Source organism: Sedimentibacter acidaminivorans (assembly GCF_017873955.1).
GTDB classification, from domain to species: Bacteria; Bacillota; Clostridia; order Tissierellales; family Sedimentibacteraceae; genus Sedimentibacter; species Sedimentibacter acidaminivorans.
Map to the genome: position 1 here is coordinate 57,672 of NZ_JAGGKS010000001.1, position 230,686 is coordinate 288,357.

The 230,686-nt window shown below is 31.0% G+C and carries 199 protein-coding genes, 1 tRNA gene, 4 pseudogenes, 6 riboswitches and 1 other annotated feature (2 of these 211 only partly in view); of the genes and pseudogenes, 29 read left to right on the plus strand and 175 right to left on the minus strand.

Annotation, left to right across the window (positions count from 1 at the left end):
- From mce to J2Z76_RS00305, 4 genes are all read right to left on the minus strand, one after another.
- Positions 1 to 264 carry the 5' portion of a methylmalonyl-CoA epimerase gene (gene mce, locus J2Z76_RS00290; RefSeq protein WP_209509989.1) on the minus strand. The gene continues 135 nt to the left of window position 1, outside the view, so only the first 264 of its 399 coding nucleotides appear in the window; it begins with the start codon at positions 262 to 264; its stop codon lies beyond the left edge, outside the window.
- Between the two features lie 29 nt (positions 265 to 293).
- A complete protein-coding gene (gene meaB, locus J2Z76_RS00295; RefSeq protein WP_209509990.1) occupies positions 294 to 1,229 on the minus strand; it encodes a methylmalonyl Co-A mutase-associated GTPase MeaB in 936 nt (311 codons plus the stop codon).
- Positions 1,230 to 1,358: 129 nt separating this feature from the next.
- Positions 1,359 to 1,757 carry a cobalamin B12-binding domain-containing protein gene (locus tag J2Z76_RS00300; protein WP_209509991.1) on the minus strand — a complete coding sequence of 133 codons (399 nt, stop codon included), beginning with the start codon at positions 1,755 to 1,757 and terminating at the stop codon, positions 1,359 to 1,361.
- A gap of 23 nt (positions 1,758 to 1,780) precedes the next feature.
- On the minus strand, positions 1,781 to 3,460 hold the full coding sequence (locus J2Z76_RS00305) for an acyl-CoA mutase large subunit family protein (protein ID WP_209509992.1): 1,680 nt from the start codon (positions 3,458 to 3,460) through the stop codon (positions 1,781 to 1,783).
- A 466-nt stretch (positions 3,461 to 3,926) separates the two neighbouring features.
- On the opposite strand from J2Z76_RS00305, the gene J2Z76_RS00310 reads away from it, so the two are divergent.
- Positions 3,927 to 4,283: a YmaF family protein gene (locus J2Z76_RS00310; protein WP_209509993.1), complete on the plus strand. Its 357-nt coding sequence runs from the start codon at positions 3,927 to 3,929 to the stop codon at positions 4,281 to 4,283.
- Between the two features lie 86 nt (positions 4,284 to 4,369).
- Here the strand turns inward: J2Z76_RS00310 and J2Z76_RS00315 are convergent, their stop codons facing one another.
- From J2Z76_RS00315 to yabP, 13 genes and pseudogenes are all read right to left on the minus strand, one after another.
- Positions 4,370 to 5,464, minus strand: a complete 1,095-nt coding sequence (locus J2Z76_RS00315; protein ID WP_209509994.1) for a tetratricopeptide repeat-containing glycosyltransferase — start codon at positions 5,462 to 5,464, stop codon at positions 4,370 to 4,372.
- Between the two features lie 20 nt (positions 5,465 to 5,484).
- On the minus strand, positions 5,485 to 6,570 hold the full coding sequence (locus J2Z76_RS00320; RefSeq protein WP_209509995.1) for a tetratricopeptide repeat-containing glycosyltransferase: 1,086 nt from the start codon (positions 6,568 to 6,570) through the stop codon (positions 5,485 to 5,487).
- A gap of 192 nt (positions 6,571 to 6,762) precedes the next feature.
- Complete coding sequence (locus J2Z76_RS16755; RefSeq protein WP_280922349.1) at positions 6,763 to 7,848, minus strand: BclA C-terminal domain-containing protein; 1,086 nt, start codon at positions 7,846 to 7,848, stop codon at positions 6,763 to 6,765.
- Between the two features lie 112 nt (positions 7,849 to 7,960).
- Positions 7,961 to 9,082 (minus strand): annotated as a pseudogene (locus J2Z76_RS16760) (exosporium glycoprotein BclB-related protein); the annotation flags it as partial.
- Between the two features lie 372 nt (positions 9,083 to 9,454).
- Positions 9,455 to 11,266 carry an ATP-dependent zinc metalloprotease FtsH gene (gene ftsH, locus J2Z76_RS00335; protein WP_209510529.1) on the minus strand — a complete coding sequence of 604 codons (1,812 nt, stop codon included), beginning with the start codon at positions 11,264 to 11,266 and terminating at the stop codon, positions 9,455 to 9,457.
- Between the two features lie 108 nt (positions 11,267 to 11,374).
- On the minus strand, positions 11,375 to 11,914 hold the full coding sequence (gene hpt / locus J2Z76_RS00340; RefSeq protein WP_209509996.1) for a hypoxanthine phosphoribosyltransferase: 540 nt from the start codon (positions 11,912 to 11,914) through the stop codon (positions 11,375 to 11,377).
- Positions 11,904 to 13,292 (minus strand): tRNA lysidine(34) synthetase TilS, encoded by a 1,389-nt coding sequence (tilS, locus tag J2Z76_RS00345; protein ID WP_209509997.1) that lies wholly within the window; start codon positions 13,290 to 13,292, stop codon positions 11,904 to 11,906. Before tilS ends, hpt begins: the two co-directional genes overlap by 11 nt.
- Before the next feature lie 235 nt (positions 13,293 to 13,527).
- Positions 13,528 to 14,367, minus strand: coding sequence for an amidohydrolase family protein (locus tag J2Z76_RS00350; RefSeq protein WP_209509998.1), 840 nt, complete (start codon positions 14,365 to 14,367; stop codon positions 13,528 to 13,530).
- 38 nt (positions 14,368 to 14,405) lie between these two features.
- On the minus strand, positions 14,406 to 15,236 hold the full coding sequence (locus tag J2Z76_RS00355; RefSeq protein WP_209509999.1) for an MBL fold metallo-hydrolase: 831 nt from the start codon (positions 15,234 to 15,236) through the stop codon (positions 14,406 to 14,408).
- 325 nt (positions 15,237 to 15,561) lie between these two features.
- Positions 15,562 to 17,121 (minus strand): PP2C family protein-serine/threonine phosphatase, encoded by a 1,560-nt coding sequence (locus J2Z76_RS00360; protein WP_209510000.1) that lies wholly within the window; start codon positions 17,119 to 17,121, stop codon positions 15,562 to 15,564.
- A gap of 131 nt (positions 17,122 to 17,252) precedes the next feature.
- Positions 17,253 to 17,726: an FtsB family cell division protein gene (locus J2Z76_RS00365; RefSeq protein ID WP_209510001.1), complete on the minus strand. Its 474-nt coding sequence runs from the start codon at positions 17,724 to 17,726 to the stop codon at positions 17,253 to 17,255.
- Entirely contained in the window at positions 17,680 to 18,279 is a 600-nt protein-coding gene (gene yabQ / locus J2Z76_RS00370; protein WP_209510002.1) for a spore cortex biosynthesis protein YabQ, read from the minus strand. Before yabQ ends, J2Z76_RS00365 begins: the two co-directional genes overlap by 47 nt.
- Positions 18,280 to 18,291: 12 nt before the next feature.
- The gene (gene yabP / locus J2Z76_RS00375; RefSeq protein ID WP_209510003.1) at positions 18,292 to 18,564 is read right to left on the minus strand and encodes a sporulation protein YabP; all 273 of its coding nucleotides are present in this window, start codon (positions 18,562 to 18,564) and stop codon (positions 18,292 to 18,294) included.
- 411 nt (positions 18,565 to 18,975) lie between these two features.
- Here yabP and J2Z76_RS00380 point away from each other — a divergent pair, with 411 nt between their 5' ends.
- Positions 18,976 to 20,379: a YfcC family protein gene (locus tag J2Z76_RS00380; protein ID WP_209510004.1), complete on the plus strand. Its 1,404-nt coding sequence runs from the start codon at positions 18,976 to 18,978 to the stop codon at positions 20,377 to 20,379.
- A 65-nt stretch (positions 20,380 to 20,444) separates the two neighbouring features.
- Here the strand turns inward: J2Z76_RS00380 and J2Z76_RS00385 are convergent, their stop codons facing one another.
- Positions 20,445 to 20,588: a YvrJ family protein gene (locus J2Z76_RS00385; protein ID WP_209510005.1), complete on the minus strand. Its 144-nt coding sequence runs from the start codon at positions 20,586 to 20,588 to the stop codon at positions 20,445 to 20,447.
- Entirely contained in the window at positions 20,572 to 21,174 is a 603-nt protein-coding gene (locus J2Z76_RS00390; protein ID WP_209510006.1) for an RNA polymerase sigma factor, read from the minus strand. Before J2Z76_RS00390 ends, J2Z76_RS00385 begins: the two co-directional genes overlap by 17 nt.
- A gap of 183 nt (positions 21,175 to 21,357) precedes the next feature.
- Here J2Z76_RS00390 and J2Z76_RS00395 point away from each other — a divergent pair, with 183 nt between their 5' ends.
- Complete coding sequence (locus tag J2Z76_RS00395) at positions 21,358 to 21,834, plus strand: hypothetical protein (protein ID WP_209510007.1); 477 nt, start codon at positions 21,358 to 21,360, stop codon at positions 21,832 to 21,834.
- 119 nt (positions 21,835 to 21,953) lie between these two features.
- Here J2Z76_RS00395 and J2Z76_RS00400 read toward each other — a convergent pair whose 3' ends face one another.
- From J2Z76_RS00400 to J2Z76_RS16925, 8 genes are all read right to left on the minus strand, one after another.
- Positions 21,954 to 22,370: a DUF3842 family protein gene (locus J2Z76_RS00400; RefSeq protein WP_209510008.1), complete on the minus strand. Its 417-nt coding sequence runs from the start codon at positions 22,368 to 22,370 to the stop codon at positions 21,954 to 21,956.
- Between the two features lie 4 nt (positions 22,371 to 22,374).
- Positions 22,375 to 22,803 (minus strand): DUF1893 domain-containing protein, encoded by a 429-nt coding sequence (locus J2Z76_RS00405; RefSeq protein ID WP_209510009.1) that lies wholly within the window; start codon positions 22,801 to 22,803, stop codon positions 22,375 to 22,377.
- A 153-nt stretch (positions 22,804 to 22,956) separates the two neighbouring features.
- Positions 22,957 to 23,691, minus strand: coding sequence for a nitroreductase family protein (locus J2Z76_RS00410; protein ID WP_209510010.1), 735 nt, complete (start codon positions 23,689 to 23,691; stop codon positions 22,957 to 22,959).
- Positions 23,692 to 23,911: 220 nt separating this feature from the next.
- Entirely contained in the window at positions 23,912 to 24,643 is a 732-nt protein-coding gene (locus J2Z76_RS00415; protein ID WP_425347552.1) for an amino acid ABC transporter ATP-binding protein, read from the minus strand.
- An 11-nt stretch (positions 24,644 to 24,654) separates the two neighbouring features.
- A complete protein-coding gene (locus J2Z76_RS00420; protein WP_245210251.1) occupies positions 24,655 to 25,308 on the minus strand; it encodes an amino acid ABC transporter permease in 654 nt (217 codons plus the stop codon).
- Between the two features lie 111 nt (positions 25,309 to 25,419).
- A complete protein-coding gene (locus J2Z76_RS00425) occupies positions 25,420 to 26,244 on the minus strand; it encodes a transporter substrate-binding domain-containing protein (protein WP_209510013.1) in 825 nt (274 codons plus the stop codon).
- Between the two features lie 101 nt (positions 26,245 to 26,345).
- Complete coding sequence (locus tag J2Z76_RS00430; protein ID WP_209510014.1) at positions 26,346 to 27,290, minus strand: dimethylarginine dimethylaminohydrolase family protein; 945 nt, start codon at positions 27,288 to 27,290, stop codon at positions 26,346 to 26,348.
- A gap of 580 nt (positions 27,291 to 27,870) precedes the next feature.
- Positions 27,871 to 28,845, minus strand: a complete 975-nt coding sequence (locus J2Z76_RS16925; protein WP_209510015.1) for an HD-GYP domain-containing protein — start codon at positions 28,843 to 28,845, stop codon at positions 27,871 to 27,873.
- A 193-nt stretch (positions 28,846 to 29,038) separates the two neighbouring features.
- On the opposite strand from J2Z76_RS16925, the gene J2Z76_RS00440 reads away from it, so the two are divergent.
- The gene (locus J2Z76_RS00440; RefSeq protein WP_209510016.1) at positions 29,039 to 29,599 is read left to right on the plus strand and encodes a tyrosine-type recombinase/integrase; all 561 of its coding nucleotides are present in this window, start codon (positions 29,039 to 29,041) and stop codon (positions 29,597 to 29,599) included.
- Positions 29,600 to 29,809: 210 nt separating this feature from the next.
- Here J2Z76_RS00440 and pepD read toward each other — a convergent pair whose 3' ends face one another.
- The 4 genes from pepD to J2Z76_RS16515 form a co-directional block, all read right to left on the minus strand.
- The gene (pepD, locus tag J2Z76_RS00445) at positions 29,810 to 31,258 is read right to left on the minus strand and encodes a beta-Ala-His dipeptidase (RefSeq protein ID WP_209510017.1); all 1,449 of its coding nucleotides are present in this window, start codon (positions 31,256 to 31,258) and stop codon (positions 29,810 to 29,812) included.
- A 128-nt stretch (positions 31,259 to 31,386) separates the two neighbouring features.
- Complete coding sequence (locus J2Z76_RS00450; RefSeq protein WP_209510018.1) at positions 31,387 to 32,775, minus strand: ATP-binding protein; 1,389 nt, start codon at positions 32,773 to 32,775, stop codon at positions 31,387 to 31,389.
- A 158-nt stretch (positions 32,776 to 32,933) separates the two neighbouring features.
- The gene (gene megL / locus J2Z76_RS00455; RefSeq protein WP_209510019.1) at positions 32,934 to 34,133 is read right to left on the minus strand and encodes a methionine gamma-lyase; all 1,200 of its coding nucleotides are present in this window, start codon (positions 34,131 to 34,133) and stop codon (positions 32,934 to 32,936) included.
- Between the two features lie 42 nt (positions 34,134 to 34,175).
- Complete coding sequence (locus J2Z76_RS16515) at positions 34,176 to 35,717, minus strand: sigma-54 interaction domain-containing protein (protein WP_209510020.1); 1,542 nt, start codon at positions 35,715 to 35,717, stop codon at positions 34,176 to 34,178.
- 414 nt (positions 35,718 to 36,131) lie between these two features.
- On the opposite strand from J2Z76_RS16515, the gene asnA reads away from it, so the two are divergent.
- On the plus strand, positions 36,132 to 37,145 hold the full coding sequence (gene asnA, locus J2Z76_RS00465) for an aspartate--ammonia ligase (RefSeq protein ID WP_209510021.1): 1,014 nt from the start codon (positions 36,132 to 36,134) through the stop codon (positions 37,143 to 37,145).
- Between the two features lie 140 nt (positions 37,146 to 37,285).
- On the opposite strand, the gene J2Z76_RS00470 is transcribed toward asnA, so the two are convergent.
- The 3 genes from J2Z76_RS00470 to J2Z76_RS00480 form a co-directional block, all read right to left on the minus strand.
- Positions 37,286 to 38,188, minus strand: coding sequence for an HD domain-containing phosphohydrolase (locus tag J2Z76_RS00470; RefSeq protein ID WP_209510022.1), 903 nt, complete (start codon positions 38,186 to 38,188; stop codon positions 37,286 to 37,288).
- 108 nt (positions 38,189 to 38,296) lie between these two features.
- The gene (locus J2Z76_RS00475; RefSeq protein ID WP_209510023.1) at positions 38,297 to 38,794 is read right to left on the minus strand and encodes a hypothetical protein; all 498 of its coding nucleotides are present in this window, start codon (positions 38,792 to 38,794) and stop codon (positions 38,297 to 38,299) included.
- Positions 38,795 to 38,852: 58 nt separating this feature from the next.
- Positions 38,853 to 38,928, minus strand: a riboswitch (cyclic di-GMP riboswitch).
- Between the two features lie 95 nt (positions 38,929 to 39,023).
- Complete coding sequence (locus tag J2Z76_RS00480) at positions 39,024 to 39,533, minus strand: HAD family hydrolase (protein WP_245210252.1); 510 nt, start codon at positions 39,531 to 39,533, stop codon at positions 39,024 to 39,026.
- Positions 39,534 to 39,786: 253 nt separating this feature from the next.
- Here J2Z76_RS00480 and J2Z76_RS00485 point away from each other — a divergent pair, with 253 nt between their 5' ends.
- The gene (locus J2Z76_RS00485; RefSeq protein WP_209510024.1) at positions 39,787 to 40,344 is read left to right on the plus strand and encodes a CD3073 family putative ECF transporter S component; all 558 of its coding nucleotides are present in this window, start codon (positions 39,787 to 39,789) and stop codon (positions 40,342 to 40,344) included.
- On the plus strand, positions 40,345 to 40,833 hold the full coding sequence (locus J2Z76_RS00490; RefSeq protein WP_209510025.1) for a CD3072 family TudS-related putative desulfidase: 489 nt from the start codon (positions 40,345 to 40,347) through the stop codon (positions 40,831 to 40,833). It abuts the gene before it with no gap.
- A 152-nt stretch (positions 40,834 to 40,985) separates the two neighbouring features.
- On the opposite strand, the gene J2Z76_RS00495 is transcribed toward J2Z76_RS00490, so the two are convergent.
- The 43 genes from J2Z76_RS00495 to J2Z76_RS00705 all read right to left on the minus strand — a co-directional run bounded on the left by J2Z76_RS00495 (position 40,986) and on the right by J2Z76_RS00705 (position 89,093).
- Positions 40,986 to 41,645, minus strand: coding sequence for a DUF1847 domain-containing protein (locus J2Z76_RS00495; protein WP_209510026.1), 660 nt, complete (start codon positions 41,643 to 41,645; stop codon positions 40,986 to 40,988).
- A gap of 54 nt (positions 41,646 to 41,699) precedes the next feature.
- Entirely contained in the window at positions 41,700 to 42,347 is a 648-nt protein-coding gene (locus J2Z76_RS00500) for a cyclase family protein (RefSeq protein ID WP_209510027.1), read from the minus strand.
- Between the two features lie 344 nt (positions 42,348 to 42,691).
- Positions 42,692 to 44,431, minus strand: a complete 1,740-nt coding sequence (locus J2Z76_RS00505; RefSeq protein WP_209510028.1) for a pectate lyase-like adhesive domain-containing protein — start codon at positions 44,429 to 44,431, stop codon at positions 42,692 to 42,694.
- Between the two features lie 47 nt (positions 44,432 to 44,478).
- Positions 44,479 to 44,563, minus strand: a riboswitch (cyclic di-GMP riboswitch).
- Positions 44,564 to 44,641: 78 nt separating this feature from the next.
- Positions 44,642 to 45,940, minus strand: a complete 1,299-nt coding sequence (locus J2Z76_RS00510) for an S-layer homology domain-containing protein (protein ID WP_209510029.1) — start codon at positions 45,938 to 45,940, stop codon at positions 44,642 to 44,644.
- A gap of 244 nt (positions 45,941 to 46,184) precedes the next feature.
- A complete protein-coding gene (locus J2Z76_RS00515; protein ID WP_209510030.1) occupies positions 46,185 to 47,327 on the minus strand; it encodes a GGDEF domain-containing protein in 1,143 nt (380 codons plus the stop codon).
- Between the two features lie 83 nt (positions 47,328 to 47,410).
- The gene (locus J2Z76_RS00520) at positions 47,411 to 48,391 is read right to left on the minus strand and encodes a hypothetical protein (RefSeq protein WP_209510031.1); all 981 of its coding nucleotides are present in this window, start codon (positions 48,389 to 48,391) and stop codon (positions 47,411 to 47,413) included.
- Positions 48,392 to 48,396: 5 nt separating this feature from the next.
- Complete coding sequence (locus J2Z76_RS00525) at positions 48,397 to 49,101, minus strand: HAD family hydrolase (protein WP_209510032.1); 705 nt, start codon at positions 49,099 to 49,101, stop codon at positions 48,397 to 48,399.
- A gap of 288 nt (positions 49,102 to 49,389) precedes the next feature.
- Positions 49,390 to 50,433, minus strand: coding sequence for a Wzz/FepE/Etk N-terminal domain-containing protein (locus tag J2Z76_RS00530; RefSeq protein WP_209510033.1), 1,044 nt, complete (start codon positions 50,431 to 50,433; stop codon positions 49,390 to 49,392).
- 671 nt (positions 50,434 to 51,104) lie between these two features.
- Complete coding sequence (locus tag J2Z76_RS00535) at positions 51,105 to 52,271, minus strand: nucleotide sugar dehydrogenase (protein WP_209510034.1); 1,167 nt, start codon at positions 52,269 to 52,271, stop codon at positions 51,105 to 51,107.
- A 111-nt stretch (positions 52,272 to 52,382) separates the two neighbouring features.
- A complete protein-coding gene (locus J2Z76_RS00540; RefSeq protein WP_209510035.1) occupies positions 52,383 to 53,396 on the minus strand; it encodes an NAD-dependent epimerase in 1,014 nt (337 codons plus the stop codon).
- Between the two features lie 6 nt (positions 53,397 to 53,402).
- The gene (tagD, locus tag J2Z76_RS00545; RefSeq protein WP_209510036.1) at positions 53,403 to 53,804 is read right to left on the minus strand and encodes a glycerol-3-phosphate cytidylyltransferase; all 402 of its coding nucleotides are present in this window, start codon (positions 53,802 to 53,804) and stop codon (positions 53,403 to 53,405) included.
- Positions 53,804 to 55,009, minus strand: coding sequence for a CDP-glycerol glycerophosphotransferase family protein (locus J2Z76_RS00550; protein ID WP_209510037.1), 1,206 nt, complete (start codon positions 55,007 to 55,009; stop codon positions 53,804 to 53,806). Before J2Z76_RS00550 ends, tagD begins: the two co-directional genes overlap by 1 nt.
- A gap of 10 nt (positions 55,010 to 55,019) precedes the next feature.
- Positions 55,020 to 56,510: an oligosaccharide flippase family protein gene (locus tag J2Z76_RS00555; protein ID WP_209510038.1), complete on the minus strand. Its 1,491-nt coding sequence runs from the start codon at positions 56,508 to 56,510 to the stop codon at positions 55,020 to 55,022.
- Positions 56,511 to 57,641: a CapA family protein gene (locus tag J2Z76_RS00560; RefSeq protein WP_209510039.1), complete on the minus strand. Its 1,131-nt coding sequence runs from the start codon at positions 57,639 to 57,641 to the stop codon at positions 56,511 to 56,513.
- 13 nt (positions 57,642 to 57,654) lie between these two features.
- Complete coding sequence (locus J2Z76_RS00565) at positions 57,655 to 58,491, minus strand: ATP-grasp fold amidoligase family protein (protein ID WP_209510531.1); 837 nt, start codon at positions 58,489 to 58,491, stop codon at positions 57,655 to 57,657.
- Between the two features lie 57 nt (positions 58,492 to 58,548).
- Positions 58,549 to 59,742, minus strand: a complete 1,194-nt coding sequence (locus tag J2Z76_RS00570; protein ID WP_209510040.1) for an O-antigen ligase family protein — start codon at positions 59,740 to 59,742, stop codon at positions 58,549 to 58,551.
- Positions 59,743 to 59,746: 4 nt separating this feature from the next.
- Positions 59,747 to 60,853 (minus strand): glycosyltransferase family 4 protein, encoded by a 1,107-nt coding sequence (locus tag J2Z76_RS00575; protein WP_209510041.1) that lies wholly within the window; start codon positions 60,851 to 60,853, stop codon positions 59,747 to 59,749.
- A gap of 7 nt (positions 60,854 to 60,860) precedes the next feature.
- On the minus strand, positions 60,861 to 61,877 hold the full coding sequence (locus J2Z76_RS00580; protein WP_209510042.1) for a glycosyltransferase: 1,017 nt from the start codon (positions 61,875 to 61,877) through the stop codon (positions 60,861 to 60,863).
- Between the two features lie 2 nt (positions 61,878 to 61,879).
- Positions 61,880 to 63,004 carry a non-hydrolyzing UDP-N-acetylglucosamine 2-epimerase gene (gene wecB, locus J2Z76_RS00585; RefSeq protein ID WP_209510043.1) on the minus strand — a complete coding sequence of 375 codons (1,125 nt, stop codon included), beginning with the start codon at positions 63,002 to 63,004 and terminating at the stop codon, positions 61,880 to 61,882.
- 3 nt (positions 63,005 to 63,007) lie between these two features.
- Entirely contained in the window at positions 63,008 to 64,117 is a 1,110-nt protein-coding gene (locus J2Z76_RS00590; protein WP_209510044.1) for a capsular polysaccharide biosynthesis protein CapF, read from the minus strand.
- A complete protein-coding gene (locus J2Z76_RS00595) occupies positions 64,117 to 65,136 on the minus strand; it encodes a polysaccharide biosynthesis protein (protein WP_209510045.1) in 1,020 nt (339 codons plus the stop codon). Before J2Z76_RS00595 ends, J2Z76_RS00590 begins: the two co-directional genes overlap by 1 nt.
- A 4-nt stretch (positions 65,137 to 65,140) precedes the next feature.
- Positions 65,141 to 66,367 (minus strand): glycosyltransferase family 4 protein, encoded by a 1,227-nt coding sequence (locus tag J2Z76_RS00600; protein WP_209510046.1) that lies wholly within the window; start codon positions 66,365 to 66,367, stop codon positions 65,141 to 65,143.
- Positions 66,368 to 66,420: 53 nt separating this feature from the next.
- A complete protein-coding gene (locus J2Z76_RS00605; RefSeq protein ID WP_209510047.1) occupies positions 66,421 to 67,059 on the minus strand; it encodes an acetyltransferase in 639 nt (212 codons plus the stop codon).
- Positions 67,060 to 67,063: 4 nt separating this feature from the next.
- Positions 67,064 to 67,729 carry a sugar transferase gene (locus J2Z76_RS00610; protein WP_280922350.1) on the minus strand — a complete coding sequence of 222 codons (666 nt, stop codon included), beginning with the start codon at positions 67,727 to 67,729 and terminating at the stop codon, positions 67,064 to 67,066.
- 17 nt (positions 67,730 to 67,746) lie between these two features.
- Positions 67,747 to 68,865 carry a DegT/DnrJ/EryC1/StrS family aminotransferase gene (locus J2Z76_RS00615; protein WP_209510533.1) on the minus strand — a complete coding sequence of 373 codons (1,119 nt, stop codon included), beginning with the start codon at positions 68,863 to 68,865 and terminating at the stop codon, positions 67,747 to 67,749.
- Positions 68,866 to 68,966: 101 nt separating this feature from the next.
- On the minus strand, positions 68,967 to 70,859 hold the full coding sequence (locus J2Z76_RS00620) for a polysaccharide biosynthesis protein (protein ID WP_209510048.1): 1,893 nt from the start codon (positions 70,857 to 70,859) through the stop codon (positions 68,967 to 68,969).
- Positions 70,860 to 70,882: 23 nt separating this feature from the next.
- Entirely contained in the window at positions 70,883 to 72,697 is a 1,815-nt protein-coding gene (locus J2Z76_RS16930; protein WP_209510049.1) for an O-antigen ligase family protein, read from the minus strand.
- Positions 72,698 to 72,875: 178 nt separating this feature from the next.
- The gene (locus J2Z76_RS00630; RefSeq protein WP_209510050.1) at positions 72,876 to 73,343 is read right to left on the minus strand and encodes a sporulation membrane protein YtrI; all 468 of its coding nucleotides are present in this window, start codon (positions 73,341 to 73,343) and stop codon (positions 72,876 to 72,878) included.
- Positions 73,331 to 73,669: a YtrH family sporulation protein gene (locus J2Z76_RS00635; protein WP_425347553.1), complete on the minus strand. Its 339-nt coding sequence runs from the start codon at positions 73,667 to 73,669 to the stop codon at positions 73,331 to 73,333. Before J2Z76_RS00635 ends, J2Z76_RS00630 begins: the two co-directional genes overlap by 13 nt.
- Before the next feature lie 81 nt (positions 73,670 to 73,750).
- On the minus strand, positions 73,751 to 74,260 hold the full coding sequence (locus J2Z76_RS00640; protein ID WP_209510052.1) for a VanZ family protein: 510 nt from the start codon (positions 74,258 to 74,260) through the stop codon (positions 73,751 to 73,753).
- Between the two features lie 22 nt (positions 74,261 to 74,282).
- Positions 74,283 to 75,635: an MATE family efflux transporter gene (locus J2Z76_RS00645; RefSeq protein WP_209510053.1), complete on the minus strand. Its 1,353-nt coding sequence runs from the start codon at positions 75,633 to 75,635 to the stop codon at positions 74,283 to 74,285.
- A gap of 892 nt (positions 75,636 to 76,527) precedes the next feature.
- The gene (locus J2Z76_RS00650; RefSeq protein WP_209510054.1) at positions 76,528 to 77,022 is read right to left on the minus strand and encodes a M15 family metallopeptidase; all 495 of its coding nucleotides are present in this window, start codon (positions 77,020 to 77,022) and stop codon (positions 76,528 to 76,530) included.
- On the minus strand, positions 77,015 to 77,206 hold the full coding sequence (locus tag J2Z76_RS00655) for a M15 family metallopeptidase domain-containing protein (protein WP_209510055.1): 192 nt from the start codon (positions 77,204 to 77,206) through the stop codon (positions 77,015 to 77,017). Before J2Z76_RS00655 ends, J2Z76_RS00650 begins: the two co-directional genes overlap by 8 nt.
- A 4-nt stretch (positions 77,207 to 77,210) precedes the next feature.
- Positions 77,211 to 78,398, minus strand: a complete 1,188-nt coding sequence (locus tag J2Z76_RS00660; RefSeq protein ID WP_209510056.1) for a M20 metallopeptidase family protein — start codon at positions 78,396 to 78,398, stop codon at positions 77,211 to 77,213.
- A gap of 85 nt (positions 78,399 to 78,483) precedes the next feature.
- A complete protein-coding gene (locus J2Z76_RS00665; protein ID WP_209510057.1) occupies positions 78,484 to 79,896 on the minus strand; it encodes a YfcC family protein in 1,413 nt (470 codons plus the stop codon).
- Positions 79,897 to 80,064: 168 nt separating this feature from the next.
- Entirely contained in the window at positions 80,065 to 80,859 is a 795-nt protein-coding gene (locus J2Z76_RS00670; RefSeq protein ID WP_209510058.1) for a serine hydrolase, read from the minus strand.
- A complete protein-coding gene (locus J2Z76_RS00675) occupies positions 80,846 to 82,606 on the minus strand; it encodes a sigma-54 interaction domain-containing protein (RefSeq protein ID WP_209510059.1) in 1,761 nt (586 codons plus the stop codon). The genes J2Z76_RS00670 and J2Z76_RS00675 overlap by 14 nt, the downstream gene beginning before the upstream one ends.
- 340 nt (positions 82,607 to 82,946) lie before the next feature.
- Positions 82,947 to 83,396 carry a hypothetical protein gene (locus J2Z76_RS00680; RefSeq protein WP_209510060.1) on the minus strand — a complete coding sequence of 150 codons (450 nt, stop codon included), beginning with the start codon at positions 83,394 to 83,396 and terminating at the stop codon, positions 82,947 to 82,949.
- Positions 83,397 to 83,694: 298 nt separating this feature from the next.
- A complete protein-coding gene (locus J2Z76_RS00685) occupies positions 83,695 to 85,716 on the minus strand; it encodes a methyl-accepting chemotaxis protein (RefSeq protein WP_209510061.1) in 2,022 nt (673 codons plus the stop codon).
- Between the two features lie 237 nt (positions 85,717 to 85,953).
- Positions 85,954 to 86,038, minus strand: a tRNA-Leu gene (locus J2Z76_RS00690).
- A gap of 166 nt (positions 86,039 to 86,204) precedes the next feature.
- Entirely contained in the window at positions 86,205 to 86,678 is a 474-nt protein-coding gene (locus J2Z76_RS00695; RefSeq protein WP_209510062.1) for a hypothetical protein, read from the minus strand.
- A gap of 134 nt (positions 86,679 to 86,812) precedes the next feature.
- Positions 86,813 to 87,850, minus strand: coding sequence for a hypothetical protein (locus J2Z76_RS00700; RefSeq protein ID WP_209510063.1), 1,038 nt, complete (start codon positions 87,848 to 87,850; stop codon positions 86,813 to 86,815).
- A gap of 91 nt (positions 87,851 to 87,941) precedes the next feature.
- Complete coding sequence (locus J2Z76_RS00705; RefSeq protein ID WP_209510064.1) at positions 87,942 to 89,093, minus strand: DUF362 domain-containing protein; 1,152 nt, start codon at positions 89,091 to 89,093, stop codon at positions 87,942 to 87,944.
- A gap of 282 nt (positions 89,094 to 89,375) precedes the next feature.
- On the opposite strand from J2Z76_RS00705, the gene J2Z76_RS00710 reads away from it, so the two are divergent.
- Positions 89,376 to 90,617, plus strand: coding sequence for a hypothetical protein (locus J2Z76_RS00710; RefSeq protein ID WP_209510065.1), 1,242 nt, complete (start codon positions 89,376 to 89,378; stop codon positions 90,615 to 90,617).
- A 39-nt stretch (positions 90,618 to 90,656) separates the two neighbouring features.
- Here the strand turns inward: J2Z76_RS00710 and J2Z76_RS00715 are convergent, their stop codons facing one another.
- From J2Z76_RS00715 to J2Z76_RS00740, 6 genes and pseudogenes are all read right to left on the minus strand, one after another.
- The gene (locus J2Z76_RS00715; RefSeq protein WP_209510066.1) at positions 90,657 to 90,947 is read right to left on the minus strand and encodes a hypothetical protein; all 291 of its coding nucleotides are present in this window, start codon (positions 90,945 to 90,947) and stop codon (positions 90,657 to 90,659) included.
- Between the two features lie 67 nt (positions 90,948 to 91,014).
- A pseudogene (locus J2Z76_RS00720) lies at positions 91,015 to 91,149 on the minus strand (ABC transporter ATP-binding protein); the annotation flags it as partial.
- 9 nt (positions 91,150 to 91,158) lie between these two features.
- The gene (locus J2Z76_RS00725; RefSeq protein WP_209510067.1) at positions 91,159 to 91,662 is read right to left on the minus strand and encodes a TetR/AcrR family transcriptional regulator; all 504 of its coding nucleotides are present in this window, start codon (positions 91,660 to 91,662) and stop codon (positions 91,159 to 91,161) included.
- A 76-nt stretch (positions 91,663 to 91,738) separates the two neighbouring features.
- Positions 91,739 to 92,503 (minus strand): MerR family transcriptional regulator, encoded by a 765-nt coding sequence (locus J2Z76_RS00730; protein ID WP_209510068.1) that lies wholly within the window; start codon positions 92,501 to 92,503, stop codon positions 91,739 to 91,741.
- Between the two features lie 208 nt (positions 92,504 to 92,711).
- Entirely contained in the window at positions 92,712 to 94,487 is a 1,776-nt protein-coding gene (locus J2Z76_RS00735) for a MutS-related protein (protein WP_209510069.1), read from the minus strand.
- Between the two features lie 293 nt (positions 94,488 to 94,780).
- Positions 94,781 to 96,784: a methyl-accepting chemotaxis protein gene (locus tag J2Z76_RS00740; protein WP_245210253.1), complete on the minus strand. Its 2,004-nt coding sequence runs from the start codon at positions 96,782 to 96,784 to the stop codon at positions 94,781 to 94,783.
- A gap of 148 nt (positions 96,785 to 96,932) precedes the next feature.
- A riboswitch (cyclic di-GMP riboswitch) is annotated at positions 96,933 to 97,019 on the minus strand.
- A gap of 325 nt (positions 97,020 to 97,344) precedes the next feature.
- On the opposite strand from J2Z76_RS00740, the gene J2Z76_RS00745 reads away from it, so the two are divergent.
- Positions 97,345 to 97,680 (plus strand): YddF family protein, encoded by a 336-nt coding sequence (locus J2Z76_RS00745; RefSeq protein ID WP_209510070.1) that lies wholly within the window; start codon positions 97,345 to 97,347, stop codon positions 97,678 to 97,680.
- 148 nt (positions 97,681 to 97,828) lie between these two features.
- Here the strand turns inward: J2Z76_RS00745 and J2Z76_RS00750 are convergent, their stop codons facing one another.
- The 6 genes from J2Z76_RS00750 to J2Z76_RS00775 form a co-directional block, all read right to left on the minus strand.
- Positions 97,829 to 98,740, minus strand: coding sequence for a PhzF family phenazine biosynthesis protein (locus tag J2Z76_RS00750; protein ID WP_245210254.1), 912 nt, complete (start codon positions 98,738 to 98,740; stop codon positions 97,829 to 97,831).
- A 146-nt stretch (positions 98,741 to 98,886) separates the two neighbouring features.
- Entirely contained in the window at positions 98,887 to 99,459 is a 573-nt protein-coding gene (locus J2Z76_RS00755) for a hypothetical protein (protein WP_209510071.1), read from the minus strand.
- Complete coding sequence (locus J2Z76_RS00760) at positions 99,459 to 100,265, minus strand: ImmA/IrrE family metallo-endopeptidase (RefSeq protein WP_209510072.1); 807 nt, start codon at positions 100,263 to 100,265, stop codon at positions 99,459 to 99,461. Before J2Z76_RS00760 ends, J2Z76_RS00755 begins: the two co-directional genes overlap by 1 nt.
- Before the next feature lie 68 nt (positions 100,266 to 100,333).
- Entirely contained in the window at positions 100,334 to 100,669 is a 336-nt protein-coding gene (locus tag J2Z76_RS00765; RefSeq protein WP_209510073.1) for an XRE family transcriptional regulator, read from the minus strand.
- A gap of 620 nt (positions 100,670 to 101,289) precedes the next feature.
- Positions 101,290 to 102,579 carry a YecA family protein gene (locus J2Z76_RS16525; protein ID WP_245210255.1) on the minus strand — a complete coding sequence of 430 codons (1,290 nt, stop codon included), beginning with the start codon at positions 102,577 to 102,579 and terminating at the stop codon, positions 101,290 to 101,292.
- A gap of 280 nt (positions 102,580 to 102,859) precedes the next feature.
- Positions 102,860 to 103,234: a hypothetical protein gene (locus J2Z76_RS00775; protein ID WP_209510074.1), complete on the minus strand. Its 375-nt coding sequence runs from the start codon at positions 103,232 to 103,234 to the stop codon at positions 102,860 to 102,862.
- A 380-nt stretch (positions 103,235 to 103,614) separates the two neighbouring features.
- Between J2Z76_RS00775 and J2Z76_RS00780 the strand changes: the two genes are divergently transcribed.
- Complete coding sequence (locus J2Z76_RS00780) at positions 103,615 to 103,920, plus strand: ferritin family protein (protein ID WP_209510075.1); 306 nt, start codon at positions 103,615 to 103,617, stop codon at positions 103,918 to 103,920.
- 122 nt (positions 103,921 to 104,042) lie between these two features.
- Here the strand turns inward: J2Z76_RS00780 and J2Z76_RS00785 are convergent.
- The 5 genes and pseudogenes from J2Z76_RS00785 to J2Z76_RS00805 form a co-directional block, all read right to left on the minus strand.
- A pseudogene (locus tag J2Z76_RS00785) lies at positions 104,043 to 104,708 on the minus strand (amidohydrolase family protein); the annotation flags it as partial.
- Positions 104,709 to 104,853: 145 nt separating this feature from the next.
- Positions 104,854 to 105,738 carry an Abi family protein gene (locus J2Z76_RS00790; RefSeq protein WP_209510076.1) on the minus strand — a complete coding sequence of 295 codons (885 nt, stop codon included), beginning with the start codon at positions 105,736 to 105,738 and terminating at the stop codon, positions 104,854 to 104,856.
- Between the two features lie 331 nt (positions 105,739 to 106,069).
- Positions 106,070 to 107,335, minus strand: a complete 1,266-nt coding sequence (locus tag J2Z76_RS00795) for a cytosine deaminase (RefSeq protein WP_209510077.1) — start codon at positions 107,333 to 107,335, stop codon at positions 106,070 to 106,072.
- A 105-nt stretch (positions 107,336 to 107,440) separates the two neighbouring features.
- Positions 107,441 to 108,712 carry a cytosine permease gene (gene codB, locus J2Z76_RS00800; protein WP_209510078.1) on the minus strand — a complete coding sequence of 424 codons (1,272 nt, stop codon included), beginning with the start codon at positions 108,710 to 108,712 and terminating at the stop codon, positions 107,441 to 107,443.
- Positions 108,713 to 109,031: 319 nt separating this feature from the next.
- A complete protein-coding gene (locus tag J2Z76_RS00805; protein WP_209510079.1) occupies positions 109,032 to 110,987 on the minus strand; it encodes an oxidoreductase in 1,956 nt (651 codons plus the stop codon).
- 229 nt (positions 110,988 to 111,216) lie between these two features.
- Between J2Z76_RS00805 and J2Z76_RS00810 the strand changes: the two genes are divergently transcribed.
- Entirely contained in the window at positions 111,217 to 111,777 is a 561-nt protein-coding gene (locus J2Z76_RS00810) for a TetR/AcrR family transcriptional regulator C-terminal domain-containing protein (protein ID WP_209510080.1), read from the plus strand.
- Between the two features lie 135 nt (positions 111,778 to 111,912).
- On the opposite strand, the gene J2Z76_RS00815 is transcribed toward J2Z76_RS00810, so the two are convergent.
- Genes J2Z76_RS00815 through J2Z76_RS00830 form a run of 4 tightly spaced genes read right to left on the minus strand, consistent with a single transcriptional unit; the run spans position 111,913 to position 115,563 of the window.
- Positions 111,913 to 112,719 carry a pseudouridine-5'-phosphate glycosidase gene (locus J2Z76_RS00815; RefSeq protein WP_209510081.1) on the minus strand — a complete coding sequence of 269 codons (807 nt, stop codon included), beginning with the start codon at positions 112,717 to 112,719 and terminating at the stop codon, positions 111,913 to 111,915.
- The gene (locus tag J2Z76_RS00820; protein WP_209510082.1) at positions 112,697 to 113,791 is read right to left on the minus strand and encodes a sugar ABC transporter substrate-binding protein; all 1,095 of its coding nucleotides are present in this window, start codon (positions 113,789 to 113,791) and stop codon (positions 112,697 to 112,699) included. Before J2Z76_RS00820 ends, J2Z76_RS00815 begins: the two co-directional genes overlap by 23 nt.
- A 28-nt stretch (positions 113,792 to 113,819) precedes the next feature.
- On the minus strand, positions 113,820 to 114,797 hold the full coding sequence (locus J2Z76_RS00825) for an ABC transporter permease (protein WP_209510083.1): 978 nt from the start codon (positions 114,795 to 114,797) through the stop codon (positions 113,820 to 113,822).
- 19 nt (positions 114,798 to 114,816) lie between these two features.
- On the minus strand, positions 114,817 to 115,563 hold the full coding sequence (locus J2Z76_RS00830) for an ATP-binding cassette domain-containing protein (protein WP_209510084.1): 747 nt from the start codon (positions 115,561 to 115,563) through the stop codon (positions 114,817 to 114,819).
- A 338-nt stretch (positions 115,564 to 115,901) separates the two neighbouring features.
- Here J2Z76_RS00830 and J2Z76_RS00835 point away from each other — a divergent pair, with 338 nt between their 5' ends.
- A complete protein-coding gene (locus J2Z76_RS00835) occupies positions 115,902 to 116,447 on the plus strand; it encodes a superoxide dismutase family protein (protein ID WP_209510085.1) in 546 nt (181 codons plus the stop codon).
- A 402-nt stretch (positions 116,448 to 116,849) separates the two neighbouring features.
- Entirely contained in the window at positions 116,850 to 118,229 is a 1,380-nt protein-coding gene (locus tag J2Z76_RS00840) for an MATE family efflux transporter (RefSeq protein ID WP_209510086.1), read from the plus strand.
- Between the two features lie 249 nt (positions 118,230 to 118,478).
- Here the strand turns inward: J2Z76_RS00840 and J2Z76_RS00845 are convergent, their stop codons facing one another.
- The 25 genes and pseudogenes from J2Z76_RS00845 to J2Z76_RS00970 form a co-directional block, all read right to left on the minus strand.
- Positions 118,479 to 118,670, minus strand: a complete 192-nt coding sequence (locus J2Z76_RS00845; RefSeq protein ID WP_209510087.1) for a ferredoxin — start codon at positions 118,668 to 118,670, stop codon at positions 118,479 to 118,481.
- A 234-nt stretch (positions 118,671 to 118,904) separates the two neighbouring features.
- Positions 118,905 to 119,882: pseudogene (locus J2Z76_RS16935) on the minus strand (copper amine oxidase N-terminal domain-containing protein).
- Positions 119,883 to 119,988: 106 nt separating this feature from the next.
- A riboswitch (cyclic di-GMP riboswitch) is annotated at positions 119,989 to 120,073 on the minus strand.
- 539 nt (positions 120,074 to 120,612) lie between these two features.
- Entirely contained in the window at positions 120,613 to 121,629 is a 1,017-nt protein-coding gene (locus tag J2Z76_RS00860; protein WP_209510090.1) for a DUF6765 family protein, read from the minus strand.
- Positions 121,630 to 121,754: 125 nt separating this feature from the next.
- Complete coding sequence (locus J2Z76_RS00865) at positions 121,755 to 123,377, minus strand: amidohydrolase (RefSeq protein WP_209510091.1); 1,623 nt, start codon at positions 123,375 to 123,377, stop codon at positions 121,755 to 121,757.
- Between the two features lie 903 nt (positions 123,378 to 124,280).
- Positions 124,281 to 125,453 carry a chromate efflux transporter gene (chrA, locus tag J2Z76_RS00870; protein ID WP_209510092.1) on the minus strand — a complete coding sequence of 391 codons (1,173 nt, stop codon included), beginning with the start codon at positions 125,451 to 125,453 and terminating at the stop codon, positions 124,281 to 124,283.
- Between the two features lie 261 nt (positions 125,454 to 125,714).
- Positions 125,715 to 126,554 (minus strand): REP-associated tyrosine transposase, encoded by an 840-nt coding sequence (locus J2Z76_RS00875; RefSeq protein WP_209510093.1) that lies wholly within the window; start codon positions 126,552 to 126,554, stop codon positions 125,715 to 125,717.
- 182 nt (positions 126,555 to 126,736) lie between these two features.
- Complete coding sequence (locus tag J2Z76_RS00880) at positions 126,737 to 127,444, minus strand: riboflavin kinase (RefSeq protein ID WP_209510094.1); 708 nt, start codon at positions 127,442 to 127,444, stop codon at positions 126,737 to 126,739.
- A gap of 94 nt (positions 127,445 to 127,538) precedes the next feature.
- On the minus strand, positions 127,539 to 127,727 hold the full coding sequence (locus J2Z76_RS00885) for a hypothetical protein (RefSeq protein ID WP_209510095.1): 189 nt from the start codon (positions 127,725 to 127,727) through the stop codon (positions 127,539 to 127,541).
- Between the two features lie 269 nt (positions 127,728 to 127,996).
- Positions 127,997 to 128,773, minus strand: coding sequence for a 5'/3'-nucleotidase SurE (gene surE, locus J2Z76_RS00890; protein ID WP_209510096.1), 777 nt, complete (start codon positions 128,771 to 128,773; stop codon positions 127,997 to 127,999).
- A gap of 82 nt (positions 128,774 to 128,855) precedes the next feature.
- Positions 128,856 to 129,686 carry a MetQ/NlpA family ABC transporter substrate-binding protein gene (locus tag J2Z76_RS00895; protein WP_209510097.1) on the minus strand — a complete coding sequence of 277 codons (831 nt, stop codon included), beginning with the start codon at positions 129,684 to 129,686 and terminating at the stop codon, positions 128,856 to 128,858.
- A gap of 16 nt (positions 129,687 to 129,702) precedes the next feature.
- Positions 129,703 to 130,383: a methionine ABC transporter permease gene (locus J2Z76_RS00900; RefSeq protein ID WP_209510098.1), complete on the minus strand. Its 681-nt coding sequence runs from the start codon at positions 130,381 to 130,383 to the stop codon at positions 129,703 to 129,705.
- Positions 130,376 to 131,410, minus strand: coding sequence for a methionine ABC transporter ATP-binding protein (locus J2Z76_RS00905; RefSeq protein WP_209510099.1), 1,035 nt, complete (start codon positions 131,408 to 131,410; stop codon positions 130,376 to 130,378). Before J2Z76_RS00905 ends, J2Z76_RS00900 begins: the two co-directional genes overlap by 8 nt.
- Before the next feature lie 4 nt (positions 131,411 to 131,414).
- Positions 131,415 to 132,614, minus strand: a complete 1,200-nt coding sequence (locus J2Z76_RS00910) for a M20 family metallopeptidase (protein ID WP_209510100.1) — start codon at positions 132,612 to 132,614, stop codon at positions 131,415 to 131,417.
- A gap of 76 nt (positions 132,615 to 132,690) precedes the next feature.
- Positions 132,691 to 132,795, minus strand: a riboswitch (SAM riboswitch).
- A 185-nt stretch (positions 132,796 to 132,980) separates the two neighbouring features.
- Positions 132,981 to 133,086, minus strand: a riboswitch (SAM riboswitch).
- Positions 133,087 to 133,484: 398 nt separating this feature from the next.
- Complete coding sequence (locus J2Z76_RS00915) at positions 133,485 to 134,753, minus strand: TRAP transporter large permease (protein ID WP_209510101.1); 1,269 nt, start codon at positions 134,751 to 134,753, stop codon at positions 133,485 to 133,487.
- Between the two features lie 6 nt (positions 134,754 to 134,759).
- Positions 134,760 to 135,254, minus strand: coding sequence for a TRAP transporter small permease (locus J2Z76_RS00920; RefSeq protein WP_209510102.1), 495 nt, complete (start codon positions 135,252 to 135,254; stop codon positions 134,760 to 134,762).
- A gap of 79 nt (positions 135,255 to 135,333) precedes the next feature.
- Positions 135,334 to 136,374, minus strand: a complete 1,041-nt coding sequence (locus tag J2Z76_RS00925; RefSeq protein ID WP_209510103.1) for a TRAP transporter substrate-binding protein — start codon at positions 136,372 to 136,374, stop codon at positions 135,334 to 135,336.
- A complete protein-coding gene (locus J2Z76_RS00930; protein ID WP_245210256.1) occupies positions 136,375 to 137,067 on the minus strand; it encodes a DUF2848 family protein in 693 nt (230 codons plus the stop codon).
- Positions 137,068 to 137,077: 10 nt separating this feature from the next.
- Entirely contained in the window at positions 137,078 to 137,866 is a 789-nt protein-coding gene (locus tag J2Z76_RS00935; protein ID WP_209510105.1) for a carbon-nitrogen family hydrolase, read from the minus strand.
- A gap of 109 nt (positions 137,867 to 137,975) precedes the next feature.
- Entirely contained in the window at positions 137,976 to 138,647 is a 672-nt protein-coding gene (locus tag J2Z76_RS00940) for a GntR family transcriptional regulator (protein ID WP_209510106.1), read from the minus strand.
- A gap of 278 nt (positions 138,648 to 138,925) precedes the next feature.
- Positions 138,926 to 143,740, minus strand: coding sequence for an S-layer homology domain-containing protein (locus tag J2Z76_RS00945; protein ID WP_209510107.1), 4,815 nt, complete (start codon positions 143,738 to 143,740; stop codon positions 138,926 to 138,928).
- Between the two features lie 133 nt (positions 143,741 to 143,873).
- Entirely contained in the window at positions 143,874 to 145,232 is a 1,359-nt protein-coding gene (locus J2Z76_RS00950) for an MATE family efflux transporter (RefSeq protein ID WP_209510108.1), read from the minus strand.
- A gap of 355 nt (positions 145,233 to 145,587) precedes the next feature.
- Positions 145,588 to 146,763 carry a M20 metallopeptidase family protein gene (locus J2Z76_RS00955; RefSeq protein WP_209510109.1) on the minus strand — a complete coding sequence of 392 codons (1,176 nt, stop codon included), beginning with the start codon at positions 146,761 to 146,763 and terminating at the stop codon, positions 145,588 to 145,590.
- A gap of 21 nt (positions 146,764 to 146,784) precedes the next feature.
- Positions 146,785 to 148,203, minus strand: coding sequence for a YfcC family protein (locus J2Z76_RS00960; protein WP_245210257.1), 1,419 nt, complete (start codon positions 148,201 to 148,203; stop codon positions 146,785 to 146,787).
- A gap of 112 nt (positions 148,204 to 148,315) precedes the next feature.
- The gene (locus J2Z76_RS00965; protein WP_209510110.1) at positions 148,316 to 149,140 is read right to left on the minus strand and encodes a MerR family transcriptional regulator; all 825 of its coding nucleotides are present in this window, start codon (positions 149,138 to 149,140) and stop codon (positions 148,316 to 148,318) included.
- Positions 149,141 to 149,170: 30 nt separating this feature from the next.
- On the minus strand, positions 149,171 to 150,085 hold the full coding sequence (locus tag J2Z76_RS00970) for an NYN domain-containing protein (RefSeq protein WP_209510111.1): 915 nt from the start codon (positions 150,083 to 150,085) through the stop codon (positions 149,171 to 149,173).
- Between the two features lie 236 nt (positions 150,086 to 150,321).
- Between J2Z76_RS00970 and J2Z76_RS00975 the strand changes: the two genes are divergently transcribed.
- Positions 150,322 to 150,663 carry a carboxymuconolactone decarboxylase family protein gene (locus J2Z76_RS00975; protein ID WP_209510112.1) on the plus strand — a complete coding sequence of 114 codons (342 nt, stop codon included), beginning with the start codon at positions 150,322 to 150,324 and terminating at the stop codon, positions 150,661 to 150,663.
- 37 nt (positions 150,664 to 150,700) lie between these two features.
- Here J2Z76_RS00975 and J2Z76_RS00980 read toward each other — a convergent pair whose 3' ends face one another.
- From J2Z76_RS00980 to J2Z76_RS01010, 7 genes are all read right to left on the minus strand, one after another.
- Complete coding sequence (locus J2Z76_RS00980) at positions 150,701 to 151,189, minus strand: COG2426 family protein (RefSeq protein WP_209510113.1); 489 nt, start codon at positions 151,187 to 151,189, stop codon at positions 150,701 to 150,703.
- A gap of 173 nt (positions 151,190 to 151,362) precedes the next feature.
- Positions 151,363 to 151,602 (minus strand): putative Se/S carrier protein, encoded by a 240-nt coding sequence (locus J2Z76_RS00985; RefSeq protein ID WP_209510114.1) that lies wholly within the window; start codon positions 151,600 to 151,602, stop codon positions 151,363 to 151,365.
- Positions 151,599 to 151,808, minus strand: coding sequence for a sulfurtransferase TusA family protein (locus tag J2Z76_RS00990; protein WP_209510115.1), 210 nt, complete (start codon positions 151,806 to 151,808; stop codon positions 151,599 to 151,601). Before J2Z76_RS00990 ends, J2Z76_RS00985 begins: the two co-directional genes overlap by 4 nt.
- 12 nt (positions 151,809 to 151,820) lie before the next feature.
- Entirely contained in the window at positions 151,821 to 152,921 is a 1,101-nt protein-coding gene (gene yedE, locus J2Z76_RS00995) for a YedE family putative selenium transporter (protein ID WP_209510116.1), read from the minus strand.
- 184 nt (positions 152,922 to 153,105) lie between these two features.
- Positions 153,106 to 154,041 (minus strand): S-layer homology domain-containing protein, encoded by a 936-nt coding sequence (locus J2Z76_RS01000; protein ID WP_209510117.1) that lies wholly within the window; start codon positions 154,039 to 154,041, stop codon positions 153,106 to 153,108.
- 40 nt (positions 154,042 to 154,081) lie between these two features.
- A complete protein-coding gene (locus J2Z76_RS01005; RefSeq protein WP_209510118.1) occupies positions 154,082 to 158,152 on the minus strand; it encodes a M28 family peptidase in 4,071 nt (1,356 codons plus the stop codon).
- Between the two features lie 517 nt (positions 158,153 to 158,669).
- Positions 158,670 to 159,704, minus strand: a complete 1,035-nt coding sequence (locus J2Z76_RS01010) for a homoserine dehydrogenase (protein WP_209510119.1) — start codon at positions 159,702 to 159,704, stop codon at positions 158,670 to 158,672.
- A gap of 234 nt (positions 159,705 to 159,938) precedes the next feature.
- On the opposite strand from J2Z76_RS01010, the gene J2Z76_RS01015 reads away from it, so the two are divergent.
- Entirely contained in the window at positions 159,939 to 160,199 is a 261-nt protein-coding gene (locus J2Z76_RS01015; protein ID WP_209510120.1) for a hypothetical protein, read from the plus strand.
- 111 nt (positions 160,200 to 160,310) lie between these two features.
- On the opposite strand, the gene J2Z76_RS01020 is transcribed toward J2Z76_RS01015, so the two are convergent.
- The 4 genes from J2Z76_RS01020 to J2Z76_RS01035 form a co-directional block, all read right to left on the minus strand.
- A complete protein-coding gene (locus tag J2Z76_RS01020) occupies positions 160,311 to 160,982 on the minus strand; it encodes an ABC transporter ATP-binding protein (RefSeq protein WP_209510121.1) in 672 nt (223 codons plus the stop codon).
- The gene (locus J2Z76_RS01025) at positions 160,975 to 162,135 is read right to left on the minus strand and encodes an ABC transporter permease (protein WP_209510122.1); all 1,161 of its coding nucleotides are present in this window, start codon (positions 162,133 to 162,135) and stop codon (positions 160,975 to 160,977) included. Before J2Z76_RS01025 ends, J2Z76_RS01020 begins: the two co-directional genes overlap by 8 nt.
- Positions 162,136 to 162,199: 64 nt before the next feature.
- Complete coding sequence (locus J2Z76_RS01030) at positions 162,200 to 163,477, minus strand: efflux RND transporter periplasmic adaptor subunit (protein ID WP_209510123.1); 1,278 nt, start codon at positions 163,475 to 163,477, stop codon at positions 162,200 to 162,202.
- A 260-nt stretch (positions 163,478 to 163,737) separates the two neighbouring features.
- Positions 163,738 to 166,455, minus strand: coding sequence for a diguanylate cyclase domain-containing protein (locus J2Z76_RS01035; RefSeq protein WP_209510124.1), 2,718 nt, complete (start codon positions 166,453 to 166,455; stop codon positions 163,738 to 163,740).
- 260 nt (positions 166,456 to 166,715) lie between these two features.
- Between J2Z76_RS01035 and J2Z76_RS01040 the strand changes: the two genes are divergently transcribed.
- Together J2Z76_RS01040 and J2Z76_RS01045 are read left to right on the plus strand one after the other, a co-directional pair.
- Entirely contained in the window at positions 166,716 to 167,009 is a 294-nt protein-coding gene (locus J2Z76_RS01040; protein ID WP_209510125.1) for a hypothetical protein, read from the plus strand.
- A gap of 178 nt (positions 167,010 to 167,187) precedes the next feature.
- Positions 167,188 to 167,775 (plus strand): hypothetical protein, encoded by a 588-nt coding sequence (locus J2Z76_RS01045; protein WP_209510126.1) that lies wholly within the window; start codon positions 167,188 to 167,190, stop codon positions 167,773 to 167,775.
- A gap of 58 nt (positions 167,776 to 167,833) precedes the next feature.
- Here the strand turns inward: J2Z76_RS01045 and J2Z76_RS01050 are convergent, their stop codons facing one another.
- The 5 genes from J2Z76_RS01050 to J2Z76_RS01070 all read right to left on the minus strand — a co-directional run bounded on the left by J2Z76_RS01050 (position 167,834) and on the right by J2Z76_RS01070 (position 172,098).
- Positions 167,834 to 168,634 (minus strand): sugar phosphate isomerase/epimerase family protein, encoded by an 801-nt coding sequence (locus tag J2Z76_RS01050; RefSeq protein WP_209510127.1) that lies wholly within the window; start codon positions 168,632 to 168,634, stop codon positions 167,834 to 167,836.
- A gap of 32 nt (positions 168,635 to 168,666) precedes the next feature.
- Complete coding sequence (locus J2Z76_RS01055) at positions 168,667 to 169,086, minus strand: ACT domain-containing protein (RefSeq protein ID WP_209510128.1); 420 nt, start codon at positions 169,084 to 169,086, stop codon at positions 168,667 to 168,669.
- A gap of 25 nt (positions 169,087 to 169,111) precedes the next feature.
- Positions 169,112 to 170,410 (minus strand): phenylacetate--CoA ligase family protein, encoded by a 1,299-nt coding sequence (locus J2Z76_RS01060; RefSeq protein WP_209510129.1) that lies wholly within the window; start codon positions 170,408 to 170,410, stop codon positions 169,112 to 169,114.
- A 204-nt stretch (positions 170,411 to 170,614) separates the two neighbouring features.
- Positions 170,615 to 170,863: a binding site (T-box leader), on the minus strand.
- A 148-nt stretch (positions 170,864 to 171,011) separates the two neighbouring features.
- The gene (gene tlp, locus J2Z76_RS01065; RefSeq protein ID WP_209510130.1) at positions 171,012 to 171,245 is read right to left on the minus strand and encodes a small acid-soluble spore protein Tlp; all 234 of its coding nucleotides are present in this window, start codon (positions 171,243 to 171,245) and stop codon (positions 171,012 to 171,014) included.
- Positions 171,246 to 171,384: 139 nt separating this feature from the next.
- On the minus strand, positions 171,385 to 172,098 hold the full coding sequence (locus tag J2Z76_RS01070) for a 16S rRNA pseudouridine(516) synthase (protein ID WP_209510131.1): 714 nt from the start codon (positions 172,096 to 172,098) through the stop codon (positions 171,385 to 171,387).
- Positions 172,099 to 172,341: 243 nt separating this feature from the next.
- On the opposite strand from J2Z76_RS01070, the gene J2Z76_RS01075 reads away from it, so the two are divergent.
- The gene (locus J2Z76_RS01075) at positions 172,342 to 172,953 is read left to right on the plus strand and encodes a LysE/ArgO family amino acid transporter (protein ID WP_209510132.1); all 612 of its coding nucleotides are present in this window, start codon (positions 172,342 to 172,344) and stop codon (positions 172,951 to 172,953) included.
- A gap of 77 nt (positions 172,954 to 173,030) precedes the next feature.
- On the opposite strand, the gene J2Z76_RS01080 is transcribed toward J2Z76_RS01075, so the two are convergent.
- From J2Z76_RS01080 to J2Z76_RS01100, 5 genes are all read right to left on the minus strand, one after another.
- Positions 173,031 to 173,228 carry a hypothetical protein gene (locus J2Z76_RS01080; protein WP_209510133.1) on the minus strand — a complete coding sequence of 66 codons (198 nt, stop codon included), beginning with the start codon at positions 173,226 to 173,228 and terminating at the stop codon, positions 173,031 to 173,033.
- Between the two features lie 153 nt (positions 173,229 to 173,381).
- Positions 173,382 to 174,635: a UDP-N-acetylglucosamine 1-carboxyvinyltransferase gene (murA, locus tag J2Z76_RS01085; RefSeq protein WP_209510134.1), complete on the minus strand. Its 1,254-nt coding sequence runs from the start codon at positions 174,633 to 174,635 to the stop codon at positions 173,382 to 173,384.
- 324 nt (positions 174,636 to 174,959) lie between these two features.
- Positions 174,960 to 177,059: a sensor histidine kinase gene (locus J2Z76_RS01090; protein ID WP_209510135.1), complete on the minus strand. Its 2,100-nt coding sequence runs from the start codon at positions 177,057 to 177,059 to the stop codon at positions 174,960 to 174,962.
- Positions 177,034 to 177,720 carry a response regulator transcription factor gene (locus J2Z76_RS01095; protein WP_209510136.1) on the minus strand — a complete coding sequence of 229 codons (687 nt, stop codon included), beginning with the start codon at positions 177,718 to 177,720 and terminating at the stop codon, positions 177,034 to 177,036. Before J2Z76_RS01095 ends, J2Z76_RS01090 begins: the two co-directional genes overlap by 26 nt.
- A 55-nt stretch (positions 177,721 to 177,775) precedes the next feature.
- Complete coding sequence (locus tag J2Z76_RS01100) at positions 177,776 to 179,299, minus strand: glycoside hydrolase family 26 protein (protein WP_209510137.1); 1,524 nt, start codon at positions 179,297 to 179,299, stop codon at positions 177,776 to 177,778.
- 225 nt (positions 179,300 to 179,524) lie between these two features.
- Between J2Z76_RS01100 and J2Z76_RS01105 the strand changes: the two genes are divergently transcribed.
- Genes J2Z76_RS01105 through hisS form a run of 3 tightly spaced genes read left to right on the plus strand, consistent with a single transcriptional unit; the run spans position 179,525 to position 181,734 of the window.
- Positions 179,525 to 179,947 carry a nucleoside recognition domain-containing protein gene (locus J2Z76_RS01105; RefSeq protein WP_209510138.1) on the plus strand — a complete coding sequence of 141 codons (423 nt, stop codon included), beginning with the start codon at positions 179,525 to 179,527 and terminating at the stop codon, positions 179,945 to 179,947.
- A gap of 5 nt (positions 179,948 to 179,952) precedes the next feature.
- Positions 179,953 to 180,453, plus strand: coding sequence for a nucleoside recognition domain-containing protein (locus J2Z76_RS01110; RefSeq protein ID WP_209510139.1), 501 nt, complete (start codon positions 179,953 to 179,955; stop codon positions 180,451 to 180,453).
- Between the two features lie 30 nt (positions 180,454 to 180,483).
- Entirely contained in the window at positions 180,484 to 181,734 is a 1,251-nt protein-coding gene (gene hisS, locus J2Z76_RS01115) for a histidine--tRNA ligase (protein WP_209510140.1), read from the plus strand.
- A gap of 52 nt (positions 181,735 to 181,786) precedes the next feature.
- On the opposite strand, the gene J2Z76_RS01120 is transcribed toward hisS, so the two are convergent.
- The 8 genes from J2Z76_RS01120 to J2Z76_RS01155 all read right to left on the minus strand — a co-directional run bounded on the left by J2Z76_RS01120 (position 181,787) and on the right by J2Z76_RS01155 (position 189,943).
- Positions 181,787 to 182,902 carry a 4-hydroxybutyrate dehydrogenase gene (locus J2Z76_RS01120; RefSeq protein WP_209510141.1) on the minus strand — a complete coding sequence of 372 codons (1,116 nt, stop codon included), beginning with the start codon at positions 182,900 to 182,902 and terminating at the stop codon, positions 181,787 to 181,789.
- Positions 182,903 to 182,928: 26 nt separating this feature from the next.
- Complete coding sequence (locus J2Z76_RS01125) at positions 182,929 to 184,311, minus strand: aldehyde dehydrogenase family protein (protein ID WP_209510142.1); 1,383 nt, start codon at positions 184,309 to 184,311, stop codon at positions 182,929 to 182,931.
- Positions 184,312 to 184,347: 36 nt separating this feature from the next.
- Positions 184,348 to 185,649, minus strand: coding sequence for an acetyl-CoA hydrolase/transferase family protein (locus J2Z76_RS01130; protein ID WP_209510143.1), 1,302 nt, complete (start codon positions 185,647 to 185,649; stop codon positions 184,348 to 184,350).
- 103 nt (positions 185,650 to 185,752) lie between these two features.
- Positions 185,753 to 187,207: a 4-hydroxyphenylacetate 3-hydroxylase family protein gene (locus J2Z76_RS01135; RefSeq protein WP_209510144.1), complete on the minus strand. Its 1,455-nt coding sequence runs from the start codon at positions 187,205 to 187,207 to the stop codon at positions 185,753 to 185,755.
- Between the two features lie 205 nt (positions 187,208 to 187,412).
- Positions 187,413 to 187,703 carry a NifU family protein gene (locus J2Z76_RS01140; RefSeq protein ID WP_209510145.1) on the minus strand — a complete coding sequence of 97 codons (291 nt, stop codon included), beginning with the start codon at positions 187,701 to 187,703 and terminating at the stop codon, positions 187,413 to 187,415.
- Between the two features lie 147 nt (positions 187,704 to 187,850).
- Positions 187,851 to 189,278 (minus strand): sigma-54 interaction domain-containing protein, encoded by a 1,428-nt coding sequence (locus J2Z76_RS01145; RefSeq protein WP_209510146.1) that lies wholly within the window; start codon positions 189,276 to 189,278, stop codon positions 187,851 to 187,853.
- Between the two features lie 195 nt (positions 189,279 to 189,473).
- The gene (locus J2Z76_RS01150; RefSeq protein WP_245210258.1) at positions 189,474 to 189,686 is read right to left on the minus strand and encodes a DUF2922 domain-containing protein; all 213 of its coding nucleotides are present in this window, start codon (positions 189,684 to 189,686) and stop codon (positions 189,474 to 189,476) included.
- 32 nt (positions 189,687 to 189,718) lie between these two features.
- Entirely contained in the window at positions 189,719 to 189,943 is a 225-nt protein-coding gene (locus J2Z76_RS01155) for a DUF1659 domain-containing protein (RefSeq protein WP_209510147.1), read from the minus strand.
- Between the two features lie 193 nt (positions 189,944 to 190,136).
- Between J2Z76_RS01155 and J2Z76_RS01160 the strand changes: the two genes are divergently transcribed.
- Together J2Z76_RS01160 and J2Z76_RS01165 are read left to right on the plus strand one after the other, a co-directional pair.
- Complete coding sequence (locus J2Z76_RS01160; RefSeq protein WP_209510148.1) at positions 190,137 to 192,068, plus strand: Eco57I restriction-modification methylase domain-containing protein; 1,932 nt, start codon at positions 190,137 to 190,139, stop codon at positions 192,066 to 192,068.
- Entirely contained in the window at positions 192,065 to 193,684 is a 1,620-nt protein-coding gene (locus J2Z76_RS01165) for an S-layer homology domain-containing protein (protein ID WP_209510149.1), read from the plus strand. Before J2Z76_RS01160 ends, J2Z76_RS01165 begins: the two co-directional genes overlap by 4 nt.
- Before the next feature lie 60 nt (positions 193,685 to 193,744).
- Here the strand turns inward: J2Z76_RS01165 and J2Z76_RS01170 are convergent, their stop codons facing one another.
- The 3 genes from J2Z76_RS01170 to J2Z76_RS01180 all read right to left on the minus strand — a co-directional run bounded on the left by J2Z76_RS01170 (position 193,745) and on the right by J2Z76_RS01180 (position 195,854).
- Entirely contained in the window at positions 193,745 to 194,341 is a 597-nt protein-coding gene (locus J2Z76_RS01170; RefSeq protein WP_209510150.1) for a M23 family metallopeptidase, read from the minus strand.
- A 5-nt stretch (positions 194,342 to 194,346) separates the two neighbouring features.
- Positions 194,347 to 194,700 carry a hypothetical protein gene (locus J2Z76_RS01175; RefSeq protein WP_209510151.1) on the minus strand — a complete coding sequence of 118 codons (354 nt, stop codon included), beginning with the start codon at positions 194,698 to 194,700 and terminating at the stop codon, positions 194,347 to 194,349.
- Between the two features lie 161 nt (positions 194,701 to 194,861).
- Positions 194,862 to 195,854, minus strand: coding sequence for a hypothetical protein (locus J2Z76_RS01180; protein WP_209510152.1), 993 nt, complete (start codon positions 195,852 to 195,854; stop codon positions 194,862 to 194,864).
- 165 nt (positions 195,855 to 196,019) lie between these two features.
- Here J2Z76_RS01180 and J2Z76_RS01185 point away from each other — a divergent pair, with 165 nt between their 5' ends.
- A complete protein-coding gene (locus J2Z76_RS01185; protein ID WP_209510153.1) occupies positions 196,020 to 196,538 on the plus strand; it encodes a peptidylprolyl isomerase in 519 nt (172 codons plus the stop codon).
- A gap of 62 nt (positions 196,539 to 196,600) precedes the next feature.
- Here the strand turns inward: J2Z76_RS01185 and J2Z76_RS01190 are convergent, their stop codons facing one another.
- Positions 196,601 to 197,239 (minus strand): lactate utilization protein, encoded by a 639-nt coding sequence (locus tag J2Z76_RS01190; RefSeq protein ID WP_209510154.1) that lies wholly within the window; start codon positions 197,237 to 197,239, stop codon positions 196,601 to 196,603.
- A gap of 26 nt (positions 197,240 to 197,265) precedes the next feature.
- On the minus strand, positions 197,266 to 198,264 hold the full coding sequence (locus J2Z76_RS01195) for a nucleoid-associated protein (protein WP_209510155.1): 999 nt from the start codon (positions 198,262 to 198,264) through the stop codon (positions 197,266 to 197,268).
- A gap of 287 nt (positions 198,265 to 198,551) precedes the next feature.
- On the opposite strand from J2Z76_RS01195, the gene pepT reads away from it, so the two are divergent.
- On the plus strand, positions 198,552 to 199,775 hold the full coding sequence (gene pepT, locus J2Z76_RS01200; RefSeq protein ID WP_209510156.1) for a peptidase T: 1,224 nt from the start codon (positions 198,552 to 198,554) through the stop codon (positions 199,773 to 199,775).
- Positions 199,776 to 199,825: 50 nt separating this feature from the next.
- Here pepT and J2Z76_RS01205 read toward each other — a convergent pair whose 3' ends face one another.
- The 8 genes from J2Z76_RS01205 to J2Z76_RS01240 form a co-directional block, all read right to left on the minus strand.
- Positions 199,826 to 200,977 carry an AI-2E family transporter gene (locus J2Z76_RS01205; RefSeq protein ID WP_209510157.1) on the minus strand — a complete coding sequence of 384 codons (1,152 nt, stop codon included), beginning with the start codon at positions 200,975 to 200,977 and terminating at the stop codon, positions 199,826 to 199,828.
- Between the two features lie 18 nt (positions 200,978 to 200,995).
- Positions 200,996 to 202,753 (minus strand): pyruvate kinase, encoded by a 1,758-nt coding sequence (pyk, locus tag J2Z76_RS01210; RefSeq protein WP_209510158.1) that lies wholly within the window; start codon positions 202,751 to 202,753, stop codon positions 200,996 to 200,998.
- Between the two features lie 40 nt (positions 202,754 to 202,793).
- Positions 202,794 to 203,753, minus strand: a complete 960-nt coding sequence (gene pfkA, locus J2Z76_RS01215) for a 6-phosphofructokinase (protein WP_209510159.1) — start codon at positions 203,751 to 203,753, stop codon at positions 202,794 to 202,796.
- 80 nt (positions 203,754 to 203,833) lie between these two features.
- Positions 203,834 to 207,355: a DNA polymerase III subunit alpha gene (locus tag J2Z76_RS01220; protein WP_209510160.1), complete on the minus strand. Its 3,522-nt coding sequence runs from the start codon at positions 207,353 to 207,355 to the stop codon at positions 203,834 to 203,836.
- Between the two features lie 165 nt (positions 207,356 to 207,520).
- Positions 207,521 to 208,807 carry a 3-phosphoshikimate 1-carboxyvinyltransferase gene (gene aroA / locus J2Z76_RS01225; RefSeq protein WP_209510161.1) on the minus strand — a complete coding sequence of 429 codons (1,287 nt, stop codon included), beginning with the start codon at positions 208,805 to 208,807 and terminating at the stop codon, positions 207,521 to 207,523.
- A gap of 226 nt (positions 208,808 to 209,033) precedes the next feature.
- Complete coding sequence (locus J2Z76_RS01230) at positions 209,034 to 210,527, minus strand: tripartite tricarboxylate transporter permease (protein WP_209510162.1); 1,494 nt, start codon at positions 210,525 to 210,527, stop codon at positions 209,034 to 209,036.
- Positions 210,528 to 210,539: 12 nt separating this feature from the next.
- Entirely contained in the window at positions 210,540 to 211,061 is a 522-nt protein-coding gene (locus tag J2Z76_RS01235) for a tripartite tricarboxylate transporter TctB family protein (RefSeq protein WP_209510163.1), read from the minus strand.
- A gap of 104 nt (positions 211,062 to 211,165) precedes the next feature.
- Complete coding sequence (locus J2Z76_RS01240; protein WP_209510164.1) at positions 211,166 to 212,239, minus strand: Bug family tripartite tricarboxylate transporter substrate binding protein; 1,074 nt, start codon at positions 212,237 to 212,239, stop codon at positions 211,166 to 211,168.
- A 128-nt stretch (positions 212,240 to 212,367) separates the two neighbouring features.
- On the opposite strand from J2Z76_RS01240, the gene J2Z76_RS01245 reads away from it, so the two are divergent.
- Positions 212,368 to 213,240, plus strand: a complete 873-nt coding sequence (locus tag J2Z76_RS01245) for a LysR family transcriptional regulator (protein WP_209510165.1) — start codon at positions 212,368 to 212,370, stop codon at positions 213,238 to 213,240.
- A 25-nt stretch (positions 213,241 to 213,265) separates the two neighbouring features.
- On the opposite strand, the gene J2Z76_RS01250 is transcribed toward J2Z76_RS01245, so the two are convergent.
- The 6 genes from J2Z76_RS01250 to cooS form a co-directional block, all read right to left on the minus strand.
- Entirely contained in the window at positions 213,266 to 213,841 is a 576-nt protein-coding gene (locus J2Z76_RS01250) for a chromate transporter (protein WP_209510166.1), read from the minus strand.
- 1 nt (position 213,842) lies between these two features.
- Complete coding sequence (locus J2Z76_RS01255; protein ID WP_209510167.1) at positions 213,843 to 214,418, minus strand: chromate transporter; 576 nt, start codon at positions 214,416 to 214,418, stop codon at positions 213,843 to 213,845.
- Between the two features lie 105 nt (positions 214,419 to 214,523).
- On the minus strand, positions 214,524 to 214,793 hold the full coding sequence (locus tag J2Z76_RS01260; RefSeq protein WP_209510168.1) for an ArsR/SmtB family transcription factor: 270 nt from the start codon (positions 214,791 to 214,793) through the stop codon (positions 214,524 to 214,526).
- A gap of 232 nt (positions 214,794 to 215,025) precedes the next feature.
- Positions 215,026 to 216,510, minus strand: a complete 1,485-nt coding sequence (locus J2Z76_RS01265; RefSeq protein ID WP_209510169.1) for a carbon starvation CstA family protein — start codon at positions 216,508 to 216,510, stop codon at positions 215,026 to 215,028.
- Between the two features lie 111 nt (positions 216,511 to 216,621).
- Positions 216,622 to 217,338, minus strand: a complete 717-nt coding sequence (locus J2Z76_RS01270; protein ID WP_245210259.1) for a YetF domain-containing protein — start codon at positions 217,336 to 217,338, stop codon at positions 216,622 to 216,624.
- Between the two features lie 138 nt (positions 217,339 to 217,476).
- Complete coding sequence (cooS, locus tag J2Z76_RS01275; protein WP_209510170.1) at positions 217,477 to 219,384, minus strand: anaerobic carbon-monoxide dehydrogenase catalytic subunit; 1,908 nt, start codon at positions 219,382 to 219,384, stop codon at positions 217,477 to 217,479.
- A gap of 175 nt (positions 219,385 to 219,559) precedes the next feature.
- Here cooS and J2Z76_RS01280 point away from each other — a divergent pair, with 175 nt between their 5' ends.
- Positions 219,560 to 220,471 (plus strand): collagen-like domain-containing protein, encoded by a 912-nt coding sequence (locus J2Z76_RS01280; RefSeq protein ID WP_245210260.1) that lies wholly within the window; start codon positions 219,560 to 219,562, stop codon positions 220,469 to 220,471.
- Positions 220,472 to 220,603: 132 nt separating this feature from the next.
- On the opposite strand, the gene J2Z76_RS01285 is transcribed toward J2Z76_RS01280, so the two are convergent.
- On the minus strand, positions 220,604 to 221,533 hold the full coding sequence (locus J2Z76_RS01285) for an AEC family transporter (RefSeq protein ID WP_209510171.1): 930 nt from the start codon (positions 221,531 to 221,533) through the stop codon (positions 220,604 to 220,606).
- A gap of 30 nt (positions 221,534 to 221,563) precedes the next feature.
- Positions 221,564 to 222,709 (minus strand): MFS transporter, encoded by a 1,146-nt coding sequence (locus tag J2Z76_RS01290; protein WP_209510172.1) that lies wholly within the window; start codon positions 222,707 to 222,709, stop codon positions 221,564 to 221,566.
- Positions 222,710 to 222,898: 189 nt separating this feature from the next.
- Here J2Z76_RS01290 and splB point away from each other — a divergent pair, with 189 nt between their 5' ends.
- The gene (gene splB, locus J2Z76_RS01295) at positions 222,899 to 223,921 is read left to right on the plus strand and encodes a spore photoproduct lyase (RefSeq protein ID WP_209510173.1); all 1,023 of its coding nucleotides are present in this window, start codon (positions 222,899 to 222,901) and stop codon (positions 223,919 to 223,921) included.
- 226 nt (positions 223,922 to 224,147) lie between these two features.
- Positions 224,148 to 224,927, plus strand: coding sequence for a cell wall hydrolase (locus tag J2Z76_RS01300; RefSeq protein ID WP_209510174.1), 780 nt, complete (start codon positions 224,148 to 224,150; stop codon positions 224,925 to 224,927).
- Between the two features lie 57 nt (positions 224,928 to 224,984).
- On the opposite strand, the gene J2Z76_RS01305 is transcribed toward J2Z76_RS01300, so the two are convergent.
- Together J2Z76_RS01305 and J2Z76_RS16940 are read right to left on the minus strand one after the other, a co-directional pair.
- Complete coding sequence (locus tag J2Z76_RS01305; RefSeq protein ID WP_209510175.1) at positions 224,985 to 229,118, minus strand: S-layer homology domain-containing protein; 4,134 nt, start codon at positions 229,116 to 229,118, stop codon at positions 224,985 to 224,987.
- Between the two features lie 239 nt (positions 229,119 to 229,357).
- Positions 229,358 to 230,686 carry the 3' portion of an AfsR/SARP family transcriptional regulator gene (locus J2Z76_RS16940; RefSeq protein WP_209510176.1) on the minus strand. Its footprint extends 1,989 nt past the window's final position, so only the last 1,329 of its 3,318 coding nucleotides appear in the window; its start codon lies off the right edge, out of view — the gene reads right to left on this strand; it ends in the stop codon at positions 229,358 to 229,360.

Sequence of the window (230,686 nt, forward strand, 5' to 3'; positions counted from 1 at the left end):
AGCTTCAATATCATCAACCCTATATGCCATATGTTGAATACCTTCACCATTTTTAGCTATAAACTTTGCTATAGGTCCGTCCTCTTCAGTTGATTCTAACAACTCAACCTCAGTATCCCCAATAGGTAAAAAAGCAACACGTACTTTTTGTTCCTCAACCACTTCAACACCAGCAGATTTCAATCCCAATGTATCTTCATAAAATTTTAACGTAGCCTGTAAATCCTTAACAGCTATTCCTACATGATCTAATTTATTAACCATTTATTTGCCTCCATTTTAACAATTTTTATTTATTTTTTTATTGCACTTAGATACTCATCTCTAACATCATATATGTTCTTTTCTTTATTTATTATATTCATAACTTGATTATCAAGTTTGTTTTCGCTATCAGTATGCGATATAACTATTTTTCTAAGTTCAGATTCAATTAATTCCACTACTTCAATTTTTAAATTTTTTCTGCGTCTTTCAAAAAATACACCAGATTCCTTTAAATAATCCATATGATTTTTTATTTCTTCAATCAACTTATCAATGCCTTCATTCTTAACAGCTGTGACCTTTACAATTGACGGCCTTCTATCCATATTTTGATTTAAATCAAGCATCATACTTATTTCAGTAGCTGTTCTATCAGCACCAAACAAATCACTTTTATTTATAACAAAAATATCACCAATCTCCATTATACCAGCTTTAATAGACTGAATATCATCCCCGAGACCAGGTACCATAATCATTAAAATTGTATCAGCAGTTTTGACAATATCTACCTCTGATTGTCCCACCCCAACAGTTTCAATAATAATATAATCGTAACCAGCAGCATCAAGAATTTTAACTGCATTTTTAGTTGACTTAGATAGTCCTCCTAAGTACCCTCTAGTACCCATGCTCCTAATAAACACATTTGGGTCGAGAGCTAAATCTTGCATACGAATTCTATCACCTAAAATTGATCCCCCAGTATATGGGCTAGTTGGATCAACAGCAATAATACCAACTTTTTTATTGTCATTTAATAAGGACTTAACCAGCTTATCCGTAAGAGTACTTTTGCCAGCACCTGGAGGCCCAGTAATTCCTATTACATGAGCATTACCTGTATATTGATGTATTTCTTTAATGATTTTTTCCGCTTCATCAGGGTCATTTTCAACAGCAGTGATAAGTCTAGCACATGCCCTTTTATCGCCCGAAAGCATTTTATTTATCATCTCCACGAATAATTCACCACCTTACATAAGCAATTGAAAAACAATAGTAATATCAATAGAAGAGAAGAGCAATTGTTTTTCCAATCGCTCACCTATCGCTAACCAACTGCTAACCAATTGCTCTTCTATTACTTTTTATTTTCTTTTTACATTATTTTTAATAAAGTCTATAGTTGTTGTAGTTGTTGTTCCAGGAGTAAATATTGCATCTACACCAGCAGCTTTCAACGATGGTATATCATCATCAGGAATAACCCCTCCACCAACTATTAATACGTCATCAACACCTTGCTCTTTTAAAAGTTCAACAACCTTTGGAAATAAATGATTGTGAGCACCTGATAATATGCTCATTCCTATTACATCAACATCCTCTTGAACAGCTGCTGCAACTATTTGTTCCGGTGTTTGTCTTAATCCAGTATATATTACTTCCATACCAGCATCTCTTAACGCTCTAGCTATAAGCTTAGCACCTCTATCATGTCCATCAAGACCTGGTTTAGCTATTAAAACTCTAATTGGCTTACTCATTTTTATCCTCCCTATCCTTCCTATTAAAGCAATACTGCTTGCTCATATTCTCCAAATACTTCTCTCATAACTCCACATATTTCACCAAGGCTAGCATATTCTTTAACTGCTGCTAAAATAAATGGCATTACATTATCAGTACCTTCACAAGCTTTTCTCAATGCTTCCAATTTTTCTTTTACCGCTTCATTATTTCTCATTGCTTTAACGTCATCAATTTTCTTTTTCTGCATTTCGCCAACAATTGGATCAACTTTTAATAATCCTTGTGGAGCACCCTCTTCAACTTGGTATTTATTAACTCCTACAACAATTCTATCAAGTGATTCTATTTCCATTTGATATTGATAAGCTGAATCAGTAATTTCTTTTTGGATATATCCAAGGTCAATTGCTTTTGGAGCGCCGCCTACTTCATCTATTTTGTTTATATATTCCATAGCTTTATCTTCTATTTCTTTAGTTTTTGCTTCTATATAATAAGAACCAGCTAATGGATCAACAGTGTTTGTAACACCAGTTTCACTTGCAATTATTTGTTGAGTTCTAAGAGCTATAGTTACAGAATCTTGAGTTGGTAAAGCTAAAGCTTCATCTCTTGAATTAGTGTGTAATGATTGAGTTCCACCAAGAACCGCAGCTAATGCTTGCATAGCAACCCTAATAATATTATTATCAGGCTGTTGTGCTGTAAGAGTACATCCAGCTGTTTGAGTGTGGAATTTAAGCATCATTGACTTTTCATTTTTAGCTCCAAATCTTTCTTTCATTATTTTAGCCCATAATCTTCTAGCAGCTCTAAATTTAGCAACCTCTTCAAGTAAATCATTATGTGCATTAAAGAAGAATGATAATCTTGGTGCAAAAGTATCAACGTCAAGTCCTGCATTTATTGCAGCTTCAACATATGCGATACCATCAGCTAAAGTAAAACCAACTTCTTGAGCCGCAGTTGAACCTGCTTCTCTAATGTGGTATCCTGATATACTGATTGTATTCCATTTTGGAACATCTTTTGAACAATATTCAAATATATTAGTGATAAGTCTCATTGATGGTTCAGTAGGGAATATGTAAGTTCCTCTTGCAATGTATTCTTTTAATATATCATTTTGAATTGTTCCTCTTAATTTATCTGCAGATACTCCTTGTTTTTCAGCAACTGCTATATACATAGCTAAAAGAACTGCTGCTGGAGCATTTATAGTCATTGACGTACTTACTTTGTCTAAAGGAATACCGTCAAAAAGTATTTCCATGTCTTTTAATGTATCTATAGGAACACCAACTTTACCTACTTCACCTTGAGCTAAAGAATGGTCAGAATCATAACCTATTTGTGTAGGTAAGTCAAATGCAACAGATAAACCTGTTGATCCTTGATTAACAAGATATTTATATCTTTCATTTGATTCTTCAGCAGTTGCAAAACCTGCATACATCCTCATCGTCCAGTTCTTACCTCTGTACATAGTTGGTTGATATCCTCTTGTAAAAGGATATTGACCTGGATAACCAATTTCAGCTTCATAATCAATATCAGCTACATCTTCTGGCGTATATAACCTTTCAATTTTATCTCCTGAACCTGTTTTAAACTCTGACTTACTTTCAGGTCCTTTACTTAATGATTTGTTTAATACTTTTTCTTCCCAATTTTCTCTTGATGCTTTTAATTGAGAAAGCTTTTCTTTTTCAAACATGTTTGTTTGTACCTCCCTATGGTATTCACTAATTAACATTATTATAAAAAATAAATTACTGAGACTAATATAATCCAAATTTAATAATTTTGCAAGTTCTTTGTCAAAAATGATTTTACTTTTTTAAATCTTGCATTGAAACTTGTAATTTATATTAGACATTGTATAGTTTCATATTGTATTTACAATATTTTTAGCATTTCCAAATATTTTATTTTAATTTCAAAATCACTAAAAAATAACTATATTTTTATAACTCTGTCATCAAAATTTTTATTAATTATTTTTTTATTTTTTATTATATTTCGACTTTTTAACACTTTTTATTCAATACATACTCACATATTATATTTGATTACATACTATATTCATAGGTAGTACTTTAGTACAAACTAATATAATTGTTTAGACTATATATTGCCAGTCTGCTAGGAGATTAGCAGATATTATAAAGGGAGTTTTAGTAATGTGTTATAATAGAAATGAAAACCGAAGACATGAACATGATTGTTTAATGCACGTACACGATGTTGAAGGTCCTGTACAGATAGGTGGTAGAAGAAATTGTCTACACTTCCACTGTTTTGATACTACTACAAGCAGAGGAATACCTTGTGGAAACTGTAATCATTATCACGAAGTAGAATTTATAACTGACATTGTAGATTGTCACTGCCACAAGTTCTGTGGAAGAACTGGTCCAGCAATTCAAACAGGTAATGGTGAGCATATTCATCTAATTGAGTCGGTTACATGTTATTGCAACGGACATAAACACTGCATCAAAATAGCGACAGGAACCGAAGAGCCTATTAGATGTTAACTACCACATATTAAACGATATAAATGAAACATTATTAAAAGATGCAATTGGCGATCCAAGATTTCTTGTGACCGCCAATTATATTTTTATATGTTATCTTTAATTTTTTCTTCAATTAAATGAATATTATTTATTAATCTGTCATTATCTGGATCCTTCGAAAGAGCTTCTTTTGCATGAAAGAGTGACTTGTCATACATTCCAAGATGATAACAACTTATAGAACACAAATCATCAGGTGTGTAATCCCATGAGTAACCCATATTTACATATGTGGACGACTTTTCCTTTATTTTTAACGCCTCTTGTGTCATATGAAATACAGTTGACCAATCACTTAAATAATATGCCATACGAGCAAATTCCACGTATGGATCTCTCATTTTAGGTGATTCAGCAATTGCTCTATAGTACCATGAATAAGCTTCATTAATATTAGATAGTTTATAATATGATAGAGCTATCCATCTCATAGATGCACATCGTTCATCTTTCCAAGTTGCTGACTTTAGATACAGGTGCTTTTTCAAGATTTCTATGCTTTTTTCCCACATTCCTTTATACATGTATTCTCTACCTAGATAATAGGTAACACGATCATCATCAGGAGTTTCTTTTACTGCAAGCTCTAATAGAGCCAAATACGAACCTCTAGTCTTTGTTTTATCAGGGAAATGATTCAGCACAACTCCATCAAGAAATATTTTAATTTCATTAGAAGTTCCAATATATTTTAGACATTCATGGACTGGATACACCCATTCATAGTCATTCCTAGTGTGTATTTTAAAATAATTAAATTGAACATCTGGAGTCCCATCTTCTTTTATACTCCAGTTATATAGGTATCTACCCATTGTAGCTTTTGGAATCCAAGCATCCTCTAATTTTTTTCGCCATCCTTCTTCAAATACTTCATCTAAATCTGTACATACACATATATCAACATCCACCGGTACATGTTCAAGAGAAATATTCCTTGCAACATCAAATCTCCATGGATTAACTACATCTACATATACAGTTGCACCTCTATTGCGAAGTTTCTCTACCGTCATATCACTTGAACCAGTGTCAGTCACAACAATATAGTCTGCCTCGCTCATTGAATCCATCCATTTATCTACAAATTTTTCTTCATTTTTACAAATAGCATAAACACATATCTTATATTTGTTCAAACTACCATCACCTCCATTAATTATTTCAATTTCAACTTTATAAGTTCAAGATTTTTCTTTAATCGTTCATTATTAGCATCCATCTCACATGCTTTTTTAGCAAAATCATATGACCTATCATAAAGACCGAGGTGGTAAGTACAAATTGCCCCAAGGTCATAAAACGTCTGATTCCATGAGCTCGACTCTATTAAATAACTTCCTGATTGTTCAGTAATTTTTAGTGCCTCGCTAACCATTAGGAACACAAGAGGCCAATCTTGTTCTGCATATCCTAGTCTGGCCATGTAAAGGTAAGGTTCACGTATTTTAGGGCATTCTGCAATTGCTTTAAAAAGCCATTCTTTTGCCAGTTGTAAATTTTCTTTTTGCATATAGCATTTAGAAATAAATCTCATAGCAGCAGACCTTTCTTCATTCCATATTGCTGTCTTCATTTTTAGATAACGGTTTAACGTACTAATACTTTCATCATACATATTGTAATACATGTATTCACGACCTAGCCAAAACATAACTCTATCATCATTTGGATTTTCTTCCGCTGAAATTTTTAGTAAAGGTAAATACTGACTCCTTGGTTTTGTCGTATCTGGATAATGATTCAATATTAGACCTTTTATCACGACACATCTTTCATTATTTATATCATTGTATTCAAGTATTTCGTGTACAGGATGAACCCATCTATACCCTTTACGACAATGAATTTTTTTCATGGGATATTGCTTATTAGGAGTACCATCACTATTATAACTACATGTAAACATATATTTTGCTCTAGTATGGAAAGGTAACCATTCATCCTCAAGTTTTTGCCTCCACCCTGGTTCAAATACTTCATCAAGGTCATTGGAAACACAAATATCAACGTCTTCCGGAATATGATCCATTGCTGTATTTCTTGCTACATCAAATCGCCACGGTTCAATTATATCAACATATACAATGGCACCTCTTTTCCTTAGTTTTTCAATAGTGTTATCCGTTGAGCCAGTATCTGTTACTACTACCATATCTGCTTCAGATACAGCATCCATCCAACAATCTACAAATTGTTCTTCGTTTTTGCAAATTGCGTATACACATACTTTATATTTACTCACACTACCACCTGCTAATATATAATTTTCTCTTCTCTCAATATATGAAATATATAAATAACTGATACAAATCTACACTCTTCACTTAAATACTTCTTCTTTGAAATTAACAGTGTCAGAATATGATTATTATTAGTGGAACCACCCTAAACAGAGCAGTCCCACAAACAATTTAAGACTTATACTTTTTTATAATTAACCGAGAAGGATTAAATTTAATTGTGCTCCTACACTTGGAGCTAAACTCATAGTCAATGAAACCGCTGAATCATTTCTCAATGTTATCACATCGCCAGCTGCTAAAGGTAAAATTGCAGTTCCAGACAATTCACCCGTAGCAACTAAAGCTGAAATTGGTGTTGATGCATCTACTGTACCATTTACGGCAATTGCTATGGCAGCGCCAATACCAGCAGTTATAGAAAGACTATAATCAATTTGATAACTACCAGCTAACGTTACAGTTACTGTTGTGGTTCCTACTGTATGAGTAATATTAGCAAGAGGTCCATTGTTGCTGAAAGGAACATCTGCACCTCCTACAACAGTTGCATCTGCTATAGTTGCTAACTCATAGACATAACCATAAGTTGTTACTCCAGGACCTGTTGGTCCTGTGTCACCGGTTGGACCTGTTGGTCCTGTGTCACCGGTTGGACCGATTGGTCCTGTGTCTCCTGTTGGACCTATTGGACCAGTGTCTCCTGTTGGGCCTATTGGGCCTGTATCTCCCGTTGGACCTGTTGGACCAGTGTCTCCTGTTGGACCTATTGGTCCCGTGTCTCCTGTTGGACCTATTGGACCTGTTGGTCCCGTATCTCCTGTTGGACCTGTTGGGCCGGTATCTCCTGTTGGACCTATTGGACCTATTTCAGGAACATCATCTTGTATTACCACAAGAGTTGCAGTTATCGGAACAACTGGAGAATAGTAAACAAGTGATGAACTTCCATTTACAAGTGATACTGTTACAGGAGCTGAAGTTACATCTATAATTCCAACACCTACAACTTCCCCAGTTTTAATAGGAGAAGCACCTTCTGAGAAATCACCTTGAGATGATGATAAGGCAAACGCGGTTCCATTTGATGATGAAGAAATTTGTGTTGCTACCCACCAATTAAAAACATATCTTCCTGCTTCATTAAAAGTCATAACACCAGTCAAACTATTATAACTTATATTTCCTGATGAATATGCAATTGTGTCAAAAACTACATTATCATTAATGCCAACAACACCTGCTGTCGATCTTTCTACTTGCAACGCTATATTACTCATTATACCACTACCTCTGTTATTATTATTTCAGATTTATTATTAATAGAACTGTCCTAATATAGAACAGTTCTATTAATTTTCCAGGGAATATTAATTTTAATTTCCCTTAAACCTAATCAATACCAAGACCTCCACTGACAAACCCAGTGAGTATTGTTGCTATATCAATACCAGCTGTAACACTAGCTGAAAGAACATACATAAGACGAGTGCCCGCCGTAACAGGTATTGAAAGTCCAGTAGTTATCCCACTTGAAGTTGTTCCAACTGCTACAGTTCCTGTAAGCGGAGGAGCAAGAGTTACAGTTGCACCTGGAACAAGTGCGAAGCTATCATTTGGTGTGGTTGAACTGTACAACTGTGCTGTAATTGTAACAGTACTTCCAACGAGGGATGCTGCAGCTGCAATACTATAATACGCAGCCATTGAAGTTATCACACCATCTCTTGGCACTGAGAAAGCGAGACTGGAGCTTCCAGTAACATCAATCAGTCCACCAACAATTAAAGCAACATCATTGCTCCCAAATCCCACAAGTGCCTGAGTTCCTGCCAATCCACCCAAAACTGTGGTCAAAGTTGTTACTCCGCCTGAAGCAAAAGGTATAATTGCTCCAGGTCCTGTTGGGCCTATTGGTCCTGTTGGACCTACTGCTCCTGTTGGGCCTATTGGACCTGTCGGACCTGTTGGGCCTATTGGACCTGTTGGACCTACTGCTCCTGTCGGACCTATTGGACCCGTCGGACCTATTGGACCTGTCGGACCTATTGGACCTGTTGGACCTGTTGGGCCTATTGGACCTGTTGGACCTACTGCTCCTGTTGGGCCTATTGGACCTATTGGACCTGTTGCTCCTGTTGGACCTACTGGACCTGTTGGACCTATTGGACCTGTTGGACCTACTGCTCCTGTTGGACCTATTGGCCCCGTTTGTCCGGTTGCTCCGGTTGCACCCGTTGGCCCTACAGGCCCTATTGGTCCTATTGGTCCTATTGGTCCTTGTGGACCTGTTGCTCCTGTTGCTCCTGTTGCTCCAATTGGACCTTGTGGTCCTATTGGGCCTTGTGGTCCTGTTGCGCCCGTTGCTCCCGTTGCTCCCGTTGCTCCCGTTGCTCCCGTTGCTCCCGTTGCTCCCGTTGGACCCACTGGACCTCTTAACCCTTGAGGACCCCTTGGCCCTTGAGGACCAAATGGGCCTTGCGGACCTTGTGGCCCTCTCGGACCTCTTGGTCCTACACAGCAACAACAATACTGATTGTGACATGGATTATGCCAATGATTGTCGCATGGGTCAATTGGTGGACACCCACAAGAATCATTACAATCTTGCTCACGATCCCATTGTTCCTGCATGTAATTAAAATCTCTATCATAAAAACTCATAAATCTTCCTCCAATTAATAAAATAGCTATATAAATTATTTTTTAACTATTTATAATAATATATGAACAGCCTGTCAATCTGTTACCTTAGAAGTTTATAAAGCGCAGTTCTTTTATTTGCAGGAAAATTTGAATATTGACAAATTAAAAAGGTACGCATAAATGCGTACCTTACAATTATATTAGTATCCTATTATGTGTACCCTAAATTATCAATATAAATTATATTCCTTCAAACAAAGCATCAAACTCTTTACCTGATATTGTTTCTTTTTCTAATAGAGCTTTAGCTACTCTTTCAAGTTTTTCAAAATTTTCACTTAATAATCCTTCAGTCTTATCGTATGCAGTATCAATTATTCTACGCATCTCATTGTCTATTTTAGCTGCAACTTCTTCACTGTAATTTCTCATCTTATTAAAATCTCTACCTAAGAATATCTCATCATCATTTGTTCCATATGCCATAGGTCCAAGAGCATCACTCATACCATAAGTAGTTACCATTGCTCTTGCAATTTTAGTAGCTCTTTCAATATCATTAGAAGCACCTGTTGATATATCATTAAGGGCCAATTTTTCTGCTACTCTTCCACCTAATAACCTAACAATATTTTCTTCCATCTCAGATTTTGATGCATACGACCTATCTTCCTCTGGTAAATACATTGTGAATCCACCAGCACCACCTCTCGGAATAATAGTTATCATATGAACTGGGTCTTTTGAAGACGATAGCTTAGCAACAACCGCGTGACCAGCTTCGTGAAACGCTGTAAGCTTTCTTTCACTATCACTAATTACCTTGCTCCTTTTTTCAGGACCTGCAATTACCTTAGTTATTGCTTCTTCAATTGTATCCATTGTTATTAAAGTTTTATTGTGTCTTGCTGACAATAACGCAGCTTCATTCATAGCATTTTCCAAATCAGCAGGAGTAAATCCTGGTGTTCTTTTTGCAACAACTTCTAAATCTATGTCTTCGCCTAATGGCTTCTTTTTTACGTGAATTTTCAATATTTCTTCTCTTGCTTTAACATCAGGTAAACCAACATGAACTTGTCTATCGAATCTACCTGGCCTTAATAAGGCTGGATCAAGTATATCAGGTCTGTTTGTAGCAGCTATTATGATAATTCCTTCATTTCCACCAAATCCATCCATTTCAACTAACAACTGATTTAATGTCTGTTCTCTTTCATCATTGCCGCCGCCCATTCCAGCGCCTCTTTTTCTACCAACTGCATCTATTTCATCAATAAACACTATACAAGGTGAACTTTTTTTAGCTTGATCAAACAAATCCCTTACTCTTGATGCTCCAACGCCGACAAACATTTCAACAAAGTCAGAACCACTTATACTAAAAAACGGAACTCCAGCTTCACCAGAAACTGCCTTTGACAAATATGTTTTACCTGTTCCAGGAGGTCCAACTAACAATACTCCTTTAGGAATACGAGCACCTAGTTTAATAAATTTAACTGGATTTTTTAAAAAATCCACAATTTCGCTCAACTCTTCTTTTTCTTCATCCAAACCTGCTACATCAGCAAAAGTAATTTTTTTGTCTGGGTCGTCATCCTTATGAAGCTTTGCCCTGCTTTTTCCAAATGACATTGCTTTTCCTGCTCCTCCACCTTGGGACTGACGCATGAAAACAAACCACAAAACTCCTAATAAAACAAGCATTCCCAACGTAGGCAATATTTGTACCCACAATGGTGTTGCCGGAACTGGTTTTCCCTCAATTACTATACTACCATCTTCAACCTTATCTGCAAGATATTTATCATAAAATCCTGAAGAAAAGACAAAAATACTTGGTACATATGATGTAAAAGGTGTATCGTCATTGTAAACTCCCTTCACTTCACTTTCTGTGAAGGTTAATGACTTAACATTTTCATTTTCTACTTGAACTATAAGTTCACTATAAGTTATCTGCTGAACTTGTGCTACTGGTTCAACCATACTTTTTACTATTAAAATTATCACAGCGAATATAACTATGTACATCGCTATGCTACGCATAAACCCTTTCAATTATAGCCTCCTTCTGTCTAAAAGACCCTTAAATTTCCACCCTAATATTGTAACATATAGAATTTTATATTACAAATATTTTATTAACTATAATTCCTATTCCGAATAAACTTCTTCCTTTAATACTGCAACATAAGGTAAATTTCTATATTTTTCAGCATAATCAAGCCCATAACCTACAACGAATTCATCTGGAACTTGGAATCCAGTGTATTTTATATTAATATTTGCTGTCCTTCTGTCTGGCTTATCAAGAATTGTACATATTTCTACAGATTCAGGACCTCTTGCCTTTAAATTTTCTATTAAATAAGATAAAGTTAAACCTGAGTCAATTATATCCTCTACTATAAGTATGTGTTTGCCTTCAATGCCCTTATCTAAATCTTTCAATATTCTAACTACTCCTGAAGATTTAGTATCACAGCCATAGCTTGAAACTGCCATAAAATCAATCTCTAAAGGCAAGTCTATTCTTTTCATTAAATCACTAACGAAAACAACAGCTCCTTTTAATACACATATTAAAAGTAAATCCTTTCCTTTATAATCCTCTGCTATTTTAGCACCAAGTTCTTTTACCTTTGCTTGTAAGGAATCCTCATCAATGAGAATCTTTTTAATGTCATTGTTCATCTTTCTCCTCCATTATAGTTACTTTTAATATTTTTCTTGTTGAGGATGAAACTTTATAGTTATTGTGAATTCTATAGCCTTCAACCCATATTATATTACTTTCATCTGCAATTATAAGTGTTTTATCTCTCTTTTCTGCAGGCACTTTCATATCAATAAAAATATCCTTTAATTTTTTTCTTCCAGTCATTCCACATGGAATTATATTGTCACCTGATATTCTATTCCTAGCAACTAAATTTCCTATTATCTTGTCGTAATCAATACTAAAACTTTTCTTATTATTAAAAACATAATCAGATGATTCTAGAATTTCACAAACAATAGTCTTCCCTATTTCTCTAATATGTAATGGCAAGTCGACTTTGATATTATATTCAAAATGTTCAACTTTTTCAATATTTTTCCTAATTACTAAATTATTATAGCTAATTTCTACAATTAAACCCTCTGACAAATCAATTTTTTTGCCTGTTTTGCCATTTCTAATAAATTCATTAGCATACTCTATATGCTTCATTTCAATATTATTTGCGTGTCCTTTTAAAAGTTCAATTGCTTTTCTAACAATTCTACCTACTTCGTAGTCTTCCATATTTTTTAATTTATACAAGTCAAAAAATATTTCATTTTCATTTTCTTTTAGTAATATGTCTTGATATTTTATATTTATATACTTCTCAATGATTTTACTGTCCTTATCCATTATCTCGGACATACGGAATAGAGTATTCTGAATATTAGGATTAAACTCCTTTTCTAGATATGGTATCAAATTTAATCTAATTTTGTTTCTACCATAAATCGCCTGAGTATTTGTTTTATCTGTACAAAACTCATACCTATTTTCTTTTAAATATTTTTCTATAACACTTCTTTTTACATTAAGTATCGGCCTAATTATATCATCTTTCACTAATGACATAGCACCCAAGCCATCAATGCCCGTTCCCCTAATAATACGTTGTAATACTGTCTCTGCTTGGTCGTTAAGATTGTGAGCTACAGCAATTTTTCCACCACCAATAGACTTTAAATTGTCTCTAAAAAAATTATACCTCAAAATTCGACCTGCCTCTTCTTCAGTTACATGAAGTTCATTTGCGTATTCAGTGGCATTTTTTCTTTTAACAAATAATTTAACACCGTATTGGATACATAAAGCTCGGACAAAATCTTCATCGTGGTCTGCATCCTCGCCTCTATACATATGGTTTATATGAGAAGCATACAGATTAAAACTTAAAGTTTCCTTTAACAACCTCAAATTATGAAACAAGAAAACAGAATCAGGTCCACCTGAAAAACCAATTAAAACATTGTCTCCTTGATTTATTAAATTGTTTTGTAATATATTATATTTTACTAAATTATACATATTTTATCCTCTTATCTAATACATGTCTGTAATTATATCACATAAAAAAGCAAATTAAAAATATTTTTTAAACTTTCCTTTTGATAGCTATATAAAAAATATCACAATACTATTAAAAAATCAATCATCAATGGATTAATAAAAATAAAAAAAGTAAAACCATTACGCAATTTTTTAAATACACAACAACCCTAAAATCCACTGCAAATACAATGAGTTTCAAGGTCTTAATTTCTTAACTATTTGCACTTCCAAAACCAAACAACTTAAATGCATTATCATACAACACTTTTCTTCTATCATTAGCATTAGGGAAAAGCTTCTCAACAGTCTTCAATAATGTACCATAATCAATTCTCTCTGGTGCTCTTAAAAATGGCCAATCAGAACCCCAAATACAATTGTCCAAACCAAAATCTTCTACCAATTTATAAACATATGGCCATGCATCACAATAAGGAACAGATTCATTTGAAAATTTTTCGTATCCAGATAGCTTAATAGTGGCACGACCAGTTCGACCGAGCTTTAGTAGTGATTGAAAACCAGCTTGTTCTATACCATTTTTTAAAATTGGTTTGCCACAATGGTCAATTAATAATCGAACACTTGAACCCTCAAGCAATGGCATCAAAGGTAAAACTTCATCTCCCTCAAATTGAACTTGCAAAAACATGTCTAGCTTTTCAAGTTTTCCTAAAAGTTCTCTAGTATTCAAATAATAATTTGTACCCATAGCTGAAGTATTAAAAGCAACCCCAACAATTCCAGCTTTCTTCAAACGTTGAAGCTCTGACAATTCAACATCATTTTCTACTACTGCAATTCCTTTAAATTTACCATCACTTCTTGCTATAGAATCTAATAAACATCTATTATCAGTGGCATATCCAGAATTTGGACCCACTACCAAAGCATAACTCAGTCCATACGCCTCAAATAATTGTAATAATTGTTTAGCTGTACTAATTTCATGTCCCTTAGGGTGATATGCAACACTATCTTTATATGGAAATTGTACAGGATCGAAAATATGGTTATGACAATCAATTTTAGGTTCATCAAAAATATTCATTTATTATTTACTCCTTTAATTTTTATCCTTAATCTTTGTTAGAGATTGTATTTTTCTCCTGGGGCTAATATATGCAGCCTGTTTGGATTAACAATTTTGCCCTCTACATCCTTTGGATTGGCATTAAAGGCATCTTTATCTGGATTATAATATGTTCCGTAATGATACATTATAAGTTTCGTATCCAACAATGTATTTGCAAGCAATATAGAATTTTCAAAACCAAAGTGATATTCATCATTTGAAAAATCTATAAACATTAAATCTACATCTTTCATTTGCAAATGCTCATCTAACAATTTGGAATCACCTGGTGCCCATATATTACCATCACATGTTTTCATAAAAAATCCGCAGCAGTCATCTGGTCCAAAACACCAATCAAACTCAGGTCTATTTTCCTGCCAAGAATGCGAAGCACGAGTAAGTGTAATTTCTATATCACCAATTCTAAAAGTTGAACCAATTTCATGGCTAATGATGCTAGCACTATCTATTTCAAACGACTTAAGTTTATTAGAAACAAATTCAGTACCATGAAACACAGTACCTTTTTTTGATAATTCAATTGCACTTAACTCTCCTAGGTGGTCATAATCAGAATGTGTATATAATACTGCATCAACTTTTTTAATTTTCGATGGAACTATTGGTGAACTTACTAATAAAGTCTGACCAGTTTCACTCATTGAACTATTCTGAGGGTCTGTGCAAATAACTGGGTCAATCATAATTATAGTACCACGGCTATTTATTAATATTCCTCCAGAGCCTAACCAATACACTGAAGTTGAATTTTGCAATTTAAAATCATCTTCCCTCATTTGAATCGTACTTGGGGCGGTTGCTTGAAATTTTTGTGTTTTCATATTATCATCTCCACTTCAGGTATATATAAATTAAATTTTTGGGTGTTTTTAGCAATTACTTTTATCATTATATACGTCTCCCTTATCTATTACTTCTTTTACAACTCTTTTTTCTAAAGCTTCTAGTATACTTATTCTATCAGAAAAAGATTTTTCTGACAACTCACTAATATTTCTAATTTATCTAAATTTCCATTTCTAGGAACTATTAATTGATATATCATATAAAACCTCCCGTCCTATATAAAGGACGAGAGGTTAACTTTCGGTATTACAGTCAAGCTTATACAATCAGCCGACTAATCATGATGGAATTCACCAGAGCTTATCCTATTTTAGTTACTAGAACAGTCATATCATCTATTATTGTATTTTGCCCTCTAAGAGCGAAACTTAATATTGAATTTGCAATCATTTGTGGATCCTTTTCCCTTAATGTTTCCAAATATCTTTCTAATGATTTCTTATTATCTAGATTAATCGAATCAATTATTCCATCTGAAATCATTATAATTATATCTCCTTTTCTAATAGTTCTTTTAAACATGTTGTATTCAAAATTATCGAGTATGCCCATTGGAAGACTTTTACTTTCAACTTTCTCTAAAACACCACCACTTAATATGAATGAAGGTGAAGAGCCAGCTTTATAAAGCCTAATTTCTTTTAACCCGTAATCTATAATATGAAGATCAAAAGTAACATATCTTTCATCATCAAACTTTAACATCAAGAGAGAGTTCAAAGTTTTAATAGTTTGTTCTTCTGTGAAATCAGTATAAAGAAACCTAGATAGCATTCCAACAGTACCATTACTTTCATTAAAAGCATCTACTCCAGAACCAATACCATCACATAAAACAGTATAGTACTTGTCCGATTTGCCTGCATAGTAATAACTATCACCTGACATCGGACTTCCATCTTTTGTAGCTTTTGCTACATATGTTTTAATCTTAACCCTATTCACATTCTTAAATTTTAAAACATAATAATTTTGCGAAGCTGTAATTTTCTCAGTGCATTTTACTCTAACGCCGCATATATTTCTAACCGCAAATATAATTGATTCCTCTGATTGTTCAGGAGTTTTTTCAGACTTAATAGTAACGCTTAAAAAAATCGAACCTTTATTTCCAGATATTATTTCTAAATACTTAACATTTATATTTTCCCACAAAAGCTGTTCTTTAATTTTATCTTTTGCTTTGTCTGTAAAAATATTTAGTAATTTTTGGTCAGATGATTTCGTTCTTGATACTCTTCTATATCTCTTAGTTACAGTATCAGAAGCGGTGGCAGCCGCTACAGCTTTAATTTCTTTATTAATTATATTTTTTTTAGATTCATGTTCTTTAAAAGAATGAATATTTTCTTTTTTCCTATTTAATTTGACCTTCTCAATAATATTGATTCCTTCATTTACTAATATAATGCTACTAAAAATAAAAAGTGCTTCAAACACATTTAACAATACTCCAGTTACATTGAAACCATCAACAATCAAAATTGATGTTTTAGAGCTAAATAAAACGATTGCTGAATATGCTGATATAATAACAATGGGTTTCTTTTCATCGTTTCTAAAATTATAAAAGAACAAGTAAATCGCAATTAGCATAACTGTGTAAACAAAACTAAACTCCACCGATAGTACAGAAAATTCAGACACTAAAAGAGCAACTACAGAAGGTCCATTGATATAATAATATAAACTTAACACAATAATTGAAAAAGGAAATATTTCACCTATGATGGTATATCTAGAAATAAAAAAACACACTAACAAAACTAGCCAATTGTTTTTTATGTGTTCAAATCCATTTTTTAAACTCAAAGAAATAAAATTTAAATCATACTTTTTTTCATTCGCTCTATCTAACATAATCCCCCACCCCTATAAGTATTAATCACTATGTTAGCAGATATACATGTAGAAAAGTGTCAAAAAATGCTCGCCTTATAAATTTTTATAAAGCGAGCATTCTATATATAATATACTTTAAGATTTGATATTTAATTATTTATTATATCATCACCTGTTGTTTCATCATCAAATCCTATTCCTTTTATAAACTTATTATCATTTTTATTTTTATCAATATATATAATTTCATTTGGCTTTACCATTTTATATTGATCTCTAGCCACTTCTTCAATTAAATCCAAAAGGGCATCATCATTACTGATTTTTTCTACATCTTGCTTTAGTTTATTTGCTTCTTTTTCTGCATCTGATTTTTCCAAAGTTTTTTGTGCAATTTGCACATCTAAATTATTAATCATCTGAGTTTGATTAAAAGCAGTATAAGCAAAATATAAAACAAAGATAACAAAAAATAAGTTAAATACATTTAATTTGTTTTTCTTCTTTTTTGGAGTTTCTCTTTTATTTCTTCTCTTATTTTGTTTAATTTCCATTTCTCTTCTTCTAAAATCATCATTACTTATTCTGTTTTTTAACTCGATTATCTTTTGGTCTTCGTTCATTTATCTTATGCCTCCTTTTTCTAGCTTTTACCTTCCTCATTTGCTTCTTTTTATTATATATCATTTTTCTTTTTTTGGAAACCTTTTTTAACTTGAATTTAAAAAACTTATATCTTCTTTTTGCTTTATTTACTCCTATTTCTACTTTAATTTTAACTGGTTTTAAAATTTTCTTTATCTTTCCAATTAGAAATTTCATTGGATAAATCATAAATGATATAAATTTACTAATTAATGATATTATAAAATCAATACAAAAAATAAAAATTTTGAGGATATAATTGCTTATTCCATAAAAATACAGAAGTGCACCCAGCAAAAATCCCATAAGTATAAAAAATCTTAAATTACCATAACTTATTTCATATATTATTTGTATACTTAAATAAACGCTAACAATCCAATAAGCTATATCACCAACAGCAGTACCAATCACACCAAATTTTACATAATGTCGTATAAGCCTGTAAACATCCCAAATGAATCCGAGAAACATTCCCCCCATTATGGATACCATGAGCATGTATTCTTGAGAGTAAGGTAAAAAGTCCATAACTAATATTCTCTACTTAAATAATTTCTTTATAAAACTTACTTTTTCCTTATTGCTATCATCGTCAGAATATATTAGAACATTAATATCCCCTTTAACCATGAGTTTACCCTCATCAACATTTAGTTTGCTAATATTAAGTCTTTGGCCTTTTATTGTTAACTTACCTTTGTTTGTTAGCAAAATAACAGTCTCATCATTAAAGTTATCTACTCCTTCAACACCTGTAACATTTAAAGTTTCTTTATTTTCAAGCAATAAGCTTTGAATTACTTTATCATCCATATAAAATCCCCCTAATCATAGAATATAGCTCGATTAATAAATTATATGAACTAAATTATAAAAATATAACTGATATAAAAATATGTTTTCTTCATAAATATATAATAAGCATTACATATATATTTTTTAAACAATGCATAATTATAGCTTTTTCTATAAATATAAATAACTTTTTTTGATAAGATACTATTACTGTTTTTTGTTGCTATTAAATCATAGTAAAATTTTATCACCCATATAATAGCGGCAGTTGATAATGTATTATAATTTAAAAATATTTATAAATTTTACTTGCAACTTAATAAGAAATATGCTATATTTATAAAAAATTATAAACCGAATAGCAAAAAGGAGGTGAATTTGTGTCTTTTATTATGGTTTATTAAAAAAAATAAAAATCAGGAGGTTTTCATGGAGAAGACAAAGGAAAAGAAAAAATCCCGTGTTCCACACAGTTATGTAATACTATTTTTAATGATTATTATTATGGCTATACTTACTTATGTAATACCGGCAGGACAATTCGAGAGAGTTGATGTTGGAGGAAGAACTGTTGTTGACCCTAGTTCATATTCATCAGTTGAATCTAATCCTGCAACTATATTTGATGTTTTTAAAGCGGTACCAAAAGGACTAGGTGCAGCTCAAAGTATTGTGTTTTTTATATTTATTGTTGGTGGATCCTTTAATATTATTACTCAAACAGGGGCTATTGAAGCTGGAATAAGTAAAATTGCAGTAAGTTTAAAAGGAAAAGAAAAACTGCTAATCCCATTGATAGTATTAATATTTTCCATTGGTGGTGGAACTATTGGTATGGCCGAAGAAGCAATTGTTTTTGTACCAATTGGTATTGCACTATCACGAGCTCTTGGCTATGATGCAGTAGTAGGTATGGCAATTGTATCACTAGGAGCTGCCGTTGGTTTTACATCTGGATTTATGAATCCTTTTACTGTTGGTGTAGCACAAGGAATTGCTGAGATACCTTTATTTACAGGTATAGAGTTAAGACTTGTTATATGGGTTGCTTCACTAGTACTTGTAATTGCTTATATATACAGATATGCAAACAAGGTAAAAGCTAATCCTGAATTAAGCATAGTATATGATCTTGAGCAAGAAGAAAAAGACCATGTTATTGATTTAAGCAATGTAATGGAAATGACAAAAAAACACGTTATGGTACTATTAGTATTTGCACTAGGAATGGTATTATTAATATTTGGAGTATTTAAATATGGATGGTACATTACAGAAATTGCTGCAATATTTATAGCTATGGGAATTATAGCTGGTTTAGTTGGTGGAATGAACGTAAATGAAATAGCTAAGGAATTTATTCTCGGAGCTAAGGAAATGACTACAGGTGCAATAGTTGTTGGTGTTGCAAGAGGAATGCTCGTAATTATGGAAAGTGGTCTTATTCTAGATTCAATTGTAAATGGATTAGCATCAGCTATTACTATGCTTCCAAAAAGTATCAGTGCAGTGGGTATGCTGGTTGTACAATCATTTATAAACTTTTTCATTCCTTCAGGTTCAGGTCAAGCAGCAACTACAATGCCTATAATGACACCTCTCGCAGATGTAATTGGCTTAACTAGACAAACAGCTGTTCTTGCTTATCAATTTGGTGATGGTATATCTAATTCTATTGTCCCTACATCAGGAGTTCTTTTAGCAAACTTATCTGTTGCTAAAATTAAATATGATAGCTGGGTAAAATTTGTATGGCCTCTAATCATATTGTGGACATTAATGGCTGCAGTGTTTATGGTAATTGCTACAGCTATTACTTATGGACCATTCTAAAGTTATACAAACTAAAAAACGGGGTTGTACTCATCATTACAACTCCGTTTTTTTAGCGTTTTATCTCATTTCATGCTTTTTATAGCTGCCGTAAGCTCATGTATGCACTCCGATAATTGATCAAGTTTATTTTCTATACGAACTAATAAAAATATCGTAACGACTATAGGAAATCCTAAATTAGCTATTTGCTTAAAAAGTTCCTCCATGATTGTCACCACCCATTAATTTTTTTAGTTTTCTCAAAGTCGTATATTTTCTCCAAACAACAGTCCTGTAAGCTTTTTGCAATTGACTAGATATTTCTTTAATTTCAAGTTCATCTATATAAAACATACTTATAATTTTTTGTTCTTTTTTAGATAACTTTTTAACATTAGACAAAAGTTCATTAATTTCATCTTTTAGCACTACTTCCTCAATTGGATCAAGAGCACAACCTATCAACATACTACCTAATTCTTGACTATTACCCTGTTTTCCAATATTTTGGTTTAAACTAATAGTATTTCTTTGATTTTTAGTATCCCTATAATAGTTTTTATAAAAATAAAATAGGTTTGATTTTATATATCCCAAAAAGTGAACTCCTTTGTTTTCTTCATAGCTTTTCAATGATTTCAGTATAACCACATATCCCTCTTGAACTAAATCTTCTACAATATGGTCATCATGACTATAGTATCTATAAATATTTTTATATATTAGTGGATGCAATTTAGATAATAAAATTTCTTGGGATTTTTTGTCCCCTTTTAAAGATTCTAGAATAATATAATTAATATCAGCGTCCATTTTTTAGTACTCCTATTCTTGAGTCGCAAATTTTTTTGCAACTACAATTATGAAATAACAACATTATATAGTTTAGTAATAAATTAGTAAAATAGGGAGTATTTCATATAAGGTGAAGCAAATGGATAAATTACAACATTAAAAATATGTTTAAATTCAAGTATTTATTAAGGATTGATAGAAATGAAGAATGTAAAAAATCTTTTAAAATATAACAAAATTGATGCCATGCTACCAATTTACGTGAATGATGTAGGTAATTGTACGGAAATAATAACTACCGAATCTGCTTTTATTAATACCACCACAATTGACACTTGTATTAAAAATTTAGCAGACTTTTATAATATAAGCTTATATCACAACAGATTGAATTATGGTTCAGAGCTAGGAATTACAAATAAAGTCCCAATTGTAGTTAACGATGAGTTAATTTATATCTATATAAATGTTAGAGAACCTTTATTTTCCCACGATGCAGCTTATGGATATATTGATGTAAATACAATTAAAGATATATACGAAAAGAATAAAACTGCTGCAATTTTAATGAAATCCGAAAGAGAAATACAAACTAGACAAAGCTTGTCTTCTCTAAAAAGAATGATGCTTTATGCAAGAATCGCAAAGGATATTTATAAAGAGAGAAACTATAAATAGTTGATAAGACTAAAAAATTAATAAACGGTACTCATAAAATGAGTACCGTTTATGCAGTTACTACTAAAATAAAAAAACCATAAAGTTATTACTTCTTAGCAAAGTAACTCTTCATGGTGTTATTTTTCATCTAATATTTTTTTTACTGTTTCCAATAATTCACTAAACATTGTTTTAAACTGTAAATCTTTCAATCCAATTATATCCATATTACATTTACTCAATGGTAACAATAATTTTCTAGCATCACTAATTGCAATAGCCTCTGCCATTTTAGGACTAATCTCACCCATCATTGAATTAGCTGAAATAATTGCTAATGGTCCAATTATTATATCAACTTTACTACTCATCCAAACTACAGCGTTCTCTCCAGTCGCACCATCATCTGCCCCTGATTTTATCATATTAGAAGTTGCTTGAGAATTCGTTCCAAGTGCAATGATTTCAATATCATTATTTTTTAAAGACTTCAATCTTTCTACAACTTGACTTCCAATACCTCCACCCTTTCCATCAATAACAGCTATTTTCATATTATCATTCCTTTTTTATACCTTCTAAGAAATTTGATATGTTTAATAGTAGCTCCTGAATATTATTGGATTTGAGTGATAGTGTTTCTATAGGGCACATTCCAGTTCTGTCACGATTCTTAATATGTGGTGTAGATTTCTCAAATTCATACACAACCGATGAATCTGAAAGTACTTCTACTGCATTTTCAGACAAAACCTTTGTGCACAGTTCCTTGATTTCAGCATACACACAAAGCATTGCTGCTGCTTTTCCTGTAACCCTGTCTGCAATGCTTGAGTCTCTAATTTCTTCTTTAAGCTCACTCACCGCTGTAAACAAAGGTTTTATACCTTTTTCCTTGCTGGTAAAAATTATTTTTCCGTTTTTCACTATAGCTAAAGTTAGCTGTTCTTCTTCTAGCAATTCTTTAGCGATGTCAATATCTTTCATAAACAACTCCTACTTCGAGATTTTATTGATTATATAATAAATCCCATTATTTTTCAAGTTATTTATCTATATCAATAATAATTGTCCCTTTCAGAGACGATAAACTTAGAATTCTCAACATACATATTACCATTATGTTTGCTGTTGTGCGATTTATTTTTTCAATAATCCAATTTTTCTAAAAAAGGTTCCTACACTATCCCGATTTTTAGCCATTAAAGCCTTACCGCATCTACTCGTCCAATTATCATTTATCTTTCCATTTGTTCGTTCCATATAATATTTACTAACCGTTTCATCAAATTCATTGATTAGCTGATCTTGTTTTACGTCATCATAAAAATTAATTTTATGTATTTCTTCTTGAGGCAATCGTGGTTTCAATCCTGGAATCTCGTCTGGATACCCTAAACACAATAAAAACAATGGTGCAACCATATCAGGCAACTTAAATTCTTTTGAAATTGCTTCCACATCATTTCTAATACCACCAACAACAACTCCACCTAAACCTAAACTTTCAGATGCAATATATGCTTTTTGCATAGCTAAACTTGCATCAACAACTGCAACCGTATAACTTTCTGTATTGCTAAATACCTCTTTATCTGTTTCTTTGAAATATTTTTTTCCTCTATTTAAATCTGCACAAAACAATAATACCAACGGTGCCTTTGTAACCCATGTCTGATCACCAGCTATTTCAGAAAGCATATTCTTTTTTGATTGCTCTCTAACCTCAATAATTGTATATGCTTGAAAATGACTTGAAGTAGGTGCCATTTGAGCGCATTTAATAATTGTATCGACAGTTTCTCTATCAATTGGCTTGTCTTTGTATCTCCTAATTGACATGTGATTTAATAGCAAATTAATAGTTTCATTCATAATTTTTCTCCTGTAATGTATTTGTCTTATAATATTATTTTCTTTAATATTACCCATAATTACAATATTTTAAACTATTTATTAAAATTATTATAATTAATATAAATAATTTATCAATGCTAAAATTAATATTAACAGTAATGTATAGCAAACCTCTCTAGAAATAAATTAACGCGAAACACAATATATAAGTTTCGCGCTTTGTTAAATAACTTAAATTCTAATGGTTCAAAACTTTACTCAAAAAATCTCGAGCCCTATCCGTTTTCGGATTAGAGAAAAACACCTCCGGAGTTGCTATTTCAACTATACTTCCAGCATCCATAAAAACTATCTGATCGCATATTTCTCTTGCAAAACCCATTTCATGAGTAACAACAGCCATAGTCATACCTGTTTTCGCAAGGTTTCTCATAACATCTAGTACTTCCTTTATCATTTCCGGGTCTAAAGCTGATGTCGGTTCATCAAAAAGCATTAGTTTTGGATCCATTGCTAATGACCTTGCAATAGCTACACGCTGTTGTTGTCCTCCTGATAACTGTGCTGGATATGATTCAAATTTATCAGCCAATCCCAAGGAAACAAGAATTTCTTTGCCTTTTTTTTCAGCTTTATCTTTATTGACCTTTTTAACATTAATAGGCGCTAGTGTTACATTTTGCAGGGCAGTTAAATGAGAATAGAGATTAAATGATTGAAAAACAAATCCAATATTAGCACGGGCCTTATTGATATCAGTTTTAGGATTATTAATACTTACGCCATCTACAATAATTTCTCCATCTTGAATTTTTTCCAAAGCATTAATAGTTCTTATCAAAGTGCTCTTTCCCGCACCGCTGGGACCTATGATTGCATAAACATTTTGTTCTGGTATTTCTAAATTTATATTTTTTAAAACTTGATTTTTTCCATAGTATTTAGATACATTTTTAATTGAAATCAATATAACACCTCATTTCACTGTTTAATTGTATATTTACGCTCATAATATCTGATAATCTGTGACAAAGTAAATGTCATAACAAAATATAATAGTGCTATAAAAGTCCACACTTCTAATGAACGAAAAGTAGTTGCTACCAGATTTTTCCCTACAAGTGTCAAATCAACTACCGATATAGTTGAAACTAATGATGAATCTTTAATAAGAATTATAAATTGCGAAGCCATAGGTGGTAAAACTGTTCTTACAGCCTGTGGCAAAATAACGAGCATCATAGCTTTCATATATGACATTCCCGATGAACGAGCTGCTTCCATCTGTCCACGAGGAACCGATTGAATACCAGACCTTACAATTTCTGCAATGAAGGCTCCAGAAAATATTGCTAATCCTAAAACAGCAGACCAATAAGCACCTAAATTTAAAAACTGTCCCATTACAAAATAAATCCAAATCAATAGTACTAAAAGCGGTACCCCACGCATAAATTCAACATATAAAACTGCAATTAAAGATAATATTTTATTATTTGAAACTCTGAGTAAACCTATTATAACACCAATAGGAATACTAATAATTAAAGCCAATGCCGATATCTGCAAAGTTAATGCAGCACCTTCAAAAAATATTCCTAAATTTTGAGTTACTACAGACCAATTTAATGTCAAAGCTTTTCCCCCTTCTAATTGATTAAAAAAATGTTTACTATCAATGTTTAGTACATAGATAGTAAACACCATTTAATACTTTTTGTTTATACATTTTTTACCGTTTACATTTTATTTATTTTCTATAGTTGACATCCAATCAGTTGAGTGGAACCATTTATCAATTGATTGTAAATCCGCTGGACCATTTTTATATCCTTCCAAGAATGAATTAACCCATTGTACTGTTTCCAAATCATTTAATTTAACAGGAATACCAAGATTTTCTGCTGAAATCAAATCATAGATTCCTTTTATCTTGTCGCTATACATTATTTCATATTGTCTTATTGGTGGCTCATCATAGATAACTCCATCTGCTTTGCCTTGATTTAAAGCCATACCAGCTGTTGGGAAATCTGCATAATCAACAACTTCTGCATTTTTGTAAAGTTGCTTTGCAAGTAATGCACCTGTTGTTCCTTGTCCAACTGCTATTTTTTTGCCTGCAACATCTAAATCTTGCCAAGACTTTGTAGTTGTATCAGAAGTAGGAATCATTAAAACTTGTCCAGTTGCATAATATGGATTACTGAAGCTTACTGCTAAGGCACGGTCACCTCTTATAGTCATTGCTCCTAATATCATATCTATATCACCAGTTTGAAGTGCAGGTATAAGTCCAGAAAACTCATATTGCTTGAACTCTACAGGAACTCCAAGAGATGCTCCCATTGCATTTGCGATATCAATATCATATCCAACAAAGTTTCCATTTACATCTTTCATTTCAAAAGGTATATATCCAGGTGCAGTACCAATTACAAGCTTACCGTTTTTTTGAATCTTTTCTATTGTAGAAACATCTTTACTTGCAGTTGCAGTATTTCCTAAAGAACAACCAACAAGTGAAAATACTAATAATGCAATCATAATAATAGAAATAATTTTTTTCATTTTTTCTTCCTCCATAATTTTAAATTTCTATATTAATTTTATTAATACCAAGTAAAATCTTTTTTCTAAAATCAATTCCAGTTACTAACCGCCAAAATAATTTAACCTCTCTTCAGAAAAGCAGTTGAACAGTGAACAGTCCCTCTACCTTTTAAAAATTCGGACATCTCGATAGATATTACTTTTATACCATTATCCTCTAATAGCTTTTTACACATTGGATTATTAGCTGCTTGTACAATCACTCCAGGCTTAATAGCAACAAAATTGCATCCAAGTGTATCTACTACTTCCTTAGCAGATGGAGCTTCTAATATCTTTATTCCCTTTTTTCTCAATGCATTACATACATCATATGGCACTTGCGAAGCGTGAACCATTGCTACATCATTACTTGCAAAATTTAACAACCCATCTATATGAATATTACTTGAAGGTATCTGCATATGAATGATATCATCAACACCCATTCTTTTTAGTTCATATTCAACCTGTTCATAACCTGATTTATTAGTTCTGCTACTAGTAGCAAGAATTACCGTTTTTCTATTAACCCACATTGCATTAGCCCCTTCAAATATACCATCTCCATTAATAGTTCTAAGAATAGGAACTCCCAGTTTAGCTAATGCTTGAGCCACATACCGTTCTTCTCCACGTCTAGCTGCCATTCCCGGTCTAGTTACAATTGCTCCTTCTGGTGTCATAAACATTAAATCTCTACAATATACAGCATTAGGTCTATCATCACGTTGTTCCTCTACATAATAAACTTTCACACCATAGTCTTTGTATATCTGAGTCAATACATCGTGTTGTTTTCTAAATAATTCAACATCTACATTATCCCTATATCTGACCAAATCATAGTCAAAATTTTCAATTTCCTTTCCAGGTCTCCTCATTAAAACAGCCTTCAAATCATCAACTTCAGAACCAACTCCCCAATCTCCCCAGTAAAGTGGCATATCCTCTTCAAAATTTGTCTCCTTTGGAAACCATTTATCGCCAGGTATTACATTTGGCTTCTCATCAATAGAACCCATAAATTCGTCCTCCCATTATTATGTAAAATTTTTATTTATTCTAGACGTATACATCATATGAATTAATTTTATTATTATTCACTTTTTATTTTATTTATTCAATAATATTTGATATTATACAACCAGTCACGAGTTATGTCAATAGGATTTTTTGCAAATTTCATATTTTTTTATATTCATGTTTTATCACCTTGCATTTCCATACTGTATATTAATTCATATGTTGAATTTATATTTTACTATTTTGTTACACTATACATGTGCAAAATTTGAATTAAAAAACCGACTATAATATATATTTACAATCATAGCCAGTCTATTATATTCATTAAATTTTCTTTTCTAATATTTGCATATAACTCTTCCTTTTACCTTGTGACAAGAGAAGACTATACATATTTGCAACTTAAGCTTTTTTAGTATATTAAAAACTTGCAACACAAGAATTATCTGAAAAATCAGCAATTAACTTAATAACAAAAAAACTATTATACGCTAATAGTTTTTTTGTTAAAAGAATTTACATTTTACCGTAAGAATAAATGTATGTAATCAATACTGATTCTAGACATTAATAATTCTATATATGTTTTTTACTAATTTCCTTGAACGTATGTTGTAATTTTTCAAAAGCTATGACTATGTCAGGATCAAAATGTGTTCCTGAATTTTCTAATATTATTTTAACAGCAGCTTCATGTTCAATTACCTCCTTGTAAACTCTTTCACTTGTAAGAGCATCGTATGCATCAGCTACTGCCATAATCCTCGCAGAAACAGGAATATTATTACCTGAGGTTCCATATGGATATCCACTCCCATCCCATCTTTCATGATGAAAACAAACCATCTCTTTTGCATAACTAAGAAATGGTTTAATTTCTTCAACACAATTCTCTGCCCATACAATAGTTTCCAATCCAAGGATTGTATGATTTTTTATAATATCAAACTCTTGTTTTGTTAATTTTTCTGTTTTCATAAGTATGTATTGAGGTATACCAATTTTTCCAATATCATGGATCAAAGCTGAAGCCACAATTAAATCAACCACTTCTTTAGTTAAAATTTTATTATATTCTTCACTTTCCGAAAGTAATTCAACCAATTCTTTTACATATAACATAGTTCTTTTCATATGATTTATTGTCTCTCTATTATTTATTTCAGCCAAAACATCCATAGCTATATAAAAAATCTCATGTATAACTGAAATTTCTTTAATATGTTTTGATAATTCCATAACATCAAAATCATTTTTTTCAAAAAAACCGTTAGCTTGTTTAAAAGATAAGCAATTTTTAATTTTAGATAAAAAAATAGAATAGTTAATTGATTTAATAATATGAGCGTGGGTTTTAATCTCATAACGTTTAAATCGACAGTATAGGCATCGTTGGTTAACTAACGATGTTCGAAAAAAACTAATTAATTCTTCTTTATTTTCTAACTTTAGACAAATTTTGCAATTTTCCCTCAATGCATTTTCATTTATTAATTTATCTATACTCAAAGCATCATCTGCTATTGAATAAATCGGCTTTACATCCCCCACATCATTCACATCCCTATCATTTTAGTAAATACAACATAATAGTAAATATGTTGCATTTATTTTTATGCAGAATCCCCTAAAATTAAGGTATTTTTGAAGCAGGAGTATGTTTTTCCATTAAAAAGCAGTATTAATTTTTTAACATTTTATATAATATGGATATAAAAAGATGCATTAAAGGAGATTATGTGATATGACAGTTGAACCAATTAGAGAAAAGGCTAAAATTAAACAGCTTTACAACTATTTAAATGGAGTTAATCCTAAGTATGCACTACTATTTAAAGTTGGAATTAATACAGGATTAAGAATTAGCGATATAATTTCGCTTAAAACAAGTGATATTTATAGTGAAAAGTGGCAATTCAAAGACCACCTAACAATCACTGAACAAAAAACATCTAAACAAAGGAAAATCAAATTAAATGAGACCCTCAGAAAATGTTTAAATACTTATGTAAAATCTTATAATTTGTCAATGGAAGATTATCTTTTTCACAGTCAAAAAGGTGGATATGTAGGAAGAATACAAGTTTATAAAGTATTAAAAGAAGGAGCCGGCGTTTTAGGTATTGAAAATTTTGGCACCCATAGTTTGCGAAAGACTTGGGGTTACTGGACTTATAAAATATCTAAATATAATATAGGGCTTATTATGGACACATTTAATCATAGTTCCCCAAGTGTTACATTACGGTATATTGGGATTAATCAAGATCAAAAAGATGAGTTATACTCGATAGTACAATTGTAGAATATTTGCTAATAAAAACAACTATTTGTAATAAAATGGTTTATTTTACAAAATTATTGACACAATAGTACATATAAAATATAATGATAAATAGTGAATATTTTGCATTATTAAAATGCAACATATTTACTATATTGTTGCATTTTATGGTATAATATTCTTTATACGCTAAAAATAGGACGTAGTAGGCAGTCTCTTTATGAACTTCTCTTAATTTTGCTCAGATAATCTTTCTAATAATTCAACTAAAACAACCCAAACATTTTTTATCGATTCAATACTTACATGCTCATTTATTGTGTGAACTTCATACACATTTGGTCCAATTGAAATTATATCAACATCATTTAATTTTTCATCTAAATATCCGCATTCTAGACCTGCATGAATTGCCGTAAATGTTGACTTCTTTTGAAAAACTTCCATATATATATCAGAAAACAAATTTCTTAATCTTGATTCAGTTTTATACTCCCATTCAGGATAATCACTAAAGAACTTGCATCCTACTGAGTAAGTTTCAGCAATTATTTTAATATTGTCTGCAACATTATATTTTTGACTTCCTACGGAACTTCTAATTGAACTCAAAATCGAAATATTATCTTCGTTTTCTTCCAAAGAACCTACATTTATTGATGTTTGCACCAATCCAGGTATAGACATACTTTTATTTATAACTCCATTTGGCATAAGCATCAAAATATTTATAATTTTATTTTTTGTATCCTTTGAGTAAACATTTATTTTTCCACTTTCTACATAAATTTGGTCAATTTTAATATTAACTTCATCTGAATTAAATAATTCTTTTTTAAAAACATTTTCAATTTCATTAATTCTATCTGTAATATTTTCAACCATACCATTTGAAATTGCAATTGTTACATAGGCATTATTAGGAATAGCATTTGCTTTACCGATACTGTTAATAGAACATAAATATAAATCATCATTATTTAAATTATATAAAAGTCTTGCCATTAATTTAATGGCATTGCCCCTTTCTAAATCTATTTCCATACCCGAATGTCCGCCCTTTAGACCTGATATGTTTATTGACATTAAGGTTTTGCTGTCTACATTTTCTTTAAAGGTAGGAATATTAACATAATTTCTTATACCGCCAGCACAGCTTGTAAAAACTACTCCTTCCTCTTCTGCATCAAGATTTATCAAATACTTACCCTTAATAGCTTCAGTATTAAGAATTTGAGCCCCTACAAGCCCTCCTTCCTCTTGAACAGTTATAATAACCTCCAAATCAGGATGCTTAATGTCAGATGAATCTAAAATCGCTAAGCAATAAGCTACAGCAATACCATTATCAGCTCCCAACGTTGTTTTATTTCCATAAAGATAACCATCTTTTTCAATGATTTCAATTCCGTTTTCATATAAATGGTTGCTATCAGCTGCCTTTACATAAACCATATCCATGTGCCCCTGTAAAATTACAGCAGGTCCATTGAAATTTTTAATATTTGATTTTTTCTTGATTATTATATTATATAATTCATCTTGACTAACCTCTAATTTTCTTTCATTAGCGAAATTTAATAAATAATCACTTATTTGCTTTTCTTTGCATGTTTCTCTTGGAATTTTTGAAATTTCTCTAAAAAAACTTATTACTTTCTCATTATTTGGTATATTCATTTTGTAGTCACTTTCCTTTCAAATTTGTAGTATTAAAGAGTAATATCTTACTATATTTTTATATGAAAATTCGTGTTAGATTTTTCATTGTTTTACTTGTTTTTCTTTTATGTCAGCACTATAACAATTTACTGCCAAAGCAGTAAATCTTCCCTATTATTTGCTAATTCTATTAAATCATCAGTAAATCCGTTTATGCTGAATATTATGTACCAATTTTTTCGATTATTCTTTTTCCATTCAACAGATTTTCCTTTTTCTTCAAGAGATTTAAGAACATCAACACCTACTTTATTTACCCAATATTTACATTCTCCAAATATTATATCATTGCCAGTACTATCAAATGCAACTATGTCTATTTCAGTATTGTTATTCCACCATCTCCCGACTCTATCAAAGTAGAAATTCCACTTCTTAGCTGAATTCAAATTCCACATTTCCTCGATACAAACATCCTCATATATGTAACTAACATGTCTATCAATTAGATTGTTTCGTATTTTATCCATTGCTAAGCCGTCATTGCCAGATTCAATAAAACTTAAATTAGGATATATAAATCTAAACCAAAACAGCATGAAATTATCATTAATTTTGTAAAGCCCTCGTTTGCTTTTTTCTGGATTTTCTTCAGTAATAGGCACTTCACGTTCTATTATATCAAGGTTTATTAATGTTTTCAGATATTTCGTTAACCCAGTTTGTTTAAGTTCAAGCGAAGCAGCAATTTTAGAAAGCTTTTCATTCCCTGCAGCTATTGTCTTTATAACTGAAAAGTAGCTTCCTATCTCTGAAACTTCCCTTTGAAGTAAGAAATTTGGTTCATCATATAAAAAACTAGATTTAGAAATCACATTTTTTTCAATTGCAGTATAAATATCCTTATAATCATAGAAAAGTTCTATATACTTTGGAACACCACCTGTAATTGCATAATATTCAATAAGCTCTTTACGACTCTTATCTGGAAAAAACTCGTGATAATGTGTAAATGGTATTTGCTTTAGCTTAATTTGACCCGTTCGCCTGCCATAAAGTGGACTTGTATAATTTAAAGTCTGCGATTCCATCATTGATATCAAAGAACCACATAGTATAACCATAATATTCTTGTCTTTAAGCATTGTATCCCATATTTTCTGAAAAATTGACGGGAATGCAGAATTTGATTTTCCAAGGTTCTGAAATTCATCTATAACAATAACCTTCTTGCAATTTGACTCATAATCTAAAATTGACTGAAATATTATATCCCAATTGTCTATATTTGCATTTTTAAGAAGATTATTATGTATGAAATCTGCTGTCATGTTTTTGAAAGCTAATCTATTTTGTGCCTCGGACTCCTCTGTAACAAGAAAATATAAAGCATTTTTTTCTTTTATAAATTCTGATGCTAGAGCAGTTTTTCCTACTCTTCTTCTACCATAGAGTATTACAAGGGAAGAACTATCTCTATTATATTCATCTTCCAAAAATTTGTATTCTTTGTTTCGATTAACAAACTTTATCATTTCTTATCACCTCATTATAATTATACTTTAAATTATAATAATTTCAAGTATAACTTTTCGACTAATTTTGAAAGGTGAACAACAAAAAAATAGGCATATTATAACTTTGCCTATTTTCTTGTTATTTATAATTAAATAATCCCTCTCACTTATTTAATCTAAATTAACTTATCTAAAGCTTGCTTTAAATCCGCTATTATATCATCTGGATCTTCTAACCCAATTGATAACCTTACTAATCCTTCTGATATTCCACACAAAGCCCTTTCTTCTGATGTATAAGGTGAATGAGTCATAGAAGCCGGATGCTGGATTAATGTTTCAGTATCTCCCAAGCTTACCGCTAGAATACATAGTTCCAAATTATTCATTAACATTTTACCTGCATCAAATCCACCTTTAAGTTCAAATGCTATCATAGCGCCTGGTAACTTCATTTGTTTTTTAGCTAATTCATATTGAGGGAAACTCTTTAATCCAGGATAATAAATTGCATCAACTGCTGGATGTTCTTCAAGAAACTCTGCAACTTTTTGTGCATTAGCGCAATGTCTATCCATCCTAATATTCAATGTTTTCATTCCCCTGTTAATTAAATAAGCATCAAACGGACTCAAACATGAACCTGTCATATCTTTAATTCCAAAAAGTCTAACTTGATTAATAAACTCTAATTTGCCTGCAGCAAATCCAGCAATTACATCGCCATGTCCATTTAAATATTTAGTTGCTGAATGAACAACCACATCAGCACCTAAGTCCAATGGTCTTTGAATATATGGGGTACAATATGTATTATCAACTACAACTATACAACCTTCATGTTCGTGAGCTATCTTAGATATTTCTCCAATATCAGTAATAAGCATATTGGGATTTGCAGGACTTTCTAGATAAACTAACTTTGTATTAGGTTTAATAGCTTTACGAACGTTTTCAGGATCAGATGTATCAACAAAAGTTACTTCAACACCAAACTTTGATATACCGTGATTTAAAAATGCAAATGTACAACCATACAATGTTTTGGCAGCTATAATATGATCCCCACCTTTAACTGCAGACCATATTACTGATGTAATGGCACCTATACCAGAAGCCATTGATACTGCAGCTTCAGCATTTTCTAAACTTGCTAGCTTATCCTCAACTTGTGTATTTGTTGGATTTCCTAACCTAGTATAAATGTATCCACTTTCCTCTAAAGCAAATCTTTTTCCGCCTTGCTCCGCTGAATCAAACATAAAAGTTGAAGTTTGATATATTGGAGTGGCTAATGCACCATGCTCATTTTTTTGATAACCAGCGTGTACCGCCCTTGTTGCAAAACTCATTTTATTCATTTTTTCATTGTTCATTAATTTATTCCCCCTCTATTTTTATTTAATTTAAATTTGAATTCAATTGAGATTTTTCTTATCTATATTATATTTTTTCATTCTATTAATTAGCAATGTATGTGTAACCTTTAAACTCTTAGCTGCCTCCCTAATGCTTTTATTCGACTTCAAACTCTCGACAATTTTTATTTTTTCTAAGCTTTCAATGCATTCTTTGAGAGAATTTCCAGTAATGTTAGTATCTGGAGTAATATTATAATTTAAGAATATGTCCTTCGTAGAAATCTCATTTGTTTTTGACAATGCAACTGCCCTTTCTAAAACATTCTGAAATTCTCTAACATTTCCAGGCCAATTGTAATTTATTAACTTTCTCATTGCATTTTGATCGATTCCAACTATATCTTTACCATACCTATCAGAATGTATTTTAGTGAAATATTCAAAAAGTATTGGTAAATCTTCTTTTCTTTCACGCAAAGGTGGTATATTAATATTAAAAATATTAATTCTAAATAGTAGATCTAATCTGAATTCCTTATTTTTAACCATTTCATCAATTTTCTTATTAGTAGCTGTTATTAATCTAGAATCAAACGGAACTTCCTTTGAACTACCTACTCGTCTAACCTTTTTTTCTTGCAATACTCTTAATAATTTAGCTTGTAAATGAGATGCCATTTCTCCTATTTCATCTAAGAAAACTGTTCCACCACTAGCTATTTCAAATATTCCTGCTTTTCCCTCCTTATTTCCACCTGTAAATGTACCTGGCTCATACCCAAATAACTCACTTTCTAAAAGTTGGTCTGGAATAGCCGCACAATTAATTGCAATAAACGGTTTAGAATTTCTTTTGCTTTCATTGTGTATGGCCCTTGCAAACAACTCCTTTCCCGTTCCACTCTCACCAGTAATAAGTACTGGTGAATCAGACTTAGAATATAGCTTGCCTTGATTTACCAAATCAAACATTATATTGCTTTCAGCAATGATATCATTAAAAGTGATTGGATTATCAAACCTATTAAAAATATTTGAATTATCAATATCATAAAATGAAATTAAATATCCACTTAAGAAATCTTCTTCATTCTTAATAGACTGTAAATCAACTTGATACAGCTTATTCCCACTTTTAATTCTATCCTTAACCATAGGCCCGCTGTTGCTTTTTAATGATGATACCAACTTATCATAATCTAAATACTTTCGTATATTTACACCCGTTATATCACTTTCCCCAGAAAGAAATATTTTTTCAGCTGCAAAATGATTGATATATTTAATATCACCTTTCCTGCTAAGAAGTGTTACGCCATAAGGTATTACATCTAAAACATTTTTAAGTTCGGTATCCTTTTCCTCAAATGGAAACAAATCAATTTCTTCTAAACTTACCCATGAATTTTGACTTTGTAGTTCATTTTTAATTTTTTCCCACACTTCATCATCTACAGGCATCAATTTAATATAAGCAACATAGGCATATACTTCCATCCAAACTAGTCCTACATCATATTTATGCAGCACTGATAATGCCTCATAAGTTAAATGGGCTCTATCCTCTAGAGCTGTTAATTTAATTTTTTTATTTTCCACAATCGCACACTCCCTCATATATTAAGCAATTACCATGCCATACTTAAAATTGCTACAACACAGTCAAATGCTATGTTAAAAATAACACACTATTTTAATTTGGAATAAATTCATTCCATTTTAGGATTATCTCCTGTTAGTAATGTTTATCATGGTTCGTCGTTAATCCATTTGGTTTGATTATAAACCATTTAAATTTGATTTACAAGCACAAATCAACTCTATTTATAGAAAATTTATAAATATTGCTTGACATATGAGTGTTTTTTTATATAATTAATAAATAAAGAATATTTAATGATTATAGGAAAAACATCTCTAATTAGAGTGGCACCGCATATAACTTCTTTGTCCATTACAGGGATTTAAGAAGTTTTTTTATTTAATTTTAGTTATTTCATAGGAGGAAACAATATGTCATTAGAAAAATTAATATTACCAGAAGCATATACAAGTAAGCTTTCTGTTTTAGAAACACAAATTGCAATTAAAAAAATAAAAGATTTTTTTGAAGCTGAAATAGCAAAAAATTTATCTTTAATAAGGGTATCTGCACCATTAATGGTTAGACCCGAATCAGGGCTAAATGATGATTTAAATGGTGTAGAAAGAGCAGTTGCTTTTGATATGTTAGAAACTCAATACGATGTAGAAATTGTACAGTCCTTAGCAAAGTGGAAAAGAATGGCCCTTAAAAAATATAGATTTGATACATATACAGGTCTTTACACTGATATGAATGCAATTAGAAGAGATGAAGATCTGGATAACATTCATTCAATTTATGTAGATCAATGGGACTGGGAAAAAATAATTAAAAAAGAAGATAGAAACAAAGATACTTTAAAATATATAGTAAACCAAATATACAGTGCATTTATTGCAACCGAAGAATACTTGGAAAGTTTGTATCCATTTATTAGAAATGATCTTCCAAAAGAAATATGTTTCATAACAACCGAAGAACTTCTTAATAAATATCCTGACAAAACTGCAAAAGAAAGAGAATATTTAATTACAAAAGAAAAAAAAGCAGTGTTTTTAATGGAAGTAGGGGGTAAATTATCTGACGGAACAATTCACGACGGACGTGCAGCAGATTATGATGACTGGAATTTAAATGGTGATATATTGTTTTATTTTGAAACATTGGATATAGCACTTGAACTTTCTTCAATGGGTATAAGAGTTGACAAAGATGCTTTGTTAAAACAACTTAATGAAAGAAATCAAATGCAAAAGGCTGATTTCCCTTTCCATAAAGATGTAATAAGTGAAAAACTTCCATTCACAATTGGAGGAGGTATCGGACAATCAAGAATTTGTATGTACTTTCTTCAAAAAGCACATATAGGAGAAGTTCAATCATCCGTATGGTCACAGGAAATGATTGATGTATGTCAAAAAAACGAAATACACTTACTCTAAGAATAATTATTAATAATGCAACTCAAATACAAGGTATAAAGATAATTCTAAAACAAATACACACATAAAATCAGAGGGACGCATATGCATCCCTCTGATTTTATGTGTGTAGCAAAATTAAAAAATATTCATAATTTATTTTATAATATTCCATCATCATGCAATACTTTCTCAAATGCAAGAACAATACTTTCATCATAATATTTCCCTATAAAATCTTTTAATTCCTCTATTGCAACCTCTGGAGTTAATCCTGTACGATAAGATCTGTCTGATGTCATAGCATCATAAGAATCTGCTACAGCTATGATTTTCGCTTCAATACAAATTTCATCACCTTTTAAACCTTTAGGATAACCAGAACCGTCTAATCTTTCATGATGTTGCAACACTATTTTTTCAACATCTTCAACAAATTTTCCACGTAAAAGATCAGCACTATATTCAGAATGTTTTTTTATATAACTAAACTCAACCTCATTAAGACTTGAAGGTTTATTTAAAATTTCATCTGGAATAAAGCACTTACCAATATCATGAAATAGAGAAGCTAAAGCTATAGTATAATTTATTTCATTAGTAAGTCCAAGTTTAGCTGCTATTTTAACTGAATAATCTTGAACTCGATTGCCATGATTATGAGTATAAGCATCTTTTTTTTCTGATTTTATCAAAAGGTTATTTAAATCATCTGTATATGTGTACAAGTAATTATAAACAGGTGCAGATGTAACATATAGCATTTTAGTATCCGTAGTAGTTCTAAACGGAACTGTTGCTTTAATATTATGCACATAAAAATATTCACCCTTACCTAGTTCAAAGCGATCATCACCAACATCTATAACAATAGAGCCTTCAATAATATAATAAAACTCCATTAAATCAGAGGAATCACCTGGAATTATACTATTGGGCCGACCAGCCGAGAATTCATACAGCATAATTTCCAAATTATCTAATTTAGCAAGCAAACTTAGAATTGAAGTTCCTCTAACCTGATCAATATATTTATTATCTTTACCAATAAACAAACCCTCCATAAAATTCCTCCTAAGTCAAATATAACAAAAAATAAAACTAAAATAAGAATCTACTATATGAAAGAGAAAGAATCTCTTTACATATAGTAGATTGTTGTTTAATAATATTTAATGTGCACAACAAGGATCTACAAGAATTGTTTTATTATATATCGTAACCTCTATATATTCTTTAACAATTTCTATATTATACTTGTTAGCCTTTTTAATTAATTCTTCTACTTTTTTATCTGTTTTCTTAATTAATCTTTCACATAATTTATCTATAGTCTTATCCAATTCTCTTTCAAGTTTTTGAATTTTTTCATTGATCTTATTTTTCTCAATCTGACGCACTCTATCATCTTGAATGTTATCTAGTTTGTCCAATTTACTCTGTTCATGTTGAATCTTTTTAGAGGTATTTAGCACTTCCATATTAGCTACCTCTTTAGTCTTTTCAATTTCCTTATAAATATAATCGTTAGTTTTATCAATTTCAGCCATAATCACTTCATTAGTGGTGGCTGTTCCAATTTCTCCAGCAAAGGCCACTGACCCAAACACTACAAGAATACTAACCATAATAAATACCATAAACATTAATCTTTTTAATCCTTTAAACATAATTAACCCCTCCTAATATTAATGGTTTTGCTTAATCGATAATACTAAAAAACTCCTTTTCGGTAGCTGGCTGCCATATTAAAGGCCCTATAGCTTTGCGTCACTGCCTTTCACCAGTTTTGCTATTATCGGTTGAAGTAAAATCTCATACTCTGATATTAACATAAATAAGTAAATTTTGTCAACAGTTTTTGCAAACTTTTTCTTTGTTCATTTTTCAATATTTGATTTATTTCCTCAGTGTAGCAATTAACCTATTCGGTTTTAACAATAGATTTATACCATCTTCTATAGACTTAACTAATATATCTGAAACGCTTAACAAGTTAGAACACATGCCCTCTTCTTCTAATACTGCAACAGAAATTTTAGATACTTCAAACATTTTTCTGTCATTATAACCATTTCCAAAACAAATTGTATTGTTACCTCCTAAATTTGAAACAATTTTAGCTTTATAATCACCAGCATCATCCCTAGGAAATGTCATCAATCTTACATTCAGATCTTCACATTCTTTTGCAGCAGATCCATATGTATCAGCTGTTAGAACATACACATTTACCATTTCACATAAAAGAGCAATTTTCTCCCTTATTGTTGATGATATTATACCATTTACAGCAATTGTTCCATTATAATCAAAAACTACATTTTCTATTGAGTATAAACACCTTCCCGGTACTTCAATATTTATCACAACGTCACCTTCCTTTAATTTTCCATATACATTATACATTCCTGAGTACGTAAGTCAACAGCGTTATTAAAAATATTATATGGCGTATTCTTTTCTACAACTTGACCTTCATCCATAAATATAACACAATCTGATTATGAATAACCTTATATGTAATAATTATAAGTTTCATGTCATGACAATATAACATATTTTTATAATCAACCTAACTTGTATAAAAAACATTAAATTGACTGATTTAGCTAGTCCGTGATACATTTTATTTGAAAAAAATAAAAAGAGGAGTTAGCATATGAATAATAAAAATTCAAGTTTTATAATGGTTTTTTCAGCATTATCAATAGCAATTAATATCGTTTTAGGAACTGTAGTAGGATTACTAAACATTCCATTATTATTTTTAGATACTGTAGGAACAATTTTTTCAGCTGTGTTATTTGGTCCTTGGTATGGAGCAATGGTAGGGGGATTAACTAATGTAATTCAAGGAATGCTTACAAATCCTAAAGATATACCTTTTGCATTAGTAAATATTGCAGTTGGTATTATAGTTGGATTAATAGCAAGAAAGTGGAAATTTAATTTAAAAGCAGCTATCATTACAGGACTTATTTTAGCAGTTGTAGCCCCACTTATTGGTACTCCAATAGCAACATACGTGTATGGAGGAATCACAGGAGATATTAATGATGTTTTCTTTACATGGTTAGTTCAATCTGGACAATCAATATTTACCGCAGCATTTATACCTAGAATTACAAGCAATATTGTTGATAAAATCGCAAGTTGTATTTTAGTATCTTTACTATTTAACAAAATACCAAAAAAATACACACAAAAGGCATTATAAATGGAAAGAAGTAAACGTGTTGTATTCATATCTCATTGTATTTTAAATCAGAATGCAGTTGTTCACCCTTTAGCCAGAGCTAAAGGTGCCTATAAAGATATAATAAAAGAACTTATGGACAATGAAATAGGCATTCACCAATTACCATGTCCTGAATATAGACATTTAGGACTAAAAAGAGAACCTATGACTAAAGAGGATTATGATACATATGATTTTAGAATAATCAACAAAAATATTGCAATGGATGCCGTAGGCATAATAATAGAATATTTAAAAAACGGCTATGAAGTATTAGGAATCATAGGTATTAATGAAAGTCCAACCTGCAGTATCAAAGGACAAATGGGGATTCTTATGGAGGAATTATTAAGCTTACTAGAAAGCAATCACATTAATATTAACTTAATTGATGTACCAACTGATTATTTTGATGGAGTTAATGGAAAAAGCTTTATTGAAAAACTTCATAAGATTATTACTAATTAAGTTTTAAATATTCTTTTACCTATAACCCATACCTGAAATACACTTGATCCTACAACTACACCAAATGATATAAAAAATTATGTACTAAAGAAGAAAAATAATTTGTTTTCCTTTTTCTTACTTTAGTACATTTATAGTAGCTTAATTATCTACTATTTAATATATTTATAATACGATTCACTTGTATAAATGGCAGCTAGTGGGTTGTGACCAAGCACACGATCTTTTACTGCTAGTACCGTGCACATTGCATCACTATATTTTATAAATAGCGAATCATGACCAACACACAATCCAAGAATTATGTTAAATTCAGTTTTAGCTTCATTCATAATTACTGCCTGCCCAATAGGATTGCACATGCTTTCATGGCCCTCACCATTGATTTTATCCTTAGCTTCAAGACCTAATTTAGATTTATCAATTCCTCCAACCTTACAAATTGCAGAAACAACTTCCAATCCGTGAGATTCAAAAATATTGTTCACTACTTTAGCTTCACGATGAAGACCACTACAAAAAGCTAAACCAATACGCTTATATCCCATTCTACCGCAAAATTCAATTATCTCTAAAATCCGAGGTTTTATTGCCATCTTATTACCTGAATCATTTGGTGCATCAACATAACATGCTGCTTCTTGTCGTGATGCTTCTGCTGCAAAGTGTTTTATATCTTCTTTTTCGTAAAACTGATCTGCTTTTTTCAATGCATCATCATAAATAATTGTGCTACAAAAAGTAGGAGCCTTTCCATCTGATGAACGACATATTTTATTATCTAATCCACATTGACTACATTTTCCATTCATAAACCAATATCTCCTTATATTATTTATCTAACTTCAATTCCTAAGCAAATTGTTTTAATTTTCCAAAATAGCAATAGCTCGAATAGGCGAACCATCTGATGAGAGGTATTTTAATGGCAATGCACAAAAAGTAAAAATTTCATTCCCCACTTGGCCTAAATTAGCCAAATTTTCAATAACTACAATTTCATTTTCAGCAAACAACTTGTGATGTATAGACAAATTTCCGTCAGAAATAGGGTCTATACCAATAACATCCAAACCAACACCTTTTTTATTGCTCTCAATTATATATTTAGTCACTTCTTCGTCAATATAAGGGTAATCACCAAAATAAGCATCTGTGCCCCAGTGTTTGTCCCATCCCATATAAAAAATAATAAATTCAGCAACATCAGCCTTATCTCGTACATGATTTATGTAATCCATAGTAATAAGCTGTCCTTCATTCAAGTCGGTACAATCAATTACTAAACCTTTTCCTACGAATTGAGTTATAGGAAATTCATCTAATGTTGTTCTTCCAGCATAAATGTGAGCCGGAGGATCCATATGCGTACCCGTATGAGAAAACATAGTCAATAAAGTTTCCTTAAAGCCATCTTTTTCATATGTGTTTGCTGTTTGAAGCTTTGGAGGTTCTGTACCCGGATAAACAGGCATATCTTCAGAAATAGTATGCGTTAAATCAATAATCTTCATTTTTTTCTCCTCACAATTTTATTAGATAACAGTTCTTCCTTCATTATTAAATATTAAAATAATATCACATTTATACAGTATATCAATTAAATACTATATTATCAACAGAAAAATATTTCCCTTAATATATCACATGAAGAACAACCCTGCATATGAAAAAAAGGGAATTCTTTTCTAATCCTTCTATAGAAATAGAATACCTTTTTGTTGATGAGTCACATAAAAGCTCATCTAAAGATAGTACAAGTCCAGAAATACACCTAGATAAAAAGCACCTCAGCCATAGGTATATCATATAGCCGAGGTGTTTAATTTACTTACTTTTTTAATTTATTGTTTGTATATTATTTTTCAATAACATATATCTCTATAGTGTATGTTCCTGCAGTTAATCCAGTAAGCGCAATAGTAAATGTTTGTGCCTCTGTTACTGGATTTATATTATTATCAACTAATGTAATTTCTGTACCATCTAATTCCACAACTAATTCTGCACTAGTAAACAAACTATACTGTACAGTAGCATTTACAACTAGAGAAACATCTGCACCTTCCTCCACGCTGATAGTAGCAGTTCCATCAACAAATGCAACTCCATCTATAGTTCCTTCTAGCTCGATATAATCTACTGGATTAATTGTATTGTTAGAAACTAAATAGTATTGTACTTGATTTGGTTTTACAGTATCACTTAATGTAAACTGATCAGAATTTGCTACTAAATATGTAGTCGCAGTCACACCATCTTCCCAAATTGTAGGCAATCCATATTCTTCAGTGGTATTAACAAATGTAGCACCTGTCACTGTCAATACAGGGTTTTCTAAACCAGAAGCGCTACCTTTACTTGCTTCTATACCACCAAACTCATTACCTGATACATCAATTGTACCTGTTAAGGTTACTTCTGAGGCATTTACAAGTAGTCCTGCATCTCCGCCTGTAAGCTTAATACCATCTATGGTAGCATCTGTATTGTAAACTTGCATTACATAATCTCCATTCCAACCATCTGCATTGCCTGTAAATGTAATCGTATGGTTTCCACCGTTAATAGTAACCGGACGACTTACTACTACTTGGTTTGCTACTGAGAAGTCATCTATAACATTAATTGTAGTTATTTCTTCATTTGATAATGCTTCTTTTAATTCATCTTCAGTATCTACATCCGCTTCTGTTGCTGTTTCTGTATAATAATAGATTTGCATTCTTCCATCGTGTGCCATTACAATAGTATTATTGTTAACAGTAATTGATTCTCCATATAAGTAGAAACTTATACCTGAATCATATTGATCACTATAAAAATCAACTGCCGTATCAATATTATCAAGAGTATTGTTAGTCACTGTTATATTATCACAATTGAAGTCTGGCTTTCCATAGAAATTAATACCGTTACGTATAGTAGTATCTATTGTATTTCCATCAACCAATATATTGCTGCCGCTGTTAAAGTACATACCATATGATAAATTACTCAAATCATTATTTGTTACTTTTATATACTGAATTTCAGAGCTGTAAGGAGTTACAATTCCATTATGTTTATTTGTTTCGTCTTCTAAACCAATAATATCATTGCCATCAATTACTATCTCACTACCGACACTACCTTTAGCTGTAAGATAAATTGCCGATGTTTCATCATCACTAGGGTCAGGCACAGGTGTATTTATTGTAAATCCCTGAATTAAGGTGCCAGTTAAGTCTAATCCATACTCGCTTACATCTCCGACAATAAGTGTATGTTTCTGACCTGCTGCCGGACTTAAAACGGTATTATCTGTTCCGGATCCAATTAATTGTATTGGCTTATCTATTTGAACAGTTTCTGTAAATGTTCCTTCTCCAACTTCAATTACGTCATTATTAGCCGCCGCATCAATTGCTGCCTGAATTGTACCATACCATAAATCTTGCGTTTCATTATGTACTTTTTCTGTTACGGCGCCTACGTTAACTGTCGCTGTTAATGTATTAGATATTACCCTGCCTGTTGCTCCAAATACTGTTGATGACATAACCATTAAAAACACCAATGTCAATGCCAATACTTTTGATAATCTTGTTCTTTTCATTCTTTGTTTCCTCCTATTAATTTTTTTGGCTTTTCCTAAAAAAACTAATTGGTAGCCAGGCTGCCATCCCCCCAGAGGCCAGGCCCTATGGCTTTGCGTCCCTATCTTTTGAAAGGTTTGCCTTTTTCAATTTAAATAAATTAATTATAATACATTAAGTTAAAACCCTCTAAGCTTCACCCCCTAAATACTATCAAAGAAATAAATTAACTATTCTTTGATACAATAAACAGTGAGTTTATATTCACCAACCTTATTAAATGATATTTCTGCTGTAATGTTTGTATTTATGTCTTTTTCAACAGTTAATCCTTTAATTAGTTGATATATATCATTATTCATTTCAATTTGTGTTGAGTCATATAAGACTGAGATATCTTCTGTATCAACCGGTATCCAGTTTGAATCAATCTTCTTTTCCCAAAGCATGTTTACAGCTACATTTTCTACTGAGTCAGCACCCTCATATAATTTAATATTGATTACTATGTTTTGCTTTTCTCCTATTGTTTTGTTACCAATTGGGTCGGTCCAGCTTATTGCAACAGGGGCTACTATTACCTGGAAGCTAATAGTTTTATTTTCGTACCCTGTCTTGCTTGCCGTAACGGCGACTGTTACTTTACCTTGTTTATTTCCAGTTATAACCCCATTTAAAGGGTCATTAATTATTTCATTTGTATTTTCAGTTGTATATTTAAGTGTTACATCTGAAGTTTCAAGAGTCAGATTATCTGCCAGACTATACTCTTCGTCTATTCCTATCATAACTACAGAATTCTTAGTATTAATAACTATGCTGCTAGGAGTCGGATCAACTGGACCAGGAGAACCGCCCCCTCCGCCTCCACCGCCTGTTGGATTTGGCGTTATTGTACCTTCCGGTACCACTATATCTTCAATTTCAAATTGATTCAATCTATCTAATAATACTATAGCCTCTGCTCTAGTTATTGGTTTTTGCGGCATGAATGTGTTATCTTGACTATAACCCAGCATAATTTGAGCTACTGCTACTGCGTTAACATATTCTTTCGCCCAATCTGATATTAATTCACTGTCAGAGAACCTTTGTACATTTTCCGGATTTAGTTCTAGTCCCAGGATTTTTGATACTATAACTGCAGCTTGTTCTCTTGTGAGGTTAGAATTAGGATTAAACAGTAATTCTGAAGCACCGTGTATATATCCTGCTTTATATGCTTTTTGCACTTCTTCATAGTACCAATCGTTAGGACTTACATCTGTAAAGCTTATAGCAGCTTTTTCTGAAAAACCCAGAAAATTATTTGCCATTTTTACAAATTCTGCTCTTGTTACCGGCTCATCTGGCTTAAATGAACCATCTAGATAACCCGTGATATAGCTGTTGTCGAGCCATGATTGTATTGTGCTTTCTGCCCAGTGTCCTATGTAATCCTTGTTTAAACCATAAACATTTAAAGGCATCATAGCTGTTATAATCATTATAAGCAACAGTAGTATTGATATCGTTTTCTTTTTTAACATTTTTACCCCCTATGATAATTCGTTAGCTTCAAGCATGCATCCTATAACTTTAATGGATTTATATCACATAAAAATTATAGCATACTTTTTTGGATATCTAATAGCAATCTTTCGACAATTTTTTCATTCTCTATTAATCATGCAGTTTTTAGTGAAAATATTCATTAATAAGTTAAGTAAAAAATGTATTTCTAAGTTTGTCAAACAAAAAGAACCGTCCCCTTTGTTCCTGTGTTTGGGCGCCCTATGTTTGGCATTCAACTAAGTCCTCGTAAATATGAATAGCGTCTTTTATCGTTTTAGCACTATATAGCGCTGAATCTGCATTTTTTAATATTTGTGTTGCTGTCATTCCATGCGAATATCGTGCTATTCCAAAACTAACTGTTAATTGTTCATTTAAATTATTATCTGCAACCATTTCTTTAAAATCATTTTGTATACTCTCACATGTTTCAATAACAATATTCAACGTCTGATTCTTAAATATAATACAAAATTCATCACCACCAAAACGAAATGGCATTGCATTAGCACAATTAATTTTAAGAATTTCACCAAATTCTGATAAAATTAAATCACCCTTTGCATGTCCCCATGTATCATTAAGCAGCTTGAAATTATCAATATCAATCATAACAAAAATATACACACTTCCCGAAATATCTTCTTCCATACTCTGAAAAGCTTTTCGCAAAGCAGTTCTGTTATTAATAGATGTCAGCTCATCATTATGCAATCTCTGCTGCAATTTAAAACGTTCTAACTCTCTTTGTAAACTAACAGCATTCTTACCCCTCTCAAAATAAATAACAACTATACAAACCGCGTAAAAAGCTAATAAAAAGCATATAGAAATAATAAAATTAATTAATCTCATATGACTATCTATAATATTAAACTTAATAGGGTTCCAAATAATAAAACATTCAGAAAAAGTTTTAGCAAGTATGCTACATAATGCAGTTATAGTTGTCAAAATATAATCCCCATATACTACAGTAAACAAAATAGGTATAGTAAAAATCATATAAACAGAAATAAAAATACTATGTACTGAAAAAACGATAAAACAAATCGCAGAAAGCAGTAATGAGACAATATATATTTTAACATTATGTTTCAAGCGCGAAGAATTTATCGCCAAATAACCTATAATAATTAAAGACACATTTGTTACAACTGGTACTAGGACATATTTCATAATATAGAAAGAAATTGATGTATTAATTTCACCTAAATTGTACAATACACCACTTATTATACATTCAATTAAAAATGTAAAGATAACTAGTCCAACAGATGCTTTAAAATGAAGTATCAGCCATTCGCCATCTATCCGTTCATACTCACTTTGAATTTCAATAATATTTATTTCTTCATCCAATTTTTTCACCTCAAGAGTTTTTCCGACATGTTGTCATATTAACTTACCAAACATTGTATATTATAATACTATTTATAAAAGAATTATTTATCAACAACCCTCGATTTTCCAAATCTAACGATGCTGTATATAACTAAAAGTATAAAAATTGATAGAGAATATATCTGTAGAAACCTCAGCCCAAAATAATCATATATAGTTTGTCCTAAAACAATTATAGAAATAAAAAGTCCGATTATAGTTATATAGAAATTCTGCCTTGCAATATTATGTGATTGCCTCTCTGAAATTTTACCGCCCAACATTTCCATGGTGTTATTCCAAAACAATGTAAGCTTACTTTCATCAATATAGTTGTAATTCTTTACATTCTCATTTATATCAGATGAAAATGGTAGATCTTTATCAGACAACTTTTTTTCATACAATAAATTTTGATAAATAAGGTTAATTAAATCTACTTTAATATCATTAGAAATCTCTTTATCATGATAAACAATTAAACTAGGAATACTTATTCTTATATAATGAGTATTGCTGTAAGCTAAGAATTTATTAGTTGATTCTATGATGCTAAAAGTAACACTTCCCAATTTATCAGTGTAATTTTTTAACTGATACTTATTATTAGGTATAAATACCATCATATAACTATAAAAAGAAATAGCTTTAACTTCTGAAATTTTGTTAATATTATCAAATACATAATCAATAATCAATTTAGGATAAAAATCATTAATAACACTCCTTATTATCCTCAATTTATCAAAGTTTTCAGGAACTTCTATTCTAATTTTAATAATAATTCTATGATGATAATAATAAAACTCACCTAAGATGTCAGCTGGGCTTATGTTTAATCCTTCATTTTTAAAATTATCTACTAGCTCGTTTATCATTTCATCTTTTAAAAAATATTCAAAATGATATTTAAGAGACAATTCATTATTTTTTTTAAAATTTTCAAACACCAAACTATTTATTTGATTAATAACATTATCACTAAAAACAACCCTATCATCAGAAAATTTTATCAATACTGGTACATAAACTTCAACTTTCACTTCTACTAATCTCCTATTAAATTATTTAAGATAAATTCTAAAGCATCGTCAATTTGATCAAATTTATACGTAACATCATAATCTTGATACAAATTTATCCCTATAGATATTTTAGAAATGTCAAACATAGAAAAATCATTATTACTATCCCCTACAGTCAATACTTCATCTAAGCTAATATTATCATAGGAGCACAAAGTTTTAATTGCACTACCTTTTGATACCCCTTTGATAACAATATCAAAACAGTCTATATGTTCATATATTTCTAAATTATCATTATACACGTTAGATTTGAAGATATCATTTAGGAAGTTTCTAATTCTAACTTTTAATTCATTACAATCAAAAAAGCATGTAACATTTATATTATTTGGTTGAAACCAAATCGAGTTTCCAAACTGTTCTGCTAACGTAGATTTAAGTTTAACTAAATACTTTGATTTTTCAATATTAGCACCTAAAGTTTTTTTGGGAGGAACGTTCGCATCATAATATATTTCTGCCCCATTTTCACCAATTACAGTAATATCAGAAAGACCTAATTGCCTAACAAATCCACATAAATATATGGCAGGCTTACCAGAAATAAAAGCGATTTTAACACCTCTATCTTTTATTTCATGCAAATAGTTCAATGTACTGTCCTTAATCCTACTATTTAGTTCACAAAGAGTATTATCAACATCAAATCCAATAAATTTAATCATTCTTTTCCCTCCCCTTACCATGTACAAACAACTGTAACAGTACTTATTTCTACATCAATTGGTACCAAGGCCATATTACTTTATTCAAATTTCTTTTCTTAGACATCCAACCATCCTATTTCTTTCCATATTATCATTTAATTGTAACATTATTTTGACTTGATTACAACTAAATTTCACTCGTTTGACTTTACTGATTTGATAATTGATTACTTTAAAAAAGGTTCAGAGCAAACCAAAATTCTATAAATTTTAGTTCAACCCTAAACCTTTATAACTTACTATAATTTATGCATTTTTAAACCAATATTCTCTAAACAATGCAACCATAACCCCAATCATACCACCTAGAACAATACCAATTGCTACATTCATTGCATTGCTAGGGCTTGTCTTTTGACTAGGCGCAAAAGGAGGCGAAGGCAAATAAATACTTGTTTCCACAACACCTATAACACTTGATTCAAGAGGCATTGCTCTCCCTGTTTCATAATACTTAGCTATAGCTTTTTTTTCTTTATCAAGCTCTTCTAAATATTTATTATTTACTCTTATAGAATTTTCTATGCTATTAATGGATTGTTTGTTTCCAACTATATCACCTTCTATTTTAATATAGTTTGGATTAACCGTATCTACAGGAATTACATAATCAGTTGTATTAGTTAATTGAGTTTGAATTTCTAAGTTAGCTTCGCCTTTAGCAATTATCTGTGGTGTTTGAGCTAACAGTTCTTCATTTCTCTTTAAAATTTCTTTTACACTATCCAATGAATTTTCATAAGACTTTATATTTACTGTAAATTCATTATAATACGATGCAACTGCTCTCTCTTTTGTCATGACATCCATAAATTCCATGTAATTGTCGTACAATGCTTGAGCAAGTTTTAATGATTCCTGTGGATTATCAGCTGAAACTGTTATTTCATAGCTGTTTTGTACATTCCCTGTTTTAGCATCAGATTTACCAATAGAAATTCTTTTTCTTAACTTCTCTAATGTTACCTCTTGATCATTATAACCCATATCTTTTATAGTATTGACTAGAACATTATTACTTGTAATTAAATTTATATATTGCTCATTAGTAGTTATTGGTAATTTATATTCTCCATATCTAGTGCTATATGTTTCAGGCATGCTAATTACTATGTTCAACTTTGCATCATAAACTGGAGACAATACAAACATACTAAAAATTCCAGCTAAAATAGCCACTACTAAAGTAAAACTTATAATCATAATTTTATTTTTCCATAAAGCCATAATAAGCTCTCTTAAATCAATTTCATCTTCATAACATTGCACATTATTTTGATTTTCGTTCATCGTTAGCTCCTTCATTATTAAATACTAAAATAATATTACGTTTATATAGTATATCAGTTAAATACTATATTTTCAATAAAAAAATATTTGTAGCTATTTTTGAAATAATAAACTACCTTTAAAGAAACCATTCCCATCAAAGCTTCAAAGCTGTCAATAAAACATCTTTAACTTGTCCACCCTACCATGTACAAATAACTAATTTATTGGACAAACACAAAAATATAATTATTCGACTAAAAAAAATAATGCACGTCGACGAATATGGCATGTTCTGGATAACTTCGCACCAAACATCGTGGATTTGAAGAGCGTCTGGAATATCACAGCATGCCTAAATGCCACAAGGGTATATATCATCATGCTTATCAGCGAAATCCAATCCGATTTACATTATTTATTGAACAAGCCAATAATTTGCCAGAAGATTTTCTTATAAAGCTTTAAACAGAAATAATGTCACAATTTATGAATTAACTGAAATTAGTTAGTCAAAGAACTGCATTATTAAACTCAAATTTTTGAAATTAAGTAATCATTTATATGATTCTTTTTTTCATTTTTTGTTCTAGTCTGTCCCAATTTTTCATTGATTTTTTGGTTGACTAGTTGAGTTTTTTAAACGCCCTGCAGAATTATACCTGCGGATCGTGACCTTTTGTCATTGGCTTCTAATCTCTACTAAATAAGTCTCTTGTGTAGACTTTGTCTACTACATCCTTAATCTCATCAGATAATCTGTTTGCAACAATAACATCTGAAATTTTCTTGAAGTCATCAAAATCTTTGATGACTCTTGAGTTATAGAACTCATCTTCATGAAGTGCAGGCTCAAATACCACGACTTCGATACCTTTAGCCTTAATACGCTTCATGACCCCTTGAATAGCGGACTGACGGAAATTATCAGAATTTGTCTTCATGGTTAGTCTATAAATTCCTACAATCGTAGGACTTCTCCTAATGATCATATCTGCTATATGATCTTTTCTTGTTCTATTGGCATCTACTATCGCAGACATGATGTTCTGAGGTACATCCGCATAGTTAGCTAAAAGCTGCTTTGTGTCTTTTGGTAAACAGTATCCGCCATACCCAAAGGATGGATTGTTATAATGACTTCCAATACGTGGATCTAGGCCAACGCCCTCTATGATCTGCTGTGTATTTAAGCCTCTCACTTCAGCATAAGAATCAAGCTCATTGAAGTATGCCACGCGAAGTGCAAGATAAGTATTGGCAAACAATTTAATCGCCTCTGCTTCTGTCGCATCTGTATAAAGAATTGGAATATCTTTCTTGATTGCTCCTCCTGCTAACAGTTCGGCGAATACTTTAGCTCTCTCCGACTGCTCTCCTACAACAATTCTTGATGGATAGAGGTTATCATAAAGCGCTTTTCCTTCTCTCAAGAACTCAGGTGAGAAAATAACATTCTTAGTATCAAATTTCTCTTTGATTGATTCTGTATATCCGACAGGCACTGTAGATTTAATCACCATTACAGCATCTTGATTTATCGATAATACATTTGCAATTACAGCTTCAACCGTTCTTGTATTGAAGTAGTTCTTCTCCGTATCATAGTTTGTTGGAGTAGAAATGATGACATAATCAGCATCTTTGTATGCTTCAAAGTTATCTGTAGTTGCTGTTAAATTGAGCTCCTTTATTGCTAGGTATTCTTCAATCTCCGGATCTACAACAGGAGATTTCCTGTCGTTAATCATATCAACCTTTTCTTTGATGATGTCCAAGGCTATGACCTCATTATGTTGTGCTAAAAGAATAGCATTGGAAAGGCCTACATACCCGGTTCCTGCGATTGTTATTTTCATGAATTCTTCCCCCTTTATTTATGTATCGTCTCTAAAAAATAAACCTAATGGTTGACATATCTATCCTTAAATACGACTTATGTTATCATTTATCTGACTTTTCGTAAGGTATTACTTCTTTATCTTATAATATTCTTCATACCACTCCACGAACTTCTGAAGTCCATCTTCAATACTTGTTGACGGCTTGAAGTTAATGTCTCTTTCAAGATCACTTACATCTGCGTAAGTTCTTAAAACATCTCCAGGCTGCATATCCATATAGATTTTCTCAGCTACTTTTCTAAGAGAAGATTCTAAAGCATTGATAAATCTCATAAGCTGCACTGGATTATTATTTCCAATATTGTAGATTTTGTATGGAGCAAAGCTTGTGCTTAAATCGTCCTTACTTTCATCCCAATCTTTATTGGCGACGGGAGCTTTTTCAATTAGCTTCACAATACCTTCCACAATGTCATCAATATAAGTGAAGTCTCTTTCCATCTTTCCATGGTTAAACACTTTGATAGGCTTTCCGGCTAAGATGTCCTTTGTGAATGAGAAGTAAGCCATATCTGGTCTTCCATATGGACCATAAACCGTGAAGAATCTTAATCCAGTTGTAGGAATTCCATAAAGATGACTGTATGTATGGGCCATCAATTCATTAGACTTCTTGGTAGCTGCATAAAGGGATACCGGATGATCCACGTTATGATTTGTAGAGAATGGCGCTACTTTATTGCCACCATAAACAGAGCTAGAAGATGCATAAAGCAGATGCTCCACAGGAAAGTTCCTACAAGACTCTAAGATGTTCATAAAACCAGTAAGGTTTGAATCTACATAAGCATAGGGGTTCTCGATAGAGTACCGCACTCCAGCTTGAGCCGCTAAGTTTATGACATGAGTAGGCTGGTAGGTTTCGAAAATATGATCCACTGCTGTCTTGTCTTTTAAATCTACTTTATGGAAATTAAAGTTATTGTATTTTCCTAAAATCTCCAGCCTAGACTGCTTAAGACTTGGATCATAATAGTCGTTCAAGTTGTCAATTCCTATTATCTGATAGGAATGATCTAGTAATTTCTTTGAAAGGTGAAAGCCGATAAAGCCGGCTACACCTGTTATTAGTATTTTCATTTCAAATTAACCCTTCTTTACATTTGATATATCATTCTTTATCTGTGTTGTTGATATTTCAGGTGTTCTGGGTAAATATTTTACTTCACAATATTCACTTAAGAAATCAAATTTTCCTTCCCAATCATCACCCATAACAAATACATCAATATAATATCTTTGTATATCATTAACTTTCTGTTCCCATGATTCTTCAGGTATTACAAGATCAACATACCTTATGGCTTCTAATAAGTGTTTTCTTTTCTCATAAGAAAAATAACATTTTTTTTGTTTCTGATTCCAATTAAATTTATCTGTAGATAATACAACTACTAGATAATCACCTAATTCTTTTGCTCTTTTTAGCAAATTGATATGACCATAATGCAATAAATCAAAAGTCCCATATGTTATAATTCGTTTCATTAATTTTCCCTCCTATCACTCTTGCCAACAACATACTCCGCTACTTTTTTTGAAGCTAGTCCTTTTTCATAAACACCATAAAATTCTTGGATTTTCTCATTTCTTATTTCTGTATTCTCACTAAAAACCTTATTAATACATTCATATAGTTCTTCGTTATTATAAGTAATTAAAAATCCTGTTTCCTTCAAATCATAGTAAAATGTCCTATCATTCATAATATATTCTTGATAATCACTCTGATAAAGAATGGTTGGTTTTTTTGTAAGAATAAAATCCGTTGCTGAAGACGAATAATCCGTTATCAATAAATCAGTTATTTGTAGCAAATCTGCCATATCTTCATATTCTGTAACATCAATTATATTGCTATTAGTAGGTATACCCTTCAATCCCGATACAGCGCTATGTGCTCTAGTTAAGCAAATCCATTTACTTTCAGTTACAGATGTTAACTTATTAAGTACCCCTAGTAAATCAATATCTACTATTTCTTGATTCTCTTTTTCTTTCGCTGCTTCTCTCCTCAATGTTGGAGCATAAAGTATAACTTTATCATCTTCGTTTATTCCTAATTCATTTTTTATTCTGTTAACTCTTTCTTGATTCACATTAATTAGAACATCATTCCTTGGAGAACCTACTCTCAAAAATTCACCCATATATCTATAAGCGCTTTTATACATGATTTCTGCAAATTCTGAGCCCGTTATAATCACATCGCATATAGTCGTTTCTATGAGCTTATAATCTGAGGGTGCAAACGTGGAATCAAAGAGAATTTTCTTAAAAGCTCTATCTCCATGCCACGTCTGTATATAAACTTGGTCTTTACTTTTATACGTAAATAGTGGTTTGTTAAAATTATCAATCCAAAACTTTGAAGTAGCTAAAGTCTTTAATTCATTAAATGTGTTTGATTTTACACACTTGATATACTGAGGAACAATTTTTTCTTTATTTTGAGGATCTTTAAATGACCAAATTATATTTAATTCTGGGTTTAATCTATGCAATTCTTCAGATATTGCTTTAGGGTTGTCTGAATAAGATTTTCCTCCAAAGCTTTTAAATACAATGTTTTTATCTTCTACTCCATAAATTTTATTACAAATCATCATGTAAGATTTCTTAACAGTAATTCTAAATTTTTTAGCCGTATTGTATAAAAAAGGTTTCTTCTTGATTATATTTTTATAATTCATATTTCATCCCCTATTTTTTTGTTTTGAATAAATATTTTTGAATGTTCCCCGATCTATATACTTTGTCTATAGCTTTTTTATTTGCAAGATATATAAACAAAAGATAAATCAAAAAAATTATTATTTTGTAAGCTAAATTAACTAAACTAAAAACTGTTAAATATTTTGTATAGCTAAAATACAAACCAATTATCATAAACAAAAGACTAGGAGTTATAATACTTAACATCTTAATAAGTCTATATCCTATGTCACTATATAATTTGCTTAAATGAACAATAATTGAAACGATTATTACTTTGGCCAAAACAAATGCTACAGCAGATCCATACATCCCAAACCTTGGTACTAAAATATAAGCTAAAACTATGTCCATTAAACTTCCTATAATTGTTGCAATGAATAATTTTCTAGCTGCTTCTTTATAAAACATCACAATGTTGACATAAAAATAATAGATAGATTTAATAGAAAAGCCCACAACTAATATTGGTATAACTGTCCAGGCCATAATATAATTATCGTTAGTCATCAATTTAACAGCTTCCTGTGAAAATAATCCAATACACATATATATTAAAGAATAGAATATCAGCAGTACATTTGAAAGATTTATAATTTCTTTTTTGCTTTCTTCATCCCCTTTTTTCATAATTTCGTAGAACCAAGGTTGAAATGCTTTATTAACAGCTACTTGAACAACATCTATTAAATTACCAAATTGCATACCTATACTATATAAACCAACATTTGCTAGAGTTCCACTTGCATTAATAAAAACTCTTGATGCTAAGCTAGCAATCTTTGTAGATAAATTATGAGGCATTAAAGGAATAGAATACTTTAGCGTTTCTTTTAATATAGAACCATCAATAGTCCATTTAAATAAGTCATTTTTTTTGAGGTCGATAATCATGTATACAAAATAAGCAATGTTTATAATCAATTGAGCTAATAAAAATCCAACTATCCCTAGCTTAAAAACTACAATAAAGACAATTTTTAAAGTTGTTACAGTAAAAAAAATGATTAAATTTACTTTTGTTAATTTCTTACCTTTTTGCATTCCTTGAAGGATACTTTGATGTATAGTATGGGTTGAAACAAATATTACACTTAACAATGCTATTAAAACTATTGGATAAAATGTAATACCTTCAAAAAATATCTCAATAATTATATCTTTAAATATAAATCCTAGAATAAAAAAAATCGAACCCGAAATACAAATAAACGAGATGATAGTTCCATATAATTTTTTAATTTTTTCTTGATCTTCTTTAAAGTCTGCATAAAATCTTACTATAGAATAGTGTAATGAAAAAGCTATAATTACATTAGTAACACTTATAAATCCTGCCACTAAATTGGCAACACCATAATCATCTGGTGTTAAAAACATTGTATATACAGGTAAAAGGAAGAAACCCATTGCTTGTACAAGCAATGAACTAAATATATAAAAAAACGAATTTTCTAAAACCTTTTTTTTAGCTACCATTTACAAATCATTTCTCCTCGTCTTTATTCCTTTTAAAAACAACTCCCTATGTGCTTCGCACTCTATAAGATTTTGCATAACTAATAATTTTTTCTTATTATATATATTTTTCAACAATTTACCTTTAAATATATGCCTATCTATTCTTGACAACCACTTACCAAATCCTGAAAAGTTACGTAAATACTTTTCTATATTATTTTCAGCAAATTTAGCATACTGATTATCTATAAAGACTTCTTGTAGCATTTCTTCTGATCGTTTTTTAAGTTCTTCAAGAATTTTTTTTTCTTGTTTTTCATCTGCTTTTCTTATTACATTTCCTTCTTTTACAAAAGGAATATATTTCACATTTAATTTATCAGTAATCTCTATCTTTAAAAGTACACTGGTTTTCCAATATTCACTGTCAGAGTGATCAAATATAAAATTACCTTGTCCATAAACGATCGTAGCATCTTTATATTCTTCATAACATCCTATACAGTGACTATGTTGACACACTACTAAATCGGCACCTTTTTCTATAATTTTTCTAGACACCTTTTGCAAATATGGTGATGGATATCTATAATGCTCTTTTCCCCCGTGATAAATAACCAAAACATAATCGCACTTTTCTTTTAAGCCCTGAATATGATCCAAACTTTCTAATGGATCAAAAGGATTTGCACCAAGAGTATTTTTAGTTGCTATTGCAAATTCATTTTCAGCACATGCATAAATACCTATCGTCAATTTATCCTTTTGTATTATATAAGACTTGCTTGCCTCAGTTAGATTGTCACCTACTCCAATAAAAGGTATATCCTGTTTATTTAAGATATCTTGAGTTGATTTAATCCCCTGATTTCCTTGATCAAGAATATGATTGTTAGCTAATGCTATTAACGAAGGATTAAGACCTTTAATTCCGTTTATAGTGCTTATAGGCGCAATGAGATTAGGCCCACACTTTGCTATAGGTGCTTCTTTATCTGTGAGAGGTGCTTCTAAATTAAAAATCCTCATATCAACAGAGTTCCAAATTGCATGTAGTTCGTCCCCAAGCAAAGACTTTGTATCAGCTTTGTTGAACAGATCAATATTTGATTGTGTTGGTACTAGATCACCTGCTATCAGTAATTGCATAAATATAGTCTCCTTAATCCTTTACTTTTGAAGGTAATTTAATCCAACTACCTAATAAATAGTCATATAATTCAGGAGTAAATTCTTCAAATCCTGAACCAGGATGAAAAGTGAGCTCCCCAAAATATAAGTGCCCATTTGTTTCATAGAAGTCCACTCTTACAAAAGGTATATTTTTAGATAACTTCTCTGCAAAATCAATCATCTTATCAAAATTTATTGGTCTAGGTATTGTAGTACCACTACTAGGATAGTGTCTTTCAAAAGACATAGGATTCCAATCCATATCGTAAAAATCTACATTTAAACCACTTTGAGAATTTCTGTTTAAGCATACAAAGGAACATCTTACCTTTCCGTTGAAACACATAAACTTATAATCTTTAAGTTCTATGCCAGATTCATCTACCATATATTTTTCACATATAATTCTAGGCTTCACATTTTTATATGGCCACTCACGACCTAAATAATAGTAGTTTCTTTTTAATGACTTGTTGATTTTCTTTTTTGCTGCTTCAATATCTAATTTGCTTTTATCTTTGCAAATTATAATTCCCCCTGAATCGTGTGTACATTTTAATACAAAATGATTAGGTAATTTAGAAAAATCAATAGCATCAAATTTATCCCATACTCCTATTAATGGGATAAGATACTCTTCTCCTATTGTTTTAGATATGTATTTTCGCACTTCATACTTGTCCACTAAATTAGTATAAACAGGATTTCTGTCATAGAGTTTTAACCATTGTAATTTTTCGTTAAATGACCTAGGATTTTTTAAATTTAATTTTGATTTTATTCTATGATAAAACATCAGTTCCAAGTATAATATATCTGGTAACATGTTTATAAGTTTGTTTTTTATTGTGTCATTTTTAATCAAGATATCACACCCCTTTGCTTATCTCTTTTTAACCCAAGTATTTTCATCTACAGCACTATTAACTATTCTTAAACCAATAAAAGATAATGCAACCATTAATTGAAAAAATGTTGAATAATATGATACTAGTCCTATTTCAGCTATTACAATACCTATCATAATAGCTAATAAAAATGCAATTATATTGGTATCATTTCTGTATCTATTTATTAAGCCTTTTATAATATAAATATATATAATGTAATATGTAATAAATCCTATTAATCCAACACTTACCAATAATTCAATAAAATTATTATGCGCATACATATATATCCCAATTGCATTATTGAGTAATATTCTATAATTTCCCAAACCATATCCAATTAAAGGTCTTTCTCGGAATTTATCTATCCCAAATTCTATCATATAAAACCTAATAGTATCTTGACCTGTATTCCCTGAAGTAATTGCATTTATTAAATCCAATATTCTCGTTCCCAATATTTCATAAGCCCAAGGTATTGAAAAAACAAGATATAAAATTAGACTAATAAATACTATAGAAATCATAAAATTAATCATTTTCTTTGTTATTCCTTTTCTCTTATAAAACATGTAAAAAACTACTAGAAAAATTAAAAGGAATAACGATTTTTTCGAACCAGAAAGAAATATAACAATCATATATATAGGAACAGTCAATAAATATTTAATATTATGATTCTTATCAAAAAAATAAATGGACACTAATAAACTAAAGCTTAAATACATTCCAATAGAATTTGAATTATGACCATCAATAACCAGTCTTTGACTTGATATAAAATTACCACCAGATACTAACAAAACATATATCGATAAGATTAATCCTGCAAGAATTAAACTTTTTATAGTTTTATCAAATTTCTCTCTACTATCAACATAATTATTAAGTGCAAACATTAGAAAAAAGTTGAATATCAAAAATTTCAAGTAATCATATCCTGGTTCTATTGACCAAAAAATCGAAAAACTACATATTAATAGAAAAACAAAACTAATTTTTGTATGAAAAGTAATAATAATGCTATCTTTTATGAATATTTTATCAAAAAATTCAATACTAATAAAAATAGCACCAGCAATATAAAAAAACCATAAATACTTTGGATTATCTGAAATAACAAATAAAGCTATAATTATTAAATTCATTAATATAGATTTAAATAATCCTTTTTTTTTTATAATCATATTTCTATTGCTCCTCACAATTTTTGATAATTTCATCAATATAATTTTCCCATTTTTGATATATCATATTTGGTTCTAATCGCGAACAAATTTTATTTGCTTCTTTTCCAAGTTTATTAGCATATCCAGGATTTGATATTAAATTATCCATTGCTTCTTCCATTTCATCTTGATTATTAACTCTTACCAATATGCCATTAACTTTATTCTCTATGAGAAAATTAGGCCCTCCACAAGGACAGTCCGTTGAAAGTACAGGTAACCCTAGTGACATAGCTTCCATTAATGCATTTGGCATACCTTCATGATTAGAAGAAAGTACAAAAAGAGAGCTTTCAAATATTTTCTCTTTGATATTATTACTATTTCCTTTTAAAATAACTTTATCTTCTAACTTCATATCTTTAATTTTATTTTCTAATTTATTTCTTAATTTACCTTCTCCATATATATGCAGCTTATAATCATTATGTTTTTTTACGATATTAGAAAATGAATCTATTAGCAACTCATGATTTTTTTGAGGTTCTAATCTTCCTACCGATACAATTTCTTTTTTTCTTGTTCCTTTAAAAGGTTTTTCAATAAATTTTTCATTTATTGGATTAGGAATTATAGTTGATTTTTCCTTGATGTTTATATCAAAAAAATCACTCGCTTCTTTAGTTTGAAATACAATCCCATTAGCATATTTAACTAAATGATACATTAACTTCTTCCGGAATCTTGTTTTATATTCTGTTGCAGGGTCATCTCTTAATGAAATAATTACAGGATTCTTAATACTAACTTTCTTTAAAAATAATATCCTAAAGATTTCATTTGGTAAAAATGTAACGATGATATCAGGATTGTTTTCCTTAACTAATCTGTTTAATTTTTTTACTCTATTAAAGTTTTTAACAATCCTATTTTGTTTTGCTTTATCAACGTTATTATCCAAAGATTGACATGTAATTTCATCATTTAATTTATATCTCGTTTTACTAAATCCTGTTGTTATAATTGTTACTTTATTATTTTTAGATAGATAATTACTCAGATTTGAAATAACTCTTTCAGCTCCCCCATTATTATCTAAGCCAGCTAAATAAAACATAATTCTTTTCATATCTTTATTACTCCTCTTCTAATAAAATTATATCTTCATTAATTTTATCTCTTATTTTAATATGCAAGCTATTAAAATCAAATGGGTCAAAAAAATCTACCTTATCATATCCATCTAGTATTTCGTGAGAAAAAGCACAGTCAGAAGCCAATATTGGACTTTCATGCATTTTTGCTTCTAGCATTGGTAGTCCGAAAGTCTCAATATAAGAAGGGAAAATCAATATTGATTTAGAGTAATATTCATAAACAGTCTCTATATCAATTGAACCAATAAAATCTATTGGTAACTTTTCCTCTGTCACTATCTGTTTTAGCGTTTTAATATGCTTATTTTCATAACCATTCAAGGTGAAAATAACCTTATAGTTACTTATTCTTTTGTCTTTTAAAAGATTGCAGGCTTTTATAACAACTTCATGATTTTTATAAGTACTTGCCCCGGCTGGAAAAAAAAACAATTTGTCGCTTTTTTCATTTCGCACATATAATTTCTTAACTTTCACATTTAACTCTGGCTGCTTTAATATAAACTTCTCTTTTTTCACATTTGCTTTTTCTATAGCTGCATCCATTATCCATTTTGTTTGAACAATAACTTTATCAGCTTCTTTTATTGACTTAAAAATCATCTTGCTAATGGCATTCTGATATAACCAAAACTTAAAATTTTCAGTTATCCCATACCTTTTTTCAACAAAAGGAAGTGGCTGATGTAAATATAGAGTCTGCTTAACTTTAACTTTAGGAACAACAACATTTTGTAAAGACAAAATTTCATCAACATTATATTTATCCACTAATTTATTGGCTACCAACTTATCAAAATACAACCTATGAAACCAACTCTTTTTTATCCAGGGATAGTTCAAAACTTTAACATTCTCAGTTTCTTTTAGTTCAGGAGTACTTACAACAAAAATCCAATCGTTCTCTTTATCTTTTATTGCTGTATCATAATATTGACTTAGTATTGTTAGCGCTCCACCAATCTCTGCTGGAACATCAAAAACCATTATTTGCATTTCTATTTCCCCCAAACAACTCTATTCACATAATCTGTGTAAGATAAAATAATTCTCAACACTTTATCAGACACATTTGGCATACTGTAATCTGCGACCAATCTTAAAGTATCCTTTTCTTGTGTATCCAGTACTTCTAAACCCTGCAAAATTCTTTCTTTCTTAAGACCAACCATCATAACCGAAGCTTCTTCCATTGCCTCAGGTCTTTCGTGAGCTTGTCTTATATTGAGTGCTCTAAATCCTAAAATTGAAGACTCTTCACTGATTGTTCCACTATCACTAAGTACAGCCTTTGCATACTTTTGAAGTTTCACATAATCGTTGAATCCAAGAGGTTTCATTGTCTTTACTAGTGAATTGAAATCAATACCTTTAGCTTCAATCATTTTTCTTGTTCTTGGATGTGTACTCACTATCAATGGTAGCTTATATTTTTCTGCTATTGTATTTAAGCTATCAACTAGATCCATAAAGTTTTGCTCTGAACTAATGTTCTCTTCTCTATGTGCTGAAATAACAAAGTACTTTTCTTCTTCGAGCTCTAATCTTTCCAACACATCCGATTTTTCAATATCTTCTTTTCTAGAATTAAGAACCTCAAACATTGGGCTACCTGTTTTAATAACTCTATCTTCAGGTATACCTTCTCTTAAAAGATATTCTCTAGCAATATCGCTATAAGTTAGATTGATATCTGCTATGTGATCCACAATCTTTCTATTTGTCTCTTCAGGTACTCTCTGATCAAAGCATCTGTTTCCTGCTTCCATATGAAAAATAGGGATATGTCTTCTCTTTGCAGCTATTGCACATAGACAGCTATTTGTATCTCCAAGTACTAGAAATGCATCAGGCTTTACTTCTTCAAGAATTGGATCAATTTTCACTAGGATATTTCCGATTGTCTCAACAGCAGTTTCCGTTGCGGCATTCAGAAAATAATCAGGTTTCTTTAAGTTGAAGTCATTAAAAAATACTTCATTTAGTTCATAGTCATAGTTCTGTCCTGTATGAACAAGAATATGATCAATTGCATCAGATTCATCTAATTTATTAATAACAGCTGACAGTCTGATTATTTCTGGTCTAGTCCCAACGACCGTCATGACTTTTAATTTTTTCATCAGTTATACCTCCAAATAATAAGTATCAGGTTTTTCAGGGTCAAATGGCTCATTAGCCCACATAATCGTGACCATATCTGTATCACCAAGATTCTCTATGTTGTGTGTATAGCCCGTTGGTATATCAACGACTTCCATTTTGTCACCACTTACGAAATACTCCAGCACTTCATCTGAATCTATTTTTCTAAATCGAATAACACCTTTACCGCTAACTACTAAAAACTTCTCATTTTTAGTATGGTGCCAATGACTCCCTTTTGTAATTCCAGGTTTTGAAATATTGACTGAAACCTGGCCACGATCAGGTGTTCTAATAAACTCAGTGAAAGATCCTCTCTGATCGATATTCATCTTTAAGTCATAACTAAACTTGTCTTCTGGCAAGTAGCTTAAGTATGTACTGTAAAGCTTCTTTGTAAAAGCATCCGACATGTTAGGTACTGACCTATTTTCTCGACTTTTCTTGAATGAATAAATCAAATCTACTATTTCACCAAGTGTAATAGTATGTACAACAGCAACTTCACAGAATAGGTCTACTTTGTTCTCATTTCCTCCTAGTGCATCAATCAGTTCATTTACTACATCATCTATATAAACAAGTTTCATTAAAACGCTTGGATCATTCACCTGAATCGGTAGGTCATGTGCAATGTTATGACAAAAAGTAGCTATTGCACTGTTATAATTAGGTCTACACCATTTACCAAACACATTTGGAAATCTGTAAACAAGAACTTTTCCCCCAGTTTCTTTGCCATAAGCAAATAAGAGTTCTTCGCCTGCCTTCTTACTTTCACCATAAGGATTATCTAACTCAGCTTGAATGGAAGACGAAATCATCACAGGGCAGGTGTTATTATGTTTCTTAAGAGAATTTAACAGTTCAGAGGTAAAACCAAAGTTACCCTCAATAAATTCAGATTTTTCCTTTGGACGGTTAACTCCTGCGAGATGAAACACAAAATCAGCCTCTTTACAATACTCATCAAGTAAAGAAGAATCTGTATCTCTATCATATTCAATAATATCTTCGTACTTTCTATTTCTCAGCTCTGCTATTAAGTTTTTTCCTATGAATCCCTTTGCCCCAGTGACTAAAATCTTCATTATCTATCCCAACTTTCCAATTGTTCTCTTACATAATCAAGCTGCAGTAGCTTTTCTTTAATCAGCTCTACATTGAGTCTTTCTGTATTATGAGAGTTGTACTCATCTTCAGATGAAAGCTTTTGATCTCCTTCAACGAAGTACTTGTCGTAGTTTAAATCTCTCTTATCAGCAGGTACTCTATAGAATCCACCCATGTCTTTCGCTACTACATGTTCTTCTTTTGTGAGAAGTGTTTCGTATAGCTTCTCACCATGACGTGTTCCAATTACTTTGATTTCGTTATCTGCTTTGAAAAGTTCCTTAACTGCTTGAGCTAAGTCCCCGATGGTTGATGCTGGGGATTTCTGAACCATAATGTCTCCAGCTTCAGCATTCCGGAAAGCAAATACAACAAGTTCTACAGCCTCTTCAAGACTCATTAGAAACCTTGTCATATTTGGATCAGTTACCGTCAGTGGTTGTCCGTTCTTAATTTGATCTATAAACAACGGAATTACTGATCCTCTTGAAGCCATTACATTTCCATATCTAGTACCACAAATAAGTGTTCTTTCAGAATCAACTGTCTTTGCTTTTGCTACGAAAACTTTCTCCATCATAGCTTTGGAAATTCCCATTGCATTAATCGGATAAGCAGCCTTGTCAGTTGAAAGACAAATCACCTTCTTAACTCCCATTTCGATAGCTCCTGTAAGAACATTATCTGTACCAAGCACATTTGTCTTAACTGCTTCTAGTGGAAAAAACTCACAGGAAGGTACTTGCTTAAGAGCAGCTGCATGAAAGATATAATCTACTCCATGCATAGCATTTTTAACACTTGCAAGATCTCTAACATCTCCTATGTAAAACTTTAGCTTATCGTTTTTATAGAGTTTTCTCATGTCATCTTGCTTTTTTTCATCGCGTGAAAAAATACGGATTTCTTTAATATCTGTGTAGAGGAATCTTTTCATTACTGCATTTCCAAAAGATCCTGTTCCACCCGTAATTAATAAAGTTTTATTCTTAAACATCGAACTACCTCCCTTCTTCTTTGTTGAAGTGATTTATTATAATCTCGTATGAGTGCTTTGCTTTATAATGATTTTCTAGATAATATCTTGCATTTCTACCTAAACTTATCCTTAATTTTTCATCACATAATTTATTAACTAGATGATTGAACTTATCAACATCAACACTTTCACACCAATATCCAAAACTGCCACTCTCTATCACTTTTCCAATATCCGTATTTATATCAGTCGCTGCTAAAACGGGCATGGATGCCTGCATATATGAAAGAAGCCTAGACGGAAAGTTTGGTATTGTAAATTTTCTATCTAGAAATATCAGACCTACATCACAAGTATTTGCCAAGAGTTCGTAATCATTTCTTGGTAATTGGTTCTGTAACATAGCATTCTTTGGTTTTTCTCTTTCAAAGAAACTTTCTAGCCTTCCAAACTCGGTTCCCGAACCAACAATGAAAAAATATGAATTCTCATTATCTTCATTAGCTCTTATACAATCAATCAAGAAATCTATCCCTTGTGGTTTCCCTAAATTTCCCCCATAAATAAAAATAGTCTTATCAATCGGCAAATTATATTTCTCTCTAATTTCCGTTTTTTCGTGTTCAGAGATATCAATATTAATTGGTTCAATACTATTAGGACACACTTCTACAATCTCATTAGCTATTGATAGATTGTTTTTTAAAAGAAATTCTACGTTTGCATTCGACATGCATCCAATATAATCGGAGATTTTATATAATCTCTCTTCTTTGCTCCTAAAATACTTATAGATTAAACTCTTAATACCTGAGGTCTTGAGTATCCCCAAATCTACTGCATTCTGTGGAAATATATCTTTTAGAAGTAAATACGTTTTAGCTTGATCTCTTAATTTTACGAACTCAACTGCCTTTTGTAGTGTAATAGGTGGTGTTGAGTATAAAACTAAATCAAATTTCACATCGTCAAAATACTTTTTTATTCCTGACTTAAACTTTGATTCAAGCGTTAATGTCGAGATTCCCTTTTCTATTAGATTTGTTTTTTGTGTATTTCCAATTTGAAGTTTTAATATTTTCACTTTGCTGTTATCAATCAATTTCGTAGGCTCATTTTTTCTTTTTTCTGTTGGAGAAATTATAAATAAATCGTGACCATCCTTCACAAATTCACGCATTAAGTCTGTATATATGCCGTTTTCATCAATTGTTGAAAAATCTAATAGTGTTAGAAATAATACGTTCATTTATTTACTCTCCTAAATCAAATTTCTGGGATATTAGTACCATTAACTCTAATCTATTCATGAAACTTAATTGGTTTTGCAGGCGAACCAACTGCTGTACAATTTGCTGGTAAGTCTTTTACCACTACAGCTCCTGCACCAACAACTGTGTTTCTTCCGATGTTTACACCTTGAATAATCGCTGATCCTGTTCCAACGCTTACACATTCTTCTGTTTTAACAAAACCCGATATATTAACGCTTGGAAGAACTGTTGAATAATCACCAATATTAGCATCATGACCTATAGTACAATCTAGATTAACAATCACATGCTTACCAATTTCAATATTCACAGTAATGATGTTTCCTGCGCAAATAATTGATCCTTCACCAAAATTCACACTTTCTGAATAAATAACACTTGGATGGATTAATAAAGGATATTGATTTTTACTACCATCTAACTTTTCTATAATATTCTTTTTAATAATTGGATCTCCTATTGCATTAACTACATACAACTCTTGTTCTTTTAGCCAATTAATATCTCCTACGACTTTGTATCCGTTGACTTTATTTCCTTGAATTGATTGATTGTCATCGACAAAGCCCACAACATTCCATTCTTTATTTACTTTATTTACATCTTCAATAAGCCAAGCAACTTCTCTCCCAAAACCACCAGCTCCAATTATAACTATATCTTTCATTTAACTAATCCTCCATTGTTTCAGATCCTCTAAAAGCCTCCATAGTAACCGATGTATCTGAACTGATACCTTCCTTAACAAACACCTTCTTTATAGTAAGAAAGAAAATCTTCCAATCGCCAACAAAACTCATATTATCTACATACTCAACATCAAGGTTGAATTTATCTTCCCAGCTGATGGCATTACGTCCATTGACCTGAGCGTATCCCGATAGACCTGGTCTTACTTCATGTCTTCTCTTTTGTTGATCATTATAAAGCTCTAAGTATTGAATGAGTAAAGGCCTCGGCCCAACAATGCTCATATCGCCTTTAAGAATATTGAACAGCTCAGGTAATTCATCTAGACTTGTGGAACGTAGCATCCTACCAAACTTTGTTAATCTAACACTATCTGGAAGCAACTCACCATTCTCATCCTTCTCATCCGTCATTGTTCTGAACTTATACATCGTAAATATCTTCTCATTAAGTCCAGGTCTTTTCTGCTTAAACAATACCGGACTACCGAGCCTAACTCTTACTAATACACAAACGATTATAAGTACCGGACTTAAAACGATAATAGCCATCAAAGACAAAATGAAGTCCATTGGTCTTTTAAGAAATCTTCTATAGATATCTTTATTCTGTTTTTCTGTACCATCTGTCTTAATTTCACTCTGCATCTATTAGCACCCACTTCTTATTTAGACCACCGTTCCTTTATAATTGAACATATTCTCTCAAGATCCTCATCCGTCATCTTCGTATCAGATGGCAAACACACACCATTCTCAAATAACTTCTCACTCACATCTGAACCAACATAATCATACTCAGCGAAAAATGGCTGCATATGCATCGGCTTCCACACAGGTCTTGATTCAATGTTTTCTTTCTCTAGTGCTTCCATAACATCAAGAGGTCTAACTTTACCTTTCAGTTTCATAACACTCAACCAATAGTTCGGCTCATTCCAGTCATTGATTGGCATGAACTCGACACCCTCAAGACTACCTAATTCTGTCTTATAAAATTCAAAAATGTACTTTTTCTTAGCCACTCTCTGATCTAATACTTTAAGTTGTCCTCTACCAATCCCAGCAACGACATTGCTCATACGGTAATTAAACCCTAATTCGCTATGCTGATAGTGCCTTGCTGCATCTCTGGATTGAGTAGACCAGAACCGAACCTTCTTAATCTTTTCTTCATCATTAGAAACAAGCATGCCACCACCTGAAGTAGTAATGATCTTGTTTCCATTAAAGCTAAACACTCCAAACTCACCGAAGGTCCCCGTATGTCTTCCTTTATAATAAGCACCCAAAGACTCTGCTGCGTCCTCGATGACTGTCACGTTGTATCTACGGCAAATCTTCATGATCTTATCCATATCAGCAGACAATCCATACAAATGTACAATTAAAACAGCCTTCACCTTATCACCATACTTCTCGAAGGCTGTCTGTAATGCTTTTGGATCCATATTCCATGTTTCATAATCACTGTCAATAAAGACAGGAATAGCGTTCTGATAGATGATCGGATTGGCTGTAGCTGAGAAAGTAAGGGTTGGACAGAACACGATATCTCCTTCACCTACACCAGCAGCTTTAAGCGCTAGATGAATGGCTCCTGTTCCAGAAGTCATCGCTGCAGCATGTTTTACACCAACTTTAGAAGCCAATTCTTTTTCAAATTCATTTACATTTGGTCCAAGAGGTGCAATCCAGTTGGTATCAAATGCTTCATTAATATATTGCATTTCATATCCTTCATCACTCATATGAGGTGATGATAAATAAATTCTCTCTAACATAATTACCATTCCTTTCTTCATGGCATACATACAATCCAGTACATATATTTTTTAGTTCTATTTTTTCACTCTTTGGAATGTATAAAATTACTCCATAATATTTATGCAAATTCAGAGCTTTCCTTGCAATTTGTGTTAATTGTTCTTTTATATGTTGGGACTAACTTTTCTATCAATAAAATAATTCTATCAATATCAACACGATGCGCTGCTTGTTCTAATTCCTTAATTAATTCAAACAGTTCATGCTCATCAAATTCTGTAGGTCTTTCTATAAAGATTTTATCTATATTAGTTTTTATTTGATTTTTATCTTTGCTTATCAATAGTTCTTCATATAATTTTTCTCCTGGTCTAAGTCCTGTGTATTGTATATCAATATCTACTTCTGGTTCTAGTCCCGAAAGCTTTATTAAATTATATGCTAAGTCCTTAATTTTAACCGGTTCACCCATATCTAGTACAAATATTTCCCCACCATTTGCCATAGTTGAAGCTCTAATAACCAACTGAACAGCTTCTGGAATAGTCATGAAATACCTAGTTATTTCTTCATGAGTAACAGTAACAGGACCACCTTCTTTGATTTGTTCTTTAAACAATGGTATTACTGAACCATTACTGCCTAGTACATTTCCAAAGCGAACTGCAACATAATCTGTTTTGCTATGTATGTTATATGATTGAATGATCATTTCTGCTATTCTCTTAGTTGCACCCATTACACTAGTTGGATTAACAGCTTTGTCTGTTGATATAAGAACAAATTTTTCTACATTATACTCATGTGCTACTTGTGCTACATTACAAGTTCCTATCACGTTGTTTTTAATTGCTTCTTCTGGATTTTTTTCCATAAGAGGAACGTGTTTATGTGCTGCAGCATGGAATATTATATCAATATCTCTATGAGAAAATAGTTTGTCTAATTTATTTTTATCTCTCACGGAAGCCATTTCAACCTCCATATCTAGTTTACCGCTATATGTTCTTATTAATTCCTGTTGTATATTATAAGCATTATTTTCATATATGTCTAGTATTATTAATTTTTTAGGTTCATATGAAGAGATTTGTCTACATAATTCCGATCCGATAGAACCTCCTCCACCTGTCACTAATACTGTTTTGCCCTGTATATATTCTTTAGTCAAAGTGCAATCTAATGAAATAGGTTCCCTACCAAGTAAATCTTCTACTTGTACATCTCTTAACTTATCCAAAATATTATTATTATTTGTCAAAAGGCTGTATACTTCAGGTAGAATTTTGAGCTTACATTTAGTATCGGCACATATGTCTAGTATCCTTTTTTTATTATCTTTATCTAGTGATGGTATAGAAAGTATTATTTCTTCTATGTCATATTTTTTTACTATAGCAGGTATATCTTCTGTTTGCGACACTACGGGTACAGAGTTAATATTTCTTCCTATTTTTATTTTATCATCATCTACTATACATTTGATACGATAATTATTTGGATTATTTCTGTTGATTTCATTCAATATAGCTACTGTAGCCTGCCCTCCACCAACTATCATTATATTTGTATAATGACTTAGTTTCTTTGTGTTTTTATCGCCTATGATAAGTAGTGCTCTATACACTACTCTAATTGCCATTGTACAAAAGCTTGTTAATATAAATGCAACTATATATACATAATACCTAACAAATATATTAAACGATTTAGTTATAATTAGGAATATTATGTTTGCTGTTACAGAAGCTTGTAAGCATTTGAAAATATCTTGGATACCTGCATATCTCCATATGTTTTTATATACTCCCATTACTACAAATGTCCCCATATAAACAGCTATATAGATAGGCCAAGTATTTTCAAACCACTGTATTTTATCTGGGTGTATACCGCTTATTATATGTGGTGACAAGTATGAAATTATAGCAATAAAAGTATCTATTAGAACTAATATATATTTTCGATATTTGTTTAATATTTTATATATGTTGTTATATATGTTTGACATATGTGTCCCCCTATATTACCTAACTAAGCATTTCTACTTTTTAATCGAATATTAATACTAATTCCTAACCCTAGTATAATCCAAAAGATTGGCGCAACACTCACTACGCTATCATTGAATATACCAGCTGCTAAATATCCTATAACACCAACAAGACATGATGCACCTATATATTTGTCAATAGAATCATAGCTTATTTTACTATATAATTTTAAGCTTCTAATAATATATATGCCAAGCACTGCTAACAATGATACCAGAGATAATATTCCTGTGTTTGTTGCTACTTGCAAATATATATTATGTGGTTTGTCTACTACAGTATTTAAATCATCTAATGCATAAAATTTACTTATGAAATCATCCTGTGGAAATGCTATTGGATAATTATCTGGTCCAGACCCATAAACAACATAGTTTTTTAACAATGGTATTGTTCTACTCCAAATATATCCTCTACCTGATGCAAGTTTTTCTAAACCGTCTAACGACTTTATCGATTCAGCTACTATTGGTTCTGTTATTATACCTCCAGAGCCTAAAAGCATAACTTTGTCGTTTGTAAAGTAAAAGTTAATAGTCCTACCTGCTCTTTTTACAGTCACGCCTGGATAATTTTTAGATATTGTAATTTTATATCCTGCATACTTTTTTTCATTTATAGTTATTTCATTTCCTTTAGATGTTATTGCTAACTCATTGTTATTTTCATCTAAAAAAAATAATTTATCTTCGTCTATCTTAAAATTTAAAGTTTCTTTAGTTGTTTTTATTGCAAAAGTATCTTTTCCTAATACTATATCTTCTATTTTAAATGCTTTTTCATTATTAGCTTTAATAGTTTCTATTTGCTCTTTTATATTAAAAACTTTAAGTCTGTTGAATATTCTATTTTCCGACATATGATTTAGTCCTACTATAACTATCGCAAAAACTAACAATAAACCAGCAAATCCAATCCAATATTTTCTGATGACTTTCCTAAACAACCACAATGCAACCAAAGCCGATACCGCAACACCCAAATACCCAGCTCTAGAGTTACACCCAATCCAAACAAACATCATTAATGCAACTGCAATACCCGATATTATTCTTTGTTTTTTCGTTTTCAAACCCAATAAAATACCAACTGACAACGGCAGCATCAATGTAGCAAAACTACCAACAAAGTTAGTATTAAACAGTGTCCCGTATATAGTCTTAGGTCCAAATGAGAATGATAAATTATCAACTTGTATATTACCAGGAACTATTAAACTCTTTCCAAACTCTGTTTGAAAGAAGTCATGTCCAAAGTATTGTCCTACTCCTAAGATTCCTTCTACTATCATCAAAAACAAAAATGCATTTGCAAATAACTTCACATCTCTTTCGTTGTTTACAAAGTTAATTGTTAAAAATGTAATTGCCACGTAGCTAAGTAATACAAACATGCCTTGATACATATCTACGAAGCCCCAGAGAGCTGTAGGTGTGTCTATGGCAAACATAGTTGATACTATTACAAATATTGCATAAATACCCAGTGGGATATAGTATTGTTTTAAATCTTTAAGTGGTAATTTTTTTTGAACATATAGTACAATATACATAATAAGAGATATTGCTGTCAGAATCATAACCCATCTTGATTTCCAATAACTGAAAAAATCCAAATATGTTTGTTGGCCTGTCCAATATAGTGATTGGGTTGTTCCTGTTAAGTCTATATATTTGGCGTATGTTATAAGTGGTACAAATCCTGCGATTAACAGTAATGGTAAAAAATACGATACTGATAGCTTTTTATTTTCATAATTTATAGTTATAGGTTTCTTTGATTTTTTTTCCTTCACTTGAATCCTCCAAGGGCTTACTGATATCATTTTATATATTACCTATAGTATTTTAACACCAAATGTTGTATCATGCAATGTAAAATTTGCAAATATAAATGGTTTTTATTTGTAAAGTACTCATAATTAGTACGAATTAGTCATAACTTTTTTCCTTATAAAACATTAAGGGATAAGTTTATTCAATTAACTCAACTTTTATCATAATTTGTAATGTTTCTGTTAATATGAGCTTATTGACTGTTAATCTATATTCTTTATCCTCAATTTTGAATATTCTTTTATCTATTACTTGAACTAACATATCTGCATCTAGAGTTTTTACATCTTTACCCAATAAGGTATTATACTTTTCTTTTATTGCTTTTTCTATTTCCATTTTGTCAATTTCATCACCTTTAAAATCTAAAATTATTTCTGTATTTTTAAGAATGATATTAGCGTTATTAATTGATTTTTCCAATTTTTCAAGTTTATTATTTTTGTCTTCTATAGTATTTTTTAAATATGCAATTTCTTCATATAACAAATCCATTCTGAAACATATCAATATACTCATTAAAATTGAGCCTATTAAAACTCCGCTTATTATGCCTGTAGTAAAGCAAAAAATGTATTTTAACCCTTCTTTTTTTAATTTCCCCATATTTCACTGCACCTTTTGAGAAGCTTAATGAATCCATATCCTGTATTTGCTCCTATTAAACCTATTAATATAAATAAGCATTGTTTTATAAGAGATTTAATCTCTCCTTCAAACAAACCTTTTTCTATAACACTAAAAGATGAAAATGTACCTCCTAAAGAAGCTGCTATCGCCCAAATTTTCATAGAACCTGCTACATCCAACATAGCATTTAGAGGTGGATGATTTGTTATAATCGCTCCTATACCAGAAAATATACTTGCTCCTACAACTATTCCAAAGGATAAAAAAAAATTATGTATTAAATTGGAAAAAAAAGAAGACAAATTTATCACCATACTTTATAATTTTCTTATTTATAAAGTATGATTCAACTGCCTTCTTTATGATGATTATGTTAGTTTATATTATCGAATACTCTTATTGTCGTAATTTTTTCCTTTATTTTTAATTAAAAATATAATTTCATTGATGGTTATTCCAACAATAGATCCAAAGCTATCGATAATTACATCTTTAACTTGACCACCTCTTCCAGGTACAAACAATTGATGAATTTCATCACTTGAAGCATAGAGTACACAAAATATTATAGAATAAATCAGTATTTTATTATTTTTATATCCACATTTCTTAAATGCATTAATAACTAAAACACCCAATACTAAATACTCAATAAAGTGTCCAAGTTTCCTAACGATATGATTTAATTTTGCTCCTAAATTAGTAACCGTGCTAATTTCAATATCAATTGGAACTACCTTACCTACTGTATTTATAACTATCTTTGTTATATCCTTACTTAGTCCGTTAGATTGAGAAGCAGGTTGAGCTGATAAACTGAATATCAATATCATCCAAAGTATGACTGGTATCCAAGCGATTATTGCATTAAATAACTTTCTATTGTTTGACATTAACTTGATTATCTCCTACTAATTAAATTTTGGTTTTTGTTTCCCATCTGCGTCCCTTATATCGAATTGTAAAAAATATGGTCCTTGCTATCCAGTCAATAATCATAGCTACCCATACACCGAACATGCCAAAGCCCATATATTTAGCAAGCAAAATTCCAAAGCCTATTCTAAAAATCCACATTGAACCTACACCTACTATCATTGTGTAACGAACATCATTTGATGCTCTAAGTGTATTTGGCAATGTAAATGATAACGGCCAAATTATGCAAGTGTTCACGCTATGAAATATAATTACTTGTTTAGCCATTGCTGCTGTTTCTGATGACAAATTATAAATTTCTAAAACATATGGTAAAACTAGTATTGTACCAATATTTAAAATTATTACAGAAATATAGGTATATTTAAGAAGCTTTTTTGTATAGTATCTTGCCATCTCATAATCGCCTGCGCCTACACATCGGCTTACAACAGTTATAAGTCCTAACCCAACTGCTGCACCTGGCAGAATTTCAAATGAAGCAATTGTATTTCCAACTGCATTTGCTGTTATTGAAGCTGTTCCAAATCCAGCAACGATACTTAAAAGCAAAATTTTCCCTAACTGAAACATGCTGTTTTCTACTCCATTAGGAATACCAATACGTAGTATATCCCTAACCATTTTTTTATCATATCTGTATTTAAATGGTTTACTTATATGAATTAAAATGCTTTCATTTTTAAGAAAACCAACAATCAACAATGCCGCTACTACTCTAGAAACAAGAGTTGGAATTGCAGCACCTTCAACCCCCATATGCAATCCATAAATTAATATGACATTACCAATTACATTTATAGCATTCATAATAAAAGATACAAACATAGTTATTTTTGAATTACCCATTGCTCTAAACAATGCAGCACCACTACTGTAAAGAGCTATAAATGGAATGCTTGAAAAAACAATAAGCAAATATGTTTCAGCATAATTAGCGACATCTACATCAATATTTCCAAATACAACATTTAAAATAAAACCTCTACCAATATACATTAAAGCCATTATAATGACAGATATAAATGTTACAAATACCAGCAGCTGATCTCCTGACTCACTTGCCTTTTCTAATCGTTGTTGCCCAATATATTGTCCAGCCACTACTGCCCCACCTGTAGCCAGAGCAGCAAAAATATTTATAAGCAATATAATTACTGAATCTACAAGAGAAACAGCAGATACTGCACTTTCACCTACGCTTGCAACCATAATAGAGTCCGCCAAACCTACTGCCACTGCTAAAAACTGCTCCACCATCAGTGGAAATATTAGTGCCATCAGATCTCTATTATTAAAAATATGACTTTCCTTTAATTCTACTTCCATGCTAATTCCTTTCCAATACTGCTATTACAATAAAAACAACTAAAAATAGCTAATATATCTTATAATACAAAAAAATCCGAATCAGCGCAAGCACCTATTCGGTAAAAAGCTTTCTTTTGGTTCTTCTTCATAATTATATACCCGCATCAAGGAAACATCAATGATTTTCTACCAACAATTTTATATTCAAGCATTACAGTTTATTATTTTATCGCAAACAGCTTCAACCTCAGCTAAAATATGACTTAATAGAAAAACTGTCTTCCCTTCATTTTTTTATAACATAATCTTGGAAAATCAGTTCCATGAGAGGCATTTCCTCAACCAACTACAGCTGAAATTCCCAAATCAGCAACATAAAAACAGCGACCTATTTCAGTCGCTGTTTTTATTGAGAGAAACAAGATTCCCGGTTAGCTAACCTTATTTTCTTATTCCTGTGTAAATCCAAACTGTATCTCTTAAAAATTCTGCACAGCCCGGTTGTTTTTGTTTTTTGACAAAATAAAAATAGACAAGTTTTAAATTTTCAATTAATATTTAATCACCACAAAATCTATACGTAATTTCAATTTAATTGTAACAATTACAGTCGGATACATTGGTATAATTACATCTAAAAAAACTGATTGTATATTTTTCAAGGAGCTCAAGAAATGTTCAAAAAGAATTTATGACATTCCTAAATTTATTTACTATGCTATTGGATATGCAATAGAGAATATTTTGGTTAAGACAAAGGTTGGGATTCAAAGCTTTATTCCTAAAAACTTTAAATCACAACAGTTTGATATCTTTAAATATTTTAAATTAGCCGTTTCATGATTGTTCGATTGCACACATATGTACTTTTAACACATACGATATGAAATAATCTAACATAACTTTTCTCCTAAATCTTAAAATCCATAAATGGTGTAGGTTCAGTACTTACATCATAGAAATGCCACCATTCTTTTTCATAAGCTAAAAACCCAACTCTCTCCATAACTTCTTTCATATATGTCGCATTTTTTCTTCCTTCTTCTGAAGTTTTTGTACATTCCAGAGAAGCTCTTTCTGTCATATCATCAAACTCAGATGGCATAACTATATCATTTCCATCTAAATCGGTTAAAGTAATATCTACACAAAGACCATTCATATGGGTTGGTCTGAACTTTTTTATCTTACTCATATCAGGCGGTCTTGCTACAAAATCATTATTAGGCATTATTTCCCAAAATTTAGCCTGTGCACTAATAGGTCTGTATGCATCCCAGATTTTCACCCTGTAACCTGCAGCCTTAAATATATTCTTAGCCTTTATTAAAATTTCTGCAGTGTTTTTATCTATCCAGCATTCACCTGAATTATATATCTTTTGACCAGTAAAATTATCAGTCATTGCATACCTTAAATATATTCTTAGCCTTTATTAAAATTTCTGCAGTGTTTTTATCTATCCAGCATTCACCTGAATTATATATCTTTTGACCAGTAAAATTATCAGTCATTGCATACCTTAAATATATAATAAAGTCATTGTCCATTTCGACTAATTTGACCAAATTTCCTTTTTCATTATACATAAATTTATACTCCTTTATTAAGCAACGAGACAACATTCTCAACTTGAAGTTTTACTCCTATAATCATGCATTTTTCATCAATAGTAAATTTAGGATGGTGTAAGTCTACTCTAGGACCATTTTGTTGATTATAGCAACCCAAATGAAAATAACATGCAGGTTTATTCATTGCAAAATAGGAAAAATCTTCACAGCTTAAATCAGGGAATTCTTCCAATACAACATTTTTCTCACCAACAAGGGCCTTAGCATTCATTTCTACCAAACTAGTAACTTCATCATTATTAACAAGAGGACTATAGCTTTCAGTAACATTGAATTCTATTTGTGCTCCCATTGCTCTGCCTACGTTCTCGCAAATTGCTCTTATTTTTTCACGTACGCTCAATCTTGTTTCTTGATCTAATGTTCTGGTTATACCTTCAAGCCTTGTATTGTCAGCTATTTGATTTCTAACAGTACCACCTTTTATCATTCCAAAAGTACATACTGCAGAATTTAACGGAGAAACATTCCTACTTATTACTGTCTGTACTGTATTTATTATATTGGCTGTAACGGAAATAGTATCAATTCCTTCATTAGGATGAGCACCATGAGCACTTTTACCTCTTATGTTCAAATCTATTATGTCAGATGCCGCATACATTTTTCCATACCTTATACCAACTATTCCAGCATCATATGTAGGGTCGACATGTAGTCCTAATACATAATCCACCTTAGGATTTTCCATACATCCGTCCTTTATCATCCTTTCGGCGCCACCTATAGTCTCTTCAGCGGGCTGAAAGAAAAATTTTACATTTCCTTTTAATTCTTCTTTTAATAAGCTAATTATTCTTGCGGTGATTAACAAAATCGAAACATGAGAATCATGACCGCAGGCATGCATAATGCCTTTATTTATAGATGCAAAGTCAAGATTAGTTTCTTCACAAATGGGTAAGGCATCTATATCCCCCCTAATTGCAACAGTATTACCTGGTTGATTACCTCTAATAATGGCAACTACACCAGTATTTGCAACTCCTTTTATATGTTCAATATTCCACTCATCCAATTTTCCACAAATATACTTTGTAGTTTCATTTTCCATTTCGGACAACTCTGGATTTTGATGAATATGCCTTCTTATTTCAATTATTTCCTTATCTAGCTTATATTTTTTGATTATTTTATCCAAATCCATTTCATTCTCCAAATTATAGTATTTGTCGAGCCCAACTATCTATAATAGAGGCTCGACATTAATATTTATATATCTATTATTACTATCAATATCCTATCATTACTGCAATTCCAAGCATAATCATTTGAGCTGCAAGCAACATCAAGAATAGTGGGGCAAACCATTTATACCATTTTTCAAGTTTAATTCCAGCTAAGCCACATATGATAACGATATCGGCTGTAGGCCAGAAGATATTTGATAAACCATCACCAAACTGGAATGCAAGCACTGCTGTTTGACGAGATACACCGATAATATCGGCAAGCTGTGCCATGATAGGCATTGTAGCAACTGCCTGCCCTGAACCAGATGGAATAAAGAAATTTATTAGAGTTTGAACAATGAGCATTAATTGAGCTGAAATTCCGCTTGGTGCATTAATTAATAGATTCGATAGGTGGAAAATAACTGTATCCATAATCATAGCATCGTTCATAACTATTACGATACCCTTAGCAACACCAGTTAGGATACAGCCCCAAACAACAGTTTTCGCACTGTCTATAAACTCAGCACACCATTTGTTTGGTGACCATTTTTTGATTCCAGCAGCAACCATCGACATAATCAAGAATAACCCGCATAGTTGAGGATAATCCCAACCCCATTTCATAAGTCCAAACATTAGGATTATTAATATTGCAACGATGTCTAAGATTACTAGTAAATCGGATGTAGTAAATTCATATGAATCCAAATCTCCTTCTGCAAATTCATGGATTGATTTTTCTCCATAAACAACTGATGTTTTAGGATCTCTCGATAGTTTTTTAGCATATCTAATTACATAAACTATTGCAATTGTCATAAATACAACTAAACAAATCGCTCTGTACCAAGTTCCAGAATATAATTCTACTTGAGAAACATTCTGAGCTACACCAACTGTATACGGATTTAATGTAGCGCCCATGAAACCTACGAACTCACCACAAGCTATAACTGCAAAACCAAACATTGCATCGTAACCCATCGCTATTCCTAAACCAATAATAAGTGGGTAAAAACCATAGAATTCACTGGCCATACCGAAAATCGAACCACCTAAACCAAAAATTATCATTAATATAGGTACTAATATCAATCCTTTATTGCCTAGCCGTTTTAGCAGTGTACCTATTCCTGAGTGGAATGCACCAGTCTTTACCATTACTCCAAAAGTACCACAACAGCATAAAATTACAAAAATAATATCTGCAGCATCAACACAGCCTCTATAAAAAGCTGAGAATAACCCTAAAAAACCTGTAGGTAATACTTCCGACTTATCAATTTCATGATAAGTTCCATTAATAGCTACACTTCTAATTCTTCCGTTAACATCCTGGTCTTGATAATCATATGTACCCGATGGTATAACCCATGACAATATTGCCATGACTAAAACTACAGCAGCTACAATAATTAAGGTATCAGGCATGCTAAACTTTTTCAACTTTTTCTTTGCACTTTCCATTTAAAACCCTCCTTTTAATTGTTAATTAAGCCTTAATTAATACAATAAACATATAAGCAAATTATGTGCCAACAATATTAAAAAAAGAATTGTGTAGATTTACGCATTTTCACACGTATTATCTACACAATTTCCATCCAATTATTCGTTTATCTGGATTTAGTCCACTTATCCGGATTTGTTTGAATTTTTGTAGCATAAAAGAGTAATGTCTCTCATAACACTTTCTGCATTTCTTGTATTAGAGTCCTCGGCTGCCATGCACAAAATAAATGGATTTTCGCTATAAATAATCCCCATATCCATAATCATGTTATCGTCTATACCTGTCTGATGAGCTATGTGAAAGTCTTCAACGAAGTAATAAGGTATTATACTGTTTTGTTGATGTTCTCCCAATATTTCAAGCATTTCATAGCTCGCTCTATTTGATATGATCTGTCCCTTATACATTCTGTAAAACAATCTGGCCATTTCTTTTATGGAAACATAGTTCTCAATACCATTATTTATCTTTTCCCTGTCCAGGATTGCTCTATGAAGTCTGGTCTTTGAAAAACCCAGCATATCTAAGGTTTTATTTATTTCTTCTTCCCCAAACATTCTGAATAATATATTGAATGCTATGTTATCACTTACTGAAGTGCTTAGCCTATATAGATCTTCTAAAGTTAATTCGGTACCTTCATGAAGATATTCCAGAGCACCAAACGTCTTAACTTTATTTTCTTTATTTCCTATATAGTCGCTATTTTTGAGAATATATTTACTATCTTTGCAAGCTTTACCTTCCTCTATCCATTTGAATGCTTCAAGAAGTGTAATGATCTTAACTGAACCAGAGGCGAGAAAAACATCACAATTACCAACATAGCAACTTTCACCACTATTCAGATCGATGTAATAAATACCTATCTTTCCTCGAAAGTTATCAATTCTATCTTTTATATTATCTAAAATCATTTTCTTCTATCCCTTCATATATAATAGCATATTTCTTTATCTTATCAAAAATAGCCGTCCTTCCTATATCTAAATATTGAGCCGCCTTGATTTTATCTCCATGGAATAAATTTAACGCATTTCGTATTGCCTGCTTTTCACAGTTTTCTTTAAGTTCTTTTAAAGTCATAGGTTTTAATGCAAATTGATCATGTTCAGGTAAAATTATGTCATCAGGAGGTATTACTTTTTCATCGCATAAAATAGCAGCTTTTTCCAATACATTCTCCAATTCCCGTATATTACCTGGCCATGGGTATTCCTTGATTTTCTCCATTGTTTGATATCCTATCAAAACAGGTTCAATCTCAAGCCTTTCACATATCTCTGGAAGAATGTCTGATATTAGAGCATGTATACAATCTAACCTTTCTCTAAGCGGAGGTATCTCTATTGGGAATACATTTATTCTATAATATAAATCTTCTCTAAAACTCTTCTCCTTTACCATTTCTGCCAGATTCTTATTTGTTGCTGCGATACATCTTACATCTGCTTTGCGCTTTTTAGTACCGCCTACACGATAATACGTCTTACTTTGCATTACTTCCAGCAGTTTACCTTGAAGAGTTAGAGGTATTTCACCTATTTCATCCAGAAATAGTGTACCTCCAAATGCCATGTCAAACAGGCCTTCTTTACCTCCTTTTTTAGCTCCAGTAAAGGCACCTTCCTCATAACCAAATAACTCACTTTCCAAAAGGTGATAAGCTATAGCCGCATAATTTATATGTACAAATGGTTTATCTTTCCTCTTGCTACATTTATGTATTTCTCTTGCCAGAAATGTTTTTCCAGTTCCACTTTCACCGGTCAATAAGATAGTTGCATTGGTAGCACTTCCTTTTTGAAGTAGTTTTTCTAGTTCTCTAAATTTTCCTTCATTTCCCCACAGTCTGAAACTATTGTATTGCATACTGCCGTACTTATCTTCAGATTCCTTAGATAATATCTTATTATATTTTAAATTATCATCGATAATGTTCTGAATCAGACTATCTTCCTCGTCAAAGGAAATCAAATTGTATAAAATACCCTTTAATTCAATGGTCTCTTTGGAAATAAAAACTTTTGCATCTTTAAAATCAGTTAGAATCGCACCCCTTAAAATTGCTTCATATATATTATTATGGATGAGCTTTTTTAGATTAATATTTTGAATACTTTCTTGATCGCAGTATCCATTAAAATCCTTTTTCCTTAAGGTTTTCTCAAAGCCATTCTCTTCCATATCTTTAGGAATAAAGTATTTTATTCCGTTATCATCTATCAGAATCGCAATTTCTTTATATTTAGATGTATCAAAAGACATTTTCTGAGCATCTACCCTAACTGTGATATTCTTTCCTTTTCTTATTACTGATACGGACTTTCTTTCATAGATAGTATCTATTAATTCTTCGTTTTTTCCTTCGCATTTAAAATCTTGCTTTATTATAGGCCTTATCTCTTCACTAAATATAGCCGAAATAACTAATAGTCTTCTATCACAATGTATTTCATTATAATCTATTTTAAACTCTTTACTAATAAATGAGTAATCTCTTCCCGAATTACAGATATAGATCAACACATTACCCTTTTCAAAACTTCCACTCGGATATGCAACAGGTTTTACTAAATCTCTTCTTATGTATTTTAACGTCCCATCCCCTAAAAAAACAATATTATCATTTTGGTCTGTTATTATATGATTATCTTTCTTCATTTTTCCTCCTATTGCACTAACCTCTTATAGCCATTTAATAGTTACTTTAATATATAGGAAAATAAAATTTATGTCAATATCACAGGCACAAAATGTTGAACATTTTACTCAATTTTTCCAGCTTAATCCTCATATTTTTGTGATGCTATTAGCCCTGCTTTCGCAGTTATATTATCATAAGCATGGACATTAACTGCATTTAATGTCTCCAAGAGATTTTGAGATTAACTAAATAAATAAATTACAATCTATTTTTTCACCTTTTTTCATTAAAATAATTATCTAATGCTTTATCACACAATTTAAATATATTTGAAATGTTTTTTTTAGTAATGTTTTTTCAAATATGTGAATTAAATTCTACATATTCAATATCTCTACTTCTTTTCATGAAACCCATATCTTCAATTAAAACTTTTACTTTATCATCTGCATTTTCAAACATTGCGTATAAGAGAACTGGCTTATATGAATGTGACATGTCCATTTTTTCAACCATTTCTATAAATTTGTTCATCATATTTACTGGTGTTATAATATCCCAATTAAACTGCTTTGCGTATTTTTTAGTGATATTTTCATTTAAAAAGTGAAAGTTCTTATAACCCGTTTCCACTACACTATCAGGTATAATTTTACCTTCATTAATATATCTAGAAACAGTTTCCGATTGAACTGAAACCATTTTAACAAATTCATTTTGAAAAATCATACTTTTAACTTCACTTCTCCAATCAAAAATATTAATCTCTTCATAACCAGTTTCATAAATAGGTATATATAAAAACATATCTGGCTTTTCACCCTTTCTCCACAAATCAAGTTCAAATTTTTTTTAGCCTTGGGAGCTAATACAAAAGAACCGGGTCTGTATTCAGAGGCATTAAACATTCTATGCATAGACAATGCTTCGTTGAACATATTTGAATTATCTACAAAATCAATAAAGCTTGTAACCCAATATTTACAAGGATTACAAGCTTTTCAGATTCACTAACTGTAAAAGACAGGATTTTCATAAGTGTACTAACATTTTAAGTATATTTTTTAATACTTACAAAAATATAAAATTATTTTGAAATAATAACTTAATTTAATCTAAACTTACTTATCATTTCATTTAAATGCTCAACTTGTGCGGCTAGTTCCTCACTATTAGCTGCTGAAGTCTCTGCCGATGCTGCATTTTCTTGAACTACAGATGATACCTGTTCTACACCTGTCTTTATTTGATTTATGGATACAGTTTGTTCCTCTGCCATTCTAGCTATTTCTGCTATTATACTGCTTGCTTCATCAGTTGTACTTACTATTCCCATTAAAGATTTTCCTGCCTCATCTGCTAATGTTGTTCCTTTATTAATGGCTATTATAGAGTTTTCTATTAAGTCTGTTGTTTGCTTAGCAGCCTCTGCTGATTTTCCAGCTAGGTTTCTTACTTCATCCGCTACAACAGCAAATCCCTTTCCCGCTGAACCAGCACGTGCTGCTTCTACTGCAGCATTTAATGCAAGTATATTTGTTTGAAATGCTATATCATCAATTACTTTAATAATTTTACCAATTTGACTTGATGAATTACTTATTTCATTCATAGCTATTAAAAGCTCGTTCATCTTTTCATTACCATTTGTAACTTCACATGATGATTTTGCTGATTTATCTCCTGCCTCTTTTGCTCTATCAGCAGTATTGTTAACGGCCATATACATTTCATTTATTTCTGCTGATAATTCCTCTATAGCACTTGCTTGTTCAGTAGCTCCTTGAGATGTTACTGTTGCTCCTGTTGCTATTTGTGAAGCACTACTATTAATAGAATCAGACGATTCTTTTAAATCACTAATTATATGCTTTTGCGTCTCACTAACATTTACTAATGCATCTTTAAGTTTTTCAAATTCTCCAGTATATTCATATTTTAAATTTATTCTTAAGTCTCCATTTGCAAAATGATTCAATACTTCTGAGCTCTCATCTATATAGTTTATATATTTCTTTAACCTATCTGTTAGGCTACTTATTGACTGTGCTAATTTGCCTATCTCATCATTTGACGATACATTAATTTCAACGTCGAGGTCTCCCTTAGCCAACTTGTCTGCAACTTCTTGTATATCTTTTATTGGTTTTGTCATTTTTGTTATCATTATAAATATTAATATTAATAGTAATATCCCAACAATTAAGAAATTTCTAACTATCCCCATTGACAATTTTTCTACAGCCGCTGAAAATTCATCATCGCTTATACTTACTATTAACTTCCACCCAGTATCCCCTATCTCATTTACAATTCCTATACATTTTTCTCCATCAACCTCATACTCTATTGCTTCAGTATTTTTCTCTTTAATTGCAGTTAACAATCTCTCGTCAAAACCTACTTCAGTAACATTTTTTAATATTTTATCTTTATCCTTACTATAAGCTATATTATTATCACCTGTTAGAAGAGTAAAAAATCCAGTTTCACCAAATTTGTTGTCACCCGTTATTTTTTCAAGGTCAACTATTTCAATATCAATACATACTTCACCAACAATTTGATTATTTACTGTTACGGGAGCTGATAATGCAACTGTCATATTACCAGTGTTTAAAGCTACATAAGGCTCTGATATATGTATTAATCCATCTTGTATCGTTTTATAATATACTTTTTTAGTTACATCTACATCTTCATTAACTATTGTTTTTGATGATGTTATATAACTCGATGGATTATCCTCTACTACATATATAGAACTAACAACATCACTAAATGGTTTTTGAGTATTCCTTAATATTTCAAGTACTGCTTCATAATTTTTATTAGTTGTTACGCTTACTCCAGTTTGCGTACTGACTAAATAATCATGTATTGTTTTATTAGCTGCTACTGTTTCTGCTACTGTTGTATAGCGTTTCAAATATGCATCAGCCTCACCGCTTACCCTAGTTACTTTTTCTAACAATAACTCATGATTAGTAATTTCGTATTCTGTACGAACGGTATTTGTAATCAAAACCCCCACTGCAGTTAGTAATACTAAGCAAGCTAAAAATATTACCGTTACAAGCTTTACTCTTATTGACTTTTCTTTTTTAACTCTTTTTCTACTTCTCATTTTCCAAATCCTTTCTTAATATTATTTTTTGTTATATATATAAACACTTTAAGTAAAATAAAAAAAAAACTTTTTATCTTAAAAATGATTAACAACAAAAAACCAGCCAAAAATAATCTATCAAATAGATTATTTAGCTGGTTTTAATTCGCTATATAATATTACTTTTATTTATCAATATTATCACAAATAAAGCAGTCACATATTAAACTAAAAAAATTTGTATATTAGAAACTTTGGTACGGATAACAGGATTTGAAACTGCACGGTGTTACCCACACAGACCTGAACCGTGCGCATCTGCCAATTACACCACATCCGCATTGATTTACAATTATTAAATTGTCTAACCGAAAATAATATTATCATATTATGGAATTTTTAGCAATATATTTTTAAGTTCCATTCCATTAACAGATTCCGGGGACGGTTCTTTTTGATTGATGTGTTTTGACGATCAAAAGGAACCATCCCCATTTATTGCAGTTTTAAAACTTGGACTTTTCATAGTTGTAAGGTATGCTCGTACCAACAACTACATCTTCAATCTTATCAATAATCAGCCAATCGTCCATATTTCCTTGATGATCAAACGCAAGCGGTGGTTCGATTTTCTGAACACTATCAAATTCAACTATACATAAGCATTTCTTGTGCCAACGTTCTTTTTGTTTTTTTGTTAAATTCAACTTATCCTGATTGATATTTAGCGTTTTTACAATTTCGTCTTCTGTCAGTTTCACATAGTTTTGAACAGATTTTACAGTAGCAAAAGCAGAGATAAGCGACGTTCCTTTTTCCATAAAATAAACTGTTTCACCCTCAAACACTCGACTGTGCGGTATTTTGCGACCAGCCGCACCTCTTACAACCATTGTTTTAGTTCCAGATAAAATATTATCTAAAACGTGTTCCCCCTTTTTGCCTGAATTATCACAATATACAAAGACATGCAAAGACATGGGCAAAGACATGGGGACGTTTCATCTGTCTTGCCCATGGATTATTTTGATTTTAACATAATATTTAGAGCGAAAATCTTTAAGGATAATCGCTAACTAATTAATTGCACCATACTCTATTATATACACTTGAACTATAAAATTATGTCATTAGGAGTTATGGTCTTATAATACTGAAACAATTCAGTCTCGATGCTTACTGTATCTGCGATTACAGGCTCCTGAATAATTGCAGCTTTTAGTTTCATCCCTAAAATTCCAGTTGCTTTTTCTGTCCCAACTATGAATCCCATTCCACTGTTTTTATGAGCAGGCTTTGATTCTAGATAGTTTTTTGTGTAAAATTGAAGTGAAATGCACTCTTCACATTCATATTCAACAATAGGATAGCACATACCCTTAGGACAGATTTCTAAAAACTTCTCTTCAAAATCTTTTTTTGCAGTAGCAATTTGTTCTATGGTCATTTGCTTTAATAGCTTAGGATTCGAAAAAGTTTTTTCAATATCTACCCACATGTCCATAAGATAAACTCTGTTTATTTGAGCCCAATTTTCTTCACCAGTTTCTTTATTTTTAAACCACAATTTTTCAGGATATTCTCCGTTTATTGTTAGTGTAATAGGTTTTTCAACTAAGTATGAAGTGCTGTCCTTTCTCATTGTAAAATTTAACAAGAGATTATTTTCAAAGTCTGGAATTTTAGTAAAATCACCAACTAAATCAAGACTAGTCAAAAACAACATATCTATATCTTGATAATCTATTCCTTCCGGATTCCAACCATTTCTTAGTAATTCAGATAGAAATAAAACACTCTCTCCATCTTGAACACTAAGGAGGTGGTTCTCTGAGCCACTTACTTCAAATTCTATATCTCCAATAAATACGCTTTTTATAGGTTTAAGTGGTTGAGTAACTTTCTCCCTGCTTACCATCATAATTCTGTTAGTTTCGGATTCATGTGTAACATCACAAAGCTCTGATATTTCTCTCTCTTCAATTTGCTGTCGATAATGCTCATCATATTCTAATAAAATAAGGCGTAATTGCAAACCATATCTCACTATACCTGCAACATTACAAACAATACCATCAATTATTGCATTTTTACCAATTATTTTTATTTCATCTATTCTGGATAATATCTTTTGTAAATATCTAATGTTCATTATTTACTCCTACTGATAGTTTTAAATTTTATAAGGCTAGGCAAGACAGATGAAACGTCCCCCTGTCTGACCCTGTCTGGCTTGCATCAGTTTACTTTACTCTAAATTTTGCTATTATGCCAGCTAGAATATTATCACTTTTCAGCTCTACAGCTTTATGGATACATAATTCATGGCAACACATGCACTCAATGCATTTACTATAATCAATTTTTTTAGTATCTATATCTATTGCTTTTAATGGGCAACTTTCTACACACATATTGCATTCTTTACATTTCTTTTTATTAATTACAGGCTTAGTTTTGAAAAAGTCTATTACTTTTATTACTGCTTTACTGTTTCCTTGTTTTGTACTTTTGAAATTTTTGGGTAATTTATAGTCTTTTAAATGTGGAATATTATTGTAATCACCTTCTATTTCTATTTCAGCTAAATCACATTGACCTAAATTTCTCTTCTTTGCTGATTTTAAAACAGGTATATCATCAAAATTCATCCCAAGCATCTTAATAGCCACAGTATCCAAAGCTAAGGGGTCTGTACTGATAAGTATCTTGTTTGCATTATAAACAGTTCCTGCTGTAGGTCCTTCACCCTGCATGGAAGTTATGCCATCCATTATATGTAGATTAAATTTAGCCCCTTCATGTATATCAACTAAAATTTCACCAAAATCCACTTTATCAGGTGCTATTTTATGATACATGGCTTTACGAAGTCCAGGTATGCAACCGAAAACATTTTTCACAGCTCCAGTATAAATAGTTGCTGAATGGGTTTTTAACTTAGGTAAATTAATAACTACATCTGCATCAAACAATGGTTTTGCTAGATACATCTTTTCTTTAAACTTACCATGCGGCTCAACTTCAACGACTCCTTCTTTGTCAAAGTTTTTTATAATGGCACCTTCCTCTTTGGCAACTTTATCATATCCTGCAACTTTAAAACTTTGAGCAGTTGGTGCAATACCAGCTATAGCTCCACCTGAACTATCGCCAATCCACACTATACAACCTCGAGCTATTAAAATCCTTGTTACTGCCCTAACAAATTCACTGTGAGTAACTGAAGCAGAATCAGAAGTTTTAGGTCCAATAAGATTTACCTTTAGTAAAACTGTATTTCCAGGTTTAACAAAATTGTCCCATCCACCTAATTTCTCAATACCATTGTTTATTTTAACCATTACGTCATCTACTAAATAGTCTTTACATTCTTGAATAATAACTTTACTCATATAATCATCCCTTTCGATATACAAAATATAAAATCTCCCCTAGTTTTATCTCTTTATGCAAAATTTGAGCTGTCATCCCGATATTTCGCCTTAGCAAGCTCTTTTAAGCTTGTTTATTTCGTTATTTATCTTAATTATAAATTATATCATTAATATATAAATACTTCAAATATTAACTAGTAAAATATGAATTATAAAAATCTGTTAACAGTTAATTCTTTATGATATAATTAAATACAATTTGTTTAATTTAAGTATTTTTGAGAGAAAGTGGGATTTAATATGAATGATTTAAAAGAAAATAGAGTGCTTAATTTAAAAAATAATCTAATACAATATGCTTTAAATAATTTTCTTAATATGGACAATTTTGATTTTTCAAGAATCAATAAAACATCTTATTTAAGAAAAATTTTAAATGAAAAGGAAATTCAAAAGTTATTAGATAGTTTGATTTCAAAGATAAAATCATATAAAAATATAAATCCCTATGAGTTAAGTATCAAAGATTCTGAAGAAATAAAAAAAATAGTAATCTCTCATCTCCTTGAATTTGATAAGGGAAAATATTTCTTTGATAAGCATTTTTTAAAGTTCTTTATAGATAAAGGATACCTTGATGTAGCAGAAGATTTTATTAATCGTGCTAAAAAGGAAGATGGTAATCTATCAGGAGAGGAAATATTTCAAGCTATGCGAAATGTCTGGATCATGAATAGTCTTCAGATTATATGGGATATGTCTTTAGATCTGACGCCTTCTATATATGCATATAGTATGTTATATCCTTATACAGATAACCTACTAGATAATAAAGACATAGATTTACAAGAAAAAAACAGATTCAATCATATATTAACTAAAACATTAAAAGGCGAAAAACAAATCTCCTCTAATGCTTATGAAAATCGTGTATTTGCACTTATTCAAGATATTGAATTACAATATAATAGAGAAGATTTCACACAAGTATATGATAGCATATTATTAATTCAGGAAGCCCAGATAGAAAGTCTAAAACAAGATCAAAATACAACTATGACGGAGGATGATATCCTTCCTATTAGTTTTTTTAAAGGTGGTTCATCAGTTCTTGCAGATGCTTTTCTCGTAAAAGGAAATCTTTCAAAAGAAGAAATGGAGTTTTCTTTTGAATATGGTGCATTTCTTCAACTACTAGATGACCTTCAAGATACTATTGAAGACAAAGTTGAAGGTCATCAGACTATTTTTAGTATAAATGTTAAAGGAGATTTAGATAAAAATATACTTAAACTTATTTCTTATATTTTTGAAGTGAACACTCCTAATAGCAGTGATTCTCAAGCTATGGTTTTTATGAAAGAAGTAATCGGCTCATGCTCACTTATTATGGTTATGGATGCAGTAGGAAGAAATCATTCTTTAGTTTCAAAAAAGCTATACAAAAATTTAGAGTCATTTTCAAAAGTTAGGCTTTCATTCTATAAAAAAATGGAGTCACAATTAAATGAATTAAATAAAACCTTTAATTTAAAATATTAATGGAAATTTGATTAGCATACTTTTATTTGTTAATTTATTTCAGTACAGCAAATCCCTTTTATTATAGAGAACATAGGTCAGATAAATAGAAACAAAAGTTACCAACGCTCCAATTAACACATAAATAATACTGATTCCTTTGTTTACTACATCTGTCCCAATAAAATATCGAAATGGAGTCAGAAAATTTAGATAGTTTATATTTCCAACATATTCTATAATTACACCAATTAACATACCTAAAGCTAAGAACAGCAATTGAACTAAAGTAATTGATACAGCAATTAAAACAATAGATTCAAAAAAGGTATTGTCGTTAAATGATCCCATACCACCAACTCCTGCTGTGGTTATCATTTTTATATTGTAATAATGCAAAAATATTTCTTCAAGAGTAGGCTCTTCCCGCCCCGTTTGGTCCTATAAATCCGAAAATTTCTCCTTCCTCTACTGAAAAGCTTACATCTTCTATACCCCTGTGTTTACCATAAAATTTCGAAAGATTTTTGACTTCAATTACATTATTACTCATTTTCCCCTCCTATTTATAAAAACATCTTTTCATAATATCAAAATAGTCATCCCACTCTTTCAGAATCTCTACTTCAATATCTTTAAATGAATTTAATCTATATCTTTGCTGCTCTGAAAAGCTAAGCATTGTCCAGTTGATAATATTCAAAGTTTTTTCTAAATCAATATCATTACGAAATTTTGAAAAGTCAATATTCTCATAAATTCTTGCAAACCCATTTTCAACAATTGACTTGACTTTTTTATTTATATCTAGCTTAACCTCAGCAGATTCTTCTTTTCCAAGGGCATTAATAAAATCAAATGCTTGAGGAGTCTTCTTCATAATATTATACTTGATAACACCAACCTCTCTTATTCGTTCAAAGAAATCAGTTACGCTTAAATCTATTTTGTCATAAATCTTTTCAATAATTTCAGCAACATAATCAATTAGATCAACAATAACTCTATCACCTGTTTTAAGTCTTAAAGTTGCATTGCCGCAACCAAATACAGCTGAAATTCCCAAATCAGAAACATAAAAACAGCGACCTATTTCAGTCGCTGTTTTTATTGTGAGAAACAAGGTTCCCGATTAGCTAACCTTATTTTCTCATTCCTGTGTAAATCCATACTGCATCTCTTAAAAATTCTGCACAGCCCGGTTGTTCTTTATCGTAATAAGTTTTGAACCTTTCATCATCTACATACATTTGTGTTAAATTTGCATGTGCTTCCGTGTTGTAGTCTCCCCAACAAAATGTAATCCATTCCTTATGGAGTTTTGCTACTTTTTGTCCAAGCTCTCCCGCTGGATTTCCTGTTTTATAGGCTGCCTTCAATGTTTCAAGAACTTTATCTCCAAGCTCCTGTAATTCATTATATTGTTCTTCAGTCATGTTACTGAATTGCTGGTTTGATTTTTTCACTGTTTCTTCACCATATTTTTCTCTAATCACTTTTCCAAACTGTTTTTCATTATCTTCTATAAGCTTTTGCTTAAAGCCATCAAACTTTTCCTTATCGCTCATTTTTATTCTCCCTTCTTTATTGTTGATTGTTTTTTCAACATTTTCAATTAAAGCATCTAACTGCTGTCTTCTTGCAAGGAGTTCTTTGTAATGTTGTTTCAGTGCATTAGTTTCATTGAAATCAGTTGAAGTTATTATTTCCTTTATACTATCCAAACTTACCCCCAACTCTCTGTAAAACATTATTTGCTGCAGCCTATCTATTTCATTTTCCTCATATATGCGATATCCAGATGAATTGATTCTAGCCGGCTTAAGAATTCCAATTTCATCATAATATCTCAAAGTTCTTGTGCTGACTCCAGCTAAATTTCCAAGTTTCTTAACTGTATATTCCATTTCCTCACTCCTTACATTAATAGAATACAGCTTTACGTAACGTCAATGTCAATAACTATTTTAAAAATAATTTTAATTTTTTCAGAAATTGACAAGACAGATGAAACGTCCCCACGTCTGCCTTCAGAAATTGACAAGACGGATGAAACGTCCCCACGTCTGCCTTCCCACGTCCGCCTTTTGGTGTTGTTGCCCACGTCTGGTATTACTACATTAAACCCGCCATTTTTAGCAGATATTTTGCATTTGTAGATTCGCATTTTCCACTTTTAATTTTATAATCAAAATATAATTTGTCATCTTCATAATATTCAGAAAAATGATAGTTTACAACATCTATTGTTTTGCTATTTTCCAAATCACACAATTCAAAATCATGAGTAGAAACTATTGTATTAATCCATGGTTTAGATAATTTTTTAATAATTTCTGTTGCACCTGTAATCCTGTCCGCAGAATTTGTGCCTTTAAATATTTCATCAATCAAACAAATCATAGGAGCTTTATTATCACTATATGTAACCATTTGTTTAATTCTTAAGATTTCTGCATAGAAGGTTGAAGTACCTTTACTTATATCATCTTGAACTCTCATTGAAGTAAAAATTTTCATACAAGAAGTTTTGAAATATTTGCCACAAACAGGGCCTCCTGCATAAGCTAATATAAGATTCACTCCTATGCTTCTTAAAAAGGTGGTTTTACCTGACATATTCGAACCAGTAACAATACAGGTTTTGCCATATAATTCTAAACTATTTGATACCGCAGCATCTTCTCTTATCAATGGATGCACAATGTCTTCAGCCTTAAATCCTTTTGTATTGTCTTCATCTATAACAGGAAAATAATAATTTTCTTTAACATTACATATTACAGAAAGACTTATCAACGCTTCAAATTCGCCTACTGACTTTAACCAATTTTCTATTTCGCCCCCGAATTCTGCATTCCATTTATTGAACAGTCTAACACATTGAAAATCCCACATAAATAACAATGCCAAAATTATACTAAAAATCTGATTATACCTCATCTTTGCGCATTCAGCTATTATTTCCAATTCCGAGATACTTTTTGATGCACCGCCTTTTGAAGTAATTATTTTTTGCAGATTAATTAAATACTCACTACTAAATTGTTCTTTTTCAATAGAAATAAAAATTTTATTTAGATACTTGATATCTTTCTGTAAATAAAATATTTTGCTTAAAATAATTGTATTTTTTCTGTAATATAGAAATGACATTATCAATTGAAAAAAGGCTAAAGTAGTAGGCAATATGATATTAACCATGTTAAACAGAGATAAAATTAATAAACCTGACACTATGATAGGCATAACACAAACTAGATAATTAAAGTACTTATTATTATTGTACTTTATTAAATCACCAAAATTATTATTTTTTTTCTTTTCATCGTCAGTTATTAAATTACTCAAAGTTTGAAATTTCAAAGAAAAATCTTTCTTTTCATTAAGTTCTTTAACAGCTTCTTGTCTTTTTAATATAGTATCTCTACTCGGGATACAGTTAGTTAAATATTCATTTAGAATTCTTTTACCATATTGAGTATTTGCAGTACATATGTATTGATATAGCGATGATCTACCAAGTATATCCAGGTCCTTTTCAAGATGAGAATCATCCCTAACAAACTCTGCTCCAGTTTCTTTAAAATTTTGCCAATCGCTATTAAATCTATCTATATATTTCTTTATAACATCTTTATAGCTACTGATATATTTCTTTTCTTCGTTAATTGAATTATGAACATTTAACAGATATATAAATGCTATCAATAACAAAATTCCTGCTAAATACATAATATTTTTGGCTTCATAACAAGCATAAACCAACGATAAAATTATACACACAAATACAATTATTCTCAGAATGCTAATTTTGTTATATTTTTGTTCCAAGTTATTTTCTTGATTTGAAAGTTCTTTTAATTTTTCATTTAATTCATTTATTTTCATTAAAAACCTCTGCTTAAAATTTAAGGAGTAAATATTATTGTATGAAATTACAATATTTAGAAGCAACCCTATTATCATTATGCACCTTAACAATAAAAACATCAAATTAATAAACCTTAATAATTTAATGAAGAATTGATTAAGTTTATAGAAAAGTAAGTATTTTATACTGGTATCATTACAATAAAATAACGAGCCGATAACCACATAATGCAATCTCTAGGTTATCGACTCATAAAATTGTGTTAATTTTTTCACTTACTTGATTCTCAGTAGGTGCAATAGCTACTTTACTAAATCTTAAACTTTGTAATAATTGCTTGCAATCTTTCGGCTAGGCTTGCTAATCCTTCGCTTGCTCCAGCTATTTCTTCTGATGATGCGGCCTGCTCTTCAATTGATGCGGTTGCTTCTTGTGTAGCAGCAGAATTTTCTTCTGCAATAGCCGACAGATTTTCCACTGAAGAAAGTATCTGACTTCTCATACCTTCCATCTCTTTTCCAGAAATATTTAATTGTTTTACAATTTCTTCGGTTTCTTTCATTGCTTCTTCAATTAATTTATATTTATCCTTGCTGTTAACTACACTTTTTGTCTGTTCATCGGCAATTGACAAAACGCTCTCTATTGTTTTCACAGCATTATGAGTATTAACTTGTAACTCATTCACAACTGCATCAATTTCTTTAGTTGATAATGCTGATTGCTGAGCCAAATTTTTAATTTCTTCTGCCACTACTGCAAAGCCCTTCCCTGCATTGCCTGCCCTTGCGGCTTCAATTGCAGCATTTAATGCTAACAGATTAGTCTGTTGAGCAATGGTAGAAATTACATTGCTAGCTTGCCCTATTTTGCTAGAACTATCATTTGTTTTAGCTATAACGTCCTTTATTTCATTCGTCGTTCTATTACTTTCTACAGTGATTTTATATAAATTCTCAATTTCAGCCAATCCTTCTGTTACTACTTCATTCACTTTATTAGCTCCAGCGTTTAGGTGTATCATATTATTATGATCTTTCTCCATAATTTGTCCTAATTCATATGATTTTGATACACATTCCTCAGTGTTTTGTGCTTGGTCTTCTGCACCTTTTGCTATTTGCTCTACAGTTTGAGATATTTGTTCTGCAGCAGAAGCAGATTGCTGAGAAGCGGCATTCAATTCCTCCGATGCTGCTACTACCTGTTCTGAATTATTGCTAATGTCATTAATAATCCCTCTAAGACTATCACTTATACTTTGCATTGCTTTTGCCAGGTCTCCAATTTCGTCCTTTTTCTTTAGATATTTTTTAGGGATGTCTTCTGTAATATCTAGATTTGAAATTCTCCGAGAAATTTGTACCGCTTTAATAATGGGATTTGTTATTGAGTGGCCTACAATAAAAGTAATTATAATACTAATAACTAAAACAAAAATCAAAATTCTTAGAATTTCATTTTCCAAAGTTGAAATTGCAGATAAAACTTCCTCTTTATTAGCAGTAATAACAAAATTCCAATTAGTGCCTTTGATAGGTGTATATCCTGCATATAATTCATTTCCTTCAAAGAAATAAGTGCTTAATCCAGTTCTTTCAGCTATGACTTTTTCAAATAATGTTGCCAGTGACTTTAAACTTTCATTAGTTTTTACACCTGCTATTGGATTAAACTGATTTAATACTTTTTCTCTGTCAGGATGTGCAACTATAGTTCCTTTATTGTTAATTATATATCCATACCCACTTTCACCAAACCCTGTGTCTTCTGTAATAATGCTAAGTACATCTCCATCTCTTCTGCCAATTAATGCTCCTACCACTTTACCGTCTCTTTCAATAGGTACAGCATACATTATAACTATATTATTTGTAACACGGCTTACTATTAAATCAGATACATTTTTTTCTCCATTTAGAGCTTTATTTACATACTCTCTATCTCCTAATTGACTTATACTTCCATCCGAATAATGAGCAGTCCCATCTGGTTGAACCACTGCCATATCCAATAAATTAGTGTTTTCTACTTGTTTTTGTAATATGGGCTGCTGAATATCCCAGTTCATACTGTCCATATTATGACTCAACGAAATCATTTCAAGAGTTTTCATTTGAGTATCGATTCTACTTTCTGTTAACTTAGATGCATCTACAGTCAACGAAGCAAGCATTTTTTCTGCTTCACTGATAACAACTTTACTTGATGTTTGTATTGAAATATATCCCAATGTTAAACATGATATTAAAGTTAAAATTGTAAAACAAATAATAAGTTTCCCCTTTATGCCATTAATTCTTACTCTTTTCATTATGTCCTCCGACTATTTAGTGGTTGTTTCAATTAGATACTCTTCTAAAGAATTTTTTTAATAAAAATAACAAGTATGTATTCCCCCCCTTATTTAAGTATAGAAAAAAATAGACAACAAAATGTTGCCTACAAAAAAATTATTCTTTATTGGCAACCTGACTATCATAGTAAATTGTTACTTTAGACTCACGGCTTTGCGTCTTCACTTTTCAATGAATTTGCTATTTACAATTTTAATTAATATTTAATTGAAATTCATCATAATTATATATATATTAGCAATAAATGTCAAATCCAGATTTGTCCAAGGTGATTACAAAGTCATAATTATTGATAATACATGTAAAAACATGTTAAAAATAAGCCGGAATACTATGTACGTAATTGTCTTAAACAAAACTTCTTATGTTTTTTGGTTATACATTTAGGTAGCTATTTTTTTGATATTTTGATATAATTTTAAATACTAGAAGTGCTGTACTTATTTCAAAACTTAACTAACAATGGAATTAAAGAAAGGCATCATAAACAAATAGTATAGATTGGAGTATATAATATATGAAAGGTGAAAATTTACCTGTTGGATTATTTAATGGAACAGTTGCTACTACAAACGGACTATATAGTATAAACGATATAGATATTGATATGGCAAAAAGATATATAGAACAATATGGTTTCATATCAGCAATCGGTCATGTAGCTACAGCTGAAATTATGTCAGAATTATTAAAAATTAACATTCCAATGAATAGAATTCAATTTCATCAAGAAATAGGACAAGTTGCCATCGTTTTTAAATTGAACGAGAGACCTCCAGAAGGAGAAATATTAAATCGTCAGGAAATAGAACGTATAGGATATAGTTTTAAAATAATGGAAAGATTAGAATGATAACGAAAATGTATGTAACTGCAACAGCCAAGATTATTTATTTAATCTTGGCTGTTCTCCTCTCTTTGCACCATGGATGTTTACAAAATAAGTTAAGTACCCGTTACTGTTTCCTTACGAAATAAGTTAAGTACCTGGTACTGTTGCCTTACAAATAATAATCGCCAACTATTCTAATTGTCGCTCTACCACCAAATAAAACACAGTTATTTTGGAATAATAGTTTTACTTCATTATATATTCTGTCAATTCCGCCTTGTTCAATTGATATGCTATCCCCATTCCACATATTATTTTTTAGCAAATAGTATCCAAAAGCACTGTTTCCAGAACCTGTTGCTGGATCTTCTAAATATCCAAACTTAGGTGCAAATACCCTTGTGTGCATGTAGTACCCATTATTGTCAGTTTCAGATGAATAGATAAGAACAATGTCAATTTCATTATCTTGGCAAAATTTTTTAAGTTCCTTCTCATTTGGGAAAATATTAACTTCATCTTTCAAAGTTCTAATTGGAACTATCAAAGTTGACAACCCTGCATTTATTAAATCAATCGGCTTTTCAATATTAATGCTGCTTACCGAAATTCCTAATTGATCTGCTATAATTTCACTAGTCAACTTTGTTCCTTTATAAACCGGCTTAGGGGCAGTAATATAAACTGCATTATCCTTTTCTATTTCATTAAAAACACATAAGTTTCCTTTCTTGTTTGTTTCAATAATTATTTCTTTTTTCGATTTTAGCTGAGCATTGGAATTTATAAGTTCATACATGCAAGCAATTGTTCCATGACCACAAAAATCAACTTCACACTCCGATGAATAATACGTCAATTTAAAATCCGCTGTATCACTTTTACCACAATACACCATTTCCGAAACAAAACCCTTATGCTGTTTAGCAATATAGAGCATTTCTCCTTCTGTCAGTGTTTCATTATCTTCAAAAAAAACACAAGCAGCAGGATTACCCATTGATTTTTCCGAAGTAAATGCATCAATCTTTTTATAACTATACCGTTTCATATAGCTGGCTCCACTTATACCTCTTCCCATTTAAATGTCCTCCAATAGAATGATTTTATTCCTTTATTTTACATTATATATGCTTTTTTTCATAAAGCAACAAAAAAGAGAATCTACATAAGAAGTAGTTCTCTCTCTTCAAAAAATTCTATTAAATTCACTAATAAGTTAATAAGTTAAGTACCTGGTTCGTAATAAGTTGCAAATTTAGCAGTTGCTTTCACATCTGACCACCTTATATTTTTTGTAGATTTTAAACTGATTTCTTTTAATGTATCATAAACATTATATACTATTATTTTTCGTCTATGGTTACTTAATTTTCCAGTAACAAATAACTCAGCTTCTCTGTCATCTGACATAAAAATATTAATATTCATATACCAAGCCATTAAAGTCGATCGGATTTCTCCAAGACTTTCTTTGTCATGTCTATATTCGTAAATATTTCTATCAAATTCTTTAAAGTTAAAATCTTTGTATGCGCGTTTAAATTTATCTTCATAGTCATTTATATTATTTTCATCAATAAAATTCGAATAATTATATATTTTAATTTCGTTTTTTTCTACTAATTCTATTGCTGTTCTATTATCCATTAATTCTTCAGTATATACATAACTATGCATTACAGGACTCACATTCATTTCATCCATAATTCGTAAAAACAATTCCCCTGATGGACACTTTTCTGTAAACTTTTTAAAATAATCAGTATCGATAACAACTTCTCTTTTGATTTCTTCCATCATATACCTCGTCCGAAAACGACATCATCACTAGAAGATTCTTCAACTTGTTTAATATCAAATTCTTTTCTAATATTATTAATTTTTGTTTCATTAAAAACTCTCTTTTTTTCTGCTTTAATTAGATATTCGTTTAAGTTGTCCATACTGCAAAGTTTATTGACTATTCCAAGACGAGTATATTGTTCTGCTTTTATTATTTCTTTTAAGAGTTCACTATCCTTAAATATTAAAATATCATCATTATACTTATCACTAAGTCTATTTAATTCATTAAATCTTAACACCACTGATTTATATGGAACAAAAAAATAGTTCATCAGATAAGCAATAAGTTTAATCATCTCTACATTTTTCATTTTAGGTCCAGAATAATTCATTAGCTTTAATTTAATTTCTATTGCTTCTTCAAATAATTTCTTTGGCATTAATAATTCTGCTGCAAATTTATTAACAGCTTCTTCATCATCAAAATATTCCTGAGGAAATTTAGCCTGTAGTCTTTCATCAACTTTCCAAATGTGACCTAATTCATGTGCTGCGCTAAATGCCTGTCGTTCTCTAGTATTATTTGTGTTAATAAATACGAATTGCTCCATTCTACCATTAACAGGTTTTTCTATATGACATCCATCACAACCATCATTTTCTTCACCATCTAAAGGATAGTATAAAACAGTACATTCAGATGCTTGCAAAATAGAAAATACATCATCACGTATTATTTCATTTTTAATATTATTTTCAGTTTTTATTACCTGTACTATTTCCTCAATGCCTTTTATTAGAATCTCATTTAAAGCCATAATTTACCTCACAAAATAATAAAAATGCCTAAATTATACTAATGTATAATTTTAGGCAAACTAATATACTAATTTTCTAACGCTTCTTTCATATCACAATACATATCAAATATATCTAATATCTTATCTTTATTCTCGGGTCTTTTAAATTGTCCCATGCAATGCATGAATCCTACGCCTTTATAAACTTCATTTCCTTGGTCAGTAAATAAATAATCAGTAGATACATCAAAATATTTAGCAATGTCATTTACATCTTCTTTTGTTGCATAAAGTCTGGCATCACAGAGTTTTTGAGCTTCAAAAAAAGAGTATCCTAAAGCATTTGCAAACGTATCTTTTGTGATACTTTTTTGATTAAGTAACAAGTTAATATTGTTACCTAAAACTCTTACGGTTTCCATATTAATTCCTCCTTGTGCGAGTAGCGCATAGCGTTGTACCGCACGATACATATCTTATCAATACTTTCTTTTTTTATATTATACTTTTATTTTTGCCATTTGACAAGTAAAAATACATTATTCATATGATTTTTTTAACTTATTTATTATTTAAAAAAATAATACACCTAATCAGAAAATCCTAATGCACTTAATCTTATAAAATATAAAAGTCAATCATTAAATTACTTTCTAATATATATTATATTCTCATTTCTGAGTTTAATTACTATTATATCTTCCGAATATTAATATCATCTTTAGTTTCCTTTATTATAAAAAAATATATCTCTAAATAATATTAACTAACTTAACTCCACCAATTTTATTCAAGTTATTATATTTATATAATACCCAAATGCTACTAATAATAATCAAGACATAAAATTATATTTAATATTATTCGACTTAAACTTCGCACATAAACAAAGCAATACTAACCTTGAAAATTCAATATTTAATCTATCCGTATTAGCTCCTATGACATATGGACCGCAACTAGCACTGTCTTTCAAAGCTTAAATAAATTAATAAGTTAAGAATAAGTTAAGTACCTGGTATTGTTAATATCCGGATTCATTTTAGCTTAATTCAAGCTTCCCACAGCATTTCTTATATTTTTTTCCGCTACCACAAGGGCAAGGATCATTTCTTCCTATTTTTTTAATCTTTCCACCAGGAATACTCACAAGATTCGGTTTACTTCCACTACTAGCATCACCCTCAGAAAACGGGCTCAAATTAGACATGTCCATTATTTCAAATATCTCTTTAGGTGTAAACCCATTGTTTTCCCAAATCCTTATATTATTAGCCATATCCATGATTAATTGTATCGTTTCATTTACTTGATTTCCATCCTTGAATGAAATGTCTCGTTCATTAAACAAACCAAATATCGCCCCTAGTGAAAAGTCTTGATGGCAGCAATTATGTATATCCTCAACAAGACTTTCAGCTTCTTCTTTATCACCATTAAGGATATTATTAGTTACATACTTTAGTAAGTTCTTATACTCTTTATTAATTTCAATGTAATTATCGTCTATATAATTGAAAAGCTCTTCTTGATCTGGAATATAAAAAGGTTTACCCTTACGCTGCCTTAGCTGCTCATAAAAATTATCGAATTCCATAATTAATTCATGAACGAAATAATCACTATGAATTTTAACAAAGTTATCATTAAAATCTCCTAAATATTTTTTTATATGGTAATTAATAATCTCTTCATCAATAATTTCTTCATTTTGCATGTTGTAAATCTCTATAACCTTATTTTTATGTACCAACCCATACAGATGAGTGAGAGATATTATATAGTCTATAACTTTATATATTGGTCCATCATATGTAAATATATTTTTATCTGTAAAAGTTTCCAGATCTTTATACATCTCTTCACATGGTAATATATATTCTTTAAGGCTATTTTTAAATGCTAATCGACTTAATTTTACACCCAAGGAACTTTTATAAATTGATTCACCTTCTAGCAAATCATCAAAACGAGGTAATATGATACATGCATTGTTAAGTTTTGAAATCATTGATCTACTACTCGTTTTTGAATACAATATTTCCTGCGAATTATTTATATATTTGTCTATAACTTCTTCATTAATACATTCCTCTTTAAAAGTTGCACGAATAGCATTAAATATATGTTCATTTAAATTTTTAAAATCTTTTAATTTTAACCCGTAAAGAACAATAATATAATTATTTTTATCATTCATAAGAACAACAGCTTTTCTCCGATTCACTGTTATTAAATTAGCATGCCAAGAAAAAAGTAGTTCGTGCTCTACTTGTATTTCAGGCTTGATATTCAATTGTTCAAGTAATTTCTTTGTGCATTTTATCAGCATATAATTTACCTCTTATTTAAATTAATTATTTGATATTTTTAGTATAATTAAATAGTTTTATTCAAATTCATATATTTATGTCTATAATTGCTAAAGGAACTATTAATTGAATTCAACAAGGTTGCTTTCATTCATAAATACCCCACCCATTCGAATATTTTTCGTTAAATAATTTATCATATAGCTATTATACTATAATTTAAATATATTTAAACCAAAATTTATTATTTAATAAGTTAAGTACCTGGTTCTGGTTTCGCTATTTCCTATATATAATTTACTAAAAGTATTTATTAAATTCATACTCTACAACTTGTGGAATAAATAAGCTTTTATTTTTTAATTCTTTTATTAATATTTGAAAATCTTCCATATTTAAAAACAACAAATCATTTTTTGGGTAATCAAAATCTATTTTATAAACTAAAAAATAATCATTATCTATTAGTTCTCCATATCTATCTAGTAGAAATATAACCTCATGGTTATAATTATATGGAATGAATATTTCAAAATCAGCTGAAATCAATATATTTTTGCTATTCCAATAATTAGGGCATTCTTTTTTTATGTAATACCATGCTTCCGATGTAAGTCTTACATAATAAGTTAAGTACCTGGTTCGGATTAAAAACTCAAACTCATTACGTAGCAAAGTCTTATTCTATTGTTATCAGATTGCTAGGGGTATTGGAAAAACATTAGCCTATGCAAGAACAGGAATTTACGAATGGCAAAATATACGCCATGAAGAGAAAAATCTGCAATTTAAAATGAAATTAATATGTTAAATATATAAAACTAAATAGCTACACTTTTGGCAGGTTTATTTAGTGAACTGTTTTTTAGATATTTGTTGATATGAAAATTTTTATTCAGCTATTAATTGTAAAATTTCTTGAATTATCGTAAAAGCGTCGCTTCGCGATGCAAAATACGAAAACTCAAGCCATTACACTATTGCATTTTTTATTTTAAAGGAATATAATTGATATGAATAGTTAAGCTTTTAATATAAATAAGGAGGAAACAAATATGCCTGATTTTGGACAACCATTTTCCGGACTAAAGAAAGATCATAAAATAAGTGACCAGGAGCTAATTCGATCAATAAGATTTATGATTGCGGCAGAATACGAAGCTATTCAGCTTTATATGCAATTAGCTGAATCGACTGACAACAAGCTGGCAATCGAGGTATTAAAGGATATCGCTGATGAAGAAAGAGTTCATGCCGGAGAGTTTTTAAGACTGCTTAAGGAACTTGATCCTGATGAAGAAAAGTTCTATGCTGAAGGTGCCGAAGAAGTAGAAGAAGAAATAGAGAAACTTAAGAAATAAGTAAAATTTAATAAGGCACCCTATGGTGAATTTCATAGAGTGCCTTGCTTTTTTTCATTATGCTTTCACAGCCACAGTCACGCTGAACTTGAACTTCCTGAAGCACAGCTAGGTTTATATTTTTATTTTTTGAGATCTACATTAATTTCTTCCCCAAAATATACTGTAGTAACAGATGGTTCTGTCTTACTAATTACTCTTCCACCTCTTATGGAGTAGCAAACAGGAACTTGGCGTCTTATAGCGTCGTATCCACTTTCGGCTGGTAAAATTATAAGATTACATGGCTTACCTACTTCTATACCATACTTATCTTGTATGTTTAGAGTTTTTGCTGAATTAGTAGTTATAAATTTAATAGATTCATTTATCTCATTATAACCCATAATTTGGCATACGTGCAATCCAAAATGTAACACTTGAAGCATGTTACCTGTTCCAAGCGGATACCATGGATCAAAAATGTCATCATGCCCAAAACACACATTAATATTAACATCTTTTAATTCCTTTACCCTAGTAACTCCCCTACGTTTTGGATATGTATCAAATCTTCCTTGTAGATGTGTATTAACAATAGGATTGGACACAAAGTTTATATCAGACATTTTTAAGAGTCTAAACAGTTTATACGTATATGCATTATTATAGGAATGCATTGCTGTAGTATGACTAGCTGTAACTTTGTTTTTCATTCCTGTTTCTAATGCTCTTGTAGCTACAGTTTCTAGAAATCTTGATTGTTCATCGTCAATTTCATCACAATGAACATCTATTAGCACATTAAATAAGTTAAGTACCTGGTTCGGATTATGTTTTGACACACTACCTGTCACGGGTGTCCGGGTGTCCATTTCCCAGCCGCACCAGAGGTTTCCCTATCACGGGGGTCTCACCAATGCACTATTTACGCAGACAACGTAGCATTATTATTTATATTTCCTTAATTTTATACCAATCTAATGGGAACCCCATTTCTTCAAGAATTTCTGTAGTACTTATTGTTTTAAGCTTTCCTGATAATTTATCTATTTCAAATTTGACTAAATCCGCAAATTTACTAAACGAGTCTTCTTTGAGAATAAGTTTGCAGATTATAACAATAGAAAACAAATCATTTTTTCCATATATAGGATTATTAGCTTTATCTTTTGGAATATTTAATTTATAATGAATTGAATTTGTTTTTATCATATTTGGTTTAGTATCATTTTTTAAAGCTTTAAGATTATAGAAACGTTCATCATGTGCACAGGCATTTCTATAAATAGTAAGCACAAATAAAATCTTTGTCATTTCATCAGGTCTTAATATAAACTTTCTACCTATATCATTCTGGTCTTTATCTATTAAATAACTATAGAAAACACTAATTGTACCCAATGTAAGAGAATTAACCAATACCCACAAAGGAACATATCCATAAGTTAGCATGTTATGGGAAATCATCGGATTATTCTTAAAAAGTTGTCTGGAAATATCTTGTTGAATATTTGCAATAAGACTTGATACTTCGCCTATCTTTTGGGTTGCCGTCTTCTTCTCCCAATTTTTAACACTAATATCAAAATTAAATATTTTTAAATAATTATCATGTCCATACTTTTCGGAAAAATCATGTGATATGACTGCTTTAATATTGTTTTCTATTTCTAATATGTATTTAATAAATATATTCTTCAACTCACGATCAAATAAATAAAGATTGTACAACTCATAAAAATCAGTACCTTCTTTATATTTCTCGTCAGCACCTATATAAGTTTCATCTATAAATAGTTTTTTATATCCATTAATTACGTTATAATAATTTTCCATTTCAAGAATATCTTTAACCCCAGGATCTGATACATTCAGCCCTCTAGAGTCTAATTTTTTATTTGATCTTCAATTGTTGAAAATAACTTATCCATATTATCTCCCAAAATAAAAACCCCGGGCCCGTAGGTCACCGGAGTATGATCATTATTATTATATGTCTCATCTACGCTTATTATACATTAATTATAATACCAATTTATTATTTTGTCAAATAATTTTAAATAATTTTTTTTCTTTTTCCAAGCAAAACCAGAGCATCCACTTTGAAAAATAAGTTAATAAGTTAAGTAAGTTAAAAGTTAAGTACCTGGTTCGTATGTTTATATTTTTATTTTTTGAAATCTACATTAATTTCTTCCCCAAAATATACTGTAGTAACAGATGGTTCTGTCTTACTAATTACTCTTCCACCTCTTATGGAGTAGCAAACAGGAACTTGGCGTCTTATAGCGTCGTATCCACTTTCGGCTGGTAAAATTATAAGATTACCTGGCTTACCTACTTCTATACCATACTTATCTTGTATGTTTAGAGTTTTTGCTGAATTAGTAGTTATAAATTTAATAGCTTCATTTATCTCATTATAACCCATAACTTGGCATACGTGCAATCCAAAATGTAACACTTGAAGCATGTTACCTGTTCCAAGGGGATACCATGGATCAAAAATGTCATCATGCCCAAAACACACATTAATATTAGCATCTTTTAATTCCTTTACCCTAGTAACTCCCCTACGTTTTGGATATGTATCAAACCTTCCTTGTAAATGTGTATTAACAATAGGATTGGACACAAAGTTTATATCAGACATTTTTAAGAGTCTAAACAGTTTATACGTATATGCATTGTTATAGGAATGCATTGCTGTAGTATGACTAGCTGTAACTTTGTTTTTCATTCCTGTTTCTAATGCTCTTGTAGCTACAGTTTCTAGAAATCTTGATTGTTCATCGTCAATTTCATCACAATGAACATCTATTAGCACATTATATTTTTTTGCAAGTTCAAAGATTTTATTAATTGATTCTACTCCATATTCTCTGGTAAATTCAAAATGTGGTATTGCTCCAATTACATCTGCCCCTAAAATTAAAGCCTCTTCTAAAATTTCCAAACCCCTTGGATATGATAAAATTCCCTCTTGAGGGAAAGCTACTATTTGTAAATCTACATATTCCTTCATTTCTTCTTTAACTTCAAGCATAGCCTTCAGTGCTAACAATGATTCGTCAGTTGTATCAATGTGAGTTCTAATATATTGTATACCATTAGCTATTTGCCAACTTATTGCCTTTTTAGCTCTTTTTTTTACATCTTCTTTAGTTAATAAAGCTTTTCTTTCAGACCATCGTTGTATTCCTTCAAACAAAGTTCCACTTTCATTCCAACTTGGTTCCCCCGCTGTAAGAGTTGTATCTAAATGAACATGAGGTTCTACAAAAGGTGGAAGAGCCAAATTTCCTTTCCCATCCAGAATTTCCTCATTGTTATATGCTTCTAAATTCTTTTTTATTTCTTTAAATAAACCATTTTCAATTCTTATATCAACTATTTCATTTTCATCTGTAAGTTTAACATTTTTTATTAACATATATTCACCTCTTATTAATATCATTTGGATTGTACCAAGTTTAAATTTATTTTAAATACAATCTTAATTTTTTATGAAATCCATACTTTTTTTAATAATTAAATATTAAGCCGACTTCTTAACAAACTCTATATCTTCTTCTAATTTATCTTTAATAGTTTTTTCTAATATAGCATGTGTTAATCCTGTTATTATTAATGAATTTAGTGAGGGAATTCCTATATTTAAATATTTCCCCGCTAATATTCCTAGCACGCACGCTATTATAGCTTTGTAATTTATCACTTTTAAATTGGCTTCTTTAAAATTTTCATATTTTCTATTTTTCACAAAGAAATAATCAGCTATTATTACTCCCCCAACAGCTGGAATCATTGAGCCTAACAAGCTTAAGAAACTTACAAAGTTATTATATAACCATAAAGCACCTAAAGTACCTAACACCCCATTAAAGATTACCACCTTGTTTTTTTGGACCTTCGTTATATTTGAGATTCCAAGTCCTGATGTGTATATAGCATTATCATTAGTTGTCCATATGTTCAACCCTAATGCTAGTATTGCCGGTATTATTAGTCCTTGTGATATCATAACATCTGATATATCTGAATATCCCGTAACCATTGACCCTATTGCTCCAAATAAGAACATTAGTGAATTACCTATAAAAAAAGCTATTACTGTTGTTGTTACAGCAATCTTTTTATTTTTTGCAAATCTTACGAAATCTGGAGTTGTACTTCCTCCACTTATAAAAGATCCCACACACAAAGTTACTGCTGTTGATAATGCCATTTTACCTTCTGGTACTATATTTATCAGTTGAGAAACACCACCTATTGAATCTACAGCTTTGAATACTGATGTACATCCTAATACTGCAATAGCTGGTACTGCTATTGCACTTAATATAGTTAAAGATTTCATTCCAAAGTATGCTGTTGAAGTCATTAGTAATCCTGATACTGCCACTAGTACATATATATTTATTCCTGTTATTTTGCTAACTGGTATTGAAAACATAGCAACCCCAACTCCAAACCATCCTATTTGAGTAATACTTGTTAGGAAAGATGGTAAATACGAACCCTTTTCTCCAAAAGAATATTTTGCTAACAAATGGATGGAAAGCCCTGTATCCGCCCCTATATATGCAAGTGCTCCTGTATAAATTGCTAAAATTAAATTTCCTACAAATATTGCTAAAGCAAATTCCTTTAATGATAGTGCTGCCCCCAATGTTCCGCCTGTAAGCATACTAGCCGAAAAAAATGTAAAACCTAGCATAACTACAAACATTGAAACAAATCCCTTTTTGTCTTTTTGTGCTACAGATTCAAACGAATAATCTTTGTCTACATGTTGTTTTTTACTCATGATTTTTCTCCTTTTTTTAAGGAGAATCAGTACAACCTTTTATTAAAAGTTTATTTTGACTAATAAAAAAAACCTTTTATACTTCTATAAAAGGTCGCAAATATAACTATATCAATCATAAACTCTACGACCTTATTAGTCTCTCCGGACTAATCTTAAAGGTACTAATTCTCTTTTCACAAAATAATATCATGATTTAAATTTTAAGTCAACAAATAATTTTCTGTTTCTATAGAATACTATAGAATATAGAATCCTATAGTATTCCTCCGAAACTACAATAAGTTAAAAGTTAAGTAACTGGTACCACTTAGTTTATCTAGATACTCATTGCTGCTTGGAAAGCTTCATGAACTGCATCAGACACCTTTCTAGCTGCCACTGCATCTCCTATAGGTATAACCCATAGCCCTTTTGATCTTAATTCACTTATAAATTCTGGTCCATAAAGAGGAACTCGTCCAATTGCTGACACAATGGAATCTGCCTTTGTGATAATCTTTCTTCCCATATTATCTACAGTTAGTACACTATCTTCATAAATCTCTACAATAGGTGTGTGTGTATTAACCTTTATTTTATATTGTTCAAAAAGTCCTGTTGGTCTTAAAAGTGCGATACCTCCTACACTCATGGCTGGATCTAGAGCTTCAAATACAGTAACTTTTTTCCCTTGCCTTGCCAAATGATATGCTGTTTCCTCACCTACCATTCCACATCCGATTACTATTACATTTTCTCCTGTTTCAACCTTACCATTTAATACATCATCTGCTTGAACGCAGTACTCTGCACCTATGAACGGAATTGGTGTTTCCTTTGATCCAGTTGCCATAATAACTGCATCTGGAGCAAAATCTGTTATAAATGCATCATCTACTGTAGTGTTCAACTTTTGTTCTACGCCAAGTCTATTTATTTCATTCTTATAATAATTAACAAGTCTTGTGAATCGATATTTAAAGATTGGTTTTGCTGCAATATTTACGGTTCCGCCTAATCGGTCTTGTTTTTCCACAATGGTAACATTATGTCCACGAATTGCACAAGTTTTTGCTGCCTCCATACCTGCAATTCCACCGCCAATAACTAATACCTTTTTGCTTTTTTGTGCAGATGGAATTTCTGATTCATTTAAATACTTCCATTCTTTTCCGCTAAGTGGATTTACAGAGCATCTCATTTCTGCATCATAAACTATACGCTGTCCACATTCTACACATTTCACGCAAGGGCGAATTTCGTCTCGTCTTCCTGTTTCTATTTTACGAATCCAATCAGATTCTGCTATTAGCTCTCTACCTATAAAAAGCATATCAACTTTTCCTGTTTGGAGAATCTTTTCAGCTTCTTCAGGTGTCTCTACACCACCACCAGTCATAACTGGAACTGAAACAACATTCTTTATTTGTTCTGCATAGTGAACAAACAAACCTTCTATATCTTCTAAAACATAAGCTGAAGGCACATATAAATGTATAACATCATCACTTCCTCCTGTCACATTAAAAGCATCTACACCAGCTTGTTCTAATCTTATTGCAGTTTCTTTTGCATCTTCAATGTTAATTCCAGGTTTTAAATATGTGTCTCCTAATGTTTCATCCGCACATAATCTAAAGATAACAGGGAAATTTGCTCCACATGTTTTCTTTATTTCTTTAACGATTTCTACTGCGAAAAGATTACGATCTATTCCATAATTGTCTATACGATGATTTGTAATAGGTGATAAAAACTGCATTATTAAATATCCATGTGTTCCGTGAACTTCTACTGCATCAAATCCAGCCATCTTTGCACGTCGAGCGGCTTGAGCAAAATCTTGTACATACTGTAATACTTCTTTTGTTGTTAGAGCTCTTGGTGTTAATTCTGTAGATATAGGTTTACCATCAATACGTCCTATTTCACTTGGTCCTACTGATTGCTCTACCCACGCTTGAATTCCAGCATGAATTAGTTGAAGAACTGCTACAGATCCATTGTCTTTAATTGCATTTGCAATTCTTGAAAGTCCAGGAATGTATTTGTCATTGCTTACATTTATTGAACATGGTATTTGAAGACCATTTTCATTTACATAAGCACCTTCAATGGTTATCATTCCAGTGCCACCCCTAGCTCTCGCTGCATAGTATTGCATAAGTTGGTCAGTAACTTGACCGTCACTACCTGCGTAAAGAGTAGTCATTGGTGCCATGTTTATCCTATTTCGAACAGTTAAATTTCCAATCTTAATTGGTTCTAATACTTTTGAATAAATGTTGTTCATTATAATCCTCCTATTATTTCAAATATTTAATTAAGCAGCGATAAACACTGTTAATTTTTATTCTTAGCAAACCTTTGCTCTAAATGTGACATTATGATATAATGTTTATAAGGAGTACTTGTTCCTTTAATTTATTATATAATAGATAACAAATTATTAAAATTTACAATTTTAATAATTTGTCAATGTTTGTTACATTTATGTCAAAGTGTATTCTAAGGAGGTATTTATGATAGAAAGAAAAACAATAAAAGAACTTTTGGCTGAATCTATTAAAGAACTAATGAATGAAATTACGCTTCAGAAAATTACTGTTCAAATGATTGTAGAAAATTGCAATTTGACAAGACAGACCTTTTATTACCATTTCAAAGATAAATTTGATTTAGTCAACTGGATTTTTAGAACATCTATAGATTGTATCGCAGAGTCTAGTTCTCCGAATCTCCCATGGAGTAGTGTACTTGGTGATATGTTGTTTGTTATGAAAAAAGATCAAAATTTCTATGTGAATGCTATGAACTGTGAAGGACAGAACTCATTTCATCAATATATAACAGAATATACGCGTATTGCCTATGCAAGAGAATTAACAAAACGTTTAAATTCTCATAGTTTGAGCGAGGAAATAGTCTTTTCAATTGAATTTAATAGCTATGGTGCAGTGGGAATGATATATAATTGGATAAAAAACAACATGTCAAGTGACCCTTACAAACTTGCAGCGCGAATAGCAAACAATATGCCGCAATGCATTAAAATATATTTTTCATGCGAAACTCAACAGTAATCAACCTTATACCAAAATACAAATATTTATTCTCTGTTTTGCATTATAATACATACACCTTTACTTAAATTTCTAAGTAATAAGTTAAGTACCTGGTTCGTAAGTTAGTACCGCCAATAAAAAAATAATCCCCATTCAAGAAAGGATTATTTTTTTAGCAATTTTGATATTTGACACTAAAGCCTCTAATTGGATTATAGAAGATAAACCGTTACTTGATTTATCAAAATAAGCATTAGCTGCAGGATGATAATATTCACCTTTGTTTTCTGCATTCTTACCTGCAGAAATTGCCCCCTCTAAGAGCGTTAAATCATTCAATCTTCGCTCTTGAGGAATTGGGTTTAATATTAGATTGCATCCCAATGGAATATTGTCTAAATCATTATTAGAAATTTCTTTATCTAATTTACTAGGCTCAAGCACACATATATATCCATTGCAAACTCCTGTGTTAAAGCCATAAGTGAGAACTCTATTTTCATGAAGCCAGTTTAAAGTTCCCGGTATATCAAGCATATCTTTAGGCGATGTTGCAACCAAAGTGATGCCCATCTCTGAAAGTGCTGGCAGGTCATAAGACAGCTGTTCAGATTTAATATCACCTATTCCACCAATACCTGCAGTTACAACTACAGGACAATTAATTTTCCTGGCAACAGCCATTGTACCTGAAGCAGTCAAAAATGCATTTTTACCCTTGTACTCATTTTTTAAAACTGCCATTCCATCAAGGCGTTCCCAATTCTTGCTTTGCTTTCTGGCAGGAATAAACTCGGATATATTTCCAATTATAATTTCACCATTTTCTACCCATGCAAGCGTAACATCTTCTGGCCAAAGGGAAATTATTAAATCATCTTCTATAGATTTTAACCCATGTCCTAGTAAAGCTGTCTCTACCAAATAATTAATTATTCTATTCCCATCCATTAAATTCATTTACATTATCCTTATTAACTATAGCTAGTGGACAATAAACTGGCTCTGTTATATCTTGACCCTGAGATATTTTTAAAGCTAATAACAAACCTGCTTTTGTGTAAACAGATGGTGAATAAGTGATAGATCCGTCAAGTTTACCAGCACTAATTGATTCTTGAGCTTCTCCTGTAAAATCTACTCCATATACTACTACTTGGTCATTTAACCCGGCTACTTCTAGAGCTTCTACAGCTGCAAGAGCCATAACATCATTACAAGCAAAAATACCCTTAAGATCAGGATGTGCCTGAATAAGACCTGTTGTTATCTCATATGCTTTATTACGATCCCAATCTCCAGGCTGTATACTCACAAGTTCTATACCTTCAGTATTTTCAAATACTTCTTTCGCACCATTCGTACGCCCTTCGCTCTGTCCTGCTCCTGCAAGTCCCTGAATTATAGCTACCTTGCCACCATCAGTTATATAATTTAGCATATCTTCAGCAACCATTTTTCCTTGATTCATAAAGTCAACAGTAATAATACCGTCTAGATGTCCATCTTGTTCTTCAAGTGCCTTTTTATTAACTCCAGGTCCTAAGTTTATAACCGGAATATTAGCCTGATTAGCTCTAATTATACCTGGGATTAAGTTATTTCCATCGATTGGTGATAAAATTATTGAATCATAATCTTTAACTGCCATACCATCTAAAGTTTCTAATTGGGAAACAGTATCTCCCTCTGTAGGTGCTGATAACACTTCTACAGTTATTCCTAAATTTTCTGCAGCTTTTTCATATTTATCCTTCATATTAACCCAGAATGGATTTGTTAAAGAAATAATAAGAACGCCTACATTTTCTCCTTTGCCTATCTCTGGCATCGGGTCTAATTGATTCATTAGAATTGTTTCCATTTCTTTGATTTTCGGATTCATCTCTTCCGAGTCAGCAGCAGTCTCTGTTTCTTTCTTCTCAGTATTTTCCGCTGCATCTGATTTTACCGTATTATCTGCACAACCAACAAATAAACTCATTACCATAATAACAACTAACAACATTAATACAATCTTTTTGCCCTTCATTTTTATCCTCCAAATTTTTTATTATTTATTAATTTATCTGCAACTGTCTTCTTTGCCTTATTTCAGAAATAGATACAGATAATAATATTATAAACCCGATAAAAAGCTGTTGATAATAAGAAGAAATACTCATGATAGTCAACCCATTTCTCACCACCGATAGAAGTATACAAGCAATTACAGTTCCGCTGAGACTTGCCCTACCGCCATTCATGGATGTACCTCCAAGAATAACAGCGGCTATTATATTTGTTTCAAGCATAAATCCTGCATTTGGCTCTGCTGCATTCAATCTAGATGTCAAAATAAGTCCTACAATTCCAGCACATATTCCAGAAAATACATATATACTAGATTTATAAAATTTTATATTTACTCCTACTCTTCTTAAAGCTTCCTCATTTCCCCCGATAGACAAAGTATATTGTCCATATTTAGTATACTTAAAAAGCAGAAAAGCTAAAATCACCATCAGCGTAGCAATTACTATTGGTGGGTTTATTTCACCTAAATTACCCTTGCCAAAAAAAGTAAACCCTGATGGGAATCCATAAATTGGCTGACCTTTTGTTATTACTAAACTAATTCCTCTATATAGCGACATGCTTCCTATTGTTACTACAAAGGAAGCTATTTTAAATTCTGAAATTAAAAACCCATTAAATGCGCCCAAAACTCCTCCAAGCAAAACACCCATCATTGCAGCAACTATTATTGGAACACCAGCATTCAACATCAGTCCAATTGCTATTCCACTTAACGCTACAACACTTCCTATCGACAAATCTATTCCACCACTGGAAATAACAAAAGTCATTCCTATAGCAAGTATAAGCTGCAAGGATGTATTATCCAAAATATTTCTTATGTTATTCCAAGTAAAGAAAAAAGGAGATTTACTTGTTAAAAAAGCAACTAACAAAATTAAAACAAAAAAAAGAAATGCCTGAGCAAAAGACCTATCCACACCTTCATCGTTCCTTACAAACCTATTTATTATTTTCACAGAATTCACCTTTCATTCTTTAATAAATCTCACTAATTCCAGCTTTTAATTCCGTAAGTGTGATGTCAGACTTAACAGCGTCCTTAATAATCTCTCCATTTCTCATCACAAAAATTCTGTCGGCAATATCAAATACTTGATTTAAATCATGGCTAATCATCAAGACAGTAAATCCTTTTGAGGGCAATGATTTAATCAGTTTATTAGCAGCTATAGACTCTTTTAATCCCATCGCTGCTGTTGGTTCATCAAAAATTATCAATTTTTTCCCTTGAAAAATACTTCTTGCTATTGCAACAGATTGTCTTTGACCTCCTGACAAATAGCCAACTGGAGTCCTGAGATATGGGATATCTATTTCAAGTTTTTCAAGAAGTTTCTCTGTTTGTTTTTGCATCTCATTATAATTAAGAATAAAACCAAACTTTGTAACTTCTTTACCAAGAAAAATATTTCCAACAGCATCTTTGTAATTATCTAAAGACAAATCTTGATAAACTGTCGAAATACCATTTTCATTTGCTATTTTAGGAGTCAGATGTTTATATGCTTTTCCGTTTATATGTATTGTGCCATTATTCGGTTTCAGACTTCCAGACAAAACTTTGATAAGTGTGCTTTTGCCCGAACCATTGTCCCCAACTAAAGATGTAATTTTATTTCTTTCCAATTTAAGAGATACATTTTTTAATGCTTCCAGTTTACCAAAGCTTTTCGAAATATTTTCAAGATAAACAAATTCATCACTTGTGCAAACCATACTCATACAACTCACTCTCTAAAATGTTAATAGTATTACGCTGTCATTATAACATAGCGTTTATCTTTGTACCAATTACTTATATTTATACATTAAAATTTATTATAATTTTTTTTCATAGTTAACAGGATTATTAAAAACGGGTAATAGAACACACCTCGTATTCATCACCCTGTCTGATAGGCACCGCCAAATACACGCTACCTTTCAAAGCTACAATATGTTAATAAGTTAAGTAAGTTAAGTACCTGGTTCATAAGTTTAACATAAGTTTTAAGTTATAACGGTAACTATCTATTCTATTCTACATAAAATAAATCATCATAAAAAGTTGGGAGGTTAATATGAATTTTAGCGATTACAAACGGAGTTATTTAACCAATTGTTTTAGTTATGGATCAGGATTCAATAATTCTAATCCAGAATATATTAAGGCTATTGCATATATTACAGGTGGACCTTTAGCGCGTGATATCAAAGGTGCAGTATTATTTGAAGATGTTCCTGGAGGAACACAGGTTTCTGTTGAAGTCTCTGGATTACCATTGTATCAACCAGCAACTGGAACAAATCCTTCAATAGGACCATTTGGATTCCATTTGCATGAAAATGGGACCTGCGAAGTAGGTAATAGCGAAGAACCATTCACAGCTTCAGGAGGACACTGGAATCCAACAAATCAGCCTCATGGTAACCATGCAGGTGATTTTCCTGTTTTGTTCTCAAATAATGGTTATGCAAGAATGTCATTTTTTACAGACAAATTCAAAATTGATCAAATAATAGATAAAGCAGTAATAATACATGAAAATCCGGATGATTTCAGAACGCAACCATCTGGGGATTCAGGTAAAAGATTGGCCTGCGGTATTGTTCAAGGGATGAAGTAAACATTTAACTTGTACAAACAAACATCCCACTTTACTTATTAGGCTAAGTGGGATGTAGGATTTACTGTAACAACCACAAATGCTGATGCTTTTCCACCTATCCTACAAAGATTCTGGATATTCGAATGATTCTTCTTTGTATAAAATCATCAGAACTATTTGCAATTTATAGTCATAATTTTACATATTAGTAAACTAAATACATTGACAAACAAATACAAGAGAGTTATTATATGAGCGGTTTAGAAAAACCATATAAAATCTATAAAATATATTTTGTATCTTAAACATAGATGCCAAGTGTTGAACACCCACTTCAAAAAAACTCATGAAGGGGGTGTTTTATTTTTTTGTTTTAAATAATATATGTAAAATATTTAGGTATCAACGGAGGAAGTCTATATGACATTTGATTTATTAAGAAACTACAAAAAAGATAAACAATTTTACCGCAATTTATTTTTAATTACTATACCAATAATCATGCAAAATCTAATAACTACATCCCTTAACATGCTCGATACTATGATGATAGGTAAAGTTGGAGAAATAGAACTTGCATCCGTAGGTATAGCAAACCAATTTTACTTTCTATTTACCCTTTTCGCTTTTGGAGCAGCAGGAGGTGGTGGGGTATTAATTGCACAACTTTGGGGTAAGGGTGACAAAGATAACATAAATAAAATTTTATGTAAATCTCTTATTCTTGGCTTTTTAATGTCAATTACTTTTACTATTATTGGATTATTTATTCCAGACCAAATAATATCTATTTTCAACAAAGAAGCACAAGTTGTTATCATAGGTAGCTCATATCTTAAAATCACTGTGATAAGTTATGTATTTACTGGAATTACTTTTGTATTTTCTTCAGCATTAAGAAGTGTTGGAGAAACTAAACTTCCTATGTTTGCAAGTCTTTTCGGTCTTATAGTAAATGCATTATTAAACTATATGCTTATATTCGGAAACTTTGGAATGCCAAGGCTAGAAACAACAGGAGCTGCAATTGCTACTCTTATCGCTAGAATTTTCGAATGTGCAATTATCGTAATTGTAGTACGTTTGAAACACGACGTATTGAATATTAACTTTAAAGATTTTTCAGGGCTTCCAGCTGGACTCAAAAAAACATTATCAAGAGTAACAATACCAATCGTTATAAATGAAGCCGGGTGGGGTTTTGGAAATGTAACATATATGGCCATATATGCTAATATTTCAGCGCGTGCTGCTGCTTCAATGCAAATATGTTCAACTATAATGAATCTTTTTATGATTATTGCTTTTGGTCTATCTTATGCATCCCTTGTCATCATAGGAAATGAAATTGGAGCATCTAGAGAAGATATCGCAATTGAATCATCTAAAAAAATAGTTGTTCTTTCTTTTTGGACTGGATTATTTTTAGGAGGAGGATTATTATTTGCAGCGAAACCTATAGTTTCATTCTTCAATGTCTCAGCCGAAGTAAAGACAGCATCAACTTATGTTCTTTATATATTTTCTGTTTGCATGCCTCTAAGAGTCGTAAATATGGTTATGATAGTAGGAATACTCCGCGGTGGCGGTGATGCAACATATGCATCAGTACTTGAAGGTGTTTCACTTTGGGTCGTAGGTATCCCTCTTGTATTTATTGCTGCATCCGTTTTAGGGATGCCTGTATATGTCGCTTTCGCATTCACTACAGCTGATGAACTTACAAAAATAATATTTTTAGTAAAAAGATTTAAATCTGGTAAATGGATTCAAAACATGGTTAATGACACCATAAAGTAGAATACCAACAATAACTCAATTCAATTGTGCCTGTCATAACTCAAGTTGATGGTAACAGGCACGGGTTTCATTCGCTCAAAAGATGATCAATGCACAAAAAAAAGCAATCATAAATTAAAATATGAATGCTTTTTTTGCCAGTGAATTATCATATAATTTAATTTTATAATAAGCATTATATGAAATTACTATTTCAATAACCTTATAAATTTGCCATGTAATTTAAGCACTATTATATAAATTACCTGATCATTCTTCTATGTTAATTGCATTTGTTGGACAGGAATCATCTGCCTCTCTAGCATTTTCTTCAACTTCCAATGGAACCGGATCTGCAATAACTGTTGATATTTGATCCTCATCCATCTCAAACACCTCAGGACATATATTAGCGCAAAGTTCACATCCAATACATGCCTGTCTATCAACTGATGCTTTCATAATTTTTACCTCCTATGTTTAGATTAATATGTTTATACTAGTATACCTATATTATACAAAATAAATCTTTATTTACTAACAATTATCACCTTTTTTATTGTTTATTCCAAGCAAAGCCAGAACATCTACTTTGAAAAATTACAAATTGCTGCTTTTCTTTAAAAGGCATACAAATTACAAATGAACACTTTTTTCTTATGCCCCACAAATTAATAAGTTAAGTACCTAGTATTGTTAATCAATTACTTGAATAGTTTGAGTTTCATTATCGTATTCAACTGATAATCCTAAGTTTTCTGCAATAAAACGCAGTGGAACCATAGTTCTGTTATTCATTACCTCTGCTGAAACATCAATTGCCGCTTCATCTTCGCCTACCTAAACTTTGTTTTCAGCAAGGTTAAAAGTAATAACTTTATCATCTTTAGTAATAGTTACTATTTTTTCTTCTGTATTATAGTCAACAGTTGCACCCATTGCTTCCGAAATAGCTCTAACAGGTATTAATGTTCTTCCTTCTTTAATAACAGGAGGTGTATCAAACTTTAAATTTCCTCTGCCGACTAAAATATTTTCAACTGGAACAACTTCAACATTTTCCACACTGCTTAAGCTTTCAGATACTGTTTTTAACAGTTCTAATTCTTCTACAGTATACTTTTCCTTCATAACTTGTTGCATTTGAAGAATCTTTTCCTTCATTTGTGCTTTATAATCACCTTGTTCTGTTTTCAAAACTTCAAGTTGTTCTTTTAAACTTGTTATTGAAGCCTCATCGCCACTTATTTCTGCTGCTTCTAACAGCAATTCTAAATTGTCCTTTTCAACTTCAATTCCGTCTTTTAAAGCCTCGATAGCATCTTTTTCTTGTTCAATCAGTTTCTTCGCTTCTTTCCAAGGTTTTTCTTTTGCTCCCTTACTACCCTTTTCTTTCAACAAATCTTCAGCTTCTTCTTCCGTATCATCACTTTCAATGTCTGTTTCCTCTTCAATATCTGTTTCTGTTTCTTCTTCAACATCTGTTTCTGTTTCTTCTTCAACATCTGTTTCCGTTTCTTGTTCAACATTTGTTTCTGTTTCTTGTTCAACATTTGTTTCCGTTTCTTGTTCAACATTTGTTTCAGTATCTGCTTCTTCTGCAAAAACTGTAGCTGGAGAAGCTAATGCTAATAGAACTGCCAACATTAATGCTAATACTTTATTACTTTTCATTTTGAATCTCCTTCTTATTATGTATCCAACAGGACTAAATATAGACTAAAAAAGCTCTGATTGGGTCACCAAACAGAGCTAATACATTTTTAATTGTATTTGCAATTAAGGTAACCCGGCTACCTTGGTTGTTAACCTTAAGGCCCGTGGCTTTGCGTCCTCGGCTTTCACCGAGTTTGCCTTTATCAATCATGCTAATTTATTCTATAAACAAATTATATTACTATTTGCAAACATTGTCAATCTAATGTTATACTTTATCATAATTTCTCTAAAGAACCTGTACCGATGTCTTATAATTAAAAAACTTTCATAATTTTTCAATACATTTTCATAAAATATGCTATATAGTAATAGATAGTTTTTTCAATATAATAAAAAAACGAATAAATATAAATTTCAAAATTAATTTCTACTGATGAAAAGTCATTGAAAACCCATAAAATGTCTTTTAATTTCAAAAAAACAGTTTGAAAACAAATAAAAGTATTTAAATTCCAATAGTAATCAACCTTTTACCAAAATTACAAATATTTATTCTTTATTATGCATTATAATCCACGATTCTTTACTTGAATTCTTTAATGTTTAATCGACTTCAAATATAGTAATTCTTTACAGACTGATAGGTACGCCAAATAAATAAGTTAAGTAAGTTAAGTACCTGGTACCAATAAGTTAAGTACCTGGTACCGAAGCTTTTTTCCCAGGTACCAATGCCTTTTCAAAACTATGTTATTATCCCATACTTAGGCAATAATTCATTTTTAACATAAAATTTATGTAAAGTTAATGCATCGTGGAAATACTTCCAATCAGATATTTGGAACTTTTCTTTTTTATCATATATATGTAAATCTTTGTTTTTAACTTCTACTGCTTCATAAAACCACTCTCTATCGTTATATTCAATATTTGATTTAAATCCAAAAAAACCTTCAGAAATCCTTCGTTGCCAAATTATTTCTCTTTGTTCTAAAGATTCTCTAATTGAAAAAATCTCAATAAATTTATCTTCTATCTCATTCCATTTTGCCGGTTCTTTTTCAAATATAACAGGAGTATGCTCTTTAACTTGATTAGCTAAGAATGAAAAAATATGAAAAGCAGCATCAATAAATCTATCCAAATTATTGATTTTGTAATGTTCTTCTGCATTACATTTACTATATTCCCACCTTAAATAAGGCTCATCAGGGTAAGTATAAACCTGTCCATGACCTAATGGTGGAATTAATTTAGATGTACCTAATACAACTTCATTTATGAAAGTTTTTTCTGTGTTTAAAAGGTCTAAATAATCAATTTTATTACCATCTCTGTTTAATCCATGAAAATCCTGGTGGGACCAAGTATCTGCATATACATGGAGCGTAACCCCTAATCTTTGAAGACCATAAGGTTTGTCCAAAGTTCTCAGTGTATCATTTAACAATTCATTTGCTGTCACACTATTTTCTCTACATAATAACATTTCATAAAATTCTTGCCCTTCTACTCCTGAAAGGAAATGAAATGGTAAAAAGATATCATAACAAGTCTTATTATCGAAGACTCTTGGGTCAATAAATTTATGAGCCGACATTTGCTGTTGAAATCTTCCGCCACTCACAAATTCCAATTCATGATTGTATTTTGCATCATCCGTATGCTGAGATGCATAAGAAATTTTTTTACTGTATTCATGTTTTATCCCTGATAACATACACAGAGTGTATATTGTATAAAAATGAAAATCTAATTGCATAAGGTAACCTCCTTGTGGTTTTGCTCTATTTCTATTTTTTACAGAAGTATCTTTATAAGCGACAGTTCCTTTAACAAGCAGGCACCGAATAATTTAAGTACCTGATACCGCTAAATTTTTTGTTTTTATATTTTATATACAATCTTTCCGCCTACCATAGTTAACGTAGGCAAGATATCTCTTATTTCCATTGAATCAACAGAGAAAATATCTCTATCTAATATAACCATATCAGCATAATATCCTACTTTAATTCTACCTTTTTTATCTTCCATAAATTCCGCATAGGCACTGCCTGCAGTATAAGCATCTACTGCATCGTAAACATCCACACATTCATTTGGATAAAAACCATTCTCATGCATTCCTTTTGAATCCTTTCGTGTTACTGCACTGTATATATTTGGAAATGGGTTGCAAGATTCTACAGGACAATCAGTTCCATAAGAAATATGTCCACCAAGATTATTAAGAGTTTTAAATGCATATGATGTAGATGAAATTTCTTTACCACATCTATCTTCAACAACATGCATATCGTAATCAAGAAAAATAGGTTGAAACATAGTTAATATATCTAATTTTGCAATTCTCTCGAGCAAAGGCATGTCTGTAATCTGACAATGTACCAATGCATGTCTCAATAAATTTTTCCCATCAACAAATGCCTTTTCATAGCAATTAATAGTCTGCTCTATTGCTGCATCTCCTATTACGTGGGTTACAACTTGCATCCCGGCATCACGTGCAAGTTCACAATATTTCTCCATTTCCTCATTAGTAGTCCACTCTATTCCATAATTTCCTTTGTCATCAGCATATTCTGTTCTCATCAATGCAGTTCTTGCACCTAAACTTCCGTCTTTAAATAACTTTAATGGACCAAGAGTAAGCCATGAGTCCTCTGGATTATCACCATTTGCAAATTCGCCATTTTCTATATAATTCTTGAATTCATCCAAATTGTTAAAACAAACTTGATGTCTATAGCGAAGAAGAGCTTTTTTTTCATCATATAATTTATGGAACATTTCAAAATACGATTCTATATCAAGTACTGAAGTTCCAATATCATTGCTTTGTATACTAGTGAGTCCATGAGATACTGCGTACTCCATGCTCTCTATTAGCATCTCTTCTCTTTGTTCTATCGTAAAGTCTGGAATTATCTTTTTTACATAGTTACAGGCATTTTCAGTAAAAATCCCATTAGGATATCCATCTTCCCCTATTACAAAAGTTCCACCATCCCACTGTGGAGAGTTTCCATCAATCCCTAGCATTTCTATTGCTTTCGTATTGGTAGCTAGTATATGACCGCATACACGCTCCAAAACGATAGGAATATCTATAGAAATCTTGTCTAAATCAAATCTATTAGGATATCGCTTTTCATCAACAAATAAATCTTGATTCCAACCGATAGCATGGATACCATTTTTCACATTTTCAGGATTCTGTATCATAAAATCTTTAGATCTCATAATCAAATCATCAATTGATGTACAACTATCAATGCTAACTTGTGCATTTGTGTCTCCAAGCATAAGTAAATGCATATGAGAGTCATTAAGTCCTGGTATCACAGTTCTTCCTTCGCAGTCAATCATTTCACAATCCTCCCCTGCTGTACTTAACAAATCTTCGTTACTCCCAACCATTGTAATAATTCCATTTTCTACAGCTACTGCTTCTGCAAAATGGTCTCTTTCTAAATATATTTTACCATTATATATTATAGTTTTCATAGCTACCTCCATTTTAATACAAACGATTATACTCTCTCTGACTTAAGCTAGAAAAAATATTTATTCTCCAGTACTCCAAATATCTAAATAGACTCATCTAATTTAAACTGTACAGTTAATGAAATTCAAGCTGTATAATTTATAAAAAACGAGCAATTCGGTTAAGATGCTCGTTCAAGGTGTCAGTTTATTAAGTTATTTGAAATTTCTAATTTCAGTAATTACCTCATTATTAAACAATATCACTACTTTTAATTTAATATATTACTAGAATTATAACATACTTCTTTATTTTTTTAAACAACTTTCTTGCTTGAGTTTTCGTATTTTATCCACAGGTAGTCAGAATAGTGATATATTAATGAACAGATTTAAAAAAATGCTCAAAAATAAGGAAATTCCTCTGAAAGTTTGGTATAATTAGATATCGACAAAAAACTATACTAAACAAAATTCGGAGGTATTTCCTATGACTAATTCTACCACAGATACTTATGAAATAAAACGAAAAATTATGAATTTTTCAAATAAACTAACTAAAGATGTAGGTCGTTCAAACTAAATTTGTTCAGGATATGATTTACGGAATGGCAAAATCAAAAAGTGTATTACTTTCTAATATTTCTGATGGTCTTATGGAACCCGTAAAAAAGATAAATACAATAGAACGTCTCAGTAATAATCTTTTTAAAAAATTAAAGTAAGTTAAGAAGTAAGTTAAGTACCAGGTACCGCCAAGGTTGGTACCGCCAAGGTTTCCAGCTTAAGCAGCCCTCTTAAATCTTTTTCGTCTTCTGCAACCAGAATGCTCATATTTCGCCCCTATAAAAAATGTAATTAAAAGCTATTTTCAATTTGTGCTTGGAATATATCTACGTAGGCCCACGACATAACATTTTTGTACTAAAGAATTAATCCAAGTACCAAAGTTAAAACAACAATCAATGGTGCAGAAATTTTTTTTGTAAAAAGCAAAATGGTTGTAATTGCTGTAACTATTAAATTGTCTATTGAAAAGCCACTTTTTTGCATCAATATAATGGCTGCGACTGCAATTAATCCACCTGCAACAGCATTAATACCCTTAAGAGACACTTTAATTGCCTTGATTTGCTTCAAATTCTCCCATACTGGATATACGAAATAAATCAAAAGTAAACCAGGCAAGAAAATGCCTACTCCTCCGATGAATGCAGCAATAATCTGAAATAAAACGCCGCCATCTCGATATGACATCCCCCCTGCATATGCACTGAAACTAAACATTGGTCCGGGTAATCCTTGTACAAGGCCATAGCCCGTTAAAAATTCTTCATGTGTCATAAACGCTCTAACATCTACCAATTCACTATACATCACAGGAACGACAACTTGACCACCACCAAATACCAAATACCCATATCGGTAAAAACTTTCAAATAAAGTCAGAAGTCGATTACCAAATATTGCAGTTAATACAAGGCTACCAATAGCAAAAGCACCAAATACAAATAGATAACGCCAAGGTGGATTGACTTTAACTTTATTCCATAAATTGTTTTCACCTGAAGCCACTATACTAACAGTTCCGCCCAAAACTAGCAACAAAGGAAAAACCCAAGGCAAATGAAAAAAGTAGGTAACAAAAGCAGCTGATAGCATTAATGCCCCTGTCATCCAATTTGTGACTACTTTTTTAGTTATTCTAAAAGCTGCAACAACAATAAAACCTACAGCCATTGGTCCAATGTATCTTAGAACATTTGAAGAAATATTGAATGCGGCAAAAATTTGATAAACAAAAGATAGCACAGTCATCAAAACAAGCACTGGTAATGACCATACAATCATTGTAAAAAACGCCAGTAAAGGTCCTCCTGTTTTATAACCAATTGCAACCAACGTTTGTGTGCTAGTCGGTCCAGGCAGTATACTGCATAACGCAACAAGTTCAACAAGCTCTTCTTCTGTCAAATACTCCTTTTTAGTTACAAGTTGATCCATAAAAACTCCAAAATGTGCTTCCGGTCCTCCATACGCACCTAACGAACAGATAAATGCATCTTTTAGAAAGGATCTCCATTTGATTTTATTCATATTTTTCTTTATCCTCCGATTATTGGTTTAATTTTCATACTATCCTTCTTTCTTCTTTGTCTGTGCGTTTATTTTAGCTCCATACACTTATACTACACTTATCTGTACCCATATTTATTATTCTTATTTTTATAAATCAAAACATATTAATACGTTAAAATTTCAAAGCTACAATAAGTTAATAAGTTAAGAATAAGTAAGTTAAAAGTAAGTTAAGTACCTGGTACCGAAGTAAGTTACCTGGTACCGAAGCTCCATCTCCTATTGCAAATTATTAAGCTTATGAACAGCTACTTGACTTATCCCAATATTCAAACCAATTTCTTTCATTTTATAATTGCTCTGTATAGCCTTTTCTATATACAGCATTTTATAATGAGTCAACTCTCTTTTTCTTGAACCTCTTTTAATTTCATCAAATATTCTATCATCACCAACAACTTCATACAATATTTTGTCCAACGTTTTCCTTTCTGTTTTTATTATAGGAATATCTATGCTTGTAGGCTTAACTTCTCCTATAATCGAAACCTCTTCAAACTCTGCACTCTCTTCAAGCAAGGTTGAATCCATGAATTTACTATACTCAACTAATGCATTCTTTCTATTTTCAGAAAACATGCAAAGGACAAAATCTATGTCGACAATTTTATCTTGTATGTTTTTCCTGTAATATGAATCGCTGCTCCAATAATAATCAGAAACTTTTTTGCACATTTTAGCCTTTACAGGATTTTGATGAACATATCTAATCAAAGAAAGAAGATATTTATCATCCTTAACTAATATTCCTTTGTACCTGTCTTGAAATACATGACCTGATTTATTATATGTACAATTGTAATATTTGCTGAATTTCAAATCAATTCTATGCATTATCTGACTTATAGGCACTTCATGACTTCTTATTACAATGTGGTAATGGTTATCCATTATAACAAATCCATATATTTCAAACCTCATAATTTCTTTGCTTTCAACTATGATATTTAAAAGCTGCTTTTTTACATCGTCATTTTTGAAAATGTACTCCTTGTTGTTGCCCCTTTGAACAATATGATATACCCCGCCCTCAAACTGTATTCTCGGTTTTCTTCCCATTTAAGCGTCCTCCGATAGAACAATTTCATTCCTTTATTTTACATTATATATGTTTTTTTTGCATAAAGCAACAAAAAAGAGAATCTTCATAAGAAGTCCTCTATTCAAAAATTCTATTAAATTCATTACTAATAAGTTCATAAGTTAAGTAAGTTAAGTACCTGGTTCGGATTAGTCAGTCATTAGTCATTAATGTCTGTTTTTTGGTTGAATTTATATCCGTATCCAACAATCGTTTTGATACAATCATCACCATTCTCATGCGAACGAAGTTTTTTTCTAATTTGAAATATTGTATTTTCAACAGCATGAAAGCAGCCGTTAGACGGCTGGTGCCATACAGCTTCATAGATTTGCTCTTTTGTATACGCTACCTCTGGATTTGAATACAGCAAATACAAAGCATCAAATTCCTTGTTGGACAAAAACACCTCACCGCCTTTCAGTTTCACCATATGCTTATGAATATCCATGGAAAACTGTTGAGACAGATCATTTAGTCCAAAAAAAACACGTACTGCATCGCAATCCATGCGAATCTGTTCCAACAGGGCAGCAAGATCATCAAATTTTCGTGGTTCGCGCAATTTCTGATAAAGCTGTATCTCCATACGTTCCCCATATACATCCTGATTAAAATTCAGAATATGAATTTCAATAGAGATATCGCTATCGTTATCTACTGTGGGACGTCTACCAATGTGGGTGACACCGTAATAGCTGTGTGCATGCAATACGATTTGCGTAACATAAACCCCTTGCGGGGGTATTTCCTTTATCTGAAGTTCTCCTAAATTAGCTGTAGGAGTACCCACCAGTTTTCCAATCCCCCGACCATGAATCACTGTTCCGTTAAGAAATATTGGCTCGCTGTATAATTCTCTTTCCATTTTTAATCCTCACAGTAGTCCTTTCATGTATAAAATAAATAAAACACAAGTTGCAGATATGGCACCCGATATTAACCATAGCCCTGTTCGCTTCTTACCAGTAGGATACTCCCGCGTCGGGATACCCCATATATATTGACGTTATCAAATAATTCCATGCCATCATAACAACAACCATAGTCACAACTCCAAGTGTCAAGCCAACAACTGCATTGGTAATTGTTTTTTTCTTATAGATGGAGGAAGCAGTACAAGCAAATTCGCAGGTGGAAATTATATTCATAATGCATCCAAGAATGCCGGTTTCGCTGATGGTCATCATTTCTATCACTGAAACGATTACAGAAATCATGAATGATGTCATTGGTCCCCAGATCAATCCCCCAAGCGTAATAAAGATGTCCTTTAGGAATAAGTTAAGTACCTGGGAATAAGTTAAGTAAGTTAAGTAATAAGTTAAGTAAGTTAAGTACCTGGTACCGCTAAGTTAAGTAAGTTAAGTACCTGGTACCGCTAAGTTAAAAGTGGGATGTCTAATTTATATTTCAAAATTTATGCCTCAAGTGCAGCAATTCCCTGTACCAATCCAATACTTTTTAAATGTTCTACATGCTGACAGTTTTCAAAATTAGGAGCAATAGGGGTAACAGAAATATAGCCTTGCTTTACATAATCTATATCCGAATCTTCCTCCACATTAGATGAGTCTTTCAAATTCAGTTCATAACTGCTTGTTTCATCATTTACTTTTTCTTCTTTAAAATAGAAAGGATACTGTCCTGGCGGTGATAGTCTTGCATAAACTGCACCCTTAAATTCATCTGGTTCACATGAAGGAATATTAACATTGAGCACATAGTTATTGTTCATTGCAAGTTTAATATACTTATCTATAAAATCACCGAGATATCTGCGGCAAACATCAAAATTACTTCCATCCAACGAAAGAACCAGTGACGGTATCTTATACTGATATCCTTCTATTGCTCCGGCTACTGTTCCTGAATATAATATGTCTCCACCATAATTTGTGCCATTGTTAATACCTGAAAGTATGAGATCTGGCTTTTCTTTAAGCAAATTATTAAGAGCTAAGCGCACACAATCTGCAGGTGTACTTCCTATGCTCCATGCACTTGCAACCTTTACCGGAAAATTATATTTCTTGACAATTATAGGTTCATGTATGGTTATACCGTGAGACACTGCACTTCTTTGTCTATCAGGTGCCGCCACGTAAATTTCTCCAAATTCCTTAACTATCTCAGCTAATACCTCTATTCCTTCTGCAAATATTCCGTCATCGTTTGTTAATAGAATTTTTATCATAATTAAATACACCTCTGCGATATATATTTTAGTAAATTTATTATATCATTAATATAAAAATACTTCAAATATTAAATTGCTTTTACCAAACAGGGATTGACGAGCCTTTAGAATCTTCTTCAATAACAGCCTTTGTGGCATCTGTCTGATAAATCTCTACAATGCGATTATATACTTCATTATCCTTATCCTCAGTACGTGCAACTATTATGTTTATATAAGGATTCTCTCCTGGTTTTGCATTTTCTAATACTATTGCGTCCTGTGTTGGGATGTATCCTGCATCTGTAGCTACTCCTGAGTTTATTACTGCTAATGGTACTTCCTCTAATGAGGCAGGAATATTAGTTGCAGCCAACTCTACAATCTTAAAACTTCTAGGATTTTCAATATCCTTAATTGTAGGTGTATTACCTGCAGCAGGATTTACATTGATAAGGTCATTTGCTTGAAGTAATAATAATGCTCTTCCTCCATTTGTAACATCGTCAGGAATTACGATTGTAGCTCCATCTTCTAACTCTTCAATATTTTGAATCTGTTTAGAATATAGCCCTAGTGGTGCAAAAAAGGTTTCTCCTATAACTGATAGTTCATAACCATGTTGTTCAGCTTCTTTGTTCAGATAGATATAATGCTGAAATGCATTTAATTCTATTTCACCAGAATCTAATGCAGCATTAGGAAGAGGATAGGAATCAAAGAAAATAAGCTCGATATCAATGTTTTCCTTTGCTGCTTCTTCCTTAACATGATTCCAAACCTTAGAGTCACTACCTGTCAAACCAACTCTTACAACAGTTACTTCTTCACCATTTGAATTGCTATTGTCTGCGTTTTTATTTTCCTTACTACTGCAACCTACTGCTAATATAGATAATATTAAGACTAAAACTAAAATTAATTTTTTCATTTTCAAATTCTCCTTTTTAATGTGATGTTTTTTTTATTATGATGTTGCCTATAAATTGAATTATTGTAACAAAAATTAAGATTACAATAACTGAAACATAAGTTATATCCTGATAAAATCTATTATGACCATATCTAATTACAAAGGATCCAAGTCCACCACCTCCTACTGCACCACCCATGGCTGTTAACCCCAATAAACTAATAGTTGTAATAGTGGTTGAACGTGCCAGAGCGGGGATACTCTCTTTGAGATAAACCCTAAAAATAATTCCCAATGGAGAAAGCCCCATAGACTGAGCTGCTTCTATCAACCCATTATCAATATCTGAAAGCGCCATATCTACCTGCCTTATAAAGAATGGTGTACATCCTACCACAAGAGGAAAGATTGTTCCCTTTACTCCAATAAAGGTTCCAACAATAAGCTTTGTCAATGGAATTAAGGCGGTAATTAATATTACAAATGGAATAGATCTAAATAAATTAACCACACCATCAAGTATTCTATGAACAGCTCTGTTTTCAAGAATATTTCCTTTTCTTGTGACCACCAACAAAGTTCCTAAAAACAGACCTACTATGAAAGAATATGTTCCTGATAAAAAAAGCATCTGCAGTGTTTCACTGATACTCTTAACAAATTCATCAGAATAATCAAGCAGGTTTGGAGTATATTTTTCCAATAAATCAAGCATATTTAATCACCTCTACTTTTATTTGTTTATCATTAAGATATTGTATTACATCCTTCTCAATCTGGTCGGATACAGTTACAAGAACAATTATGGATCCAAGCACTGTATCTGAAACAACCTCTACGTTTGCAAATATAATACTTGGACTTATATTATATTTATTAGAAATATAAGCTATAATCGGCTCCTTGGTTTCAGAGCCGTAAAAATCCAGTCTCCAAATTCTTTCTCCTTGATTAAGTTTTACAATATCTGATTTCTCCTGAATCAATTCGTCTATACGTGATAGAGTGGATGTACTATTGATAAAGTCCTTTGTAATACTTGCTTGAGGATTAGAGAAAGTTGATATTACATCATTTAACTCCACAACATTGCCATTCTCCATAACTGCAACTCGATGACATATTTCTTTTATAACGCTCATTTCATGGGTGATAATCACAATTGTGATGCCCAGCTTTCGATTTACATCCTTAAGCAGTTTCAAAATTGACTTGGTAGTTTGAGGGTCCAATGCCGAGGTAGCTTCATCACATAATAAAATGCTAGGATCGCTAGCTAATGCTCTAGCTATGGCAACTCTTTGTTTTTGTCCTCCTGACAGCTGTGATGGATAGGAACAGAGTTTATCTGAAATTCCTACTAAATCTAACAAAGATAATACCTTTTCTTTAATTTTATCTTTGCTGATTCCTCTATGTTTTAAAGGAAATGCTACATTTTCAAATACTGTTCTGGAAGCAAGTAAATTAAACTGTTGAAATATCATTCCTATTTTTTGACGATGCAATCTCAGATCTCTTTCCTTTAGTTGAAGAAGGTCAACGCCATCTATCAATACTTGCCCCTTTGTAGGTCTCTCTAAAAGATTTATGCATCTGACCAGGGTGCTTTTACCTGCACCGCTAAATCCTATCACTCCAAATATCTCAGATTGGTCTATAGTTAAATTAACATCCTTCACTGCATGCACAGAGACATTGTCTGATATGAATGTTTTCGAAACATCTATTAGTTGAATCATTTAATCACTCCTTGTTCTGATTTTTTACATTTTGTTCATGTTGCTTTTTAATCCTTTCAAGTAAGTGAGGATCCAAAATAATATCTAGTGCTGTGTTAGCAAGAACCTTAGCTCCTAACCCTATAGAGTTTAACCCTAACTCACTCCTTGAAGCTTCTCTAAATTCCACACTGTGACCTGCAATGTATTCATTGGCTATTTTGATATTTGGATGAATGGTTGGAATAACTTGACTTATATTTCCAACATCAGTTGAGCCCATACCTTTTTTAATCTTGTCCCTGGATATAAACTCTCCGTATCTATTTAAATGCTTTTCATATACCTCATCGAATAAAGGAGTTGGTACAACATTATCAACGCTATTTTGAAACAAACCAAATTTGTATTCTGCTCCTGTTTGAAGCGCTGCACCTTTAACTATGTTTTCAAACTTATTGTATAAATCATTTAAAATAGGTCTAGATTTTGCTCTAAGATAGAATCTAGCACTTGCATAATCAGGAACAACATTTGCTGCTGCACCACCATTAGTAATTACCCCCTGAATCCTTACATCATCTGTTAAATGCTGTCTCAATGCGTTGCTTGCATTATAAACCTGTATGATGGCATCTAAAGCATTAATTCCCTTTTCAGGTGCTCCTGAAGCGTGAGAGGCCTTTCCAAAGAACTCTACATCTACCGGATCATTAGCTAAAGTTTTATTAGTCAAACCATGTTCATATCCTGGGTGGACGCCTAAGGCAATATCCACATCATCAAAGAATCCTTCCCTTACAAAGCTCCCTTTTGCGCTTCCATTTTCACCGCCTTCTTCACCAGGGGTTCCGTATACTCTAACCTCACCTCCCACCTCATCGATTATTTTTTTAAGTGCAACTGCTGCCAAGGATGAAGTAGCACCAAATAGATTATGACCACATGCATGACCAGCGCCAGGAAGTGCATCGTACTCTGCATAAAACACTACAGTTGGGCCGGGTTTTCTACTCTTATATCTTGCATCAAACCCAGTACGGTGTCCTGCAACATCCAACTTAACATCAAAACCCTCCTTAATCAATTGCTCAGATAATATTTTACTTGCAAAGAATTCATAATTGCTTACCTCGGGATTATCATGAATCTGTAATGATATACCCTTGTAAATTTCCACCTTACCGTCAACTACCCTATCAATTAAATCTCTAATACCTATCATAATATCTCCTCCTAGAATTAATAAAAAAACCTACTTTCATATAAAATAAGAAAGTAGGTTAAATACATATAACACTTTCTTATCTTTCAAACCTTTTGGTTTGCTGGATTTAGCACCTCGAATTTTATATTCAGGTTGCCGTGCTTCATTGGGCCAGTCCCTCCACATCTCTTGATAAGAATAAATATTTAATTTTCGTTAAAAACTTCAATCTAAAAAATTAATAAGGTATTCACCTCCCTTAACGGCAAGTACGTCACGTCCTTTGCAATCCTCGTTTTTTATATACTAGGGGGAGAACTTTCCTAGTATATAAAAAAGCCTGCATTCCAGATAAGAATACAGGCATTAAATAACCATTTCATTTTCTTATCTCTCAAACCAATTGGTTTGCAGGATTTAGCACCTCGAATTTTAACATTCCGGTTGCTGTGCTTCATTGGGCCAGTCCCTCCGCATCTCTTTATAAGCTTTTTAATATTAATTTTTTCTTATGATAATACAAATCTTAATACATGTCAATCATTTTTTTAAAATTTTTATTGTTTTTCACAAAATACCATTATTATAGAAATATTTCTATCTGTATCCTTTATTCTCTTATCAAATTTTCTTTTTTGAGTAACAAACAAAATACTAAAATAGGATGATGAAACTGTGATAGAAAATAGCTTGTTTGATATACTCGATGAACTAGACAAAGATGTTATTATAGTTGAAGAAACCGCTTCTATTTGTTTTTTTAATTCAATTCCATGACTTTCAATTTTACAATTATAGTTTTATTAAATTAAAAAATCACCCGTTTTATAATTATCGAGTGATTTTTTAAATCTTACTATATTTTATTGTAAAGGAATTAGCTTATTATTAATCCAATAAATTTGGTAAGAACAACACGGTTTGTGGAATATAAGTAATAATTAATAAAATTGCTATTAATATTCCTACCATTGGTAACAAATCTCGCATTTGTTCTTTTAGTGACACTTTTGCAATTGAACCTGAAACGAATAAGCAAACACCAAGTGGTGGTGTACACATTCCTATTGTTAGGTTTACTGCCATTATTAAACCAAAATGGATTAAATCAACATCAAATGCTGTAACTAATGGTATAAATAATGGTGCGAATATTACAAGTGCACTTGTTGTATCTATGAAAGTTCCTGCTATAAGTAAAATTATATTTATAACAAGAAGTAACATTATCTTACTTGAAATTGCTGAACTTAAATATGCACTGATTTGTTGTGGTATTTGATTTACTGTTATAATCCATGTAAATAATGATGCAAATGCAACAACTATCAATACTTGTCCTGTGGATTTCGCGCAGTTGACAAGTACTTGGAACATATTTTCCAACTTTAATTCTCTATATACAAACATTCCTACTACTATAGCATAGAAAACTGCAATAGCTCCTGATTCAGTAGCTGTAAATTTTCCACTCATGATTCCGCCAATTATTATAACTGGCATTAAAAGTGCAAGGAATGCATCTTTGGCTGATTTTAATATTTCTCCTGTAGGAGCTTTTGTTTCTCTTCCTTTGTAATTACGCTTCTTGCCCACATAATAACTGTAAATCATTAGTCCTAATCCCATTAATACACCTGGAACAAAACCACCTATGAATAATTTACCAACACTTACATTAGCCATAACTCCATATAAAAGCAATGGAATACTTGGTGGAATAATCGGACCTATAGAACCTCCACAAGCTAACAGTGGTGCACTAAATGTATTTTCATATCCTTTTTCTTTCATTAAAGGAATCATAATACCGCCTATTGCTGCTGTAGCTGCAATTGCAGATCCTGTAATTGCTGCAAAGAACATACATGCTAGTATACTAACCATGGCAAGTCCACTTGGGAAGTGTCCTATCAATGTATCTGCAAAGTTAACCAGTCTCTTTGACATACCGCCTTGAAACATTAATTCTCCTGCAAACATAAATAATGGAATTGCTATAAGTGCTATACTATCAGCACCTGTAAACATTCTTTGTATTACTACCATTGGAGGGAATCCACTTATTACTACTCCTCCTAGGGATACTAGTCCTAAAGAAAAAGCAATTGGAGTACCTATAATAAATGCTAAAAATAAAAATAATATCATCGTCATCTCAAATTACCTCCCTTCACTATTGCTATCTACTTCATTAAATGTTTTAATTTGTCCAAATACTTGCTGTAGCATAAAATAAAACATAAATGCTGCACTTGTTGGGACGCTTAAATAATAAATAGACATTGGAATAGGTAAGTATGGAGCATTTTGAGTTGAACCAGTCTGCATAAAGTTAAAACCAAAATATATTATAAAAACAAAGAATAAAAGCAATACTACATTAATAATTATTTCAACGATTTTTCTCATTTTAGGTTTTAATGCAGTTAAAAATACATCAACATTTAGATGAGCCTTTTCTTTTATACAATATGCCGCACCCCAAAAAACCAAATACACAAAACATAATCTAATAACATCTTGACTCCATGCTAAAGGGGTTTTAAATATAAATCTTGAGACTACTTGAAGAAAAGTAACAATAAATAATAACAAAGATGTCAATGCCATAACTATCTTCAATATACCGTCTACTATCATATTAGCTGTTTTCAATTGAAGTCCTCCTCGTACTGAATCTTAGGATGCGATAATTCTATATCGCATCCTATAATAACTTACAAACTTTAAACTATTATTTTCCTAATTTATTCATAATCAATTCAACTAATGAAGAATCAACTAATTTTTTAACTTCATCTAATTTATATAATCCTTCTGTTGCTTTAACGAAGCTGTCTAAATCCGCTTCTGTAACTACCATTCCAGAATCTTTTAATTGTTGTAAATATTCTTCTTCTTTAGCTGATACAGCTTCTCTTTGTCCAGGTATAGCTACTGCAACTGCTGCATCAATATATCCTTTTACTTCATCTGATAATCCATCATAGTAATCTTTATTCATTATGATACTTTCTGCTGCATACGTGTGACCATCAAGTGTTAAATATTTTTGAACTTCATTGAATTTTGAAGTTGCTATTGATGTTATAGGATTTTCTTGTCCATCAACCATACCTTGTTGTAATGCAGTATATAATTCATTGAATGGAACTGGAGTTGCTGTTGCTCCTAATTTTTCTATTAATGCAAACCATATTGGTGCTTCTTGAACTCTTATGCTTAATCCTTGCATGTCAGCTGCTGATTTAACTTCTTTTACATTGTTTGTAAAATGTCTAAATCCTAACTCAACAAATCCTAAGTGTTTAAATCCTTGTGCTTCAAATTGTGGAGCTAATTCTTGTTGTAAAGTATTGTCAAGTATATCATATGCTTCTTCTTTATTAGCAAATAAATATGGTATAGATAATACTTGAATATCTGGAACCCATGCTGGTAAAGCACCATCAGATGTAACTACTGTCATTTGAATAGTTCCTAATTTTACTCCCTCAGCTGCTTCTCTTTCTCCACCTAATGAACCATTAGGGAAAATTGTAGCTGTTACTTTGCCATTTGATACTTTTTCTACTTCATCTTTGAATAACTGTGCTGCAATTGTTGATTGGTGATCTTCATTTCCTACTGTAGCAATTTTAATTTCTATTGCTTTTTCTGGTGTTGCTGGAGTTTCTGAACCTGCATTATCTGTAGGAGCTTGTTTCTCTCCACAACCTACTAAAACCGTAGCCATCATTGCTAATACTAATACTAAACTAATTACTTTTTTCATTTATCTTTCCTCCTCGCTTATGGCGATAATATTGTAATTTAACTCTAATTTTCTATTTAACTTATTGTCTACCATTTCACATCTAAAATTGCTTCCATATTTAAATCCATCTACTACTGGAACTGTTCCAGAATATATTACACTGTTTTGTACATTTCCAACTCTTTCATTCATCTCTTTTAAGATTGCTTCTACTGGAAGTATATCTGCTAATGAACCATTTTGATACATAATCTCTTTGCCACCAACTGTTTGATATGATATAAGTTTTATTTCATCCCAGTGGTCTTTTACTTCTTCATATGGCCACATGTCGTATCCTATTGGTTTAGGGCATACTTGTTTTGATTTTGGAACGCTAACGCTTTCTAACTCTCTGTCTGTATGGTCGCTACCTATGCCTATATAAGTATTACCTTCGGAAAGTATTATTATGTATTCTACTTCCCCGCATGTTTTATATCCAACAGCATGTATATCACTATCTTGTGTTAATATGATATTTGAGCATTGGAATATTGTTGGTATTTTCTTTGGTGCTGGTACACCTAATTGTTCTTCTAATTCCTTGATATGCTCCATTGTTTTTTCTATATTTCTTCCAGCATATCCAATTGCAAAGAGATTGTCATATTTTACTTCTACGACTTTGCTTCCATCAATTGTATTTAAATTAAACTTTATAGTACTCAATGTCATCCTCCTAGTTGATCTTGTATAATTTAGGGTTTCTATCTCTATAAACATTTATGGTATCTCTAATGTTTTTGATAATATTTAAATCTATTTCTCCATTAAGTATAACTTCACTATCGTTTCCTTCTGCTATTATTTCACCAAATGGGTCTATAATTGCAGAATGTCCTGCATATTTAGTTTCATTAGCTGTTCCACATGAATTGGTACATACTACAAACATTTGATTTTCAATAGCTCTAGCCATATTTAAAATTTGCCAATGTTTTAATCTTCTATCTGGCCATTGAGACACTACAAACAATACCTCAATTCCCTGTAATGATAATGTTCTCACAAGTTCAAGGAATCTAATATCATAACAAATTATTATTCCACATTTTACACCATCAATTTCAAATGTAACAACGTTTTTTCCCCATTCAAAATATTTTTCCTCACCCATATTAGTAAATAAATGAGTTTTATCATATTCTGCAATACATTCTCCAGATCTGTTAAATGTAAAGGAAGTGTTGTAAATCTTACCATCTTTTGAATTTGCAACAGAACCTGCTACAATATTTACATTCAATTCCTTTGCTAATGATCCAAATACAGCTTTAACCTTTTCTCCATTTTTATCACTTAGTTTTTCTAAGTTTTCTTTTGGAAAAAATCCTGTATTCCATGTCTCTGGCAATGTAATTACATCGGGCTTGTCCTTTGCTGCTTTTCTGATTAATTCTTCAGCGTGCTTGAAATTATATTCAGGCTCAGCAAGTAACATATCCATTTGAACTACGCTAACTTTCATATTTGCCTCCATAAAATATTGATTGGTATTCTGTATTTGGTATATGGTATACCAAATACAATACAATTATTTATAGCACATTTATATCAATTTGTCAAGGAATTTGTAATTAATGTTTTCCCACTATATTATTTTTTTTAGAATTATGATTATATATGTTGGCACTTGTCTGTTTCATATGGTATTCCATATCTTGTTTTGCAGAATTAATATCTTTTTTAATCATTGAATTTAATACATTTCTATGTTCTTGTAATGTACTCTTGTTTCTTTCTGGCTCTCTTAAAGCTTTTATTCCAAAAAATCTAATTATATCGTTGATGTTTCCTAATAAACTAATCAATATTTCATTTTTGCTCAATTCATAAATTTTTTCATGAAATTGTCTATCAAGAATCATGAAATCTGTAGGATTATAATCTATAATTGACTTTTCTTGTTTATCTAAAATACTATTCAAATATTTTAAATCTGCTTCAGCAGCATTGTTAGTGGCATCTTCTACCGCTAGAATTTCAAGAGATTTTCTAACTTTTAATACTTTTTCTACATATTCCATATCAAAGGTTCTAACAACTGCTCCTTTGTATGTTTCTATCAAAACCCATCCATCACGGTTCAAAAGTTGTAGTGCCTCTCTTATAGGTGTCCTACTTATCCCTAACTCCTCTGATAGTTTTCTTTCATTTAATATTTCTCCCTGGTGAATTACACCAGTGATTATATCTTCTTTTATTTTTTCATATACTTTAAATTTATATGACTGCTGTTTTTCTATCAATCCATATCACCCTTTTCAATTTAATTGCATTTAATATACTAGTATTACATGAACTAAATGTCAATATGTATTTTTAAAAAGTTAAAATGTCTAATAACAAGAAAATTAACTCCTTATATACTGGATTATAGCATATATTTTGTAATTTTGTCTAGTTTATCTAAATATGTAATTTTTTAATTCAAAGATTGTTTCTTTAGTCTGCTATCACAAAATCTTTAAATATAAAAACTTTATGCCATAATAGACATAAAGCTTTTAGTTAATAATTATTTATTTTAAATCAAACCTGCTTTTTTCAATAACCTTCTTACAACCGTAGCAGTTTCAGCCCTTGTAATATTTTCTTTTGCTGAAAGCTTGCTGTTATTGCCTGTAATTATGTCATTATCTATACAGAATGCTGCCGAATCCTTCGCCCAGCTAGATAGTTCACAACTATCTGTATAGTTTCCTAACAGATTTTCTATTTTCTCTGAATCTAACGTCATATTTATCTTCTTAGTAACTTCCATAGCACGTGCAATCATAACCATTGCTTCTTCTCTTGTCATTTTATTGTTAGGATTAAAGTTTTTGTCACCCGTACCTGTAACAATTCCATATTCATAAGCAATACTAACTGAGTTATAGTACCAGTCTATTTTATTAACATCTTGGAATACTATTTCATTTGTTTCAGAGCTCATGAGACCTAGTCCTCTTACTAATATTGTTGCAAATTCAGCTCTTGTAATATCGCTATTAGGATTGAATATCTCTCCATTAACTCCACTAACAACCAATCTTGAACCCATATCATTTACATCCTCTTCCGCCCAATGACCATCCATATCTAAAAATTTTGTTGGACTGTAAATTAATGTATAAATACTATTTGTTAAACTGTTAATTTTTGCACAATATTTGCCATTAATTTCAATGATTGATGTTGGTACATGAGTGAATGTTCCATCATGATTTAGCACAACGCCTGTAGTAATCTTTGATGGATCAATACCATCTGGTATTGCTATTGTTCTTTCAACATACCCTTTGAATTTAGATACTTCTATTGTTTTATCACCACTAACACATGTTATTTCAAATTGAACTGGTTTTACTACAATTTGATAATGGTTTTTATTTGCCGTATCCTCAACAATATTTACTTTATCTTGAGTTGGATTCGATATACTAACATTAACTTTGATATCCTTTAAATCGATTTTTGCCAACATGAGCTTTGATACACTGTCAATATCAATTTGCGATGCAGGAAGCGAATATGAAACATTATCTGTTTTCACTTCAAGTATTGCATCCGATGCTTCCATATCCTTTATAGTTTGCCCGTTAAGTTGGCCAATGATGATATCTGATTTAGAACTTGCTGGAATGGTAACTATAGCTCCCGTACCTTCTTCTTCCAACTTATTTTTAATTATATTGTTATCGACTATAAATGTAGTGATTGTTCTTCCACTTTTATCTTTATATATCTCACTAATTCCTGCGTTAATTGCAACGCCGTTCACAAGCACATTGGTATTTTTTGGTTTTGTAGTTGACTTCGATGATGAAGCAGATGCTCTTGTTACATTTATTGTAATTGTTTTAGTTGCAATTCCATCTTCTGAAGTAACTTCCACTAAAATGGTATTTGTACCAACATTTAAGTTTATTGCTTCAGATGATTGTCCGCTAATTACCAGAATATTATTAACTTTAATTGCTGATGAACTGACTATTGCCGTTGGCGTTATTGTAACACTTGTTGTACTTTGTGATACATTGGCTGTATAGTTAATAATTGCAGCATTAAATTCTGGAGACAAAGTTCCACTACTTATGGAAACTCCAGACAAGTCGGCATCATTAGATATTGAATCCGCTCTTTTTACATTTATCGTAGTCGTTTTTGATGTAATACCATCTTCTGCAGTAACCTCCACAACAATTGTATTTGTACCAACGCTTATGTTTATTGCTCCAGAGGATTGTCCGTTAACTACTGGAACATTATTAACTTTAATTGCTGACGAGCTAACTACCGTAATCGGTGTTACTGTAATACTTGTAACATCATTTGAAACATTGACTGTATAGTTAATATTTGTAGAATTAAATTCTGGTGATAAAGTTCCACTGCTTAGGGAAAGACCAGAAAGATTAGCATTATTGTCTAAACTAGGTACAGTATTTTCTATTATAAATGTTAAATTATCAATCCCAGTGTAATCATTTCCCGCAATATCTTTTCCAGTTACTGTTACATATGCATTACCGTCCACATCAGGTACAATCCATGAATAAGTCCAATTAGTTTTATCTCCACTATCAGTCATGCCAATGTTTGTTACGTCACCATTTGAAATATTTATTGTAGGAACGTCCGACATAACCTCATTAAAAGCAGCTGATAATGTTACAATATCTCCTGCTTTAACTATATTATCCTCTTCATTGTCAGAAAGAATAACTGTGGGATCTAATGAGTCTACTTTTATAGATAACCCTGTAGATTCGGAACTAATATTACCAGCTGCATCGGCAGCAGTAGCTGTAATATTATGAGTTCCATTTGTTAATGTTGATGTAGCTAAACTCCAGTTACCGCTTCCGTCCGCTGAGACCGTACCAACAAGTCCGTCTAATGATGAGCTTAATTTCACCGTGCTTCCCGCTTCGGCAGTTCCTATGATTGTTGGTGTAGTATCATATGTAATATTGTCTGTGTCGGAAATACCAGTATCACTCGATGCAGATAAATCTGGTCTTGAAGGTGCACTAGGTGATTGGTTATCTATGGTAGAATTAGAAGAGTCAGCTGCAGTAGTACTATTTCCAGCATTGTCAGTTACAGTTACTGAAACATTTTTGTTTGTACCCTCCATAGATCCCGAAACTATTGTATATGTCGCTGTCCATGTATCTGAACTGTTAGAAGCTGAAACGGCAGCTCCTCCTCCAAATGCTGAAAAGTCAACTATAACATTACTTATATCGCTATTATTGTCACCTGCTCCTGTATCGTCCCAAGTAGCTGTAACAGTATCTCCTATTATGTATGCGCCTCCAGTTCCCGATGCACCACTTATTGAAATGTTTCCATCTGTTACTGTTGGTGCTACGCTATCCACAGTAGCATTGGTAGTATCTGAAGTTGTCATGGAATTTCCAGCATTATCGGTTACTGTTACAATAACATTTAGATTAGTTGCATCCACAGCTCCACTAGTAATTGTATATGTCGCTGTCCATGCATCTGAACTATTAGAAGCTGAAACGGCAGCTCCTCCTCCAAATGCTGAAAAATCAACTGTAACAGAACTTATATCACTATTATTGTCACCTGCTCCTGTATCGTCCCAAGTAGCAGTAACAGTATCTCCTATTATGTATGCGCCTCCTGTTCCTGATGCACCACTTATTGAAATGTTTCCATCTGTTACTGTTGGTGCTACGCTATCCACAGTAGCATTGGTAGTATCTGAAGTTGTCATGGAATTTCCAGCATTATCGGTTGCTGTTACAATAACATTTAGATTAGTTGCATCCACAGCTCCACTAGTAATAGTATATGTCGCTGTCCATGTATCTGAACTGTTAGAAGCTGAAACGGCAGCTCCTCCTCCAAATGCTGAAAAATCAACTGTAACAGAACTTATATCACTATTATTGTCACCTGCTCCTGTATCGTCCCAAGTAGCTGTAACAGTATCTCCTATTTTATATGCGCCACCCGTCCCTGTTGCACCACTTATTGAAATGTTTCCATCTGTTACTATTGGTGCTACGCTATCAACAGTAGCATTAGTTGTATCCGAAGTTGTCCTAGTATTTCCAGCATTGTCGGTTGCTGTTACTGAAACATTTTTGTTTGTACCATCCATAGATCCCGAAACTATTGTATATGTCGCTGTCCATGTATCTGAACTGTTAGAAGCCGAAACGGCAGTTCCTCCTCCGAATGCTGAAAAGTCAACTGTAACATTACTTATATCGCTATTATTGTCACCTGCTCCTGTATCGTCCCAAGTAGCAGTAACAGTATCTCCTATTATATATACACCACCTGTCCCTGTTGCACCACTTATCGAAATATTTCCATCTGTTACCGTTGGTGCTATGCTATCCACAGTGGCATTTGTTGTATCTGAAGTTGTCCTAGCATTTCCAGAATCATTGGTGGCTGTTACAATAACATTTAGATTAGTTGCATCCACAGCTCCACTAGTAATAGTATATGTTGCTGTCCATGTATCTGAACTATTAGAAGCTGAAACGGCAGCTCCTCCTCCAAATGCTGAAAAATCAACTGTAACAGAACTTATATCACTATTATTGTCACCTGCTCCTGTATCGTCCCAAGTAGCTGTAACAGTATCTCCTATTATGTATGCGCCACCAGTTCCTGATGCACCACTTATTGAAATATTTCCATCTGTTACTGTTGGTGCTGCCACATATGTCAATTTTAAATCAATTCCATCATACTGAATACAATCTGAACTAACCTCTGCTGTATTAGCTATTGTTGCTTCCAATTTAACTTTGATCTTTCTCGTTTGAGCATTGATTGATGTACAATCAATTGATAATTTTTGCCAGCTATCATCTTCATCTGATTTATTACCAACAGTTTCATATGTTTCTCCTGACAACAAATTACCACTTTCATCTAAAAATTCTAACACTATCTTATTTGTTGAGGCCGACATATATTTACTTGAATATCCAGATAGATTAACGTTAACCTCTCCGTTAGCTATATCCGATGCTAGGTTACTTACATCTATAATTTGATAAGCTATTGCTGACGATGCAGCACCTGGATAAAAGTCCATCACATAATGTTGAATATCGGTTTCATCAGGACTAAGGTCTGTGAACAAATTTTCCGAAGTATCAAATACCAGTATCCCGTTAGGGTCTTCAAGTATCCAATTATCAGATTGATTTGCAAAACTTCCATTTAATACAAGATTTGTATTGTACACAGCATCTGCATATACTACTTGTAATCCAACCCCCGTCCCTGGAATTATACCGCCAAACATTGCGTTAATCAGTAAAAGTGTTATTGTTATTTTTATTACTTTTTTCTTCATTCTAAATCCTCCTTGTATATTTAATATTGTCAAACCACATGTAAATTATTTGTTTTAGATACAATTAAATACTATTCACTTAAGTTTATTTAGCATTGTATTTCAATATAGAATTAAACATAAGTCAATAGTATTATCTTATTAAATTATTCATCCAGTTTCTTTTTTTATATATTATATAACCATATATACATATAATTAAATTACTAAAACTCATAGAAAACCATATTGCCTCTGAACCAAATGAAGTAAAGTATTTAAAGAATAATATCATGGGCAATCTTACAAACCATAATCTTGAGATCTCCATTGCCATAGCATATTTAGTTTGTCCTGACCCTTGAAACAATCCCTGAAAACTGCTAAATATGCCCATTAGAGGCATTGAAAATGATATATACACAAGATAAGTAATACCCTGATTTATAACATCTATAGAATCTTTTGATTGCATGAAAAAATTGATAATGCGTACTCTTTGCCATATTAGAAACACACATCCAATAATTCCAATGGCTGAAGTCAATAAAATCGATTTTTTAAAGCTGTCTGTAGCACGTTTATAATTTCTAGCACCAAAATTTTGTCCAACTATAGATATAATTGCTGTACTTATCCCCAATGCAGGCTGACTAATTAATGCTGTAATCCTATTAACCATTCCGTAAGCTGCCATAGTTGAAGTTCCATAAGAAACTATAAATGTATTCAAAAAAATAAACCCTATTGCTGAACCTGACTGGCCAATAGCTGAAGGGATTGCGATTTTTAGACTTTTTTCTATAATTTGCTTATTAAATTTAAATTTTTTGAAATTTGGTTGTATTATTGATTTTCCTTTTAGTAAATAAATTCCACAAGCCAATGCTAATAACACTTTCGCTATGATTGTTGCAATAGCAGCTCCACTTACACCCATATTAAAATTAAATATTAAAATAGGATCTAATATAGCATTTATAACAGCACTTATCCCGCTTAATACTGTCGGAACCACAGAATTTCCTTGGGAATTCATAATTGCATTAAATATGAAAAAATAAAACATAAATGGCAAATCTAAAAAAGTAAGTCTAAGATATAATGTACCATAGTAAAGCATTTTACCTTCAACACCCATAATTTTAACTATTATTCTACTAAATACAACTCCAAATAACATTAATATAGTACCGGTTGCTATACATAACATAATTAGTTGACTTGCATATTTATTTGCATCATCCTTTTCATCCGCACCTAACAGCTGAGATAAAATTGCAGTTCCTGCAATCGAAATACCCATACCAATTGAAATAAATAAAAAATTTACTGGCCATACAAAAGTTGTTGCAGCAAATTCCAAAGAACCAATTTTGCTTATCCAGAATCCATCAACCAAGTTATATAGTGTTTGAATTAGATTATTGAATATAATTGGAAATGATATTAATAAAATAGCTTTGTATATATTTCCATTCAAAATTGTATCTTGATTGTTTTTGAAATTCATACAGACTCCCCTTATGCAAATTTGTTTTTTTCATTAAATTAATACCATCTAAAAATGTATCAGTGGAGCTAATGCAACTACAGAAGATATTTTGAAGGTGCTTTGCTCTTCTGACCAATTAAAATCATGCTACATTATATAACCAATATTTGTCAAGGTTTTTTTACATAATATAGGAACTTTATATCTTCTCATTTTATTAGATTATTTTAATAATAAAATCATAAAATCACACTTTCATTTGATATATAAATTAAATTCAAATATATCGGATATTTAAAGATAAGAAAAAGACCTATTTCTATTGTACTATAGATAATAGATCTTTTAAATACGACATTTATTTTAAATTATATTACCCTTGTAAAGCAAAGCTACAAAACATCCTAACTCCAATTAACAAAGCATCTTCATCAAAATCAAATTTTGGATTATGCATCAAATTTACAAATCCTTTTTTTTCATTTCTTGCTCCTATCCAAACAAAAGCTGATGGGATTTTTTGAGCAAAGTATGCAAAATCTTCTGCTCCCATGCTTGATTTTTTGGATTCTGTTACATTATTTTCACCAACTACATTTATAGCAATACCTTTAACAATATCCATTACTGCATCATCACTTACTAATACTGGCAATCCATGCAATATATCTAATTTATAAGATGCCCCGGTGTACAAACATATACCTTTTAGAACCTTTTCAACACTTTCTAATACGTATTTTCTGCTTTTTTCAGATTGACATCTAATAGTACCACTTAATGAAACTTTTTCTGCTATTATATTTTTAGCTGAACCCCCATTTATAGTTCCTATTGAAAAAATAACAGGATCAAATGGATCTATTTTTCTTGAAATAAAGCTTTCCATTTCGTTAATAAATTTTGATGAAATTGATATTGCATCAACCGCTTCTTGTGGAATTCCTGCATGTCCTCCTTTTCCTACGATTTCAATTGTAAATTCATCCGTTGAAGCTGTTAGACTTCCATATTTTATGGGAATGCTACCAAGTTCATATTCTGTAGTAATATGTTGCCCGTAAATATATTTAATTTTAGATAAAAGTCCATTAGTTTCTAAATCTTTGAGCATTATTCTTGCACCACCTAAATCAGGACCTTCTTCAGCTGGTTGAAATATAAGTAAAATATCATATTTTAATTTATCTCTATTATTAATTAATACTTCCGATGCACCCATTAACATTGCAGTGTGTCCATCATGGCCACAAGCATGCATTTTACCAAGATTTTGTGATTTATATTCAACTTCATTTAATTCATCTAAATTAAGTGCATCAATATCAGCTCTCAGGGCAATTATTTCTCTTGTATTATTGCCTCTTATAATTCCAATTACCCCTACATTTGAAGGAATTATTTCTATTTTTTTGCTATTTAAAAATTCTGTTATATATTTTTCAGTATTCTTAGTTTCAAAACCTACTTCAGGATGTTTGTGAATATATCTTCTGTATGAAATAAGTTTTTCTTTTATATTATCTATTTCTTGAAATATCTGATTCAATTATTTCACTCCTAACAATTTCTAAAATGGTCCGTAATTCATTGCAATTGCTCCAAATATAAATACAATTTGTAAGATAAAGCAAATTATAAAATATGGTATAATCCATTTATAATATTTATTAATAGGCACTTTTGCCATAGTACATGCTATAAGCACAAAACCTGTAGGCCAAAAGATATTTGAAAATCCATCCCCAAATTGAAAAATCAATACTGCTATTTGTCTATTTATTCCTATTAAATCTGCTATTGGAATCATGATTGGCATTGTTGCTGCTGCTTGACCTGATGCAGATGGTATAAGGAAATTTATTAAATTTTGCAATACTAACATACCTACGGAACTTGCATATAATGATAAACTTTCTAACGCGCTTGCAGCAGAATGTATAATAGTATCTATTATGTTTCCTTTTGTTAAAACAACTAATATACCTCGTGCAACTCCAACTACTAAGGCTGATACAACACCTTTTGACAATCCAGCAACAAGTGTATTAGTAATTTTGTTAGCATTCCACTTATTAACAATTCCTACTAATATGGAAACTATGATGAATATTGCGGCAATTTCATTTATATACCATTTAAGTTTTATTAAACCGAATGCCATAATTCCTATACCTATAAATAATATACATATTGAAATTTTTCGTTCTTTTGTAAATGGTGTCTGCATTCTTTCTTCATCTATTTCAACATCAGAGTAATCTAAACCAGCTACTATGCTTTTTGAAGGATCTTTCTGGATTTTTTTCGCATATGTTAATACATAAACAATAGTAACTGTAGTCATAACAACTAATACTAATATCCTATATCCTATTCCTGAAAAAAGAGGTAATTCTGCAATCGTTTGAGCTACTCCTACACTAAAAGGGTTAACAGTCGCTGATGAAAATCCTACACCAACAGGTAGCAATGAAATTCCAAGAGCAACCAATGCATCATACCCTAGAGCTAGACTAAGTGCTAAAAAAACAGGTATAAATGCTATAATTTCCTCATACGACATCGTTCCCGTGGATGCCCATGCAGATAATACAATCATTATCATAATCAATATAGCTGTTGCATATTTTGGTTTAGCTTGAGTTTTCCTAACCATTAAAGCTATACTTGCATCTAAAGCACCTGTTTGCTCAATAAGATACAAACATGAAAAAGCTGAAAAAATCAAAAATGTTATGTTAGAAGCTTGTATCAAACCTTCTATCAAAGCTACGAACATTTTAAAAGGGTTTACAGGCGTACTATCCATATAAGCAAATGAATCTGGATCAATTACCATTCGATTTGATACATCGTCTAATACCCTTTGATACTGTCCTGCAGGTACTATATACGTAAGTATGCAAACAATTACTATTATAGCCAATAAAATAACAAAAACATGTGGAAATTCTCTTTTTCTTTCTTGTATTACTTTTCTTTTCATAAATGTCCTCCTATCATTTTTATACAACGTTTTCTCGAGCGCTCTAAACGTCCATAACATAACAATAAACTATTGAGTTGCTCCAATGTCAATAGTTTATTTTGTATTTTTTTTATTTTATTGGTATATATACTTCATAATAATCACAATTATTATAAATATTATTTTTGAATGAAATAGCTCTAAGCAATACAGGACCGTCTATTTCCATACGTTTTTGTTCAACATATTCTCTTATTTTAAGTATGGCGCTGTAATCCTTATTTGTATAAAATTTCACTACTGAGGTCAACCATTTTTTTGGTTTAATTATATTAAAATCTTTATGAGGAAAATCTTCTTTTGAAATTAACTCTTCTTCATCTTTTAAGCTTAATGCATATTTATAATATTTTCTGCTTTCTTTAACATTATTATAAAACATATCTGATAAAAACAGCTCTTTATCTATACAAAAAGTAAACAAAGGTACATGCATCATAGTCAAATTTTGAAAATAGGACATATTTTCTATTACTGAACCATTTGGTTCTTCAATTTCTCTGTAGATTATATTAGGATTTTCTGATAATTTTATAACGTTAATGTTTTCAATGGCATTATTAAAGCACTTTCTATAATCGTTTATAACACTTTTTAGCTGCTGTAATTTTTTTATTTTATCATCAATTCTTTGCTCGTGGTCTTCTATTACGCTTGCAGCATATTTTAAAGAACTATCATTTAACATTGTATTTATATCTTTTAATGGTAACTCTATGTTTTTCAATTTAAAAACATATGAAAAACAAATTATGTCACCTCTGCTATAATATCTATAATTGTTATTCTTATCTTTCTTAGGTGATATAATTCCTAGTTTATCATAGTATCTTATGGTATCATTTGTAACTCCAAAATATTTAGCTATTTCACTAACAAGATATTTTTCTTTCATACATGCCCCCAAGAAATAACTTTATTTTATTTATTTCTTTTTATAATTTCTTTTTCTCTTTTTTTGAATATTTAAAGTTTTTGTATCTAATTGTTGAGATGAGTTTTGTTTTATGGAAACCCACATTGCTGTTCCTTCTTTTCCCTTTGTATGGATATCAAGAAAATCAAATTTCTTTAAAAATTTTGACAGTTTAGTATCTCCATAGTTTCTTACATCAAAATCAGGATATCTTCTTGCCAATCTATTTCCAACTTCTCCCATACTCATACTTTGATCATCTGCATCAATTTCATTAACCATCTTATAAACTGCCATTTTGATAGTATTTAAATCAGTCATATTCTTTACATTATCGTTTTTATCTTGCACATTACTATTCCTATTCCACTTATTATTGCCTTCGAATTCAACTTCATTTTCTTGATTAGTTTCTTGTGTTTTTATGTATTCTTTGTTTAAATTAACTGTGATTTTATCTTTTTCCTGCGCTAAGCTTTTATTCTCAGTTTCTGCGAGAACATCAAGATATTTAAATTGGTTACAAGATGCAATAAATGGTTTTGGTGTTTTCTTTTCTCCCATTCCTACAACGATCATACCAGATTCACGCAATCTTGAAGACAATTTAGTAAAATCACTATCGCTTGAAACTATACAAAATCCTTCTACATTTCCAGAATAAAGTATATCCATAGCATCTATAATCATTGCAGAATCTGTAGCATTTTTACCTACCGTATAGCCATATTGTTGTATAGGTGTTACAGAATTCTCCAACAAAACATCTTTCCATGATGATGTATTAGTTTTAGTCCAATCACCATATATTCTTTTATATGTTGTAATACCATAATTACTTATTTCATCTAATATGTATTTTATATATTTTGCCGATACATTATCAGCATCAATTAATACTGCAAAACGTTTTTCATCAACCATATCTAACTCCCTTTCCGTTTATCTATTATTATGTGTGGTTTTTATAAAAAAATTATTAATTAAGGTGAAACAATGATATATTTGTACTCACATTATAGCATAAAGAATTAATAATCTCAATGTTTGTTCGTCTTTCTAATTATCATATACTGTACGATTATATTTCTATGTTTATTTAATGAATTTTTAGGGTATACTATTAAAAAAATATATACTAAACGAAAGTTGGAGATACCATGGATGAATATATTGAAAATTCAGATGTAATTGAAAAAAATCTTAAGTACTTTATCGAAAATCACGGTGAAATCTATGATTCCTATGAAACCTTCGGAAGGTTGGTACATGAAAAGGGTGGACCATTAGATGAAAAAACACGTTGGCTTATTAAAATAGCACTGTCTACAGACTGCCAAAATGAATATTCATTAAGAACACATATACTCAAAGCCTTAAAATGTGGCTGTACAAAGGAAGAAATAGAACACACATTGCTATTAGTAGCACCGACATCAGGATTTCCAAAGATGATGCGTGGTCTGCTTATATTCAGAGAGATTATTGATCAAGGAAAATAATTATTTCTTCCGCAAACGATGGTTCGGTGGATTATATCTACCACCCAAATAAATTAAACATCCCAAAGCTTAATGACATAATTATTATTGATGCTATTAAGTTACCAATTAATATTGTTGGAAATGCATATTTAAATCTGAGGTCAAGTAGTGATGCAATAAGACTACCGGTCCATACTCCAGTACCTGGCAATGGAATTGCCACAAATATAAAAAGTCCAAAGTAACCATACTTTTTTACATTTCCACTTTTATTCATTGATTTATGTATTAATTTATTTATCATCTTTTTAAATGTTTTTGTTTTCTTTAAATAATTGAATATAGGTCTAATTGTAAATAATATTAGCGGTACTGGAATCATACTTCCTAAGAACGCAAGAAATGTCGCATGTAACGGTGTCATTCCTAATGCAATTCCAATAGGTATTGCTCCTTTAACTTCTATAATTGGTATTGCTGCAGTAAATATTACTTTAAATTCATTAGAAAGCAGAGCTAAAAAATCTATTAAAAATTCTGGCATATTATTTTCCTCAATTTGCTTAATTCTTCTTATTTTTCATACAAGAAATTATAGCATGAACTTTATTATTTTGTCTAGTCAAATAAAAGCAAATCAACGGAAGGTTACAGTTTAGATTCGATTAAAGATATAAAGGGATGAACCTTTTATTCAAAGGTACACCCCTTTATTTATTATTCATTCTCATATACCATCTCATATTTGTTGTTGGAAATTTCTTCGTAAATCCTCTCAATTTCCGGTTCTATTAGTGTTTCTAGATTTTCATCGTAATTCAATTTAGCACAGATTCCACAGCTTGAACTTAGTTTTCTAGGAACAGGCTGTAATGAGCAATATATATTTAATTTTCTCATTTTATAATCGAATTTTAACGCACCAGATTGAGTATGAAAAACTATAGTATATTTCATTTTATTCCTCTAACAACAAAAGCATCATCTTTTTCTTCAATCTTAACATTGAATCCATTACTTAAAAGATATTTTTTTACATTAGTCTTTGAAGTGTTATTATCAGTTAATACTTCAATTTCATCAGAACTTGGATTATTATCTAAAGCTTTTTTAGTCATAAGAACTGGTTGAGGACACGAAGTCCCACATGTATCTATTCTCATATTTTCACCTCTTTAATTATTTTTTTTAACCAAATCTGAATTTACAACTGAGAGAACTATTAAAAATACAAAACAAATTATAACAGCAATTTGACCATTTGCTGTAGGTCCTTTTCCACTTGAAGCAAGAGCAAAATTATGTGCAATTGCTGCTCCAACTATCATTCCTAATACTGTCACTGCTGAATCTGAGTTTCCTTCTCCCGAAAGTATAAGCTGTCTTAACGGGCAACCCCCTAATAGTACAGAACCCCATCCAACCAATAACATTCCTAAAAAATTCCAAAGGCCGTCAGCATGAGCAATAGGTTGTTCAGCAAATCCAACTTTGAAACTACCTAAAGCAATATTACCAATAGCTGTAACAACTATAATCGCAACAAAACCAAGCAATAAATAGCTTTGATTAAACATTATTTGATCTCTCAATCCGCCAACCATGCAAAGTCTAGTTTTCTGAGCTAAAGCTCCTACTATTAAGCCACATACTAAAGCTATTAAAATTGGTGCATGCTGACTTCCTGGACCTTCCGTACTAAATAATATGAAAGCTGGTGCTGCAATTAGTAGTATAAATAACCCAATTCCCGCAATAGGCATTACATATCCATCAAATGATGAAGTTTTATAATTTCTTTTGAGAGTAAAACCTTTATTTAAAAATACAATTCCTATAACTATTCCTGCTGCAAATCCTACTAACCCAACAATTGCATTTAAATCTCCCCCGCCTATTCTCAATACCATTCTAAGAGGGCAACCTAAGAACATTAATGCTCCTATCATTACAGCAATACCTAGAAAAAATCTAGTAACTGGTGATGATCCTCCCTTTGATTGAAACTCTTTACCTGCCAAAGCTGTAATAAAAGCTCCAATTATTAATCCGATTATTTCTGGTCTTATGTACTGAACTACTGCTGCTCTATGTAATCCTAAAGCTCCTGCTATATCTCTTTCGAAGCACGCGATGCAAAAGCCCATGTTTTTGGGGTTTCCTAGAGCTACTAATATTATTGCTATGATTCCAACTACTGCGCCGGTGAAAACAATACCTTTTTTACTTTCAAAAAAAGATAGTTTTTCTTCTGATAATGTCTTTTCTTTTTCCATTACACCCTCCATGTCTTTTTAATTGTATTATATTTCACAAACATATAAATGTAAAATAGAAAAAAGTTTCTAAAAATGTAAATATTATAACAAATATTCATAATGTTACTACGTCATAATTTGTAAAAAAATCATTCACCAAAGTTCTTTACGTAAAAATAAAAACACCCCGAAGGGTGCTTTTTTAATTACTTATACTATTTAATGCATTCAATATAACTGTTACTGCTTCAGCTCTTGTCGCACTTGATTTAGGTCTAAACGTATTATCTGGATATCCTACTAATAGTTTTTCATTCACCGATGTTGCAACATATTTTATTGCCCAATCTGATATTTGATCTTTATCATCAAATGAAATTTCATACTCTTTAACCTCTAACTTTAATGCATTTACTACCATTACTGCCATTTGCTCTCTTGTAATTAATTCATTTGGACCAAACAAACTATCACTATATCCCTGTATAATCTTATTATCTAATGCAGAATTAATAAAATCTTTAGCCCAATGATTTCTAGCATCTTCAAATTTACCTTCCGAAGTAGATTTCATATTAAAAGCTTTAACTAAAACTGTAATAAATTCTGCTCTTGTAATATTATTATCAGGCTTGAAAGTTCCATCTGGATAACCATTTATAGAACCGGAAGCAATTATTTTTTTTATATTATCTTCTGCCCAATGACCAGTAATGTCAGTAAACACTAATGAATTATCTAGGCTAGCTACATCAGGTCCTTTTTTACTACTTCCTCCACCACCGCCGGATTTTTTGTTGATTACTATATCACTAGTAGTATATTTTTGCGAACCACAGGTTACTACTGCTTTATATGACCCATTTGGCAAACCAAATTGAAAACTATACTCTCCATTTTCATTTGTCTTACCCTGGTCTATATAGTACTTTGCATTGTCGCTATTTCTATATACTACAATAGTTATATCTTCGTTAATCTCTTTTAGCTTACCAGCTACAGATATATCATCACCATATAGATCTACTTCAATGCTTTCCGAACCTTCAGTAATTGTTTGAGCAAAAACTAAACCGTCAAAAGCCATAAATGCAATCATAAAAACTAACATAACTATTATTTTTTTATATTTCATCATAACATTCCTCCCTCTTAGGATTTTCTTTATCTCGGACTCCTTACTCTATAACGCTTATTTCCAAAACATTTGATAATGGTCTAGCATCTGACCAATTGTCCCAAATAAAGGCTTTAACTACATATTCTCCTGTTGAAGGAATTCTGAAACCTGTAGTCATTTTTTCAGCATCTCCTATTTTAGTTGTATTAGTTATATATGCATAATTTACCATCATATTAGTATTTTTGTTGTATAATGCAACAATCAAAGTTGCCTCTTGCTCTTCTTTAGAATTATTTTTAAGTTCTACTGTAACGTCTGCATCCCCACCAAGTTTAAACGCTAATTTTGGGTCTACAAAATTAATTCCAAAACCATATTCATCAACTTCAGAAGTACCATCGTATATTGCATTTGCCAACATTCTAAATTGATGTGATGGATGTGCTCTATTTGTTATATGGTTTGCAAATAAAGTTATTGTGGCATCTCCTACATGATCTTGTATAATATATGGTTTTCCCTTAGCATCATCGTGACCAGGCCACCATCCTGCTATGTAGAAATCATCTTCATCACTTAATGTTGCTAATACTTTAGAAGTTGTAGGTACAGTTTCTATCCATGAAGCTGACTTGTTGTACAAAATATCATTTTCGCTATATCTTCCTGTAATAACACTGTCAGTATCTAAAACAGCCTGCAATACGCCTTCATAGCTTCTGTAACTATTTCTACCGCCTTTAAGATCAGGTAATAATTTGCTACTTTCAATAGCATATATAGGACTTCCGCCTATTCCAACATATGAAGTACCGCCTTCAATTAATGATTGAATTGAGCCCAATGAACTGCTAGATCCGTTAACTATTACATCTGCGTCCGAATAGGAATCAACTAAATTAAATCCTAAGCCTTCTAAAACGTATACGGTTTCATAGCCGATAGCTGCTACCTTAGGCTGTTTCATAATTTTTAGGTCAGCTTCACCTGTATATGGTGCTAATTCAAGGAAATATTTATTTTTTATTGTCTCTAAATCATTCTTAGCTACTATAAAATCACCTTTTTTAAAGTTTTCTCCAGCAGAGTAAGTCATTTGAACTAATTTATCTTTTGATAAAAGTTCGTTTACAGCTTTTATTGCATCATTATTAGTGTTTTTGATTACAAGTTGTTCTACATCCCAAGGAATTATAGTTGAAGGTATATTTACTCCTGTAACTCTTTGAGTTTTTTCTTCAAAAGCATCTTCTACTCTTATTTCATACTTATCAAAACCTCTTAAATGTGGGAATGACATTGTTACTTCAGCGTACATTGCACCCCAATCAGAAACATCTGTTCCATCATATAATATCGTGTTTACAAAACCGCGTTTTGCTTGATGCATTGGAATTACATAACTTCCAATTGGATATGTAACATCACCAATTGTTACTGAACTAGTTGTTTTTTCTATTTTTACACTGTTTTTTATAAAGTATTCAGCCATTTCATATGCTGCTAATGGATTTTTCTGCAAACCATTATCTACAGGTATTACATAATATTCTGGGAAGAAATTCTCGTTTTCCCCTCTATCTCTTCCAATTGAATCTCCGTTTGCGTTTACTAACCATGGATCAACATCTCTAGAGTCAATACCTTCAACACCACGTCTATATATTTCTAATTGGTTTTTAAATAATTTTTCTTTATTTTCTAAAGCATACTGTAATGAACCAAATCCAGCATACATAAATGCATTGTTAGAATCTTGATTTAATTCTGGAATCTCTATTGTATGTCCTAATGCACCATGCATCATTCCTAGTACTGCTGCATACATTGGAGCACCATCATCCCAACCATCGCCATAATCATACATTGGTATTATATAATCATCATACTTTGTATTTGAAATTCCAGCTTCTCCCATGGCTTTAGCATGGTCTATCATTCCATCCATAAGTAAATCAAATTCAAAGTTCGGATCATGAGGTGGAGTACATGGCTCTATTAAAAATGCTGAAACATAACCATGGAAGTCATTCATAATCATTGGGGACCATTTTGCTAAACCTTGGAATACATTAGCATCTTCTACTTGCGTTTGATAAGTAACGTCTCTATTAGGGTCAAAACCAGCCACTGTAGTTCTTGTATTATATACTCTACCATCTGGGTTGTTGTTTAGATTAAATAATAAAATGTAATTATCTAACAAATCTTGAACATCTAACGTAACAGTTAGTACTGCTTCATCTTTTACTGTATCAAATGTTATTACATCAAGTGTTGCTAATTTTTCTAACATATCTATTTGAGCATCTACACCATTTGATTCGTCTGAATGTATATTATTAAACCAAATTGCTGGTTTATATTCTCCTGCTGTTCCATCATTTATTTTTTCAATAAACAATCCAGGATTTTCTAACATCATTGGTAATGTTACATTTAAATAATTGTCAATGTCAGCTTTACTTCTACCATACATTACAAATGGAATATCCCTACCTTCTGCTGATTGACCCATTGGATCATATTCTAAATATCTGTCAGATTTCGCTATATCTATTATTCTTTCAACAGTAGACAAAACTTCATCATATGTGTGATATGAATCATATGCATTTAGTTTTATTGCCGTTTTAGCTGCAGCATTTGTAGTTTTATCTAATACTGTTAGATTATATTCTCCTAGCAAATCAGGAAATGCTGTTCTAGGATATGGTCTTCCTTGAAGGTTTGAAGTTCCATATGGCAAATCGCACTTAATAACTGCTCTTACTGTATCTCCATCTATATATGGCTCGACTGCAAAACTAATAAATGGTGCTCCTGTATAAGTTCCTTTTTTTGATTCAAATGATTTCCAATCTTCGAAAGGAAGTCCACCAAATGTCCAATCTAAATTTTCTAATTCAGGTACATAGCCCAATTTAATATCGACTTTAACTTCTCTTGATTCTGACATTGATAATAAATTTGTACTTGAAGTTATTCCTACATAACCTTTAACAGGAGGGGTAATTTCTACTAATAAATTTGAAAGTAGTGTTGTATAAGTATATAACCTATCTTCAATTCTACCAGGGAATGCTTCATGCAAGAAAGTTAAATTATCTTTTTCTGTATGCATGATTTTGCCTTCTTGAACAGTTTCAATTGACCCATCTAATCCTGCAGTATCTTCCCAATTTGTACTTTCAAAATATGCCCATGGGATACCTAACTTTTTAAATGATGAATGGTCACTCCAATCACCTGTTGTACCTATTGGATATTCAGGATTTAAGCCATATTGAGTGTCAACATTTAAATTTAAATCTTTTGCTAAAGATAAAATTTGATCATTAACCCAGCTACCTTCTCCTAATCCACCATATGTATACATATTATCCCCAACCAATACCGTATCAAGATTTATCATTGCTACTGTATTAGCTATTTCAGTTCCACCCATCTGGGAAGCATAATACTTAGAACCCTTAAGGCCTACTTCTTCTGCTCCAAATGCAATAAATTTCACTGTATAATTGGTATCCACATCTTTTAGTATTTCAGCTGCACCTAAGATTACTGCAACCCCTGAAGCATTATCACTTGCCCCTTTTGTTCCAACTGAATCATAATGAGCACCTACAATTACTTGCTTTGCTGATCTGCCTGGTTTTACAGCAACAACATTATTAGAATTATAGTCATATGTGATATTTGTTTTCCTATCTGTAACTGTATAAGCAAAAGGTTGAACCGTAGTTGCATATCCAGCATTTTCAAATACATCAACTATATAATCTCTTGCTTCTATTTCTTTATCTGTACCAGCTCGCCTAGTTCCAATAGCCTCTGACAACTGATATAAATGTCCATATATTGCAGAGTCTGTTGTTTTATCAACATCTGGCAATACCGATGAACCCATTAAAGAAAGTGTTCTAAAACTAGACTTATTTTCTTCATCCTCAAAGGCTTGTAAAGCACCAAAAGGATTTTCATTTTCTACTGGATCAAATGATACTTCTTGTAAATCATATGAACTGTCACTTAGTTGTGTTTGGTCTACCGCAAAAGCCGAAGGAGCAAACATAGACAACACCATAGCGATTACAAGTAATAGTGCCATTCTTCTTCTTAACATATAATTATCCTCCTAATTATTTTTTATATTTAACTCAATTGTTATACAATTGAAAAAATACCTATAATATTCTTATAATTAGTTCTTTTATTAATCTTTGCGAGAATATCCTTCTGTCAATTTTTTATATACTTCCTAATAACTCCATAATCATCTGAATCGCCAGAACCAGGACCTTGGCTTGTACTATCTTCAACTTTAAAATTTAATTCGTATTGATTTACTGTCGATGCTATATATTTTGATTATATTTATAACTATTTTATATGAATAAATCTGCAATGTTTGTATAAAAATGTTTTTTTGAAATGATTAATTTATTCTTAATTTATACAAAATAATAAATTCTTCACTCGATTTTTAATTATTGTGATAATTTTCTTTTAATATAGTCATGAATTTTATATATTGTTTTAATTTCACATATTGTGTATGCATTTAATGGAAGTTTCATAGTACATAAAAAAGAATCACAATTAGCAGTTATTGCTAATTGTGATTCTAATAAAAAAATATATTAACTATTTTTCAATATTCTAACTAAATCACTAAATACTCCATATCCTGTTTGTTCAATTTCTGGATCATGTTCTACTATGGATATGGTACCCATTAAATCTGTTGTAATTGTAACAACTGATGATGTTCCTGTTATGCTAGATAGCAATGTATCTCTTTTAATTTCTTTTGGTTCAACCGTTCCAACTACTTGACCATTTTTAATACTACCATGACAAAGAAGCTTTATTACATTTCCTCTAGATTTAGCTTCTTTTATTTGTTCATATGTGATATCTTCAATTCCTTTTCTGTTTATATCTGATGGAGTTATATTAGCTTGCATAAGAACATTAAGCAATGCTGCTGTTTTAGCTGCTGCATCCCAGCCTTCTATATCCATTGAAGGATCTGCCTCAACAAATCCTCTTTCTTTTCCTTCTTTAATTATAGAATCATATGGCTTTCCATTTGCTAATTCTTCTAAAACAAAATTTGTAGTTGTGTTTAATATACCATTAATTTCAGTTACTTTACAAAATTGCAATGTTTCATCTACTAGATTAAAAATGGGGGTTCCATCCATTACCGTAGTTTCATAGTAAAATAAAACACCTTGTTTTTTTGCTAGTTCTTTTAATGTTTCATACGTCCATGCTATCGGACCCTTATTTGCCGTAATTACATGCTTCTTTCGATTAAGTGCTGTAGTAATATGATCTATGGCAGGTTGACCTGTAAATATTTGTAGTGGTGTCAATTCAATTAGCACATCGTATTCAACTACCCTAGCTATTTCAATTGAATTTAATTTTGAATAGTCTTCTTTTTCTTCATTAAAGTGATGTTTTTTTTCTATGTCTAAACAAGCATCTTTTAAATTAATTCCATTTTCATTTATCAAGCTTCCCTTACTTTTAGTTGCTATTGCAACAACTTGTATATTACAGTCATATTTGTTAATTATTTCGTCATGTTTGTTTAATAATATTTTAGCAAATGCTTGACCTGCATTACCAAAACCCAACATAGCTATCTTTAATATTTTAGTCATTGTTATACCATCCTTTCTATAATTTCATTTGTATTATTATTTAAAATATACCACTAAAACATAGTAAAATCAATAATTAATCCCACTCCAACTAAATATGCAATTTTTTTATCTAATTTTTTCCCGCAGTACAACCAAATGTATGTGTCCAATTCTTTCAAGAACAATTTATAATATACTGAATAATATAACAACGAGCTTGTTCTCAAAATTTAATTGAAAAAGGTGTTATTTATGTGTTGCGGATCAAATAATAATAATAATAATGTAGCTGGACAAATGGGCAGAAGATGTCATGGAAATGTTTTGCCAGATACAGGTAGAAGAAGATGTAATTGTGATTTTGTTTATGAATGTTTACTAGAACTTCTTGCTGAGGAAACAGGAAATGGAAACGGAAACAGAAATAGATGTTTCTGGGTTTATGAATGCTTATATGAATTGCTAGCTGACGCATTGGAAGAAGACCATCATCACTGCAGATGTCCAAGATAAATTATATAAATATATAAATATAGGGCGATCAGTAGAATCGCCCCTATTTTATATGTAAATTCTATATTAAATAAAGTAATCAACCACTTTCATACTAAATACTACTTATAGTTAGATTATTCGGCCGTCTTTTATTTCAATAATTCTATCTGTTTTTTCTGCTATTCTTTTATCGTGAGTAATAACGATAAAAGTAGTTTTATATTTTTCATTTATATCTCTTAACAAAGAATACACATTTTCAGTAGTAGCGGAGTCAAGATTACCCGTTGGCTCATCAGCTAGAATTATTTTAGGTTTATTTATAAGTGCTCTAGCTATTGCAGTTCTTTGTTGCTGTCCTCCTGACATATCTGTAGCAAGATTGTTAGCCACCTTCGACAATCCAACTAATTCAATCAATTCATCTGCCCACTCATCTATTTCTTTAGGAACTTTGAATTTATTTATCTTATATGGCATGAGTATATTTTCTTTAGCTGTGAATTCAGGTAAAAGGTAATGAAATTGAAATATAAAACCCATTGTTTGGTTTCTAAGTTTTGCAAGGGACTCTTTATCTAGAGTATCCACTCTATTTCCATCAATAAAAACTTCCCCACTAGTGGGTTTATCAAGTGTGCCCACAATATTCAACATGGTACTTTTACCGCTACCTGATTCTCCAATAATTGAGCTAAAGCTTTTTTCCTCAAACCCAACATTTATGTCAAACAAAACCTGTGTTTGAATTTTATCTCCATATATTTTATTAATATCTTTAAGTTCTACTATATTAGCCATTTTTAATCACCTCTATTGGATTAAGCTTTGAAGAAAGTCTTGCTGGAATTAATGAAGCTATCATTGCAGATACTATTGCAAACATACCTGATAAAGCAATGAATCTATAATTGATATAGATTGGAACTAGAGGTGTACCGTCAGAATTAAGGGCAAATTTTGAAAATACAAGCAAAAGACCAAAACCAAATAATATGCCTAATATAGCACCTAAGCACCCAAGCATCAACCCTTGAAATACAAATATTAAGCTTGCATCTCTATCTCTAATTCCCATTGCTTTCAAAATACCAAGTTGCTTTGATCTTTGAACTACAGAAATAGCAAGAACACTGGAAATACCCAAAAGCACAGCGACTAGTACAAATACCTGAATCATATAACTAGATACACTCTGTCCATTAAGTCCGCTTAAAAGCTGTTCATTTTGCTCTTTCCAATTATCAACTTTTAAATCTCCTATGGATAATGTATATTTTAATTTTTTAGCTACACTATCTGCATTAAAAACTTGCCTTACCTGCATTTCTACAGAAGTTACATTATTATCTAGTCCGAGTATGTCCTGTGCTGTCTCAAGATTGGTTACAACCCACGTTTCATTAATAGATGATACCTTTAAATCATATAGACCTGTAACTGTCAACCTAGTTTTACCACCTGATGGAGTAATCAAAATAATTTTATCATTTGCATTTGTTCCCGATTTTTTTGAAAGTTCTCGCCCTATTATTACCTCGTCTTTTTTCTCTGGCATTGTTCCTTCATAAAGTCCGTCACTAAATCTATAAACTTTATCAACATCATAAATATTAAAACCTCTTAATAACACCGAATCTATATCCTCTTCATAATCTATACTTGCTGGTCCATCTGCTGCAACAGAAACATTAACAATCTCAGGACTGCTTATTTTTGTTTCATAAATAACTCTATCCCAGTCTTTTATCGTTTTATCTTTATTGGTTGAACTAATTGTTATATGTGGTGACCTTCCAATAGTTGTATTAACTAAACTTATTTGAAGACCCTGTATTAAAGATCCAATAAAGAGTTGAACAGCAACTCCTACAGATATACCCAAAATTATCAAAGCAGTCTGCCCTTTGCCTGATTTAAGGAAACGCAGCGCTATATTAAAAGACAATCTCATATCGTCCCTCCATCTACTAAACGTCGAGATTTAGAATTTTTTTTATAATTCATTCTGCATCTCCTCATTTTGTTATTTTAACAGTCATTCCATCTATTAGTTGTTCCGAAGGATTTATAACTACCATATCATTTTCTTCAATACCAGCTATCACAGATGTTATGTATCCATTTGATAAATCTGTTTCTATATATACTTTTTTTGCAATTTTATTATCCACAACAAACAAATATTTTTTATTATCATCCTCTTTTTTTATGCATTCATTCTTAACTGTTAATACATTATCTTTCGAATCAATTTCAACTTTTGCATCTCCATCAAATCCCGATGCAATCGAGTTATTTGGATTTACAATTTTAATTTTAATTTCAACTTTTGGTGTCTTACTTCCACTTTCTACATCAATTTCAGCAGTCTGACCAATTTGTGTGACAACTCCATCATATGGCTCTAATATACCTTTTACAAATACAGTTGACTTTTGACCCTCTTTAATAAAAACTGCATCTTCTTGAGCAACTTTTGCCACGAATTCATAAGAATTTGTATCGTATATCACAATCTTATCATTAGTGGTTGTTTGTTTTGATTTGCTTAATGGAAATTCAGTAACAACACCCGCTATGGTAGAGTAAATTTTATTTTTCTCTATTTTATTATTCAAACTTTCTATATCAAGAAGTTGAGATTTTATTTGCCTTTCAAGAGATTCAATATTTTGTTTATTATTATCAAAATAATCATTATATTTTGTATTTGCATCATTATAATTTAACTCTGCTGTTTTAAGACTACTTTCTAAATCTTCAGTTGAAGAAACCTGTTTATCATATTCTGCCTTGCTTATTGCATTCTCATCATATAGATTTTTAGCTTTTACCAAATTTTCATTAGATAGTTCCAAATCTTTTTTAATTTTCTTTAACTCCTCTTTACTTCTTTCAAGGGAATTACTAAGAATATCTTTTTCTGAACTGTTAGCACCCTTTTCCTCTAAATCTAAATCTGTCCTAAGTTGTTCTAAAGATATCTGAGCTTTTTCTAGAGATATCAACAATTCTGTTGAATCAAGTTCTGCTAGAAGCTGACCTTCTTTAACTAAATCATTCTCTTTTACATATATATTTAAAACATCTGAATTTGGTAGAACTGTTATTTCTTCAAAATTTGATGAATTAACAGTTCCTGAAAATTCAATGGTTTTTGAAACACTACCAATAGTAGCTTCCATTATTTCTACTTGAACTAAATCCTTATCTTTATTTAAAAATAAAATACTTAACACTATCAAAACTACAATTGCTATCACAGAAATTAAATTTTTTTTACCTTTATTCATCATATTCTCCTTAATTTTATATTATTGCAGCATACACTTAATCCAAAAGTTCCTATAACTATAGGCCTAAACTGGAACCTGTATGTAATTATACCCATTATAATTTAATTGTAACACTATAAAATATTATTCATTTCATGCATGTAACATACGTGTTTCTCCTAATTTAATACCAATATTTAAAATATACAAGAGTAAAAACGCTGAAATTAGGCTTGTTAATTCCAACGTTCCTTATGTTTATTAAATCATCATATAACCTAATTTACCATTCCATTATCTACTAATTTAGTAAAAGCATCTATTATTTTAGGATCTAATTTCAGCCCCTTCTCTTCTTTTATCTTAAGAACTGCTTCTTCATTACTAAAAATTTTTTCATTCATACTGTTTGTAAATTCATCATAATATTCAGCTACTGCTATAATTCTTGCTAACAATGGAATTTCTTCACCTTTTAGACCTTTAGGATAGCCCTTACCATCCCATCTTTCATGATGAGATAAAACTAATTCCGCTAAATCCATTGTATCCTCAAATGAATTTAATACCCTGTAACCAACAATAGGATGTTGATGAATTTCTTTACTATCTTCTTCGAACACTTCTTCATTTTCATAAAGAATATCATCACCTAACACAATTTTACCTATATCATGATAAAAACCAGCTTCTTTTAATTTTTTCATCTCTGTTTCGGATAATTTCATCTGATTACCAATTTTTTCACAGATATTACTAACATTTATTGAATGAATTTTTTCTCTTGGACTTTTATCATGAAGCGTTTCCATAATGGTATTAATAGTATCAGAATTTATAGTCTTCTTATTAAGCGTCTTTTCTTTATACATAGCGTTTTCTGCATTTTCCATAACAGTTTCAATATCATCATCATTATTTATTTTTGTTGCACAGCCCATTGAAATATTACCTTTTATAGCAACTATTCTCTCTTTAGCAAACTCTTTTTTAATTCTTGTAATTATTTTTCGTGCATCCTTTCTTTCTGTATTAGGTAAAAGAATTGTAAATTCATCTCCGCCAACTCGAGCAGCAACATCACTTTCTCTACAAACTTTTTGCAGTATTTCTGCAGATTTTTTTATGAGTTCATCACCAACAGCATGTCCAAAAATATCATTAGTAAGTTTTAATCCATTTATATCTCCAAATATAATTGAAATAGGAAAATTACTTTTATTGTCTAATCTTTTTAGCTCTTCATCAAAAAACATTCTATTATATAAGCCTGTCAGTGAATCATGGCGACTTAAATATTTTATATGTTCCAAATTTTTTCTAGATTCTGTTATATCTAAAAAAGTCACAACTAAACCAACTATTTTATCATCCTTATATTGCGGATATGAATAATATTCTACATCTACGCTCGTACCATCTTTTCTCCAAAAAACTTCATCATTAACGTGCGTTCCATCTCCAAGCAAATGTGCCTGATGAATCATGCAATCTTCAAAAATCATTGGTTTACCATCTCTATATGTATGATGAATTTGTTGGTGCATATTTTTTCCTATTAACTCATCTTGAATACTATATCCTAACATTGCTAAACAACTAGCATTACAATATGTGCAATTTCCTTTATTATCAAGTCCAAAAATCGCTTCTACTGCTGAGTCTAAAATTAGGTGAAGCTGTTCTTTGCTTTCTTTTAATTCATTATTCGTTTCTTCAAGCTCCAATGTTCTTTCTTTTACTTTACTTTCAAGATTATTAATTAGTATATATATAGTATCTGCCATTTTATTAAAAGATTTTGACATCATTCCTATTTCATCATTTCTAATTATCGTTGCTCTTTTATGCAAATCTCCATTTGCAAATTTTTCATTTATTTCAATCAAGGTATCAATTGGTTTTAAATACTTGTTTGTAACCTTATATGAAATTAATATAGAAATAACAAGAGCCACTATTGTAAATAATAATGTAAATTTAATATTTTCCATAATATTTATAATAAAAAGACTCTCTGGAATAGCAGTTATGACTAACCAGTCAAATCCATCTTTATAATGTGGAGTTAAATTTATATATAATTTGTCTTTACAATTATTTATAATAAAATTGCTCTCATTGGTATTTAAATATTTATTGTATGCTTGAATTATTGCTGAATTTCCTATTTCATCAATTGTTAACCTCTTTACACTACCATCCTCAAGAGTTTTAAAATTATTAATATCAAATGAGTTAGCTACTAAATCTCTTGAATTTATTTCCATGATTAAGGCAATTGCATTTTTACTTTCAACTATTTCTTTTAAATAATTATCAATTCTAGTTAGTGTAATATGTGTTCCTAAAACTCCCAAAAGTACTTTATCTTTATTATAAATTGGATATGCGGCGGATACAGTTAAATCATCCATTACAAAATGCTTGTATACGGGAGAAAACACTGGTACTCCTGATTTCTTTGCAGCCTGATACCAATCTCTAGTTCTAGGATCAAATTTTCCAGCATTTACAGTTATTTTATTTGCTATTGATTCATTAATTGCATAGTACCAGGACTCACCATTAGTAGTTATATCATTTCTCATTATTTCTATTTCATTATTTTTATTTTTCCTAGCACCATAGTATTCTCCATTTTCAGTGCCGTAACTAAAACTGTATACATCATTGCCCATATGAGTATGCAAAACTCCTACAAAATATTTCTCTCGCTCTGCTTCATTATTCATATCAACAATTTCATACTCTATTAATTCATGATTCGCTTCGTTAATATGCATAGGTACATTTATAAATTCATCAACCTGATTTAGAATTTCTTTATTCATGTCTTCTGATATTTTTTCTATTGTATCATTTGCAGAAGAAAACCAATTTGAAAATACAATATAAGAAATTACACTCACAGTGGCTAGTAGCAGTACTATAAAAACAATTATCACGATATTTCTGATTGATATGCTATCTTTTTTTATACTCGTACTTTTCATAATGCTCTCCTATCTTACGTATTTTCCATCTAATTTATTTAGAAAAATATTTGTTAGTATAAAGTATTTTAATCTATTTAACATAATATAGTGATTGTTAATTTTTGTCAACTAATAATAAAAAAGACCCTGCTAGGGTGAATTTTTAAATGGAAAACAAGTTGAATAAATAGGATTTTAAATAAAAATTATGGAACGATTGGTATAGTACTAAAAAAAAAGCATATAATTTATTACGATGTAAAAAAGGGGGGGATTTTATGTTTAATGATTTTATGACTATGGATATTTTAACAACTTTTGCTGGACTTACGGGTGCAGTGATGTTAATAGTACAATTCACTAAATCTATAGTAAAAAATAAACTTGGTGACTCTTTTGTTAGACTTTATAGTTTTATTATCGCACTAATTCTTACTTTTGTTTTTGCAAGACAGGGAAATCAAGTGCAGGACATAATTTTGACAATTATAAATGCAATTATGATAACTATGGCAAGTGCTGGGGGCTATGAAATAGTATCTGACCCATTGGCAAGAAAAGCAAAAAAATAATTTATTAGATCTGACATAATATAATGCCATTTCTATTTATTAATTTAATGGAAATCAATTGTTGTTTTACATTCGAGAGCTCTGAAAAGGGTTCTTTTTATTTTGTTTTACATTAAATATTATTTAATTGGTTATACTATACATCAGGGAAAAATTTTATAGAAAGGAGATTTCTAAAATGAAATTTAGAAACATATTATTGGCATTAGTTTTAATAATGTCTTTATTTACAGCATGTACGCAAACGCAGGATGCAAATCCACCTGAAGCAACACCGCCTCAGACTTCGCCACCTGATACTGCAACGCCAGAAACTGCTCCTGATGTGATGACTACAGCATCTATTGTAGATAGCAATGCAGCTTTTGAAGAAGCAATCAGCAACAATGGAACATGGATTATATGTACATTGAAAGACTTGACTTTTGATAATGAGCTTATACTTGATGGAGAATTTAAAAATGGTAAAAAAGATGATGATGGCAAAGATATTATTCAACGTAAAATAGCCCTCTATACTCAAGATGAAAATCGTAATGTAACAGGCAGATTTAATCTTACAGCACCTAAATTGACTATTAATAGTCCTAATGCTAGAATACAAAGTGGGACTTTCATTGGTGATGTTTATGTTTCAGCTGAAAATTTCCAATTAGTAGATGCAACAATTGAAGGAAATTTATATTTTATGACTGAAGATGCAAAATCATCATTCACAATGGATGAAACTAGTTCTGTAACTGGAGCTCAAGAAATGAGTAAGTAAAAATTAATACTTATATAACAAACACGCCCAGGAGATAACTCCTGGGCTAAATACTTTTTTATATCATTTTAGCATTCCTTAATATTTCAACTGACTTTTTTAATGCATCTTTAGTTTTAACTTCTATTAACATCCTTATATCCTGTTTTTTAGCAAATTCTATTAATTCACTAATATTTAGTTCTCCGTCGAATGGAACTTGATGATCATTTTGTCCTTTAGCATCATGAAAGTGCATATGGGCTATTTTTTTTACATTTTTCATTAAATACTGCCTATCTGTATAATTACTTACTACATCATGACCTGTATCCCATGTAAGATTTATATTTGGATATGTTATTGCTTTATCCAGAACCCTTTGTATATAAGGTTTGCCGAAGTTATGGCTATTTTCTATTGATAATGTAATATCATATTTATTTGCTTTCACTGATAATATCTCAATTGATTTAATAAAGCTATTTAAATACTCCGCAGAGTATTTATCATAAATATATACCTTTTTATTTGGGAGAGTCATTTTAGCACCCTCGATAATATGAAGATTTAGCAATTTAACTCCTGATTCATTTGACCAGTCTAATGTATCTGAAAAAAGATTTACAAATCCTTCCCTTACGCTTTCATAAAATGTTCCTAAATCTGCTTCATCTGGCATATGCATAGTAAATTCTATATTTGTTTCTTTCTTTATTTTTTTAAGCTCAGCTGGATTTATATTTTGTATAAAATTATATGGTAAGTTCATATTAAGCTCAATAAAATCTAATTTTAATTCTAAACATAAATCAACTAGTTTGTTTAAAGAAGTATATTCTACCAAAGCTGGCATTCCTATTTTAAATTTATTATACATAATAGTCCTCTACTCTTCGATTATTTAATTACTTATTCGCTAATTGTGCTTATATCGTTACATTTTTTTATTATTTCTAATGCTTCTTCAATCTTATCTTCATCAACTCTCACTATAAATGCTGACTTACCAACATTTGACGGAGTGCAAGTGTGTGCATACTCAACATTTATGTTATGTTGGTACAATAAATTTACAAATTCGTACATTGAACCGCTTTTATCCTGTATCTCTATGCCTAAAACATTTGTTATATTAATTCTAAAACTATTTTCCTTCAAAATTTGTTCTGCTTTGTCCACATTATCAACTATTAATCTTAAAACACCATAATCTGCTGTTTCTGCAATTGTTAATGCTCTAATATCTATATTATTGTCTGCTAATAATTTCAACACTTCTTTTAAACGACCTTTTTTATTTTCTAAGAAAATTGATACTTGTTTAAACATATATATCACCTCTAATTTTATTTTTTTATATGTTTCTTTTATCTATTACTCTTACTGCTTTACCTTGGCTTCTTGGTATGGTTTTAGGTTCAACAAATCTTATTTTTGCTGATATACCTAGAACAGAAGATATTCTATTCATTATTCTTTTTTCTAAAGATTCTAGTATACTTATTTTATCAGAAAAAGACTTTTCTGACAACTCTACTAATATTTCTAATTCATCAAGATTTCCATTTCTAGTTACTATTAGTTGATAATGAGGTTCAACTTCTCCTATTTCAAGTAAGACACTTTCTACTTGTGATGGGAATACATTGACACCTCTAATTATTAGCATATCATCTGTTCTTCCGGAAACTCTTTGCATACGAACGTGAGTTCTACCACATTTACACCTTTCTGCTGTAAGCATAGAAATATCTTTTGTTCTATACCTTAATAAAGGTAACCCTTCTTTTGTAATAGTTGTGAATACAAGTTCTCCTTTTTCTCCATATGGTAGTGGTTCTAAAGTAATTGGGTCTATAATTTCGGGAATAAAGTGATCTTCCCATATATGCATTCCATTTTGACATTCGCATTCCATTGAAACTCCAGGTCCCATAACTTCAGATAACCCATATATGTCATAGGCTTTAATATTTAATTTCTTTTCAATTTGTGCTCTCATACTTTCAGACCAAGGTTCTGCACCAAAAATTCCAGTTTTTAATGATATCTCTTCTAATCCTACACCCATCTCCTCCATTGCCTCTGCTAGGTATATAGCATATGATGGTGTACATGCCAATGTTGTTGCACCAAAGTCTTTCATAAGCATTATTTGCTTTTCTGTATTGCCCCCTGACATGGGAATTACTGAAGATCCTAATCTTTCTGCACCATAATGAGCTCCTAATCCACCAGTAAACAATCCATATCCATATGATATTTGTATAACTGAATTATGATCTGCTCCACCACATGCCATCGAACGAGCTACTATTTCTGACCAAGTAGTAATGTCATTTCTTGTATAGCCAACAACTGTAGGTTTTCCTGTAGTGCCACTTGATGCATGAAGTCTAACTATTTGTGACATGGGTGTTGCAAACAACCCATATGGATAATTATCCCTAAGGTCTTGTTTTGTAGTAAATGGTAACTTCGATAAATCATCTAATGATTTTATATCTTCTGGTTCTACTCCTAATTTTTGAAAGGCATCTCTATAAAATGGTACATTGTGATAAATTTTTGTAACCATTTGTTTTAACCTTTCTAATTGTAAAGCTTGTAGTTCGTTTCTTTCCATACATTCTTTTGCTTCATTCCAATACATTTTATCATCCTCCATATTATTATATAGTTTGAAAAATAGGGTTAGGGCTTTATGCAGGTTAGGGCTTTACGCAGTCTCATTCACCAATGTATTTGCTCCCTACGGTCGCATACATTGGGAATTCGTTGCGGTTGACCTACCGCTATTTTTCAGAAAAAAGACTCTGAAAAATAGGGTTAGGGCATACAAAAAACCTCTCATCCACTTAAGGACGAGAGGTTAACTCGCGGTACCACCTTGATTGACTGTAATATACAGCCCACTCATTTAAGAATACGCAACAATATTTGTTTTAATATTCCCTTCTACTAACGTAAGAATTACGATCAAGCCTACTATAGTTCAGCCGACAACTCATGAGGGAACTTCATCAAAATTCCAATTATCGGCTTTCACCATCCCGACTCTCTTTATATTTTCCTAAAGATTACTTTCCTCAATCACAGTATTTATTTTATGAATTAATTATAATTTTTTTAATTATATTTGAATTTATGCTATTTGTCAATATTTTTTTCAAATTTTAAAAGAAATTTTTTAATTTTAAAAGAAATTATAAATTGTAAGTAACAAAAGGAACAATATAACTATTTATTTATACTTATTTATATCCATTTCTTTTATCTATTGCTTCGTCTTTTATTTCCCTTTTCATATTTTTAAGAGATTGTTTTCTTCTTTCGTTCTTTTCTTCTAATTCTCTTTTTTGTTTATCATCATCAACATTATTTATAAGTTCCTCTGTTTTTCGGTAATTAACAATTGTGTTATTTATATTGCTCTGGATTTTGTTAACATTATCTCTTCTATCATCTGGTTTTGGTTTATTTTCCAATTTCTTATCTCCTATCTTTGTTATTTTTTAATAAGATTTATTTATATTAATCTTATTTTTATTATATCAAAGAATGAAGTTATTATTCTAAAAGCAACAACTTATCAAAAGCTATTCCAAAAAAAATATCAAAATAACCCTACATTAGTTTCTTTAACTCTTCTTCTGTAAGATGTCTATATGCTCCTAGTTCAAGTGTTTCATCCAGATCAATTGCACCCATTGAAATTCTTTTTAGGTACTTAACTTCTTTACCAACTGCTAGAAACATTCTTTTAACTTGATGAAATTTCCCTTCTCTTACAGTGACATAGCATTTTGATTCTTGCCCTGATTCTATTATTTTAAGGTCTGCTGGAAGTGTTTTATAGTTCTCATTTATTAGCAAAATGCCTTCCTCAAATAATTTTACATCTTCTTCTGTAACCTCACCATCTACTTCTGCATAATAAGTTTTATCCACATGTTTCTTAGGTGATAACAAATTGTGATTTAACACGCCATCATTAGTTAAAATCAACAATCCTTCTGTATCTTTATCTAGTCTTCCTACTGGAAATGGAGAGTAAAATTTATCTTTTTCGTCTAATAAATCTACAACTGTTTTATCATAGTTATCTTCTGTTGCAGATACAACACCTTGTGGTTTATTCATCATAAGATATATATATTGAATATATTTAACTGTATTATTTTTGTAGTTAACTTCATCTTTTTCCGTATCTACAATTCTTGATGAATTTTTTTCTATGATGCCGTTAATTTTTATGCAACCTGATTTTGCGTCTATTTTAATTTGACTTCGCGAACCTAACCCTATGTTTGAAAGCATTTTATCTATTCTAATTTTCATGACTTATCCTTTGTTTTCTTATGTAGTTTTATAATTTAAAGTATAATTGTTTTTGTAAACCTTGTCAATGCGACGGTTTTTAGGCAATAGGGCTGATTTATTGCCTATTTTTAGGCACATGTTTTTCTATCTCAAATGCTATTATTTGACAATCATTGATATTTGATGATATTATCTTATATCGAATATTGGCATGATATTTGTATAGTATACTAGAAACATAATATTATTGGAGGATTTTGTATGGTAGGAATATTAATTAAAGGTTTTACAATTGGTATAGCATATGTAGCTCCTATTGGAATGCAAAATCTATATGTTATTAACACTGCTATGACCCAAACAAAAACACGTTTATATCTAGTTGCTTTAATAACAATATTTTTTGATATTTCTTTAGCGTTGGCTTGTTTTTTTGGCATGGGTGCAATAATTGAAGCAATACCCATTATAAAACTAATAATTCTGGGAGTAGGTTCTATTGCAGTAATTTGGATAGGTATACAATTAATTCGTTCCACACCAAGCCTAAATACATCTATTGATACAAAAAAAACTATTTTACAGGTTACCTTATCTTGTTTAATGGTAACTTGGGCTAATCCACAGGCTTTAATAGATGGCACTTTGTTATTTGGAAGTTTTAGAGCTTCTTTACCAGTTGATATGGCGAAATATTTTATCATTGGTTCTTCTCTAGCATCTATAGTTTGGTTTTTATCATTAGGAACTATTGTAAGTGTATTTAAAAAGGTATTCAATGAAAAAGCTTTAAAGATTATTAATGTAGTATGTGGAATTATTATTATTTATTACGGATTCAAGTTAGGTATTAACTTTTTTCAAGAAATATAATAATTTGTTAACAATAGAATAACAAATTATTGTTATTCTATTGTTGAAACTAAATAACTAAGGTGTTGATAGTTTTTTTACTTAATACTTTTATCATTAACTAATTTTTTTTTATCCTTATCATTAAATGTGTTATTTAATTCATATTCCATGTAACTGTTTTCGTTAGTAAGTTCATCATTATTTCTATATTCACTATCTACTTTTGAATTTTGTACCAAATTACTTATCTTTTTATTGTCTTTATTACCATTGAAATTTTTTATACAAATCAACCTTTCATAATAAATTTACAAAGCTTTTGCTTTATATATTTATTATTTACAATACTTTTTTTAATATTACTTTATAAATGTTATAATTTTAGTATTTTAATTTTCTTCAAAATAATTTTTATGCAAATTTATATACCTTAACTCATCAACTCTTTATTGTTCGTATTTAATATTTGCACCTATTTTTTGAAGTTTTTCTACTATGTTTGCATATCCTCTTTTTATATGATGTATATCTGTAATTTCTGTTTCTCCCTCTGATACTAAACCTGCTAATATTAATGCTGCTCCTGCTCTAAGATCTGTAGCTTTTACTTTTGCTCCACTAAGATTATTTTTTCCTTTTAATACTGCGCTGTTTCCTTCTATTTTAACGTCTACTCCCATTCTCATCAACTCGTTAGCGTGCATGAACCTATTTTCAAATATTGTTTCATTTATGATGCTGGTTCCTTCTGCAATTGAAAGAAGTGCCATAAATTGAGCTTGCATATCTGTTGGAAAACCTGGATATGGAAGAGTTTTTATGTCTACTGGTTTTATTTTTCCATTAGATATAACTCTAATTTTATCTTCATATTCTTCTATATGGGCTCCTACTTCTCTCAGTTTTGCAATTACTGGTTGTACGTGGCTTGATAGAACATTGTCTATAATTAAATCACCACCTGTAATTACGGCCGCAACCATATATGTACCAGCTTCTATTCTATCGGGTATTACTGTATGCTCAGTCTTATGAAGTTCTTTGACTCCTTTTACTCTGATTGTTTTAGTTCCAGCTCCAATAACATTTCCACCCATGCTGTTAATAAAGTTTGCTAAATCAACTATTTCAGGTTCTTCTGCAGCATTTTCTATAATTGTTTCACCTTCTCCAAGAGTTGCTGCCATAATTATGTTTTCTGTGGCACCAACGCTTGGAAAATCTAAATATATATCACTGCCTATTATTTTTTTTGCTGATGAGTTTACATAACCGTTCTCTGATATTACTTCAGCTCCAAGTGCCTTAAAACCTTTTAAATGAAGGTCTATTGGACGCGTTCCAATTGCACAACCACCTGGCATATATATCTTTGCATTTCCACATCTTGCCAATAGTGGTCCCATAACTAAAAATGAAGCCCTCATTTTGCTTATTAAATCATATGGTGCCTCACAATTTTTAATATCTTTTGTAATTATATTAAGAGAATTTTCCCCAATTCTCGTTACTTTTGCTCCTAAAACTTCTAGTAATTCACACATTACTTCAACATCTTTTAAATTTGGTATTTCATGTAATATACATTCTTCATTCGAAAGAAGGGTTGATGCTAATATGGGTAGAATTGAGTTTTTTGAGCCATCTACCTTTATATTTCCTTTTAAACCCATGCTTTTTTTTACAATTATTTTTTCCAAAACTCTCTCCTATATTACTGTAATATTTCTTTTATTGAGCATTATATGCTACTACTTTTTACATAGTATCATCTTTTATATTACAATTCAATTACAATATTTACTATAATTAATTTTTTATACTAATGTGGTTATTCTCGCCTATTTTTCAAAGCTAGTTATGTTATCCAATATTTTATTAAGCATAAAAAAAAGAAAAAGCGTGTGATTAAAATAAAGGGGGACGTTATATTTAAAAGTTACACTCTTTTTCTTTTGATAGTATTTTAACCTGATTTTGATTTTTTATTCAAACTTTTTGATTTTTTTATTTATTAAAGATAACTAAGATTTATAAAGTGGCATTTTAATTTCTGCCTTAAAAAGATCTCCATCTATACTTAATTCTAATTCTCCATTTTGTACTTCCATCAAGCTTTTCGCTATAGCTAAACCTAATCCATTCCCTTCTGAATTTCTGGATTCATCTCCTCGCTTAAATCTCTCCATCAACTCTTCTACAGGGATATTTAATTCATTGGCTGATACATTTTTAAAGCACACTGCTACTTCATGATTTGTTTCTACGATATCAATGTACACTCTTGAACCTTTTAAAGCATATTTGAAAATATTGGACAATAGATTTTCCATTACTCTAGACAGAAATCTACCATCTGCATTAGCTAATATTTTTTCACTAGTAGCACTTACTTTAAATCCAAGCTTTGATTCTTGTATTTTTTCATCTAGTTCACCTAGTATTTGAGAAACTAAAGCATTTATATTAACTTTTTCAAAATTAACTTTTATATTTCCACTTGTTAATTTTGCTGCTTCAAATAAATCCTCTGTTAAAATCTTAAGCCTACTTGACTTCCTATCAAGTACATCTAAATATTTTGGGGCATTTACTGATTGTAGCCCCTCTCTTTTCAACAAGTCCACATATGATATTATAGATGTGAGAGGTGTCTTTATATCATGGGATACATTTGTAATCAATTCTGTTTTTAACCTTTCACTTTTTACACCATTTTGAACTGCTATTTTTAGTCCATCTGTTATAGCGTTTATATCATCTGCCAAACTTTTAAATTCACCATTACCGTGTAAAACTATTTTATTTTCATAATCGCCTTCTTTTGCTATTCTTATGCCATCTTGTATTTTACTAAACAATTTAATTTTATTATATACTACATAAGCAGATATTAATAAAACTATGAAGATAGATGGCGGATATTTTACAGAAATTATTGTTAAAATCATTAATATAACTATAGTTGACATTGTTTTTAGCATCAATGGTCCACTACTGATAATTTTTATTAAAATTTCTAATATTTTTGATAATGAAATAAATATAAAAGAATACTTTATAATATTCCCATCTTTCAAGTGTTTCACTATGGATAAAAACAATGCTAAAAAAAAGGTCACAACTAATAATGATGTTGACAGCATTGCTAACTTCATTAAATTAACATTAATATGTCTTATATTTATAATATGGTCAAACTGCAATATAGATACAGTTACAATTGATGTGATTATTAATAAATTAATATCGGAATATATTTTATCTATAAAAATATAGTGAATTTCTTCATCTTCGACTTTTTTACCTATAGCAATCAATAGGAATATAAAGCACATAATAGCTAAAATAAAGCAAATTGTAATTAATATTATATTTTTAATCAATGTTTCCCTATCATTGTTCCATTTTTCTATGCGAGTAGCTAACCCTTCATCTGTAATGCCAATATATATTATTGTTTCATCGCTTCCACCTTCAATATTTTTGATTCTATCTAACAATGAAGGCGAATAACTACTATCACCATTTTCAGGATAAATTTCTACACCTGTATCATCTATCAACACATAAGCTTTTCTTGTATTATAAAATTCTTTGTCTGGATCGTCTGTATTTGTACAAATATTAACTCCATCTGTTGCATAATACTTAAGTCCTTCTGGATTATTTAAGTCATATATTATTTGCTCATAATTTGCTAAATCGCTTTTTTTAATAATTTCTTTAATTGCTTGTATTTCATCATTTTTTTGTATCCAAAAAAGCTTTACAGTTTCTTCTCCATCCTCGTAATTATTCTCCGTTATAAAATTGTTGTATAAATTTGTTAACTGCCAACTATCCTCTACATCAATGTTTTTAACGGTTCCTCCGCTTTTTATATATTTTTCACTTTTGTAATTTCGAAGCACATACTCAAGTCTACTTGCAGAATATCTAAGTTCATTGCTAAGTGAATTGCTCTCTAAATATTTCTCAACTGTTACACTTTCATAGTTTTCAACATTTAAGAAAATATTTAATCCTGAATTAACTCCTACTAATATACATAAAACAAACAAAGAAAATGCTATGGTTTTGTTAAGTGTGCTTCTGTTAAATCTTTTCCACCTTGTAGCCAACGCCCCACACCACCTTCAGATACTTCGGATTTTTAGGATCTATCTCTACTTTTTCTCTTATTCGACGTATGTGAACAGCAACTGTATTTTCTGGATTAAATGATGGTTCATTCCATGCTTTTTCATATATAGCTTCGATGGAAAATACTTTTCCTGCATTTTGTGTTAAGAATAAAAGTATTTTATATTCTACTGGTGTAAGTTTTACTACTTCTCCATCTACTGTAACTTCTTTTCTTTCATCATCTATTACAAGGGCTCCTGTTTTGTATATATCCTTATTATCTATTACACTGCCAAGTGTCGTGTATCTTCTAAGCTGTGAATTAACTCTTGCTATGAGTTCTATAGGTTTGAATGGTTTAGTTATATAATCATCTGCTCCCATTTCTAAACCAGTTACTATATCTATGTCTTCGGATTTTGCTGATAGCATTATAACTGGTATATTTTTTACTTCTCTAATTTTTTCAGTAGCTTTAATACCATCCATTTCTGGCATCATTATATCCATAACAACTAAATGAATTTCATTGTTTTCTACTGTTTCAATTGCATCTAATCCGTTGTAGCATTTAAAAATATTATATCCTTCATTTCTTAGGTATATTTCTATTGCTTCAACTATTTCTATTTCATCATCACAAACTAATATGTTCATAATTAATTTTGTGCCTCCTTAAAATGTATGCGAAAATTTAAGTTAGGTATTGTACCTACTTAAACTTCTTAAATCCCTCTATTAATGCATTAATGACATTATCATCTTGATCTAATCTGTAATTTCTTGATACAGTTTTGGTTGGTTTTGTCATATCATAGTCCTGACCATTCCATAATACTGCTATCTTAATTTTTTCATATTTAGTTATTGTATTAAACATATCTACAAACCATTCACTTTTATTTCCTCCTGTAGTGGAACAACTAAATTCTGTAATCATCATAGGATGTTTAAAATGTGATTCATAATCATAATAAAATGCATCATAAGCTTCTTCGAATTTTCTCCAAGTTTCGCCTTTATAATAATTTCCTGTGTTGTAAGCTGTTAATCCTACAACATCTACATAATCATTGCCTGGGTAATAGGATAAATAGTTATTATATGAAAAATTTGGAAAAGATAATTCGTTTGGATTCCACACAAATATGAGGTTATCTACTCCCTTTTCCTTAAACTTATCATATATGTATCTCCAGCACTCTATATATAAGTCAGTGTCCTTACCTACAAAATACGAAGAATACAAAACCCAAGCACCATTCATCTCATTATTTATTCTAAACAAAACTGGAAAATCATATTCATTAAAACTTTCTGCTAAACTATCCAAATAATCATCGTACTTTCCCTCTATAATTTCCAATGTTATATCTTTTTCTTTGTTTTCTATCATGTCTGTGGTATACAAGGTATATTCCACAACTTTTCCTAGTTCTTTTGCTTTTTCCATGTATGCACTTTTAAATGGAAGAACAAAAGAATTATATGTCAACGTTACTGGAAAATTATAGTTATATAAATTTTCTAACTGCACAAGTCTATACTGGTATGTTGGAAATGTAGGTTCAAATATTCCAAAATCAATTTTATCATTTTTTTCAAAGTATTGTTCGTAAAATTCTTGTGTTAAAACATCAAATTGTTTTTTTACTGGCTCAAATACCTTGTCTTCTTTCATTTTTCCTGACTTATCTATAAACTTGAAACTTGGCATTATATAATCAATATATATAGGTGCTGCTGATTTTATAAATACGGTTACTATCTCTTTAGACGTTCTAGGTATAGCAATTGTTGCATAATAATTTCTATCTATTTCATCCCCTTTAAGTTTTCTTCTCTCATATAGTGTGATATGAGAACTTACTCCGCCAAAAGGGTGTTCATATTCTGCTGTAACTTCAAACTCGTCATTTCTCTTTATTCCATTATTTCCATAAATATTATATGAATATTTTGTGTCTAGCGTATTGTTGAAATCATCATAAAGAACTTCTACTACTAAATTTTTCGATTCAAATCTACTTTTTACATTTACAATGTCTTCATTCAATATTAAATATTTAGGAAGAACTATTTGATATCCAAATGGATTATTGGTATATTTGTTATAGCTTGTTGAATATGATGTGATTTGTGTACTTTCATCACTATATGTTTCATCACCATATGCTAAATTTGAAGTTATTGCTAATGCTATTAGGGAAATGGCTAAATATTTCTTAAAATTCATTTATGTTTCTCCTTTTAATTAATGTAAATTATTTATAAATTTTATCTATTTACTCAAATTTCATTTATAGCTAATTTTAACAAACATAGTTGTTGGTGTCAATTGAATACAAAATTATTTTCATCATATGTTATTGTTCATTTTACAACAAAATATTAATTGTACTATGTATGCATTATATGCTATAATCATTTCGTGATAAAAATCAGGAGGACTTATTAAATAATGGTTACTTTAGACACGTTTAAGAGGGGATTTAACAATGGAATCAAAACCCTCATTGCCTTGTTAAAGCTTATGGTTCCTATATATATAGGAGTTCAGTTGCTTTCGATTTCAGGTTTACTTAGTATTATTGCAACTTTTTTTACACCTGTGATGTCCTTTTTTGGATTACCAGGTGAAGCATCATTAACATTAATTGTTGGGTATTTCTCAGGTATTTACGGAGCTTTAGGTACTTTGGCAGCTATTAAACTAAATGCAGTTCAAGCTACAACAATAGCTATTATGACTTCAATCGCTCATAATTTAATTGCTGAAACTGCAGTTATTAAAAAACTAGGGGTCAGTGCTTGGGCAAGTATTGCTGTAAGATTGTTTTTTTCGATTTTATTTGGGTTTTTATATTATAGGATATTTGGGTGATTATTATGGATTATATTATAGATTTATTTATTAACTTATTATCTTTTACTTGGAATATTACTAAAGTAATTATTCCTTTAATGCTTGTTATGGAAATATTTAAAGATTTAAAAATCATAGACAAAATTTCAAATTTAATAAAGCCTGCAACTAATTTTTTAACCATTAATGAGAAATCAGGAATCTCACTTATTATAGGAATTATTTTCGGCTTATTATTTGGTGCCGGTGCCATAATTCAAAGTACCAATGAACATGATGTTGATAAGAGAAGTATTTTTTTAATATGTATGTTTTTATCTCTATGTCATGCAGTCATTGAGGATACATTGATTTTTGGAGCTATTGGTGCTGATTATTTGGCAATCTTAGGTTCTAGAATTATTGCAGCAGTTTTTACGACTTATGTTTTATCTAAACTTATTAAAAAAGACTTTTCGGATATATCTGATATTAATATTTGCCATGAGCATACGAGTTATGAACATAACTCTACTAATAAATAAATGCAATTTAATTAAACAGGAGGATTTTAAATGAAAGTAAATTTAAACCCGGCTAAGGGTATGAGGGATTTTACTCCGCAGGAAAAGGAAATTAGAGATTATGTTGAAAATGTTATTGTAAGCACTTATAAACAAAGTGGCTTTAATCTTATTGAAACGCCTGTTGTTGAAAACATTGAAAACTTAATTGGTAGTAAAGGTGGAGAAAATTTAAAGCTGATTTTTAAAATACTGAAAAGAGGTGAAAAACTTGACTTTTCAAAAACAGATATATGCGAAGATGACTTAGCTGATTTAGGATTGAGATATGATCTCACTATTCCTTTGAGTAGATTTTATTGCAAAAATCAATCTAATTTACCATCTGTTTTTAAAGCATTGCAGGTAGGTAATGTATTTAGAGCTGAAAGAGCTCAAAAAGGAAGATACAGAAGCTTTAAACAATGTGATATAGATATAATTGGTGATGGTTCTTCTGCTGCTGAATTAGAGCTTATCACTACTACTGCAAAGGCTTTGACAGCTCTTAATGTTACTGATTTTGTAGTTAGATTTAATGACAGAAGAGTTTTGAAAGCCGTTATTTTAAATTGTGGTTTTTTAGATAATGAATTTGACAGTGTATGTATAATTGTTGATAAATTAGATAAAATCGGAATGTCTGGCGTTGAATCTGAGTTAAAAGGCAAGAATTATAATGAAGAGTGCATTTCTAAATTAATGGATGCTCTTGAAAATATAAGTAAAAACGGAACTAGATGCCTTTCTTCTTATTCTGTACCTGAAGATGTTATTTCTGATGTAGAAAAAATTATGAATGATGTGAAAGATTATGCTAATGGTAAATATGACATAGAGTTTGATTTTACTTTGATTAGAGGTATGGGATATTATACTGGTTCGATTTTTGAAATTGCTTATAAAAATCTTGGCTATTCTATTGCTGGTGGTGGTAGGTATGATGAAATGGTAGGAAATTTCATTGGTCAGCAAATACCTGCAATTGGTTTTTCGATTGGATTTGAACGACTCGTTAATCAGCTTATTGAAGAAAAGTTCAAGGTCCCTAATTTAGAGAAGGTTGTTTTGCTTTTTGAAAAAAGTGATAGCTATATTAATGTCATGAAAAAAGCCGATGAATTGAGAAGTCAAGGTTATACTGTATCTGTATATGAAAAATCTAAAAAACTAGGCAAGCAGCTTAATCAATTTGATGGTTATGGATTTAGTAAGTATGCTGTATTTAGCGGGGATGATACTGAAGTTAAGAGCTTATCTTAAATAAAAAAACAGATGTTGGGGCATCTGTTTTTTTATGTCATTTTTTAACTATTTAATATAAAGAGGTATATATGTTCAGTATATCCTGTCTATCGAGTGGTACGTAATTATTTACTAAAAGTCTTTGTTGTGTTTTAATTACACTGTCTGTAAACAGTTCTGTTTCTTCTTGCTTCATTCCATATTCTCTAAGTGGTTTGAGGCTAAGTAAGTTATTTAATAATTTTCCAAGTTCTTCGTAAACATTGCTTTCGTCTGAACCTATTATATCTGCAATCAGTTTATTTATTTGTTTAATTTTTCCTGTAGGGTTAAGTTTATAATAATATTTAAACACTTCTATAAAGAATTGGTAGTTTGCCTCTCCATGAGGTACGTGATAAGTTCCTCCTAATGGATAAGAAAGTGCATGAACTGCTCCAACTCCTGTGTTTCCAAAGGCCACTCCTGCATAATTGCTTCCAACTACAAAATCTTCTAATATTTCAAGTCTGTAATCTTCGCCTTTTTCTACTATTTCCATATATCCTTTAATTATTAGCTCTACTGCCTTCATACTGAATAATTCTGTAAAAGGATTTGATTTAGGTGATACAAATGATTCAACTGCATGTATCAATGCATCTACTGAGCTTGTAACAAAAAATTTGTATGGTAATCCTTTAACTAATTCTGGTATTAAAACTGCATAATCTGCCAACAATTCATCTGCTGCTAAACCCATTTTTGTGTGCTTTGATTTTATTTCAGCTATAGATATATTTGTAACTTCACTTCCTGTACCACATGTTGTAGGCACTATTATTAGTTCTTTTTCTTTTATTAATGGAACAGTTCTTTCGAATAAATCAACACAGTTTCCTGAATCTTTTAAAACTAAAAGTTTAGAAATATCTATGATACTTCCTCCACCTACTGCTATTACTCTTTTGTAATCTTTTCCGCGGATTTCAGACATTATGTTGTTTATCATTTCATCTGATGGCTCACCCACTCCAAATTTTTCCTGGAACATGAAATCTGCTTCTAGGTTTAATTGCTTCATGAATGGTTCATATATAAATTCATTTGTTATAACAAAGTCACCTTTGCCTATATTAAACTCTTTAGCAAAATCTCCAAAGTTTTGAAATTTATGAATTTCTGGTTTTATTTTTAGTACTCTCATTACTGCCTCCTATATCTAAGCTATATTTATGCTCCTAGTTCAGTCCATATTTCATCATCTGTTGGTACTTTTGCATCTTCAATTACCATACCTATTCTTGAAATATTTATAAGGTGCTTATAATCAAAGTTTTCAGAAATTGCATTATTTCCCCATGTTCCACAACCTAGTGTTGTCGTTGGTGCTAATCCATTAGTTAATGAACCACCTGCTGTTGTCGATGATGATGCATTTACTATTAATCTACTTACTGTTAAATTAATTCCTGCATAATCAATGTGGTCTTTATTGTTTGAGTGAATTGCTGCTGAATGTCCTTTTCCTTCATAGTTTAAGTTAGTTTGTGCAATTTCAACTGCTTCTTCAAATGTATCATATTTGAAAGCTGCCATTACTGGACACATTTTTTCTTTACAAAGTACATCTTCTGATCCTATGCCACTTGCCTTTAACAATATAACTTTTGTTTCTTGTGGTACTTCTACCCCAGCTATACTTGCTACTTTTTGAACTGATTGTCCAACTACATCTTTATTTATAACTCCATCAACAAATAATGTTTTTCTGAATTTTTCAACTGTTGCTTCGTCATCTATATAATAGATTCCATTTTTAACTGCAGCTTCTATAACTTCATCGTATTTATCTCTTGGTGCTATAATTGTTTGTTCTCCTGAACAAATTATACCATTGTCAAATTTTCTTCCTGCTATAATTTTAGCTGTTGCATCATTAAAATCAACATCTCTATCTACTATTACCTGTACATTTCCTGCACCAACACCAAATGATGGTTTACCGCTTGAATATGCTGCTTTAACTACTCCCATTCCACCAGTTGCAACTACTACATCAACTGCTTTCATAAGTTCATTTGTTTTTTCTATTGTTGATTCTGTTATTACTTGAATAGCATTTTTAGGACATCTAATTCCTTTGTTTTCAAGTTCTTTATTTATTAATTCAACTGTGTATGCACTACATTTTTGCGATCTTGGGTGTGGAGCTACTATAATTGCATTTCCTCCCTTGATTGCAAACATTGAATTACACATTGGTGTTACTATTGGATTAGTAGTAGGTGTTACTGCTCCAACTACTCCTACTGGTTTTGCAACCATTACTAGCCCTTTTTCTTCATCTCTTTCAATTATTCCAACTGATTTTTTGCTTTTTAAGTTATTCCAAATTACTTTTGATTTTCCTTTATTTTTAGCAACTTTATCGTCGTATACGCCCATACCAGTTTCTTCAACAGCCATCTTTGCTAGTTCTTCTGCATTTAAATATACTGTTCTTGCTATTACTTTTACTATATTGTCTAGTTCTTCTTGTGTATATGTAGCTAATTCCTTTTGAGCTTCTCTCGCATTTGCTACTAATTGTTGAATAAATTCTTTATTGTCCATAATTTTAAGTCCTCCAATATTGTATTGTTATATTTATTAAAATTTTTCTTTAAATCTTTTTTCAAATTCTTCTATTAATGTATCCTTAAAGTCTGGGTGTGCTATTTTTATAAGATCTCTTGCTCTTTGCTTTAAGGTTTTACCTCTTAAATCTGCTATACCATATTCTGTTACTATATATTCTACATCATTTCTAGATGTTGTAACTGCTGAACCGTGATCTAGGAATGGTACTATCCTTGATATTTTGCCCTTTGATGCTGTAGATGGCATTGCTATTATTGATTTCCCATCTTCTGACATGCTTGTGCCTCTGACATAATCTACCTGTCCACCAACTCCACTAAATTGTGTAAGTCCTATGGACTCTGATGAAACTTGTCCCATCATATCTACTTGTATACATGAATTTATTGATACCATCTTACTATTTTGCATTATAACCATTGGGTCATTTACATAGCTTACTGGATATAATTCAACTGCTGGATTATCATTTACAAAATCATAGAGCTTTTTTGTTCCCATTAAAAATGTAACTACCATTTTTCCTTTGTGAAGACTTTTTCTACTGTTATTAATTGCTCCTGAATTATATAAATCAACCAACCCATCAGAAAACATTTCTGAATGTATTCCTAAATCCTTTTTATCTTTTAAAAATAGTAATACTGCATCTGGTATTGCTCCTATTCCTAATTGGAGTGTTGAACCATCTTCAATTAGGGAAGCACAATTTTCACCAATTGCTTTTTCCACATCCGTTATTTTGGGAGGTTGTAATTCTATTAACGATCTTGATGATTCAACTATATAATCTATATCACTCACATGAATGAAGTTGTCTCCAAATGTTCTAGGCATTTGATCATTTACTTCCGCTATTACTATTTTAGCGCATTCTGCACCTGTTTTAGTATAGTCACATGAAACTCCAAAGCTGCAAAACCCATGCTCGTCTGGTTTAGATACTTCTACTAATGCAACATCAATAGGCAAATATCCTTTTTTAAATAATTTAGGTACTTGATAAAAAAATGTAGGCGTATAATCTGATATGCATTCTTTTACTGATTCTCTTGTACTTCCACCTACGAATAGTGCGTTATGTTTAAAGTGATTTGACATTTCAGGTTTTGTATATTCACATTTACCCAATGCCACCATATGAATAATTTCAACATTTTCATATTGATTGCAGTTTTTTACCATTGCATCTACCAATGCAGTTGGTTCTCCTGCAGCATGACCGATAACTACTCTATTTCCAGATTTTATTAACTTGACTACTTCTTCTGGTTCTCTCAGTTTTTGTTTATATATTTCTTTCCAATCCATTGCTACCTCATTATATTGTAGTTTTTTATTGTAAAATTAATATTTATTATTTTACGTGGGCAGACATTGTAGTCTGCCCTACGTTTTTTGTTTCATTGTTTGCTTATTCTTTGATTCCAGCTATGTTTTTTGCTAACTCTTTTTTATGCTCTATGTTGCTTTGTCTTGCAATCATAATTCTTTGTGCTTGTGGTGATCCTGCTCCATGCATTGATTCTGTTCTATATCCTACAGCAGAAGAACCTAAACACATATTTTCTATAAATCTTAATATTCTCATTCTATTTTCTGTAGAAACTTTACCGTTTCCTTTGAAATATTTGTGGCAATAACTTCCAATTTCCTCTGAATCAAAATCTGCTTGTGATGGCATAGTTACCATTAATCCACCTGCTATATCTTCTGCTAATCTTCCTATTTCATATGGGAATCTAGTTACATTTTGTTTACATACATTTGCTAAAAGCATATCTATTTGATAATTTCCTGCCTCTGTTGGATATCCTTCTGCTGAACATGCTATACCGCAGCAATATAATGTTTCATTTAAGTGAGTCATTTCTATTAATTTATCTTTTATGTGTGATGCTTTTGATGCTCCGTTATATTCTGCTGCAACTGCTGCTGCTCCTATTAAAACATCACCAACTCCAACTTTACATCCGCCGTAGCTTTGTCTGTGGTATCCTGCGAATCTTTCAACTAAAACCCCAGCAAATTCATATTCTTCACACAAGAACACTTTGTCCCATGGAATAAATACATCATCAAATACAACTAATGCTTCCTGTCCACCAAAGTTTTTGTTTCCTAAATCTATATCTGCATTTTTTTCTAATTTTCTAGTATCACATGATTGTCTACCGTATATCATAAATACACCTTCTGCATCAGATGGTACTGCAAATGATACTGCAAATGCCTTATCATCTTCTTTCATAGCTATAGTAGGCATTATTAAATGCTCGTGAGAGTTAATAGAACCAGTTTGGTGAGCTTTTGCTCCTCTTACTACTATTCCATCTTCTCTTTTTTCAACTATGTGAACAAACATATCTGGATCTTCTTGTTGGCTTGGTGCTAAAGACCTATCTCCTTTTGGATCAGTCATAGCTCCATCAATTGTAAGGTCATTTTCTTGAACATATTCAAGATATTTTCTAAAATTCTCATGATAATGTGTTCCATGTTTCTTGTCTATTTCATATGTTGTTGACCATATTGAATTGAATGCATCCATACCAACGCATCTTTGGAAACATGATGCTGTTTTTTGTCCTAATAATCTTTGCATTTTAACTTTTTTAATTAAATCGCCTGTGTTTTGATGTAAATGGCAAAATCTATTTACTTTATTTCCTGTTAAATTAGATGTAGCTGTCATAAGGTCTTCATATTGTGGATCATGTGCTAATTCATATGTCATAGCAACTGAATTAATAGATGGACGAATCATGGGATGATCTACAAAATTTTCAACTCTCTCTCCAAACACAAATACTTTTGTTTTAAGTTTTCTCAAACTTTCAATGTACTGTTCTCCTGTCATTAATGGCATGATATATATCTCCTTTTATTTATTATAATTTATTAAACTTAAACGGAATGCATGCAATTCCTTCCTACAACATGAGATACCATTAGTAATCTTAAAGCATAGGTGAGCAATTCATGCGTACCAAATTATTTGTTAATTAAATATAGTAATTTAATTAACAAATAATTTACTTTACAAGTATTTTATAATGCAAAACTCATGCCAACTATTTAATTTCTTTGTTTAAAATTTTCTTAGCCATGTCTATCAAATCATCAGAAACACCTTGATATAGAGTCACTCTCTCAATTTCAGGCATTTCTCCCTTTATTTTTTCCTCTATAACATTTTCTAATGTCATTTGGGATAAAGGACATGTACCACATGCTCCCGTCATCCTTACATAAACCGTATTATCCTTGATTTCAACTAATTCTGCTCCTCCATAATGTTCCTCAAGCACAGGATTAACTTTTTCTTTTAATATTTTTTCAATTTGATTTTTTTTATTATTCATTTTCCTATTTTCCCTTCTTTTCTATGATTATTTTTTGTTTGTTGCAAAAATGCAACAAGATTATGTTCGAATCAGAATAGATATTTTGTTAATTTTTTAACGTACCGATGCGTATATAGGCCTTTTATCAGTTTTATTGTGCCTATCTTACTTTGTTGCGTTTTTGCAATCTTGTTGCATTCTTGCATCTTCATACCTCTTTCTTTTTCGTACAAACGTTGCAGCATCAATGCCTAATGTTTTAGATGCATCCCTGACATTTTTATGTTTTTCATATGCATTTGTAATCATCTTGTATTCTAAGATGCCAACTGCTTCTTTTAACGTTTTATTCTCAATTTCGTTAATTAATTCACTATTTTGTTCCTTTATAATATCCAGTGGTATATCCTTGACAGTGATTAAGCTATCTTCACTAAGCAAAATCATTCTTTCTATATTATTTTTTATTTGCCTTATGTTTCCTGGCCAAGGATATTCATACAAAATGCTTATTACCTTGCTATCAATTTTTTTATTAGTATTATATTTTGCATTATAATAATCTACAAAATGTTTAAGAAGAGGAGCTATATCTCCTCTTCTTTCTCTTAGAGGAGGTATTGTTATTGGAATTACATTGAGTCTATAAAATAAATCCTCTCTAAATAGACCTTTTTTCACCATTTCCTCTAAATCGTTATTTGTTGCAGATATAATCCTAACATTTATTTTTATTTCTTTATGTCCACCAATTCTAGTTATTGTTTCTTCTTGTAACACCCTCAAAAGTTTAACTTGCATATTTAAGGGCAATTCTGCTACTTCATCTAAGAAAATAGTTCCATTATCTGCTAGCTCAAAGAGTCCTATTTTCCCAACATTGTTTGCTCCTGTAAATGCTCCTTTTTCATATCCAAAAAATTCTGACTCTAGTAAATTTTCAGGTATAGCTCCACAGTTTACTTTTATGAAAGGACCTTCCACTCTTAAGCTATTTTTATATATTATTTTAGCTATTTCTTCTTTGCCTACACCAGTTTCTCCTAGTATCAAAACTGTAGTATCTACCTTTGCTACTCTTTTTACACTTTGTAGGATTTTAAGCATCTTATAATCTTCAGCAATTATCTCTCCATCTTGAATCAATTGATTTTTCAATTCTTCAATTTGATAAACATATTTCTTAACTAGATTCTTATTTGTTTGAACCTTTTTCTTTAATTGTTCAAGTTCACTAATATCTCTTACATTTGTAACTACAAAAATAATTTCATTCTTATCATTAAATATTGGCGTACTTGTGACTAAAGCAGTTCTTCCTGTTTTAAATTCTTGATTCAAGGAAGTTGTTTTTCTTTTTTTAAGCACAATAAGTGTAGCAGATTTAGATATAATGCCTGCTTTTTCAATATCTACCATATTTTTTCCCAACAAGTCTACCCTTTTTAAAGAGGCAATTTTTTCATATGCTGAATTTAAGTAAAGAATATTTCCAATGCCGTCAGTTATAAACATTCCATCAAAAGACGAGTCTATAACACGTTCAAAATTTTCCATTAATAACAACTGAGCTTCTAAAGAAATTCTATTCATTTTGCACCTACATTTGCTGTATTTATATTTCATTTGATATTTCTTTCAGTATGTTAAATATATCACAATATTTGATTTAATTCAACAAGAAACTACAATATTAGTCATAATATTTAAAAATGTTACTACGCTACTTCTGGTAGCGGAAATTTTCCTATTATGTAAAAAAGGGCGAGTAATTCGCCCTTTTTCATTCTAGATTAATGTTTCTGTCATTGTTGTAACTACTTTTGCTGCTTTTACTTCTGTTAAATCACCTTTACTTGAATCAAAAACATTACTACTAATAATAGTTTCCATAACGCCTCTAACTGCTGTTTCTGTTAGTCCGTCTATTGGTTCATCTAGTGTCAATGATGTTTTTCCTCCAAGTGATGTTGCAAATGACATTGATAACTTTTTAGCCATATTCTCACCCTCTTTCACTCTATATTAACTTTTTATTCTTCTACTAAATCATATTCTTCATATTTTTTTATATTTTTTAAAGTATAGCTTTGAATTCCTGCTAATGCAGTTGCTACTTCATATACATTTTCATTTGTAGCTGTTGTTTTAACATTTGCAAATGTTTTATTTTTTGTTATTTCTTTGTTATTCTCGTCTAAACCTGCATCTAATACAAGTTTTAATTTAGAATCTGATTGGTTAGCGATAATTGCCATATTATCACCTCCTTTGTTCATGTATATACTATATAGCATCAGACCCGTAAATGTATTGAAATATTTTTAAAATAATGATAGAATTAGCAAATGATGCGCAGCTTCTTTTATTGCGTACTCAAACATTTAATTTTAGCCTATTTTTTTAGTTGGTTTATTAATAAATTACAATTTATTATTTAAAGGGGTCGTTATGGATAAAGCTTTTATAAAGCGTGTAGCTTCAATTATTGCTGATATGAGCAATTTGAATGATTTAGATAATATATATAATTCAGAATCTTCAAATTATATAACAAATGTGAAATATGTTATTTTTTTAATGTCTAAATTTCTTTTTATTAGTAAAGTAACCGAACAGAAATCTCTAGATTATACTTTGTCAAAAAATGTTTCAAATAATGATATTATGGGTATATTAAACGAATACAGTATTTTTGATTTAGGAAGTTTAGAAATTGAAGAAAAAATTTATAATTTGATTAATGATTTCAAAGATACAGTAATCCATAATAATTTTATACCTGCTAAACTATACGAATTGCTTTTGACTCCTAAGGAAAAAAAATCACTAGGACAAGTTTATACTCCATTTCATATAATCGAAAATATGCTGTCTAAAACATTTGAAATGCAAAAAATAAATATAGACATGAAAATTCTAGATCCATCTTGCGGAGGTGGATACTTTTTAATAGAATCATTTAAAAAAATTCGTGATGAGGCTGTAAGAAAATCACTTGGTATTGATGAAAAATATATATTAGAAAATATGATTTATGGTATAGATATTGATGATTTTTCAATATTTTTAACTAAAATGGGACTACTTTTTAACTCTTGTTTGAACAGTGCCGATTTTAATATTATAAATACAGATTTTTTAACACAGTCTGATGGTTTGGATGTTTCTTTTGATATAATAATTGGTAACCCACCATATATTGGTCACAAGCAAATTAAAAAAGAATATAAACTTTTATTAAAAAACAAATACCCTGAAGTTTTTTACGATAAATCAGATATCTCTTATTGTTTTTTTAAAAGAGGTAAAGAACTTCTAAAGGTTAATGGTATATTATGTTTAATAACATCTCGCTATTTCATGGAAGCTATGTATGCAGATAAACTTAGAAATTATATTAAAAACAATTTTAGTATTATCTCAATTGTTGATTATAATGGTTTCAAAGCTTTTAAGGGGGTTATGGTTAGCCCTGCTATTATAACTTTATTTAATAAAAATTTGAACAAAAACATGTTTTCATACGTCAAATATAATATAGATAATTTAAAAATTGATAATTTCACTTATGGACAAACTAAATTGGAGAATAAAGGGTGGATTATTTTAAACGAAGTAGAAGAACAACTATTTCACCGCATAGAAAGTCAATGCAACACATATATTAGAAATGTATGTAACATTAAGCAAGGAATTATTACGGGTCTAGACAAAGCTTTTATTGTGAGTGTTGAAGAAATTGAAAAATATCATTTGGAAAGTTCTCTCTTAAAAAAATGGATTAAAAATAGCAACATTTCAAAAACAAATATATCCTATAAAAATCTGTATCTCATTTACACAAATATGATTGAAAACGAAGAAGAATACCCTAATACTATAAAATATCTACAACCATATAAGGATATTCTAATTAATAGACGCGAATGTAAGAAAGGTTTTCGAAAATGGTATGAATTACAGTGGGGGCGAGTACAATCTGATTTTGAAAATCCAAAGATATTATTTCCTTACAAATCAGATTCAAATAATTTTTGCTTTGATAAGAATGAATATTATTGTAGTGCAGATGTTTATTTCATCAATGAATTACATGATAATCTATCATTTGAATATTTGCAAAGTTATTTAAATTCCAATATTTTTGAATTTTATTTTAAGTGCCAAGCAAAAAAGGTTGGCTCTAACTTATTTGAATACTACCCTAATAAGTTGAATTTAATGAAAATATATTTGCCAGATGAAAAATTGGTAAAAAATATATATGGTTTAGATAAAATTAGTATTGATAATTTTCTAGAAAAGGTGTTTAATATTAGCGTAAGGGAACAAGCAATTATAAATAAATATATTACAAAAAAAGGTGATGACGCAAAATGAAAAAGCTATTATTTTTTACTTTAATTTTTATTGTGTTGTCCATTCAGCCTAGTTATGCTAACACTGTTTTTTATGATACTTATGATCATTGGGCAGAAAATGATATTAGATGGTCTACTGATACTCTTAAAGTATTTAAGGGTTATGGAGATTTAACATTTAGACCTGATAATAATATTACCCGCTCTGAGTTCATAACTATTTTAGCTAGAACAGCATACAAGCTAAATATGATGAAGGAAATTTACACAAGTAATATGGCATATACGGATATGTCAGAGCATTGGTCGTACACATACATTATTTCCATGTATGAGCACTTCAATAAAAACAATAAAAACTACTCATTTACAAATATTTTCCCTGGGAATAGTTTTTATCCAGACAAACCAATAACTAGAGAGGAGGCAATTCTACTGGTTTCCATCTTTTGCAAGAAACCAATTTATGATAATCCATTGGCTTTTCTTGATGTTAATGATGGTTATAAGTATTACAACGAGTTGAAAAAACTGGCTAACTCTGGCATTGTAACTGGCTATGAGGACAATACTTTTCGTGGTAGTTCTAAAATATCTAGGGCAGAATCTGCTGCTTTAATAAAAAGAATTTATTATGATATGAAAACTAGTGATTCAAGTAAATACCTAAATACATTAGAATTTTTACCCATTAAAGGTGAAGAAATGTATTCTTTTTTCGGCAATTACAATTTTAATACAACTAATGCTCAGGATAAAAAGTATATCAAAGCGAAAAACACATTGGAATATGTTTCTTTTGGAGGATATATTTTTCCTGAAGACTCACATTTATATGACTTGAATTCTATTGAAACTCTAAAAACCTTGAGATCTAGTGGATATAACAATATTGCAGGTGTTAATTTCTATCTTATTAGTTTTGGAAAATTTAGTAATGCTGAAAAAGACGATTTTGCAAATGAAATTCTTGCTAATATAATTGTGAGAAATGACTTAAAAGACTCAGAGCTTATGCAACTATTTTCATTAGTTAATAAATATAATGTTAAAGAACAATTATATATTGATGCATTGAAAAAATGGTATTCTCAAACGCAAAACAGTAATGCAAAGTCAAATATTTTATTCTTTAGGTATGCATATTATATCAAATCAAACAATAAAGAAATGCTTAAAACATTAGTCTATGATGATTTAAATAAAGCAAATAATATTCCAGCAATTATAAATATTAATTGGAGCCTCTCACCAGGTTCTTTGGTAACTGATTTTAGAAATTACAGTCTAGGAAACTATAGTTACTCTATCTATAAGGATTTATCTCTATATCAATATTTAGCTAACCCTATAGACAATATAAATTATAATTCTAAAATAGTTGAACTAATTAATTTGCTTCTTATTAAAAAGAGCAGTGCACAAAATTATAATAGTTTAGTATCTTATGAAAATATATTTTACAAATATTCTTTGAACAGATTGTATGTTTTGAATTTTATTAATGAAAAGGAAAGAGCTTTTGTTGAAGGAATAAATGATTATGAAATAATTAAATCACTAAGTATATACAAATCAAACAAAGTTAGCTTTGATGATATTTATACTGGAATTCTAAAAAAAGTTAAAAATTAAATAAAAAATTTAACAATAAAATGAGATGCAAGCATCTCATTTTATTGTTAATAATAATTTTTATTTTATTGCTTTTGCTAACTTTTTAATTAGATCTTCCCCAAATTTATAGTCATTTACTATATAATCCATAGTTTTATCTTCTAGTCCAGCAGATTTCTTTACAATAGTTGCTGCTAAATCAACGGCTAATTCTGCGTTTCTTTCTTCGTAATCATCAAAATAGATTTTAGGATCTACACAACGCATAAATACATTGCTATCACACTCGCACCTATCCCAAAAGCTATCATATTCACATACCCTAATTTCAAAGTGTAAATGAGGAGCTGTCACAGCACCAGTTTGTCCTGTATATCCTAATATATCACCCGAACTTACTGTTTGACCTACTTGAACAACATAACTCGATAAATGTGCGTATAATGTGCCAAATTTACCATGGTCAACTACCAAATAGTTACCATAGCTACCGATGTTTTCTACAGCTCTTTTTACTATACCTTCAGCAACAGCATACACAGGTGTTCCTAAATCAGCTTTTAAATCAATTCCATTGTGCCACCAATATTTTCTACCATCCAATGTTATATCTCTTAGGCCAAAGGTACTATTAACGGTAATACTATCTAAAGGTAATTTCTCTAATTTAACCATCTTGACTAATCCCTGCTTTCATTTTCTTGGTTTTTTACATAATTATTTAATGCTTTTTCTAATTGTAATTTAGCATATTCCTCTAGACCATCAAATGTGCTTTGTACAATTCTTTCTATCATTTTCTTAGTTAATATTATTTTAAATGGTGCTGGTACAATATTATATATAGTATCTACAACCCATTGGAATTTCTGTCCACCTGATTTTATAGTATCCTTGTACATATCTTCAGCTTGTGCAATATATTTTATTGAACTATTTCTTATCTTTTCGTTCTCATGATAATAGGCAGATGCAGCACCTAATATTATAGCTATTAGCGGAACCACAAATTGCATAATTAAATCTAAGTCCATATTTTCACTCCCATTTTTTCTTGATAAAAATTTTATCTAACTTATAGTATGCTAATTTTTTTTATTCGTTCTTTTTACAGTGATTACACAATGTAACGGTATAAAAAAAACCTGTGAATACACAGGTTTTTTTATTGTTTATTTCTAATATTCATCAAATTTTATTCATTTTCATCAGTTGAAGCTGATCTTGGTCTACATCCTCCTCCGTGTCCTCCAGAGCCGCCTGTTCCGCCTACGCTATTCTCGTCAATTTGTCTAGGGAATAATCTTGGGAATGTTGTACAAAGCTGACCTTGTTCTGGAGAAACTTGGGTAAATCCTGTGGAAAGAACGCAAAGTTGCACTGGTACTACTATTTTCTTTTCACAAGAAATACAAAGTGAAACTATTAAGTTTACAGACAACACGCCTGTTCTTGGGTCAATATAGAAGTCTCTAGCTATGCTGTTTGTAGCAAGACGTGTTTCGCATGATAGATTGCATAATTCTGTAAATCTTGGTAAAAATGCTGTATCATATACTGATGGTACGCATAATTCAAAGAAGTTAGTCAATACTAGTGGATTACATCTGTCTGCTATATCTACTACTGTTGATAATGTTATTACACTTTCTCTATTTGAGTCACATGGAGTTACAACTAGGTCTAATTCAACTACTACACAGCCTGATACCTCAACATTTTGTGTTCCAAATACTGGTGTTCCTTCTTCAAACTCATCACAGAATGTTGTATCTGCATAAACTAATTTTTGACTGAATATACCATCAGGTCCTATTACTTTATAATCAGATCCGTCTTCCCTTTTTACAAACTGTCCTCCTGATAACTCAGTGTTTGGATTTATTTTTAAATTACATTCATCATTAATATTATTAGGATTAAAAAACTTTCTGCATCTTATATCGCTAATTCTAATTATGTTTGTTCCACAGCCTAATGCTGGTTCAAATTCCTGTCCTGGTGCTGTTTTTAAACCTTGTAAATTAAATAGTGCTTGATCGTATATCTTTTGCACATAAATAGGTTCTGTTACCACATTTCTTAAGGTTCCATCCCAATCACAACCTGATTGTCCTGTACAACATCTATCTGTGAAACCTGCGCCTGCGGTATTATTATTATTATTGTTATTATTTGAGCATCTCATGCTTTATTTTACCTCCTCAATTTTTAACTTTACTCTAATATATTCTAGACATTGATAGTTGTTACACAGTAAATATTTGATTATAAATAATATTATATTGAATTATTTTTGAGCTTAGTGTAAAGTATAACTATAACAATTAAATATAAAATTTATGGAGGTATTATGAAATCACCTATAGTTACATTTGAATTTGAAAATGGAGATAAGATAAAAGCTGAACTTTATCCCGAAATAGCACCAAATACAGTTAGAAATTACATATCATTAATTAATCATAATTTTTATGATGGCTTAGTTTTTCATAGGGTTATTGAAGGATTTATGATTCAAGGTGGTTGCCCAGATGGCAATGGAATGGGTGGACCTGGTTATACTATAAAGGGAGAATTTAATGGGAATGGATTTAAAAATGATTTAAAACATGATGAAGGTGTTTTATCAATGGCTAGATCAGGTCACCCTGATTCTGCTGGATCACAATTTTTTATCATGCATAAAAAATCTCCTCATCTGGATGGACAATATGCTGCTTTTGGAAAGGTAATTGAAGGTTTAGATATTGTAAATAAAATTGCTAGTTCTAAAACTGATCACAGAGATCGTCCATTAGCTGATGTTAAATTAAAAACCGTAACAGTTGATACTCAAGGCGAAACTTACGACGAACCTGAAAAGAAATAGTTAAAAAAACGTAATGTCGGACTTAAACAAATATTGTCCTTCATTACGCTTTTTATTTTTTATTAAAATCCTAATTGTTCTCCTACTAGAATAACTTTAAAACGATTTTTTTGTTTACAATATCTTGTTACTAATATTTGACTACATATTGTTTCATTGCTAGTGCACTCTGCACATATTCCTGTTACAGCACATGGAGTTTTTAAATTATATCGAATTGCATTTGGTACACATGCATCCGTTCTTACTCTTTTCATTCCACTTTCTACATCTCTCACTACTTTGTTCATTCCAGCTACAACTATTACACTATCCGGACCATAGCAAAATGCAGCTAGTCTATTTCCAGCTCCATCTATGTTTACCAACTCACCTTCCATTGTAATTGCATTTGTACTTGTTAAAAACACATCTGAAGTAAGTGCAGCTTTCATCATCTTTGTTCTTTCTTCTGGAGTTTTCGCAGTGTCTCTATCTATAACTTTGATATCATTATCTTTTAGAGCTTGTTTAGCTCCAATTTCTTCAATTGAAAAAGTTCCACCCCATGATACAACATCATCTTTGTTAATTAATGATATAAGTAATTCTTTAGCTTCTTCTTTTGTTTCACAATAATATCCTTCCATGTTTCTTTTTTGAAGATTTTTGATTATTGTTGTACTTTTAACTTTGTATGATTCCTTTACGTTCTTATCCATGTAACCTCCTAATATTATATTATTTATTATTTATCAATAATACTATCGATATTTTTTAAAACAATAGAAATTGTTCCATCTGGATTTGTTATAAACTCAACTTTATCTTTATTACTAAGCATTTCATATGGTATATTTATTTCTATTCCTTCATCTGTAATAATTTTTTGTTTTGTTTTTATTTTATTTGCATAGTTAAAGTTTACCTTTATTTCTGGTTCTTTTATACCTTTCATTTTTATTTCTTCGGTATATGCTTTTTTTACTTCTTCTTCTTTAAATACCTCATCTGATATTTTTGATAAGTCAATATTTAATGACTCTTCTACATTTTCTCTGATGATATTTTTCACCTTGCTTTTCATGAACATATCATCATCATAATATTCTTTAATTATTTTATCAGTTGTATCTGTAATAATTTTAACTTTTTCTTTATCTGCTTTTTCTTCTTTACATCCAAGTAAATGCTTTGATATATAATAGCATGGCTCATTGTACACCTGACATTTTTTCTCTTTTACAAAAACATCAAAACTATTTAAATCAACGAATATAACTTCATCTATTTTTTGAGTTATGGATGGCAATGCGCATGGTTGTTCTATTATAATATTTTTTGTACCTTCTTCTTCTTTTGAGTAGTGAATATATCCTTTTTTATAATTTAATTTCATTATTATCATATAATCTTTATTAAAAACATTAGCTTGTACAAAAAGCATGTCACATGTTTTTATATCTGGATTTTCTGATATTAATTTATAAAAAAATTCTGATATAGCTTTAGAAAATTTTTTGAATTCTGGATTATCTCTGTACTCTTTAATCTGTTTAAAAAAGAATCCATCATCATTTATAAATTTAGTTTTTTTTAAATCTGAATCATTTAGACATTTTAATATATGCTTTTCTATATATTCTCTCATATCCTCACCTAATGACATGAGATTTTCTGACAAAACTGGTACTCCTACACTTGTATCAAGAATGTGTAATATAGCCCTTGAAATTGATACGCTCATTTTTACCTCTTGGTTTTATAATATATTATTCAAACTTTTATTGTTTATTTAATTATATATTATAAATACAATAAATACAAATCTAATTTATTTGTTTTTATCAACATTTACACTTATGTTTTAATGTTTTTTATTTCAAACTTATAATTCTGACAAATATAAATAAATAATTTAATATTAGTTACAAGCGCTTAATAACTTAGCTAATATTTATTGCTTTTAAAAAATTTATAATAATGCTATAATTACATATAAATAAATAACTTTTACGAAAGGTTGGTTTAAATATGCTTAAAGTTCATGAAAGATTTTTAAATTATGTTGCTATTGATACACAATCTGTTGATAATTCTGATTGTTTTCCTAGCAGTGAGAAGCAAAAAAATTTAGCAAGTATTTTAGTTAAGGAAATGAAAAATATAGGTATCAGCGATGCTGATATGGATAATTATGGTTATGTATACGGTTCTATTCCTGGAAACTCAGTAAAACCAATTCCAACAATTGGTTTTATTGCTCATATGGATACATCGCCTGATATGCCTGGAGATAATGTTAAAGCTAAAATAGTAAAAAATTATGATGGTAAAGATATAGTTTTAAATAAAGAAAAAAATATTGTTATGAAAACAGATATGTTTGAACATATGCAAAATTACATAGGTCAAGATTTGATTGTTACTGATGGAACAACTTTGCTTGGTGCTGACAACAAGGCTGGAATTGCAGAAATAATGTCTTTAGCAGAATTCTTAATTAATAACCCAGATATTAAGCACGGGACAATTAAAATTGCATTTACTCCTGATGAAGAAGTTGGAAGCGGTGCTGAACACTTTAATGTTGAAAACTTTGGTGCTGATTTTGCCTATACCGTTGATGGAGGAAGACTTGGAGAAATTGAATATGAAAATTTCAATGCTGCTAGTGCAAAAGTTATAATTAATGGAATAAACATTCATCCTGGTTCAGCTAAAAACAAAATGAAAAATTCCATTCTTATTGCTATTGAATTTCAACAAATGCTTCCTATATTTGAAACTCCTGCTAATACAGAAAATTACGAGGGATTCAATCATTTATGCGATATTTGTGGAAGTGTCGAAGAAACTAAACTTTCATATATTATTCGTGACCACGATGCAAATAAATTCAAAGCAAAGAAAGACAGGTTTTTTAAAATTGCTGATTACCTTAATGAAAAATATGGTAGCGACACAGTTGTTGTTGAATTAAAAGATTCGTACTTAAATATGAAAGAAATGGTACTTCCTCACATTCATATAGTTGAAACTGCTGTCAAAGCAATGAAGGAACTTAATATTGAACCAGAAATATGTCCTATCAGAGGAGGTACTGATGGTGCAAGACTTTCTTACATGGGACTACCATGTCCAAATTTGTGTACAGGTGGACACAATTTCCATGGTAAATATGAATATATTTCTATTCAATCTATGGAAAGTGTAGTTGAAATTTTAACTAAAATTGTTGAATTATATGCAAAATAGATCATATTAATAAAAGGGACGTATATTTGATATGCGTCCCTTACAACTAATTATTTTTTCTTTTTTTTATTTATTTTTATATCTTTGAGTTTATCTGCTTCTAATTCACAAATTCCTTTTTCTATTAGTCGCATTTCTATATACTCTTCTAATATAGTTTTTAAAAGTACTACTATTGGTACTCCAAATATTAATCCTGCTATTCCTCCTAGTGCTCCACCTATTGTAACTGCTGTTATTATCCAAAATGGAGATACTCCAATATTTTTTCCAACTATCTTAGGGTCGAGGAAATTTGCATCTATTTGCTGAACTACAACGATTATAATAAGTGAAGTCAAAGCTTTTGTTGGTTCAAAGAAAAACGAAACTATTACAACTGGTACTGCACCAATAATCGGACCAAAATATGGTATAATATTAAACAATCCAATTAGTGATCCCATTAATGCAGCATATGGCACTCTAAATATAGTAAACAGTAATATACAAATCAATCCAACTATAAAAGCATCTAAAATTTTACCATTTAAAAAGCTTTTAAATATAATATTTGCTTTTCTGCCTATATTTATAATTTGCTTTGCCTTTGTTTCTTCATAAACAGCATATATAAACCTTTTTGCTCTTGCTATTAAATCATTTTTTTCAATCAACATATAAATACTAATAATAAAACTTGTTACTATTGAAAAGGCACTTGTTCCTATATTTGTTATAACCTGCAACAACACATTTGAAAAATGAATAAGTATAGAATTCAACTGTTCTTGAATAGATTCGCTTGCCTCAAGGATTCTATCTGAAATAAATTGAACATATGGATTATTTATTTTATCTCTTAAATTTGAAACAATTTGACCTATATCAATATTTTTATCTAAGACAAATGACACTACAGCATTTATATTTTCAACAATTTTAGGAACAATTATTGAAAATATCAGCATCAATATTCCAATCAATACAATGCACGCTAGCAAAATCCCCTGTGTTCTCCTTACTTTAAGCTTTACAACACAAAACCTAACTAAGGAATCTAAAAGATATGCAAGAATAAAAGCATATAATAACGGCATAAAAGCATTAACAATCAATGTTATTTTGCTACCGTTAAAAACCATAAGCATCATCAAAAAAACAATTATAATAACAGGACACAAAGTCTTAATAAGACTTTTATTTTTATTTATAATGTTCATCTCCTAACAATTTACAATTTACAGTATTTTTGCCTGACCTCTGTATACTACTCCACGATTTCCATTTACAGTAAGTATTTCTTCATCCTTTATAACTTCTGTACAGTTATCTGCGCCTACTACAACCTCTTTACCAAGGTTTAATCCTGCTATAATAGCATGAGATGTTAATCCCCCTTCTTCTACTATTATGGCTGATGCTCGCTCCATATATTCAATAACATCCCTATCTGTTGATGGCATAACTATAATATCTCCATCCTCAAACTTATCTCTAAGCTCTTCTGCATTTTTTACAACCCTTGCTCTCGCTATTACAGTTTCTTTTCCTACACCCATTTTTTTGTACAACAGTTCGCTAACTATATGAACTTTTAATAAATTAGTACTACCAGAAATTCCAACAGGAACTCCTGCTGTAATTACAATTAAATCTCCGTTCTCTATATATCCACTCTCTAATGCCTTTGCTACTGATGTATCTATGATTTCATCTGTTGATTGCATTTTGTCAATTTTCAAAGGATAAACTCCCCAATAAAGAGCCATCTGACGAACAACATACTCGTTTTCAGTTGCAGCAATAATAGGTGCACCTGGTCTAAATCTTGACACAGCCGCTGCAGTATAACCCGATGATGTTGCAGTGATTATTGCTGATGCCTTTAAATCTAATGAAGTCCTGCATGTTGACATGCTTATTGAATTAGTTATGCTGTTATTTCCACTAACGTATTTAGTTCTTAGTATTTCTTCATAATCTAATGAATTTTCTATCATTTCTGCTATTCTTGACATAGTTTTTACTGATTCAACTGGATAGCTACCTGATGCTGTTTCTCCTGATAACATTATTGCATCTGATCCTTCAAATATAGCTGTTGCTACATCTGATACTTCAGCTCTAGTTGGTCTAGGGTTCCTAATCATGGAATCAAGCATTTGCGTAGCTGTAATAACAGGTTTGCCTGCTGCATTACATTTTCTTATAAGCGATTTTTGTACTAATGGTACTTCCTCAGCAGGTATTTCTACTCCCAAATCACCCCTAGCAACCATTATACCATCCGAAACTTCTATTATATCATCAATATTTTCTACGCCTTCTCTATTTTCTATTTTTGAAATAATCATAATATGTTCAGCATCATTTTCTTCAAGTACTCTTCTTATAGAAATTACATCATCCGCTTTTCTTATAAAAGATGCAGCTATAAAATCTATATCTTCTCTTATTCCAAATTCAATATCGCCTATATCTCTCTTAGTTAATGCTGGGAGGTTAATTTTTACATTAGGTACATTTATACCTTTTTTATTTTTTACAATCCCTTCATTTTTTACTATGCATTTTAAGTCTGTATCATTAATATTTTCTATTACCTCTAAACTTATTAATCCATCATCTATTAATACAGTATCACCTTTTTTTACATCTTGAGCAAATTCTTCATATGTAACGCTTATAATTTTATTATTTCCTAAAAGTTCTCTTGAAGTTATAATTATTTCTTGCTCTTTTGTAAGCTCTGCTTGACCATTTTCAAAATCTCTCGTTCTTATTTCTGGACCCTTTGTGTCTAACATAATAGCAACATTTGCGCCAAGTTCATCTCTAACCTTTTTTATTACACTTATTCTTTCTTTATGTTCTTCATGGTTTCCATGTGAAAAATTTAGCCTTGCAACATTTAATCCACTTTTAACTATTTCTCTAAACATTTCTTCACTCTGTGATGTAGGCCCTATTGTACATACTATTTTTGTTTTTCTCATTTATTTTTCACCCTTTCAAGTTTATTATTTATATAATATTCTATATTGACAATATCTTCGTTAAATCGTAAGTAGTTTGATCAAATTTTTTTTCAACTTCCAACGCCTTTTCTATATCCATATCAAAAATTTGATTTCCTTTAACCCCAAGCAATCTATTCGACTTTGATTCTTTTAACAATTCTACAGCTTTTGCACCCATTTGACTGCCTATTAATCTATCAAATGCAGATGGTGTACCTCCTCTTTGAGTATATCCTAAAACCGAATATCTGGTACCGACTCCAGTTTTTTCTTGTATTATTTCACTTATTTCTTTAGCATCTCCTGCACCCTCTGCTAATATTATAATGCTATGCCTTTTACCTCTAGCTCTACCTTGCATTATTTTATCGCATATTTCTTCAATATTATGCTCAACTTCTGGTATAATAACCATTTCGGCACCACCTGCAAGTCCAGCATACAGCGCAATATCTCCACAATTTCTACCCATAACTTGTATTACATTTGTCCTCCCATGGGATGATGATGTATCTCTAATTTTTTCAACTGATTCTAACACTGTTGTCAAAGCTGTAAAAAAACCTAATGTATATTGTGTGTATGGCAAATCATTATCAATTGTCCCAGGTATGCCTATTGTAGGTATGCCTGCATTGCATAGCTGCTGAGCACCTCTAAATGTTCCATCTCCCCCAATTACAACCATTCCGTCTATCCCAAGATATTTTATATTTTGGAGTGCTTTTTTAAACCCGTCTGATTCCTGAAATTCTTTACTCCTTGCACTTCCAAGTATTGTTCCACCTCTATGTATTATATCTGCTACTGAGGAAAGAGACATGTCAATAGTATCACTTTCTATTAAACCTTTATATCCATTTTTTATTCCTATAATATTAATACTGTTATATATTCCATATCTAACTACCGCTCGAATTGCAGCATTCATTCCTGGTGCATCTCCACCACTTGTAAGAACCCCAATATTTTTCAAAATAAACCTCCCTGCATTAATTTGCATTTTATATGATAAAATTTTTTGTGTTGATTATTTTTTGTATATATCGGTACGCATTATTTTATTACTATGTTATTTTCTCCAAAAAACAATTTCAAATTATCAATTAACTTTTCATCATTTGTATTTACCCAGCTTTTTTTTGGTAATATCATGTTTGCTTTTTCACTTTCATTGTAAACAATTACACAGTCATTACCCAAATATTTATGCAAACAAGAAAATAAATCTTTTTTTACTTTTTTATAATGTTCTTTATCTCTTACTTTAATATATAGCTTCTTTTGTTTTTTCTCATATTTATTATTTTTGTCATCTGTAAAAGCTATTTCATTTTTTTTAATTTCATAAATTCTATTGGACATAAGTTTTGGTGTATCTTCTTCAACAATACTTAATGTACCTTCTATTAATACTATACTATCTTCAAACAACAATTCTTTATATTTATCGTAAGTTTTAGGAAATACTATTACCTCCACTGTTCCAAATAAATCCTCTAATGTAATAAAAGCCATCATATTATTATTTTTTGTTATTTTATTTTGTTTTTTTATAATTATACCACCTAATATAACTCTACTTCCATCGCATAAATTTGTACCGCTTTCTCTAGTACTATCACTTAACTCAGCTATTTCACTACAATTTGTAGTTGTTGCTCTTTCTAGCTCTTTTTCATATTGCGAAAGAGGATGTCCGCTTAAATAAACCCCAACCATTTCTTTTTCCATAGCTAAAATAGTCTTATCATTATATTCAGCTAAATTTGGAAGATATTCATCTAAAACTTCTATATTTCCAGTGTTTTCTTCTAATGAAGTATCAAATAACGAAAATTGACCTTCTATATTTCTCTTTTTCTGGTTTACAACACTATCAATTATATTTTCATAAACTGCCATTAATTGCGACCTATGTACATTTAAAAAATCAAATGCTCCGCATTTTATCAACGATTCAATTTGACGTTTATTCAATACACTTGTGTCAACTTTTTGGCAAAAGTCTGTAAAACAAGAAAATTTTCCTTTGTTCTCCCTAGTTTTTATAATATCTTGTATAACATTTACTCCAACATTTTTTACTGCTGCAAGACCAAAACGAATTTTACCGTTTACTACTGTAAACTTATCTCTGCTCTCATTTACATCTGGTGGCAATATTTCTATACCAAGATTTTTGCATTCTCTTATATATAAGGATACTGAGCTCGAGTTTCCCATTATACTTGATATAAGTGCTGCCATAAATTCAACTGGATAATACAGTTTAAGCCATGCAGTTTCATATGCAAGTGCAGCATAAGCTACTGAATGTGCCTTTGGAAAAGCATATTTTGCAAAATCAATCATCAAATCATATATTTCATTTGCGATTTTTTCATCGACCCCATTTTTTATTGCCCCTGGGATTTCCGGCTCATTATTTTCAGATTTTTTTCCATAAATAAAAATTTGCCTTTCATCCTGCATTACCTTCATTTTTTTCTTACCCATAGCACGGCGAAGCAAATCCGATCGACCCATAGTAAATCCGCCAATATCTCTAACTATTTGCATGACTTGTTCTTGATATACCATACAGCCATATGTTACATTTAGTATATGTTCTAACTTTGGATGCAAATAGGTTACATTGTTTGGGTTAAGTCTATTTTTTATATAAACGGGTATTTGACCCATAGGTCCTGGCCTGTATAGTGCATTTGCTGCAACTATATTTTCAAATTCTGTTGGCTTTAGTTCTTTTAAAAACACTCTCATACCCGAACTTTCAAATTGAAATATACCAAGGGTATCTGCATGCGCAAAAAGTTTAAATACATCAGGATCATCATACATGCAGTTGCTAAAATCTACCTTTATATCGTGATTTTTTTCTATTAAATCTACAGCATCACGAATTACAGTTAATGTCCTAAGTCCTAAAAAGTCCATTTTTAAAAGTCCAAGTTCTTCTAGCTCTATCATATTAAATTGAGTTGTAATTATATCTTTATTCCTTGAAAGCGGAACGTATTCAGTTACTTTTTCTTTTGATATTAATACACCTGCTGCATGAGTAGATGAATGTCTTGGTAATCCTTCAACTTTTAAAGCTATATCTATGAGATTTTTGATTTCCTGGTCGTTGTCATACAATTCCTTAAATTCAGTATTTATCTCTAATGCCTTTGAAATAGTCATCCCCAAATCCATAGGAATTTTTTTTGCTACAAAATCAACCTGTCCATATGATAAATTAAGTGCTCTTCCAACATCCCTAATCGAACCCCTAGCAGCCATTGTTCCAAATGTAATAATTTGAGCAACTTTTTCGCTGCCATATTTTTCTTTTACATACTCTATTACTTCTTCACGTCTCTCATAACAAAAATCCACATCAATATCAGGCATGCTTACTCTCTCTGGATTTAAAAATCTCTCAAAAATAAGATTATATCTCAATGGGTCAATATTTGTAATTTTCATAGAATATGCAACTAAACTACCTGCTGCTGAACCTCTACCTGGACCTACCATTATTTTATTGTCTTTGGAATATTTTATAAAATCCCACACAATAAGAAAATAGTCAACATAACCCATCTGTTCTATTATTCCTATTTCATAATCAAGTCGTTTCTGAATTTCACCTGTAACATTTTTATATCTTTCCTCAAGTCCTGTTTGGCATATTTCACGAAAATATTCCGTTTTAGTGTATCCTAGAGGTACTTTAAATTCTGGTAGATGAACAGTACCAAAGTCAAGTTCAACGTTGCATCTTTCTGCTATTTTGACTGTATTTTCCAAAGCTTCTTCTGGAAACAACAAAGACATTTCTTCGTATGATTTTAAATAAAACTCATCAGATGGAAATTTCATTCTTTCTTCATTTACCGTTTTTTGCATTTGAATGCACATCAATACATCGTGAAATTTCGAATCTTCTTTGTTTATGTAGTGAATATCGTTAGTCGCAACGAGAGGTATACCTAGCTGTTGACTCATTTTTACTAGGCCTCTATTTATAATCTGCTGCTCTTTCATTCCATGATCTTGCATTTCAAGAAAAAAATTATTTTCTCCGAATATATTTTTATATATAAGCGCTGTTTCAACAGCCTTATCATAATTGTTATCAATTAAATATCTTTGTACTTCACCAGCAACACAAGCACTCAGTGCTATTATACCTTTGCTATGTTGTCTTAATAAGTCGTAATCAACTCTTGGTTTATAATAAAACCCATCTACAAAACCCGCTGAACATATTTTCAAAAGGTTTTTATATCCTTCGTAGTTTTCTGCTAATAGTACTAGATGGTATTGACTTTTATCTTTTTGCGGGTCCTTATCACTCATTTTTCTAGGTGCAACATAAGCTTCAAATCCCAAGATAGGTTTAATACCTTCTTTTTTAGCCTGTTTGAAAAATTCTACTATTCCATACATAGATCCATGATCTGTTATAGCAATTGAATCCATTTTCAACTCTTTTGCCTTTTTAACAAGTTCTGTTATTCGGCAAGCTCCATCAAGGAGACTAAATTCCGTATGTACATGTAGATGAGTAAATTTATTTTTTGACATAAGTGCATCTCTCCTTATGAAGTTATTTTACCATTTTTAATATAATAATTCAAAATATATTTCTATTATTATATCTATAAATTAATTGAATTAATTTAGTAATGAAAAATATATGTCAAAATAATTAAAACCAAAGAAATAAATCTTTGGTTTTAATTATAACTTTTAACAAACTTCTATATTAGCACCTATTTGGTTAATTACATTAACAAAGTTAGGGAATGAAATATTAACACAATCTATATCATTTACTCGAGTTTCACCTTCTGAAACTAATCCTGCCATCATTAGTGCCATAGCAACGCGATGGTCGTCATGACTTTCTACTTCAGTTCCTTTGAATCCTTTCCCACCATTTATTATAATATAATCCTCACCTACCTCAACTTCTACACCCATCTTAATTAGCTCTTCTTGCATAACAGATACTCTATCCGTTTCCTTTAATCTTACTACCTCTAGCCCAGTCATCTTCATTTGTCCAGAAGCATATGCTCCAATAACAGATAGGGCTGGTAGTGTATCTGGCATGTTTTTACAATCTACATGAACCCCTTTAAGTGGTTTCCCACCTTTTATTATCATTTTATGATTATTTATGTCCTTTGTTATATCTGCCCCCATGCTTATTAATACATCTACTATTCCTTTGTCTCCTTGAACATCATTAAAGTCAACTCCATCTATAGTTACTATGGAATTAGTCATCACAGCACCTATTAGGGGAAATGCAACTCCTGACCAGTCACTTGGAATTATACTATTGACTGGACTATATTTTTGTGGTCCATTTATTATATACTTCTTAAAATCATTACTGTGTTCAACTTTTACTCCATGTTTTGACATCCAATCTAATGTCATTTTTACATATGGAATTTCTAAAGGATATTCAACTGTTATTTCTGTAGTACCTTCTAACAAAGGTGCTGATAACAACACACCTGATACTTGTGGAGATATTTTTCCTTCTAATTTAATATTTCCAGCTTCCATCGGACCCGTTATTACTACAGGCGGTGCATCAATTTTTGGCCTTGATTTAAATGCTGTTGCACTAGTATTATTTATCGACTTTAATAAAGTATCTATTGGTCTTTTTCTAATTTGTGCATCTCCTGTAATTATGGTCGTTCCTTCAATTGTTGCCGCCATTGAACAAGCTATATAAGTTGTTGTCCCAGAGTTCCCACAATCAACTATATCATCTGGTAATTTTAATTTTCCATCTACACCCTCAATAACCCACTCGTTTTCATTTAATTCACAACTAGCTCCAAATGCTTTAGCAACATTTATTGCACTTTTACAATCTTCGCTTTTTAATGGGTTTTTAATAACAGATTTTCCTTTAGCCATTGTGGCTACCATAATTGCTCTAATAGTGTGGCTTTTCGAACCAGGAACCATTATAGTTCCTGATAAATTACTTCTTTTTATAATTCCCTGCATCTCAACTTCTCCTTTTAAACTTCAAATATTTTCTTCATATTTCATATATGGTTTTAACTTATTTATATTATATTATTATATTTTAATGATGTCTAGTATATAATTATTTATATATTATTAACCTACGGCTCATGTATATGCTGTTTTCATTTGAATACATTAATAAAAAAACCAAGGCAATATTATGCCTTAGCTTATAATATTAATTTGTATTGCTTAAATTTAACTATTTATTAATTTCTAAAGGTGTTTTAGACAACAACTTTTTAACCATTGGTATATTTGATAGAATTATAAGTATAGTTAAAGTTAATAATACAATAGTTATTGGTCTTCCAAACATAGATAAAAGCATATTATCTGTTGATGATGCAAGAGATACTGCCCTTCTAAAATTAGAATCCATCATGCCACCTAATACTATTGCAAGTACCATTGGTGCGGCTGGGTAATCAAAACGACGCATTAAAAACCCAATTAACCCGAACATGAACATTAGTATTACGTCAAACAAGCGGTTGTTGCATGCAAAAGAACCAATTACACATAAAACTACGACAATTGGTAGTAATATGTTTTTGGGAACAGATATTACCTTGCTAATTTTAGGTGCAACCAACAATCCTAGCACTAATAAAGCAAAACATGCAATAATACCACCAGCTATAATTGCGTTAAACATTTCAGGGCTTTCTTTAATAAACATTGGCCCTGGTTTTAACCCATGAACATAAAATACTGATAACAATATTGCTGTAACGGCATCTCCTGGCACAGCCAATGTTAGCATTGGAATTAAAGCTCCACCAATGCAAGCATTATTTGAAGATTCGCTTGCTACTATTCCCTCAACAGCTCCTTCTCCAAATGGAATCTTTGGGTTTTTAGTAATTCTTTTTGCCTCATTATATGAAATAAATGCAGCAACTGGACCACCTGCACCAGGAAGAGCACCAATAACAGTACCTATTGATGATGAATAAAGTGCTAGTTTCCAGTGTTTAAGAGATTCTTTAACACTAAGCTTCATTTTAGTTAATTGAAGTACTACTTGTTCTAAATTATTGTCATATATAACACTTAAAACCTCTGAAAAACCAAACAAACCTACTAAAGCTGGAACTATTGCAATACCTGCTTGGAGATCTGATACATTAAAAGTCATTCTAGGTGTACCCATAATTGGATCTAACCCAATCATACTAACGGTTAACCCCAATGCAGCACTCATTAATCCTTTTGTATAATTTTTAGAAGTTACTGATCCTACTGTTGCCAATCCAAATAAGGCTAATAAAAAGTAATCCATAGGTGTAAATTTTAGTGCAATATTTGAAACTGGTTTTGCCAATAACCACAATGCTATAAGTCCAAATAAACTTCCTATAAAGGAATATATCGTTGCATAAAATAAAGCTTTATGTGATTCTCCTCTGTGCGCGAGAGGATAACCATCTAATGTTGTTACTACTGACGAGGGAGCACCGGGTATATTTATTAATATAGCTGATACAGCTCCAGAGAAAACACCTACAACATATACTCCCATAATTGTTGCCAAAGCATCTGTAGTATTCCATGTATAAGTTATAGAAACTAATAATGCTGTCGCCATAGAAACTGAAAGTCCTGGAATAGATCCTACGAAAAGACCAGCAACGGAACCAACAAATACTAACATTATAAATCTTATATCTACAATTGATAAAATTTCCAACATTTTAGTCCCTCCTTATGGTAATAATACATGGAGCAATGTTCTGAATGCAATGCTCAAAAGTATTGTTGTTATTATTGGAATAAAAATAAGTAACACATTTTTACTAACTTTCAGATACTTTAACAAAACAAATAAGAAAATAATTGTTGATATTTCAAAAGTTGAAAAAGATATAGATAATGAGAGTATAGTCAATGTAATTATTGGCATATCCACAACTGCCAATGCAAAATAATAAACGGCTGAAATAAGCAGAATCACTGCTACGCCTTTTATATTTGGTTTTACTGAAAGATTATCTTTGTTGTTATCAATTGAATCTTTGTTTTTCTTTATTCCACTAACCAATAAACTTGTTGAAAGTAAACATATAAAAATTGCTACTAAAATAGGAAAAGCATATGGCGATTGAGACCAATCTTGATTAAATGACTGGGAATATGAAATCAAAGAATATATAATAAGGCTAACTCCAATAATCATGAAGAAAATTCCTTCGTAAATACTTTTATTGATTTTTTTTTGATTATTCATTTGAATATCACCCTTTTTCTAATAAATTTAATGCCCCTATTTTATTTAAATAGTTAGATAAAATAAAGGCATTTTATTTTTTGCTTATTTAAAAATAATATTAACTAGTCAAGTTTAGGAATGTTGAATTTTTCAGGGCTATTTTTAGCAACACCATTATCATACTGTAACCAGCAAATCATTGATTCCCAATTTTTGAAAAATTGTTTCATTGACTCTTCATCTGTATACTTTTCATAAAGCTTATCTGCAGAATTTGATTCTACAAACTCAACCCAGTCTGTTTCTTGAAATGCTTCAGAAGTAGCTTTTCTTAGTATTTCAACTACATCACTTGGTGTGCCTTCTTTTGCAAGTAATGAAAGAGGTGTAAGTGGTATGCTTAGATATTTTTCAGATTCTGGAACAATTTCAGTAAAAGCAGGTATATCAGGATATGATTTTAATCTTTCATTTGAAAATACTGCTAGAACCTTAACATCTCCACTTGATATATATCCTGTTGTAAAAGATAAATTAGGATTTGTAAATGCAACTTGATCTCCAAGGACACCTAACAAAGCGTTATTACCACTGTCATAAGCTGTCATTGCAACCTCATATCCTAATTCTTTTAATATAAGTCCTTGATTATGACCGCTTCCACCAGGGCCTGAATGAGACATTGTTATTTTGTTAGGATTAGCTTTAATATCATCTAATAATTCCTCTAATGTATTATATTTAGAATTTTTAGATACTACTACCAATTTTGGATCGTTAACAGCAAGTGCAACTGGTATGAAATTATTGTATGAAAGATCACTTGTTCCCATTGAACGGTAAGTTCCTATTGTTTCTGCTGAAAACAACAATGTATATCCATCAGCATCTGCATCATGTACAAACTTTGTACCTATTGAACCTGAAGCACCGCCTTGGTTTGTAACTGTAACAGAAACCCCAAGTTTCTTTTCAAGTTGTGCAGCTAACATTCTTCCATAAGTGTCAGTACCTCCACCAGCACCATAAGGAACTATCATTGTTATTGGCTTTGTTGGATAATCTATTTTCGCATCTTCTGAACCAGGATTGTTGCTTGCTTCATTGGGTTTAGATACACTACAACCAGCTACTGATAAACACATAACTACTACAAGTATTGCAGTAAGAATTTTCTTGAAATTAGTTTTTTTCATATTTTCCTCCAAATTTTAATTAATTTTCATATAAATATGTTTTAGTATATCATTGATTTTTTATATTGTCTAATATATAATTATTCATATAATCATGACATAAAAGTTATATATATGGAGGAGAAATTATGGAATTGTTGCAACTAAAATATTTTAAGAAAATAGCAGAGGCACAAAGCATGACAAGAGTAGCTGAAGAAATTCATATATCTCAATCTGCATTAAGTAAAACTATACGAACTCTAGAAACTGAATTAGGTGTCAAATTATTTGACAGGGAAGGAAAATATATAAAACTAAATGAAAATGGTAAGATTTTTTTAAAATATGTAAATAGAAATTTGCAATCACTAGAGGATGCAAAGAAGGAATTAAGTGATTATAACAGCAATAGAAATCAGGACATTATTATCTACGTTCAAGCTGCAATGTTTATGCTTCCTAAAATAATCACTGGGTTTAATCAAAAATACCCAAACATAAAATTTCATATAAGTCAGAAACAATTTAATAAAGGTGAAAACAACTATGATTTCATTATATATATACCATCAACAGAAGAAATTAACAACAAAAACAGTCTGACTTTATTAGAAGAAGAATTAAAGCTTGCAGTTTCTAAAAACCATCATTTATCTGAAAAAAATAGCATAAACTTAGATAGTTTATCTAATGAAAAGTTTATAGGTTTACCACCATATACTAAATTAAGAAAAACAACTGATCATTATTGTAATCAAGCAGGATTTACACCTAATGTTATACTTGAATGCTATGACTCCCCAACTATTTTAGAACTCGTAAAAAATGGTATGGGAATTGCATTTGTACCTAAATACAGTTGGGGAAATATTGAACATCAAGAACTTTCTTTAATCAATATTCACTCACCCAAATGCACACGATGCATAAATCTGTCTTGGAGGGAAAGTGAATATATTTCGGAATCTGCTAAATTATTTAAAAATTATATAGTAGAATTTTTCTCAAATTTAAAATAATCATACCTTTAACAAATATAACAAATTACAATATTAAGGCGTAAATAATAAATCCTACTACACCAGATGCCATTATGACATGAATTGGATTTGACTTGTATTTTTTCAAAACAAAAACACCTATGACTATAAGTATCAATGAAACTATATTTATATCGCTAAATTTCACATTTAATAATGTTGTTACCTCTGTTTTAAACAAGGCTAAGGCTAGAATCGAAATTCCTGCTGATGCTATTAGTGAAACTACTGCTGGTCTTAGCCCATTAAGGACACCTTGAATTGTAGATAAATTTTTATACTTATAATATAAATATGCAAGCATTAAAACAATAATACATGATGGTGTTATGCAGCCTATAGTAGCAACTATAGCTCCTAATAATCCACCTACTCTAGTTCCAACGAATGTTGCTGCATTTAGCGCTATAGGACCTGGTGTCATCTGTGATATTGTAATTAAGTCAGCAAACTCTGCTAAGCTTAACCATTTATGTACATCTATTACTTGATTTTCTATAAGGGGTAATGCTGCGTATCCTCCTCCAAAACTAAATAATCCAATTTGAAAAAAGCTAACAAAAATTTGCAAATAAGTCATATTACTTATGCTCCCCCTTAAATTTATATAATAAACCACTATAGATTATTGCTCCAAAGACTCCACATATTACAATAATTAATGCTGCGTTTATATTAAACACAACGGCAGCCAAAAATGATAATACCATTATAATTATTGATGTTAAATTTTTCTTTTTTAATATATCTCCTACCATTTTAATTATTACATTTATTATAACTGCAGCTACACCTGCTCGCATTCCTAACAATACTGCATTTACTGATGAATTATTTTTTATTGCATCATAAAATTTCGATACAACTGTTATAATTATTAACGGGGGCAATGCTGTTCCTAGTATTGATACAAAAGCTCCAAGAACTCCAGCTAACCTGTAACCTGTCATAATAGAAGTGTTTACCGCTATTGGACCTGGCGCTGACTGTGATATAGCAACTATATTAAGCATCTCTTCTTCTTCTATCCATTTTAGTTCCTCTACAAATTTCTGTCTCATCAAAGGAACTATTACGTAGCCTCCTCCTATAGTGAATGCACTCAGTGAAAATGTAGTAATAAATAATTTAAAATAAAACTTCAAATTTTTTTCCATGTTTGTTTCCTTTTTAATCTATTTAAATTTTTATATTTTTATATTTAACTTAGTGACTTTTAGATTTCGAAATCAAACAAAAATAACCGTCCCCAAAATCCAAAATCATTTACTGTTTAAGAATCCCTTTATCATTTCTAAATTATCCCTATTGATAGAATATTTCATCCAAACACCATCTTTTCTACTATTGACTAACCCGCTATCACATAGTGTCTTCATGTGATGCGAGAGTGTTGGTTGTGTTATTTCAAATTGCTCAAGGATATTGCAAGCACATAGTTCATCTTTAGAAAGCATATCGAATATCTTGATTCTGGTTTCATCAGATAGTGCCTTTAAAATTAAAGCGTACTTTCTATAATCTTTTTCCACTTTATCACCTCTATTTACTATATTAAGTTTAAAATAGATATTTATCTATATATACTTTATATTCTATATCTTATATAAATAAGTGTCAATTTATTTTTACTATTAAGTATATCCGCCCACATTTTATCTCATTTTAGTCATTTCATTTTCCCTACAGGCATATAATATTTCATATCATAAAATAGAGTAGAGCTATTAAAGAAATAGCCCTACTCTATTTTACTGAATTTTATTATAAAGACGATTGTAAAATTTTATCTTTTTGTGCATCACTGTGCTTTTTAATAAACCAAACATATATTACACTACATACTGCTGCACATATATATGATAACATGTAGCTATTAGGATCCATTCCAAGTCTACTTTCTAAGCCAAATCCAATTGGAGCATGGAATATAAAGCTCATAACTACAAAGAAATAGAATGTACCTGGTATTAATGAGATCAGGTAGTTCTTGCCATGAATGTATAAATATACCGAAATCATACCTAACGCAAATGTTGCTATAAATTGATTTGTAAAAGCAAAGTATCTCCATAAAATACCAAATCCAGATGGGCTTAATTTAGCGTAATAGAGTATTAGAATAGCTGGTATAAATATTGCTGCTGAAACAGCCACCCTTTTATTAGCAGAAGTTTGGTCTATATTGAATTGCTCCGCAACCATAAGTCTTAGTGACCTAAATGCTGTATCTCCAGATGTTATTGGAAGTACGATAACTCCTATTACTGCAATAAACCCTCCTATGGTCCCCAAGAACTCTCTTGAAATATTACCAATCATTAATGTAGCTCCTGTCGCAATATCTGTACCTCTACCAAACAATATCATCGCACCTGCTGCCCAGCACATTGCAATGAAGCCTTCAATAAGCATCATGTTAAAGAAAGTGGTTTTTCCTTCTTTTTCACTTGTTACTGCTCTTCCTATCAAAGTTGCTTGAGTTGCATGGAATCCAGACATTATTCCACAGGCAACTGTTATAAAGAATATTGGAACAAATGGAAGCTGTTTTGGATGTTGACTAAACATACCTGCTCCAAATGATAAATTTGTAAGATTTGCTCCGCCATCCTTCAATATTCCTACAAATATGCCAATGGCAGAACATATAAGTGCTGCACCAAATATAGGATATATTTTTCCAATAATTGCATCTAGCGGGAAAAGAGTTGCTATTAAATAATAAGCAAAAATTGCTGCATATACTATCCAAGTTGTAGGGTTACCGAATGCTGCATCCTGACCCATTAGTTGGGTTACAATTAAATCTCCAGGCGTATAAACAAAAACTGCGCCAACCAAAATCATCAATATCCCAACAAAGAAATTATAAACATTAAATGCTTTTCCGCCTAAGTATTTCTTTATCATCTTAGGCATTTGAGCTCCACCTTCTCTAAGAGAAATCATCCCGCTAAAGTAGTCGTGCATAGAACCAGCTAGAACACATCCGATAGGAATAGTAATAAAAGCTATAGGTCCAAATAAGATGCCTTGAATAGGTCCAATGATAGGACCAGTACCTGCAATATTTAATAATTCAATTAAACTGTTCTTCCATTTTTTCATTCCTACGAAGTCCACTCCATCAGCTTTAGAAACCGCTGGTGTAGGCCTATCGTCAGGACCAAAAACTTTTTCGCAATATTTTCCATAAAAATATCCGCCAATAATAAGTATTGCTAAACCAATAAGAAAAGTTACCATATAAAAATCCCCCTAATTTATAATATTAATAATACTAACAAAAACATAACGTCAATAACATTTTGTATTTTAGCACTAAAAATAGTTGTAGTCAATATCTTAAATTTTCCTTTATTGAAAAATATCACGAGTCATGGGTTTTTTTAGTTTAACATATACACTAATTTCTTTTTTATTTTCACAGGTTGCTAAGATAACATCTGATATATTTTTAATTCCCTGTGAATTAAGTTGTCTATAAAGCCACTTCTCGTCATTGCCTGTAAATTTTAAATTGTCTGTAAGAATTTCCCCATCAATTACTACATTAACTAAAGGTTTTTCTACTAGCGGGTTAATCTTTAAGTCTTTTGGATTTACTGGACGCTGCAGAGACAAAGGAAGAAAACTAATTTTGCCGTTTGGTTCCAATATAGCTGTTTGTAAATTGCTTATATTAAAATAACCACTATTCCTGCATAATGTTAAAAATTCACTTATATCAAGTCTTGCTTTTTTTAAATTTTTATCATTAATTTTACCATCTTGAAAGAGTATTAATGATTCACCGTATAAAAATCTTCTTAATATAATCGATCTAGTCATAGCAAATGAAATCAATATAGAAAGAAACGCATACACAACCATTGAAAGTAAGGGTTTCAAATAATCTGATTCAAGAGATGTTGCCATTTCAGCTGCAATTGAACCAATTGTTATTCCTATGACAAAATCAAACATGGTTAATTCACTTATGGATTTTTTTCCCATTATTTTTGTCAAAATAAACATAGTAACTGCAGATCCTATAGATGTGAAGAAAACATGTACCAATTCCATTAATTCCATAAAAGTCTCCTTTTATTATTTTAATTATCAACTTATCTTTGACATTTTTTTTAAAAAATATGCAATATAGTAAAACATATTTAATAATTTCCTATTATATAAAAACAGGATACCAATTTAAGATATCCTGTAATAGTGTTATTTTAAGCCCATCTTTTGTCTTTTATTCATAATGTGATTTTCTATATCCTGTGCCGCTTGCACAGGGTCATCACCTAAAGCTACCTTTCCTCCAGTCAAACCCTCTACATCTTGTGTAAGAAGTTTAACAAGATTTGGTGCTCCTGTTATAAATGGTGTTGGAGACAAATGTGTGTATGCTCCATATGCTACTGCAAACAATCCATCGATTGTAGCTTTTTGTTCCATCCACTCAGGAGCTGTTACAGCTATTGGTAAATCAGATATATCTGCATTGAGGTGATCAGCTAATGCAGTTACTAACATAGACATTCTGCCAGTATCCGTACATGTACCAAAACTTAATACTGGTGGTATACCTAAAGCTTTACATACTCCTTTTAATCCATCACCAGCAAATTCTATAGCATCCAAATTGCACATTCCAGCTACTTCAAGACCATGATTTCCACAACCACCAGCAACTACTAGTATATCCCTTTTAATTAATTCTTTTGTGATATTAACAGTATTCCAGTCTTGTGGACCATTTCTTAATGTTGAACAGTTTGCCAATGCTACAATACCTTTTATTTGTCCTTTTACTATAACATCAACCAAAACATTTAAATCATTTCCTATTGCCTTTAACACTGCTTCAGTAGAAAAACCTGCTATTGCTTTTGTCTTGAATTTAGGAACCTTAGGACTTATCTTTTTATGTCTCTTTTTAAAGTTTTCTATTGCAATTTTTATGCATTCATCTGCCATCTGATCAGCCTTTGCTGGATAGTACGGCATTTCATGCTCAGCTCCTGGTACACCAATTATAGTGCTAACACTTACGAGTGCTACTTGATATTTTTCTGCATACTGGTCAATTGCTGGTGGTGAGCAGTTTTCTTCCATCACTAGTGCATCAACTGTACCTGTTGCAAGAAATGGTTCAATTGATAACCAGTTTCCCATTAATCCAACAAAAACATCATCTACTTCAAATCTCTGAAGCAATTCTTGACCGGTCTCTATTGATCCAACTATATGAATACCTTTTGCACCAGCATGTTTAGCCATTTCTTGATACTCTTGTTTTTTAGCTTTTTGTAAGGTTGCCACTCCTACCCATGGTTGGTGTCCATTAAAAGCAATATTTACATAATCTGGATCCATAATTCCCATATCTACGTCTACTTCATGTGGCATTGGCGTACCAAATAATATATCTTGAGTCATTTCTAGACCAATTTGAGCAGTATATATAGTTGACAATCCTAAACGAAGGGCTTTTTTTGCTAAAGAAACATAATCTCCGTCAACATTTGTTAAACAACTTGCAATACACAGTTCTACTTCATGTTGTACTCCCGAAGGATAAATATGTAAGTCTCTCCATATTGGTTTTCTTTTTTTAGGAGCAAATGCTTCTACCATTATACTTTGTTGATCAGGATTTACTTTCATTTCCCTATCAAGTAGTTCAGCTAATTGAACTGCTAGTTTGTTAATATCTTGATTTGTATCTATCCCAGTTTGTTTACACATCCACTTCAATTTATCTACATCTGTAATCTTAAATGAAGTTTTACCTTCTCCGGTAGCTTTTAATGTTCTAAAGGCCTCATATGCATGATGTGCATATGTTGCAGCTCCCATAATATTTCTCATAAGTAAATTTCTCATAGCCATTGCATCAGGCCCAATTCCACATACACCTTTATCTGCGCCAGCTTTTTCACTAATTCTACAAGGCCCCAAAGTACATAATTGACAGCTTACCCCTTGTAAACAAAAAGTACATCGTATCTTCTCTTGTGCATCCCATCTAGAAAATACACTTGTAAGTCCATCGTTTTTTATCCTTATAAGCATTTCTTCTACAGAATCATGATAGCTAACACGATCCTTTGGTTTTTCTAAAACAGCCATTACTTTCCTCCTGAATAATTAATTTATATTAAGTGTTCTACTTGGTTAGTATGCCAAATTTTAGAATTAAAATACAAATTTTTAAGAGCAACTGCTAAATAATAAGCACATTTATTTTTTTTGCATATTATGATATTGGACAATAATGTTTAACACTAATATAGGAGGTTATAATATGTATAGTGATTTCGAAGAAAATCTAAAATATATAGATTGCGATCAAACACAAATGTGGTCTTGTAATAAATATTATCATGATAAGTGCTGTTTCGATGGTTGTAATTATTGTCATAAACAGTCCTGCACTTATCCAAGTCAATGTTGTATATGTTGCCCTACTGGTGATACTGGTCCTATGGGTCCTACTGGTCCTACTGGTGACACAGGTCCAACCGGTCCTACTGGTGATACAGGTCCAATCGGTCCTACTGGTCCTACTGGTCCTATTGGTCCTACTGGTCCTATTGGTCCTACTGGTCCTATTGGTCCTACTGGTCCTGCTGGTCCTGCTGGTCCTGCTGGTGACACTGGTCCTATTGGTCCTATTGGTCCTATTGGTCCTACTGGTCCTGCTGGTGACACTGGGCCTATTGGTCCTACTGGTCCTGCTGGTGACACTGGGCCTATCGGTCCTACTGGTACTGCTGGTGACACAGGCCCTACCGGTCCTGCTGGATTATCTGAATATGCTTATATTTACAATCTGTCTGCACAAGATGTCGCATTAGAAGCTGACATACTGTTTAGTAATAATGGAATTATTGTTGGTACTATTACACATGTGGCAGGAACATCCACAATACAACTTGGAAGTGCTGGCGATTATGCGGTTTGGTTTTATGCAGTAGGTGTTCAACCGAATCAATTTACTCTATTTCAAAATGGCAATCCCGTTGCTGGAGGAATATATGGTTCAGGTGCAGGTACTCAAGCAAATCCTGGTATGGTAATCATCACAGCTGCCGCAGCCGATGTCTTAACTGTGCGAAATCATACAAGTGCTTCTGCAGTTACACTTCAAACTTTAGCAGGAGGCACTATGATAAATACCAATGCTTCAATATTAATTCAAAAAATAAGTATTTAGAATCATCGACTTAGATTGAAAATTATTATTCTTTAATCTTGATTTTGCACAATAAAAAAAGTCCTCAATTGTTATTTAGCCGGGCAAAATTGTTGCCCGGCTATTTGAAGAAGACTCCTTATTTTATCATATTTATATAAACATGAGAATGACCGGAATAGTCACTATAGAAAGGATGCTCGTAAGAAATACAACCTTAGATGCTAATTCTTTATTTCCATTATATTGTTCAGCTATTATAGCAGTAACAGAAGGTGCTGGCATAGCTAAGACAATTGCCATTACTTTTGGTACTAAACTCATACTTCCAAAAGGTATAAATCTCATTGCAATAATTGCTAATAGTGGTGCAATTAGTAGTCTTACAGCACAAAGGAAATAAAGTTTGTAATCATTAAACATATCTCTTACTCTGCTGCTAGATATTGACAATCCAACCAAAAACATTGACAGAGGTGTTGTTACATTTCCCATATAGCTTAACGAACTTTGAATAGGTTGTGGTAAACTAGCCTGTGTCAAATAAAATATAATTCCCAAGAAAATTGCAATATTATTATTATTCAAAAAAAGTTTTTTAATATTTATCCCTTTGCTACTTTCATGACCCATAGCTATTAATTTAATACCCACTGAAAATATCAATACGTTAAAAACTGTATTTGAAATTGAAGCTAGAAAAAGTCCTTCTTTTCCCAAAATTGCATACGCAATAGGAAACCCCATGAATCCATTATTCGAAAATGTACTTACAAAAACCCAAACTCCTCTATCTTTTTCAGGTATTTTCATTGCTTTAGTATAAAATAATGAAATTAAAATACAACTTGAATGAATTATAAAAGTTAATACAGCTATTTTTAGACTATCCATTAAAATCCCTTCACTATAAGTTCCTGAAATAGATAAAAAAATAGTTGCTGGCAAAGCAACTTTCATTAAAATATCAGACAGGTATCCTGTTGCATCTTTGCTTACCGCTCCTGACTTTCCAGCAATAAAGCCTACTAATATTAATAGAAAAAGCGTTAAAATATTGTTTAATATAATTGTAATATCCATTATATGCTCCTTTATTTAAATATTACTTTTCTAAGATTTCACAAACAAAAACGAATATGTTGCACAAATCAATGCTAACAATGTCAATATCATATAATTAAACCCATAACTAAACCAGTTTATAAAATACCCTGATATAACTGGTCCTACAAACATTCCTATTCCATATATCGACTGAAAAAAGCCCATTGCAATTGTCTTTTTGCCCTTTTCTGTCTCACTTACAATATAACTCATGAGCAATGATATTGCAATACCATATCCACATCCTCCTATAGCATGTACAAGGTAAGAAAAGATTGGGTTTGAAGATGACATTACAGTAAACATTGTCATTATTCCAATCAATGTAAATCCAATAGAAATTCTTTTGCCAAAACCATATTTTGCCCCTAGCTGTACCCCACTAATTTTAGAACCACCAATTTTAGTAATCAAAAAAAATGTTGAAACTAAACCTAATTGAAAGCTAGTCATACCCCCTAGCTTATTGACTGCAGGCGAATATCCAAACATGCTAGAGAAAATAATTGCTTGCATAAAAATTGCTAGAACAGAAGGAATTAAAACGTTTTTGTTTAATCCTATATTAATAACTTCTTTTGTAGATACATCACTTTTTATATAATTTGGATTTTCATAAACAAAAAAACTAATTATAAAAGCTAGTCCTGCAGTTATAAATGCAACTATAAATGTTGATGCATATCCATATGATTGTGAAATTACCCCACCAAAGAACACTCCAAGTAAATTTCCAAAGGAATTGCATGCCAAGATATTTCCCATTGAACTAGCTGACTGATCTTCCTTAAAATATTCAGTATATAAAACCGTAAAGGAAACCCATGTACCTGCTGCTACGCCACCTAATCCTCTAAAAACTAAAACCAAAATTGGATTTTTGAACAAATACAATCCCAGTCCACTAAGGAAAAGTAAAGCGCAACCAATTATTACAAAATTCTTCTTTTTTCCGGTTCTGTCACAAATTACTCCTATTGGTATTCTAACAAGCATTTGAGTAAATCCATAACTACCTATTATCATTCCAATTAATTGAACTCCTGCGCCTATATCTTGAGAATATGGAGTCAATATTGGAACATAAACATATAACGATATCCAAAATAATATTACTGTAATATTCATTATTATATTTCTGAATTTATACATCTAGCACACCTCTATGTTTTTCGTCTGGTGAAATTAATTTCGTCTTTATTTCATTTAATGAAATTTTAGCAGTTTAGAGCAATTTTGTCAAGATTTTTTCAGATTCGTATAAATTATATTTTTGTATATCTAAATCAAAATTAGATACAATACTATCGAAACTAATTACTGATTTTATAAGGAGATGCCATGTTTATTCCAAGAAGAATATTGTTTGAAAAAAATACTCTAAACTATGAAATAGGGAAAAATATCTATAACTACTTTAAGGATGACAAAAGTATAGAGATAATTGAGCTGAGCAACAGTAGGATAAAAGAAAATATACCTGGAGAAAATTTGTTTGATTTTTATAGGGAGGGGAAAAAAACTCTTGTAGTTGGTATTAAAAAGGGAATGAAATTCCAGTCATGCAAACCATCCGCACACTATCAGCTTCCACTGTTATCAGGCTGTACTGGGCAATGTCAATACTGCTATCTAAATACAAATCTAAGTGATAAGCCTTACATGAGGGTTAATGTAAATATAGATGACATACTAATGCAAGCACAAAAATATATTGACGAGAGACTACCTGATCAAACAATATTCGAAGGTTCTGCCACCTCTGACCCAGTTCCAGTTGAACCATATTCCAATTCTTTAAAGAAAACAATTCAGTTTTTCAGTAAAAGCGAAAATGGTAGGTTTAGGTTTGTATCAAAGTATACAGACATTGAAACATTACTCGAAATCGAGCATAAGGGCAATACCGAAATAAGATTTACATTAAATACGGACAAAGTCATAAAAGATTATGAGAATAAAACTCCATCTCTCAACAAAAGAATAGAAGCATGCCAAAAAATAACAAAAGCTAAGTATCCACTGGGTTTTATCATAGCACCTATTTTTATGTATGACGGCTGGAAGAACGACTATAAAAAGTTGCTAATAGAAATAAAAACTAACCTCCCAGATGAGATTTCACACCCACTATCATTTGAGGTTATATCACACAGATATACTACTAGAGCTAAGAACACCATTTTAGAGGTTTTTCCAACAACAGAATTACCAATGAACGACGAGGAGCGAGTATACAAATATGGACAATTCGGATATGGAAAATTTGTCTATCCAAAGGAAGAAATAACCGAAATTAAAAACTTTTTTAACAAAGAAATAAATTCTTTGTTTGATAATAAAATTGTAAAATATATAATTTAACTAATTTAACCAAAACAGTTGTATATAATTACTTATTTTCAAGTATTTATATTATTATGAATATAATTCACAGTAAGTTTTATATTGCCTTCGTTTCAAAGAGTTCCCATTGATTCTTAATTATTATTGCTTTAAAATTACTCTATAGCCAAATCTCTTATAAAGAGTACCGGGGCCTCTACCCTAACCCGACAACTAACCCGGAAGGCATAAGGAGGATTAAAAGATGAAATTCAAAGGTTTGAAATCGATTTTATTGACTACAGGACTAACGCTTGGAATATCTTTATCATTTTCTAGCAATGCCTATGCAGCGACTTATACTGCTGTAAGTGGTGATTCTTTATATAAGATAAGCCAATTGTTTAACACAACTGTAGCAAGTTTAGTAGTAAATAACAATCTACTAAGCACATCAATAAATATTGGACAGGTATTGGATGTTACTAATTTAAACTATACTGTCAAAAAAGGTGATACTTTATATCTCATTGCTAAACAACATAATGTATCATTGGATGAATTAAGACGTGCAAATAATATATACACAAATTACATAGATATAGGTCAAAATTTAAGCATACCTATAAAGTCAACGTCAATACCATCTGATACTGTCAATACTAATTTAGATGCTACATACTCATCCGAAGATTTGGACTTGCTTGCAAGATTAATAACTGCTGAAGCACAAGGTGAATCCTATGATGCAAAAATTGCTGTAGGAGCTGTAGTTATGAACAGAGTGAAAAGCGATTCTTTTCCTAACTCAATTAACGATGTTATTTATCAGGTTATAAATGGTTATTATCAATTTACCCCTGTATTAAACGGATGGATTAATAAACCTGCACAAGATGAATGCATCAAAGCAGCGAAAGAAGTTTTAAATGGAACTGACCCTACAAATGGTGCTTTGTTCTTTTTCGAAAGCTCCATAACTAATACATGGCTCTTATCTCGACCAGTCTCTATGACAGTGGACAATATGACATTTTCATATTAACAAAAAAAGGACAAGGTATATTAAACCTTGTCCTTTTTTAATTCTTATCAATTTCTGTTAATCTATCAATCCAGCTGATGTCAATAATCTATTTGTAATTGCTGATATCTCTGCTCTTGTAATATGGTCAAATGGAACTAACGTTGTTTCTGTTTTTCCAACTATTATGCGATTGTTAACATTCCACGCGGCAGCTTCTTTCGCATAGTCTGATACATCTTCATAATCAACATAATTTTTCATTTCTGTAACATATTCTGAATTTTCTAAACCTGCTATCATGCCTGCTCTATATATCATGGTCATGGCATCTTGCCTTGTAACTAATCCTTCTGGATTAAATGTCGTTTCACTTGTTCCGTTAATGATACCATAGCTGTATGCTGTTCCAATATATCCAGCATACTTTGTTCCGCTTTCAACATCAGCAAACTGATTGACCTGTTCAGGCTTTAATCCCAATGCTTTTACTAAAACCCCTGCCAACTCTGCTCTTGTAATAGCCTCATCAGGTGAAAATGTGCCATCTTCTTTTCCCGATACTACTAATCTGCTTGCCATCTTCTCTATATCTGCTTTAGCCCAATAGTTATCTGCTACATCGGAGAAAGAAGCTTCATTGTTAATGAGAGTGTATGTAGAATTAGTAAGAGAATTGATTGTCGCATAATACTTGCCATCTACTTTAGTAACGTAGGTTGGTATATGTCTTACACTACCATCTGAATCTGTTACGATTGCCGTAGTTATTTTACTAGCATCCACATTTGAAGGAATAGCAATTGTTCTAGTTACAAAACTATTAAAATGTTCGACTTCATATGTCTTTCCTTTATAACTTGCTTCTATCTTAAAGTTCACAGGTGGTACAACAATTGACAATTCATTATTTACTGCTGAGTTTTCAACTATTTTTAGCATATCAATATTTGCTTTCGATATTTCAACTGTAAATGGTATGTCTTGAGGAGATACATCCTCACCAATCAATTTTAAAATATTATTAACATCGATCATATCTGTTGGCAACTCATAACTAGCGTCATCTGTTTTTACTTCCAATATGACAGCTTTCTTTTGCATATCCGCAATAGACTGTACACTTAATTTTGTTTTAACCACATCTACGTTTTCTACCACAGGAATTGAGATTTTTTGACCGTTTTCCATTTTGTCTACTTGTGTTTTGATAGAACTTTCATTTACAGAAACCACTGTTTCTTTTTTACCATCGCTATTGTATTTTGTTTCTTTTGTCCCAGCACTAAAACTTTTATTATCTGCTTCGCCATTTACCGTATTGCTGTTCTTTGAAGTGTTACTTGAACTTGAACTCGAATTGTTTGAACTTGAATTTCTCGTAAAAATCACTGTCAAAACATCACTGTCTATAGCACCTGCAGTTGTTGCTATCGCTTTTAATGTTGTTGTTTCACTAATTGTAATAGGTGTTATATAAATATCTTTATCACTTGTTGGCACGCTTCCATCTAATGTATAGTAAATGGCTGCGCCAGTTGTAGAACTTGCAAGTGTAACTTGTACAGTACCTCTAAAATTACCTCCACTAGGGTTGGCTGTAGGCATATCTACCTGCTTAGTCACTGGATTTTCTTCACTTTTTATTCGTACAATATTAATGATATAATTCTTTGTTGTTAAATCTTCAGCTGTTACCGTTATTGTAAAGGTATTAGAACCAACTATAAGATTTTGTATACCAATATCTCCTGTTACATTAGCATTACTGTCGTTTGATGTAGCACTTATCACTAAACTTGATTCAGTTGTACTTTCTAAGTTATAAATCATTGTTTTAGAATCAAAACTTTGTATAGTTACATTATCAACTGTTAAATTTGACAGTGTATTGTCGCTACTTGCATTGCTGAATGTCTCTACAGGCCATCCGCACCATGAACCATTATTCCATCCATCAGTTGCTTTATATGCTTCAAGGGCATCTATTGGTATTAAAATTTTTGACGATTCTTCACATTGATATTGACCAAAGGTTCCTGAATACGGTTGTTCAGAATCAAAAATAACAGTAGGAGGAACACTTCCTAATATCATTTCTATTGGTTTTTTGCAGTTCCAAAAAATTCCATCTTCAAATTCTTTAACATTTGTTAAATTAACGTTTGTTAATTCATCACACATACAAAACGTCTGATATTTTACTACTTCAAGCTTTGGCAAATCTACATTTTTCAGATTGATACAATGAACAAATGAAGCGATACCCACTGTTTCTGTGTTAGGTAAGCTAATTTCCGTTAAAGCTTGACATTCGTTAAATGAATTACCGCCAAAACTTTTAGCATTTGGCAATATAACATTATTAAGTTTATAATCATTTCGGAAAGAAGCAACACCAAAAGTTACAGCTTGCGGTAAGTTAGCTTCTTCAAGTAAATAACAATATGCAAATGCATAATCTCCAAAGCTTAAAGATTCAGTTGTATCTAAATCCATAGTTACACTTTTCAATTTTTTCAAATCCTCAAATGCATTATTTGGAAGTGTATCATCTGTAAAGCTAGCTTCATCAGTTATACTTAGTGTTTCAATTTGTGTTAAATTACTAGTAAGCCATAAAACATCATCATCTGTTAGTATTCCTTCAATTATGTTTAATGCTATTACACAAGCATTAGATTTTCCATCCAATATCGTTTCTACTTTATCTTGCAGTGTATCACCTACAGAATTTTCATCAATAGTTAATTCTACACCAGCTTCTGAAAACTCTGCTGTTACAGTAATATCACCTGTTACATTTTCGTCAGTTCTTGAAGCTGTTGTAACACCGTCGCTCCACTGTGAAAAAGTGTATCCATCGTCTGGTACCGCCGTTACCTCAGTTCCGCTTGATCTAGGCTCAATGGTTTGTGAAGTTTCACCTGTTATACTACCCCCAGTACCTGCAGTGTAATCAATTTGAGGATTACGTACAACAATCTCAAAGTCATTTGTTATTGTATCATCATCACTCAAACCATATGTCAAATGATAAGTGCCTAACGGTATATCTTTACTTAATTTAAAACCTTTATCAGTAGGCGGTTCTGTAAGGTAATCTCCAAAGTCAGCACCGCAAATCCCATATTCGTCATCACTTAAATTACCTTCACCATCATAAACAGCTACCGTAGGAAAATCAACATAGAAATAGTCATCTGTGCCACCTTTTACTAGGTCTACAGATTCTGGAGTTAATGCAATTTCAGGTGGTATGGGTATCGCAAAATTTATATTAAATGTAACAGGTACTGCAGAATCATCCGCTAGAGACACTGTTACCGTATATGTTCCATTCGGTATACTACTATCTAAACCTATCCAGCGATCAGAACTACTTATTCTAGCACCATAATCAGTTAATTCCTTGCAAGTATATTTAACAGTTTTCCCTGTGACAATTTCCCCGTTTTCACGAACAGTTGCCTTAGGTAAACTTGCTGACAAGCTATCAATATTTATGTCATCAATTGAATCGATGGTAAAGATTGAAAATTCAGCAGTAATATCAATGCCATCAGTTGCATACGCATCAGTTCTTGAAGCTGTTAAAACCCCATCACTCCACTGTGAAAAAACATATCCAGAGTCAGGTACTGCCGTTACCTCTGTACCTGTTCCGTCAGGTAATAATATTTGTGTAGTTTCACCTGTTATACTTCCTCCTGTGCCTGCTGTATACATAAGCGGTGCAACAAGTGGCTTGTCGAAGATTATATAGTAAGGTTTAGTTGGATAAATACTTTCCCCCTCTATAGTTATATAATACTTCGTTCCTTTGTCAACAGATATAGTAGCTTCGCAGGAATTGTCTCTTACATCATCATTATAATATACGGGGTTATTATCATCACAAATAGTAACACTAAAACCAAATTCTACAGAATCTGGTCTAATTGTAATCTTATAATCTCCTGATTCCGCAGGAAAAAACATGTAATGTCCTACTCCAGTACCACCTATAATACCAGTATAATCCGGACCCATATCCATCATCATAGTCGTCAAATATGTTTTTGAATATTGTTTTTTTATTAATGTAGGAGATGTATAAGTACCTTCACTAATAATATCCGGAGCAGTACCTGCATAGCAGTAGTTACTCATAGAACCAATGGACCCAAAACATAAGACAATTGCTAAAATAATTAATATAACTTTTTTCAAAATAGATCACTCCTTTAAAATAATTTTTATAGTTTAAAACATTTTTTCATTACAACTTATATTAAAAATCACCCCATTTTTCAGAACGTTTTTACATATTTCTACAAATTATCTGTTTATTCTACATAACTTGTTTTATAGTACTGTTTCACAATGAATAAATTCTGAATGAATTCTGAATACAAAAAAATAGCAGATAAATTATCTGCTATTTTTTTATATGTAATTTACTATAATAATTATTTTTCCGCTGTAAGTTTATAAAATAAATCTTTCATTTCTTTCTTAGGTTCAACTCCCAGTTCATCTTTTAATGTTTTACAATATACTTCATACTGGTTTATCAACGCCATTCTATCACCCATTTTTTCATATGCAATCATTAACATTTCATGAGCATTTTCCGATAATGGATCTTTTTTTAGTATCATAGTCAAATATTTCACTGCAAGTCTATATTCTTTTACTTTAACATATATTTTTGATAATCTTTCTAATGCTGACTGATATAGATTTTCTAAACGATTCTTTTCATCCACAATCCAATCATTATAAAATCCATCTAAATACTCTCCCTTGTATAAAAGAATAGCTTTTTTTAAACATTCAATCGAAGTCTCCATTTCCTCTGTCATAGAAATATCAATAAGATTTTCAAATTCATTCACATCACTACTTATATTGTTAGTTACTAAACAATACCCTTTATTTTTGTACATCAGACCATTTTCAATTCCATATATTTTCATTGCATTTCTTATTTGATAAATATACGTGTACAGCCACTTTGAAGTTTGCTTTGGATCCATATCAGGCCATATATCTTCCAGAATTCTCTCTTTACTTATTATTTTATTAGAATTACTAATTAAATAAGCAAATAATTCCATTGCTTTGGTAGTTTTCCACTTTATCGGTTTTGTCCCACCTTCTCCATAAACTTCAAAATTTCCAAAGCAGCATACATGAAACAGCTCTTTTTCTTTTACTTCTCCATTTGAATTCACTGATGTGATTTCTTTATTAACAAAATTTTGTTCTTCACCCTTAACTTTTGCAAACAGTTCCTCGCCTCGATGCTTAATACTACCTTCGTTATTTTCTATAAGCTTAACAAGCATTTCTTTAGATTTACTTCCCAGCCTTAGAATGACCTTTTCTAAAAATTCCTCTTCTATTTCCAATTCTATTCCAAGTTTAATAATTGGAAAGGCTATTTGTTCATAGGATAAAAAAATTTGCAAATAATTTCCTTCTTTTGCTAAAGAGAAACAGCGAATAGCATAATTCTTAGCTTTTTCTCTATTGCCTATTTTTGAATTTAAATTTGATAAAGCCCAATTGCACTGACAAATCAGATTCTTTGCCCCAACTTTTTCAGAAACTTCTAATGCATGTTCTAAAAGCTTTAAAACCCCATCAGTTCCTCTATCCTCTATATATGCATAGCATCCTACAAACTCACATATAGCTAAATTAAAATCGGAATTTTTTTCTGCATATTTAATAGCTTTTTCAATTAGTTCTTTACCTTTATCTCGTTTTCCATTATCCATCAATATTTTTCC

Excerpts from the sequence above, each read along its gene's own strand:
- J2Z76_RS01190 (WP_209510154.1), bottom strand. The coding sequence starts at position 197,239 with ATGGATAAGAACGTAAAGGAATCATACAAAGTTAAAAGTACAACAATA.
- J2Z76_RS01035 (WP_209510124.1), bottom strand. The coding sequence starts at position 166,455 with ATGAAAAGTACGAGTATAAAAAAAGATAGCATATCAATCAGAAATATC.
- J2Z76_RS00805 (WP_209510079.1), bottom strand. The coding sequence starts at position 110,987 with ATGAACAACATTTATTCAAAAGTATTAGAACCAATTAAGATTGGAAAT.
- J2Z76_RS00505 (WP_209510028.1), bottom strand. The coding sequence starts at position 44,431 with ATGAAAAGAACAAGATTATCAAAAGTATTGGCATTGACATTGGTGTTT.
- J2Z76_RS00665 (WP_209510057.1), bottom strand. The coding sequence starts at position 79,896 with ATGGAAAGTGCAAAGAAAAAGTTGAAAAAGTTTAGCATGCCTGATACC.
- J2Z76_RS01105 (WP_209510138.1), top strand. The coding sequence starts at position 179,525 with ATGGTTACTTTAGACACGTTTAAGAGGGGATTTAACAATGGAATCAAA.
- J2Z76_RS00390 (WP_209510006.1), bottom strand. The coding sequence starts at position 21,174 with ATGGACGCTGATATTAATTATATTATTCTAGAATCTTTAAAAGGGGAC.
- J2Z76_RS01050 (WP_209510127.1), bottom strand. The coding sequence starts at position 168,634 with ATGTATAATAAATTTAAAATAGGAATGCCAGCTTTGGTAGAATATACT.
- J2Z76_RS01280 (WP_245210260.1), top strand. The coding sequence starts at position 219,560 with ATGTATAGTGATTTCGAAGAAAATCTAAAATATATAGATTGCGATCAA.
- J2Z76_RS01160 (WP_209510148.1), top strand. The coding sequence starts at position 190,137 with ATGGATAAAGCTTTTATAAAGCGTGTAGCTTCAATTATTGCTGATATG.
- J2Z76_RS00530 (WP_209510033.1), bottom strand. The coding sequence starts at position 50,433 with ATGAACGAAAATCAAAATAATGTGCAATGTTATGAAGATGAAATTGAT.
- pepT (WP_209510156.1), top strand. The coding sequence starts at position 198,552 with ATGCTTAAAGTTCATGAAAGATTTTTAAATTATGTTGCTATTGATACA.
- J2Z76_RS00990 (WP_209510115.1), bottom strand. The coding sequence starts at position 151,808 with ATGAGAATAGATACATGTGGGACTTCGTGTCCTCAACCAGTTCTTATG.
- hisS (WP_209510140.1), top strand. The coding sequence starts at position 180,484 with ATGAAAGTAAATTTAAACCCGGCTAAGGGTATGAGGGATTTTACTCCG.
- pepD (WP_209510017.1), bottom strand. The coding sequence starts at position 31,258 with ATGAATATACCAAATAATGAGAAAGTAATAAGTTTTTTTAGAGAAATT.
- J2Z76_RS00880 (WP_209510094.1), bottom strand. The coding sequence starts at position 127,444 with ATGGAAAGAGAATTATACAGCGAGCCAATATTTCTTAACGGAACAGTG.
- pyk (WP_209510158.1), bottom strand. The coding sequence starts at position 202,753 with ATGAGAAAAACAAAAATAGTATGTACAATAGGGCCTACATCACAGAGT.
- J2Z76_RS00965 (WP_209510110.1), bottom strand. The coding sequence starts at position 149,140 with ATGAAAGAAAAATATCTTGTTAGTGAAATAGCTAAATATTTTGGAGTT.
- ftsH (WP_209510529.1), bottom strand. The coding sequence starts at position 11,266 with ATGCGTAGCATAGCGATGTACATAGTTATATTCGCTGTGATAATTTTA.
- J2Z76_RS00525 (WP_209510032.1), bottom strand. The coding sequence starts at position 49,101 with ATGATTAAATTTATTGGATTTGATGTTGATAATACTCTTTGTGAACTA.
- J2Z76_RS01010 (WP_209510119.1), bottom strand. The coding sequence starts at position 159,704 with ATGACTAAAATATTAAAGATAGCTATGTTGGGTTTTGGTAATGCAGGT.
- J2Z76_RS00745 (WP_209510070.1), top strand. The coding sequence starts at position 97,345 with ATGAAAGGTGAAAATTTACCTGTTGGATTATTTAATGGAACAGTTGCT.
- J2Z76_RS01135 (WP_209510144.1), bottom strand. The coding sequence starts at position 187,207 with ATGCCATTAATGACAGGAGAACAGTACATTGAAAGTTTGAGAAAACTT.
- J2Z76_RS00755 (WP_209510071.1), bottom strand. The coding sequence starts at position 99,459 with ATGGAAGAAATCAAAAGAGAAGTTGTTATCGATACTGATTATTTTAAA.
- J2Z76_RS01265 (WP_209510169.1), bottom strand. The coding sequence starts at position 216,510 with ATGGTAACTTTTCTTATTGGTTTAGCAATACTTATTATTGGCGGATAT.
- J2Z76_RS00885 (WP_209510095.1), bottom strand. The coding sequence starts at position 127,727 with ATGAATATAATTTCCACCTGCGAATTTGCTTGTACTGCTTCCTCCATC.
- J2Z76_RS00355 (WP_209509999.1), bottom strand. The coding sequence starts at position 15,236 with ATGAAAACACAAAAATTTCAAGCAACCGCCCCAAGTACGATTCAAATG.
- J2Z76_RS00580 (WP_209510042.1), bottom strand. The coding sequence starts at position 61,877 with ATGCAAATAATGGTTTTTGATGTTCCAGCAGAGATTGGTGGAGCGCTA.
- J2Z76_RS01205 (WP_209510157.1), bottom strand. The coding sequence starts at position 200,977 with ATGAACATTATAAATAAAAATAAAAGTCTTATTAAGACTTTGTGTCCT.
- surE (WP_209510096.1), bottom strand. The coding sequence starts at position 128,773 with ATGATAAAAATTCTATTAACAAACGATGACGGAATATTTGCAGAAGGA.
- J2Z76_RS00490 (WP_209510025.1), top strand. The coding sequence starts at position 40,345 with ATGGAAAGAAGTAAACGTGTTGTATTCATATCTCATTGTATTTTAAAT.
- J2Z76_RS00565 (WP_209510531.1), bottom strand. The coding sequence starts at position 58,491 with ATGTTACCAGATATATTATACTTGGAACTGATGTTTTATCATAGAATA.
- splB (WP_209510173.1), top strand. The coding sequence starts at position 222,899 with ATGTTTATTCCAAGAAGAATATTGTTTGAAAAAAATACTCTAAACTAT.
- J2Z76_RS00660 (WP_209510056.1), bottom strand. The coding sequence starts at position 78,398 with ATGGATTTGGATAAAATAATCAAAAAATATAAGCTAGATAAGGAAATA.
- J2Z76_RS01060 (WP_209510129.1), bottom strand. The coding sequence starts at position 170,410 with ATGTATTGGAATGAAGCAAAAGAATGTATGGAAAGAAACGAACTACAA.
- J2Z76_RS00685 (WP_209510061.1), bottom strand. The coding sequence starts at position 85,716 with ATGAGAAGTAGAAAAAGAGTTAAAAAAGAAAAGTCAATAAGAGTAAAG.
- asnA (WP_209510021.1), top strand. The coding sequence starts at position 36,132 with ATGTCATTAGAAAAATTAATATTACCAGAAGCATATACAAGTAAGCTT.
- J2Z76_RS01110 (WP_209510139.1), top strand. The coding sequence starts at position 179,953 with ATGGATTATATTATAGATTTATTTATTAACTTATTATCTTTTACTTGG.
- J2Z76_RS00300 (WP_209509991.1), bottom strand. The coding sequence starts at position 1,757 with ATGAGTAAGCCAATTAGAGTTTTAATAGCTAAACCAGGTCTTGATGGA.
- tilS (WP_209509997.1), bottom strand. The coding sequence starts at position 13,292 with ATGTATAATTTAGTAAAATATAATATATTACAAAACAATTTAATAAAT.
- megL (WP_209510019.1), bottom strand. The coding sequence starts at position 34,133 with ATGAACAATGAAAAAATGAATAAAATGAGTTTTGCAACAAGGGCGGTA.
- J2Z76_RS01055 (WP_209510128.1), bottom strand. The coding sequence starts at position 169,086 with ATGTTTAAACAAGTATCAATTTTCTTAGAAAATAAAAAAGGTCGTTTA.
- J2Z76_RS01150 (WP_245210258.1), bottom strand. The coding sequence starts at position 189,686 with ATGGCTAAAAAGTTATCAATGTCATTTGCAACATCACTTGGAGGAAAA.
- J2Z76_RS00575 (WP_209510041.1), bottom strand. The coding sequence starts at position 60,853 with ATGAAAAGAATTATGTTTTATTTAGCTGGCTTAGATAATAATGGGGGA.
- J2Z76_RS00905 (WP_209510099.1), bottom strand. The coding sequence starts at position 131,410 with ATGATTCAACTAATAGATGTTTCGAAAACATTCATATCAGACAATGTC.
- yedE (WP_209510116.1), bottom strand. The coding sequence starts at position 152,921 with ATGGAAAAAGAAAAGACATTATCAGAAGAAAAACTATCTTTTTTTGAA.
- J2Z76_RS01300 (WP_209510174.1), top strand. The coding sequence starts at position 224,148 with ATGAAATTCAAAGGTTTGAAATCGATTTTATTGACTACAGGACTAACG.
- J2Z76_RS00450 (WP_209510018.1), bottom strand. The coding sequence starts at position 32,775 with ATGATAAAGTTTGTTAATCGAAACAAAGAATACAAATTTTTGGAAGAT.
- J2Z76_RS00470 (WP_209510022.1), bottom strand. The coding sequence starts at position 38,188 with ATGGAGGGTTTGTTTATTGGTAAAGATAATAAATATATTGATCAGGTT.
- J2Z76_RS00750 (WP_245210254.1), bottom strand. The coding sequence starts at position 98,740 with ATGGGAAGAGGTATAAGTGGAGCCAGCTATATGAAACGGTATAGTTAT.
- J2Z76_RS00430 (WP_209510014.1), bottom strand. The coding sequence starts at position 27,290 with ATGGGTTCTATTGATGAGAAGCCAAATGTAATACCTGGCGATAAATGG.
- J2Z76_RS01005 (WP_209510118.1), bottom strand. The coding sequence starts at position 158,152 with ATGTTAAGAAGAAGAATGGCACTATTACTTGTAATCGCTATGGTGTTG.
- J2Z76_RS01100 (WP_209510137.1), bottom strand. The coding sequence starts at position 179,299 with ATGAATTTTAAGAAATATTTAGCCATTTCCCTAATAGCATTAGCAATA.
- J2Z76_RS01075 (WP_209510132.1), top strand. The coding sequence starts at position 172,342 with ATGGTAGGAATATTAATTAAAGGTTTTACAATTGGTATAGCATATGTA.
- J2Z76_RS01000 (WP_209510117.1), bottom strand. The coding sequence starts at position 154,041 with ATGATGAAATATAAAAAAATAATAGTTATGTTAGTTTTTATGATTGCA.
- J2Z76_RS00425 (WP_209510013.1), bottom strand. The coding sequence starts at position 26,244 with ATGAAAAAAATTATTTCTATTATTATGATTGCATTATTAGTATTTTCA.
- J2Z76_RS01180 (WP_209510152.1), bottom strand. The coding sequence starts at position 195,854 with ATGAGATGCTCAAATAATAACAATAATAATAATAATACCGCAGGCGCA.
- J2Z76_RS01165 (WP_209510149.1), top strand. The coding sequence starts at position 192,065 with ATGAAAAAGCTATTATTTTTTACTTTAATTTTTATTGTGTTGTCCATT.
- tagD (WP_209510036.1), bottom strand. The coding sequence starts at position 53,804 with ATGAAACGAATTATAACATATGGGACTTTTGATTTATTGCATTATGGT.
- J2Z76_RS01070 (WP_209510131.1), bottom strand. The coding sequence starts at position 172,098 with ATGAAAATTAGAATAGATAAAATGCTTTCAAACATAGGGTTAGGTTCG.
- J2Z76_RS00795 (WP_209510077.1), bottom strand. The coding sequence starts at position 107,335 with ATGTTAATAAAAAATGTTAAACTTACAGATGAAAATGAAATAGTTGAT.
- J2Z76_RS00915 (WP_209510101.1), bottom strand. The coding sequence starts at position 134,753 with ATGACGATGATATTATTTTTATTTTTAGCATTTATTATAGGTACTCCA.
- J2Z76_RS00475 (WP_209510023.1), bottom strand. The coding sequence starts at position 38,794 with ATGTTTAAAGGATTAAAAAGATTAATGTTTATGGTATTTATTATGGTT.
- codB (WP_209510078.1), bottom strand. The coding sequence starts at position 108,712 with ATGAGTAAAAAACAACATGTAGACAAAGATTATTCGTTTGAATCTGTA.
- J2Z76_RS01175 (WP_209510151.1), bottom strand. The coding sequence starts at position 194,700 with ATGGACTTAGATTTAATTATGCAATTTGTGGTTCCGCTAATAGCTATA.
- J2Z76_RS01120 (WP_209510141.1), bottom strand. The coding sequence starts at position 182,902 with ATGAGAGTACTAAAAATAAAACCAGAAATTCATAAATTTCAAAACTTT.
- J2Z76_RS00550 (WP_209510037.1), bottom strand. The coding sequence starts at position 55,009 with ATGAATTATAAAAATATAATCAAGAAGAAACCTTTTTTATACAATACG.
- J2Z76_RS00400 (WP_209510008.1), bottom strand. The coding sequence starts at position 22,370 with ATGAAAATAGCTGTTATTGATGGAAAGGGTGGAGGTATTGGAAGTCAA.
- J2Z76_RS00540 (WP_209510035.1), bottom strand. The coding sequence starts at position 53,396 with ATGAAAATACTAATAACAGGTGTAGCCGGCTTTATCGGCTTTCACCTT.
- J2Z76_RS00360 (WP_209510000.1), bottom strand. The coding sequence starts at position 17,121 with ATGTTAGATAGAGCGAATGAAAAAAAGTATGATTTAAATTTTATTTCT.
- J2Z76_RS00365 (WP_209510001.1), bottom strand. The coding sequence starts at position 17,726 with ATGAACGAAGACCAAAAGATAATCGAGTTAAAAAACAGAATAAGTAAT.
- J2Z76_RS01025 (WP_209510122.1), bottom strand. The coding sequence starts at position 162,135 with ATGAGATTGTCTTTTAATATAGCGCTGCGTTTCCTTAAATCAGGCAAA.
- J2Z76_RS00495 (WP_209510026.1), bottom strand. The coding sequence starts at position 41,645 with ATGAATGGAAAATGTAGTCAATGTGGATTAGATAATAAAATATGTCGT.
- J2Z76_RS00900 (WP_209510098.1), bottom strand. The coding sequence starts at position 130,383 with ATGCTTGATTTATTGGAAAAATATACTCCAAACCTGCTTGATTATTCT.
- J2Z76_RS00605 (WP_209510047.1), bottom strand. The coding sequence starts at position 67,059 with ATGAAAGATATAGTTATAATTGGAGCTGGTGGTTTTGGGAGAGAAGTT.
- J2Z76_RS00535 (WP_209510034.1), bottom strand. The coding sequence starts at position 52,271 with ATGAAAATAACAATCGCAGGAACCGGGTATGTAGGCCTTTCCAATGCT.
- J2Z76_RS00485 (WP_209510024.1), top strand. The coding sequence starts at position 39,787 with ATGAATAATAAAAATTCAAGTTTTATAATGGTTTTTTCAGCATTATCA.
- J2Z76_RS01020 (WP_209510121.1), bottom strand. The coding sequence starts at position 160,982 with ATGGCTAATATAGTAGAACTTAAAGATATTAATAAAATATATGGAGAT.
- J2Z76_RS00980 (WP_209510113.1), bottom strand. The coding sequence starts at position 151,189 with ATGCCAGAATTTTTAATAGATTTTTTAGCTCTGCTTTCTAATGAATTT.
- J2Z76_RS01170 (WP_209510150.1), bottom strand. The coding sequence starts at position 194,341 with ATGGTTAAATTAGAGAAATTACCTTTAGATAGTATTACCGTTAATAGT.
- J2Z76_RS00765 (WP_209510073.1), bottom strand. The coding sequence starts at position 100,669 with ATGGAAACCGTAAGAGTTTTAGGTAACAATATTAACTTGTTACTTAAT.
- J2Z76_RS00305 (WP_209509992.1), bottom strand. The coding sequence starts at position 3,460 with ATGTTTGAAAAAGAAAAGCTTTCTCAATTAAAAGCATCAAGAGAAAAT.
- J2Z76_RS00780 (WP_209510075.1), top strand. The coding sequence starts at position 103,615 with ATGCCTGATTTTGGACAACCATTTTCCGGACTAAAGAAAGATCATAAA.
- J2Z76_RS00740 (WP_245210253.1), bottom strand. The coding sequence starts at position 96,784 with ATGAAAAGAGTAAGAATTAATGGCATAAAGGGGAAACTTATTATTTGT.
- J2Z76_RS00695 (WP_209510062.1), bottom strand. The coding sequence starts at position 86,678 with ATGTCTTTGCATGTCTTTGTATATTGTGATAATTCAGGCAAAAAGGGG.
- J2Z76_RS00440 (WP_209510016.1), top strand. The coding sequence starts at position 29,039 with ATGACAGTTGAACCAATTAGAGAAAAGGCTAAAATTAAACAGCTTTAC.
- J2Z76_RS00640 (WP_209510052.1), bottom strand. The coding sequence starts at position 74,260 with ATGTCAAACAATAGAAAGTTATTTAATGCAATAATCGCTTGGATACCA.
- J2Z76_RS00555 (WP_209510038.1), bottom strand. The coding sequence starts at position 56,510 with ATGGTAGCTAAAAAAAAGGTTTTAGAAAATTCGTTTTTTTATATATTT.
- J2Z76_RS01125 (WP_209510142.1), bottom strand. The coding sequence starts at position 184,311 with ATGGACAATAAAGAATTTATTCAACAATTAGTAGCAAATGCGAGAGAA.
- J2Z76_RS00735 (WP_209510069.1), bottom strand. The coding sequence starts at position 94,487 with ATGAAAATAAATGAATTAAATGAAAAATTAAAAGAACTTTCAAATCAA.
- J2Z76_RS00620 (WP_209510048.1), bottom strand. The coding sequence starts at position 70,859 with ATGTCAAACATATATAACAACATATATAAAATATTAAACAAATATCGA.
- J2Z76_RS00820 (WP_209510082.1), bottom strand. The coding sequence starts at position 113,791 with ATGAAGGGCAAAAAGATTGTATTAATGTTGTTAGTTGTTATTATGGTA.
- J2Z76_RS00925 (WP_209510103.1), bottom strand. The coding sequence starts at position 136,374 with ATGAAAAAAGTAATTAGTTTAGTATTAGTATTAGCAATGATGGCTACG.
- J2Z76_RS00405 (WP_209510009.1), bottom strand. The coding sequence starts at position 22,803 with ATGAAAGATATTGACATCGCTAAAGAATTGCTAGAAGAAGAACAGCTA.
- J2Z76_RS00710 (WP_209510065.1), top strand. The coding sequence starts at position 89,376 with ATGAATGATTTAAAAGAAAATAGAGTGCTTAATTTAAAAAATAATCTA.
- J2Z76_RS00730 (WP_209510068.1), bottom strand. The coding sequence starts at position 92,503 with ATGGAATATACAGTTAAGAAACTTGGAAATTTAGCTGGAGTCAGCACA.
- J2Z76_RS01045 (WP_209510126.1), top strand. The coding sequence starts at position 167,188 with ATGAAATTTAGAAACATATTATTGGCATTAGTTTTAATAATGTCTTTA.
- J2Z76_RS16755 (WP_280922349.1), bottom strand. The coding sequence starts at position 7,848 with ATGAGTAATATAGCGTTGCAAGTAGAAAGATCGACAGCAGGTGTTGTT.
- J2Z76_RS01285 (WP_209510171.1), bottom strand. The coding sequence starts at position 221,533 with ATGGATATTACAATTATATTAAACAATATTTTAACGCTTTTTCTATTA.
- J2Z76_RS00715 (WP_209510066.1), bottom strand. The coding sequence starts at position 90,947 with ATGGGATCATTTAACGACAATACCTTTTTTGAATCTATTGTTTTAATT.
- J2Z76_RS00865 (WP_209510091.1), bottom strand. The coding sequence starts at position 123,377 with ATGAAAACTATAATATATAATGGTAAAATATATTTAGAAAGAGACCAT.
- J2Z76_RS01255 (WP_209510167.1), bottom strand. The coding sequence starts at position 214,418 with ATGGAAAAAAATTTGAAGTTTTATTTTAAATTATTTATTACTACATTT.
- J2Z76_RS00700 (WP_209510063.1), bottom strand. The coding sequence starts at position 87,850 with ATGAACATTAGATATTTACAAAAGATATTATCCAGAATAGATGAAATA.
- J2Z76_RS00760 (WP_209510072.1), bottom strand. The coding sequence starts at position 100,265 with ATGGCTTTAAATGAGATTCTAATAAAAGGCATTGAGGAAATAGTACAG.
- J2Z76_RS01240 (WP_209510164.1), bottom strand. The coding sequence starts at position 212,239 with ATGAAAAAAACTAATTTCAAGAAAATTCTTACTGCAATACTTGTAGTA.
- J2Z76_RS00350 (WP_209509998.1), bottom strand. The coding sequence starts at position 14,367 with ATGAATATTTTTGATGAACCTAAAATTGATTGTCATAACCATATTTTC.
- J2Z76_RS00810 (WP_209510080.1), top strand. The coding sequence starts at position 111,217 with ATGATAGAAAGAAAAACAATAAAAGAACTTTTGGCTGAATCTATTAAA.
- J2Z76_RS00840 (WP_209510086.1), top strand. The coding sequence starts at position 116,850 with ATGACATTTGATTTATTAAGAAACTACAAAAAAGATAAACAATTTTAC.
- J2Z76_RS00590 (WP_209510044.1), bottom strand. The coding sequence starts at position 64,117 with ATGAAGATTTTAGTCACTGGGGCAAAGGGATTCATAGGAAAAAACTTA.
- J2Z76_RS00595 (WP_209510045.1), bottom strand. The coding sequence starts at position 65,136 with ATGTTTAAGAATAAAACTTTATTAATTACGGGTGGAACAGGATCTTTT.
- J2Z76_RS00610 (WP_280922350.1), bottom strand. The coding sequence starts at position 67,729 with ATGCAGAGTGAAATTAAGACAGATGGTACAGAAAAACAGAATAAAGAT.
- J2Z76_RS01270 (WP_245210259.1), bottom strand. The coding sequence starts at position 217,338 with ATGGAATTAATGGAATTGGTACATGTTTTCTTCACATCTATAGGATCT.
- J2Z76_RS00510 (WP_209510029.1), bottom strand. The coding sequence starts at position 45,940 with ATGTTAAAAAAGAAAACGATATCAATACTACTGTTGCTTATAATGATT.
- J2Z76_RS00410 (WP_209510010.1), bottom strand. The coding sequence starts at position 23,691 with ATGAATGAAACTATTAATTTGCTATTAAATCACATGTCAATTAGGAGA.
- J2Z76_RS00705 (WP_209510064.1), bottom strand. The coding sequence starts at position 89,093 with ATGAGTAAAGTTATTATTCAAGAATGTAAAGACTATTTAGTAGATGAC.
- J2Z76_RS01140 (WP_209510145.1), bottom strand. The coding sequence starts at position 187,703 with ATGAATAATAAAAAAAATCAAATTGAAAAAATATTAAAAGAAAAAGTT.
- J2Z76_RS00935 (WP_209510105.1), bottom strand. The coding sequence starts at position 137,866 with ATGAAAGTTAGCGTAGTTCAAATGGATATGTTACTTGCTGAGCCTGAA.
- J2Z76_RS01145 (WP_209510146.1), bottom strand. The coding sequence starts at position 189,278 with ATGAATAGAATTTCTTTAGAAGCTCAGTTGTTATTAATGGAAAATTTT.
- J2Z76_RS01015 (WP_209510120.1), top strand. The coding sequence starts at position 159,939 with ATGTGTTGCGGATCAAATAATAATAATAATAATGTAGCTGGACAAATG.
- J2Z76_RS01185 (WP_209510153.1), top strand. The coding sequence starts at position 196,020 with ATGAAATCACCTATAGTTACATTTGAATTTGAAAATGGAGATAAGATA.
- J2Z76_RS16525 (WP_245210255.1), bottom strand. The coding sequence starts at position 102,579 with ATGCTGATAAAATGCACAAAGAAATTACTTGAACAATTGAATATCAAG.
- hpt (WP_209509996.1), bottom strand. The coding sequence starts at position 11,914 with ATGAACAATGACATTAAAAAGATTCTCATTGATGAGGATTCCTTACAA.
- J2Z76_RS00985 (WP_209510114.1), bottom strand. The coding sequence starts at position 151,602 with ATGAAATATACTATAGTTTTTCATACTCAATCTGGTGCGTTAAAATTC.
- wecB (WP_209510043.1), bottom strand. The coding sequence starts at position 63,004 with ATGAAAAAATTAAAAGTCATGACGGTCGTTGGGACTAGACCAGAAATA.
- J2Z76_RS01095 (WP_209510136.1), bottom strand. The coding sequence starts at position 177,720 with ATGAACATATTAGTTTGTGATGATGAAATAGAAATAGTTGAAGCAATA.
- J2Z76_RS00500 (WP_209510027.1), bottom strand. The coding sequence starts at position 42,347 with ATGAAGATTATTGATTTAACGCATACTATTTCTGAAGATATGCCTGTT.
- J2Z76_RS00600 (WP_209510046.1), bottom strand. The coding sequence starts at position 66,367 with ATGAACGTATTATTTCTAACACTATTAGATTTTTCAACAATTGATGAA.
- J2Z76_RS00970 (WP_209510111.1), bottom strand. The coding sequence starts at position 150,085 with ATGGTTGATGAAAAACGTTTTGCAGTATTAATTGATGCTGATAATGTA.
- J2Z76_RS00845 (WP_209510087.1), bottom strand. The coding sequence starts at position 118,670 with ATGAAAGCATCAGTTGATAGACAGGCATGTATTGGATGTGAACTTTGC.
- J2Z76_RS01230 (WP_209510162.1), bottom strand. The coding sequence starts at position 210,527 with ATGTTGGAAATTTTATCAATTGTAGATATAAGATTTATAATGTTAGTA.
- J2Z76_RS01235 (WP_209510163.1), bottom strand. The coding sequence starts at position 211,061 with ATGAATAATCAAAAAAAAATCAATAAAAGTATTTACGAAGGAATTTTC.
- J2Z76_RS00910 (WP_209510100.1), bottom strand. The coding sequence starts at position 132,614 with ATGATAGGTATTAGAGATTTAATTGATAGGGTAGTTGACGGTAAGGTG.
- J2Z76_RS00630 (WP_209510050.1), bottom strand. The coding sequence starts at position 73,343 with ATGGGGAAATTAAAAAAAGAAGGGTTAAAATACATTTTTTGCTTTACT.
- J2Z76_RS01040 (WP_209510125.1), top strand. The coding sequence starts at position 166,716 with ATGTTTAATGATTTTATGACTATGGATATTTTAACAACTTTTGCTGGA.
- J2Z76_RS00570 (WP_209510040.1), bottom strand. The coding sequence starts at position 59,742 with ATGATTATAAAAAAAAAAGGATTATTTAAATCTATATTAATGAATTTA.
- J2Z76_RS00860 (WP_209510090.1), bottom strand. The coding sequence starts at position 121,629 with ATGCAATTAGATTTTCATTTTTATACAATATACACTCTGTGTATGTTA.
- J2Z76_RS00395 (WP_209510007.1), top strand. The coding sequence starts at position 21,358 with ATGAAGAATGTAAAAAATCTTTTAAAATATAACAAAATTGATGCCATG.
- J2Z76_RS00680 (WP_209510060.1), bottom strand. The coding sequence starts at position 83,396 with ATGTTTTTATATATACCTATTTATGAAACTGGTTATGAAGAGATTAAT.
- J2Z76_RS00385 (WP_209510005.1), bottom strand. The coding sequence starts at position 20,588 with ATGGAGGAACTTTTTAAGCAAATAGCTAATTTAGGATTTCCTATAGTC.
- J2Z76_RS00875 (WP_209510093.1), bottom strand. The coding sequence starts at position 126,554 with ATGGGAAGAAAACCGAGAATACAGTTTGAGGGCGGGGTATATCATATT.
- J2Z76_RS01245 (WP_209510165.1), top strand. The coding sequence starts at position 212,368 with ATGGAATTGTTGCAACTAAAATATTTTAAGAAAATAGCAGAGGCACAA.
- cooS (WP_209510170.1), bottom strand. The coding sequence starts at position 219,384 with ATGGCTGTTTTAGAAAAACCAAAGGATCGTGTTAGCTATCATGATTCT.
- J2Z76_RS01155 (WP_209510147.1), bottom strand. The coding sequence starts at position 189,943 with ATGGCAATTATCGCTAACCAATCAGATTCTAAATTAAAACTTGTATTA.
- chrA (WP_209510092.1), bottom strand. The coding sequence starts at position 125,453 with ATGAATAAAATCAAATGGAGATCCTTTCTAAAAGATGCATTTATCTGT.
- J2Z76_RS00835 (WP_209510085.1), top strand. The coding sequence starts at position 115,902 with ATGAATTTTAGCGATTACAAACGGAGTTATTTAACCAATTGTTTTAGT.
- J2Z76_RS00655 (WP_209510055.1), bottom strand. The coding sequence starts at position 77,206 with ATGTATAATGAAAAAGGAAATTTGGTCAAATTAGTCGAAATGGACAAT.
- J2Z76_RS00950 (WP_209510108.1), bottom strand. The coding sequence starts at position 145,232 with ATGAATTTCAAAAACAATCAAGATACAATTTTGAATGGAAATATATAC.
- J2Z76_RS00645 (WP_209510053.1), bottom strand. The coding sequence starts at position 75,635 with ATGGAAGTAGAATTAAAGGAAAGTCATATTTTTAATAATAGAGATCTG.
- J2Z76_RS00945 (WP_209510107.1), bottom strand. The coding sequence starts at position 143,740 with ATGAAGAAAAAAGTAATAAAAATAACAATAACACTTTTACTGATTAAC.
- J2Z76_RS00480 (WP_245210252.1), bottom strand. The coding sequence starts at position 39,533 with ATGTATAATGTATATGGAAAATTAAAGGAAGGTGACGTTGTGATAAAT.
- J2Z76_RS01130 (WP_209510143.1), bottom strand. The coding sequence starts at position 185,649 with ATGGATTGGAAAGAAATATATAAACAAAAACTGAGAGAACCAGAAGAA.
- J2Z76_RS00830 (WP_209510084.1), bottom strand. The coding sequence starts at position 115,563 with ATGAGTATGGTTTGCACAAGTGATGAATTTGTTTATCTTGAAAATATT.
- J2Z76_RS00650 (WP_209510054.1), bottom strand. The coding sequence starts at position 77,022 with ATGACTGATAATTTTACTGGTCAAAAGATATATAATTCAGGTGAATGC.
- J2Z76_RS01030 (WP_209510123.1), bottom strand. The coding sequence starts at position 163,477 with ATGAATAAAGGTAAAAAAAATTTAATTTCTGTGATAGCAATTGTAGTT.
- aroA (WP_209510161.1), bottom strand. The coding sequence starts at position 208,807 with ATGCAGGGAATTATAAAAAGAAGTAATTTATCAGGAACTATAATGGTT.
- J2Z76_RS00790 (WP_209510076.1), bottom strand. The coding sequence starts at position 105,738 with ATGGAAAATTATTATAACGTAATTAATGGATATAAAAAACTATTTATA.
- yabP (WP_209510003.1), bottom strand. The coding sequence starts at position 18,564 with ATGGATGATAAAGTAATTCAAAGCTTATTGCTTGAAAATAAAGAAACT.
- J2Z76_RS01195 (WP_209510155.1), bottom strand. The coding sequence starts at position 198,264 with ATGAGCGTATCAATTTCAAGGGCTATATTACACATTCTTGATACAAGT.
- J2Z76_RS01290 (WP_209510172.1), bottom strand. The coding sequence starts at position 222,709 with ATGTATAAATTCAGAAATATAATAATGAATATTACAGTAATATTATTT.
- J2Z76_RS00675 (WP_209510059.1), bottom strand. The coding sequence starts at position 82,606 with ATGAAGAAAGATAATCATATAATAACAGACCAAAATGATAATATTGTT.
- J2Z76_RS00615 (WP_209510533.1), bottom strand. The coding sequence starts at position 68,865 with ATGTTAGAGAGAATTTATTTATCATCACCTCATATGAGTGATGAAGGA.
- J2Z76_RS00310 (WP_209509993.1), top strand. The coding sequence starts at position 3,927 with ATGTGTTATAATAGAAATGAAAACCGAAGACATGAACATGATTGTTTA.
- J2Z76_RS01220 (WP_209510160.1), bottom strand. The coding sequence starts at position 207,355 with ATGTCAAAAAATAAATTTACTCATCTACATGTACATACGGAATTTAGT.
- J2Z76_RS00895 (WP_209510097.1), bottom strand. The coding sequence starts at position 129,686 with ATGAAAAAATTAATTTTAGTTTTAGTCTTAATATTATCTATATTAGCA.
- J2Z76_RS00560 (WP_209510039.1), bottom strand. The coding sequence starts at position 57,641 with ATGCAATTACTGATAGCAGGTGATCTAGTACCAACACAATCAAATATT.
- J2Z76_RS00380 (WP_209510004.1), top strand. The coding sequence starts at position 18,976 with ATGGAGAAGACAAAGGAAAAGAAAAAATCCCGTGTTCCACACAGTTAT.
- yabQ (WP_209510002.1), bottom strand. The coding sequence starts at position 18,279 with ATGGACTTTTTACCTTACTCTCAAGAATACATGCTCATGGTATCCATA.
- J2Z76_RS00815 (WP_209510081.1), bottom strand. The coding sequence starts at position 112,719 with ATGAATTTAATGGATGGGAATAGAATAATTAATTATTTGGTAGAGACA.
- J2Z76_RS00960 (WP_245210257.1), bottom strand. The coding sequence starts at position 148,203 with ATGAAAAGAAAAGTAATACAAGAAAGAAAAAGAGAATTTCCACATGTT.
- J2Z76_RS00670 (WP_209510058.1), bottom strand. The coding sequence starts at position 80,859 with ATGATTTTAGATAATATAAAAGATAGAATTGATAACTTTCGAGGAAAG.
- J2Z76_RS00975 (WP_209510112.1), top strand. The coding sequence starts at position 150,322 with ATGGATGAATATATTGAAAATTCAGATGTAATTGAAAAAAATCTTAAG.
- J2Z76_RS01250 (WP_209510166.1), bottom strand. The coding sequence starts at position 213,841 with ATGACTTATTTGCAAATTTTTGTTAGCTTTTTTCAAATTGGATTATTT.